This window comes from Halorhabdus sp. BNX81 (genome assembly GCF_029229925.1).
Lineage (GTDB): Archaea > Halobacteriota > Halobacteria > Halobacteriales > Haloarculaceae > Halorhabdus.
Genome location: NZ_CP107254.1, coordinates 2,512,621 through 2,735,832 on the forward strand (window position 1 = coordinate 2,512,621; position 223,212 = coordinate 2,735,832).

At 63.1% G+C, this 223,212-nt stretch carries 210 protein-coding genes, 10 tRNA genes, 3 rRNA genes and 3 pseudogenes (1 of these 226 only partly in view); 119 read left to right on the forward strand and 107 right to left on the reverse strand.

Going from position 1 to position 223,212, the window contains the following annotated elements:
- The 5 genes from HBNXHr_RS12710 to HBNXHr_RS12730 form a co-directional block, all read left to right on the forward strand.
- Positions 1 to 797: the final stretch of a site-2 protease family protein gene (locus tag HBNXHr_RS12710; protein ID WP_275882415.1), read on the forward strand. The gene continues 964 nt to the left of window position 1, outside the view; 797 of the gene's 1,761 nt are visible here — the last part of the coding sequence; the start codon falls outside the window, past its left edge; it ends in the stop codon at positions 795 to 797.
- Between the two features lie 390 nt (positions 798 to 1,187).
- Positions 1,188 to 2,468 carry a DNA repair protein NreA gene (gene nreA / locus HBNXHr_RS12715; protein WP_275882416.1) on the forward strand — a complete coding sequence of 427 codons (1,281 nt, stop codon included), beginning with the start codon at positions 1,188 to 1,190 and terminating at the stop codon, positions 2,466 to 2,468.
- A 78-nt stretch (positions 2,469 to 2,546) separates the two neighbouring features.
- Positions 2,547 to 3,413, forward strand: a complete 867-nt coding sequence (locus HBNXHr_RS12720) for a helix-turn-helix domain-containing protein (protein WP_275882417.1) — start codon at positions 2,547 to 2,549, stop codon at positions 3,411 to 3,413.
- A gap of 69 nt (positions 3,414 to 3,482) precedes the next feature.
- Positions 3,483 to 4,817 carry a glutamate-1-semialdehyde 2,1-aminomutase gene (locus HBNXHr_RS12725; protein ID WP_275882418.1) on the forward strand — a complete coding sequence of 445 codons (1,335 nt, stop codon included), beginning with the start codon at positions 3,483 to 3,485 and terminating at the stop codon, positions 4,815 to 4,817.
- A gap of 209 nt (positions 4,818 to 5,026) precedes the next feature.
- The gene (locus HBNXHr_RS12730; protein WP_275882419.1) at positions 5,027 to 5,251 is read left to right on the forward strand and encodes a hypothetical protein; all 225 of its coding nucleotides are present in this window, start codon (positions 5,027 to 5,029) and stop codon (positions 5,249 to 5,251) included.
- A 717-nt stretch (positions 5,252 to 5,968) separates the two neighbouring features.
- Here HBNXHr_RS12730 and HBNXHr_RS12735 read toward each other — a convergent pair.
- A complete protein-coding gene (locus HBNXHr_RS12735; RefSeq protein ID WP_275882420.1) occupies positions 5,969 to 6,280 on the reverse strand; it encodes a hypothetical protein in 312 nt (103 codons plus the stop codon).
- Between the two features lie 117 nt (positions 6,281 to 6,397).
- Here HBNXHr_RS12735 and HBNXHr_RS12740 point away from each other — a divergent pair, with 117 nt between their 5' ends.
- Positions 6,398 to 7,018, forward strand: coding sequence for a class I SAM-dependent methyltransferase (locus HBNXHr_RS12740; RefSeq protein ID WP_275882421.1), 621 nt, complete (start codon positions 6,398 to 6,400; stop codon positions 7,016 to 7,018).
- A gap of 27 nt (positions 7,019 to 7,045) precedes the next feature.
- Here HBNXHr_RS12740 and HBNXHr_RS12745 read toward each other — a convergent pair whose 3' ends face one another.
- Positions 7,046 to 7,378: a cupin domain-containing protein gene (locus HBNXHr_RS12745; protein ID WP_275882422.1), complete on the reverse strand. Its 333-nt coding sequence runs from the start codon at positions 7,376 to 7,378 to the stop codon at positions 7,046 to 7,048.
- Between the two features lie 98 nt (positions 7,379 to 7,476).
- Between HBNXHr_RS12745 and HBNXHr_RS12750 the strand changes: the two genes are divergently transcribed.
- Positions 7,477 to 7,920 (forward strand): TIGR00725 family protein, encoded by a 444-nt coding sequence (locus tag HBNXHr_RS12750; RefSeq protein WP_275882423.1) that lies wholly within the window; start codon positions 7,477 to 7,479, stop codon positions 7,918 to 7,920.
- Between the two features lies 1 nt (position 7,921).
- Here the strand turns inward: HBNXHr_RS12750 and HBNXHr_RS12755 are convergent, their stop codons facing one another.
- A complete protein-coding gene (locus tag HBNXHr_RS12755) occupies positions 7,922 to 9,439 on the reverse strand; it encodes a hypothetical protein (protein ID WP_275882424.1) in 1,518 nt (505 codons plus the stop codon).
- 505 nt (positions 9,440 to 9,944) lie between these two features.
- Here HBNXHr_RS12755 and HBNXHr_RS12760 point away from each other — a divergent pair.
- Both HBNXHr_RS12760 and HBNXHr_RS12765 read left to right on the forward strand, forming a co-directional pair.
- Positions 9,945 to 10,643, forward strand: coding sequence for a hypothetical protein (locus HBNXHr_RS12760; RefSeq protein WP_275882425.1), 699 nt, complete (start codon positions 9,945 to 9,947; stop codon positions 10,641 to 10,643).
- Positions 10,644 to 10,677: 34 nt separating this feature from the next.
- Positions 10,678 to 10,751: transfer RNA gene (locus tag HBNXHr_RS12765), tRNA-Lys, on the forward strand.
- 487 nt (positions 10,752 to 11,238) lie between these two features.
- Here the strand turns inward: HBNXHr_RS12765 and HBNXHr_RS12770 are convergent.
- From HBNXHr_RS12770 to HBNXHr_RS12785, 4 genes are all read right to left on the reverse strand, one after another.
- Positions 11,239 to 12,477, reverse strand: a complete 1,239-nt coding sequence (locus tag HBNXHr_RS12770) for a glycoside hydrolase family 11 protein (protein ID WP_275882426.1) — start codon at positions 12,475 to 12,477, stop codon at positions 11,239 to 11,241.
- 235 nt (positions 12,478 to 12,712) lie between these two features.
- Positions 12,713 to 14,323 carry a glycoside hydrolase family 11 protein gene (locus HBNXHr_RS12775; protein WP_275882427.1) on the reverse strand — a complete coding sequence of 537 codons (1,611 nt, stop codon included), beginning with the start codon at positions 14,321 to 14,323 and terminating at the stop codon, positions 12,713 to 12,715.
- A 198-nt stretch (positions 14,324 to 14,521) separates the two neighbouring features.
- Positions 14,522 to 15,286 carry a helical backbone metal receptor gene (locus tag HBNXHr_RS12780; protein ID WP_275882428.1) on the reverse strand — a complete coding sequence of 255 codons (765 nt, stop codon included), beginning with the start codon at positions 15,284 to 15,286 and terminating at the stop codon, positions 14,522 to 14,524.
- 104 nt (positions 15,287 to 15,390) lie between these two features.
- On the reverse strand, positions 15,391 to 16,821 hold the full coding sequence (locus HBNXHr_RS12785) for a hypothetical protein (protein ID WP_275882429.1): 1,431 nt from the start codon (positions 16,819 to 16,821) through the stop codon (positions 15,391 to 15,393).
- 98 nt (positions 16,822 to 16,919) lie between these two features.
- Between HBNXHr_RS12785 and HBNXHr_RS12790 the strand changes: the two genes are divergently transcribed.
- From HBNXHr_RS12790 to HBNXHr_RS12830, 9 genes are all read left to right on the forward strand, one after another.
- Positions 16,920 to 17,630 carry an ABC transporter ATP-binding protein gene (locus tag HBNXHr_RS12790; RefSeq protein ID WP_275882430.1) on the forward strand — a complete coding sequence of 237 codons (711 nt, stop codon included), beginning with the start codon at positions 16,920 to 16,922 and terminating at the stop codon, positions 17,628 to 17,630.
- Positions 17,630 to 18,871, forward strand: a complete 1,242-nt coding sequence (locus tag HBNXHr_RS12795; RefSeq protein WP_275882431.1) for an ABC transporter permease — start codon at positions 17,630 to 17,632, stop codon at positions 18,869 to 18,871. Before HBNXHr_RS12790 ends, HBNXHr_RS12795 begins: the two co-directional genes overlap by 1 nt.
- A gap of 84 nt (positions 18,872 to 18,955) precedes the next feature.
- On the forward strand, positions 18,956 to 19,966 hold the full coding sequence (locus HBNXHr_RS12800) for an AAA family ATPase (protein WP_275882432.1): 1,011 nt from the start codon (positions 18,956 to 18,958) through the stop codon (positions 19,964 to 19,966).
- A 79-nt stretch (positions 19,967 to 20,045) separates the two neighbouring features.
- Positions 20,046 to 20,357, forward strand: coding sequence for a 30S ribosomal protein S24e (locus HBNXHr_RS12805; protein WP_275737688.1), 312 nt, complete (start codon positions 20,046 to 20,048; stop codon positions 20,355 to 20,357).
- Position 20,358: 1 nt separating this feature from the next.
- On the forward strand, positions 20,359 to 20,493 hold the full coding sequence (locus tag HBNXHr_RS12810; RefSeq protein WP_275882433.1) for a 30S ribosomal protein S27ae: 135 nt from the start codon (positions 20,359 to 20,361) through the stop codon (positions 20,491 to 20,493).
- Positions 20,494 to 20,666: 173 nt separating this feature from the next.
- Positions 20,667 to 21,416, forward strand: a complete 750-nt coding sequence (locus HBNXHr_RS12815) for a glucose 1-dehydrogenase (protein ID WP_275737684.1) — start codon at positions 20,667 to 20,669, stop codon at positions 21,414 to 21,416.
- A 74-nt stretch (positions 21,417 to 21,490) separates the two neighbouring features.
- On the forward strand, positions 21,491 to 23,146 hold the full coding sequence (locus tag HBNXHr_RS12820) for a bifunctional N(6)-L-threonylcarbamoyladenine synthase/serine/threonine protein kinase (RefSeq protein WP_275882434.1): 1,656 nt from the start codon (positions 21,491 to 21,493) through the stop codon (positions 23,144 to 23,146).
- Positions 23,147 to 23,225: 79 nt separating this feature from the next.
- On the forward strand, positions 23,226 to 25,322 hold the full coding sequence (locus HBNXHr_RS12825; protein ID WP_275882435.1) for a DEAD/DEAH box helicase: 2,097 nt from the start codon (positions 23,226 to 23,228) through the stop codon (positions 25,320 to 25,322).
- Positions 25,323 to 25,701: 379 nt separating this feature from the next.
- A complete protein-coding gene (locus tag HBNXHr_RS12830) occupies positions 25,702 to 26,379 on the forward strand; it encodes a hypothetical protein (protein WP_275882436.1) in 678 nt (225 codons plus the stop codon).
- A 310-nt stretch (positions 26,380 to 26,689) separates the two neighbouring features.
- Here the strand turns inward: HBNXHr_RS12830 and HBNXHr_RS12835 are convergent, their stop codons facing one another.
- Positions 26,690 to 27,139, reverse strand: coding sequence for a DUF86 domain-containing protein (locus HBNXHr_RS12835; protein WP_275882437.1), 450 nt, complete (start codon positions 27,137 to 27,139; stop codon positions 26,690 to 26,692).
- 3 nt (positions 27,140 to 27,142) lie between these two features.
- Positions 27,143 to 27,613 (reverse strand): nucleotidyltransferase domain-containing protein, encoded by a 471-nt coding sequence (locus tag HBNXHr_RS12840; protein WP_275882438.1) that lies wholly within the window; start codon positions 27,611 to 27,613, stop codon positions 27,143 to 27,145.
- 266 nt (positions 27,614 to 27,879) lie between these two features.
- Between HBNXHr_RS12840 and HBNXHr_RS12845 the strand changes: the two genes are divergently transcribed.
- Genes HBNXHr_RS12845 through HBNXHr_RS12865 form a run of 5 tightly spaced genes read left to right on the forward strand, consistent with a single transcriptional unit; the run spans position 27,880 to position 34,253 of the window.
- Positions 27,880 to 29,013, forward strand: coding sequence for a M48 family metalloprotease (locus HBNXHr_RS12845; RefSeq protein ID WP_275882439.1), 1,134 nt, complete (start codon positions 27,880 to 27,882; stop codon positions 29,011 to 29,013).
- Positions 29,010 to 30,695 (forward strand): DUF4129 domain-containing protein, encoded by a 1,686-nt coding sequence (locus HBNXHr_RS12850; RefSeq protein ID WP_275882440.1) that lies wholly within the window; start codon positions 29,010 to 29,012, stop codon positions 30,693 to 30,695. The genes HBNXHr_RS12845 and HBNXHr_RS12850 overlap by 4 nt, the downstream gene beginning before the upstream one ends.
- The gene (locus tag HBNXHr_RS12855) at positions 30,692 to 31,489 is read left to right on the forward strand and encodes a hypothetical protein (RefSeq protein WP_275882441.1); all 798 of its coding nucleotides are present in this window, start codon (positions 30,692 to 30,694) and stop codon (positions 31,487 to 31,489) included. The genes HBNXHr_RS12850 and HBNXHr_RS12855 overlap by 4 nt, the downstream gene beginning before the upstream one ends.
- Positions 31,486 to 32,823: a DUF58 domain-containing protein gene (locus tag HBNXHr_RS12860; RefSeq protein ID WP_275882442.1), complete on the forward strand. Its 1,338-nt coding sequence runs from the start codon at positions 31,486 to 31,488 to the stop codon at positions 32,821 to 32,823. Before HBNXHr_RS12855 ends, HBNXHr_RS12860 begins: the two co-directional genes overlap by 4 nt.
- Complete coding sequence (locus tag HBNXHr_RS12865; protein WP_275882443.1) at positions 32,820 to 34,253, forward strand: hypothetical protein; 1,434 nt, start codon at positions 32,820 to 32,822, stop codon at positions 34,251 to 34,253. Before HBNXHr_RS12860 ends, HBNXHr_RS12865 begins: the two co-directional genes overlap by 4 nt.
- Positions 34,254 to 34,277: 24 nt before the next feature.
- Here HBNXHr_RS12865 and HBNXHr_RS12870 read toward each other — a convergent pair whose 3' ends face one another.
- A complete protein-coding gene (locus HBNXHr_RS12870; RefSeq protein WP_275882444.1) occupies positions 34,278 to 35,246 on the reverse strand; it encodes a MoxR family ATPase in 969 nt (322 codons plus the stop codon).
- A 182-nt stretch (positions 35,247 to 35,428) separates the two neighbouring features.
- Between HBNXHr_RS12870 and HBNXHr_RS12875 the strand changes: the two genes are divergently transcribed.
- On the forward strand, positions 35,429 to 37,300 hold the full coding sequence (locus HBNXHr_RS12875) for an SLC13 family permease (RefSeq protein ID WP_345893727.1): 1,872 nt from the start codon (positions 35,429 to 35,431) through the stop codon (positions 37,298 to 37,300).
- Between the two features lie 134 nt (positions 37,301 to 37,434).
- A complete protein-coding gene (locus HBNXHr_RS12880; protein ID WP_275882446.1) occupies positions 37,435 to 37,875 on the forward strand; it encodes a hypothetical protein in 441 nt (146 codons plus the stop codon).
- A gap of 197 nt (positions 37,876 to 38,072) precedes the next feature.
- Here HBNXHr_RS12880 and HBNXHr_RS12885 read toward each other — a convergent pair whose 3' ends face one another.
- Positions 38,073 to 40,193: a bifunctional UDP-sugar hydrolase/5'-nucleotidase gene (locus tag HBNXHr_RS12885; RefSeq protein WP_275882447.1), complete on the reverse strand. Its 2,121-nt coding sequence runs from the start codon at positions 40,191 to 40,193 to the stop codon at positions 38,073 to 38,075.
- A gap of 223 nt (positions 40,194 to 40,416) precedes the next feature.
- Positions 40,417 to 40,695 (reverse strand): pro-sigmaK processing inhibitor BofA family protein, encoded by a 279-nt coding sequence (locus tag HBNXHr_RS12890; RefSeq protein WP_275737669.1) that lies wholly within the window; start codon positions 40,693 to 40,695, stop codon positions 40,417 to 40,419.
- A 258-nt stretch (positions 40,696 to 40,953) separates the two neighbouring features.
- Between HBNXHr_RS12890 and HBNXHr_RS12895 the strand changes: the two genes are divergently transcribed.
- The 5 genes from HBNXHr_RS12895 to HBNXHr_RS12915 all read left to right on the forward strand — a co-directional run bounded on the left by HBNXHr_RS12895 (position 40,954) and on the right by HBNXHr_RS12915 (position 43,382).
- A tRNA-Pro gene (locus HBNXHr_RS12895) sits at positions 40,954 to 41,026 on the forward strand.
- 559 nt (positions 41,027 to 41,585) lie between these two features.
- Entirely contained in the window at positions 41,586 to 41,789 is a 204-nt protein-coding gene (locus HBNXHr_RS12900; RefSeq protein ID WP_008524316.1) for an antitoxin VapB family protein, read from the forward strand.
- Entirely contained in the window at positions 41,786 to 42,181 is a 396-nt protein-coding gene (locus tag HBNXHr_RS12905; RefSeq protein ID WP_275882448.1) for a PIN domain-containing protein, read from the forward strand. The genes HBNXHr_RS12900 and HBNXHr_RS12905 overlap by 4 nt, the downstream gene beginning before the upstream one ends.
- A gap of 149 nt (positions 42,182 to 42,330) precedes the next feature.
- Positions 42,331 to 43,122, forward strand: coding sequence for a PHP domain-containing protein (locus HBNXHr_RS12910; protein ID WP_275882449.1), 792 nt, complete (start codon positions 42,331 to 42,333; stop codon positions 43,120 to 43,122).
- 95 nt (positions 43,123 to 43,217) lie between these two features.
- Positions 43,218 to 43,382, forward strand: a complete 165-nt coding sequence (locus HBNXHr_RS12915; RefSeq protein WP_275737660.1) for a DUF6757 family protein — start codon at positions 43,218 to 43,220, stop codon at positions 43,380 to 43,382.
- A 71-nt stretch (positions 43,383 to 43,453) separates the two neighbouring features.
- Here HBNXHr_RS12915 and HBNXHr_RS12920 read toward each other — a convergent pair whose 3' ends face one another.
- A complete protein-coding gene (locus HBNXHr_RS12920) occupies positions 43,454 to 44,239 on the reverse strand; it encodes an alpha/beta hydrolase (protein WP_275737658.1) in 786 nt (261 codons plus the stop codon).
- A 100-nt stretch (positions 44,240 to 44,339) separates the two neighbouring features.
- On the opposite strand from HBNXHr_RS12920, the gene HBNXHr_RS12925 reads away from it, so the two are divergent.
- Together HBNXHr_RS12925 and HBNXHr_RS12930 are read left to right on the forward strand one after the other, a co-directional pair.
- A complete protein-coding gene (locus HBNXHr_RS12925) occupies positions 44,340 to 45,086 on the forward strand; it encodes a DICT sensory domain-containing protein (protein ID WP_275737656.1) in 747 nt (248 codons plus the stop codon).
- A 254-nt stretch (positions 45,087 to 45,340) separates the two neighbouring features.
- Positions 45,341 to 46,489 (forward strand): PQQ-binding-like beta-propeller repeat protein, encoded by a 1,149-nt coding sequence (locus tag HBNXHr_RS12930; protein ID WP_275882450.1) that lies wholly within the window; start codon positions 45,341 to 45,343, stop codon positions 46,487 to 46,489.
- Positions 46,490 to 46,801: 312 nt separating this feature from the next.
- On the opposite strand, the gene alaS is transcribed toward HBNXHr_RS12930, so the two are convergent.
- The 4 genes from alaS to HBNXHr_RS12960 all read right to left on the reverse strand — a co-directional run bounded on the left by alaS (position 46,802) and on the right by HBNXHr_RS12960 (position 53,460).
- Positions 46,802 to 49,570 carry an alanine--tRNA ligase gene (gene alaS / locus HBNXHr_RS12935; protein WP_275882451.1) on the reverse strand — a complete coding sequence of 923 codons (2,769 nt, stop codon included), beginning with the start codon at positions 49,568 to 49,570 and terminating at the stop codon, positions 46,802 to 46,804.
- 170 nt (positions 49,571 to 49,740) lie between these two features.
- Positions 49,741 to 50,379 carry a sensor domain-containing protein gene (locus HBNXHr_RS12940; protein WP_275882452.1) on the reverse strand — a complete coding sequence of 213 codons (639 nt, stop codon included), beginning with the start codon at positions 50,377 to 50,379 and terminating at the stop codon, positions 49,741 to 49,743.
- 119 nt (positions 50,380 to 50,498) lie between these two features.
- A complete protein-coding gene (locus HBNXHr_RS14335) occupies positions 50,499 to 52,784 on the reverse strand; it encodes a replication factor C small subunit (RefSeq protein ID WP_345893712.1) in 2,286 nt (761 codons plus the stop codon).
- Between the two features lie 403 nt (positions 52,785 to 53,187).
- Positions 53,188 to 53,460: a hypothetical protein gene (locus tag HBNXHr_RS12960; RefSeq protein WP_275882453.1), complete on the reverse strand. Its 273-nt coding sequence runs from the start codon at positions 53,458 to 53,460 to the stop codon at positions 53,188 to 53,190.
- A 550-nt stretch (positions 53,461 to 54,010) separates the two neighbouring features.
- Between HBNXHr_RS12960 and HBNXHr_RS12965 the strand changes: the two genes are divergently transcribed.
- From HBNXHr_RS12965 to HBNXHr_RS12975, 3 genes are all read left to right on the forward strand, one after another.
- The gene (locus HBNXHr_RS12965) at positions 54,011 to 54,211 is read left to right on the forward strand and encodes a ubiquitin-like small modifier protein 2 (protein ID WP_275882454.1); all 201 of its coding nucleotides are present in this window, start codon (positions 54,011 to 54,013) and stop codon (positions 54,209 to 54,211) included.
- Complete coding sequence (locus HBNXHr_RS12970; protein ID WP_275882455.1) at positions 54,211 to 54,603, forward strand: GNAT family N-acetyltransferase; 393 nt, start codon at positions 54,211 to 54,213, stop codon at positions 54,601 to 54,603. Before HBNXHr_RS12965 ends, HBNXHr_RS12970 begins: the two co-directional genes overlap by 1 nt.
- A gap of 69 nt (positions 54,604 to 54,672) precedes the next feature.
- A tRNA-Ile gene (locus HBNXHr_RS12975) sits at positions 54,673 to 54,747 on the forward strand.
- Positions 54,748 to 55,451: 704 nt separating this feature from the next.
- On the opposite strand, the gene HBNXHr_RS12980 is transcribed toward HBNXHr_RS12975, so the two are convergent.
- Complete coding sequence (locus HBNXHr_RS12980) at positions 55,452 to 55,964, reverse strand: hypothetical protein (RefSeq protein ID WP_275882456.1); 513 nt, start codon at positions 55,962 to 55,964, stop codon at positions 55,452 to 55,454.
- A gap of 319 nt (positions 55,965 to 56,283) precedes the next feature.
- Between HBNXHr_RS12980 and fer (HBNXHr_RS12985) the strand changes: the two genes are divergently transcribed.
- Positions 56,284 to 56,673 carry a ferredoxin Fer gene (gene fer / locus HBNXHr_RS12985; protein ID WP_275737645.1) on the forward strand — a complete coding sequence of 130 codons (390 nt, stop codon included), beginning with the start codon at positions 56,284 to 56,286 and terminating at the stop codon, positions 56,671 to 56,673.
- Between the two features lie 127 nt (positions 56,674 to 56,800).
- Here fer (HBNXHr_RS12985) and HBNXHr_RS12990 read toward each other — a convergent pair whose 3' ends face one another.
- On the reverse strand, positions 56,801 to 57,640 hold the full coding sequence (locus HBNXHr_RS12990) for a helix-turn-helix domain-containing protein (RefSeq protein WP_275737644.1): 840 nt from the start codon (positions 57,638 to 57,640) through the stop codon (positions 56,801 to 56,803).
- A gap of 270 nt (positions 57,641 to 57,910) precedes the next feature.
- Between HBNXHr_RS12990 and HBNXHr_RS12995 the strand changes: the two genes are divergently transcribed.
- The 3 genes from HBNXHr_RS12995 to HBNXHr_RS13005 all read left to right on the forward strand — a co-directional run bounded on the left by HBNXHr_RS12995 (position 57,911) and on the right by HBNXHr_RS13005 (position 61,713).
- On the forward strand, positions 57,911 to 58,915 hold the full coding sequence (locus HBNXHr_RS12995) for a TFIIB-type zinc ribbon-containing protein (protein WP_275737643.1): 1,005 nt from the start codon (positions 57,911 to 57,913) through the stop codon (positions 58,913 to 58,915).
- A gap of 204 nt (positions 58,916 to 59,119) precedes the next feature.
- A complete protein-coding gene (locus HBNXHr_RS13000) occupies positions 59,120 to 60,379 on the forward strand; it encodes an MFS transporter (RefSeq protein WP_275882457.1) in 1,260 nt (419 codons plus the stop codon).
- Positions 60,380 to 60,480: 101 nt separating this feature from the next.
- Positions 60,481 to 61,713 carry an MBL fold metallo-hydrolase gene (locus HBNXHr_RS13005; protein WP_275882458.1) on the forward strand — a complete coding sequence of 411 codons (1,233 nt, stop codon included), beginning with the start codon at positions 60,481 to 60,483 and terminating at the stop codon, positions 61,711 to 61,713.
- Between the two features lie 18 nt (positions 61,714 to 61,731).
- Here HBNXHr_RS13005 and HBNXHr_RS13010 read toward each other — a convergent pair whose 3' ends face one another.
- The 11 genes from HBNXHr_RS13010 to HBNXHr_RS13060 form a co-directional block, all read right to left on the reverse strand.
- The gene (locus tag HBNXHr_RS13010; RefSeq protein WP_275882459.1) at positions 61,732 to 64,017 is read right to left on the reverse strand and encodes a type B DNA-directed DNA polymerase; all 2,286 of its coding nucleotides are present in this window, start codon (positions 64,015 to 64,017) and stop codon (positions 61,732 to 61,734) included.
- Positions 64,018 to 64,028: 11 nt separating this feature from the next.
- Positions 64,029 to 64,400 (reverse strand): hypothetical protein, encoded by a 372-nt coding sequence (locus HBNXHr_RS13015; protein WP_275882460.1) that lies wholly within the window; start codon positions 64,398 to 64,400, stop codon positions 64,029 to 64,031.
- A 5-nt stretch (positions 64,401 to 64,405) separates the two neighbouring features.
- Positions 64,406 to 65,350 (reverse strand): hypothetical protein, encoded by a 945-nt coding sequence (locus HBNXHr_RS13020; RefSeq protein ID WP_275882461.1) that lies wholly within the window; start codon positions 65,348 to 65,350, stop codon positions 64,406 to 64,408.
- A gap of 169 nt (positions 65,351 to 65,519) precedes the next feature.
- On the reverse strand, positions 65,520 to 67,082 hold the full coding sequence (locus tag HBNXHr_RS13025; RefSeq protein ID WP_275882462.1) for a hypothetical protein: 1,563 nt from the start codon (positions 67,080 to 67,082) through the stop codon (positions 65,520 to 65,522).
- 137 nt (positions 67,083 to 67,219) lie between these two features.
- A complete protein-coding gene (locus tag HBNXHr_RS13030) occupies positions 67,220 to 68,230 on the reverse strand; it encodes a Cdc6/Cdc18 family protein (RefSeq protein WP_275882463.1) in 1,011 nt (336 codons plus the stop codon).
- A gap of 187 nt (positions 68,231 to 68,417) precedes the next feature.
- A complete protein-coding gene (locus HBNXHr_RS13035; protein ID WP_275882464.1) occupies positions 68,418 to 69,074 on the reverse strand; it encodes a hypothetical protein in 657 nt (218 codons plus the stop codon).
- Between the two features lie 245 nt (positions 69,075 to 69,319).
- Positions 69,320 to 69,952: a hypothetical protein gene (locus tag HBNXHr_RS13040; RefSeq protein ID WP_275882465.1), complete on the reverse strand. Its 633-nt coding sequence runs from the start codon at positions 69,950 to 69,952 to the stop codon at positions 69,320 to 69,322.
- Between the two features lie 2 nt (positions 69,953 to 69,954).
- On the reverse strand, positions 69,955 to 70,368 hold the full coding sequence (locus HBNXHr_RS13045) for a hypothetical protein (protein ID WP_275882466.1): 414 nt from the start codon (positions 70,366 to 70,368) through the stop codon (positions 69,955 to 69,957).
- Positions 70,369 to 70,556: 188 nt separating this feature from the next.
- Positions 70,557 to 71,159 (reverse strand): hypothetical protein, encoded by a 603-nt coding sequence (locus tag HBNXHr_RS13050; protein ID WP_275882467.1) that lies wholly within the window; start codon positions 71,157 to 71,159, stop codon positions 70,557 to 70,559.
- A 140-nt stretch (positions 71,160 to 71,299) separates the two neighbouring features.
- Positions 71,300 to 71,971, reverse strand: coding sequence for a hypothetical protein (locus HBNXHr_RS13055; RefSeq protein WP_275882468.1), 672 nt, complete (start codon positions 71,969 to 71,971; stop codon positions 71,300 to 71,302).
- 171 nt (positions 71,972 to 72,142) lie between these two features.
- Positions 72,143 to 72,667 (reverse strand): hypothetical protein, encoded by a 525-nt coding sequence (locus HBNXHr_RS13060; protein ID WP_275882469.1) that lies wholly within the window; start codon positions 72,665 to 72,667, stop codon positions 72,143 to 72,145.
- Positions 72,668 to 72,781: 114 nt separating this feature from the next.
- On the opposite strand from HBNXHr_RS13060, the gene HBNXHr_RS13065 reads away from it, so the two are divergent.
- The 12 genes from HBNXHr_RS13065 (at position 72,782) to HBNXHr_RS13120 (ending at position 87,448) form a co-directional block, all read left to right on the forward strand.
- A complete protein-coding gene (locus tag HBNXHr_RS13065; RefSeq protein WP_275882470.1) occupies positions 72,782 to 73,747 on the forward strand; it encodes a MoxR family ATPase in 966 nt (321 codons plus the stop codon).
- A gap of 5 nt (positions 73,748 to 73,752) precedes the next feature.
- Positions 73,753 to 74,685: a DUF4129 domain-containing protein gene (locus HBNXHr_RS13070; RefSeq protein ID WP_275882471.1), complete on the forward strand. Its 933-nt coding sequence runs from the start codon at positions 73,753 to 73,755 to the stop codon at positions 74,683 to 74,685.
- On the forward strand, positions 74,682 to 76,640 hold the full coding sequence (locus HBNXHr_RS13075) for a DUF58 domain-containing protein (protein WP_275882472.1): 1,959 nt from the start codon (positions 74,682 to 74,684) through the stop codon (positions 76,638 to 76,640). The genes HBNXHr_RS13070 and HBNXHr_RS13075 overlap by 4 nt, the downstream gene beginning before the upstream one ends.
- The gene (locus HBNXHr_RS13080; RefSeq protein WP_275882473.1) at positions 76,637 to 77,140 is read left to right on the forward strand and encodes a hypothetical protein; all 504 of its coding nucleotides are present in this window, start codon (positions 76,637 to 76,639) and stop codon (positions 77,138 to 77,140) included. The genes HBNXHr_RS13075 and HBNXHr_RS13080 overlap by 4 nt, the downstream gene beginning before the upstream one ends.
- Positions 77,141 to 77,293: 153 nt before the next feature.
- Positions 77,294 to 77,965, forward strand: a complete 672-nt coding sequence (locus HBNXHr_RS13085; RefSeq protein ID WP_275882474.1) for a DUF502 domain-containing protein — start codon at positions 77,294 to 77,296, stop codon at positions 77,963 to 77,965.
- 101 nt (positions 77,966 to 78,066) lie between these two features.
- Complete coding sequence (locus HBNXHr_RS13090; RefSeq protein ID WP_275882475.1) at positions 78,067 to 79,224, forward strand: alpha-1 4-glucan-protein synthase; 1,158 nt, start codon at positions 78,067 to 78,069, stop codon at positions 79,222 to 79,224.
- 104 nt (positions 79,225 to 79,328) lie between these two features.
- Positions 79,329 to 80,492: an extracellular solute-binding protein gene (locus HBNXHr_RS13095; RefSeq protein WP_275882476.1), complete on the forward strand. Its 1,164-nt coding sequence runs from the start codon at positions 79,329 to 79,331 to the stop codon at positions 80,490 to 80,492.
- Complete coding sequence (locus HBNXHr_RS13100; RefSeq protein ID WP_275882477.1) at positions 80,489 to 82,123, forward strand: iron ABC transporter permease; 1,635 nt, start codon at positions 80,489 to 80,491, stop codon at positions 82,121 to 82,123. Before HBNXHr_RS13095 ends, HBNXHr_RS13100 begins: the two co-directional genes overlap by 4 nt.
- A complete protein-coding gene (locus HBNXHr_RS13105; protein ID WP_275882478.1) occupies positions 82,120 to 83,259 on the forward strand; it encodes an ABC transporter ATP-binding protein in 1,140 nt (379 codons plus the stop codon). Before HBNXHr_RS13100 ends, HBNXHr_RS13105 begins: the two co-directional genes overlap by 4 nt.
- Entirely contained in the window at positions 83,259 to 85,271 is a 2,013-nt protein-coding gene (locus HBNXHr_RS13110) for a glycosyltransferase family 39 protein (RefSeq protein WP_275882479.1), read from the forward strand. Before HBNXHr_RS13105 ends, HBNXHr_RS13110 begins: the two co-directional genes overlap by 1 nt.
- Positions 85,272 to 85,274: 3 nt before the next feature.
- A complete protein-coding gene (locus tag HBNXHr_RS13115; protein ID WP_275882480.1) occupies positions 85,275 to 85,814 on the forward strand; it encodes a gluconate 2-dehydrogenase subunit 3 family protein in 540 nt (179 codons plus the stop codon).
- The gene (locus tag HBNXHr_RS13120) at positions 85,811 to 87,448 is read left to right on the forward strand and encodes a GMC family oxidoreductase (RefSeq protein WP_275882481.1); all 1,638 of its coding nucleotides are present in this window, start codon (positions 85,811 to 85,813) and stop codon (positions 87,446 to 87,448) included. Before HBNXHr_RS13115 ends, HBNXHr_RS13120 begins: the two co-directional genes overlap by 4 nt.
- A gap of 17 nt (positions 87,449 to 87,465) precedes the next feature.
- Here the strand turns inward: HBNXHr_RS13120 and HBNXHr_RS13125 are convergent, their stop codons facing one another.
- Genes HBNXHr_RS13125 through HBNXHr_RS13135 form a run of 3 tightly spaced genes read right to left on the reverse strand, consistent with a single transcriptional unit; the run spans position 87,466 to position 90,100 of the window.
- Positions 87,466 to 88,506, reverse strand: coding sequence for a hybrid sensor histidine kinase/response regulator (locus tag HBNXHr_RS13125; RefSeq protein WP_275882482.1), 1,041 nt, complete (start codon positions 88,504 to 88,506; stop codon positions 87,466 to 87,468).
- 3 nt (positions 88,507 to 88,509) lie between these two features.
- Positions 88,510 to 88,950: a response regulator gene (locus HBNXHr_RS13130; protein ID WP_275882483.1), complete on the reverse strand. Its 441-nt coding sequence runs from the start codon at positions 88,948 to 88,950 to the stop codon at positions 88,510 to 88,512.
- Complete coding sequence (locus HBNXHr_RS13135; RefSeq protein ID WP_275882484.1) at positions 88,943 to 90,100, reverse strand: PAS domain-containing sensor histidine kinase; 1,158 nt, start codon at positions 90,098 to 90,100, stop codon at positions 88,943 to 88,945. Before HBNXHr_RS13135 ends, HBNXHr_RS13130 begins: the two co-directional genes overlap by 8 nt.
- 205 nt (positions 90,101 to 90,305) lie before the next feature.
- Here HBNXHr_RS13135 and heR point away from each other — a divergent pair, with 205 nt between their 5' ends.
- Together heR and HBNXHr_RS13145 are read left to right on the forward strand one after the other, a co-directional pair.
- On the forward strand, positions 90,306 to 91,082 hold the full coding sequence (gene heR, locus HBNXHr_RS13140; protein WP_275882485.1) for a heliorhodopsin HeR: 777 nt from the start codon (positions 90,306 to 90,308) through the stop codon (positions 91,080 to 91,082).
- 73 nt (positions 91,083 to 91,155) lie between these two features.
- A complete protein-coding gene (locus HBNXHr_RS13145; protein WP_275882486.1) occupies positions 91,156 to 91,917 on the forward strand; it encodes a dolichyl-phosphate hexose transferase in 762 nt (253 codons plus the stop codon).
- A 42-nt stretch (positions 91,918 to 91,959) separates the two neighbouring features.
- On the opposite strand, the gene HBNXHr_RS13150 is transcribed toward HBNXHr_RS13145, so the two are convergent.
- The 4 genes from HBNXHr_RS13150 to HBNXHr_RS13165 form a co-directional block, all read right to left on the reverse strand.
- Complete coding sequence (locus tag HBNXHr_RS13150; RefSeq protein WP_275882487.1) at positions 91,960 to 92,364, reverse strand: hypothetical protein; 405 nt, start codon at positions 92,362 to 92,364, stop codon at positions 91,960 to 91,962.
- Entirely contained in the window at positions 92,364 to 93,050 is a 687-nt protein-coding gene (locus tag HBNXHr_RS13155) for an ATPase domain-containing protein (protein WP_275882488.1), read from the reverse strand. The genes HBNXHr_RS13150 and HBNXHr_RS13155 overlap by 1 nt, the downstream gene beginning before the upstream one ends.
- 70 nt (positions 93,051 to 93,120) lie before the next feature.
- Positions 93,121 to 93,393 carry a hypothetical protein gene (locus tag HBNXHr_RS13160; protein WP_275737589.1) on the reverse strand — a complete coding sequence of 91 codons (273 nt, stop codon included), beginning with the start codon at positions 93,391 to 93,393 and terminating at the stop codon, positions 93,121 to 93,123.
- Positions 93,394 to 93,932: 539 nt separating this feature from the next.
- Entirely contained in the window at positions 93,933 to 94,511 is a 579-nt protein-coding gene (locus HBNXHr_RS13165) for a HalX domain-containing protein (protein ID WP_275737587.1), read from the reverse strand.
- A gap of 135 nt (positions 94,512 to 94,646) precedes the next feature.
- Here HBNXHr_RS13165 and HBNXHr_RS13170 point away from each other — a divergent pair, with 135 nt between their 5' ends.
- From HBNXHr_RS13170 to HBNXHr_RS13185, 4 genes are all read left to right on the forward strand, one after another.
- Positions 94,647 to 94,973 (forward strand): hypothetical protein, encoded by a 327-nt coding sequence (locus tag HBNXHr_RS13170; RefSeq protein WP_275882489.1) that lies wholly within the window; start codon positions 94,647 to 94,649, stop codon positions 94,971 to 94,973.
- 16 nt (positions 94,974 to 94,989) lie between these two features.
- Positions 94,990 to 95,379, forward strand: a complete 390-nt coding sequence (locus HBNXHr_RS13175; RefSeq protein ID WP_275737582.1) for a DUF5658 family protein — start codon at positions 94,990 to 94,992, stop codon at positions 95,377 to 95,379.
- 276 nt (positions 95,380 to 95,655) lie between these two features.
- Positions 95,656 to 96,039 (forward strand): DUF5658 family protein, encoded by a 384-nt coding sequence (locus HBNXHr_RS13180; protein ID WP_275882490.1) that lies wholly within the window; start codon positions 95,656 to 95,658, stop codon positions 96,037 to 96,039.
- Positions 96,040 to 96,097: 58 nt separating this feature from the next.
- Entirely contained in the window at positions 96,098 to 97,138 is a 1,041-nt protein-coding gene (locus HBNXHr_RS13185; protein ID WP_275882491.1) for a zinc-dependent alcohol dehydrogenase family protein, read from the forward strand.
- Positions 97,139 to 97,156: 18 nt separating this feature from the next.
- On the opposite strand, the gene HBNXHr_RS13190 is transcribed toward HBNXHr_RS13185, so the two are convergent.
- Positions 97,157 to 97,693 (reverse strand): hypothetical protein, encoded by a 537-nt coding sequence (locus tag HBNXHr_RS13190; protein WP_275737576.1) that lies wholly within the window; start codon positions 97,691 to 97,693, stop codon positions 97,157 to 97,159.
- A 184-nt stretch (positions 97,694 to 97,877) separates the two neighbouring features.
- Here HBNXHr_RS13190 and HBNXHr_RS13195 point away from each other — a divergent pair, with 184 nt between their 5' ends.
- The gene (locus tag HBNXHr_RS13195) at positions 97,878 to 98,423 is read left to right on the forward strand and encodes a peptidylprolyl isomerase (RefSeq protein WP_275882492.1); all 546 of its coding nucleotides are present in this window, start codon (positions 97,878 to 97,880) and stop codon (positions 98,421 to 98,423) included.
- A 14-nt stretch (positions 98,424 to 98,437) separates the two neighbouring features.
- On the opposite strand, the gene HBNXHr_RS13200 is transcribed toward HBNXHr_RS13195, so the two are convergent.
- Positions 98,438 to 98,974 (reverse strand): GNAT family protein, encoded by a 537-nt coding sequence (locus HBNXHr_RS13200; RefSeq protein ID WP_275882493.1) that lies wholly within the window; start codon positions 98,972 to 98,974, stop codon positions 98,438 to 98,440.
- 218 nt (positions 98,975 to 99,192) lie between these two features.
- On the opposite strand from HBNXHr_RS13200, the gene HBNXHr_RS13205 reads away from it, so the two are divergent.
- The 8 genes from HBNXHr_RS13205 to HBNXHr_RS13240 all read left to right on the forward strand — a co-directional run bounded on the left by HBNXHr_RS13205 (position 99,193) and on the right by HBNXHr_RS13240 (position 107,685).
- On the forward strand, positions 99,193 to 101,028 hold the full coding sequence (locus HBNXHr_RS13205) for an ABC transporter substrate-binding protein (protein WP_275882494.1): 1,836 nt from the start codon (positions 99,193 to 99,195) through the stop codon (positions 101,026 to 101,028).
- Between the two features lie 262 nt (positions 101,029 to 101,290).
- Positions 101,291 to 102,379, forward strand: coding sequence for an ABC transporter permease (locus HBNXHr_RS13210; protein ID WP_275882495.1), 1,089 nt, complete (start codon positions 101,291 to 101,293; stop codon positions 102,377 to 102,379).
- Positions 102,380 to 102,385: 6 nt separating this feature from the next.
- Positions 102,386 to 103,996 carry an ABC transporter permease gene (locus HBNXHr_RS13215; RefSeq protein ID WP_275882496.1) on the forward strand — a complete coding sequence of 537 codons (1,611 nt, stop codon included), beginning with the start codon at positions 102,386 to 102,388 and terminating at the stop codon, positions 103,994 to 103,996.
- On the forward strand, positions 103,996 to 105,090 hold the full coding sequence (locus HBNXHr_RS13220; RefSeq protein ID WP_275737565.1) for an ABC transporter ATP-binding protein: 1,095 nt from the start codon (positions 103,996 to 103,998) through the stop codon (positions 105,088 to 105,090). Before HBNXHr_RS13215 ends, HBNXHr_RS13220 begins: the two co-directional genes overlap by 1 nt.
- Positions 105,087 to 106,424 (forward strand): ABC transporter ATP-binding protein, encoded by a 1,338-nt coding sequence (locus tag HBNXHr_RS13225; RefSeq protein WP_275882497.1) that lies wholly within the window; start codon positions 105,087 to 105,089, stop codon positions 106,422 to 106,424. The genes HBNXHr_RS13220 and HBNXHr_RS13225 overlap by 4 nt, the downstream gene beginning before the upstream one ends.
- Entirely contained in the window at positions 106,414 to 106,821 is a 408-nt protein-coding gene (locus tag HBNXHr_RS13230; protein ID WP_275737561.1) for a hypothetical protein, read from the forward strand. The genes HBNXHr_RS13225 and HBNXHr_RS13230 overlap by 11 nt, the downstream gene beginning before the upstream one ends.
- A gap of 60 nt (positions 106,822 to 106,881) precedes the next feature.
- The gene (locus HBNXHr_RS13235; RefSeq protein ID WP_275882498.1) at positions 106,882 to 107,457 is read left to right on the forward strand and encodes a hypothetical protein; all 576 of its coding nucleotides are present in this window, start codon (positions 106,882 to 106,884) and stop codon (positions 107,455 to 107,457) included.
- Between the two features lie 153 nt (positions 107,458 to 107,610).
- Positions 107,611 to 107,685: transfer RNA gene (locus tag HBNXHr_RS13240), tRNA-Val, on the forward strand.
- A gap of 224 nt (positions 107,686 to 107,909) precedes the next feature.
- On the opposite strand, the gene HBNXHr_RS13245 is transcribed toward HBNXHr_RS13240, so the two are convergent.
- The 4 genes from HBNXHr_RS13245 to HBNXHr_RS13260 all read right to left on the reverse strand — a co-directional run bounded on the left by HBNXHr_RS13245 (position 107,910) and on the right by HBNXHr_RS13260 (position 110,935).
- Positions 107,910 to 108,875 (reverse strand): ParB/RepB/Spo0J family partition protein, encoded by a 966-nt coding sequence (locus HBNXHr_RS13245; protein ID WP_275882499.1) that lies wholly within the window; start codon positions 108,873 to 108,875, stop codon positions 107,910 to 107,912.
- Between the two features lie 6 nt (positions 108,876 to 108,881).
- Positions 108,882 to 109,664: a hypothetical protein gene (locus tag HBNXHr_RS13250; protein WP_275882500.1), complete on the reverse strand. Its 783-nt coding sequence runs from the start codon at positions 109,662 to 109,664 to the stop codon at positions 108,882 to 108,884.
- A gap of 188 nt (positions 109,665 to 109,852) precedes the next feature.
- Entirely contained in the window at positions 109,853 to 110,707 is an 855-nt protein-coding gene (locus HBNXHr_RS13255) for a ParB/RepB/Spo0J family partition protein (RefSeq protein ID WP_275882501.1), read from the reverse strand.
- A gap of 3 nt (positions 110,708 to 110,710) precedes the next feature.
- On the reverse strand, positions 110,711 to 110,935 hold the full coding sequence (locus tag HBNXHr_RS13260) for a hypothetical protein (protein ID WP_275882502.1): 225 nt from the start codon (positions 110,933 to 110,935) through the stop codon (positions 110,711 to 110,713).
- Between the two features lie 78 nt (positions 110,936 to 111,013).
- Between HBNXHr_RS13260 and HBNXHr_RS13265 the strand changes: the two genes are divergently transcribed.
- The gene (locus HBNXHr_RS13265) at positions 111,014 to 111,973 is read left to right on the forward strand and encodes a site-specific DNA-methyltransferase (RefSeq protein WP_275882503.1); all 960 of its coding nucleotides are present in this window, start codon (positions 111,014 to 111,016) and stop codon (positions 111,971 to 111,973) included.
- Between the two features lie 35 nt (positions 111,974 to 112,008).
- Here HBNXHr_RS13265 and HBNXHr_RS13270 read toward each other — a convergent pair whose 3' ends face one another.
- Positions 112,009 to 112,539, reverse strand: a complete 531-nt coding sequence (locus HBNXHr_RS13270) for an SWIM zinc finger family protein (RefSeq protein WP_275882504.1) — start codon at positions 112,537 to 112,539, stop codon at positions 112,009 to 112,011.
- 169 nt (positions 112,540 to 112,708) lie between these two features.
- Here HBNXHr_RS13270 and HBNXHr_RS13275 point away from each other — a divergent pair, with 169 nt between their 5' ends.
- Positions 112,709 to 112,927: a hypothetical protein gene (locus HBNXHr_RS13275; RefSeq protein WP_275882505.1), complete on the forward strand. Its 219-nt coding sequence runs from the start codon at positions 112,709 to 112,711 to the stop codon at positions 112,925 to 112,927.
- A 581-nt stretch (positions 112,928 to 113,508) separates the two neighbouring features.
- Here HBNXHr_RS13275 and HBNXHr_RS13280 read toward each other — a convergent pair.
- Positions 113,509 to 115,182 (reverse strand): hypothetical protein, encoded by a 1,674-nt coding sequence (locus tag HBNXHr_RS13280; RefSeq protein WP_275882506.1) that lies wholly within the window; start codon positions 115,180 to 115,182, stop codon positions 113,509 to 113,511.
- Positions 115,183 to 115,500: 318 nt separating this feature from the next.
- On the opposite strand from HBNXHr_RS13280, the gene HBNXHr_RS13285 reads away from it, so the two are divergent.
- On the forward strand, positions 115,501 to 115,821 hold the full coding sequence (locus tag HBNXHr_RS13285; RefSeq protein ID WP_275882507.1) for a hypothetical protein: 321 nt from the start codon (positions 115,501 to 115,503) through the stop codon (positions 115,819 to 115,821).
- A gap of 4 nt (positions 115,822 to 115,825) precedes the next feature.
- Here HBNXHr_RS13285 and HBNXHr_RS13290 read toward each other — a convergent pair whose 3' ends face one another.
- From HBNXHr_RS13290 to HBNXHr_RS13300, 3 genes are all read right to left on the reverse strand, one after another.
- Positions 115,826 to 116,827, reverse strand: coding sequence for a site-specific integrase (locus HBNXHr_RS13290; protein ID WP_275882508.1), 1,002 nt, complete (start codon positions 116,825 to 116,827; stop codon positions 115,826 to 115,828).
- Between the two features lie 548 nt (positions 116,828 to 117,375).
- Positions 117,376 to 117,780 (reverse strand): hypothetical protein, encoded by a 405-nt coding sequence (locus HBNXHr_RS13295; RefSeq protein ID WP_275882509.1) that lies wholly within the window; start codon positions 117,778 to 117,780, stop codon positions 117,376 to 117,378.
- 81 nt (positions 117,781 to 117,861) lie between these two features.
- Positions 117,862 to 118,320: a hypothetical protein gene (locus HBNXHr_RS13300; protein ID WP_275882510.1), complete on the reverse strand. Its 459-nt coding sequence runs from the start codon at positions 118,318 to 118,320 to the stop codon at positions 117,862 to 117,864.
- A 396-nt stretch (positions 118,321 to 118,716) separates the two neighbouring features.
- On the opposite strand from HBNXHr_RS13300, the gene HBNXHr_RS13305 reads away from it, so the two are divergent.
- The 7 genes from HBNXHr_RS13305 (at position 118,717) to HBNXHr_RS13335 (ending at position 124,068) form a co-directional block, all read left to right on the forward strand.
- On the forward strand, positions 118,717 to 119,730 hold the full coding sequence (locus tag HBNXHr_RS13305; RefSeq protein WP_275882511.1) for an ABC transporter ATP-binding protein: 1,014 nt from the start codon (positions 118,717 to 118,719) through the stop codon (positions 119,728 to 119,730).
- Complete coding sequence (locus tag HBNXHr_RS13310) at positions 119,723 to 120,511, forward strand: ABC transporter permease subunit (RefSeq protein WP_275882512.1); 789 nt, start codon at positions 119,723 to 119,725, stop codon at positions 120,509 to 120,511. Before HBNXHr_RS13305 ends, HBNXHr_RS13310 begins: the two co-directional genes overlap by 8 nt.
- Positions 120,508 to 121,344 (forward strand): ABC transporter permease subunit, encoded by an 837-nt coding sequence (locus HBNXHr_RS13315; protein ID WP_275882513.1) that lies wholly within the window; start codon positions 120,508 to 120,510, stop codon positions 121,342 to 121,344. The genes HBNXHr_RS13310 and HBNXHr_RS13315 overlap by 4 nt, the downstream gene beginning before the upstream one ends.
- A gap of 52 nt (positions 121,345 to 121,396) precedes the next feature.
- Positions 121,397 to 121,909 (forward strand): metallophosphoesterase, encoded by a 513-nt coding sequence (locus HBNXHr_RS13320; RefSeq protein WP_275882514.1) that lies wholly within the window; start codon positions 121,397 to 121,399, stop codon positions 121,907 to 121,909.
- Positions 121,910 to 122,145: 236 nt separating this feature from the next.
- On the forward strand, positions 122,146 to 122,274 hold the full coding sequence (locus HBNXHr_RS13325) for a hypothetical protein (RefSeq protein WP_275737548.1): 129 nt from the start codon (positions 122,146 to 122,148) through the stop codon (positions 122,272 to 122,274).
- A gap of 49 nt (positions 122,275 to 122,323) precedes the next feature.
- On the forward strand, positions 122,324 to 123,424 hold the full coding sequence (locus HBNXHr_RS13330) for an aminopeptidase (protein WP_275882515.1): 1,101 nt from the start codon (positions 122,324 to 122,326) through the stop codon (positions 123,422 to 123,424).
- Between the two features lie 161 nt (positions 123,425 to 123,585).
- Entirely contained in the window at positions 123,586 to 124,068 is a 483-nt protein-coding gene (locus tag HBNXHr_RS13335) for a methyl-accepting chemotaxis protein (RefSeq protein WP_275883724.1), read from the forward strand.
- Positions 124,069 to 124,395: 327 nt separating this feature from the next.
- Here HBNXHr_RS13335 and HBNXHr_RS13340 read toward each other — a convergent pair whose 3' ends face one another.
- Complete coding sequence (locus HBNXHr_RS13340; RefSeq protein ID WP_275882516.1) at positions 124,396 to 125,184, reverse strand: hypothetical protein; 789 nt, start codon at positions 125,182 to 125,184, stop codon at positions 124,396 to 124,398.
- Positions 125,185 to 125,378: 194 nt separating this feature from the next.
- On the opposite strand from HBNXHr_RS13340, the pseudogene HBNXHr_RS13345 reads away from it, so the two are divergent.
- A pseudogene (locus HBNXHr_RS13345) lies at positions 125,379 to 126,146 on the forward strand (hypothetical protein); the annotation flags it as partial.
- 294 nt (positions 126,147 to 126,440) lie between these two features.
- Here the strand turns inward: HBNXHr_RS13345 and HBNXHr_RS13350 are convergent.
- Positions 126,441 to 126,516, reverse strand: a tRNA-Arg gene (locus HBNXHr_RS13350).
- Positions 126,517 to 126,688: 172 nt separating this feature from the next.
- On the opposite strand from HBNXHr_RS13350, the gene HBNXHr_RS13355 reads away from it, so the two are divergent.
- Positions 126,689 to 127,348, forward strand: a complete 660-nt coding sequence (locus HBNXHr_RS13355) for a methyltransferase domain-containing protein (RefSeq protein ID WP_275882518.1) — start codon at positions 126,689 to 126,691, stop codon at positions 127,346 to 127,348.
- 33 nt (positions 127,349 to 127,381) lie between these two features.
- On the opposite strand, the gene HBNXHr_RS13360 is transcribed toward HBNXHr_RS13355, so the two are convergent.
- The gene (locus HBNXHr_RS13360) at positions 127,382 to 128,482 is read right to left on the reverse strand and encodes a DUF373 family protein (RefSeq protein WP_275882519.1); all 1,101 of its coding nucleotides are present in this window, start codon (positions 128,480 to 128,482) and stop codon (positions 127,382 to 127,384) included.
- Positions 128,483 to 128,705: 223 nt separating this feature from the next.
- Here HBNXHr_RS13360 and HBNXHr_RS13365 point away from each other — a divergent pair, with 223 nt between their 5' ends.
- Positions 128,706 to 129,668: a cation diffusion facilitator family transporter gene (locus HBNXHr_RS13365; RefSeq protein WP_275882520.1), complete on the forward strand. Its 963-nt coding sequence runs from the start codon at positions 128,706 to 128,708 to the stop codon at positions 129,666 to 129,668.
- A gap of 489 nt (positions 129,669 to 130,157) precedes the next feature.
- On the opposite strand, the gene HBNXHr_RS13370 is transcribed toward HBNXHr_RS13365, so the two are convergent.
- Positions 130,158 to 130,232 (reverse strand) — tRNA-Val (locus HBNXHr_RS13370).
- 83 nt (positions 130,233 to 130,315) lie between these two features.
- Here HBNXHr_RS13370 and HBNXHr_RS13375 point away from each other — a divergent pair.
- Together HBNXHr_RS13375 and HBNXHr_RS13380 are read left to right on the forward strand one after the other, a co-directional pair.
- On the forward strand, positions 130,316 to 130,825 hold the full coding sequence (locus tag HBNXHr_RS13375) for a DUF192 domain-containing protein (RefSeq protein WP_275882521.1): 510 nt from the start codon (positions 130,316 to 130,318) through the stop codon (positions 130,823 to 130,825).
- Positions 130,826 to 130,863: 38 nt separating this feature from the next.
- On the forward strand, positions 130,864 to 131,592 hold the full coding sequence (locus tag HBNXHr_RS13380; protein WP_275882522.1) for a creatininase family protein: 729 nt from the start codon (positions 130,864 to 130,866) through the stop codon (positions 131,590 to 131,592).
- Positions 131,593 to 131,596: 4 nt separating this feature from the next.
- On the opposite strand, the gene HBNXHr_RS13385 is transcribed toward HBNXHr_RS13380, so the two are convergent.
- From HBNXHr_RS13385 to HBNXHr_RS13405, 5 genes are all read right to left on the reverse strand, one after another.
- Positions 131,597 to 132,010, reverse strand: coding sequence for a DUF5790 family protein (locus tag HBNXHr_RS13385; RefSeq protein ID WP_275882523.1), 414 nt, complete (start codon positions 132,008 to 132,010; stop codon positions 131,597 to 131,599).
- Positions 132,011 to 132,069: 59 nt separating this feature from the next.
- Positions 132,070 to 133,110: a hypothetical protein gene (locus tag HBNXHr_RS13390; protein ID WP_275882524.1), complete on the reverse strand. Its 1,041-nt coding sequence runs from the start codon at positions 133,108 to 133,110 to the stop codon at positions 132,070 to 132,072.
- A gap of 329 nt (positions 133,111 to 133,439) precedes the next feature.
- Positions 133,440 to 135,302 (reverse strand): pentapeptide repeat-containing protein, encoded by a 1,863-nt coding sequence (locus HBNXHr_RS13395; protein ID WP_275882525.1) that lies wholly within the window; start codon positions 135,300 to 135,302, stop codon positions 133,440 to 133,442.
- A 152-nt stretch (positions 135,303 to 135,454) separates the two neighbouring features.
- The gene (locus HBNXHr_RS13400; RefSeq protein ID WP_275882526.1) at positions 135,455 to 135,805 is read right to left on the reverse strand and encodes a dihydroneopterin aldolase family protein; all 351 of its coding nucleotides are present in this window, start codon (positions 135,803 to 135,805) and stop codon (positions 135,455 to 135,457) included.
- Between the two features lie 82 nt (positions 135,806 to 135,887).
- Complete coding sequence (locus tag HBNXHr_RS13405) at positions 135,888 to 136,877, reverse strand: aldo/keto reductase (RefSeq protein ID WP_275882527.1); 990 nt, start codon at positions 136,875 to 136,877, stop codon at positions 135,888 to 135,890.
- 717 nt (positions 136,878 to 137,594) lie between these two features.
- On the opposite strand from HBNXHr_RS13405, the gene ileS reads away from it, so the two are divergent.
- The gene (gene ileS / locus HBNXHr_RS13410; protein ID WP_275882528.1) at positions 137,595 to 140,801 is read left to right on the forward strand and encodes an isoleucine--tRNA ligase; all 3,207 of its coding nucleotides are present in this window, start codon (positions 137,595 to 137,597) and stop codon (positions 140,799 to 140,801) included.
- A gap of 32 nt (positions 140,802 to 140,833) precedes the next feature.
- On the opposite strand, the gene HBNXHr_RS13415 is transcribed toward ileS, so the two are convergent.
- The 3 genes from HBNXHr_RS13415 to HBNXHr_RS13425 form a co-directional block, all read right to left on the reverse strand.
- Complete coding sequence (locus HBNXHr_RS13415; protein ID WP_275882529.1) at positions 140,834 to 141,235, reverse strand: PIN domain-containing protein; 402 nt, start codon at positions 141,233 to 141,235, stop codon at positions 140,834 to 140,836.
- Positions 141,222 to 141,509, reverse strand: coding sequence for an antitoxin VapB family protein (locus HBNXHr_RS13420; RefSeq protein ID WP_275882530.1), 288 nt, complete (start codon positions 141,507 to 141,509; stop codon positions 141,222 to 141,224). The genes HBNXHr_RS13415 and HBNXHr_RS13420 overlap by 14 nt, the downstream gene beginning before the upstream one ends.
- 78 nt (positions 141,510 to 141,587) lie before the next feature.
- Positions 141,588 to 143,030 carry a type IV pilin N-terminal domain-containing protein gene (locus HBNXHr_RS13425; RefSeq protein WP_275882531.1) on the reverse strand — a complete coding sequence of 481 codons (1,443 nt, stop codon included), beginning with the start codon at positions 143,028 to 143,030 and terminating at the stop codon, positions 141,588 to 141,590.
- 112 nt (positions 143,031 to 143,142) lie between these two features.
- Here HBNXHr_RS13425 and HBNXHr_RS13430 point away from each other — a divergent pair, with 112 nt between their 5' ends.
- From HBNXHr_RS13430 to HBNXHr_RS13455, 6 genes are read left to right on the forward strand one after another with little or no spacing between them, the layout of a single operon-like run.
- The gene (locus HBNXHr_RS13430) at positions 143,143 to 144,243 is read left to right on the forward strand and encodes an ABC transporter substrate-binding protein (protein ID WP_275882532.1); all 1,101 of its coding nucleotides are present in this window, start codon (positions 143,143 to 143,145) and stop codon (positions 144,241 to 144,243) included.
- 36 nt (positions 144,244 to 144,279) lie between these two features.
- On the forward strand, positions 144,280 to 145,332 hold the full coding sequence (locus HBNXHr_RS13435) for an iron ABC transporter permease (protein WP_275882533.1): 1,053 nt from the start codon (positions 144,280 to 144,282) through the stop codon (positions 145,330 to 145,332).
- Positions 145,329 to 146,153 carry an ABC transporter ATP-binding protein gene (locus tag HBNXHr_RS13440; RefSeq protein ID WP_275882534.1) on the forward strand — a complete coding sequence of 275 codons (825 nt, stop codon included), beginning with the start codon at positions 145,329 to 145,331 and terminating at the stop codon, positions 146,151 to 146,153. The genes HBNXHr_RS13435 and HBNXHr_RS13440 overlap by 4 nt, the downstream gene beginning before the upstream one ends.
- 16 nt (positions 146,154 to 146,169) lie before the next feature.
- The gene (gene tsaA, locus HBNXHr_RS13445) at positions 146,170 to 146,658 is read left to right on the forward strand and encodes a tRNA (N6-threonylcarbamoyladenosine(37)-N6)-methyltransferase TrmO (protein ID WP_275882535.1); all 489 of its coding nucleotides are present in this window, start codon (positions 146,170 to 146,172) and stop codon (positions 146,656 to 146,658) included.
- 59 nt (positions 146,659 to 146,717) lie between these two features.
- On the forward strand, positions 146,718 to 147,170 hold the full coding sequence (locus HBNXHr_RS13450; protein WP_275882536.1) for a NifB/NifX family molybdenum-iron cluster-binding protein: 453 nt from the start codon (positions 146,718 to 146,720) through the stop codon (positions 147,168 to 147,170).
- Positions 147,167 to 147,949: an MBL fold metallo-hydrolase gene (locus HBNXHr_RS13455; RefSeq protein WP_275882537.1), complete on the forward strand. Its 783-nt coding sequence runs from the start codon at positions 147,167 to 147,169 to the stop codon at positions 147,947 to 147,949. Before HBNXHr_RS13450 ends, HBNXHr_RS13455 begins: the two co-directional genes overlap by 4 nt.
- Before the next feature lie 34 nt (positions 147,950 to 147,983).
- Here the strand turns inward: HBNXHr_RS13455 and HBNXHr_RS13460 are convergent, their stop codons facing one another.
- Entirely contained in the window at positions 147,984 to 148,382 is a 399-nt protein-coding gene (locus HBNXHr_RS13460; RefSeq protein ID WP_275882538.1) for a helix-turn-helix domain-containing protein, read from the reverse strand.
- Positions 148,383 to 148,558: 176 nt separating this feature from the next.
- Here HBNXHr_RS13460 and HBNXHr_RS13465 point away from each other — a divergent pair, with 176 nt between their 5' ends.
- From HBNXHr_RS13465 to HBNXHr_RS13475, 3 genes are all read left to right on the forward strand, one after another.
- Complete coding sequence (locus tag HBNXHr_RS13465) at positions 148,559 to 148,891, forward strand: helix-turn-helix domain-containing protein (protein ID WP_275737495.1); 333 nt, start codon at positions 148,559 to 148,561, stop codon at positions 148,889 to 148,891.
- 33 nt (positions 148,892 to 148,924) lie between these two features.
- Positions 148,925 to 149,068, forward strand: a complete 144-nt coding sequence (locus HBNXHr_RS13470) for a hypothetical protein (protein ID WP_275882539.1) — start codon at positions 148,925 to 148,927, stop codon at positions 149,066 to 149,068.
- A 277-nt stretch (positions 149,069 to 149,345) separates the two neighbouring features.
- A complete protein-coding gene (locus HBNXHr_RS13475; RefSeq protein ID WP_275882540.1) occupies positions 149,346 to 150,629 on the forward strand; it encodes an FAD-dependent oxidoreductase in 1,284 nt (427 codons plus the stop codon).
- A 47-nt stretch (positions 150,630 to 150,676) separates the two neighbouring features.
- Here the strand turns inward: HBNXHr_RS13475 and HBNXHr_RS13480 are convergent.
- Positions 150,677 to 150,865 (reverse strand): annotated as a pseudogene (locus HBNXHr_RS13480) (NAD(P)/FAD-dependent oxidoreductase); the annotation flags it as partial.
- A 259-nt stretch (positions 150,866 to 151,124) separates the two neighbouring features.
- Between HBNXHr_RS13480 and HBNXHr_RS13485 the strand changes: the two are divergent.
- Positions 151,125 to 151,799, forward strand: a complete 675-nt coding sequence (locus tag HBNXHr_RS13485) for a peroxiredoxin (protein ID WP_275882541.1) — start codon at positions 151,125 to 151,127, stop codon at positions 151,797 to 151,799.
- Positions 151,800 to 152,177: 378 nt separating this feature from the next.
- Positions 152,178 to 153,182 (forward strand): putative sulfate exporter family transporter, encoded by a 1,005-nt coding sequence (locus tag HBNXHr_RS13490; protein ID WP_275882542.1) that lies wholly within the window; start codon positions 152,178 to 152,180, stop codon positions 153,180 to 153,182.
- 24 nt (positions 153,183 to 153,206) lie between these two features.
- On the opposite strand, the gene HBNXHr_RS13495 is transcribed toward HBNXHr_RS13490, so the two are convergent.
- On the reverse strand, positions 153,207 to 154,328 hold the full coding sequence (locus tag HBNXHr_RS13495) for a C4-dicarboxylate transporter (RefSeq protein ID WP_275882543.1): 1,122 nt from the start codon (positions 154,326 to 154,328) through the stop codon (positions 153,207 to 153,209).
- Positions 154,329 to 155,015: 687 nt separating this feature from the next.
- Here HBNXHr_RS13495 and HBNXHr_RS13500 point away from each other — a divergent pair.
- From HBNXHr_RS13500 to HBNXHr_RS13525, 6 genes and pseudogenes are all read left to right on the forward strand, one after another.
- Positions 155,016 to 155,360, forward strand: coding sequence for a carboxymuconolactone decarboxylase family protein (locus HBNXHr_RS13500; protein ID WP_275882544.1), 345 nt, complete (start codon positions 155,016 to 155,018; stop codon positions 155,358 to 155,360).
- Between the two features lie 22 nt (positions 155,361 to 155,382).
- Positions 155,383 to 155,595 (forward strand): annotated as a pseudogene (locus HBNXHr_RS13505) (biotin/lipoyl-containing protein); the annotation flags it as partial.
- A gap of 264 nt (positions 155,596 to 155,859) precedes the next feature.
- A complete protein-coding gene (gene lpdA, locus HBNXHr_RS13510; protein ID WP_275883725.1) occupies positions 155,860 to 157,233 on the forward strand; it encodes a dihydrolipoyl dehydrogenase in 1,374 nt (457 codons plus the stop codon).
- A gap of 25 nt (positions 157,234 to 157,258) precedes the next feature.
- Positions 157,259 to 157,531: a lipoate protein ligase C-terminal domain-containing protein gene (locus tag HBNXHr_RS13515; RefSeq protein WP_275882545.1), complete on the forward strand. Its 273-nt coding sequence runs from the start codon at positions 157,259 to 157,261 to the stop codon at positions 157,529 to 157,531.
- Positions 157,524 to 158,309: a biotin/lipoate A/B protein ligase family protein gene (locus tag HBNXHr_RS13520; RefSeq protein WP_275882546.1), complete on the forward strand. Its 786-nt coding sequence runs from the start codon at positions 157,524 to 157,526 to the stop codon at positions 158,307 to 158,309. Before HBNXHr_RS13515 ends, HBNXHr_RS13520 begins: the two co-directional genes overlap by 8 nt.
- Before the next feature lie 468 nt (positions 158,310 to 158,777).
- The gene (locus HBNXHr_RS13525; protein ID WP_275882547.1) at positions 158,778 to 160,028 is read left to right on the forward strand and encodes an MFS transporter; all 1,251 of its coding nucleotides are present in this window, start codon (positions 158,778 to 158,780) and stop codon (positions 160,026 to 160,028) included.
- A gap of 162 nt (positions 160,029 to 160,190) precedes the next feature.
- On the opposite strand, the gene HBNXHr_RS13530 is transcribed toward HBNXHr_RS13525, so the two are convergent.
- Positions 160,191 to 162,164 (reverse strand): aconitate hydratase, encoded by a 1,974-nt coding sequence (locus tag HBNXHr_RS13530; RefSeq protein WP_275737945.1) that lies wholly within the window; start codon positions 162,162 to 162,164, stop codon positions 160,191 to 160,193.
- Positions 162,165 to 162,387: 223 nt separating this feature from the next.
- Here HBNXHr_RS13530 and HBNXHr_RS13535 point away from each other — a divergent pair, with 223 nt between their 5' ends.
- The 5 genes from HBNXHr_RS13535 to HBNXHr_RS13555 all read left to right on the forward strand — a co-directional run bounded on the left by HBNXHr_RS13535 (position 162,388) and on the right by HBNXHr_RS13555 (position 164,929).
- Positions 162,388 to 162,852: a deoxyuridine 5'-triphosphate nucleotidohydrolase gene (locus HBNXHr_RS13535; protein WP_275882548.1), complete on the forward strand. Its 465-nt coding sequence runs from the start codon at positions 162,388 to 162,390 to the stop codon at positions 162,850 to 162,852.
- 385 nt (positions 162,853 to 163,237) lie between these two features.
- On the forward strand, positions 163,238 to 163,906 hold the full coding sequence (locus HBNXHr_RS13540) for a helix-turn-helix domain-containing protein (RefSeq protein WP_275882549.1): 669 nt from the start codon (positions 163,238 to 163,240) through the stop codon (positions 163,904 to 163,906).
- 185 nt (positions 163,907 to 164,091) lie between these two features.
- The gene (locus HBNXHr_RS13545; protein WP_275882550.1) at positions 164,092 to 164,364 is read left to right on the forward strand and encodes a HalOD1 output domain-containing protein; all 273 of its coding nucleotides are present in this window, start codon (positions 164,092 to 164,094) and stop codon (positions 164,362 to 164,364) included.
- Positions 164,365 to 164,426: 62 nt separating this feature from the next.
- Positions 164,427 to 164,798 carry a methylglyoxal synthase gene (locus tag HBNXHr_RS13550; RefSeq protein ID WP_275882551.1) on the forward strand — a complete coding sequence of 124 codons (372 nt, stop codon included), beginning with the start codon at positions 164,427 to 164,429 and terminating at the stop codon, positions 164,796 to 164,798.
- A gap of 57 nt (positions 164,799 to 164,855) precedes the next feature.
- Positions 164,856 to 164,929: transfer RNA gene (locus HBNXHr_RS13555), tRNA-Phe, on the forward strand.
- 206 nt (positions 164,930 to 165,135) lie between these two features.
- Here the strand turns inward: HBNXHr_RS13555 and HBNXHr_RS13560 are convergent.
- A complete protein-coding gene (locus tag HBNXHr_RS13560; protein WP_275882552.1) occupies positions 165,136 to 167,259 on the reverse strand; it encodes a hypothetical protein in 2,124 nt (707 codons plus the stop codon).
- Between the two features lie 447 nt (positions 167,260 to 167,706).
- Here HBNXHr_RS13560 and HBNXHr_RS13565 point away from each other — a divergent pair, with 447 nt between their 5' ends.
- Together HBNXHr_RS13565 and hemG are read left to right on the forward strand one after the other, a co-directional pair.
- A complete protein-coding gene (locus HBNXHr_RS13565; protein WP_275882553.1) occupies positions 167,707 to 168,957 on the forward strand; it encodes a hypothetical protein in 1,251 nt (416 codons plus the stop codon).
- Positions 168,958 to 169,078: 121 nt separating this feature from the next.
- Positions 169,079 to 170,338 carry a protoporphyrinogen oxidase gene (gene hemG, locus HBNXHr_RS13570; RefSeq protein ID WP_275882554.1) on the forward strand — a complete coding sequence of 420 codons (1,260 nt, stop codon included), beginning with the start codon at positions 169,079 to 169,081 and terminating at the stop codon, positions 170,336 to 170,338.
- Between the two features lie 24 nt (positions 170,339 to 170,362).
- Here the strand turns inward: hemG and HBNXHr_RS13575 are convergent, their stop codons facing one another.
- The 4 genes from HBNXHr_RS13575 to HBNXHr_RS13590 form a co-directional block, all read right to left on the reverse strand.
- The gene (locus tag HBNXHr_RS13575) at positions 170,363 to 171,022 is read right to left on the reverse strand and encodes a metallophosphoesterase family protein (protein ID WP_275882555.1); all 660 of its coding nucleotides are present in this window, start codon (positions 171,020 to 171,022) and stop codon (positions 170,363 to 170,365) included.
- A gap of 121 nt (positions 171,023 to 171,143) precedes the next feature.
- On the reverse strand, positions 171,144 to 171,674 hold the full coding sequence (locus tag HBNXHr_RS13580) for a hypothetical protein (protein WP_275882556.1): 531 nt from the start codon (positions 171,672 to 171,674) through the stop codon (positions 171,144 to 171,146).
- Between the two features lie 31 nt (positions 171,675 to 171,705).
- Positions 171,706 to 172,476 carry a 23S rRNA (uridine(2552)-2'-O)-methyltransferase gene (locus HBNXHr_RS13585; RefSeq protein ID WP_275882557.1) on the reverse strand — a complete coding sequence of 257 codons (771 nt, stop codon included), beginning with the start codon at positions 172,474 to 172,476 and terminating at the stop codon, positions 171,706 to 171,708.
- Between the two features lie 143 nt (positions 172,477 to 172,619).
- Positions 172,620 to 173,885, reverse strand: a complete 1,266-nt coding sequence (locus tag HBNXHr_RS13590) for a tRNA(Ile)(2)-agmatinylcytidine synthase (RefSeq protein ID WP_275882558.1) — start codon at positions 173,883 to 173,885, stop codon at positions 172,620 to 172,622.
- A gap of 182 nt (positions 173,886 to 174,067) precedes the next feature.
- Here HBNXHr_RS13590 and HBNXHr_RS13595 point away from each other — a divergent pair, with 182 nt between their 5' ends.
- The 3 genes from HBNXHr_RS13595 to HBNXHr_RS13605 all read left to right on the forward strand — a co-directional run bounded on the left by HBNXHr_RS13595 (position 174,068) and on the right by HBNXHr_RS13605 (position 177,534).
- Positions 174,068 to 175,033, forward strand: a complete 966-nt coding sequence (locus tag HBNXHr_RS13595; RefSeq protein WP_275882559.1) for a transcriptional regulator — start codon at positions 174,068 to 174,070, stop codon at positions 175,031 to 175,033.
- Positions 175,034 to 175,102: 69 nt separating this feature from the next.
- Positions 175,103 to 176,479 (forward strand): UDP-N-acetylglucosamine 2-epimerase, encoded by a 1,377-nt coding sequence (locus HBNXHr_RS13600; RefSeq protein ID WP_275882560.1) that lies wholly within the window; start codon positions 175,103 to 175,105, stop codon positions 176,477 to 176,479.
- A 77-nt stretch (positions 176,480 to 176,556) separates the two neighbouring features.
- Positions 176,557 to 177,534 carry an AAA family ATPase gene (locus tag HBNXHr_RS13605; protein ID WP_275882561.1) on the forward strand — a complete coding sequence of 326 codons (978 nt, stop codon included), beginning with the start codon at positions 176,557 to 176,559 and terminating at the stop codon, positions 177,532 to 177,534.
- On the opposite strand, the gene HBNXHr_RS13610 is transcribed toward HBNXHr_RS13605, so the two are convergent.
- The 12 genes from HBNXHr_RS13610 to HBNXHr_RS13665 all read right to left on the reverse strand — a co-directional run bounded on the left by HBNXHr_RS13610 (position 177,531) and on the right by HBNXHr_RS13665 (position 190,653).
- Complete coding sequence (locus HBNXHr_RS13610) at positions 177,531 to 179,051, reverse strand: hypothetical protein (protein ID WP_275882562.1); 1,521 nt, start codon at positions 179,049 to 179,051, stop codon at positions 177,531 to 177,533. The two genes, HBNXHr_RS13605 and HBNXHr_RS13610, sit on opposite strands and share 4 nt — an antisense overlap.
- A complete protein-coding gene (locus tag HBNXHr_RS13615; RefSeq protein WP_275882563.1) occupies positions 179,051 to 180,379 on the reverse strand; it encodes a DUF58 domain-containing protein in 1,329 nt (442 codons plus the stop codon). Before HBNXHr_RS13615 ends, HBNXHr_RS13610 begins: the two co-directional genes overlap by 1 nt.
- Positions 180,376 to 181,059: a hypothetical protein gene (locus HBNXHr_RS13620; protein ID WP_275882564.1), complete on the reverse strand. Its 684-nt coding sequence runs from the start codon at positions 181,057 to 181,059 to the stop codon at positions 180,376 to 180,378. The genes HBNXHr_RS13615 and HBNXHr_RS13620 overlap by 4 nt, the downstream gene beginning before the upstream one ends.
- The gene (locus HBNXHr_RS13625) at positions 181,056 to 183,839 is read right to left on the reverse strand and encodes a transglutaminase domain-containing protein (protein ID WP_275882565.1); all 2,784 of its coding nucleotides are present in this window, start codon (positions 183,837 to 183,839) and stop codon (positions 181,056 to 181,058) included. Before HBNXHr_RS13625 ends, HBNXHr_RS13620 begins: the two co-directional genes overlap by 4 nt.
- Before the next feature lie 195 nt (positions 183,840 to 184,034).
- Positions 184,035 to 184,289, reverse strand: coding sequence for a glutathione S-transferase N-terminal domain-containing protein (locus HBNXHr_RS13630; protein WP_275882566.1), 255 nt, complete (start codon positions 184,287 to 184,289; stop codon positions 184,035 to 184,037).
- Positions 184,290 to 184,390: 101 nt separating this feature from the next.
- Entirely contained in the window at positions 184,391 to 185,791 is a 1,401-nt protein-coding gene (locus HBNXHr_RS13635; RefSeq protein ID WP_275738076.1) for an NCS2 family permease, read from the reverse strand.
- Positions 185,792 to 185,859: 68 nt separating this feature from the next.
- The gene (locus HBNXHr_RS13640) at positions 185,860 to 186,606 is read right to left on the reverse strand and encodes a phosphoribosyltransferase family protein (protein ID WP_275882567.1); all 747 of its coding nucleotides are present in this window, start codon (positions 186,604 to 186,606) and stop codon (positions 185,860 to 185,862) included.
- Positions 186,607 to 186,722: 116 nt separating this feature from the next.
- A complete protein-coding gene (gene pyrE / locus HBNXHr_RS13645; protein ID WP_275738080.1) occupies positions 186,723 to 187,253 on the reverse strand; it encodes an orotate phosphoribosyltransferase in 531 nt (176 codons plus the stop codon).
- Between the two features lie 75 nt (positions 187,254 to 187,328).
- Positions 187,329 to 187,907, reverse strand: coding sequence for a PH domain-containing protein (locus HBNXHr_RS13650; RefSeq protein ID WP_275882568.1), 579 nt, complete (start codon positions 187,905 to 187,907; stop codon positions 187,329 to 187,331).
- A 56-nt stretch (positions 187,908 to 187,963) separates the two neighbouring features.
- Positions 187,964 to 189,133 (reverse strand): hypothetical protein, encoded by a 1,170-nt coding sequence (locus HBNXHr_RS13655; RefSeq protein WP_275882569.1) that lies wholly within the window; start codon positions 189,131 to 189,133, stop codon positions 187,964 to 187,966.
- A complete protein-coding gene (gene hisI, locus HBNXHr_RS13660; protein WP_275738086.1) occupies positions 189,130 to 189,546 on the reverse strand; it encodes a phosphoribosyl-AMP cyclohydrolase in 417 nt (138 codons plus the stop codon). Before hisI ends, HBNXHr_RS13655 begins: the two co-directional genes overlap by 4 nt.
- A gap of 78 nt (positions 189,547 to 189,624) precedes the next feature.
- Positions 189,625 to 190,653, reverse strand: a complete 1,029-nt coding sequence (locus HBNXHr_RS13665; protein WP_275882570.1) for an A24 family peptidase — start codon at positions 190,651 to 190,653, stop codon at positions 189,625 to 189,627.
- A gap of 135 nt (positions 190,654 to 190,788) precedes the next feature.
- On the opposite strand from HBNXHr_RS13665, the gene HBNXHr_RS13670 reads away from it, so the two are divergent.
- On the forward strand, positions 190,789 to 192,555 hold the full coding sequence (locus HBNXHr_RS13670; RefSeq protein ID WP_275882571.1) for a histidine kinase N-terminal 7TM domain-containing protein: 1,767 nt from the start codon (positions 190,789 to 190,791) through the stop codon (positions 192,553 to 192,555).
- Between the two features lie 112 nt (positions 192,556 to 192,667).
- On the opposite strand, the gene fer (HBNXHr_RS13675) is transcribed toward HBNXHr_RS13670, so the two are convergent.
- From fer (HBNXHr_RS13675) to HBNXHr_RS13690, 4 genes are all read right to left on the reverse strand, one after another.
- Positions 192,668 to 193,057: a ferredoxin Fer gene (gene fer, locus HBNXHr_RS13675; RefSeq protein WP_275738092.1), complete on the reverse strand. Its 390-nt coding sequence runs from the start codon at positions 193,055 to 193,057 to the stop codon at positions 192,668 to 192,670.
- A gap of 382 nt (positions 193,058 to 193,439) precedes the next feature.
- A tRNA-Ser gene (locus tag HBNXHr_RS13680) sits at positions 193,440 to 193,521 on the reverse strand.
- Positions 193,522 to 193,585: 64 nt separating this feature from the next.
- Entirely contained in the window at positions 193,586 to 193,792 is a 207-nt protein-coding gene (locus tag HBNXHr_RS13685; protein ID WP_275738096.1) for a hypothetical protein, read from the reverse strand.
- A gap of 1 nt (position 193,793) precedes the next feature.
- On the reverse strand, positions 193,794 to 194,171 hold the full coding sequence (locus HBNXHr_RS13690; RefSeq protein WP_275882572.1) for a Rid family detoxifying hydrolase: 378 nt from the start codon (positions 194,169 to 194,171) through the stop codon (positions 193,794 to 193,796).
- Positions 194,172 to 194,253: 82 nt separating this feature from the next.
- Here HBNXHr_RS13690 and HBNXHr_RS13695 point away from each other — a divergent pair, with 82 nt between their 5' ends.
- Positions 194,254 to 194,544, forward strand: a complete 291-nt coding sequence (locus HBNXHr_RS13695; protein ID WP_275738101.1) for a hypothetical protein — start codon at positions 194,254 to 194,256, stop codon at positions 194,542 to 194,544.
- A gap of 18 nt (positions 194,545 to 194,562) precedes the next feature.
- Here HBNXHr_RS13695 and hisH read toward each other — a convergent pair whose 3' ends face one another.
- Positions 194,563 to 195,213 carry an imidazole glycerol phosphate synthase subunit HisH gene (gene hisH / locus HBNXHr_RS13700; RefSeq protein WP_275882573.1) on the reverse strand — a complete coding sequence of 217 codons (651 nt, stop codon included), beginning with the start codon at positions 195,211 to 195,213 and terminating at the stop codon, positions 194,563 to 194,565.
- 186 nt (positions 195,214 to 195,399) lie between these two features.
- On the opposite strand from hisH, the gene HBNXHr_RS13705 reads away from it, so the two are divergent.
- Complete coding sequence (locus HBNXHr_RS13705; protein WP_275882574.1) at positions 195,400 to 196,959, forward strand: PAS domain-containing protein; 1,560 nt, start codon at positions 195,400 to 195,402, stop codon at positions 196,957 to 196,959.
- Here HBNXHr_RS13705 and HBNXHr_RS13710 read toward each other — a convergent pair.
- From HBNXHr_RS13710 to HBNXHr_RS13720, 3 genes are all read right to left on the reverse strand, one after another.
- A complete protein-coding gene (locus HBNXHr_RS13710; RefSeq protein WP_275738107.1) occupies positions 196,950 to 197,558 on the reverse strand; it encodes a response regulator in 609 nt (202 codons plus the stop codon). The two genes, HBNXHr_RS13705 and HBNXHr_RS13710, sit on opposite strands and share 10 nt — an antisense overlap.
- Before the next feature lie 36 nt (positions 197,559 to 197,594).
- Complete coding sequence (locus HBNXHr_RS13715; protein WP_275882575.1) at positions 197,595 to 198,020, reverse strand: CBS domain-containing protein; 426 nt, start codon at positions 198,018 to 198,020, stop codon at positions 197,595 to 197,597.
- A 178-nt stretch (positions 198,021 to 198,198) separates the two neighbouring features.
- Positions 198,199 to 200,202, reverse strand: a complete 2,004-nt coding sequence (locus HBNXHr_RS13720) for a PAS domain S-box protein (protein WP_275882576.1) — start codon at positions 200,200 to 200,202, stop codon at positions 198,199 to 198,201.
- Positions 200,203 to 200,387: 185 nt separating this feature from the next.
- Between HBNXHr_RS13720 and HBNXHr_RS13725 the strand changes: the two genes are divergently transcribed.
- Positions 200,388 to 200,939 carry a response regulator gene (locus HBNXHr_RS13725; RefSeq protein WP_275882577.1) on the forward strand — a complete coding sequence of 184 codons (552 nt, stop codon included), beginning with the start codon at positions 200,388 to 200,390 and terminating at the stop codon, positions 200,937 to 200,939.
- Positions 200,940 to 201,008: 69 nt separating this feature from the next.
- Here HBNXHr_RS13725 and HBNXHr_RS13730 read toward each other — a convergent pair whose 3' ends face one another.
- The 4 genes from HBNXHr_RS13730 to HBNXHr_RS13745 form a co-directional block, all read right to left on the reverse strand.
- Positions 201,009 to 201,800, reverse strand: coding sequence for a DNA-directed RNA polymerase subunit epsilon (locus tag HBNXHr_RS13730; protein ID WP_275882578.1), 792 nt, complete (start codon positions 201,798 to 201,800; stop codon positions 201,009 to 201,011).
- A gap of 259 nt (positions 201,801 to 202,059) precedes the next feature.
- Complete coding sequence (locus HBNXHr_RS13735) at positions 202,060 to 202,644, reverse strand: uracil-DNA glycosylase (RefSeq protein ID WP_275882579.1); 585 nt, start codon at positions 202,642 to 202,644, stop codon at positions 202,060 to 202,062.
- A gap of 35 nt (positions 202,645 to 202,679) precedes the next feature.
- Positions 202,680 to 203,243, reverse strand: coding sequence for a DUF99 family protein (locus tag HBNXHr_RS13740; protein ID WP_275738121.1), 564 nt, complete (start codon positions 203,241 to 203,243; stop codon positions 202,680 to 202,682).
- A gap of 1 nt (position 203,244) precedes the next feature.
- The gene (locus HBNXHr_RS13745; protein ID WP_275738123.1) at positions 203,245 to 203,424 is read right to left on the reverse strand and encodes a DUF5786 family protein; all 180 of its coding nucleotides are present in this window, start codon (positions 203,422 to 203,424) and stop codon (positions 203,245 to 203,247) included.
- Positions 203,425 to 203,522: 98 nt separating this feature from the next.
- Between HBNXHr_RS13745 and HBNXHr_RS13750 the strand changes: the two genes are divergently transcribed.
- The 3 genes from HBNXHr_RS13750 (at position 203,523) to serS (ending at position 206,324) form a co-directional block, all read left to right on the forward strand.
- Positions 203,523 to 204,128: an MBL fold metallo-hydrolase gene (locus HBNXHr_RS13750; RefSeq protein ID WP_275882580.1), complete on the forward strand. Its 606-nt coding sequence runs from the start codon at positions 203,523 to 203,525 to the stop codon at positions 204,126 to 204,128.
- Between the two features lie 87 nt (positions 204,129 to 204,215).
- Positions 204,216 to 204,755, forward strand: coding sequence for a helix-turn-helix domain-containing protein (locus HBNXHr_RS13755; RefSeq protein WP_275882581.1), 540 nt, complete (start codon positions 204,216 to 204,218; stop codon positions 204,753 to 204,755).
- A gap of 213 nt (positions 204,756 to 204,968) precedes the next feature.
- The gene (gene serS / locus HBNXHr_RS13760) at positions 204,969 to 206,324 is read left to right on the forward strand and encodes a serine--tRNA ligase (protein ID WP_275882582.1); all 1,356 of its coding nucleotides are present in this window, start codon (positions 204,969 to 204,971) and stop codon (positions 206,322 to 206,324) included.
- 47 nt (positions 206,325 to 206,371) lie between these two features.
- Here the strand turns inward: serS and HBNXHr_RS13765 are convergent, their stop codons facing one another.
- From HBNXHr_RS13765 to HBNXHr_RS13795, 7 genes are all read right to left on the reverse strand, one after another.
- Positions 206,372 to 206,755, reverse strand: coding sequence for a ferredoxin (locus tag HBNXHr_RS13765; RefSeq protein ID WP_345893713.1), 384 nt, complete (start codon positions 206,753 to 206,755; stop codon positions 206,372 to 206,374).
- Between the two features lies 1 nt (position 206,756).
- A complete protein-coding gene (locus HBNXHr_RS13770; protein ID WP_275882583.1) occupies positions 206,757 to 207,809 on the reverse strand; it encodes an anthranilate phosphoribosyltransferase in 1,053 nt (350 codons plus the stop codon).
- Positions 207,806 to 208,636, reverse strand: a complete 831-nt coding sequence (gene cobA / locus HBNXHr_RS13775) for a uroporphyrinogen-III C-methyltransferase (RefSeq protein WP_275882584.1) — start codon at positions 208,634 to 208,636, stop codon at positions 207,806 to 207,808. Before cobA ends, HBNXHr_RS13770 begins: the two co-directional genes overlap by 4 nt.
- A complete protein-coding gene (locus HBNXHr_RS13780; protein ID WP_275882585.1) occupies positions 208,633 to 210,198 on the reverse strand; it encodes a CbiX/SirB N-terminal domain-containing protein in 1,566 nt (521 codons plus the stop codon). Before HBNXHr_RS13780 ends, cobA begins: the two co-directional genes overlap by 4 nt.
- A 16-nt stretch (positions 210,199 to 210,214) precedes the next feature.
- Positions 210,215 to 210,499, reverse strand: coding sequence for a DUF6360 family protein (locus HBNXHr_RS13785; protein WP_275882586.1), 285 nt, complete (start codon positions 210,497 to 210,499; stop codon positions 210,215 to 210,217).
- A gap of 1 nt (position 210,500) precedes the next feature.
- Positions 210,501 to 212,276 carry a ferredoxin--nitrite reductase gene (locus HBNXHr_RS13790; protein WP_275882587.1) on the reverse strand — a complete coding sequence of 592 codons (1,776 nt, stop codon included), beginning with the start codon at positions 212,274 to 212,276 and terminating at the stop codon, positions 210,501 to 210,503.
- 99 nt (positions 212,277 to 212,375) lie between these two features.
- A complete protein-coding gene (locus HBNXHr_RS13795; protein WP_275883727.1) occupies positions 212,376 to 212,711 on the reverse strand; it encodes a hypothetical protein in 336 nt (111 codons plus the stop codon).
- Between the two features lie 225 nt (positions 212,712 to 212,936).
- On the opposite strand from HBNXHr_RS13795, the gene HBNXHr_RS13800 reads away from it, so the two are divergent.
- Both HBNXHr_RS13800 and HBNXHr_RS13805 read left to right on the forward strand, forming a co-directional pair.
- Positions 212,937 to 213,086 (forward strand): hypothetical protein, encoded by a 150-nt coding sequence (locus tag HBNXHr_RS13800; RefSeq protein ID WP_015789500.1) that lies wholly within the window; start codon positions 212,937 to 212,939, stop codon positions 213,084 to 213,086.
- A 102-nt stretch (positions 213,087 to 213,188) separates the two neighbouring features.
- Positions 213,189 to 213,839, forward strand: a complete 651-nt coding sequence (locus tag HBNXHr_RS13805; protein ID WP_275882588.1) for a bifunctional precorrin-2 dehydrogenase/sirohydrochlorin ferrochelatase — start codon at positions 213,189 to 213,191, stop codon at positions 213,837 to 213,839.
- Positions 213,840 to 213,863: 24 nt separating this feature from the next.
- On the opposite strand, the gene HBNXHr_RS13810 is transcribed toward HBNXHr_RS13805, so the two are convergent.
- The 3 genes from HBNXHr_RS13810 to HBNXHr_RS13820 all read right to left on the reverse strand — a co-directional run bounded on the left by HBNXHr_RS13810 (position 213,864) and on the right by HBNXHr_RS13820 (position 217,457).
- Complete coding sequence (locus HBNXHr_RS13810; RefSeq protein ID WP_275882589.1) at positions 213,864 to 216,521, reverse strand: heavy metal translocating P-type ATPase; 2,658 nt, start codon at positions 216,519 to 216,521, stop codon at positions 213,864 to 213,866.
- Positions 216,522 to 216,614: 93 nt separating this feature from the next.
- Positions 216,615 to 217,205 (reverse strand): AsnC family transcriptional regulator, encoded by a 591-nt coding sequence (locus tag HBNXHr_RS13815; RefSeq protein ID WP_275882590.1) that lies wholly within the window; start codon positions 217,203 to 217,205, stop codon positions 216,615 to 216,617.
- A 176-nt stretch (positions 217,206 to 217,381) separates the two neighbouring features.
- Positions 217,382 to 217,457, reverse strand: a tRNA-Cys gene (locus HBNXHr_RS13820).
- A gap of 327 nt (positions 217,458 to 217,784) precedes the next feature.
- On the opposite strand from HBNXHr_RS13820, the gene HBNXHr_RS13825 reads away from it, so the two are divergent.
- Positions 217,785 to 218,000: a hypothetical protein gene (locus HBNXHr_RS13825; RefSeq protein ID WP_275882591.1), complete on the forward strand. Its 216-nt coding sequence runs from the start codon at positions 217,785 to 217,787 to the stop codon at positions 217,998 to 218,000.
- Between the two features lie 131 nt (positions 218,001 to 218,131).
- Here the strand turns inward: HBNXHr_RS13825 and rrf are convergent.
- The 4 genes from rrf to HBNXHr_RS13845 form a co-directional block, all read right to left on the reverse strand.
- Positions 218,132 to 218,253, reverse strand: a 5S ribosomal RNA gene (rrf, locus tag HBNXHr_RS13830).
- Between the two features lie 114 nt (positions 218,254 to 218,367).
- Positions 218,368 to 221,285: ribosomal RNA gene (locus HBNXHr_RS13835) — 23S ribosomal RNA — on the reverse strand.
- Positions 221,286 to 221,482: 197 nt separating this feature from the next.
- Positions 221,483 to 221,554, reverse strand: a tRNA-Ala gene (locus HBNXHr_RS13840).
- 99 nt (positions 221,555 to 221,653) lie between these two features.
- Positions 221,654 to 223,125: ribosomal RNA gene (locus HBNXHr_RS13845) — 16S ribosomal RNA — on the reverse strand.
- Together the 16S, 23S and 5S rRNA genes with 1 tRNA gene alongside form the textbook arrangement of a ribosomal RNA operon.
- Between the last annotated feature and the right edge of the window lie 87 nt (positions 223,126 to 223,212).

The following is a 223,212-nucleotide window of genomic DNA, read 5'->3' on the forward strand; positions in this document are numbered from 1 at the left end:
TTGCGACACTCGAAACGGCCGACGGAAACCGGACGACCGGGCCGATCGGCGCGTACGTCAGCCGCGTCGCCGAGGACGGCCCCTTCGCCGAGGACGGCGGCCCGGCGGGCGAATCAGTCGTCATCACTCACTTCGATGGGGAGCGGATCGTCGGGCAGAGTCAACTCACCGATGCGCTCGACGGGACTGCACCCGGCGACGAGGTCGACCTCGTCGCGTACGTTGACGGCGAACGCCGAACGTACACCGTCACGCTCGGGGAGAACCCACGTGACGACACCGGGTTTCTCGGCGTCGTCGGCATTCAGCCCGGGATCAGCGGCCTCGTCGTCAACGACTTCGGCATCCAATCGTACCCCGCCGAGACCTACCTCGGCATCCTCGGCGGCGACGTCGGCCTGGACAGTTCGCTCGCCCAGCAGATCCTCTGGATCGTGACGCTACCCTTCGCGAGCGTGGTCAACCCCAACATCGCGTTCAACTTCGCCGGCTTCCTCGGGCCGATCGCTGACTTCTATACCATCCAGGGGCCGCTCGGCGGCCTCGGCGGCGGGGTGTTCGTCGCGGCGAACCTGCTGTTCTGGACTGCCTGGATCAACCTCAATCTCGCCGTGTTCAACCTGATCCCGCTGTTTCCGCTGGACGGCGGCCACTTGCTCCGGACGGGAACGGAAGCAATCGTGTCTCGAACGCCGATCAACAAGCGCTGGGCTGTCCGCACCGTGACTGTCTCGGTCGGACTCGTGATGTTCGGAAGCCTCATGTTGATGTTGTTCGGCCCGCAGTTGCTTGCCTGAACGGTATTTAACTCTTTTCCCGACCTGCCATCCCGGAAGGTCTGGATCGGGTAATAAGTACTACCGCCCGGTACGTGCTATTGCGAGGTTCCCGGTGAACACCGGCCCACCAAGGATTCGGTGCCTCTGACAGCGCCGGTCCTCCTTGCTTTCCCGTTGACCGCGACGGCCCACTGACCAAAGGTCCCCGACGTGACGGCCCTCCGGCGGATCCGTCGTGGTCGTGAATACTCTGGGACCCGATCCGAGTGTATGGATCTCCGACTCGCGAGAAACGGTGGACCCGAGCGATCGAACCACCGCCGCAGCTGTCGCTGACCAGCGCGGCACGTCGCTCGTGCAGTCCGTCGTTCCGTAGATTCATACTTCTCGTCGTCATAGTTCCGATAGATGCGGCTCGACGACTATATCGAAGGCTTCGAGCGCGACGAGGCCGCCGAGAAGCGCCGCCTCGCCGAGGAGAAGTCCTATGCGATCACCGATCACCTCGAAGACGTCGAGCGACAACTCGAGGAGACCCTCCAGGGCGACGCGCTCTTTGGCTCGACCGCGCCCGAGATCTTCGTCGGGCGCTCGGGCTACCCGAACGTCTCCTCCGGCGTGCTCTCGCCGGTCGCCGACGACGGCGACCCGACGGACTTTGCGACCAGCGGCCAGTGGTACGCCAACGGCCTGGGGATCGAGGACGTCCTCCAGCGCCGGACGGGCCTGCTGAACTCCCAGCGCTCGGCGAAGGTGGACGTGAATGACGTCTGGGATGGGTTCGTCGGCACCCAGCGTGAAGTCGCCATCGCCGACCGGCCCGTCGATGTCGAGATCGGGCTGGACGGGACGCCCGATTTCGACCTGACCACTGACGACATCTCCACGCCCACGGGCCCGCGGGCACGGGCGACCGAAGCCACACTCGCCGAGAATCCCCACGTCCCCCGTCCCGTCGAGAAGACCCTCGAGGACGACGACTGGCGCGCGGAAGGCGCGATGACGTACCTCTACCGGAAGGGCTTCGACGTCTACGATGTCAACACCATCCTCTCGGCGGGCGCGCTCGGACAGGGCCGAAACCGGCGACTCGTCCCGACGCGGTGGTCGATCACCGCCGTCGACGACACGGTCGGGCAGTATCTCCACGGGGGGATCCACAACGCGAACACCATCGACGAGACCCAGGTCTGGTACAACGAGTACATGGGCAACCGCTACTGGATCATCCTCACGCCCGGGGACTGGGAGTTCGAGCTCGTCGAGATGAAAGCCCCCGAGAGCGTCTGGAACCCCCTCGGGGAGACGCACTACCTCGCCAGCGCCCACGAAGGTTACGAGGGCCGGAGCAGCTACGTCGAGGAAACCGCCGGGGCCTACTATGCATCCCGACTCGGGGTGCTCGAACACCTCGTCGACATCGATCGACAGGCCAAGTGTCTCGTCCTTCGGGAGGTGACCGACGACTACTGGGCCCCGGTCGGCGTCTGGCAGGTCCGGGAGGGCGTTCGCAACGCCTTCGAGGATCCGGAGGGGCTGCCCGACGCGCTTTCGGGCCGATACGGCGAGGCCGGGAGTTTCCGGGACGCCGTGACGAGCGTAACCGAGCAGCTCCCGGTGTCGCTGACGGCACTGCGCCGGAAGTCCGAGATGGTCGCCGGCCTCCAGGCGACGCTGTCGGACTTCTGAGACGGACGGGGATCGTCGATAGCGTGAGCCCGGCGAAAGAGCCATCCCTTATTTGCACGCCGACTCCAAAGCCGAACTATGACCGACGACACCGCCGAGGACCTCGGGGAGACCCTGGACCTGCGGGAGTACGAGGCCACGGCGCTGACGCAGTTGCTCACGCTCGGGCGGACGACCGCGCCGAACCTCGCCGAGGCGACGGGGATCCCGCGCGCCCGGATCTACGACGTGCTCGACACGCTGTCGAATGCCGGCTACGTCAAGGAGATCCCGGGCCGGCCAAAGGAGTACGAGGCCAAAGACCCCGAGACGATCCTCGAACGGGCGGTCGAGAACCGCCGGCAGTCTTTCGAGTCGGCCCGGGCGGAGATCGACACCTTTCGCGACCAGTTCGTCTCGGAGTTCGGCCCCGTCTACGAGCGCGCCAGCGAGGACGTCACGCCGACCGAGGACCTGTTTCACGTCGTCGACGTCGGCGAGCCAAGCGAGACCGAAACCCGCCGACTCTACGGGTCGGCCGACGAGGAGATCGCCGTCATCACGAAGAGTTTCGCGTACTTCGAGTCGGTTCGCCCTGCGTTCGAAGCTGCCTACGACAGCAATGTCCCGATCCGAGTCCTGTTGCTCGATCCTGACCACCTCTCGGCGGAGAATCGTACCGCCCAGGCAGACGTGATCGAGACGCTCCAGGCCGACTTTCCGGATGTCGCGTTGCGCTACAGCGAGAAGGCCCTCCCCTGGCGCGGGACGATCGTCGATCCCAGCATGGACTACGAGACCGGCGAAGCGATCATGCTGGTCGAGGAAAAGGACGTCCCGCTGTCGATGCGACAGGCCGCCGTCACCGAGAACGGCTCCTTTGTCGCCGGGTTGGGCCGGTACTTCGAGTTGATCTGGGAGTACGACAGCCGGCCGGTGGATGAGGACGCCGATCGGTCGGACTGACGAGGCGACGGGAGACATCCGTCCGGCGGAACCCACACCTACTTTTCTCCCCGGCGGCAACGACCGGCCATGAACCACGAGCGCTCCCGCGAGCTGTACGATCGCGCGCTGTCGGTCGCCCCGGGCGGCGTCAACTCCTCCGTGCGGGCGATCCAGCCGTACCCCTTCTTCGTCGAAAAGGGCGACGGCGGGCACGTCATCGACGCCGACGGCAACCGCTACCTGGACTTCGTGATGGGCTACGGCCCGCTCCTGCTGGGCCACGACCTCCCGGAACAGGTCCAGTCGGCGATCCAGCAGCGCGCCGCCGAGGGCCCGATGTACGGCGCGCCGACGGAGGTCGAGGTCGAACTCGCGGAGTTCGTCGCCAGACACGTCCCCAGCGTCGAGATGGTCCGCTTCGTCAATTCGGGGACCGAGGCGACCGTCTCGGCCGTCCGGCTGGCCCGCGGCTATACGGGACGGGACAAGATCGTCATCATGCAGGGCTCCTATCACGGCGCTCAAGAGTCGACGCTCGTCGAGGGCGAGGGCTGTCACACGAGCCCGTCGAGTCCCGGTATTCCGGAGAGTTTCGCCGAGCACACGATCACCGTCCCGTTCAACGACGAGGAATACGTCGAGGGCGTCTTCGAGAGCCACGGCGACGAGATCGCGGCCGTCCTGACCGAACCCATCCTCGGCAACCACGGCATCGTCCATCCCGTCGAGGGGTATCACGAGACCCTCCGGGACCTCTGTGACGACTACGGGTCCCTTCTGATCTTCGACGAGGTGATCACGGGCTTCCGGGTCGGCGGTCCGCAGTGCGCCCAGGGCAAGTTCGGCATCGAGCCCGACGTGACCACGTTCGGGAAGATCGTCGGCGGCGGGTTCCCGGTCGGTGCGATCGGCGGGAAAAGCGAGATCATCGAGCAGTTCACGCCCGCCGGCGACGTCTTCCAGTCGGGCACCTTCTCGGGCCACCCGGTCACGATGGCCGCCGGGCTGGAGACGCTGCGGTACGCCGCCGAGAACGACGTCTGGGAGCACGTCAACGATCTGGGAGCGCAAATGCGCAAGGGCCTGACCGACATCGTCGCGGATCGCGCCCCCGAGTACACCGTCGTCGGGTCGGACTCGATGTTCAAGGTGATCTTCACCCGCGACGGGGCGAGCGGCGAAAACCACTGCGGGTCGGGGTGTCGCCAGCGCGAGTCCTGTCCGAGCTACGACGCCTGCCCGAAGAACGGCGCGGACGTGGATCGGGCCGAGACCGAACGCTGGGAGCGCCTGTTCTGGCCGGCGATGAAAGATCAGGGCGTGTTCCTGACGCCCAACCAGTTCGAATCGCAGTTCGTCTCGGCGGCGCATACTGAGGACGACATCGAGGAGGCACTCGAAGCGTACAAGGAAGCGCTGTAGCGCGGTGTCAATCTGACGTGGCGAGACACTTATCGAAGACAGCGAACACGGTATTTGTCTCGAAATTTTGGGATCGAACTGTACAAGATATAGAGGATCTATGCATCACTCGGTCACTGTTGATGTCACGCGGATGTTAGTGAATCGATTGCTCAGTAAGCGTGCGATTTTGCCCCACAGTTTTCACCTATGCGGGGATGTACTACGGTATGGTGACTCGCCCGTCTCTCCGAGGATTTGGCGCAGCCATTGTTGTTGGCGTCGCTGTCATCTGTATGGGAGTGATTGTGCTCGGCTTCATCATGCCCGACCGACTCTTTGAGAGTACTGTGGGATTAGTCGCCTTCTTCGCCGCGGGGCTGTTGATGGTCGTCTGTGCCGTCATTGCGAATCTCTACGATCTGCGAGGGATTCTCCACGATGAGTTCGGCTGATAACTCATTGAACGTTCGAAGATCGGGATCGTATGCGCCGCCCACGACAATCTTCACACCGAGGGCACTGCCTGCTGCCGAAACTGGCCCCGACGAATAATTCAAGGTGACGGTGACATTGCACTGACGACCGCGCCAGTTAGTACTTGTTCGAGAAAGAATGGCAGTGTTTAGTTTAGCAGGAATCGCTTCCAACAGCCAGAAAGCCCCGAGTGGCTCCGATTGAGGGCCTCGTTGCGCTCCTCACTGCGTTGCGGTGCTTACTTCGGCCGTCGTCCCGGAGCCACTCGCCCCTTTCAGTCCCGCCCATGCCGGTTGACCAACCGGCCTAGGGTGGGACTGAAAGGGGCCGCGCTCTCAGCGCACCCCGACGACGCAAGCACCTGCCGGAGCGCAGCGAGTCGCGGTAGCTGAGAGCGCGGGGGCTTTCTGGCTGTTCTCAACCGTGACTCGATTAACTAAACACCGCCGAAAGAATTACCGCTCCAACCACGCGTTACTTCACGTTATATCCACTCACAGCGCACTTCGTTTAAGCGTTCGTCTGTATCGACCGATTCGAGCAGTATTGATTCCGACACCCCACGGTGACCGATTCGCGCCCTCCATCTTGCACGCCAACCAGTAACAATATCAAAACCTGATCGTTGTTTCACTCAGTTAGGAAAGGGCCAGTGATGATTGTGCAGCCCCTCACTCCGCCACTCCAAAACCTGCTCACGTGAGCGCTTCGACGACGTCACCGGCACTGAACAGTTTCAGATCGTCGCGTTCGTCAGCCGCTTCTTCGACTGCCGAGGTGAATCCACTCCGGGAAAAGAGCGCGTACGTCTCGACCCGATCGCCCCCGTCTTCTGGCGTCCATCGAAGTTCCTCGACGTGATCCTGGAGGGTCGCGGACGCGTCGTACCCGAGCGGCGCCTGCGTGAACGTGCACTCGCCGACGATCAGCGTCTCGCTCGTCGTGATTCTCACCACGTCGATCTCGTGACTGATCGTACTTTGAAGTTTGATACTCTGAAGTATCATACTTGGAAGTATCATTATGAGTGTAGCGAATGCCACCGTCCTAGGGGACAGCGATCATCGCGACAGGCCGGTTCGTCGCCCTTTTCTCCCCCACTTGCCTACGCCGACATAACTCGCATGGACCCGGAGGACAACCGCCGGAGCTGGGCCGAACGCGACGGCGCCTATTCGCCGGAATACTACGCCGAAATCGGAGAGAACGAGGTGAGCGAGACGCTCGCGACCGTCATCGAATACTACGCGAGCGAAGACGCGAGCATCCTCGAGATCGGGTGTGGCTCGGGTCGCCACCTGGACCACTTACTCGGCGTCGGCTACAAGGACCTCGCCGGGATCGACATCAACGACGAATCCTTCGAAGTCATGGCCGAGGAGTACCCGCGACTCGCCGACACCGGGACCTTCCTCAGCGGCGCGATCGAGGACCATCTTCCGAAGTTTCCCGACGACGCCTACGATGTCGTCTACTCCGTCGAGACCCTCCAGCATGTCCATCCCGACGACGAATGGGTGTTCGAGGAGTTGGTCCGGGTCACCGGCGACCTGCTGATCACCGCCGAGAACGAGGGCAATCGACCGAATCGGGGCCCGGACGCCGAGGACGTGAGCTACGTCAACGACGACTTTCCGCTCTATCACCGCGACTGGAAGGCCGTCTTCTCCGATCTGGGGCTGGCCCAGATCGTCTGCGAGCGGACGAACCGCGACACGATCCGGGTCTTCCGGGCTCCTGAGTAGTGTGCTCCCGGACGCAAGCAGAGCGATCTACCGAACCATCGTTAACAGCATCTTGAATGGCTCTGCTGCCGCGACCGCGTGGGGCGTGTCGGCGGGAAAGACGATCGACTCGCCGGCCGCCAGTTCGTAGTCGGTCCCGTCGATCGTGACTTCGGCCGTGCCGTCGAGTACCTGCAGGAGTGCCTCGTGAGGCGCGGTGTGCTCGCTGATCGTCTGGCCTTCGTCGCAGGCGAACACCGTTAGCGTCGCGGCCTCCCGATCGACCAGCGTTCGGCTCACGATCGCGCCGTCCTGATAGTCTAGCAAGTCTTCGAGTTCGAGTACCGATCCCGCGAGGTCCGCCAGTTGATCGTCGCTCATACCGGCCGTTCGATCGGCCGAGGTTTGGGCCTGCCGGTGAACATGTTCGACCAGGTGGAACCGACATCGCTACGGGTCGGCCGAGCGAGTTGAAAACCATGCGCGTCAGTGTTATCGGAGGGAGTACGGTCGGCGAGGAGTTGTACGACCAGGCTCGTGAAGTCGGCCGGTTGCTGGCCGAGCGCGGCCACGAAGTCGTCTGTGGCGGCCGCGGTGGCGTCATGGAAGCAGTTGCCCGGGGCGCGACGGAAGCGGGTGGCCATACGATCGGCATTCTCCCTGGAGCGGACCGCGGGGCAGCCAACGAGTACATCGAGACGCCGATCGCTACTGGCCTCGGCAACGCACGTAACGCCCTGGTCGTGGGCAACGGCGACGCCGCGATCGCCATCGACGGCTCGACGGGCACGCTCTCGGAGATCGCGCTTGCGCTCGACGCAGGGAAACCGGTTGCCGGCCTGGATACGCACGACATTGCGGGCGTCAAAGCCGTCGAGACGCCACAAGCCGCCCTCGAATACATCGAGTCAGCACGGCAATAGGCTACGCCAGCCAGTCGATGAACGTCCCCTCCAGTAAGGTCTCGCGCTGCCGATTGATGTACTCGGCCTGCATCCCCCAGATCGCCTCGCCGAGCGGGACGCCGTCACGGACCTGCCGGCGGACGTAGTCGTGTTTGAACCGGGCCGGCGTCATCCGCCGATCCAGGCGCTCCCGAAGCGGTTTGATGTACCGGTGAGCTTGCTCCGTCGAGAACCCCCGCAACTCCAAGCCGTCGCGGGCGTGTTCGAAGAGGTCGCCGTAGAGTTCGTCGATCGCGGTCGTCTCGCCGCTGCCCGTAATCCAGGTCATCTCGGCGTCCAATCCATCGCGAGCGGCAGCGTAGAAGTTCTCGCGGGCGCGTTCCCAATCGAGTTCGCGCACGGGGTGTTCCCGACGTGGAAGACTTTCCAGAAGCCCGGCGAAGACAGCCGTAAAGGCGACCGCGTCACGGATTGTCGGCTGCCCGGGCAGCGGGCGGAACTCGATGCGAGCGTTGGCCGCCGAGCGTGTCGCCCCGTCGAAGACCGGTCGGACCCATCGCCAGTAACTGCCGTGCTTGTGTCGGATATGAGCGAAGCGATCGTCGAAACGGTCCCCGCGATCGATGTCCATCGGGACGATCAGCGGGTCAGCGACGATCCGGTCGATCGCTTCCTCGACGGAATCCAGATCCCGGGGGAACCGAACCTTCGGTTCGACGTCGCTTTCCGCGGACGGATTGAGGACGGACTCGAAGATGCCGATCCGGTGTTCCATGTGGGCGTCGGCGACGATCTCCCGATCGTGGGCGTCGTCGTAACACTCCGGCGGGAAAAATGGGGAATTGACACCCAGGGCGAGTAGTGGGCCGGCTACCCGGAGGGCGTACCGGAAGTGCTCGGGCAGATCAGGGGCATGCGGGACCTGATAGTGGGGCTGGATCGACGTGATGAGACTCTCCGGCATGACGGTATCGGCCTCCAGGGAGACGTGCGGGGCGTCGAGGCGGAAACGCGAGGGGTAGTCCGTGTTCGCCATCGCATGATACCGGACGCTGTCGGACATGTTCGTCCCGATCCGGATCCCGTCCTGCTCGACGGAATCACAGAGGTACTCGACCGCGGTCTCGCCGTTGGGTGGGACCGTCCACAGCCCATCGCTCACCAGTCTGATGTCCTCGGCCCCCGTTCGCTCGATGGCCGGCGCGAGGTTGGCCTGGAGCTGTCGTTGCTGGGCTTCGAGGCCGTGATCGTTCAACGGCAGCGGACTGGTCTGCATTTCGGCGTTGTGCAGGCCGAGTTCCTTCTCGAAACCGATGCGTTCGAGCAACTGACGTGGCACCCGACGGAGGGCGTCCGTCCGGTCGTCGGCCGCGTAGAGTTCGAACTCCAGGCCGATGATCGCCTGGTTGTTGTCGAAGGTTCCAGCTCTGACGGCGGCTTTGAGTTCCTGGGCTTCTTCCTCGGCCCGCGCCTGGAACGCCTCACGATCGACCGACAACGCCTCGCGGACTGCGGCAGCGAGTTCCGAGGCTGACATGTTCGCGGGTTACAAGCGGAATGTCTTCAACGTGGTGTCTCGGCCGTCGAGCAGGAGAAACGGAGTCCCTTCCGGCTTCCTCACTGAAATGGGCCAATATTGCTGACTCTGTGTCAGTGCCAGCCCCTTCTCGAAGAAGCCAGCGACCTGAATCGACGCTGGCGAGTAGGGTGAGAGGGCGAGTGTCGTAGCTTCCGGATATTCTTGCCGCGAGATGGGAGTTCGGGAAGGCATTACCACGGAGAGCGGTCTTTTAGGGCTGTACGCGCTACGAATGATCGATGAGTAGACGGCAGCTAATCGCAGCGCGAACCTGGACAACACTTGCGGAGGGACTGAGCGATGAGTGACACTGACAGCGAGGACGAGCACCTCGAGAACGTCGAGGACGGCTGTGGCTGTGCGGAAGTCTGGGAACACCTCTCGGCGGAGCGCGAGCGGACGGCCACCGACGATTGAATCGCGGCGAGACGTTTTTAGCCATACAATCCGTCCCACCATACGAATGAGTGACGAGACGCAGGGGCCGGGGATGCCCACTGACCGGGAGTCGCCGGTCGGCCAACCGGTGATCCGTGGTGACCCGGACGCGACAGGCGAGCACGCGAACCGGGCCGTCGAGTTCGATCCAACCGACGACGAGAGTCTCGAAGCGGCGGCGACGACCGTCCGCGCCTTCGCCGAGAACACTGTCGGCGACGAGGACAGCGTCTACATGCTCCGGGGTGCGGCTGCCTGTGCGGCACTGGTCCGTGGTGTCGGTTCCTACAAAGCGGCTGCCGAACGGGCCGGCGGCGAGACGACGGTCTCGTTCATCCGGAAGTGGTCTCGGGTCCACGACTTACCCCGGTCGATCCGCCGACACGTCGCGAAGGGCGAGATCGCGCCGACCGCAGCCAAACACATCGCCCGGGTCAGCGGGACGTCACGGTTCTTGCTGGCGTTTGCGATCCTGGACCATGGCTTGACCGTCCGGGAAGTTCGGACACTGGCGAGTGAGATCACCGACGGGGCGGATCCGGCCGTCGTCCTCGGTCAAGCCGGATATCCACTCGGCGAACTCACGATCCGGTTGCCGGTTGAGGCCTATTGTGAACTCCGGCGGCGAGCCTCATTGGAGGACGAATCCCCCGGGTCGCTCATCGCCGCGGCGCTGGCCGATCACTACGACGCGGTCGGGGAGTCCGATCGGCGGCAACCGTAAGGACTTAGCCGGCAACTCCCCCATGAGCGAGTGAGGGCCGGTAGCTCAGTCAGGCAGAGCGTCTGGCTTTTAACCAGACGGTCATGGGTTCAATTCCCATCCGGCCCGTTGTCCTGCGAACGATAGTGAGCAGTGACAACGCCCATGGGAATTGAATCAGGGAGAGGGAGGTGAGCGAGCGAAGCGAGCGAACGGGAACGACCGTGGTTCAATTCCCATCCGGCCCGCTAAACTTTTCTCGTCGGGTTCGTGCGTGGCGCGAACTGGGTGGCGGCTTCGCCGCCACCGGTATCAGTTGCGGGCCGTCGGCCCGCAACTCACTCCTCGAAAGCTTTAGTATCCAAAAGCCGGACGCTCACTTCGTTCGCGTCCGGTGAAACGACTCGCTTCGCTCGTCGTATACTTGACGTGGGGAATTGAACCGGGGAGCCGCAGCCCCGGAAGCACAGCGAACGAAGTGGGCAAGCATCCCGGAACGTCTTCACTCGCTTCAAATCCCACCGGCAACGATTTCACGAAACGGTGTTCGACCAGCAGCTGTCGAAGTGTGGACAACAGCAAAAATGAGTGCTCGATGATCTACCCGACAGCCCTACTAGACCGACTCGAACGTCCAGAGCTGGTTGTTACCGCCGTGCCAGTCGTACTGCTGGACGTTCCCGCCGTCGGAGGTCGAGGAACTCTCGACTTCGACGGCCTTCTCGCTGTGAACCGGCTGGATGTGGTACTGACCGCCGCCCTGATCGTGGAGATAGAACCGCTGGTTGTCACCGCCGCCGTCCGAGTACTGATGGACGTTCGCGCCGTTCTCGGACGACTGGTTGGCGACGTCGAGCACTTTCCCGCTGTTGACGTTCTGGATCCGGAACTGCCCGCCGCCGGTATCCTCAACCGTCCACTGCTGGTTCTCGCCGCCCCAGTAGCTGTACTGCTGGACGTTCGCACCGTCCGACGTCGACTGCCCGGCGACGTCCATGCCTTTGCCACTGTTGACGTTCTGGATGCTGTAGGTGCCGCTGGATGGCGGATTCGAGGAGCCACTCGAACCACCGGTGTCACCGCTGCCTCCGCCACCGCCACCACCGCCACCACCGCCACCGCCGCTACCATCGGCACCGACCCAGACCTCCGAGGAGCCACTGGACTGGTAGCCCTCGGTGGCCACGATCATGTAGTCGTGGTTACCCATGGGGAGCCCGTGGTTCTCCCAGGCGTCGAAGTGGTTGCCGGTCGTGATCGTCCCGCTGGTTCGGGAGTTCTGCCGAACGGACCAGTACTGCGTGAACGTTGCATTGCCCTCGATCGAGGGCTTGTTCACCCGCTCGGACGTGTAGATCTCGTACGTGGACCCATTGGTCGTATGCGTTCCCTGATAGGAGTCGCCGGGCTTGTAGCTGCCGTAGTCCTCGATGATGTAGTACTCCACCAGCGGGTCCGTCGTCCACCCGTAGATGCACAGGTAGGAGTTACCCGACGGGTTGTAGTTGGCCGTGTAATCGACGTCACGACGGCCGCCGGTCTCCCAGCCCTTGCCACAGACGAAATTCCCCGTGTCCGACCAGTCGACGCTATAATTACCACCGTCTCCCAGGGTCATCTCGACCGTCCCTTCGGAATTGGTCCAAAACGAGTAGTAATACCCGCTGTCGTTGCCGGTCTGATTCGACGTGATGGCGGCGGCCGGGGAGGCCAGGGAGCCAATCCCGAGCCCTGTCGCCACGGTCGCGGCTGCCCCTTTCAGGTAACTCCGACGGTCGAACTGTCCGACCCGTTCGTTCGCGTTCGATTCGACTGCCTGCTCGTTGCCTGAGTCATCCGATTTGTGTTGCCCCATTGTGAGATACCAACAAAACAAATGACATTAGTCCAGCTATATAAATCATTCTATTTCTATGGAACGACATATTCGGGGGAGCTACTAGTCAGTAACAGTTGACTGCGAGCCGGCGAACGATCGACTTTCGAGGGCGACCTGTCGAAGCGCACTCCGTGTATTCCGCAATTATACGCCCCGAAAGCAAGCGAGGCGAGTTATACGAGAGAGCGCCAGTGCCGTTCGGAAAGTCACCTCACGTGATCGTGACGGTCACCTCGTCAGTCGTCGACGTCCCTTCGTTGTTGGTCGCGGTGAGTGTGACAGTGTAGCTGCCGGCGGACTGGTAGCGTTCGTCGATGTACCAGCCGGAGCCGGTGACACCGTTGCCGAGATCCCACTCCAGCGAGGAGATGTAGTTCCCGGATCCAGTGGTGTCGTTGATGTTGAACTGCACGAGGTCGCCGGTGCTGGCCGAGGTGGTGTTCGGATCAATCTCCGCAACGAGATCGCCGCTGGTACCGCCACCACCGCCACCAGTACCGCCATTACCGCCCCCTCCGCCACCGCCGCCGCCTCCGCCGCCTCCGCCACCGCCACCGTCAAGCGAGAGGTCGATGGTGTTGAGGTCCCACCAGCTCTCGTCCATGGAGACGCGGATCACCTGCTGTCCGGCGTCGAGTGAGACACCCGAGGTCGAAACCGTCTCCCAGGAGTCCCAGCCCCCGGTGGCGCCGAAGCTGACGTTCCCGGAGACGTTCTGTCCGTTGACTTCGAGGTGGAAGGAACCGCCGCCCGAGTCAGAGGCGACCAGCGCATCGAGGGTGTAGTCACCGGATTGCTGGACGTCGACGGTGTACTCGACCCACTCGCCGGACTCGATGTAACCGATCGAATAGCCCGAGCCAGCGGAGTTCGAGGAGATGTCGACGCCTTCGCCGGTCCGCATGGCACCGCCCTCGTTCTCGGACGTGTTGTCGCTGTAGGCGACGCCTGAGCCACCCTGGTCGTACTCCTCGGCCGGAATGGTGCCGGGGATGCTGTGCGGCGTTCCGTTGTAGGGCTGCTGGCTGCCGGAACCGCCGCCACCGCCTCCACCGCCACCACCGCCACCACCGCCACCGCCGCCACCGCCACCGCCGGAACTGCCGACTGTGACGCTGGAACTGCCGCTGGATTGGTAGCCCTCAGTGGCCAGGATCTGGTAGTCGTGGCTCCCCATGTTCAGGCCCGCGCTTTCCCAGGCGTCGAAGTGATTCGAAGTGGTGATGGTGCCGCTCGTCCGGGAGTTCTGTCGAATGGACCAGTACTGCGTGAACGTCGCCGTCCCTTCGATCGAGGGTTTCTCGACTCGCTCGGACGTGTACATCTCGTACGTGGAGCCGTCAGTGGTGTGGGTCCCCTGGGACTGGTCTCCGGGCTTGTAGCTGCCGTAGTCCTCGATGATGTAGTACTCCACCAGCGGATCCGTCGTCCACCCGTAGAGACACAGGTAGGAGTTGCCCTGCGGGTTGTAGTTCGCAGTATACTCGATGTCCCGGTCCGAGCCGGTCTGCCAGCCCTTGCCGCAGACGAAGTTACCCGTGTCGTTCCAGTCGACACTGTAACTGCCACCGGACTCAAGCGTCATTTCGACCGAGCCCTGGTCGTTCGTCCAGAACGAGTAGAAGTACCCGTCGTGAGTCCCGGTCTGGTTCTCGGTGATCGCAGCGGCCGGACTCGCGATGGATCCGACGCCGAGTCCTGTCGCCACGGTCGCCGCTGCCCCTTTCAAATAGCTCCGACGATCAACCTGTCCGAGCAGTTCGTGTTCGTTCGATTCGCCGCGCCGTTCGTTCGGTGTATCTCCGCCGTCGTGTCGACTCATTGTGCTTTTCTCAGCACACTAGTAAGACACATCCACCCATATAAATCATTTCATTTCGAATTCCATAGCCAACTGAAGGTGCAACAGTGTGATACCGCCAAAAGCAGTGGATCGCATGCACGGGGAAATCCAACTATCATCGGCGAGGTCGTGACTGAATCACAACCCCGGAAATCACCACCAGGTCAGCGAGTGACTTCACTGACCGGCTGCGATCGAAGGTTCTTCTACAGCGGGATCGACAGCGGAGACGATCGATGCTAACCGTTCAATCCCATCGAGGAGCCGTGGACTCGGCTGATTGAGCAACGAATCGTCGATCGCACAGACCTCGGCGTCGAGGTCCCACTCGCGTTCGACCAGCGCCCGCGTCGATGGCTCGCCGGCCCCGCAGTGATGGACGACCGCGAAATCAGGATCGGCTGCTTCGACGGCCGGGCGATCGATCTTTCGGGAGCGATCGCCCGGCTCGACGAACGGGTAGCGACCGCCCGCGACGCGGACGGCCTCGGGCACCCAGTTGCCGGCTGCCATCGGCGGATCGCCCCATTCCTCACAGTAGACCACCGGTCGGTCCTTACCGTCGAGTGTGACGTTTCGAATCCGGTCGATGCGATCGCGGGCCCGTTCTTCGAGGCGCTCGCCGCGCTCCGGGAGCCCGATCGCATCGCCGATCGTCCGGAAGCTCGACAGGACATCATCGAGCGTGGCCGGTTCCGCGTGGGCGACTCTGAACCCGTCATCGCGCAACGCATCCCGCAGGTCAGCCTGAAGCTGATCGTTCGTGAGCACCAGGTCGGGGTCAAGATCGGCGATCCGGTCGAGATCCGGGTTCAGCCAGCCGCCGAGGCGAGGGACGTCCGCGACCTCGCAGTGGGCGGTAACCCCGACCAGCCGATCGTCGGCGTCGAGGGCCTGGACAATCGACGTGGCACTTGGAGCCAGCGAGACGATTCGATCCATGACCGTCCATCGAGACGCGAGCCTAAACAGTGTCGGGGTGTGGGCATCATTGCGGGGGTTCGATCCGAAGTAGCCACAGCATCAGCGGAGTGGTGCCAGAGACCTCATTCGAACTCGACGGTCTTGACGACTTCGAGGAGCGCAGATTCGTCGAGATCGCCGGCGACGACGACAGTCTGGCCGTTCTCGGACCACTGGGCGACAGTCAACTCGTCCGCCCCAAGCCCCGGGATGTCGGCCTGCGCACCCGAGAGTTCGGAGAGAGTTACGGACCGATCGCCGGCCAAGTTCCTTCGACCGTCAGCACCGAACTCCTGGAGGACAGCCGAGTCGGATTGGAGGACGGTGATCGCGGTTCCATCGGCGGTGTACTCGCCGATGGTCACGGAGACGGGGCGTTCGAGGGCGCTTCCCTGTTCGAACTGCCAGTCCTCACTGGGGACAGCGAGGGGATCGCTGGCACTCGCCCGAAGCGCCGCCAGCGAGTCGACGCGTATCTCGCTCCCGAGTTCGGTCGACGCCATCGGTGGCTCGAACGTGCTGTCGGCCGGCGACACGTCGAATCGAGTCTCCATTTCGACAGTGAGGCTTCCCTGGGGCGTCGTCAGTTGCTGCTTGACGACGGCCGCGTCGTCGGTCCGGACCCACAGCGTGAGTTCCCCATCGCGCTCGGGAGTCGAGACTGCCACGACGTGGACTTCTTGGCCGTCTACGGTCGTCGTTTCGATCCGTTCGGCGGTCAGGTTCGTCTCAGCGAGGAGCGTCGAGACCGACCACTCGGCCGGATCGAGCGAGATATTTTCCGCACTCCAGTTGTGGTCCATCGACGCGTGGCTCCAGTTTCCAACCGCGAACTCGCTGTCGTTCCACTTCTCAGGAATCGCACTCTGGTTCCAGTCCGCAGAGAGTTCGCTCTCGTTCCACGCTTCGGAAACCGTACTCTCGTTCCACTCAGCAGGGAGCTCAGTGTCACTCCACGCGTCCTGAACCGCACTCTCGTTCCATGCAGCTGGGAGGTCACTCTCGTTGACCGCGTCGCGGACCCGTTCGACTGACTCGTTGTCGAGGCCCTCGTCCCACGTCAGGTCGGCGTCTGGCTCGGAGAGAAACGCGTCCAGCCCAGCCATCGGGGCAGTGCCGTTTGAACGACTGAACGAGACATTGCCAAGTGCGGAACTGCCCCGGACGACGAGCGGCGAGGCGAGTTCGGAACTCGATAGCCACGACGTGTTGCCGTCGTAACCGGCAAGAAGGTACTCGCCCCCGTCAGAGACGTTGACGCGCATCCGTCCCTCGGCCGTAGCGACTGACTCGACGGAGAACTGCCCGGTAGTGTTTTCACCGTTGACAGTTACTGTCGCGTCGACGACTACCGAGTCGGCCGTCCGGTACTGTTCCTCGACATCCGATAGAACGGCCTCGCCGGTCGGACCGTCGGCGACCACGAACCCGGCAGCGGCCGCGATGCCGAGGACGCCGACGACGAGGGCGGCGAACCCGACGAGGCGGATCGCACCCCGACGTGTAGAATCCATCGAGTGTTTACAGGAGCCTGAGCAACTTAAACGGCGGGACAGGGGCGATAGGGGAACCGGATAGAACGTTCAAACGTGTCCAGAACGTGAATGTAGATATGGACGAAGCGGCGGACCGCCAGTCGGTCGTGTCACTCGCGGACGTCCGCAAGGAGTACTCTCTTGGCGGGACAGTGACCGCACTCGACGGGGTCGATCTGACGCTGCCGGACGGCTCGTACACAGCAGTTATGGGACCCAGCGGCTCCGGGAAGAGTACGCTGTTGAATCTCATCGGCGCACTTGATACGCCCACCTCGGGGACCGTCACCGTCAACGGGACTGCTGTTTCGGAACTCTCCGAAAGCGGGCGAGCACGACTCCGCGGCACGGAAATCGGGTTCATCTTCCAGACGTTCAACCTGATGCCACGACTGACCGCCAGCGAAAACGTCGCACTCCCCCTCGTCTTCGCCGAATGGGACCGACGCGAGCGGGCCGAACGCGCCCGCACCCTCCTCGAACGCGTCGGACTCGGGGACCGACTCGATCACTTGCCACAGGAACTCAGCGGCGGCCAACGCCAGCGAGTTGCCATCGCCCGCGCCCTAGCAGCCGACCCCGCGCTCCTCCTGGCCGACGAGCCGACCGGGAACGTCGATACTGACACCGGCGAGGAGATCATGTCGCTGTTCGCGGACGCCCACGACCGGGGCAACACGATTCTGCTGGTGACCCACGAGCGTCGGATCGCCGAACACGCCGACCGGATCATCCACGTCAGAGACGGCGTCCGCGAGCGGACCGAGCACCTGGGAGGTGACGACTAATGGACTGGCGAGAAGGGGTTCGGATGGCAGTGCGAGCGATCGCCGGCCATCGGCTCCGGTCGGCACTGACGGTTGTCGGGATCGTCATCGGCATCGCGACGGTGATCGCGTTCGCGAGTTTCGGCGCGAGCGTCCAGACCGACGTTGTCGGCGAGTTCCAATCAACATCGGCGAGTGAGGTCTACATCGTCTCCGGTGGCGGGTTCCTCTCGGGCGGTGGGCCGCCCGGGGCCGACGTGGGGCTGACGACCCCGGTCGTCACGACGCACGACCTCGAACAGTTGCGGGCGATCGACGGCACGCGAGCGGTGCTCCCACGAGGATCGGTACCCATCTCGTCGCTGACCTACGCGAACCAGACGGTCACACCCGGGAGTCTGACGGCGACCACCGCCGCCGCCCTCGACGGTGAGATCGTCGCAGGACGGGCCTTCGAGTCCGGGACGAACGAGATCGTGCTCAACGAGATCGCGGCCGCGCAGTTCGACTCGAATGTGACCGTCGGGGACCGGATCGAGGTCGCTCGCGAGGGGACGACGTCGTTCACAGTCGTCGGCATCACGGCCGGGGCACGCGGTGGGTTCTCGGAACTCTCAGCGCCCGGCCCGGAGTTTTACGTCCCCGTCGATCCCCATTACCGGACCACCCAGGCGTCACCGGCGGTCGGCGTCGACCAGCGCGCGTACTCCCAGGTGACGATCGTGGCAGACGCTGGCCGTGTCTCGGAAGTGCGTGACGCGGTCGAGGCCTACATTCAGACCGAGTCCGACGCCCGACAGCTCGCGGGCGAGGACGGCCAGGTGACCGTCCAGTCCACGGAAGACGTCGTCGGTGGTATCCAGGCCGTCCTGCAGGACATCACGCGACTCATCACCGGGATCGGCGTGCTCGCGCTGATCGTCGGTGCCTTTGGCATCGCCAACATCATGCTCGTCAGCGTGACCGAGCGCACGAAGGAGATCGGGATCATGAAGTCGATGGGCGCGACCAACCGGGAGATCCTCGGGCTGTTTCTGGCCGAGTCCGTCCTGCTGGGTTCGCTGGGGGCCGTGATCGGCATCCCGCTGGGCCTCGGCGTCGGCTACGCCGGCTCGGCCTACGCCGAGGTCGGGTTCACGATCCCCGTCGACTGGGTCGTCATCGCCATCGCGATGGGGATCACGATCGGGGTCGTTGCCGGGCTGTACCCGGCCTGGCGGGCCGCACGCGTCGATCCGATCGAGGCCCTCCGCTACGAGTGAGCGTTGCGGACGCCGCGAGGGGCGACCGGTAACCACCCGGATCGATCGCGGAATACTTGACCAGGGGTTGCCTACGGGACGCTAATGGACGGGCCGCTGTGGACCGAGCGACACGCGCCGACGATCGACGAGTTGCCACAGCCCGAAGTACGTGACCAGCTCCGGGGGGCACTCGACGATCCGATGAACCTGCTGGTTCACGGCCCCGCCGGCGCTGGCAAGACCGCCGCAGTCCGGGCGTTCGCCCGTGAGGCCCACGCCGACGTCGAGGCCGATCTGGTCGTGATCAACGTCGCGGACTTCTTCGATCTGACCAAGAAAGAACTCGCCGAGGACCCCCGATTCGAGCGGTTTATCACGCCCAAACGCCGCCGGGAGTCCTCGAAGGCCGACCTCATCAATCACGTGCTCAAGGAGGCCGCGAGTTACACGCCGGTTTCGGGGTCGTACAAGACGATCCTGCTGGACAACGCCGAGCGGATGCGCGAGGACTTCCAGCAGGCGCTGCGCCGTGTCATGGAGCAGTACTACGAGGCGACGCAGTTCGCCATCGCCACCCGCCAATCCTCGACGCTGATCCCGCCGATCCGTTCGCGGTGTTTCCCCGTGACGGTCCGCGCGCCGACCCACGACGAGACCGAGGCCGTCCTCCGGCGGATCGTCGAGACCGAGGACGCCGACTACGACGACGAGGGGCTGGAATACGTCGCAGGGTACGCCGGCGGCGACCTTCGGAAGGCGATCCTGGGGGCCCAGACGACCTACGAGAAATCGGGCGAGATCACGATGAACGCGGCCTACGAGGCGCTGGGGGAGGTCCGGACCGACGAGGCCGTCGAGGCGATGCTTTCCGCCGCCGAGGCGGGCGACGTGACCGACGCACGGTCGACGCTCGACGACTTGCTCGTCGACGAGGGTCACAGCGGCGTCGAGGTACTGGAGGCACTCCTCCGGGTCGGTCGCTCGCGATATTCCGGCGATCGGCTGGCACGGCTGCATCGGGTAGCCGGAGAGATCGATCTCGACCTCGCGGAAGGGACCGACGACCGGTTGCACCTCTCGCATTTGCTCGCCGAACTTGCCGCCGAAGCGTGACCCTCGCCCGGGCGAGGGGCCGTACCGACCTCTTCGAAATCCTTATACACGCTTGTAGGGGACATATGAACAACGAACCATGGACATCGACATCATCGAAGAGGAGGACAATCCGATGTTGCATCGGACCGACGTCCGATTCGAGGTCGCCCACGAGGAGGCGACGCCGTCGCGGCTCTCTATCCGGGATTCACTGGCCGCGATGCTCAACAAGGACGCCGCAGAAGTCGTCGTGCACGAACTCGATACGACCTTCGGCATGCGAAAGACCGTCGGCTACGCGAAGGTGTACGACGACCCGGAGTACGCGCGTGAGGTCGAACAGGACCACATGCTCGAACGCAACAAGATAGTGGCTGAGGACGGCGAGTCCGAGGCAGAGGAGGCCTGAGATGGCGCGTCACGAACTCTACAACGACGACGGAACCACCGACCGTGAACTGTGCCCGCGGTGTGGCGACGCGTTCCTCGCCGACCACGGCGACCGCACGCATTGCGGTCGGTGTAGCTACACCGAGTGGAACTGACGCGCGTCGCCTGAACGACCCGGCCGAACTCACCGTCGAGACACTTCTTTGTATGCAGAAGCTGTTCCCCTCGGGTTTTTGACCGCCAGCGGACGCTGTGCCTGCTATTCTCACACCGTGAGAAACCGATCACTGTTCTTTGCGTGTGTCCCGCCAAGTATTCGTCGGAGAGCATGTCAGAGCTACAGGACGGCGTCGCGATCGTGACGGGCGGAAGTACCGGTATCGGTGCGGCAACGGCCAGGCGGTTCGCCGACGAAGGAGCGAGTGTCGTCGTCGCGGACGTCAACGTCGAGGACGGTGAGGGAACGGTCGCCGAGATCGTCGAGGACGGTGGGGAGGCGACGTTCGTCGAAGTGGACGTCAGCGATCCCGCTGAAGTGGAGGCGATGGTCGAAACGACGGTCGACACCTACGGCGGCTTGGACTTCGCCGTCAACAACGCCGGGATCGAAGGCGAGAACGCCGGCACCGCTGACCAACCCCTCGAGAACTGGGAGCAAGTCATCGACGTCAACTTGAAGGGAGTCTTCCTCGGGATGCAGGCCGAGATCGACGCGATGCTCGAAGACGGCGGCGGGGCAATCGTCAACATGTCCTCGATCGCGGGCCAGGTCGGGTTCCCGAATCTCACGCCGTACGTCGCAAGCAAACACGGCGTGATCGGCCTGACTAAGACCGCCGCGGTCGAGTACAGCGAGGCAGGGGTCCGCGTCAACGCCATCTGTCCGGGGGTTATCGAGACACCGATGGTCGAGGCCACCGACCAGGAGATGATCGAGCAGACGATCGCCGCCACGCCGATCGGCCGGCTGGGCGAACCGCCGGAGATCGGCGACGCGGCCGTCTGGCTGTGTTCGGAGGAAGCCTCCTTCGTCACGGGCGAATCGCTCGTCATCGACGGCGGATACGTCACCCAGTGAGGCCGGGGCCCACAACGAATCCCGACCGGATCGAAGTCGTCTTTTCCGTCGGCCACAGAATCCGGATAGACTGAATGGCACCGACTGGAACTGATGACGTCGCGTCCGCGGACCGAATTCTCGGCATCGAGGGAACCGCCTGGGCCGCGAGCGCGGCCGTCTACGACGTCGAGGCCGACGACGTCACCATCGAGACGGACGCCTACGAACCCGACAGCGGCGGGATTCACCCACAAGAGGCGGCCGAACACATGCGCGAGGCCATCCCGCAGGTCGTCGAACGGGCACTCGACATCGCCCGCGAGCAGGCCGCCGACGCGGGCGAAGACCCCGACGAATCGCCGGTCGACGCGGTCGCCTTCTCCCGGGGGCCGGGCCTCGGTCCCTGTCTGCGGATCGTCGCGACGGCCGCGCGGGCGCTGGCCCAGCGCCTGGACGTACCGCTGGTCGGCGTCAACCACATGGTCGCCCACCTGGAGATCGGTCGCCACCGGTCGGGCTTTTCCGCGCCGGTGTGTCTGAACGCCTCCGGCGCGAACGCCCATATTCTGGGGTATCGCAACGGCCGGTATCGCGTCCTCGGCGAGACGATGGACACCGGCGTCGGCAACGCCATCGACAAGTTCACGCGTCACCTCGGGTGGTCCCATCCCGGCGGGCCGAAGGTCGAAAAGCGGGCAAAAGACGGCGAGTACATCGACCTGCCCTACGTCGTCAAGGGGATGGACTTCTCCTTTTCGGGAATCATGAGCGCCGCCAAGCAAGCGATTGACGATGGGGAGCCAGTAGAGGACGTCTGCTATTCGCTCCAGGAGAACATCTTCGCGATGTTGACGGAAGTCGCGGAGCGGGCCCTCTCGCTTTCGGACGCCGACGAACTCGTCCTCGGCGGGGGTGTCGGGCAGAACGATCGCCTCCGGGAGATGCTCGGAGCGATGTGCGACCAGCGCGGGGCTGATTTTTACGCGCCCGAACCCAGATTTCTCCGGGACAACGCGGGGATGATCGCCGTCCTGGGGGCGAAGATGTACGACGCGGGCGATACGATCGCCGTCGAGGACTCCCGGGTTCGGCCGGACTTCCGGCCCGACGAGGTTGACGTGACCTGGCGATCCGACAAGGCCGTCGGGTCGTGGACTCGCTCGAAGGACGACGATGCCGTCCAGGGGGCCGAAGCGACCGTCACTGTCGAGGACGGCCGCGTCAGGAAGGAGCGCCAGCCACGGACCTACCGCCATCCGACGCTCGACGAACGCCTCCGGACCGAGCGGACGCGCGAAGAAGCCCGACTCACGAGCGAAGCGCGCCGCGTCGGCGTCCCGACGCCGGTCGTCCACGACGTCGATCCGAAGGAGGGTGTCCTGGTCTTCGAGCGCGTGGGCGAGCGGGATCTCCGTGAGGCCCTGACACTCGATCGGGTCCGGGACGTCGGGCGACACCTGGCGACGATCCACGACGCGGGGTTCGTCCACGGCGATCCGACGACGCGAAATGTCAGAATTTCAGAAGATCGCACTCACCTCATCGACTTCGGCCTGGGCTACTACACCGGCCACGCCGAGGATCACGCGATGGACCTCCACGTCTTCGCCCAGTCGCTGGCTGGAACCGCTGACGATGCTGAAACGCTCCAGGAGGCCGCCGAGGAGGCCTACCGCGAGTCGAGCGGGCGGGGTGAGGCCGTTCTGGACCGTCTCCGGGAAATCGAGGGCCGCGGGCGGTACCAGTGAGCAGCGAAGGCTGGACCGTGGTGTGATAACCGAAAGCGTCTCCGAGCGACTCAAGTACCGCCGTTGCCCTACGTAGAGTGTGTTCCAGCAGGTCACGCAGGTCGATACGCTGTTCCTCCACGAGGACGGCGAGGACTTCCAGGTGGTCGTCCAGCGCGACGGCGAGCGCGTCCTCGGCGGTCGCCTGGAGGTCAAAGAGACCGAGGCAGGTCCCCGACCCGCCCGCCTCCGGGTCGAGCGAGGGAGCCAGGAGGACCTCCGCAGCCCCGACCAGTTCGTCGAACTCGCCCGCCGGGCGGGTCGGATCCGGGTTTCCGAGCAGACCTCGCCCCGGGGTCGCCGCGTCGTCCGCGAGTTACTCGACGCTTACCAGCTCGAGGCGAAGGTGGTTCGGACCTGCCGGTACTGTGCGTCGGCCGGCAAATACTCGCCGATCACGAGCGAGACGGCGATCGACGCCGACGGCGAGGACATCTGCCCGTCGTGTGCGATCACGGAACTCGAACGCGAACTCGCCTACCACGGCGACGTAACCGGGACGGCCCGCGATCGACTTGAAGAACTCTTATTGGACGTCCAGGACCTCGAACGCATCGTCAATCTCCTCTCGGGCGAACTCGACCCGGAACTCACGAAGTTCGACGAGATCAGCGCCACGGTCGAGGACATCGACCTAGTGCCGACGGACTCGCTGTCGTTGCACCCCGGCATGCAGCAGAAACTTGAGGGGCAGTTCGACGAACTCCTGCCCGTCCAGAGCCTCGCCGTCGAGAACGGCGTTCTCGAAGGCCAGGACCAACTCGTGGTCTCGGCGACCGCAACGGGGAAGACGCTGATCGGCGAGATGGCCGGCATCGACCGCGTGCTCAACGGCAAGGGGAAGATGCTGTTTCTGGTCCCGCTGGTGGCGCTGGCAAACCAGAAGTACCAGGACTTCCAAGAAGAGTACGGCGACATCGCCGACGTGAGCCTCCGGGTTGGATCGAGCCGAATCCGCGGGGACGGCGGTGGGTTCGATCCCAGCGCCGACATCATCGTCGGTACCTACGAAGGGATCGACCACGCCCTCAGAGTGGGTCACGACCTCGGTGACATCGGGACGGTCGTCATCGACGAGGTCCACACCCTCGGCGAGGGCGAACGCGGCCATCGCCTCGACGGCCTCATCTCGCGGCTGAAATACTACTGTGAGGAAGGCGGGCGGACGGCGGCCCGCTCGAACCGCTCCGGCGGGGGCGGATCGAGTTCGAGCGCCCAGTCGGGCGACACCCAGTGGATCTACCTTTCGGCGACGGTGGGGAATCCAGGGTCGCTCGCGGACTCGCTGTCGGCAAAACTCATCGAGTTCGAGGAGCGCCCCGTTCCGATCGAGCGCCACGTCACCTTCGCCGACGACTACGAGAAGGTCGACATCGAGAACAAACTCGTCAAGCGGGCTTTCGACACGAAATCCTCGAAGGGGTATCGCGGCCAGACGATCATCTTCACCAACTCCCGGCGGCGGTGTCACGAGATCTCCCGCCGCTTGGAGTACTCCTCGGCCCCCTACCACGCCGGCCTGGACAACAAGCGCCGCGGCGAGGTCGAGACCATGTTCGCCGATCAGGAACTGTCCGCGGTCGTGACAACGGCAGCGCTGGCAGCGGGTGTCGACTTCCCGGCCTCGCAAGTCATCTTCGACTCCCTGGCGATGGGGATCGAGTGGCTCACCGTCCAGGAGTTCTCCCAGATGCTCGGCCGGGCGGGTCGCCCCGATTACCACGACAAGGGCACGGTGTATCTGCTGGTTGAGCCCGACGGCGTCTATCACAACAGCCAGGAGATGACCGAGGACGAGGTCGCGTTCAAGCTGCTGAAAGGCGAGATGGAACCCGTGAGGAGCCTGTACGACGAGAGCGCGGCCGTCGAGGAGACGCTGGCGAACGTCGTCGTCGGCGGGAGCGCCGCCAAGCGCCTCAACGACCGGATGCTCGGGGAGGTGCCCACGAAGCACGCCATCGGCAAGCTCCTCGAGTACGAGTTCATCGACGGCCTGGAGCCGACGCCGCTGGGTCGGGCCGTGGCGCGGCACTTCCTCTCGCCCGACCGGGCGTTCCTGTTGCTCGACGGGATTCGCAAGGGGAGGGATCCGTTCGACATCGTGGCGGAGGTAGAATTCGCCGACGAGGAGCTGTGAGAGTGAATTCACAACAGTGCCACTGCCAGTTTTCGAGGGTTTGTGATGCCGAACGTCGATACTCTCCTGCGAAACCTTCGAAACAAAAGCCTCAAATCCGAACCGCTAATCGTGTGCAAAGCGAAGCCGTGAAGGAACAATGGAGGTCACAACCGGCCGAATCGTGTAATTTACACGGTTCATTCTTCATATTAGAAATGAAGAGATTTGACGAAGCAAGCTAGAGTGTGGGTGAAGGCTGATGTCTATTATCTGGATATGGTCGAAAAGTATTGTTGGATTTTAACGTCATATAGTCTTTACCTTCAATTTGAATACTCATACAGTTATATATGATATAAAAGAATTTAATAGACAGGGATGAGTTAACCAATCTGCAATGTCGGATGGCAAGAACAAGGCGACTACGTCTAGACGAGAAGTCATCAAAAAGATCGGTTTGGGCGGAGCAACCTTTTTGGGAGGAGCGACAGCTACAACCGGAGCGGCGGCACTTGAAAGTGACTGGACTTCCGGAACTGTAGTAGTGACATCTGATAGCGGCGAATGGGACTATCAGATTACGATGGCAGACCCGCATAATAATAAACCGCCCATTCAAAAAGGTGACAATACCGAAAGCGACGATAACATTAGTGGTCCAGACTCCTCTGGGGAAGACAAACTAAAGAACTGGGCTACGGGAACAATAAAGGAAGTTGATAGCGACGAATATCACTTCCCCGATACGGTGATGTCGATAATTGTTTCATTGAAGGGGACTAGTCGCGGGGTGATTTTCAAGCAAAACAGTGGAGCCGGAGGTGGTAACGTGAAAGTAACCGGCAGTGACCCTTGCGGTATGGATTACGAATTCACGGTAGCTGGAGATATTATTGAACCCCACTACTTTATTGAAGACAACGACAATGTTTGGGGCAACCAAGTGTATGGCCATATGGAGGACGGTGGCGAGGATAGATATGGTGCGCTGGGTTATATCCATGAAGTAGAGGTCTCTGATCCACAAACAAACATGTCTGGAGGGATTCAGGTTACATTTGATCCTGACAATTGATATTTAAATTAATGTATTTTTAACAAACTATCCTTATCCCCAACGGTTTATCTGTGAGTATCTTTTAAAAACAGATCTGACACAACACATTCTATATCGTGTCACATCGCGCGTCAGCTCAAGATATTTAATTAACTCCTTAGAGATCGCCGAGAAGCTCGACACTATCGAGTGAGGCCAAAATGTGAGATCAACCTTTGTGTAGGCGTTCCTGTTGCTCGACGGGATTCGCAAGGGGAGGGACCCTTTCGACATCGTGGCGGAAGTCGAGTTCGCCGACGAGGAATTGTGACCGGACGAAAAGCCGGTCTCAAAGAGCGTTAACGTCATCGAGATATTCGGAGACCGCCACGAGGAAGTCTCGATACCGACCCAGGTCCTGAAGGGCGTCGTAGACGATGTCCTGATCGAGGACATCACCGTACTCGTGAGCCAACACGTTCCGGAACATGGCAGCTTCCGCCATCGACTCGGCCGTCTCCTTGGACAGGACGCCGACCTCGCCGAGTCGCCGCATCGTGGCGGCGTTCGATCCGGGTGAGTGCCCGTCGATGTCACGGACCAGCATTCGGCCGATATCGATGCAGGCCTGGCTTGCCTTCTCGAAGCGACGTTCGACGACGTCACGGGTCTCCGGTTGCTCGCGGAACGACTCCCGGGAGACCGACTGGTTCGCAGCGAGAACCTCGAGACACGTCTGGACGTATTCGGCCTTTTCGACGATGGTCTCCAACCGTTCCGGGTCGTGTGAATTCGACACGCCTCATCCACCCGTCTCGACGAGCTGGTTGATATTCTCGATCGTCCTGTCGAAGCGTTCGCGCAACGCTTCTTCGGACCGTCGTTCGTCGGCGCGCTCGTCGAAGCGTTCCCGTAATCGTTCGATCCGATCGTCAGTGCCGACGAGAACCGTTCCATGGGCGAATGCCGCCCGACCGACGCGTGGATCGATGTCGGAGACGAGCGCCAGGTCGAGGTCGTTGCGGTCCAGCGCGACCGAAAGGTCCGTCAGAAGCGAAAGGAACGCATCCGTCCGCTCCTTGACAGCCGATTCGAATTCGACGACGATATCGACGTCACTGGTCGGGTCGATCCGACCAGTCACCTGTGAACCGAACAGCACAGCCACCCGGACTGGATGGTCGGCCAGCACCTCGCGGAGCCGATCCGGCTCAACCGGTCCGGGATCTGTCGGACGGCGAGGACCATCGCCCTGGTCGAATCGGTCGCTCATCGTCGTAATATTGGTCAGCCGAGGACAAACATATTGTGGTGGCCGGGAGGTATCGTGGTGGCTACGGTCTGACGCCACTGGGTTAGCGCCCGCACTGAGGGCATCCGCAAGGAAAGAGACCCCTTCGACATCGTCGCTGAGGTCGAACTCGCCGACGAGGATTCTGACCCCGGCCGGCGTCATCCTCGCCCAACCGGAGTGTCGATCCGACGACCATTGATAAAAACTTTTGCTGGAGACAGGGCAAGGTTCGGACAATCCCCTCCATGCGAAACCGAACACGGATCTGTGCCGTCCTCGGGGTCCTCGTCGGGCTGAACGTCCTGTTCGTGGTTGCGATCCTCTGGGCCTACGGCGTGCTGTTGCCTGGGGTCGTCGCCGGGACGATCGTCTTCGCACGTCACGGGACTGTGAGTTTCGACCTCCTCCAGCTTCCCGTCTCCTGGCAGACAGTCGCCGTCCTCGTCGCCGGCTTCCTCGGCGCACAGCTGTACTACGGCTACAAGCGCGTCCTCGCACACACGCAGCGCGGGCGCGAAGACGCGGATCATGCTGTCGCGGGGATCGTCCGCCGGCTGGCGATGACAGCGGACATCCCCGAACCCGGCGTCCGGGTCGTCGACGACGACGAACCGAGCTGTTATACGGTCGGCCGGTTCACCGACGCGACGATCGTCGTGACCACCGGATTGATCGAGCGACTCGACGCCGACGAACTCGCGGCCGTCCTTGCCCACGAGGTGGCACACGTCGGAAACCGGGACGTGACGCTGATGACCGTCACGACGCTGTTTCTGGAGATCGCCGAGCGTGCCTATCGGGCGGCGCGACTCGCACGCCGGGCGATCCAGTCGCCCGGTGACGTCTCCGTCCGTGGGAAGGTCGCCCTCTACTGGTTCCTCCCGCTGGTCGCGCTGACGTACGTCTTCGTCGCGCCGATCCTCTGGCTCTTCCCGACCGTCGCCGACTGGGCGACCCGAACGCTCTCGCACGCCCGAGAGTACGCCGCCGACGCCGCGGCTGCCCACATCACCGGCCGACCGCTGGCGCTGGCGACCGCGCTCTCCTCGCTGACGGAATCGGGTCACCACACGCCCGAGAAGGACCTGCGGACGACCACGATGCAGGCGCTGTCGATCGTGCCGTCGCCGCTGATCGACAGTCGAGCGGTTCGCTCAGTCCCGACCCCTGCCCGACCGCCGGACGACCACGAGCGTCGCGACCGCTTGCGGGCGTGGCTCGACGGCGAAACGCCGGGGGTCGAAACGGCGGGTGAGCAACGCAGCGGCGCAACGGGACACACCCACCCGCCGGTCGGCGAACGGATCCGCCGGTTGCAGCAACTGGCCGCGGCGGCCGAACGAGATGGTGGAACGGCCGAACGGGAGGGAAAGCGATGACGGACGCCCGCCGCGCGCTGTTCGCGCTGGGAGCCGTCGTCTGCCTGATCGTCGTCGCGAGTGCGCTCCCGGCTGCCGATCCGCGGCTCGACCCGCCCGGGACCGACGGCGGGGACGTCGTCGCCGGGCAGTGGGATTCGGGCGATCGGAACGCGACCGATCCCGCCCAGCAGGCAGCCGATACCAGTACTGACGAACAGCCGAGCGACGACGAGGACGAGGATCGATTGATCAGGATCGACGGCTCACCCGTCCCGGGGACCCGGCTGACAGTCGGGACCGATACCGACGACCCCTTCGAGACGAAAACGATCACCGTCGACGGCGACGTAGTCGGCGACACCGATCTCGGAAACCTCGACGTCCGCGTCCCCTATGCCGAGGAGATGACGATCGGGATCCAGGGCGAGGAGACGAGTCGGACGGTCGACATCGAGACGAACGCGACGATTTACGAGCAGTCCGCGGCCGCGCCGAACGGGACGCTGTCGGTCACCGCCAGCGTCGAGACGGAGCCAGTCCCCGGCGCGGTCGTGACGGTCGACGGCGAGAAGGCCGCCTCGACGGACAGCGAGGGAGACGCGACGGTCCCGTTGCCGCCCTCGGCAGGGCCAGTCGAGATCGGCGTCGAACGGGGGCCAGTCACCGCCGAGCGGGTCGTAGACGTCCCCGAGCCGACAGTCTCTTTCGCCACACCCATGCTGTTCCCCGGATTCCCCGCACACGTCGTCGTCTCGGCCGACGGCGCACCTGTCAGTGACGCACGCGTCGAGATCAGCGGTGAGTCAGTCGCCACGACTGGGGGCGACGGCAGAGCGATGGTCTGGTTGCCGGTCGACGATTCGGCGACCGTGAGGGCGACAGTCGGGACGGAATCGGCGACGACGACGGTCGGCAACCTGTACTTCCGACTCGCTGCCGTGGTCGTGATCGTCCCCGGACTCGTCATCGGCGGCGTCCTGACGTACCTCAAACTCGCCGCGCTCCGGCAGCGACGCCGTGCCAAAGGCGTCGTCGCCGTCTTCGTCGGGCTCGCCGGCGTCCTCGAAGGGCTCTCCGGCGCGATCGGTCGCCTGCGCCGTTCGCTCGCCGACTGGCCGAAGTCCGTCGCGTCGATCGGCCGTCCGTCGTTGTCCGGACTCGGTGGATGGCGCTTGCCCGCCATCGGAACCGCGATCTCGATGCCGTCGCTGGGTGGGATCGCGGTGTCACTGCCGTCGTTCGGCTCGCTTCGAGACGCCGTCAGCGGCTCGCCGAACGGCTCCAGCACATCGCGTTTGGGCCCCAATCGGCTCGTCGAGTGGCTCAACGGCGACGAGAGCGAGGAAGCCGACGACGTCGTCGAAGAGCCCACAGACACGGACGAGCCCGCCGTCTCGCTCACCCCGAGAGAGGAGATTCGGGCGGCCTGGCACGGGTTCGTCGACCGGCTCGACCTGAGTCGCCGCGAGACGGTAACGCCCGGGACGGTCGCTCGCCGGGCCATCAGAGACGGGTTCCCCGCAGACAGCGTCCGGCGACTCCTCGCGATCGTGCGTGAGGTCGAGTACGGCGGGCGAGAGCCCTCACCCGATCGCGTCGCCAGCGCTCGGGCGGCGGCTGGCGACCTGATCACCTTCGAGGACGACGAGGAGGACCCACCGGGAGCGGAGGACGGCTCGACAGGGGTGAGCGGAGAATGAGCGCTCTCAAGTCACTGATCGACACAGTAGGTCGCTTCCGTCTCGAGAACCCGGAGCGCGTCGGCGTCGGCGTCGTCCTCGTCGGTGGGACCGCGGCCGTCCTGACGCTACTCGTCGGGAGTTTCGTCGCCGTCTCGGGCACGCTGCTGGGCGTATTACACGGCCTGGCAGTGTTGTTGCCGCTGATCGGGACGGCCATCGTGCTGGTGACGGCCTGGTGGGGGCTGAAAGGAGCAGTGACTGAGGAAACCCGACCCGACCCGCTGGTCGACGGTGAGCCGCCGGAACGTGGCAGCATTCGGTCGGTTCGAGACGTCTCCGCCGGGAATCCGATCGAGCAGGCGGCGACCGACCGGTATCGCTGTCAACGCGACGAGGCCGAAACGGACGTCCGGGGCCGATTGCACGACGGGGCGATCCGGACGCTGGTCGCGAACAACGGCCTCGGACGGGAAGCCGCTCGGGACGCGATCCGGACGGGCGAGTGGACCGACGACCCTGTCGCGGCCGCGTTTCTCTCGCCGACAGTTTCGCCGCCCCTCGCCGAACGACTCCGCGGCGCGATCGACCCGGGCGCAGCTTACACCCGCCGGGTTCGACGCACGCTCGCGGCGATCGAGGCGATCGGCGCGACGACGCCCGGCGAGACGGCGGAGACAGCGTCCGACGCGGATCCCTCCGCCGAGCAGACGGAGACAGCGTCCGGCCCAGAGCGGGCCGCCGAGACGGCGGGGACCACGGCGGAGAGCGGCACAGACCGCACGAATGCAGCCGTTCAGGAGGGGGCGCGATGACCGGGCGCACGGTCGATCGGGTCGGGCGCTCCGAGTCGGCGTTCGCGGCGACGCTACTCGTCGCCGGGATCGGGTTCGTCGCCGGAAGTCCGTTCCTGCTCGTCGCCGCGACGGTGCCGCTCTGGTACGCCGCCGCGAGCGTTGTCGGCACCGAGGAGGACGCGACGGTTCGGGCCACTCGGGAGGTCGCCGTCGACGGTTCCGCCGGAGACAGTGACTCGACGGCGAGCAGCGACGAGCCGCTCGCTGGCGATCCGGGCGACGTCGTCGCCGTCCGGACGACCGTCGAGAACGCCGGTTCGGAACCGATCGTCGACATCCGGGTCGTCGACGGCGTCCCGACGGAACTCCCGGTCATCGAGGGGACCCCCCGGGCCTGCGTGAGTCTCGACGCCGGCGAGGCCGTGACCCTCGAGTACGACCTGGAACTCCAGCGCGGCGAGCACACCTTCGACCCGGTGACCGCACGGACGCGGGACCTCACCGGGACCGTCGTCGAGACCTGGGACGTCGCGGCGACCGGGGCGGACGCACTCAGTTGTGAGCCGCCCATCGAGTCGGTGCCGCTGCGTGATGGGGCCAACGACTTCGCCGGCACGGTGCCGACCGACGACGGGGGCAGCGGCGTCGAGTTCTACGCCGTGCGGGACTACGAGCCGGGCGACGCCGTGGGCTCGATCGACTGGCGTCGCTACGCCCGGCGGCGAGAGTTGACGACCGTCGAGTATCGCGCCGAGCGGGCGACCCGGATCGTCTGTCTCGTCGACGCACGGCGCAACCAGTTCCGCGGGGCGTCCAGGGACCGACTTGCCGCCGCCGAACTGTCGACCGACGCCGCAGAGCGAACCGTCGAGACGCTCGTCGAGGCTGGCCACCCGACCGGGGTCGTCGCGGTCGGCGACGACGACCACGCCGCCGTCCCGCCGGGAACCGACTCGGGGACCCGGGAAGCCGCCGCGACGTTGCTCGAGTCGGCACGAGCGAGCGAGCGTCTCACCAACAGTCGCTTCTGGCACTTCGGCGTCTCCACGGACCCGTTCGGGGAGATCGAACCCTCGCTGCCCGGTGAAGCACAGCTCTACCTGTTCTCGTCGTTCGTCGACGACAGGCCGGTCGAACTGGTCGAGCGCCTCCGAACCCGGGGATACACCGTTCGCGTCGTCTCGCCGGACCCGGTCGACGACGACAGTCTCGAGCGCCGGTTCGAGGCGGTCGTCCGCCGAACCCGACTCGCCCGTGCCCGGTCTGCGGGGGCCCGCGTCGTCGACTGGGACCGGACGCGACCGCTCGGAGTCGTCCTGCAGAACGCGATCAGTGGGGTGAGAACACGATGACGGCACGACACGATCGGGACGGTGAGCACACGACAGCCACCCTGGATCCCCGGATACCGGAGCCGATCACCGCGGCGGTCGTTATCGCCGCGATCGCCGGCGTGCTATCGCTTGGGATCCACGCCCCCCTCGCGATTCCAGGGGCAGTGCTCGGCATCGGGCTGGTCGTCGGAATGGCCGGACTCACGCGCTCGTACTGGCGGATCGGGCTTACGACAGGCCTGTACGTCGCGATCGCCGGGGGTAGTGTCGGACTGGTCGGCATCGGCGTGACGGGGGCGGACCCGATGGCCGGTGTCCTGGCCCTGGTCGCGATCGTGATCGGCGCTGGGGTCGGGCTGCTCACCGTCGACGGACTCACGCCACAATCAGTCGGACGCGGGGGAGTGGCAGCGATGTACGGCGCGGTCGCCGCGACGGTCTGGGCGGCGGTGGTACTCGCCGTCGAGACGGCCGGCGGCGTCGGGGCGGCGGTGTCGGAGCTGGTGTGGCTCGGCGGGACGGGCAGCCTCGGTCTCAGAGTTTCGATCGTCCTCGCCGCACTCGCAGTCGCGGCGAGTGCGTTCGCGATCCCGCCCGCCGCGCTCACTCGCCCGGAGACACTCGGGCGGTATCGGACGATCAGGAGAGGGGCCGTCGTCGCACTCGCAATCGCCACGGTAGTCCTCGCCGGCGGGGCGTCCGTGAGTCGGTACGTCCCGGGGATGGCTGACGTCGTTGGGACCCTCGCCGGGAGCGCCGTCGTTCGCGTGCCCCTCGCCGTCACGATCGCGACCGGGACCGCGCTCGCGGCCGTCGGAGCGGTCGTCAGGGAGATGTGGTCGCGGGCGAGCACGCAGCCGAACCTCGCCGTGCCGATGCTCGCGGGCGCGCTCCTCGGCGTCGGCGGCTTCGTCGCCCTCGCAGTCTCGTTCGGCGTCGCGACGGGGGAGATGCTCTCCGTTCTGGTGGGTACTGCCCTGGTCCTGGGTGTCGGCGGCAGCTTCGCGTGGGCCTACGGTGTCGAACGCACCGACGACGCGAGGGGCGCGGCGCTCTCAGCCGCGGCGACGATCGCCGTCGCGATCGCGCTGGGGATCGGCGGGCTCGTGACCGGTGCGGGCGTCGAACTCGAACGCGGGTTCAGCGTGGCGGCCGCACTCGAAGCGACCGCGGCGCTGACCCTGTTCGCCACGGCCGCGTTCGTCACGGACGTCGGCAAGTACGGTCGAATCCTCGGCTGGGAAGTCGGTCGCGACGGGGCCAGGCCCCTCCCGCAGTTCGTCCGCGTTGGCTGGAGTGGAGCGATCGCCGTCGCGGGGTTCGTAGTCGCGGCCCTCGGGTTCGTCGCCGCGGCGCTGTTCGCACCCGTTCTCTCGGCCCCGGCGATGCTGGCCGTCGTCCTCGGGCTGGGCGCAGTACTGGTCGGCAGCTGGCTCCTGTTCGGCTGAGGAACGGCGCTACTCGAACGCCGGCTACTGTTCGGCTGCGGGCTCGTCCATCGCCGGCACCGAGACCGTCCCGAGGACCGACTCGACGATGGACCGTCGGGACACGCCTTCGACACTGGCCTCCGGGGTCAAGACGAGCCGATGGGCGAGCACGGGGCGGGCGATCCGGCTGACGTCGTCGGGGACGACGAACTCGCGGCCGTCGAGGACGGCCCGGGCGCGAGCGGCCTCGAACAGCCGCTGGACGCCGCGCGGGGAGACGCCGACCTCGACGCGGCCGTCCTCGCGGGTCGCCCGACAGAGGTCGGCGATGTAGTCCCGAACCGGATCCTCGACGGTGATCGTCTCGGCTTCCTCCTGGAAGTCGAGGACAGCCGTCCGATCCACGACACGATCGACCGTCGGGTCCGGGTGGTCGCGATCCGCGCGGCGGTCGATCAACTCGCGGGTTCCATCGGCGTCGGGGTAGCCCAGCGAGGTCTTGATCATGAAGCGATCGCGCTGGGCCTCGGGGAGTTCGAAGGTCCCCTCCTGTTCGACGGGGTTCTGGGTCGCGATGACGACGAAGGGCTCCGGGAGGGCGTGGGTCTCGCCGTCGACCGTGACCTGGCCTTCCGCCATCGCCTCCAGCAGCGCCGACTGGGTCTTCGGCGGCGCGCGGTTGATCTCGTCGGCGAGGACGACGTTCGCGAACACCGGGCCGGGGGTGAAGTGGAACTCCTCGGCCCCCTCTTCGAAGATGTACGACCCGGTGATGTCGGCGGGCATCAGGTCCGGCGTGAACTGGATCCGGGAAAACTCCAGGCCCAGCGCCGTCGCGAAGGAGCGTGCGGTCAGTGTCTTTCCCGTCCCGGGGACGTCTTCGAGGAGGACGTGGCCGCGGGCGAGAATGGCGGCGGTGACCTCTTCGAGGACCGTCGGGTCGGCGATGACCGCCGAGCGGATCTCGTCGATGACCGCCCGGACCGTCTCTGCGGTGTCGGGGACTGCCATGCGTGTGTCGCCTCGCCACATCGACATAAAGTTCCTGATTGCGAACACGATTCCCGGCGGCGTGCTGGCGATGGAGACGACCGGATGGCGAGCAGTGTCTGGTCGAAGGCAGGTGGGACAGAGGTGGCTTTTTGTCCACAGGCGACTGTGTGACGGACGTGCTAGGTGGGCTGGACCCCGGGATGGTGATCGTCTTCGCGATCATCCTCGCGGCACTGGTACTGTTCGCCACGGAGGCCGTCCCGGTCGACGTCACCGCCATCGGGATCATGATCGCACTGCTGGTCGTCGAGCCGGTCTCGACGATGCTGGTCGAGTGGGGCGTCCTCGAGTCGGCCGTCTACGTCCTGCGCGCGCCGGGCAGCGAGGTGACGGCCGTCGAGCGCGGGCTCTCAGGATTCGCCAGCGTCGCGACGATCACCGTCCTGGCGATGTTCATCCTGAGCGCCGGCGTCCGGCGGACCGGCGTGATCCAGATCCTCGGCCGGAAAGTCGGAGCGTTCACCGGCGAGGACGAGACCCGCCAGTTGGGCGCGACCGTTGGGATCGTCAGCCCGATCTCGGGGTTCATCAACAACACCGCCGCGGTCGCCATCCTCCTGCCGATGGTGACTGATCTCGCCGAGAAGGGCAAGACTTCCCCCTCGAAACTGCTCCTGCCGCTGTCGTATGCCTCGATGTTCGGCGGGACGCTCACGCTGATCGGCACCTCGACGAACATCCTCGCCAGCGACCTCTCGGCCCGGCTGGGCCGCGATCTCGGCATTCCGGAGCTTCACGCCTTCTCGATGTTCGAGTTTACCCACCTCGGCGTGATCATGATGGCCGTCGGGCTGGTGTATCTCATGACGATCGGGCGACAACTCGTCCCAGCCCGGATCAAACCCGCCGAGGACCTCACCAGCGAGTACGACATGGCCGAATACCTGACCGAGGTCGTCGTCCGCGATGATTCGCCGGTCGTCGGCCAGCGCGTCGGTGAGGCCCTCGAGGGCACGGACTTCGATGTCGACGTCGTCCAGTTGATCCGGGAGGACGCGGTCTTTCTGGAGCCACTGGGCCAGAAGGTGATCCAGGCCGGCGACGTCTTCGCGCTCCGGACCGATCGGGACACCCTCGTGGAGCTCATGGACGTCGACGGGTTCGACCTGCTGGGCGACGTGGCCGTCACTGACACCGAATTGGAGGCCCCCGAGGAAGGCCACAACCTGGTCGAGGTCGTCGTTGCCCCCGGATCGTTCCTGGTCGGCGAGACGCTCGCGAGCGCGAACTTCCGGCAACGCTACGACACGACCGTGCTCGCCCTGCGCCGCGGCGGGGCCGTCATCCGCGACCGGATGGATCGAACGCGACTCCGGGTCGGCGACACCCTGCTCGTCCAGGGGGCGACCGACAGCATCGACCGTCTCAACAACAACCGCAACTTCATCGTCGCTCAGGAGGTCGACCGACCCGACTACCGCGAGTCGCGGATCCCCGTCGCCATCGGGATCGTCGCCGCCGTCGTCGGCCTGGCGGCACTGACCCCGATCAACATCGCCGTGGCGGCGCTGGCTGGCGCGCTCGGGATGGTCCTCACCGGCTGTCTGAAACCCGCCGAGATGTACGACGCCGTCGAGTGGGACGTCATTTTCCTGCTCGCCGGCGTCATTCCCCTCGGGATCGCCCTGGAGGTCACCGGCGGCGCGGCACTGCTCGCTGACGGGATCGTCGCCGTTGCCCCCTCGCTCCCACCGATCGTCGTCCTCGGGCTGATCTACGTCGTGACGGCGCTGCTGACGAACGTCATCTCGAACAACGCGAGCGTGGTGTTGATGATCCCCGTCGCCGTCGAGGCGGCCGTCGCGCTCGGAGCCAATCCCTTCTCGTTCGTGCTGTCTGTGACCTTCGCCGCCTCGACGGCGTTCATGACACCCATCGGCTACCAAACCAATCTCTTCGTCTACGGGCCCGGCGGCTACGAGTTCATGGACTACGTCAAGGCCGGTGCACCGCTCCAGGCGATCTTCGCCGTCGTCACGACGCTCGGCATCGCCCTCTTCTGGGGGCTGTAACGTCGATTGGGGATGTCAAACAACGTAACGGCGGGTGGGTTCACGGGATCAGTAACCGACGACGCTGGGACGTATACATACCTATATAGCATTCATAGTAACTATTACCTAAATCCCTTCTCTGCATCAGTCTGATGCCCTCCATTACTCGACGAGCCTTCCTGGGTAGTTCGAGTGCGGCGCTTGCCATCGTCGGTGGCTGTATAACGCAGGGATCCTCTTCGACTCCTGCTCACTGGGTGACCGTCTATCTGGGTGAACGCGAGGAGAGCCACGACGTCAGCGTGACGGTCAAAAACGGGAGTGGGGACGTACTCTTCGCGAAAGACTACCGTCTCTCGGATGCCAACGAAGCCGACGAGGACGCCCCGTTCGAGGCATCGACCGACCCCGAGACAGTCACCGTGTCCGTCGACGGAACCCGGTTCGAACGTGACTGGCCCGGCTTTGAACAACCCGAGTTGCCCTGCGATGACCCGAATCGCGCGGGCATCGAGCTATGGGTCGAGAACGGGACCGACGGCTCGCCTGGAATCCGAATGGAAGCGGATTGTCAACACGTGACGATGGATTGACGGGATCCACAGACAACTCAGTCCGCTACCTGTATCGAGCGCTCGAGATGAGCAGGTCAAAATGTAGCCAGTCGATGAAGCATCGTGAATAGCAAAGAGACCGAAGAACGCCACGTCGAGGTACCGGATGCCGGATCAACGGGGCGACTCAAACTGCCTGCAGCACCGGATGTGGTAGTGGGTCCTGTCTTCGAGCCTCAGTAGATCGACCGGAACAGCGCGAGGACGTCGCCGGCGTCGACCGCCCCGTCGTCGTCGAAGTCGAAGGCGTCGACGTTGTTCTGGACGGCCGGGCTGTTACGGTTGTTCAACAGCGTCCGGACGTCGGTGACGTCGACCGTCCCGTCGCCGTCGACGTCCTCGGCCAGGCCGTCGCCGTCGTGGTCTTCGGAGACGTCAGGGCCGAGTGCGGGACCGGCCTCAACCGCGAGCGTCGCGTCGGCGCTGAGCACCGAATCGTCGTGGCCGTTGCGGATCGCGTCGACCTCGGTGTCGGCGTAGTGGCCGTAGACTGTAACGGCGTCACTCGACGCCGAGAGGCTCTCCAGGGCAGCCGTCTCGACCGTGACGATGAGCCGGTCGTCGGAAAGCGTCGCGTCCGCGACGGCGACCGTCTCGGAGTCCTCGTTCATGACCGTGAACGTCGACGCGTTGATCGAGTCGACCGCGTCAGGGACGTCGTAGGTGAGGGTCGTCATCTCGCCCTCGGCCGCGATCGAGGGGGCCTCGAGGGATCGGGTGACCCGCCGGATCCGGTCCTCCTCGGGCGGCGAGACCGTGCCCTGCTCCTCGATGTAGTTGACGACCGCGGTGCCATAGAGGGTGTAATCCTCGTCGACCGTCGGGAGTTGCGCGAGGTCGTCCCAGCCGGCCATGTAGGAGTTGACCGTGACGTCGTAGGTGTCGTCCATGTCGACCGGGTCGCCGTCGACGTAGACATCGCCGATCGCCGAGGACGCGCCAGGCCGGTCAAGGAACTCGTAGGTCACGCCGCCGACCTGTAGCTGGGGCTGGCTGCCGTAGTCATCACTCGGGGGCGTGACCTGACTGTCCAGAAGGTCGAGGAGCTGTCGGCCCGTCATCTCCTTGGTCACGAGCGTGTTGCCGAACGGCAGGGAGGTGTAGACATCGTCGTAAGTGATGTTCCCGTCCTCGATCACGAAGTTCCCGCGAATGCCGCCCGCGTTGGTCACCGCGACGTCGCCGCCGGTCCGTTCGAGGAACGCGTCGCCGATGATCCGCCCCCAGCCCGTATCGTCGGCGTAGTTCGCGCTCGTCGAATCCAGCGATTGGGTAGTCTCGCCGGCGACCCGCGAGAGTTGCTCGGCGAAGCCCGCTTCGACGACACTCCGGGCCGACTCGTTGACCGTCCAGTTGCCCTCACCGAGGTCGTGGAGACGGCCGTCAGTGAAGCCGACGCCGTTCTCGCTGACCGTGACGTTGACCTCGCCGAGGTGGCCGGCCTCACCGCCCGCCTCCACGATGACCGATCCTGACGTGACTTCCGGCCCGTAGGTGACCTCGTCGTCACCGGAGACGATCACGTCGATGTTGTCCGTCTCGTTGGCGAGTTCGCGTGACTCGGGAATGCCGGTGTGGGTGAGCGCCACGACGACGTCGACGTTCTCCTCTTTCTCCAAGGTCTCGGCGACCTGGCTGCCGGCGTTCGAGAAGTCAGTGACTTCGTAGCCTTCTTCCTCGAAGTCGACGGCCGTCTTCGGCTTGACGGCGTCGTCGACGAGGCCGAGGATGCCGATCTTCACGCCGTCGCGTGTGACGGTCGTGTAGTTCTGCGTGCCGGGAACGTTCCCGCCGTCCGCGGCGCGGATGTTGGCGACGAGCCACGGGAACTGGGAGGTGTCGCTGACGTTCGAGACCGGTTCGAACCCGTAGTCGAGGTCGTGGTTGCCGACGACCTCCGCGGCCGGGTTCAGCACGTTCAACACGTCGACCGGGACGCGCCACTCCGAGACGGCCGAGAGTGAACTCGGGCTGATCTCGTCGCCGCCGCCGACCACGAGCGTCGGATTGTCGAGTGCGGCCTTGCGGTCGTTGATCGCGCCGACGAGCGTCCCCATCGCCTCGCTATCGGCCATCGCCGTCTGGACGTCGTTGTACTGGATGATCGTCAGGTTGGTCCCGTCGCCGGGATCGACCGACTCGTTGAGGTCGGCCGGCTCGGTGGTCGGGGCGGCTGCCGCTGTGACACCGCCCGGACCCACGGCCGCGCCAACGGCCATCAGTGCCATCGCCATCACAACCAACGCGGCGACTTGGCGTCCTCCCGCCGTTCCCGACGATTCAGGTCGTCGTGACATATCCATCTGTTTTCCGCTCCGTCAGGGACAAAAGCCTTTCCGTGAAACGGATTTAGAACCCTCCATAGACTATTTAATACGATATAACGTTGTTTCTCTATAGATGGCTTCGTCTCTCATCGGATCGCTCCCGATGGCTATGGACGCCTATTGAGCACTGCTCGCGGAGAGGGAGATCGTCGCGAAGAGTCGCCTGTGGTCGATCACTCCAGTACTGACAGGGTCAGAATGCCGCGATGATCACGGCGGGGACGAACGCGACCTCCAGCACCGACAGCAGGATCACAACGATTGCGCCGGGCAAGCCCCCGATGGCGACGATCAACAGCACCAGCGGCGATATCGCCACTTCCAGTCCGAGTGCCATCTCGGCGACGAGGAAAACGACGAGGCCGATCACCGCGTTCCAGACGAACGGCTTGATTGCCTTGACGATCCAGTACGCGCCAAAGACGACGCCGAGGACGACCACCAGCGCCGCGACTTCGATACCTGTTACCATATCTGTACTTCTACGTGACGTCGTATGTGCTTTCTGGCCAGTGAGATCGAAAGAGGGATTGAACGGGGAGACTGTCGGTAGAAACCGCGTGAAAGCCCCGGACCGTTCGAGTCGGGAGGCTCGCCCATTTCAGTCCCTCCCGTGTCTCCTGGTCGGGCAGCTGGTGTGGGTGAGGCTTTTACGCTGTCTCCGGTGGTCTCGACTCTAGCAATATTACGAACGAAACGCTTTACCTCGCGTCGTCGTAATTGTGGGTACGGGACCGTGGGGTAGCTTGGTATCCTTGCGGCCTTGGGTGCCGTTGACCTCGGTTCAAATCCGAGCGGTCCCATGCTTCTGCGAGGAACGGACGTGACGAGCGAAGCATGCAATAGCGAGGATTTGAACCCTGGAAGTCACGCGCAACGAGCGAAGCGAGTGAGCATGTCTTCCTCTGGTTCAACATCCGAGCGGTCCCATACCACCTTTTTACGGCGTCGGGTGCGCCTGCGGCGCACCACTCCTTGTAAAAACGTGGGCGAAAAACGTCCTGCTCGCGAGCCGACGGCTCGCTCGCAGTGAAACGCGCTCGCTTCGCTCACGGTTCCACCGTTCGCGTTTCCGAGACGCTCCCCCCGGTCGCGTCTCGCTTCGCTCGCGCGTACGCTCAACTGATCCAGTCGTCAGCTCCTCTTCAAAAATAATGCTCTCCACCGTCTAGGCGTAGGGACCGAAGCGTTTCCCTCCGAGGAGTCGATCGCGTCTTTCTACGCTTCGGAGAGCCCGACTTGTCCGGCCGATGTCGGCGACGGCTTCGAGAGTTAGTTCGACCAGGGCACCTGAGCCATCGTCTTTCTGCCGGTTGAGTGATCGGCGAAACACCTACAACCCTGTATAATTGAATTATACATATGGGAAGCACAATCCGCGTGTCCGACAACACAAAAGAACTCCTCAACCGGCTCAAGCAGGAAGACGAAACGTACGATGAGTTGCTCTCGCGACTCGCCCGCGAAAGCGATACGATGAATCCTGGCGTCTGGGACGAAGACCAGGTAGACGCCGCTCGAGAAGTTCTCAAACAGTCCCGGAAGAGTTTCGAGCCTCACCGATGAGTTTTCTCGATACGTCCGTCATCATCGACTACTTGGGCGATGTCGACGACGTAGTCGCGTTCGTTGACGATCAAGATACGCTTCTCACCTCGAGTATCTGCGTCTTCGAAGTCCTCGTCGGCGAGGTCCACGCGCCCGGCCCGACCGATATCTACCAGCGACGCCAGGACTTCGGCCGCGTGCAGGCCATAGAGTTCTCCGAGACTGTCGCGATAGAGGCGGTGCGATTGCAACAAGAGCTGATGGCAGACGGGGTACAACTGTCCCCCCGGGATATGATGATCGCTGCGACGGCACGCTCGACGGGAGCCGAGCTGGTCGTCGCCGATTCGGACTTCGATGTCGATCCCCTCAGGGAGTACATGAACGTCCGCGATTTGCGCTCGGAGTAGTGGCCGGTTCTCGGCACATTGCCGGACGGAATGAATCTCGACCACTACCCGCGCAAACCCAAACGATAGGTGCGACGGGGACCAACGTTTCAATATGCCAGACGGCAGGACGTGTTCCGAGCGAGCGACAAGGGGGCCACCCACCAGCGATGATCGTCGCTGACCTCCACGTCCACACGACGCGGTCCGACGGAACCCTCCCGCCAGAGGCCGTCAGCGACGCCGCCCGAGAAGCCGACCTCAGGGCAGTCGCCGTGACGGACCACGATCGGCTCCCGCCCGTCGACGCGCCGGTCGTCGAACGCGACGGCGTAACGCTGATCGCCGGGATGGAACTCCGGGTGACGACCGGCGATCAGCGACTCGATCTCCTCGGATACGGCATCGATCCGACGCCGGCGCTTCGTGCGGAAACCGAGCGCCTGCAGCGCGACCGTATCGAGCGTGCCCGGAAGATCATCGACTGCGTCGAGGATCGCCTCGGCGTCGACCTGGATCTCGACTGTCACGGCGGAATCGGCCGGCCACACATCGCACGGGCGATCGCCGATACCCATGCTCACTACACCGTCCAGGACGCCTTCGATCAGCTCATCGGCACGGACCAACCCTGTTACGTCGCCCGCGACCTCCCCACCGTCGAGCGCGGGCGGGCGCTGCTCGAGGAAGCAGCGGCGCTAGTCGGCCTTGCCCACCCGCTCCGGTACGACGATCCGGACGCCGCGCTGGCGCACGCTGGGAGTCTCGATTCGATCGAACGGGAGTATCCTTACGAGAGGGCGGTCGATCGAACGCCGGTCGACGACGCGATCGCCACTCACGACCTCCTCGCGACGGGCGGAAGCGACGCCCACGGGGAAACACTCGGGGCGGCGGGGCTTGGACGGGCGGGCTACGAACGCGTCTGCACGGCCCTGGACGCAGTGGTGTCCGGGACATGATCGGGGTCCGCTGCTCACCGGGACAGCGCCGACCGTCAGCCGTTCGTCAGACGATAACGGTGGCTTGAATGTCTCTGGATTCATAGGTTCGGGATATGCAGTGTCACTACTGCGAACGGGAAGCGGACGTGGCGGTCGAAAAGGGGGACATCACAGTGGGGGTCTGTGAGGAACACTTTCGCGAGCAGATGGCGGAGTTGGCCGACGGTGAGTGGCTCGAAACCGTCCAGGACGATCTCGATGTCGAAGGGATCGAGTGACGGGGGCGGCCCCATCGCCAGCAGGGTTCGAAGTCTCACCTGATTGCCTGCCAACCCACCGGTAGCACTCGCTATCGTTCCCGCTCCGCGTGTTCGTCGAGCCACGCGAGTAGTTCGTCGGAGACGGTCGCACTCTCGCTGACGAAAAAGAGGTGGCCACCTTCGACGCGACGATGCTCGCCGCGCGGGAGACGATCGGCGAGCGCCGCCGTCGCGTCGGGATCGACCACAGCGTCCGCAGTGCCGCTCATCACGAGCGTCGGCGTCGTGATCTCGTAGAGATCATCGAGAGACGCCCCGAGCCACGCCGCCTGCTGGTCGCGCCACCGGGCCGGTTCGGCGTCGTCTGCCGCTCGCCACTCGGCGATCCGGGCGATGACGTCCGGATGGGCCTCCGGGACGCCGGGAGCGAACGCCGTTTCGAGCGACTTCTCCAGCGCGTCAGGATCGTCCGTCGGGGCGGCCATGGCCGACAGCGCGTCCTCGTCAACAGCGTCCCCTGGAGCCGTCCCGAGGATCGTGAGGCTCGCCACCCGGTCGTGGTGGCGGGCGTATTCGAGAGCGATGACGCCTCCCAATCCGGCACCGACGAGGTGGACGCGCCGCGAATCGACGGCGGTGACGACTGCCGCGAGATCGGCGACGAGCGACGGGAGCGTGTACGGGCCCTCGGGCGCGTCGGCGTCGCCGGTCCCCCGAAGATCCCAGACGGTTGCCTCGTAGGGGCCGGCGACGGCGGTGTGCTGGTAGCTCCAGAGCCACGCGCCAAAGCCGACGTCGTTGACGAAGACGACGGCCGGGCCGGAGCCAGTAGTGTCGTATCGGAGGCTCACGCCATCGGTATCGACTGTCGGCATGTTCCAGCAGTGCTTGCGGTCGGAGAAATGGCTACCGATCGCAGCCGAATCGTTGCGGCGACCACCGAAGCTATATCCCCGGCTACCCAACCGGGTGCCAATGGGGATCTCTTCGTTTATCGACGCCGTCGAGGACCGGGAGAAGACGGTGACAGTCCTCAATCGCGAGTCAGTCGATCCGCTCTATCGAATGCTCGAAGGGATGTTCGAGGACGATAGCGTCTCGATTACCGAAAGCCAGGACCCCGAGGCACCGGGCGACGTCGTCCTCCTGCGGGACCAACAATCCGGCTCGCTGGCGATCTCACAGCTGGGCGAGATCAGCGAGACGCTGTTGCTGGTCAACTCGGATCTCTACGTGACCGGAACCGTCCCCCTCGAAGACGTCGAGACGCCGGAGGTCGTCGCGCACCTCTCGGACGTGACCTTCACCGTCGCGGACAAACAGAAATTTCTGCTGATCCATATCTCCAGGCACATCGAATCGCTGGCGCTCGAAACGGACGGCGGCGTCCTCCACTCGTCGTTCCAGCGGCTCTCACGGTTGCGCGACGAACGTGGGACTGCGGCGGCATACGAAACGCTCGCTACGTCGGCCGTTGAGACCCATGTCTACGGCGTCGACGACTGGGACCCACCGGCATTCGCCGACGAGTTGACCGTCCACGCCGGCGACACCCCGGAGCTCCGGGACTCGTGGTTCGTCGTCCACGATGGCGACGGCGACGAGGATCGCATGGCTGCCCTCGTCGCCGAAGAGGTCGGGCCGAACGAATACCGCGGGTACTGGACCTTCGAGCCGGGACTGGTAAAAGAGATTCTCGGATACCTCGAATCCACGTACTAAACTGCAGTCAGATAGATTCCGTGGCGGAAGTGACGGGCGAACGGCGACCTCAAATATACGAAGCTATTCGTTATCAAAAAACATATCGTCTTGAGATTTCTACGGTCAGTATGCGCGATTTTTCGTCGTCTCGTCGAGCGTTTCTGACTGCCGCCACGGGGGCTGTAGTCGGGCTCGCCGGCTGTAGTACGTTGGCTACCGAGCCAGATCCGTGTCATCCGGTCTCGTTCGATCCAGCGCCGACTGACTGGCCGATGGCGAACCACGACATCGGCAACACCAACCGAGCGATCGACGCTGCCGCCCCGGATCGACCACTCACGGAACGGTGGCGGCAACCGCTCCCGGAGCGAGACGCCAGTCACGCCGGTCCTGGCCCAGTCGTCGCCGGGAACCGGATTCTGGTCGTCTGGACGAGGGAAGATGGCAGTGACTCCTCGACTCGGATGCTCGTCACGTACGATCTTTTCACGGGGGAACCGGGATGGCAGGTAGCATTGTCCCCTGACCAGGGACCCTTCGATTCGGCATATCTCACAGGGGGCCGACTGCTTCTTGACGACGGAAACGGGAGTCTTTCAGGATTCGACCCGACCGATGGGACCAAACAGTGGAACACGACGCTATCGGGACTAGATAAGTCCAAAAGCGAAGCGGGCAGACCCATTCCGTCCGATGATCGTCTCTACGGGATTCGCTATGGCGATGGGACCGACGGATCCTCGAAAGATGCAATCCTGACGGCACTCGGTAAGGAGGGGCATGTCTGTTCGAAAACGACAGCGACCTTCGACGACTTCGTCAGCGTGACCGCCGCCGGACACGACCGGCTCTACTTCGGCGGGAGTGAACTCCACTCGTACGACCTGCAAGCGGACGAGTTCATTTGGCAACGATCGGGTCCGACGAGAGCAGAATCCCTCGTGGTCGGTTCGGACCGCATCTTCGTCGGCTGGACACGATCCGGTGATCAAAGCGGTGCCATTGGCGCGTACGATCCAACTGATGGGAGTGTCCTGTGGGAGCGAACCGGCGACGAAACGACCCGACCCTACTGGCCACAAACGATGAGTGTCGGCGACGAGACCCTCCTGGTGGGCGAGCAACTGGGTCCTGACGGGTTCCAGATTGTCGCGCGGGTGGCAGCAACCGGTGAGCAGCTGTGGTCAGTCGAAACGTCCCGGACGGCAACGCCCGTGATCGCGGACGACGTCGTCTACGTGGCGCAGGACGATTCGGAGATCGGTCCGAGCCTCGGGCTATACGACCTCGAATCCGGGCAGGAGATCGCCCGACATTCGCTTCCGGCGATCGCGTCGGATCCGGTCATCGCGAGTGGTCACGTCCTCCTCATTGCCCGTGACAGCGAATACGGTGACTTTCAGTTGGTCGGGTTCAGATAAGTACATCTAGTTTCACGATCGCGATACGCACGTAGTGGCGGCGCTTTTGACTGAATCAAAAAGGGGTGAAAATCGGGGGGTGAAAGCACCGTCTGTGAACTGCAACTCCGGGGGATGGAGTCATGGTGCCTCTGACATTGTGGGGGGATTGGGCCGGCGTGCCGACCCACTCGATCATTGTTGGCCGGTACTTGTAAAGGGGGGAGACAATTTACTCAGCGTGAATAAACCCCCGCGCTACACCGGCCACACGGAGTCAGCAATCGGAACGCGAGGTGATGGACGCCACGCGGAAGCCGTCTGTCGATGGGGTTAGTTTATAACCTGTCGTAGCACGGCCGGGGCCGCCTCGAGTGCGTCGTCGAGCGCCTCGGCGTCGGGGCCGCCACCCTGTGCGAAGTCCGGCGGACCGCCGCCGCCCCCACCGACGCGGTCGGCGAGTTCGCTCACGACCGCGCCGGCGTTGACGCCGGTACCCTCGGGGGCAGCCACGACGAACTGTGCGCCGTCCACACCCGAACCAACGACCGCGACCGACCCCGATTCGGCGATCGCATTGGCCGTTGCCCGCAGTTCGTCCATCCCGCCATCGACCCGCTGGATCACCGCCGTCGTTCCGCCAACGTCGACTTCCTCGCCCCCGCTATCACCCGACGCGCGTACTTCGGCGAGTTCCGCCTGTAACTGCTCGATCTCCTTACCGCGCGCTTTCCACTCGGTAAAGAAGCGTTCGGCCGTCTCCGGGACGTCCCACGGATCGACATCGAACGCCTCGGCCGCCGCGTAGAGGGCGTCCTCGGTCTCCTGGGTTGCCTCGATGGCAGCCTCGCCGGCGGCGTACGTCAGCCTGACGACGCCGTCCTGGATGCGCTCGGTCGAGTGGATCTTGATCGCCCCGACTTCGCCGGTCCGGGAAACGTGAGTTCCGCCACAGGCCTGGACATCGTCTTCGACGTGGATGAGCCGGATCTGTTCGCCGGCCGGGATCCCGCCCTGGTAGAGGTCAAAGCCGTACTCGGCTTCGGCCTCGTGGCGGTCAGGCCACTCCTGGGTGACTGCGGCGTTGTCGGTGACGATATCGTTGGCGACCCGCTCGATCTCCTTGACCTCCTCGCGGGAGACCGGTTCGTAGTGACGGACGTCGATGCGTGCCGAGTCGGTCCCTTTCTGTGCACCGGCCTGGCGGATATGGTCGCCGAGAACCTGCCGGGCAGCGTGGACGACGATGTGGGTCGCTGTGTGGTGGGCCATGAGTCGGCGTCGCCGCCGGCCGTCGATCTGTCCGCGGACGAACTCGCCCGTGCCCGGATCGGCGTCAGTTCGGTGGAGGACAACGCCATCACGGATCTGGACATCGGTCACGTCGACCGTCCCGTCGTCCGTCGAGAGCGTGCCGTGATCCGGCGGTTGGCCCCCACCTTCCGGGTAGAACATCGTCTGATCGAGCACCACATCGTAGCCCTCGGCGCGCTCGATGACGTCGAGGACGACGGCTTCGAACTCGGTCCGGGTCTGGTCGTCGTAGTAGAGCTTCTCGGTGTCCGGGAGCTCGAGCAGTCGATCGTCCCGGTCGGTCTCCTCGGTCGACCCGGGGCCCTCGGCGTCCTCGTGGCGCTCGGCGACCAGCGAGTAGAAGTCCTCCGGGGCGTCGACATCGACACCACGATCGGCGGCGATCTCCTCGACCGTCTCGGCCTGGATGCCGTGACTGTCGTAGAGTTCGACGAGTTCCGCGGCCGGGATCGGCTCGCCGGAGTCGGCGTACTCCTCGGCCAGCTGTTCGACGCGTCGGTGGCCACGGTCGAGCGTCTCGCGGTACTTCTCGACTTCCGTGCGGACGATGTCACGGATCGTATCGCGGTTGTCGTAGTCCAGCCGCTCGGCCTGCATGTCGACGAGTTCGTCCATCGGCGCGTCGACGCCGACCTCGTCGACCAGGCGTTTGGTGCGCCGGAGGACCATCCGCGCGAGATACCCCGTGCCGACGTTGCTCGGGACGATCCCGTCGCCGAGCATGTACGCGAGCGTCCGGCTGTGGTCGGCGATCGCGTAGATGGATTCGAGGGGTTCGACGAGTTCACGCAACCGCTCCGTTTCGACGCCGATCTCGCTTGCGATGTCGTCCCGTGCTGCCTCGACATCCTCGGCCTCGTCGATGTCCATCCGGCCCGAGAGCTTCGCAGCCTTGTGAACGATTTCCTCCTCGTCGGCAGTATGATCGATCCCCGCGTTGTCCGTGAGGAAGTCGATCATGTCGGGGTAGACGGCCTCGTAGACCGTCGGCGTGCCCTGTGACATCCAGGTCCAGCGTTCGAGCCCGTAGCCGGTGTCGATGATCCGGCGGTCCATCCGGCTGTAGGTGTTGCCGTCCTTCATCTCGAAGTCGCCGTCCGGGTCGCGCTCGAACTGCATGAACACCAGCGTCGCGAGTTCCGCGCCCTCGTAGATCACCTCGAAGGCGGGTCCGGCGTTGCCGCCACCGACCCATGGATCCTCGATGAGGGTGACATCTTCCCGGTCGGCACCGACCTCGGCGAGTAAGTCCATGCAGTACTCGACGCACTCGTCCTTCCAGTAGACCTCGCCCTCGTAGGCGTAGTCGGTCCCCTCCTCGGCGTTGAACGCGTGATGGCCCATCATCTCGAAGGCCATGGTGTGTCGGCCGGTGACGCCGACGTTGTCGATGTCCTGCATCCGGATGCAGGGCTGGCTCACGGCGAGGGGGTTCGCCGGCGGCGGCGACGCGCCGCTGGTGACGTGAGGCTGGAAGTCGTAGATCGACGCCTGGGTCAGGAGGACGTCCTCCCGCCAGCGGTTGGCCGCGACGGGATAGGGCTCGATGCGCTCGTGATCGTGTTCCTCGAAGAAGGAAAGGAACTGTTCGCGCATCTCGCCGAGTTCGAATGCCTCGTCGAACCCGGGGTTATCGATGAAGCTGTACTCGTCACAGGGTGGTTCACCGCAGGTTGTCCGCCCCTCGTCGAGCGTCCAGAAGTGATCCCCACACTCCACACACTCCTTGCGATGGAATCCGTGCTCCTCGAAGTATTCGAGCCGGTATTCCTCCTCGAGATCACTCATTCGTTGACTGTATTGTGGCCCGTCCGGCCCTAAATCAGTTCCGAAGGGGCTGTTCGGGCAGCTAAAGGTGTCCGTGGGCCGAAAACGGGCGCTCCGGCCGCGTCATTGTGTCGTTCATAGCGGCACGATATGATCGAAAGCGTGTGAGACACACCCAAACGACGACCTGCCTACTCGACGGGCGTCAACAATGTACGCGCGAACCGTTCCATGCCGGTGGCGAGCAGTTCGAAAACGTGCAGCGAGAAGGCCCAGAGCAACACGCCGACGGGAACCGCGAGCAACGCTTCCAGGAGCGACCCCAGGTGCCACCACGGCCCGAACTGAAAGATCTGAACGCCATCGTAGTGCAACGGTGCGGTCACCAGCGCCAGCGAAAGCGCAGTGAGCGTCACGGCGACGGTGAACTGGATTGCGCCGACTGGCAGCCGAACCAGCGCGAAGGCACACGCGCGCCAGGTCTGCTCATCGGTGCACGCATTCCGAACGTGGGAAATGGGCTCCGAAGGGGAGGTATCCAGCTTCCACGGGGACTGGATCGTCTCGTCGAGGAATGTCGCGGCCAGGCGTGCCTCGACGATCGTGAGGCAACGCAGGAAGCCGACCGTCCCGGCGAGGATCGCGATGCCGACGAACAGAACCGAGAGGGCGAGCCCAAGCGAAACCCCGATCACGACGCCGAGAAACGAGAGGATGCCGAGCGGAAAGCCCAGCACGTGATACACGAGCCGTTTGTACGGCCCGGGATGGAGGACGATACCGAGACCGTCGTCGGAGATGGCGAGGGACCTGCTATCGAGGACGGACATCGACAGAGATGTCAGAACCGTGGACGAAAAAACTATCGGAATATTCGCATCTATCCGAGTGTCTCCGGCTGAGCCCGGTTACCGGCAAAATCACCCGAATACGCGAGATCAGATGGCTGTCATTCCCGACCGTCGAGTGCGAGCGAAGCGAGCAGGGCCTCGAGCTGGATCCGTTCGCTCGCCCCCTCGGTGATCCGGTAGTCGGCTTCGCCGACGCGATCGAGGACGCGGACCGCCGCCGCATCCGAGAGGTCGAACTCCCAGACGGTGCGGTGAAGCTGGTCGATGATGTCGCCGCCGGCGATCCCTTCCTCGGTCAACAGGGTGTCGAGACGCGATCGAGCGGCAGTGAAGTCGCCGTCCAGTGCGAGGTCGACCATCTCGCGGATGTCTTCGGGCCGGGCTGTCGACGTAATCTCGAAGACCGCTTCCTCGGTGACTGTATCCCCGGACATCGACGCGGCCTGGAGCCCGTTGATCGCCTTTCGCATGTCACCGCCGGCGACGTAGACCAGCGCCTCGATCCCGTCCTCGGTAACGTCGATGACTTCCTCTTGGGCGATCTGGCGGATCTGGGCCTCGACGGCCTCGTCGGCGAGCGGCGAGAACCGGAAGACGGCACACCGCGACTGGATCGGGTCGATGATCTGACTGGAGTAGTTACACGAGAGGATAAAGCGGACGTTGTTCGAGAACTGCTCCATCGTCCGGCGAAGCGCTGACTGGGCGTCGCTAGTATTGTGGGTCAAAATCCCATTGGCGAGCATGAAGTTCGGCGTCCCCTCCATGCTGATGTTGTACGCCTTCCCACGATGGCTGTATTCGATATTTCGAACCGTGACCGTTTCGACGGCCTCCAGTCCACCGTCGGTCACGAGAGCAGGTTCGAACTCGTCTCTCTCGTAGTGTTCGTGATGCGGAAGTTCGCCGTCCCCGACGACGACAAACGTGTACTCCTCACCGTACGTTTCCAGGAATTCCTTCACCTTCTCGGTCTGGCCCCACAACTTGGCGGAGCCTTTGACCTCCACGACGGTATCGCCGATAAGGAAATCGGGATGGAACACTGATTCGGAGAGTTCAAACTCCGGTTCGTACTCGTATTCGACGCCTGCATCCTGCAACGCCTTCGCGACCTCGTACTCCCAGTCGGATCGGACGAGATGGCCGAGTTCGTCGCTGTGTCTGATGTTCCCGCCGGTTGGTTCGTGCCCCTGCAACGCTTCCGAAACCTTCTGTGCGACCTCGGGGTCACGCATCGGGTTGTTATCGCCGGTGATGTCACAGACCGGGTACTCACACGCCTCGGTCGCTTTTTGGACGATTTCGTCTTTCCTGTCCTCGTCCAGATTCGCCCACCACTGCGCGCTCGACCGACCGATCCTTTCTTTCACCGCTTCGGGGTCGGCGTCAACGACCCACTCGTCCCACGAAGTCCCGGATCGTTTCTCGCTAAGATTGTCACAGAAGCGTTCGATGCTTTCTTCGTCCATTTCCCAGACGGAGACACCGTGGAAATCGCCCCCGTAGTTCGGGTTGTCTTCACCTTCAAGTCTCCCGTCGGAGAGCTTCTCAACGATTTTCTCGCGTCGTTCCGCGGACCACTCCGTCCCATACATGGGATTGCCCTCACCTTGCATCTCACGACTGTGTCCCTGGTCCTTGCAGGAAACCGAACAGAACCGTCCCGCGGTCCAGTCGCTACAGGATTCACACCGCGAAACGCCGATGTCGTCTTTGAAGTCCGCGATCTCGTCACCCGGCTCCAGTTCCTGTAGCTCTTTCTCGACGAGTTTCCCACCTTCATCGACCACGAAAAACGGATGCGAGAGGCTCGCCTGGATGGTCCGTCCATCCGCAAGTTCGAGTTCAAAGAAATCCGCGACGCCGGAATCGACACGGTGTCCCTTGTCGGATTGGATCTCGTTGGTCTCGAAATCGACGGATGGAATCGGCTCTCCGTCTTCCGCCACGTCTTCGATATTTTTTACCTCCGGTTTTGACGGATATCCCGTAACAACCTCAGTTCCAGGCGGCACGCATAGTGCGTCGGCCTCGTCGAGGAATATAATTCGGTAGTCGTAGCCGCCAAAAGAAGTGCGCGCGAAACTCTTGACGCGGTCGCGAACGACGTCGATCCCGCGCTCGTCAGAGGCGTTGAGTTCGAGGAAGTTCTCCTCCCAGTCCTCGCCGTAGAGTTCGCGGGCGATGGCGGTCGCAGCGGTCGTCTTGCCGACGCCGGCCGGCCCGGCGAACAGCATGTGGCTGAGGTCGTTGCGTGAGACGTAGCTGCCCAGTCGCTCGACGATGGCCTCGTGGCCCGCGATGTCTTCGAGGGTTTGTGGGCGGTACTTCTCGATCCAGACTTCCTGTCGACCCGCCCGGGTTGACTCGGCCTCGCTCATGGAGGAAGGGAGGGAGTGTGTTGGCATAAAGGCGGGGATAACGAGGCCGAACGAAGTGAGGCCTCGGAATTGCGAGCGGGGAACGGAGTGACCCGCGAGCAGCAAGAGCGAGGCCGAGTGAGCGAGGCGAACGAACCCTCGAAAAACGCGAACGGGGAGCGAAGCGACCCGTGAGAACGACGTGACTCGAGAGTGTAGCAAGCCGTGAGAGCTGCAGGCCGTGAGCCGCGGCCGACCGACGGGAGGCAGCGAATAGCATGACAGTCGATGCCGGCAGCATGGATCGTCTCGAAGGCAACCGGTTCAGGCAGGTTCGCAGTGACAGTCTCGTCTTCAGTCACCTCAACCCGGTAGTGAAAATCACACTCTTTCTGGACAACAGGCTCGTGACTTCCCATCCATTTCAGAAGGCTCGCTGCCAGAGGAACACAAAACTGGCAACCACGAGGTAGCCAGCAATTCCATACAGGAATGAGGAAAGAATAGTGTGAGTCACATGGACGAAAGTCCCGCTAACGCCACCATAGATCAGTGCGTGCGCACCGATATAGCCCCATGAGTCCTCTTCGAAGAAAGAAAGCGGTTGCAGACGATCGATAGCGAAAATCGCGACTGCCCACCCCATTCCGATAATGAATGCAATGGCTGTGTTCGGCAATTGGGAGAGGTGAAACATACCAAGGGGTTGAATTCCAAGATTTATATGTCCGACTATTATCCAGATATATGGACTTGTTTAGATGCTTGATCTCACTGCGCTCACGGTCGCTATTGAGAAGCGGGTGAAAGCCCACACCAGCTCGCGTGTCGTCACTTCGTTCCTCCCGCTCGCTAGACGCCGGACTCCGTTGCCTCCCTTCGGTCGGCAACGCGGCTCGCGGCCGCTGAGTGACATACGCTCGCTTCGCTCGAATAGGGGCCGGGTGGCGGCAGGGAGACGGCGTACGCCGTCTCCATTCGAGGCCGGTGCACCGGCCTCGCGGCCGCCACGGTATGAAGCAGTCGGTAAAACCGACCGCCCACGTAGCGACGCGCGAGGGGGATTCGCCCTTTCGATCCACCAGGACGCACTCGGCGAAGACCGGCTATGCAACCGAATGCCTGGTGGACCGAGAGAGGTTCTACTGAATCCGAAGAGCGATTCTACCGCCAGGAATTCGCGGGTAAACAAGACCGATTGAACAGAACCCCGAAGCGCTCATGGTCACGCACGCGAACGAACGGATATGGAGGTCACGGTGGAGCTGGTCGACGAGGCCACGCGCGAGTTCGACGTCGAGCCGGGGACGACCTACGGCGAGTTGCTCGCGGACTTCGACGTGAGTCCACACGAGGTGTCGGTGCTCGTCGACGGACGGCCGGTCCCCGAGGACGAAGCGGTAGACGCCGAACACGTGCGCGTCGTCCGGCTGATCAAGGGTGGCTGATGGCGATTCGCACCGCCCAGGATGGCGATCTCGTCGGTGTCTTGAACGTCCTCGACGGGGCCGACCTGGCGACTGACCACGACCAGGTACAGACAGCCATCGAGCGTGGGGATGTCTTCGTCGCTGTACCGGACGAGGATCGGGACGGTTCGCCAGTCGTCGGTGCGGTGGTACTCGACGGCGAGGAAATCGTGAACGTGGCCGTGCGCCGGCGACGTCGGGATCAGGGGATCGGAAGTGTACTCGTCGAGCGAGCGATGCAGGAGCGGGAACGACTCGTCGCCGAGTTCGATACCGATGTGCGGCCGTTTTACGAGTCGCTGGGGTTCGACATCGCGGCGGCGGGTGACGGGCGGTGTCGAGGCGTGTGGCGGTTGGGCGACGGCGGATAGATGGAAGGGACGCGTCGCGGTATTCGGAGACGGTACAGTTTAGTTCGCGGACGGAAAAAGCGGGGATGAGGGCCCGTATCTCAGTCTGGTTAGAGAGAGCGGCTCATAACCGCTTCGTCCTTGGTTCAAATCCGAGCGGGCCCATACAGCGTGCCGCGAACGACAGTGAGCGGCCGCTGTATCACCACCGAGGATTTGAGCCCTGGAAGTCACAGCCCGCGCAGGACCGGAGGTCCGAGCAGGAATGTCTTCCTCCGGTTCAAATCCGAGCGGACCCATGTGCGTGGCGTGAGCAAACTCGCGAGCGCCCGCTACTGGAAAAGCAAGGATTTGAATGAGACCTGACGCGCACAGCGAAGCGAGCACGTCAGGGCGTGGTTCACAATCCGAGCGGGCCCAGTCAACTATTAGGCGTTCTGTGGCCGCCCAAATCCAGAGTAAGGGGCACTCAATCTGCCAATATCGGCAAGAACGCATTTTTGGGAACGGGGGTGCGAAATCGGCGGTCAACAAAAATCACCGTCGGACCCATCACGTCGGTCGACTGCCGTAACCGGAGGGATGCCCGGTGAGTCGTTCTGCACAGACTTCGATCAACGCAGATGCCGAGAGAGCAGTCCGGAACCAATCACAGGACGCCCATGTACCGATCGCTGCGCCGGGGAGACCAGGGCGATCACCGTCGCGAGAACAACACTCCGGGAGATCGGTTCTTGAGGAGTCATTAAGGCTACTTCCCTAAAACACACCGCCTGCAGTTGCGAAAATCGAGCCAGAGCGGACCCCTTGCAGGTCGTACAAATTTAGAGATACATCTAATCTTGAAATGGACTACGGCACTACCAGTATCATTGAATAATAGCGAGGAGTGTGGATATATTTAAATAAATGAGTTCAAGAATCGGGATAGATAGTGAGGCGATGGAAAGACCGAGATAATACAACAGAAGTAGTCTTTCTTTTGTCCAGTTTTGCTCCCAAGAATCCTCGCGGTAGTCTGCTGGAGCCGAGAAAAACTGATCCGGAGAATCAACCGTTTCGAAATCAAAATTCACGTTTTCAAACTCATTTATTATATCTTCTAGATGATTGGATATTTCCTTTCGGCTATTTAAGTATGTCCTTGTCCAAAGAAACATGGCCAAAAAGACCCCTGAGGCAAAGATTGAAAGGATACCCCTAGTCAAAAATGTAGAGCTTTGTGGGAGTACTCCAACCAAGGCCCCGAAAACGACAATACTAATATAGAAGGTTGTGTGTATTATCTCGTTTGTTGTCATTTGTTCCTCGACAAGCTGACTGTATCTATCCATTAGAAAATCGAGTTTCATTTCGTCTTCCTGACCACTTGAACTGGGCATTGTTGCATTCACCTCCTCACATTTCAGTATACAGTCTAAAGAAAAAGTATTGCCGATTTATGATAAGTTACCGCACGTGTATTCGAATCGGCTATCTCGTGGGGCCGATACGCCACAAACACGTACACTCCGCCCTCACGCCGAAGCCGGTCGTAGTACTTCCGAAACCCCCGAAAGCGTCTCTCCCTGCCGTTGGCTCGCTCGATTCGGCTTCTATCAGCCGCTTCCGAAGAAGAGTAGGATATTGGTGATTACCGCCCGAAGAGGGGATAAATCGATTGATAAAGTACTATACTCCATGATATTGAATTGCTAGAAGATGCCTAAAGTAGAATACCTCAATTTCGACGTGGTCGACGAGAACGGCTGGGACATCGAGGACGAGAACATTTTCGAGAAGGCTGCCGCTGCCGACCTCGACGACGAGGATTACGGCGTCCTGGAGGTCGAGGAGGGCGAGTTCATTCTCGATGCGGCCGAAGACGAGGGATACCACTGGCCGTTTTACTGCCGGGAGGGGAAATGTGCGGTCTGTGGGGCACGGGTACTCGATGGGGAAATCGAAATGCCCGATCAAGAAATCATCACAGAGCAGGAGAAAAAAGAGGGCAACGTTCGACTGACCTGTGGAGGCACGCCGGTCGAAGACGACACGAAGATCATCTACAACGCCAAACATCTGAATCTGGATTGGTATAGCTACGTTTAGGACAGATACAGTCGGTATCTATCCCGTGCGCCTGGCAAAGCTCGAGACAGGACCGATGGTGTCAATTTTGAGTTGCGAGCCCGCTACACAGTACTGACGGCCCGACCGGAGGCGGTGTCCGAAGCCGTCACGACGTCGCTTCCGCTCGTTCTCCGCCGCGCTGGATCGCGTCGGCGAGCAGTGGGCGCATCATGCCAACGAGCGGGGCGGTATCGCCGTCGGTCCAGACCGCGCGGTGTTTGCGGACGCCGGGCAGCGACGTCTGGATGTCGGCACTGACGAGCAACTGAGCGCCGTCGACCATGAGGATCGCGCTGACGGCACCGGGTTGGATCGGGTGGGAGTCCCACCACGTCCAGGTTTCCAGCACGCGGGCGTCGGGCAGGGCCGTGCGAAGCCGCTCGCGAACGGGCTCGGCGGGTGAGCCGATCACGATGTCGACACCGCGATCGCTGGCCGCCCGCAGCGCCGTGAGCAACTCGTCGGTCAGCAACTCCTCGACCGCGATGGCGAGCAAGACCTCGTCGGTCGCGTCGTCGAGCAGGCCTTCCATGCGCTCGCTGACCTCCGCGTCGCCCTCCATGACCCAGACGTCGCCGTCCTCCTCGTCGGCCGCCGGCGACTGGAGTCGGGGGAGCAGCGTGCCGATCCGATCGAGTACCGTCGACAGACGGCGGTCGAGCATCGATACCGCCTCGTCGGGATCGACGGCCCGGAACTCCCGGGGGGTCCCCTGCTGAACATCGACCAGCCCCCGCTCTTTGAGCCCGTCCATACAGTCATAGACACGAGCGCGCGGGACGTCGGCGACCTCGCTGACTTCCTTTGCCGTCCCCTGGCAGAGACGCTCCAGCCCGACGAAACAGCGTGCCTCATACTCGGTAAAATCAAGCGTTTCGAGCAACTCGACGACCTCCTCGACGACGGATCGATCCTCCGCAGTCGAATCAGATAGTTCCCCTGTCATTGTGGTGTGAACGCCCCGTCGGTTGGAAACGATTGGTCCTCCGTCTGAATAATCCTTTGGACGTTTCTACGGTAATCGTAACATACGTGACGACCCGGACGACCGGCTGAAACGCGATATACCCGCCAACCTGGCCGAGAAGCCGGGATAACGTATCGAATAGTACGATCGGAGTACCCACGTTGTTTCTACTGGAGTAAAAAATAGACGTAACATCTAAATGCACCCGTCGACTACGTACGGACACACGAGGCAGGCGGCAGTACCATCATGTCAGGAACCAATTCGGTACGAACGGTATCCGAGCACCGCGCAACCGAGCGGAACGCCGAAAGCAAGCAGTCCGGCCGGGTCGAGACCTGTCCGGAGTGTGGCGGGACAGTCACAACCGACGACGGGCGTGGCGAGCGTGTCTGCGAGCAGTGTGGTGTCGTCGTCGAGAGTGACGCGATCGATCATGGGCCGGAGTGGCGGGCGTTTACCCCCGCCGAGAAGGACGAACGGAGCCGGGTCGGGTCGCCGACGACGAAGCTCCTCCACGACGAGGGGCTCTCGACGAGCATCGGCTGGGCGGACAAGGACGCAAGCGGCCGCACGCTCTCGTCGTCCCAGCGCGAGAAGATGAGTCGGCTTCGGGTCTGGGACGAGCGCTTTCGTGCGACGGACTCCCGGGATCGCAATCTCAAGCAAGCGCTTGGCGAAATCGACCGGATGGCCAGTGCGCTTGGCCTCCCGGAGAACGTTCGGGAAACCGCGAGCGTGATCTATCGCCGGGCCTTGGACGAGAATCTCCTGCCCGGTCGGTCGATCGAGGGGATGGCGACGGCGTCGCTGTATGCCGCCGCCCGCCAGGCCGGGACGCCCCGGAGTCTCGACGAGTTCGAGCCCATCAGTCGCGTCCGCCGCCAGAAGTATTCCCGCGCCTATCGGTATCTTGCCCGCCAACTCGAACTCGGGATCGCCCCGGCCGATCCGGCGGAGTACCTGCCGCGGTTCACGTCCGACCTCGAACTGGGCGATGAACTCGAACGACAGGCACGGGAACTACTCTCGGAACTCAAAAAGACGGGCGAACACAGCGGGAAAAACCCGACCGGCCTTGCTGCCGGTGCGATCTACGCCGCCGGACTGCTGACCGGTGACCGCATCACCCAGCAGGAAGTCGCCGAGACGGCCGACGTCAGCGAAGTCACGATCCGGGACCGGTACTCCGAGTTGCTCGAAGCCCTCGAAGGCGATCAGATCGACGCTCGCAGCGAACGCGGCGGGAACTGATACAGCGACATCGGAGAGGGCCACTCGAGCGCCCGTTTTTCGCAGTGTATTGTTGTCGTGACGGGCTGACAGAGTAGACGAGGGCGATCGCTGCCTCGACCAGGCGCCCCGTCGCCGACTGGCGTGACGACAGGTATAATCGGATCGGGGCGCATGCCTCCGAACGTCCGAAGCCATGGCGGGAATCGATCGAGGGGGACGGCAATGAGCGAGGGGGTCGATCACGCCGCCCGCGCCCGGGAAGCGCTCGGGTTCTCGCGGTGGTGGCTGGTACTCGCGGCCGCGGCCATGATGGCCGTCGTCGGGCCCTACCAGTACGTCTGGAGCAGTCTCAGAGAGCCCGTCGCGACCAACCTGGGGATCGACAGCGCCGCCCTCTCGACGGTCTTTACGCTGTACGTCGTGATCCAGGCCGGCAGCCAGTTCCCCGTCGGCTGGTGGCGCGACCGCCACGGCCCGCGAGCGCTCGGCATCCTCGCGGCCGTCCTCGCCGGCGGCGGCTACCTCGCGCTGTCGGTCGCGGAGACGGTCTGGGGGATCTATCTCGCCTACTCGCTAGGTGCCTTCGGGGTCGGCATCGTCTACACCGTCGCCGTCAACACCGCGCTGAAGTGGTTCCCGGACCGTCGGGGCCTCACGGCCGGCGTCGGCACGATGGCCTTCGCCGGCGGGAGCGCCGCGCTTGTCCCGTACGTCCGGGCGAACGCGGGGCCCGGGAGCCCAGTCACGGCCTACGTCGACGTGCTCCAGCACGTCGGCGTGCTGATCTTCGCCGTCGTGTTCGTCGGCGCGCTGGTGCTTCAGGACCCGCCCGAAGAGTGGCGCTCCGATGGCAACGGCGACAGCGTGACCCACACCGGCCGGCAGTTCACCTGGCGGGAGATGTTGCATACGCGGCAGTTCTGGCTCATGTACGCGATGTTCGTCGCCGTCGCCAGCGCCGAACTCATGCTGATCGAGAAGGTCGTCTCCTACGCGGGGACGCTCGGCCTCGCCGCGACCATCGCCACCGCGGCCGCGACGTTGCTCCCGGTCGCCAGCGCGGTAGGCCGACTGACAGTCGGCGGGCTCAGCGACCGCGTGGGTCGGACCGCGACGATGACGGGCACGTTCGCCCTGGCCGGGATCGGCCTGTTCGCCGTCGTCGGCTTCGGCCGGGGCGGCGTCGGCGCGGCGTTCGTCGGCGCGGTCGTCTTCAGCGTCTTCTTCTCGAGTCCGCAGTACACGCTGTTTCCGAGCGCAGTCGCGGACTTTTACGGCGAGAAACACTCGAGTGCCAACTACGCGCTGCTGTACTCCGCGAAGATCTGGGGCGGCGTCTTCGGCGGGACCGTCACCGGCGCGGCCGTCGTCACCCTGGGGTGGAACCAGACGTTCCTGCTCGGCGGCGGCCTCGCCCTGTTCGCCGCCGCCGGCGCGCTCGTCCTCGACCCGCCAACGGTCTCTCGAGCCGACGACGCCTAGCCGGACGGCGAGCGTAGCGAAGCCACCGGGCCGCGGCGCGGGCCGGCGGATGCAACCTGAAGCGACGGACCCAAACCCGGCGACGCACAACGACGACGCGAATGAAGCTCCGGTTTCTGGGCGGCGCTGGCGAGGTGGGCCGGAGTGCGATCCTCGTCAACGAGTCGCTGCTGCTGGATTACGGGATGAAGACCGAGACCCCGCCGCAGTTTCCGGTCGGCACCGTCGAGCCCGAGGCCGCCGTCGCCTCCCACGGCCACCTCGATCACGTCGGCTCGATCCCGTCGCTGCTCTCGGGCGATCGACGCCCGCCGATCCACTGGACGCCGCCGACCCGGGAACTCGCGCTGACGCTCGCCCGGGACACGCTGAAACTCCACGGCGGCACCTACGACTGCCCGTTCACGGAAGTCGACGTCAGGCGCGTCACGCAGGTCAGCGAGACCCACGGCTATCGCGAGTCCTTCGAGGCGGCCGGCCACGAGGTCACCTTCTTCAACGCCGGCCACATCCCCGGCAGCGCCCACGTCCTCGTCGACGACGGCGAGACGCGCCTGCTGTACACCGGCGATTTCCATACTGACAACCAACGCTTAGTCGCAGGCACGACCGCCCGCCCCGACGCGGACGTGGTGCTCACCGAGAGCACCTATTCGGACGTCTCCCACGAGGACCGGGCGACCCTCGAGGAGCGCTTCGCCGAGAGCGTCAAGACGGCGCTGTGGGAGGGCGGCACCGTCGTGATCCCCGCCTTCGCCATCGGTCGCACCCAGGAGATGCTCATGATCTGTGAAGCCCACGACATCCCTTGCTACGTCGACGGGATGGGAAAGCAGGTGACGAAGATGCTCCGCCGGCATCCGGAGTTCGTCCGGGATTCCGACGCTCTCCAGCGCGCCAAATCACACGCCCGGTTCGTCGACGGTCGCGACGGCCAGCGGAAACGCATCGCGGCACAGAACACGGCGATCGTCACCACCAGCGGGATGCTCAGCGGTGGCCCCGCGATGACCTACATCCCCGAAATTCGGGATCGGCCGGTCAACAAGATCGCGCTCACAGGGTATCAGGTCGAGGGGACGCCGGGCCGGGACCTGCTGGAGACGGGCAGCGCCGAGATCGACGGTCAGCGGATGCCAGTCGCCGCGCAGGTCGAGTCCTACGACTTCTCCGCGCACGCCGACCGGGACGGCCTGCACGCGTTTCTCGAATCCTACCGTGACACCCCGCTCCTTGTCAACCATGGGGACAAATGCGAGCAGTACGCGACCGAACTCGCCGGCGACGGTTTCGACGCGACGGCACCCTCGATCGGTGAGACGATCGACATCTGAGGATGAGCCGTCGACACCCTAAGAGCGAGACGAATCGGCACCGCGACCGCAATCGACCCCGTCGAACGCCGACAGCGTCGCGTCCCGTTCGCCGGCGAGTGCGTCCCGGACGTCCGCGTCCGTCCAGTCCAGCGGGCCGAGGACGCCGACCGCGGCCCTGATCGCCGCCTCGCGGTAGTAGCCCGCGTCGTAGTCGCTCTCGTCGTCGATCTCCGACGCCAGCCGCACTCGGTCCATCCCCTCTCTGTCGTCGTCGCGAACGACGTAGACCACGTCTTGACCCGGCGCGTAGTCTAGCCCCATTGCCCCACCGCGCTCCAGCGCGGCGACGGTGCGGGTCCGGTGGGTGTAGGCGTCGACATCCTTCGAAGCGCGATTCCGGACGAGCAGGTCCGTCGTCGGGACATCGCCGGCCGCAAGAGTTGCGAGGTGGGCCGCGAGCGTGTCGATCACCGCGCTCGGATCGCGCGTCCCGTCGAACGTCTCGATGAGCGACCGCTGAAGCCCCGCGACCCACGCCGGGGTCGAGCGCTGCCGGCAGGCGAGCCCGCGAACCTTGAAGGGGTCGTCCCCGTCCGGATCGCGCCGACTGCCGAAGTACTTCGTCAGCGCCCCGCCCTCGCCGTCGCGTCGGGGGCAGAACGCCACCCAGTCGAAGGCCCCCTCGTGCTCCAGGGCGATCCCGACATCGTCGGTGATTTCCGCAGCGATAGGGTCGAGTGGCTCCTGGGTCGCCCCCTCGCGGGGCGTCACCCAGATCGAGTCGACGATGCCGTGCAGGACCGACCAGCCGCCGGCTTCCAGGCGTTCTTTGGCCGAGAGGAGGACGTCGCGTGCGTGGGCGTTGATCGCCTCGTGGACCTCGATCCGGCCGAACTTGGCGTTGCTGAACCCCTGATACCCGAAACACGAGACGAGGATCCACTTCAGGGCGTCCACTTGCCCGGAGAGTGCGCGTCGCTCGGCGGCCGAGAGGTCGTCCTCGGCCAGCCGGCGTTTCATCTCCGCACGGTCGTCGATGATCGGCTCGAGGACGTCGGGGAGATAGCCCTCGCGATCACAGACGGAATAGCCCAACTCGAGCACGTCCTCGCCATCGTGACACCCACACCGGACCGTCTCGGGCGAGAGATTGTGTTCGCAGATGATGTTGGGGTACATCGACGCGAAGTCGAGTTCGTGGACGGTGTCGTGAACGCCGACGATCGGTGAGAGCGTGGTTCCGCCCCGATCGGCGTCGTGGAGCGTCCGGGCGGTCTTGAACCGCTCCGGTCGCCAGGCCCGCCACTGGACGAGGACATCCCGCTTTCGGACGGCCCGGATCTGGATCGCCGTGAGCACATTGCCTATCGACGCCCAGGACAGTTCCTGCAGCGGCTTGCCCGACCGGGCAACGAGGTCGAGTGCCCCCGCGAGGTTCGTCTCGCCGAGGAAGAACGTGTTCGAACGGTCGATCACGACCCGGCCGGGGACGTTGTACCGCGCCGGGGAGTGCATCCGTCGCCCGTAGGACTCGAAGGTCGACGCCCCCGCGAGTTGCTGGACGGCCGGGATTTCGTCCCGCGATTCACGGCTCGGGACGCGCTGGAGGCCGAGGTCGACGCCGTGCTCGGTGGCCGCCTCGTCGAGCAACGGGAGGATGTCACTCCGTTCGACCCAGAGAACGTCCGGGTCCTCGACCGCCAGCCGCCGCCGGAGCGTCGAAAGCGTCTCCTCGACGGTGTCGCCGGCCGGCTGCGTCGCCGCCGACGTGGGCTCGGCAGTGACCGTCGGGGCCGTCGTTCGCGCGCCGATCGCCAGTGCGGTGAGATCGCCCGCAGCCGCGGCAGTCCGGGGCAGATCCAGCCGAAGGACGCGCGGGGGCCGCTCCGGCGTCGGATCGGTGCCGGTTTCCAGACAGTACCGGAACTCCGACGAGAAGTCCACGTCGAACGCCCGGAAGGGAACGCGACCGGGCGGCCCGCGATCCTCGACGAAGCGGGCGACTTCCCGGACCGCATCGACCCGGTCGACGTCGATCCGGAGGACGGGCTGATCGGCAAAGCGAAACCCCGGCGACTTCCACTCGAAACGAAGGTCTGCAACCGCCGGATGCATGTCGAGATCCGCCCGGAGATCGTTCAAATCGGCGATGCAGGCCTCGCGGTCGGGGTCGCGGTCGGTCATCCCACGCGCCGCGACCGCGTACACCGTCGGGCGATACGCGGCCGCGCGCGACGCCGACCAGGACGGCTGCTCAACGGTGCCGTCGAGCGACCACACGAGCGGGTCGCCGTCGCCGAGGAAGTCGATCGTGAAGACCATCGCCCGAAATTTCACCCTGTTCTTTCGTGTGGAGATGTCCCATTCCCCGCCGAGATTTCGTCGGATTGGTGCCCGAGATCGTCGATCTGTGCTTCGAGGGCGTCGACGCGATCCGCCTGCTCGCCGATCTCCCCTTCGAGTTCGTCGAGTCGCGCTTCGAGCTCGTCGATCCGCCGTTCCTGGGCGAGCGCGATCGCGAGCAGGACCGGCACGATCGGGGAATGGTGGTTCAGGTTACCCGCCGCGTCGGCGTGCGTTCGGGCGTCCCCGAGGAGCTGATCGAAGCGCTGCTGGTCCTCGTAGCGCAACGCCCGCCGGAAGGGGGCCCAGCGGTCCTCGACCGACCGGAGCACGTCCCGGAACGTGGGGTTGGTCCGTCCCATCGTGGTCACCTGATTGCCGCCGGCCCGATAGTGAGTGACTGTGCGGTCGATCCGGATCCACTTGCCCCGACGGAGCCGCCGGACGCGAGAGAGGGATGCCGAGCCCGGAGGATCTCCGCCCAGTAGGTGATCGTCGTCTGGTGGACGCCCTCCTCAACGCGGTAGACCAGCGTCTCGAAGTCGAGGTCGTCGCACTCGAATCGGGGGCCGAACTGGGTTTCTTCGAGGGCGATCGTCGTGGCAGCCGCCTCGATCGGAGCCGCGTCGCCGGGGTCCCTGGACCGCGTCAGCACGACCGGGATGTCGTGCTCGCGGGCGATCGCAGCGAGGGTCGCCAGCGAATGGGAGAGAAGGCGTCCGGCGTCGCCATCCCGGAGTTCCCCCTTGCGATAGAGCGCGTCGAGTGCCGGGGCGACGACAATTGCGGGGCGGTCCGTCGCCGGCGCGCCGAAGGGCGAATCGCCATCGCTGTCGTCGGCCAGCCACCGGCCGAGTTGCTCGACCAAGGTGTAGTGCTGGTGGGTCGTGAACGCGCGGGCGACGTGGACGCGATCGAGCGCACGCTCGGCGGGGGCGACGCGGGCGAAGGCGTGCGTCGTGGCGTGGCCCCCCGCGTCGACCCAGACAACGTCGCCGCCCGCCGAGAGCGCGGTATCGAGTGCGAGCGCGTGAAGCGGGCCGACGACGGCATCGCGTCGCGATCTCGCGGTTCCCACGTCGGGTTCCAGCAGATAGAGGTCGTCTTCGAGCGTCGGGAGTTCCGGGAGGGCGAGGCCGTCGGCAACGTCCACGGCGGTCGCCGCGTCGTCGATTCCGCCACTGGATCGTTGTCGGGCACGCTGGCCCGGGAGGTCCTCGCGACTCGAACCCGGCCATCGTGGATCGCTGAACGACGATCCGCCTCGCCGGCTGTCCGCTCCCATCCGTCCGGTGATCGCGTCGTGTTCCATACGACAACGATCCGCCGGGACCGTCAAACCGACTGGTGTGTCGTTTCATGGTTTCCGGATCGGCCGAAAACAGGGTGAAACCGGGTGACTGCACCGCTATCGGCGTCGTTTCCGGGTCGGTTCCGGATGCCGGGCCGCCATGCGGGTTTCCGGAAGCGTCACATGCGACTCACTCCCAGAGGTCCTCGATCCCGACCCGGATCGTGACCGGCCCGTCGGGCGATTCGAGGATCACGGGCGAGCGATCCGCGATGTCTCCCGCTATACTGACCTCGTACGTCGGGGTTTCGAGGCGCACGGTCCCGACGCCGGGCTCGAGCAGGCCGATGGCGTTCCGGAGCCCCGTCGCGTAATCGACAGTCATGATCTGTTCCGGGAGGACTCGCTCGTCGGTCTCGGCCTCTGGGGCGCGCTCGACGGTGAGCCGGTGGTTCCGCCGGCTGGTGTCGACCTCGGGATGGACCGCCTCGATGGTGTCACCGCCGCGTTCGATGGACAGATCCGTGGCCGGCGTCACCGCGACCGGGTCGCCGTCGAGTTCGAGTAGCGCCGCGTAGCAGCGGTACGTGTCCTCGAACATGAGGTCACGCGCGTAGGCGTACAGCCCCGGCCCGAGGTACGGAACCGTCCGCCGGTAGCTGTCGTCCGTGTCGTCGAATCCGGGCGGACCGCCGAGCCGCCGCCCGTTGAACAGTGTATGTGTTTTCCGAGCGATGCTCCCGGGCTGGAGCGATCCCCCTGGCAGCGGAATGTTCTGGGGTGCAATATGATACCACATGTCGTCGTGCAATTTGTACAGTCCCCAGTTGTACGGGTTGAGCCCGAACGCCTGCTCGACGGTGTGATTGACGAGCGTGAAGTCAACCCGTAGCGGGAGGGTTCCCGCCTCCGTCTCCGGGTGGAGGAAAACCGGCGTCTCGGGACCGGCCTCGTGGTACCAGACCCTCTTAGTCACGTCTTCGCGGGCGGGGGGCGGCGGCGGGACGTCCCGGCCCGCGTGGATGGATTCCTCGCTCGGCCCGGGCGCTGTCCGGTCCCAGATGCCGATCGACAGGTGGACTTCGGAGGTGTCGGCGGTGCTGTATCGCCCGGGGACGGGCACTCGGCCGTCAAACTCGACGGTGTCGGCGACGAGCGCCCACTGCCCGTAGATGGTCTGGCCCGGGGCAAGGCGCAGGTAGTCCGGAATATCATGATCGGCGTGCTCCCGGACCCGCCAGACGCCCTCGCCGTCGCGGTGGAACGACGACTCCCTGTCGGCGAAGTCGTGTGCCGCCGTCGGCTCCAGCAGATGCACAAAGTCACGTTCCCTGCCCGGGATCGACACGTCCAGATAGCCGTCCGGCCGGAACCAGCCGGTCCCGTCGAACAGCGAGAGCTCCTCGAAGGCGATCACGCGCTCGAAGTCGCCCTCGTTGGTGAGCGTCCCCTCGACGAGCGCGGGGCCGTCGGCGTCCGGTTCCGAGACGAACTGGAAGCTGTCCCACAACCACTCCTCGTCACCGCCCCCACCGCCCGCGCCCAGCGCGTAGACCCGGTCGGTGGCCGCGGCCGTCACGAGCTGCGAGCCCTCCGCCTGGAACGGTTCGCGCTCCGGGTCAGGCTCGGGCGGGGTCACCACCGTCGGCCCCGCGACGGTCGTCGTTGCCCCAGGCGTCTCGTCGCTCGCGGGGGCCGTACACCCGGCCAGCCCGGCGGCGAGGACCGTCCCGAGGAAGGTACGCCGGCGCATGAACCGGGAGTTCGTCCGGTACCGGCATAAGTTTTCATCGGAATATCAGTTCCGGCACGTGGGCTCGATCTGGCGAGTGGGCCGTTACCGCTCAGCGATGCGGTGCGATCGCTCCCAGAAGGTGGACGAACGCACAGCTACTCCTCGGCGATGACGCGATACGTCCGGGTCGGGCCACTCCCGTCGGCCTCGACCAGGTTGTACTGTTCGAGTTTCTGGAGCCACGACCGGACCGTCCGCTTCGTCCGGGGATCCGTGACCGCCGCGACGTAGCGATCGTAGACCTCCCGCGGCGGGAGCCCGTCGCTCTTCTGGAGGATTTCGAATACTTTCCGTTGCTCCTTGTGCAGTGCGTCGAGGGCCCGCGACCGGACCTCCTGGCGGGCTTCGGGAATCGCGGCCTCGATGTGGGACGCGGCGATGGCATCGGCACCGTCGCGGTCGGCCCGCCGTGCGGCACTCCGGAGGATGCTCAACCCGACCCGGGCGTCGCCGGCGGCGGCGTCGGCGATCCAGCGAAGCTGGTCGAAGTCGACGGCATCAGCGGAAAGCCCGTGGTCGACGCGGTCGGCCATGATGTCGGTCAGCTCGTCGACGTCGTAGCGGTCGAAGTGGATCGTCTGGGCAGTGTGAAGCCGGGAGCGGACGCGCTCGTCGAGGCCGGCCAGCAGTTCCTCCTCGTCGTTGGTGATCAGGACGACGGCGAAGGCGGGGAGGCGATAGAGGTCATAGATCAGGTGGCCGTCTTCGAGCTGGTCGACCTCGTCGAGCGTGACGATCACCGGCGGGCCGTCGTAGGCTTCGAGCCGATCGAGGAGTTCGTCGTGGGGCGTCGACTGGCGGTGGACGTCGATCGTCCGGCCGAGACCCTCGAGAATCCGGTAAAGGGCTTTGAATCTGGTATACGATTGCCAGCAGTTGACGTGGATCGACTCGACGTCGAGGGCGGTCTCCCGGAGGCGGCCGACGACGAACTTCGCGATGGTGGTCTTGCCGGCTCCCGAGGGGCCCGTGAGCAGCGCGGACTCGGGCGGCTGGCCCTCGACGACCGGTTCGAGGACGGCCGAGAGCGCGTCGACCTCGCCGTCGCGGTGGACGACGTCGTTCGGGACGAACTCCTCGCGGAGCACGCGGGCGTCCTCGATCATCAGGCGACGATTTCGCGGCGAGCGTCATAAGCGGCCGGGGGTCGTTTCCGGGTTTCCGAGTTTCTAGTTTCCGGCTTCAGGATCGGCGATATCCGGAACGCTCGCGAACGGCCACCCGAAACGGAGAGCTAAACACGAATCTGATACATTTTATGTAATAACTGAAATTATATAAGACGCAATATACTCACGGATCAGAACCGGGAGTCGCCAACACGCGCTCACTCCACTCGAGTGCCTCGCTCTTGTCAAGTTCTGTGAGGATCGTGTCGAACTCCGATTGCCGGTAAGTAATCCGGCGAGTTAGCGAGAGACTCCGGAGATCACGGATTGTGTCAGGATCGATGGGTTGATTGGCTGCATCCGCGAGATGAGCGATAAATTTCGAACTTTGATAGAATTCCTCCTCATTAGCCCACGCCATGACTGGATGTGGCGCACCCGCTGCCTCTACCGACTCGAAATACTGCATGGCGGTTTGATACGCATCTGGATCGTCTAGCCCTGCGATCCGTCGCAGATCGCCAATATGTTCGTGTGCGAGCCCGGACCAGGCTTGTCGCTCCACCTCGTCGCCTTCAATACGACCCGCAAGAACGTCCTCACAAATCAATACCCCTTGTCGAGCGACGTTTTCACACCGCTCGTCGTTTCCTTCGATTCTATAGCAGACGGCAGCGTGTTTCATATTATTCAGGTGTAGAAGCACCTTCTGGGGTGTGAGCGCGGCATTACCGATCCGAACGTAGCTGAGCTGGAGATACCGATCGCCGCTGATGGATAGCTTTCCGGCCTTCCTGGCGTCCTCTGCTTCCTGATGGATCGCCACCCAGTCTTTAATCATTGTGAGGAGTCGAACAGTGTCTATTCTCGATTTTCAACCTGAAGGTCATATGCAACGATTCTCAGGTCGGACCCATAATCGTTTCTTGCCGGTGTCTCCGTCTTCTCTGGATTGCACTCTTGAAATCGCTGGGGTCCATACCAATCCCCAGGTCTGGACGTTCCATTGAATATCCGGCCTCAATCAATGGCTAACTTCTCTCGTCGAGATGGCATTCGAAGGTGTGCCGAGTGACCGCTTCAATCCTATTCGAGTGGCCATTCACCTTGTGCTTCCAGTTGATCAAGATACGCAGGAAGCCGTTCGCGCTTGTATTCGAGCCAGTCGGTCATGGTAGGGCCCATTGGTTGGAGTTCGAGTGCGTCATTCGATATATCGTGGCCGAGCCCCCGACGGACGCTTTCGAAGAAACTCGTAAGTCGCATATGTTCCTGTTCACCGGTCGAGATTTCGTAGTCGCCGGCCGACGCATAGATCTCGTGGGCCCGGTCGTAGGCTTTATCGGCGTTCTCTCGCTGTGCGATCGTCCGGAGATCCCCGATGAATTCGGGCCATGCACCGCGTCGAAAAGCGCCAAACGACTGAGGACCGAATTCCTGGCGCTCAATATACTCCAGGTAGTCTTCAGCGAGCAAGATACCCATATCACAGCGGTTCTGCGTGCGGAAATCGTCGCCTGCGATTCGATAGCAGAGCGCAGCCGAACCTAACACACTGACTGCTCCCCGTGTTCGATCTGTTTCCGGAAAGATGTGTTCTGTGACTGTACCGGCGTGTTCGTGTGCTGCCGCAGTATACAGATTCCCCGATTGTATCAGATCTCCCGAATCGCGGGCTTTTCGCGCATCCTGGCTTAATTTTCTTGCTTGTTCTTTCATTGTCAACAGTCTATATTTCGGTTTGGTTCTCTTCCATTTTCTTCATCTTTGATGTCGTCAACTGCATCGTCCATCGAATCGTACAGGCTACCATCATCATCTGTAAGCTGTGTGATCAACTCATAGAGGTTGTCAAATTTACCGTGTTTCCCAGTCACAATCACCCCGTATCCATCATCGAATTGTTTGATCAAATATCTATTATTGGAATAATCGAGGATCCTATCTGGGTTCCTGATTATCTCGTCAATCTTGTCGATGTCGTTTATCGGCTTTTCGTCGCGAATCGTGTGTTCTGGATTTCCTTCTCCTCCTCGATTATTGTCGGTTTCGACGACAAAGTCATTCGTGTTGCACGTTGCTTCATTAGATTCGTGTTCGACAGCACGATCAAACTCTTCGGCGGCGACCGCCACGCCACCGATGATCGTCAGAATTGCTTTGTCCTTCTCGGATAGTGGATCGCCGATGACGTGCTTTCGGTAGTATGGTCAACATCATTTTCAGTTTTCCGACAAACGATGGGTCTCTAGATTGCTCAATCTGATTCCCGGACGGGTACCTGTACAAATACTATTCCAGCCCAGAAATGCCTGATATCCTTCTAAAATGATTTTTCAAAGTCCCATTCGCCGTCATAAATCAGTTCACTGACCATATCCCCAAAGGTATTCTCTTTAAAGTCCGCTCGATCAATAGGATTTCTATGAATCACATCCCAATCACTGGGCTGGTGTGAACTACTATCACCAACCCGCCGAAAAAACGCATACACCCAATCGAAGGCCATTTCCGATTGCCACATATCTAAGTGGTTTGCCTTCGAGTATTCTTCAATGGCGTTTTGATATAATCCGCCTTCCTCTTCGCCAGAGATCGTTTTGAGGTCTGCTTCGAATTCTTTTATTAGACCCCGGAGTGCGGCTTCATCACAGTTATAACCTAACAAGTCTGACGCGATTAACGAACCTTGTCGATATCGGTTTTTGGACCGCTGTGCTTGCCCCCCAATTCTATAACATAATGTTGAACTTAGATGACAGTAGAGGAACTGGCCAAAATTTCCGCTCTCCAGATCATCCCCGTATGTTGTTTCACTTATAAATCCAAAGGCAGCCCTTGTGAATCCATCTCCTGCGGAAATATACTGCCCCTCTGCCCGTTTCTGGTCTGCGGCTTCCCGAATATCAACAAATCTATCTTTCATATCAGTAACACCCTGTGTCTGGTGACTCGTCAACTCTGTCTGGGTCATCTGGCTGCCGCTTTCGACGATAATTCATGGCATTGTTTGATTGATCGGTGCAATTTTTTCAATCGATCTAGAAAACACCATTCAAAACAGAGTCACAGGTGGGATGATTCTTCGTCATCTGGAATTGCAAGCGGGTTACCGGTCCACTCGAGCAAATCATTTTGATCAAGTTGTGTCAGGATGTCGCCGAAGGAAGACTGTCGAAACGTAATCCGACGAGTCAGCGAGAGACTCCGGAGGTCCCGAATTGTCTCAGGATCGATAGATTGGCCAGCCGCATCCGCAAGATGAGCGATATATTTCGAGCTCTGATAGAATTCGTTCTCGTTGGCCCACGCCATGACCAGATCTAGCGTGCTGGCTGCCTCTACCGATTCGTAGTACTGTTTGGCTGTTTGATACGCGTCTGGATCGTCTATCCCTGCGATCCGTCGCAGATCGCCGATGTGTTCGTGGGCAAGGCCAGACCAGGCTTGCCGTTCCACGTCGTCGCCGTCGATACGATCCGCGAGAACGTCTTCACAGATCAATATCCCCTGTCGAGCAATGTTTTCACACCGCTCGTCGTTTCCCGCGACTCTATAGCAGACGACAGCGTATTTCATGTTAGTCAAACTCGATAGCATACCAACATGGTGGAGGCCAGAGTTGACAATTCCATAGTGGGTGAGTTGCAGAAGTTTCTCCCCCGCTTCGATTAAGTCTCCACTCTCACGAGCGCTTTCTGCCTCACGATAAAGTTCAGATCGATTGTTATATTTCATGTTCAGCAGTCATACTCTCGGTATCCGTCGTCCTCCAGGTGATCATGCACGTATTCTGCATCATCCCAATCAAAATCTTCCCCAAGATCAGTTAAGCTAGTACTGACAATAAGATTGACGAATGGGTTGTCCGGGCTCACCCTCTCGATGTGCCATACGCCGTTTGATGCTTCATATATATGCATAGAGGTACCCGTTTGTCCAGATATTTCCATCGGCGGTATTTTTTAGTGCATCGATGATGTCGTCCTTGGTGATTCCATCCTTGTACGGATGAGGATTTGCCGACTCATCTGGAATGTGGACCTTCCTTCCACAGGTATCAGTCACTGACTCATAGCTTTCGGCGGCGACCGCCACACCACCGATGATCGTCAGAATTGCTTTGTCCTTCTCGGACAGGGTATCGCCGATGACGTGCTTGTTGTGGCCGTATTCGACAACTGTCCCGGTTTCGATGACGTGCTGGACATCCGCCTGCGAAAGACTCGTCGTTTGGGCGATGTACTCCCAGCCGAAACCACGTGTGTACTCGCGTCCGTCCGAGATTTCAGACGCGTAGAGTGCTCCTGCTGGGAGCGTGACTTCTAGCCCATTTGGAGTCTGCCAGACACCTTCCGTAGGCGTCGCCGGCACTTCGATAGACACTCTCTCAGACGTGTGAGCACCGCTGACGGATTCGGCAGACAGCGCCATCGCACCGCCCACCACCGTTGCGCCGACCGTCACTCCCAATCCAGACCCATCACCCCTTTCTCCGGCAGAAAATCCTATACAATTATAAACGTGGACGGGCCGTCACCACATGACATGGATATCGACGCGGCGGCAACGCAGTGTCGGGAGGTAATCGACCTGTTGAACGAGGCGGTCGTCGCCGACCGGACGTTCTTCGAGGACCTCCTCGTCGGGTTGCTGGCCGGGGGACACGTGCTGATCGAGGACGTACCGGGGACGGGCAAGACGCTGACAGCGCGCTCGACGGCGACGGTGCTGGGGCTGTCGTTCTCGCGCGTCCAGCTCACGCCGGACCTCCTGCCGGCGGACGTCATGGGCAGTCAGGTGTTCAACCAGCGCGACCGGGAGTTCGAGTTCCGCCAGGGGCCACTCTTTGCGAACGTCGTGCTGGCGGACGAACTCAACCGCGCCCCGCCGAAGACCCAGTCGGCGCTGCTGGAAGCCATGGAGGAGGGCCAGGTCACCATCGAGGGCGACACCCACCCGCTGCCCGCCCCCTTCTTCGTGATCGCGACCCAGAACCCGATCGAGGAGAGCGGGACGTTCGAACTGCCCGAGGCCCAGAAGGACCGCTTCCTGATCAAGACCCAGCTCGGCTATCCCGATCGCGGCGGCGAGCGCACGATCCTGGATCGCCGACTTGCCCGCGACGCGGCGACGCCGTCGGTCGAGAAATTACTCGAATCCGGGACAGTCCAATCCCTCCGAGACGTCCCCGAGACGGTCAGCGTCGAGGGAGACCTCCGGGAGTTCATGCTCGACGTCACGCGGGAGACGCGCTCGCACCACCACATTCGAACCGGGGTCTCCCCACGGGGGACCCAGCGCCTGCTGGAGGCCAGCCGGGCCTACGCCGTGATCGAGGGGCGGGACTACGTCGTTCCGGACGACGTCACCCGGATGGCAGAGCCGGTCCTGGCACACCGGCTGGTGCTCACGCCCGAGGCCACCGTCCAGGAGATCGAAAAGCGCGAGCTCGTCCGGGAGATCGTCGAGGACACGCCGGTCCCGACAGTCCAGGCGGACGCGAGTGCGTAAGGAGGATGGCTGAGAACCGCACCCAGGGAGCGATCGCCCTGCTGGCTATCCTCGCCGTGATCCTCGCCGCCGTGGCGGTCGGACCGCTGTTCACCGCCGAGCAGGGCGGCGACCGGGTGGGGCTCGAACAGCCCCCGCTGGACGGCGGGGATACCCAACCCGAGGCGGTCGAAACGCTGTTGCGCCCGATCCTGACCGCGATGGTCCTGATCGGACTGCTGGCGACGCTCGTGCAGTTCGCCAGCGAGCCCTGGGAAAGCTTCAAGCTGCTCGTCGGCATTGCGGCCGGGACAGCGGCGTTCGCCGCCGGATTCTGGCTGCTTGTCATGTTGCTCAACAATCTATCGACCGGCGGGCCGCCGACGCCGGACAGGTCGCTAACGCCGCAAACACCCTCGACCCCCCAGGGAACGACGGGGTTCGGGGAGGGGTCCGGGACGCCGCTGGCCCTTCCGGCCGGGGGGGCAACGACGATCATCATCGTCGGGGGTGTCGTGGCCGTCCTCGCCTTCCTCGCCTGGCGGTCCGACGCGCTCAGGTCGGTCCTGTCCGCCGAGGCGGGTAGCGAGACGGGCGCTGTCGACGCCGAACTGTCCAGCCTCGCGACGGTCGCCGGCGACACCGCTGATCGCATCGAGGCCGCCGAAACGCCGCGGGCGGCCGACAACGCGATCTATCGGGCCTGGGGGACGATGGTCACGCTGCTGGGTGTCGGCGATCCCCAGGAGTCGACCCCGAGACAGTTCGAAACGGCGGCGATCGAGGCGGGGATGGATCCCGACGACGTCGGCGTCCTCACCGAGACGTTCGAGGAGGTTCGGTACGGTGACGCGCCGTTGACCGACGAGCGCCGAGAGCGTGCCGTCGCCGCGCTCGAACGTATCGAGGCCACGCACGGTCCCGAGCAGGCGGCGGCTGAAGGAGGTGAGGGTTCGTGAACGATGGACTGCGCAGGTTCGCGGTCGTGATCGGGCTCACGTCGCTGGCCGGCGGGGGCGTGGCGATCATGACCACTACCGCGGGTGGTGTCTCGGGTCTGACAGGAGTGTTGTATGCGGGCGGCGGGGTACTCGCCGGTGTGATGGCGCTGCTGGTCTACCGCGACTGGCGGACGGCAAGCGACGTCGAACCCCCGGCGGTCGAGCGAACGCCCACACCGCCGACACCGGGGAACGCATTCGACCGGAGGCTCGCGCAGTTCGACGGCAGTGGAACCGGCTATCTCCCGGATCGCGCCAACATCCACGATCGGCTTCGGGAACTCGCGGCCAGAATCCTCGCCCGCCAACGGGGGACGACCCCGGAGGCTGCGATGGCCGCGATCGACGCCGGCGACTGGCCACGGGACGGGCCGACCTCGGCGTTCTTGCGAAACGCTGACGCGGAGATCGCCGAGGGGCTTTCCGGGCGCGTTCGTGGCGTCCTGCGCGAGGACCCTTCGGACTTCCAGCGCCTCGTGAGGCGGACAGTCGCCACGCTCGAAGGCGAATCCGAGCTCATCGAAGGGAAAGGCAAGGGACGTCTCGCCCTCGAAGAGGACCGAGACACCGAGGAGCGACACTCGACTGCCGATCTCGCGGTGGGGACGGTTGGCGGCCGTCAGCTGTACGACGTCGTCACCGCCGCGCGGTTTCGACCGCTGGTCCCGCTTGGCGTCGCGTTGGTCGGCCTCGGCCTGTTCGTCCAGGATTCCGGGGTCGTACTCGCCGGGGCAGTCCCGATCGGCGTCCTGGCGTTCGCCCGGTTCGTGACGCCACCGGACGCCACGCTGACCGTCGAGCGGACGCTCGACCCCCGCCATCCCGATCCCGGGGACGAGGTCACGGTGACGACGACGGTTCGCAACGACGGCGACCGGACGCTACCCGACCTCCGGGTCGTCGACGGCGTCCCGGAGGGCCTCTCAGTGACCGAGGGATCGCCCCGACGCGGGACGGCGCTTCGCCCCGGCGAGGCGACGACCGTCGAGTACACCGTCACTGCCCGCCGGGGAACCCACGAGTTCGATCCCGTCTACGCGATCGTCCGGGATTACGCGGGTCGGTCGGCGCGCACGCACCTCGTTGAGGCCGTCGAAGACGCCGACACGTCGCTTTCCTGTATTCCGGCGTTGCAGGCCACGCCCGTGAACGTCCCGCTGTTCGAACACGCAAGCGAGTCACTGGGGCGGATCCCCGCCGAGGGCGGTGAAGGTGTGGCGTTCTACGCGACCCGGGAGTATCGATCGGGCGACCCGACGAATCGCATCGACTGGAAACGCCTGGCGCGGTCGCCAAGCGAGGAACTCACGACGATCGAGTTCAGGGAAGAACAAGCCGCGTCGGTCGCAATCGCCATCGAGACCGCCGGATCGTCGTATACAGCCCCGAAACCGAACGAGCCGACCGCACTCGAACGGTCGATCGCCGCTGCCAGACGGGTGTGTGGGTCGTTGTTGGGGACCGGCGACCGGGTCGGCATCGCTGCACTCGGACCGACGCCGGTGTGGATCCCACCGGGGACGGGGTACGATCACCGCGAGCACGTCGAGCGTGCCCTGGCGACAGCGGACGCGTTCCCGGCGACGACGCCCGACAGCGATACCTTTAGCCCACGCTGGGTCCGGGAGTTCCACCGCCGGTTCCCCGAGGAGACCCAGGTCGTGCTGGTGTCGGCGCTCACCGACCCCACCTACCGCTTCGTGATCCACCGGCTGCGCGCGTACGGCCATCCGGTCACGGTGCTGAGTCCGGACGTGACGACGGGTGACACCGTCGGCGAGCGACTCGTCCGCCTCGAACGGCGCCACCGGATCGAGGCGTTACGGGAGGCCGGCGTCCGGGTCATCGACTGGGCGGACGGGGAGGAACTGGGCGTTGCACTCACGCGGGCCGGATCGAGGTGGTCGGCATGAGCGCCCCGTCGCGGTTTACCCACCAGCCAGGGGCCGTCCTCAGGGCGGGCGCGCTGGTGGCCGCACTCGGCGTCACACTGGTCGTGGCCCCGATCACGACGGTCTCGCTGGTCGGATGTGTGATCGGCGTCGCCGGCCTCGCGGTCGGGCTGACGCGACATATGCGAACGGTGACGGGACTCGGGGCAGTTGCAGTGGTCGGGGCCGTGATCGCCACCGCGTTCGTCGGGATTGCCGTCGAGCGGTTGCTCCCGGCGGTCGTGGGCAGCGTCCTCGCCTGGGAGTTCGCGCTGGGGGCGTTCACGATCGACGCCGAACTCGACGGTGGGAGCGTCGAACGCGCCGAGTTCCTCCACGTCGCGATCGTGACCGTCGTCGCATCACTGGTCGCGATGGTCGCCTACGTCGCCTACGAGACGCTTTCGGTCGGGGTCTCACTCCCCGGCGTGGCACTGCTGGTCGTCGCCGCGACGACCCTGGCGCTTGGCCTGCGGGACTGACGTGACAATAGCTGACGTCTCAAGGACGTTGCGCCGACCTCGATCGTCGGCGGCCGTCATCGCGGCGACGCCCGGACCACCGGTAAACGTTAGGGGCATGACCGCGAACTCGGCCGTACTGTGTCACGAGCGCATACACTCAGACGGAGTTTCGTGGCGGGGCTGTTTCTCGTCGCCCCGCTCGTGGTCACGATCGTCGCCCTCAGACTGCTGATCGGCTGGCTGTCGGGGTTCGTCGATCCGATCGTCTCGACGACTGCGCTGGCCCAGTACACGGGCAACATCACGCTCGTCGCCCAGGTCATCACGTTCCTGACACTGATATTCGTGATCACTTCCCTGGGGTATCTCACCCAGCGGTCGATCGGCGATTGGGCGTTCTCGTGGTTCGACCGGGCGTTCGGGATCGTCCCCGTCGTGCGGGTCATCTACACGAGCGTCCGCCAGATGACCCAGGCGCTGCGCAACCGGGAGAACCGCTACGAGAACGTCGTCCTGATCGAATATCCCCGTGAAGGGCTGTTCGCCATCGGGTTCGTCACCGGCGAGAGCCCGGCCTCGACCCAGTCAGCCACCGGGAAGGCCTACAACGTCTTCGTCCCGCACAGCCCGAACATCACCGGCGGCCGACTCGTGCTCGCGCCGGAAGACACCATCCACGAGATCGACATCAGCGTCCGCCGGGCCATCCGACTGCTGATGACGACCGGCATCGCCGAGGAACAGTCAGACGTCGACGCACTCGCCTCGGAGACGAACGTCGATATCCCCGACGTCACGGACTTCGAGAGCTCGACGACAACCGCTGCTGGCGACGATACATGATCGCGAGCTCCCCACGGACGAATCAACGCGTCCACCGCTGAAAGCACGCATGTGTCCCGATCGCCACGTTTTTAGGCTACCCTAAACAATCGGGAGTACCGATGACTACCCAAGATATCTGCGTCGTCGTCCCGACGATCAGAAACCACGAGTTCCTCCGGGCGTACGCCGAGAACGCCCGCGAGCACGGGTTCGATCTGGATCGACTCTTCGTCGTCCTCGTCACCGAGGACTTCTGTGATACCGCGGCGATGGAAGCGATGCTCGACGAGGAGGGCCTCGACGGGGCAGTCTTCGACGGAAGTGGCCGCCAAGACTGGTTCGAGGCACAGGGGATCAGCGAGTACGGGCACCTGATTCCCGACGCCAGTCACGCACAGACGTCCTTCGGCCTACTGTATCTTTGGGCGCACGAACGCTTCGAGTACGGCGTCTTCCTCGACGACGACACCGCCCCACACGACGATATCGACTTCTTCGGAACCCACCTCGACAACCTCGCCTACGAGGGCGACCTCACGGCCGTCGAATCCGACGAGCAGTGGGTGAACGTCCTCCAGGGGGCCAAGGACCTCTATCCGCGCGGGTATCCCTACAGCGCGATGGACGAAGAGCGGACGGTCACGACCGAGCGCGTCGAGCGCGTCGTCGCCTCTCAAGGCCTGTGGACCAACGTCCCGGACCTCGATGCGGTCCGGATCCTCATGGACGGCGACCTCCAGGGACAGGCCCAGACCCGCACGACACGGGACGATTTCGGGGACGACTTCGTCGCGGGACGTGGGAATTATCTCACCGTCTGCTCGATGAACCTGGCCTTTCGCCGGGAGGTCGTCCCGGCGTTCTACCAGTTCCCGATGGACGACAACCCCTGGGACGTCGGGCGCTTCGACGACATCTGGTCGGGCCTCCTCCTGAAGCGTGCTGCCGACGTCCTCGGCGGACGGATCTACAACGGCGCGCCGCTGTGTGACCACAACAAGGCACCGCGGTCGACCTTCGGCGACCTGGCCAACGAGGTGGCCGGCCTCGAACTCAACGAACACGTCTGGAAACTCGTCGACCGCGCCGGCGCGGACGCCGATTCCTACGCCGAGGTGGCCCGCGCCGTCGCCACGGAACTCAAGACCGGCGCGGACGACGAGTGGGAGAACGCCGAGTTCCTCGCGTACTGTGGTGAGTACCTCGACGACTGGGTGGACTGCCTGGCGGAACTCGATGCCGACGGGCGGCGGGAAACGGCGGTGGTCGCGGAATGACCGATCGTGACGACCGGTCCGGCCGCGACGAAGACGGAAAGACGCCGGCGAACCCCGGACGAAATCACGGAGTTTATACGTATTTAGGCAAACCTAAACCCAACATGACACGGAGATCGACGAGTCGGCGGCGGTTCCTGGGGGCGGCCGGCGCAGCTGCGCTGGGCGGGCTGGCGGGCTGTGCAAACCCCTTCGGGGGCGAGACGACGGAGGGGAGCGGCGAGGAACTGGGCGTGCCGTCGCTGTCGGAGTTCCGCGGATCGGGCGCGATCGTCGACGGGCGACCGGCCCCCGGCGGCACGTCGATCGACGAACTGCCGGATCTCTCGGGATCGTTGAATCTCTACATCGGCGGCGGCGAGGGCGGCATCTACAAGGGCTTTATCGGGATGTTAGAGGATATCTATCCGGAGTTCTCCGTCCTCGACAGCAATTCGCCCTCGGCATCGCTGGCCCAGACGATCGTCGAGGAGGTCGAAGCCGGGGCCACGCAGGCCGATCTCTTCTGGTCGATCGACGCCGCCTCGCTCGGCTTCGTGGCTGAAAACGACGCCTACGAGCCACTCGCTGACGAGGCACTCGAACCCGTTCCGGCGGACTTTCGGGGTGCTGACAACGCGTGGGTCGGCGTCGCCGGCCGCGCCCGGAGCGTCCCCTACAACACCGACGTGATCAGCGAGAGCGAGATCCCGGAGAAAGTCGCACAGTTCCCCGAGACCGAGGCCCTTCGGGGAACGATGGGGTGGGCACCGACCTACGGCGCGTTCAAGGCCTTCGTGACCGCGATGCGGCTCCAGAAGGGGCCCGAGACGACCCGCCAGTGGCTGGAAGCGATGCGGGAGGCCGGCACCGATCGCCATCGCAACGAGTACCTCGTCACCCAGGCGGTGGCCGACGGTGACCTGACCGCCGGGTTCGCCAACCATTACTACGCGATGCGGGTGAAAAACCAGCGCCCCGACGCCCCGCTGGATCTCGCGTTCACGAACGGCGACGCCGGGGGCCTGGTCAACGTCGCCGGGGTTCTCCAGGTCAAAGGAACGGAGAAAGACGACCTGATCACGAACTTCGTGCGACACCTGCTCTCGGCGGAGGCCCAGGAGTTCTTCGCCACCGTGAGTTACGCCTATCCGATGATTCCCGGCGTCGAACCGGTCGGCGGCCTACCGACCGTCGACGAGTTGAATCCCCCGGACATCAATCTGGCTGACCTGGCGGATCTCGAACCGACGCTGGAACTGATGTCCGAGGCCGGCGTCTCGGGATGAGCACGAAGGGTCGACTATCGCGCCTTCGCAAGCGCCTCCCGGGAGAGTCCCGCTTCCGACGCCCCTCGGGGCTGACGTTGCTCGCGGCCGCCATCGCCGTCGCGCTGGTCGTACCCTTAGCCTGGCTGTTCGAGGAGGCCCTGAACCTCGGCCCGCGCGCACTGGCGCTCACAGTCGATCCCCGAACGATCGAGATCCTCCTCCGCAGCGTCGCACTCGTCACCATCGTCACGGCGGCGAGCGTCCTCGTTGGGGTCCCCATTGCCCTGCTGACGGCCCGGACTGACCTCCCGTTCGCTCGGTTGTTCACCGTCCTCGCAGCCCTTCCCCTGGCGATCCCCAGCTATCTCGGGGCGCTTGCGGTCCTCTCGGCCTTTGGCTCGGGCGGCATCCTCACGGGCGTGCTCGCCCCACTCGGGATCGAACAGCTCCCCTTGATCGACGGGTTTGCCGGCGCGGCGATCGTCCTGACGCTTTACACCTACCCGTACGTCCTGTTGACGACGCGAGCGTCACTGCTGTCGCTTGATACCTCCCTCATCGAGGCCGCCAGGACGCTCGACGCCGGGCGACTCGAAGCGTTCCGGCGGGTGACGCTGCCACAGATCGCCCCCGGGATCGCCGCCGGCGCGCTGTTGGTCGCGCTGTACACCCTCGCGGACTTCGGGACACCCAGTTTCATGGGCGTCGAAGTGTTCACCCAGGCGATCTACGCGCGCTACAATACGATGCGCCCGTGGGCCGCCCTGCTGTCCATCCAGTTGCTCGGCGTGACGGCTGTGATCCTCTACCTCGAATCGAAGGTCGGAGCCGACGACGAGGGAGCCTATCAGAGCCGTGGAACCAGTGGCGGTGCCGTGATCGAACTCGGCGCGTGGCGATACGTCGCCGCGTTGTTCCCCCTCATCGTGGCTGCCCTCGCTATCGCGGTCCCGGTGGCCGTCTTCGGATTGTTGCTGTTCAGCGACGCGGGTGCCTATACGGCCGGCGGGCTGGCCTTTTCCTGGACGTACGGCTGGAACTCGCTGTATCTGGCCGGCTTCGCTGCCGGCGGGTCGCTGCTGGTCGCGCTGCCGGTGGCGGTCGCGGCCGCACGGGGTCGCTCCCGGCTGGCGACGCTGGCTGATCGTCTCTCGTACGTCGGCTACGCCACGCCGGGGATCGTGCTCGCATTCGCGCTGGTCCTGTTCACGCTGCATGGCCTGCCTCCGTCGGTGACGGAAGCCGCCGACGATCTGCTCCTGATTCTCGTCTTCGCGTACGTCGTCCGATTCGTTCCGCAGGCGATCGGTGCGATCCGGACCTCGACGATGCAGGTCGATCGCCGCCTCATCGAGGCCGCCCGGACGCTCGGACGTACCCGGACGGAGGCCTTCCGGGCAGTGACGCTCCCGCTGATCGCCCCCGGCATCGCGACCGGGGCGGCTCTGGTCTTCCTAACGACCATGAAGGAACTGCCGGCGACGCTACTCTTACGGCCGTTCTGGTTCGATCATACCCTAGTGACGTATATCTGGGAAGTGCGGGAAGCCGGCCTCTACGGTCGCGCGGCCGTGCCCGCGCTCGTCTTGATCGTCATCTCCGCGCTCTCGATGGCCGTCATCCTCAGCCAGGAGGGTTCGAACACGTGACTGCATCACAACCATCAACACCAGTCGACGCACAGCCCCAGACGACCGGCACAGCCGAAACAGCCGGCGAAAACCGCACGGCAGTCCTCGAACTCGACGGCGTCACCCGGACGTTCGGCACGGAAACTGCCGTCGACGAGCTGAGCCTGACGGTTCAAGACGGCGAACTGCTCACGCTGTTGGGGCCGTCGGGCTGTGGGAAAACGACGACCCTCCGGTTGCTCGCGGGACTCGACGAACCCGACGCCGGCGCGATCCGGGTCGCCGGGGATCGCGTCGCGGGCGAAGGCACGTTCGTCAAGCCCGAAAACCGCGACGTGGGCCTGGTCTTCCAGGAGTTCGCGCTGTTTCCCCACCTCACCGTGGGCGAGAACGTCGCCTTCGGCATTCAACAGCGACCGCAGGACGAGATCGACGAGCGGGTGGCCGACCTGCTCGAACTCGTCGGCCTCGGGGACTACGAGAACGCCAGCCCGGAGGACCTCTCGGGCGGCCAGCGCCAGCGGGTCGCACTCGCGCGCTCGCTCGCCCCCGAACCCGACGTGCTCCTGCTCGACGAACCCTTCTCGAACCTCGACGTCGGCCTGCGCGAGGAGATGCGCCGGGAGGTCCGCCGGATCATCAAGGAGACCGGCGTCACCGCCGTCTCCGTCACCCACGACCAGGAGGAGGCGCTCTCGATCAGCGACCGCGTGGCCGTCATCGACGGCGGGCAAATCGAGCAGATCGGCCGCCCGGAGGTCGTCTTCCAGCAACCAGAATCGCGCTTCGTCGCCGAGTTCCTCGGCCAGGCCGGGTTCGTCTCCGGGACCCTTGCCGAGGGCTGTGTCGACACGCCGCTGGGCTGTCTCGACGCCGACCGGATCGAGGGCCTCGACACCGAATACGAGGGAGCCGATGTTGACGTGCTCGTTCGACCCGACGACATCCGGGCCGTGCCGGCCGATCCGGCGGGCACCAACGGTCGGATCGTCGATCGGCAGTACACCGGCCCCTCGTTCGTCTACACCGTCGAACTCGACTCCGGGGCCATCCTGCACTGTGAGCACAACCACGCCGAGGAACTCGGGATGGACAAGCGCGTCCGGGTCCGCCTGGCGACCGACCACCCCCTGGCCTGGTTTCCCGCCGAGTGATGGACCGACGCCGCTTTCGCCTCGCGACGCTCACGATCGCAATCGCCGGCGCACTCGCCGTCTGGCTCGTCTCGACGAACCTCTTTCCATACCATTCACTGAATCACGACGAGGGCGTCTACCTCCAGCAGGCCGCGATGCTGCTGGAGGGCAAACTCACCCTCACCCCGCCCGTCGAGGGCGTCTTCCGGCCGTGGTTCTTCGTCGAGAGCGAGGGGTTCTACCCGAAGTACAACCCAGTCCCCGCCGGGCTGTTCGCCCTCGGGGAACTGCTCGGGGGCTATCGGCTGGCACTGCCCACCATCGCGGCCGGGATCCTCGCGGGCGTCGCGGGTGTTGTAAGCGAAGTGTTCGACCGCCGAACTGGACTCCTTGCAGCTGTTTTCGTGCTCGCCTCGCCGCTCTTCCTCCTCGATACCGCAACCTTCCTGCCGTACGCGCCGACGACGCTGCTGAATCTGGCCTTCGCCTACGGGTACCTTCGGGCAGACCGGACCGGCGACTGGCGGTGGGCAGCGGCGGCAGGTGCGGCGATCGGCCTCGCCTTTTTCGCCCGACCGTACACCGCGGTCCTCTTCGCCGCGCCGTTCGTGGCTCACGCGCTGTGGACGCTCGCCCGGGACTGGTGGACGGCGATCCCCCGGCAGGCGGCGACCGCCGCGCTGGGGCTGGTCGGCGTCGGACTAACCCTCGCGTACAACGCCGCCGTCACCGGCTCACCCCTGACGTTCCCCTACGAGGCGTTCGCGCCGCTGGACGGCCTCGGGTTCGGACACCGCGAACTCCTCAACCACGGCGTCGAATACACGCCCGGGCTTGCACTGCAGGCCAACTGGAACGTCCTCGCGACGTTCGTCGACCGCTGGATCGCCGGCGGGATCGTCGGCGCGGCGCTCGCGGTCGCCGGACTCGGCGTGGCGGCCCGGCGAGGGCTGGACGCCAGGCAAGCCACCCTGGCAGCCGTCGGCGTCTCCGTCCCGCTCGGAAACCTCTACTTCTGGGGGAACTACAACCTGCTCGGCGACCTCGACGCGGCCGGCGACGGCCTGATCGCCTCGCTGGGTCCGTACTACCACTTCGACCTGCTGGTCCCGACGGCCGCCTTCGGGGCCGTCGCCGCCCTGGCCACCGTCGACACCCTCCGGGACGCCCTCGGGGCACGCTTCGAGCGCCGAACGGCGTTGGCAGCCCTCGCCGCGATCACCCTCGTGAGTACGCTCGTCCTCGGCGGGATCACGGCCGGTGGGGCCGCCGCACCCGTCGAGCGCAACGCCGACGTGACCGACACCTACGAACTGACCTACGCGCCGTTCGAGCCCGAACCACCGGCCAACGCCGTCGTGCTGACGCCGACGCCGTACGGCCCCTGGCTCAACCACCCCTTCCAGGCGCTGCGGAACGATCCGGGCTACGACGGCCGGACCGTCTACGCGATGGACGGTCGTCCGTTCGCGATCAGCGAGGCGTTCCCCGACCGCGATCTCTACCGGTTCGGCTTTCGGGGCGTCTGGGATCCACTCGGCGATTCGCCGGAAGCCGCCCGACTCCAGCGCGTCCAGGAGCGCTCGGGCGAATCCGTCACGCTAAACGCCAGCGTCGGCCTCCCCGAGCGCGTCACGAGCGCGACAGTCACCGTCGAGACCGACGACGGCACGGCCCACTACGTCCCGAGAGAGACTGGCGACGAGCTGCAGTTCCGGCTCGTTATCGGCGACACCGTCCGAGCGGTCGGCCTCCTCGAAGCCGGCAGCGAGGAACAGCCTGCGATCGACGGACGTGAGGCGGTCGACGTGACGGTCTTCGCTGACGACGGGGTGGGCGGGTTCGAATACCGGCTGTCGGTTCCAGTCGAAGCCGGGGGCGGGCAGGTGCGCGCGCTGACCCCCCGCGTCGAATACTGCTTCGACGCCCAGGCGTGTGGCGGCGCGGCGACGTACGTGCCCGAAGAATCGCCGGACGGCGTCTTCGTCCGGACAGAACTGCGAGCGACGAACGAGACACAGGAGCCCTGATCCATGAGCCACGAACTCACCAGACGGGACGCGATCGCGGCGCTGTCGGCCGTCGGGGCGTCGCTGGCCGGCTGCGTCGCCCCCGCGACAGACGGCGAGGGCACCGAGACGGACCGACCGCTCACCGACCACGACCGCGAGACGCTTTCGGCCGCCGCCGAGGTGCTCTACCCCGACGATGTGAGCGAGATCGAGCCGTTCGTCGCACGCTACGCCGGCGGCCGGACGGCCGACCGCCCCGAACACGCCGAGGGGATCGCCGACGCCGTGGCCTACCTCGACGAGTACTGTCAGGCGTGGTTCGAGAGCGACTTCGCGGCGCTGTCGCCCGACGAGCGCGACGAGGCACTCCGGCGGATGGGGGCCGAGAAGGCCGATTCCGATCCGAATGGGGAGGACACCGAACGCCTGCGCTATTTCGTGATCAACGACCTGTTGCTCGCGCTGTACGCCTCACCGACCGGCGGCGAGTTGGTCGGGATCGAGAATCCCCCGGGTCACCCGGGCGGACTCGCGAGTTATCAGCGGGGGCCGGAGTCGTGAGCGCCGATCGCACGCCGAGCGACGGGGTTGCCGTCTGCGTGATCGGGGCAGGACCGGCCGGCGCGCTGATCGCCCATCGACTGGCCGCCGGTGGCCACGAAGTGACCGTTTTGGAGGCTGGCCCGCGATTCGACCCCGAGCAGCGAATCGAACAGATGGAGGACGCCCTGCGCCCGGCCCACGGCCGGCCCGATATCTGGGGGATGGGCGGGGAGCGCGACGCCTTCACGTCGAGCGGCGATCGGCACTATCCGCTGAACCACACCCGGGTGAAGGGCGTCGGCGGGTCGACGCTGCACTGGCAAGGCATGGTGATGCGGCTCCACGAACGCGACTTCGCGGTCGCGTCGCGGGACGGCGTCGCCGCCGACTGGCCGATCGAGTACGACGACCTCCGGCCGTACTACGCGGCGGCGGAGCGAGCACTCGGCGTCGCCGGCGCGAGCGACAACCCCTTCGAACCGCCACGCGAGGATCCCCATCCGATGCCGGCGTTCGACCCCTCACACAGCGACTCGATCTTCGCCGAGGCCTGTGAGGCCCTGGGAATTACCACTCACTCGGTTCCCAACGCCCGCAACTCCGAACGGTATGACGATCGATCGGCCTGCGTGGGATATGGCACCTGCCAGCCTGTCTGTCCCTCCGGCGCGAAGTACGACGCCACGAGCCACGTCGAGAAGGCTGAGGACGCGGGCGCGCGAGTGATCGACCGTGTCCCGGTCCAGCGCCTCGAACACGACGACGCGGGCGAGCGGGTCACGGCCGCGGTCTACGCCACGCCCGATGGCGAGACGCACCGCCAGGAGGCGCGGGAGTTCGTCCTCGCCGCCGGCGGCGTCGAGACGCCCCGACTCCTCCTGCTGTCGGAGTCACCGCAGTACCCCGACGGCCTGGCGAATTCGAGCGGGGTCGTGGGTCGGTACTTCCACGAGCACCTGTTTGCGGGCACGAGCGGCGTGATCGACCGGGAGACCCGCCAGCACCACGTCGGGTTCAACACCACCGAGTCCCACCAGTTCTACGACGAGCCGGCGGCCGGAACGGACCGGGGAATCCCTGCGGCTGACGCCGGCGCGGACGATCTCGGGCCGATCAAGCTCGAATTCCGCAACTACGGCGGCCCCTCACCCGTTGGAGTTGCACTGTCCGACGGCGGGTGGGGCGACGAACTTCGTGATCGGATCAGTGACACGTACGGCAGCCACCTCACGGTGGGAGCCCTGGTCGAGCAAACGCCGCGCCGGGAGAACCGCGTAACGCTCGACCCCTCGCGGACCGACGACCACGGCAATCCCGTCCCGGAGATTCACTGGGGGCTGGACGATCGCACCCGGCGGACGCTCCGGCGAGCCAACGCGATCCAGGAAGCCATTCTTGATGAACTCGACGCGGAGATCACCTGGCAGATCGGCCCCGAGAATACCGGGCCGGCGTTCCATCACATGGGCACGACGCGGATGGGAACCGATCCGGACGGGAGCGTCGTCGACGCCCGAGGGCAAACTCACGACCTCGCGAACTGCTGGATCGCAGGGTCCAGCGTCTTCCCGACCGGCGGCGCGATGAACCCGACGCTAACCATCGCCGCGCTGTCGTTGCGGGCAGCCGATCACGTCGAAAAGCGGCTGTGACGTGATGGGTGACGGAGTCAGTGCACGTCGACGCCGGTGATCTCGAAGCGTGCCCCGCCGGCCTCGCTGTCGGTCACGCGGACGTCCCAGCCGTGGGCCTCGGCGATCCCCTCGACGATCATGAGACCGAATCCCGTCCCACCCTCGGAGGTCGAGTACCCCATCTCGAACACCTGCTCGCGGTCGTCGGCGGAGATGCCGGGGCCGTCGTCCGCCACGTAGAACCCGTCGGCGAGGTCGCCGAGCGTGATCGTCACGGCTGCCCCGCCGTGCTCGATCGAGTTTCTGAGGAGGTTGCTGAGGAGTTCCTGCAGGCGACTCCCGTCGGCACGGACGGTCGCGTCAGTGTCGACGATCACGGCCGCGTCGGCCGTGTCGACGTTCTCCCTGCAGCCCTCGGCGACGACGTCGAGGCGGACGGTCGACAGGTCATCGATGGTCCGGCCCTGCTGGGCCAGCGTCAGGAGGTCCTCGATCAGGGCCTCCATCCGATCGAGCGCCCGCGAGGCGGTCTCGAGGTGGTCGTTGTCGGCCTCGTCCCGCAGGATGTTCACCCGGGCGTGGGCAACGTTGAGCGGGTTCCGCAGATCGTGGGAGACGACGCTGGTGAACTCCTCTAAGCGCTCGTTCTGGAGGCGAAGCTGGGCTTCCTGCCGGTGTCGCTCGACCGCGTAGCGCAGCGACCGGGCGAGATCGTCCGCGTCGAGATCGTCCTTCAGCAGGTAGTCCTGGGCCCCGCGTTGGATCGCCGTGACGGCGGTCTCCCGATCGTCCAGGCCGGTGAGCACGACGATCGGAACGCGTGGGTCCTCGTCCTGGACGGTCCCAAGCGTCGCCAGCCCGGTGCTCTCGGGCAACCCTAGATCGAGAAACAGGATGTCGTGTCGGCCCGTTTCGATCGCCCGGAGCCCCTCGGCGAGCGTCTCCTCGTGTTCGAGGGTGACGTCGCCGACGATGTCGGCCACGTGGGATTCGTTGAGATGGTGCTCGACGAGGCGGGCGTCGCCGGGATTGTCCTCGATCAACAGGACGTCGATCGATGTGCCTGCGTCGGGCATGGGTCACTTCGGTGGCATCTTGACGACTGATAGCCAGAACTCCTCTAAGCTCCTGACGACGTCCATGAACCCCGAGTAATCGACGGGCTTGCTCAGGTAGGCGTTGGCCTGCAGGTCGTATGATTTCACGATGTCCGACTCGGCTTCGGAACTCGTGAGCACGATCACGGGGATCCGGCGCAGTTCCGGGTCGTCGTTGATCTCTTCGAGGACGTCCCAACCATCTTTTTTCGGCATGTTGAGGTCGAGCAACACCAGATCAGGTCGCGTCTTCTCGGCGTACTCGCCGCGCTGGTTGAGGAAGTCCATCGCCTCGGCACCGTCTTCGACGACGTGGAGATTGTTGAGGATGTTCCCCTCCTCGAAGGCCTTCTGGGTGAGTTTGGCGTCCCCCGGGTTGTCCTCCGCGAGGAGGATCTCGACCGGCTGGCCGGTCTCACTCATGGTCGACACCCTCCGATTCGGCGACGTTCAGTCCCTTGGGGATGGTGAATTTGAACGCCGCGCCTTCTCCCTGCTCGGATTCGATCCAGATCTCGCCGCCGTGGCGTTGCACGATCCGGCGGGTGATCGCCAGCCCGATCCCGGTGTTGCCGGCCTCGGCGTTCGCCCCTTGCCTGAAGATCTCGAAGACGTCGTCCTGTTCGTCGGCCGGGATCCCCGGCCCGTTGTCCGAGACGGCGAACTCGTAGGCGTCCGGGCGGTCGGTGGCCGTCACGTCGATCCGTGGGGTTCCGTCCTTCTCGGCGTGCTCCACGGCATTTTTGACGAGGTTCTGGAAGACCTGGCCGAGCTGGTCGCGGTCGGCGCTGACGGTCGGCAGGTCCCCGACCGTGATCTCGGCGCTGTGGTCGGCGATCAGCAGTTCCAGGTCCTGGCGGGCGCTTTCGAACACCTCGGCGGCGTCGACCTCGTCGAACTCCTCGGCCTGGGTGTGGACGCGGGAGTACTCCAGCAGCGAGTTGATCATCCGCTTCATCCGCTTTGCGCCGTTGACGGCGAATTCCATGTACTCCTCGGCCTCGTCGTCGAACTGGTCGCCGTATTCCCGTTCGAGCAGGTCGACGTAGCTCGACACCATTCGCAGTGGTTCCTGAAGGTCGTGAGAAGCGATGTAGGCAAACTCCCGGAGGCTCTCGTTAGATTTCTCCAGGGCCTCCCGGTGGTGTTCGAGTTCCCGCTGGTATTCCTTCCGGCGGGTGATGTCGCGGGTGTACCCGGCGAGAGCGGTCACTTCGCCCGCTTCGTCGACCACCGGTTTGCCCTGGACCCAGACCCAGGTCCCGTAGTCCTCGGCCGGATCGACGCGAAACTCCAGATCGGTCGACTCGCCGGCGGACAATTGTTCCATCCCGTCGGCGACCCGTTCTCGGTCGTCGGGATGGACCGCGTCGAGAAAGCTCGTCGGGTCCGCCTCGAGGGACGCCACCGGCTCACCGAAAATATCCTCGTACGTCGAATTGGCGAAGATGACGTTCTCCCAGTCCGGGGTGAACATCCACAGAGAGTCGTCCGTGTACTCCGTCAGCTGTAAGAGAAGGTCCAGATCATCCGGGACCACACGGTTCTCGTCGTCAGTTCGAGCACTGTTCATTATATGTGATGGGGAGAAACGTGGACTTGAGTGTCCCCCTCGACGAATCAGAATTGATAACCTCCCCAGGGAAGCTATCGGCGACGACTCGTCAGATCTCACCAGCCGAATCAGGCCTCCCCTGGCACGTGCCGGGATTTCCTGGCCGGCACAGAGACCGGACAGTCGGGCAAAGAATGATTATAATCCGCTGAGAAGCACGATCATGGCTACATCAGACGCCAGCGACTGGAATCTTCGACGGTTCAACGCGGCGATGGCCGTCCTGCACTTCGTCCAGGGCGCGCTGATGGTCTACCTGAGCTCCTCCCGGGAGTGGACGATCACAGCCGTCTACCAGGAGTTCGATACGACCACCGAGACACTCTCGCCCGTTATGGAGTCGATCGGGACCATCGAACTCGCGTATCTGGCCGCCGGGTTCCTGTTCATCTCCGCGATCGCACACGCATTGATTTCGACGGTGCTGTACGATCGGTACGTCGCCTATCTGGAGCAGGGGATGAACCCCTACAGATGGTACGAGTACGCCGTCAGCGCGTCGCTGATGATCGTCCTGATCGCGATGCTCGCCGGGGTCTGGGATCTGGGCACGCTGATCGCGCTGTTCGGCCTGGTCGCCGTGATGAACCTCTGTGGGCTGGTGATGGAACGCCACAACCGACTGACCGGGGAAACGGACTGGAGCGCCTTCGTCGTCGGTTCGCTGGCCGGGATCGTCCCCTGGATCGCGATTGCCGTCACCATCATCGGCACCTTCACTTTCGGCGAGGGGAGCCCGCCGGACTTCGTGATCGTGATCTACGTCTCACTCTTTGTCCTGTTCAACCTCTTTGCGATCAACATGCTGTTGCAGTACCGGGGCGTCTGGAAGTGGAAAGACTACCTCTTCGGCGAAGTCGGCTACATCGTCTTGAGTCTCGTCGCGAAGTCACTGCTGGCCTGGCAGGTGTACTTCGGCGCGCTGAACTCGCCGGTGTAGCGGACGGTTCGCTAACGAACTCCTTCTTTAGGCAAACCTAAAGCTCAAGTGTTCCCGGACGAACAGTGGCGTAATGAGCGATGAGAAAGCCAGCGGGGACGGCTATACGTTTTCGGACGTCAGCGTCGTGATGGGGACGTACAACGAACGCGAGGCGATCGGCACAGTACTGGCGGACATCGAGCGCGTGACCGACGGGCAGGCCGAAGTCGTCTGTGTCGACAGTTCGACCGACGGGACGGCGGAGGTGGCTCGCGAGCACGGCGCGCGCGTGATCGAGCAGGAGCCACAGGGCTACGGCGTGGCAGTACAGACGGCGATCACGACACCCGACCGGCCGGTAGTCGTCACGACCGACTGCGACGACACCTACCCGATGGAACGCCTCCCGGACTTTCTGGACGCGATCAACGACGGCTACGACATGGTTAGCGGCGACCGCCTCACCGGCGGGGCCGGGACGATGCCCCGTTTCAATCGCCTGGGGAACCACGCCTTCGCGTGGCTGGCGAGTGCGCTGATCGGCGAGCGCGTCCACGACACCACCACGGGAATGCGGGCCTATCGCCGCGAGGTCATCGACTCGATCGAGTGGACCGAGAACACCGGGCTCTCAGCCGAGTTGCTCCTTCGGCCGGTCGTGCGCGGGTATCGCGTCACGGAGATCCCGATCGACTACCGCGAGCGCGTGGGGGAGACGACGCTCGACCCACTCGCCGGCGGGGCTGCGATCGCGAAGTCGATCGGCAAAGTCGCCCTCGAAGAACAGTGGCGGAAGTGGGCCGGAACGGAACCGCCGGAAATCGAACGGACAGTCGACAGTCAGTCGCGATAGCCCGCGAGGAGACAGAGACAACGCCGCCGGACGGGAGAACGGTCACTTCCGGAGGAAATCGGGCAGCTCCTCGCGTTCGAGGCCGTCCTCTAAGCGCTGTTCGAGCATCTCGATGGAGTCGAGCGCCGGCGGGAGCGAGTCACGACGGTCAGGAACGTCCGTCTCGTCGACCGTCGTCTTCTCCCCGTCAGGTTCGACGAGTTCCGCCCAGACCCCGGCCGACTCCTCGAACTCGCCGCGTCGCCCCGACGCCTTGCGTTTGCCTTCCTGATAGGCGAGTTCGATGAGACTCCGATCGTAGGAGGTGCCGGTCGTCCCCAGAACCCGCTCGTATTCCTCGGGATCAGGCTCGCCGAGCACCGCCGCCACGCCGAGTGCGAACGCCCGCTCGGTCGCCTCGTCCTTCCCGAGTGTCTCCCAGTCTGTGCCGTAGGTGCGTTCGTACATTATGTCTGAACCTTGCTATCGGGGAACACCCGCAAGCCCTGCTCGGAGAAGCCGATCTCGCGGATGTCACAGTCGATGGCGGTCCCGCGCATCTTGATGACCTGCACGCCGCGGGTCATGCTTCCCGAGTCCAGGAAATTATGGAAGAAGATAACGCCGTGTGCGAGGTAATGTTCGTCGGAGTAGGCGCTGGGATCGGTCATCTCGGAGATCAGGACGATCGTCGCGTCGGTCTGTTTGAGTGCCGACAGAAAGCCCGTGATCTCCTCGGACACGTCGGTGAAAAAGTGCTGGAGCAGCATCGTCGAGTCGATGACCGCGCGGTCGATGTCGTTGGCTTCGATATACGCGACCAGCCGATTTGTCAAACCGCCATCGCTCCCGAACTGCGAGATGGTTCGCTTGCCACTCTCGGTCACGAGGTTCAGAAACTGGACCGTATTCGACTGCATGGCCCGGTCGAACCCGAATTCGAACCCGGCCATATCCTGGCTCAATTCGGACTTCGTCTCGTGCATCGTCACGTACAGACAGGTCTCCCCCTCTTTGGCACCCTGGGTGATGAACATCGACGAGAATGTGGTCTTCCCGCTGCCCGGTGGCCCACTTACCACGTAGAGCCGATTCGGCAGCAATCCACCCTCGACGAGTTCGTCGAACCCCGGCACGCCACTGGCCAGACGCATACGTGAAGAAGACACTGTCGCCACTAAGGTGTTTCTTCATCGTTCTCAGGACTGATATCGTCGAGTTCGGCTACCGGTATTCCCTGGCACAGGCCCGACAATAGGTGTAACTCGGATCGAATTCGTTTACAGCCCCGCAGTGTCGACACCGTATCGTCTCGCCCGGTTCGAGGCTGTCGAGATCCCGCGGCTCGATCGTCCGCGATCCGCGCTCCCGGTCGGTGGAATCCGGGGTCGTCCGCTCGATCGACGTGCCGGCCTCCCCGAGATACCAGTAGATGAGCAACTGAAAGAGCAGAAATCCCAGGACGTATGCGACGATCCAGCCCCAGACGGGCGTCATATGGTACCGTTTGTCGTCCTCGCACTTGGATCTTCGGTGTCACCGGATGGCGGTGTTTAGTTAAGCGATTCTTGGGTGAGATAGCCAGAAAGCCCCGAGTGGCTCCGGTTGAGGGTAGCGAGGGACCGCCGGTCCCTCGGACAGTCGGACGGCGTCGCCGTCCGACGACCTCGCTGCGCTCCTCACTCCGTTGCGGTGTCCGCTCACGGGCCGTGGGCCCGTTCGCGCGTGCCGAGGCGCGTAGCGCCTCGCGCCTTACTTCGGCCGTCTTCCCGGAGCCACTCGCCCCTTTCAGTCCCGCCCATGCCGGCTAACCAACCGGCCTCGGGTGGGACTGAAAGGGGCCGCGCTCTCAGCAAGCCCCGACGACGCAAGCACCCACTGGAGCGCAGCGAGTCGCGGCAGCTGAGAGCGCGGGGGCTTTCTGGCTGTTGCAAGCGATTCCTGCTAAACTAAACACCACCCACCGGATCGCCGTCCCACAGCGTCCGCTCTCAGCACCTTCGGAAACCGATCGCAAGGATGGATCGAGCCAGCAGTTACTCCCCCTGGTCCTTGAACTGCTTGAACGCGGTCGTAAAGTCGTCGTCATCGAAGGAAAGCATCGTCTCGTCGAGACGATCACGCAGATCGTCACGCCGGTCGAGGAGTCGCTGATAGGCGTCGTTGTGCTGGAGTTCGGTCTCGCTTTTGTTGGCCCGAAGCGTGGCAACCTTCGACATCACCCGGTATAGCTCCTGAAACTGCTTCTCGTAGGACTGGAAGGTCAACAGACGATCGATCGTCTCGAAGAGATCGTCACGGGAGACCGGCTTGGTGATGTAGGCATCGAAGGGCATCTCGATGATGTCGAAATCCGGATCCACGGCGGTCACCATGGCGACCCGGCAGTCAAGGCCACGCTCACGAATGCGTTCGAGAACGTCGTCGCCAGAGAGCCCCGGCATCCTGCGGTCGAGCAGGACGATGTCGACGGTATCGTCGAGTGTTTCCAATGCTTCCTGGCCGCTATAGGCTGTCAGGACCGTAAACTGCCCCTCCAGCTGGGCTGCGTAGGCGTCGGCGACGTCTGATTCGTCGTCAACCACCAGCACGATGGGAGCAACACTGGCTGACATCTGCGTGTCCGAAGTTGGTATGGCACGTCCCATAAGGTTTCGGGCGTGAAAAGGGATCGAGAAACTGCCCACCCGGTCGATGCAGCGGCGGTGTGGCGACCGGGGAGCTTTATCGATCAAAGCCCAACGACACGTATGGTCGAAGTCACGTATCACTGTCCGTACTGTGGGGCCGTCACGAGCGTCGACCGGGACCCGGCATTGCAGGACGCATCTGTGACGCGCCACCCGCTCGCCGACCACGAATACGCCGCCACGACAGACGACGTCGAAGCCGCAGACGGCATCGAGTTCGTCTGTCTCGGCAACGTCGCGGATGACGCGTCCGCCGGACGGGACCGAAACCCCTCCCCCACAACAGACCACAGTGACGGGCCACAGCCCGGCCAGGACGGCTGTGGGCGGACGTTCTACCTCAACTACCGCCAACCGCCACCGCCGGCAGTGGGCCCCAGGCGATGAGGCCAATCCGGTGAACATGGTCGAATTACGGACACTCCCCGAGCGGGTCGTTCCGGGATGGTTTCAAGCGGGGCTCGCCGCGTTCGAGGCGTTTCTGGAACCGCGCCCGCTGCCGGAAGCCGATGCCGTCCTCTGGATCGTCGTCCTCGTGGGCTCCGCCTTCGACATCGTGACCACGATGGTCGGAACGGCGTCCGGGCTGTCCGAGGGAAACGCGGTCGCACGGGCGTTCATGGCCACCTATGGCACGCCGGGGATCGGCGCGCTCAAACTGGTCGCCCTCGTCTGTCTGGTGCTCGCCTGGCACTCCCTGGCCGAGACATCCGCCAGACTCGTCCTCTGGGGGTTTTCGATGGTGTCACTGGTGGTCGTTGGACTCAACACGATCACGCTCGCAGGGATGTGACAGGTGTTCACAGTCGAAACCGAAACAATAAAAGCATTGGTGGGTGACAGGAGAGATGACCGGACGGGGGTGGAGGGTCCAGCAGCCGGGGGGTGGAAGCCAGCAACCGGGGGTTGGGATCCACTGTCTGGGGGACGTGGAATCCAGCATCGGGGGGTGGAGTCCACCATCCGGGGGTGTGGAATCCAGCGTGCGGGGGAGTGGAATCCATCATCCGGGGGGAGGAGGACCCGTCAGCCAGGCGACTGGACGCCGTCGTCCGGGGATGGTGGAACGATGGGAAAACGTCAGACGACACCCGAGGGGGCGGGTTCGACACGGTATCGCTTCGAATCGATCGGTTGCGTTGGCGAGTGGCTCTCGCTCTCGACACTGTCCGTGTCCCTCTGGGCGACAGTGATCACGGCGTCGATACTGGACGTGCTGACGACGACGGTCGGCCTCCGGCGAGGACTGTCGGAAGGCAACGTGCTCGCAGGAGCGCTCGTCGAAACACTGGGGGTTGGGGGATTCGTCGGGCTGAAACTCGCTGCAGTGGCTGTCCTGGTGACGACCTGGTATCTCGTCGACGAACAGCAGAGATACGCCGCCCTTGCAGGGTTCGGCGGGGTCACGGTGGTCGTGGTCGTGTGTAACGTCGCCACGATCGCAACGAGTTGATCGGACTGGAGAGGCCACCAGTGCCGGATTTAAGACGTTCTGGCCCGACACGGCGTACATGCGCGCAGCCGTCTTTCGTGGCCCCGGCAAGATCGGTATCGAAGACGTCCCGAAACCGGAACTCGACGCCCCGACGGACGCAATCGTCCGCGTCACGCACACCGCGATCTGCGGGTCGGATCTCTGGCCGTATCGCGGGACAGAGGACCGCGAGGTCCCTTCCCGTATCGGTCACGAACCGATGGGGATCGTCGAGGACGTGGGCGAAGAAGTCCGCGCCGTCGAACCCGGCGATCGCGTGTTTGCCCCCTTCGTGACGAGCTGTGGCGAGTGTGAGTTCTGCCGGAAGGGACTCCACACTTCCTGTGTGAACGGCGGGTTCTGGGGCGGCGACGACGGCGGCGCACAGGGCGAGTACGTCCGGGCGCGCCAGGCCGACGGCACGCTCGTCCGCGTGCCCGACCGCCATGCCGACGACGAGGAGACGCTCCAGGCGATCCTGCCGTTGACGGACGTCATGGGGACGGGCCATCACGCCGCGGTCAGTGCGGGCGTCGACGCCGGCTCGACGTGCATCGTCGTCGGCGACGGCGCAGTCGGACTGTGTGGCGTCCTCGCCGCCCGCCGGCTGGGTGCCGAACGGATCATCGCCATGGGCCACCACGAGGACCGCCTCGCACTCGCCGAATCGTTCGGCGCGACAGACACGATCGCCGCGCGCGGCGAGGAGGCCGTCGAGCGCGCCTTGGAAGTTACACACGGCGGTGCAAACCACGTCATGGAGTGTGTCGGATCGACGGGTGCGATGAACACCGCGATCGAGGTCTGTCGGCCTGGCGGGGCCGTAGGGTACGTGGGCGTCCCACACGGGATCGAGGACGACGGACTCGACATCTTCGGACTGTTCATGGACAACATTTCGTTGAACGGGGGGATCGCGCCGGTCCGGGCCTACGCCGAGGAGTTGCTCGCGGACGTTCTCGGCGGGACGCTCGACCCGTCGCCGATCTTTACGAAGACGGTCGACCTCGACGGCGTGCCCGAGGGCTACCGGGCGATGGACGAGCGCGAGGCGATCAAGGTGTTGGTCAAGCCCTAAACCGGGTCCGGAACTAGATCACTGCGGCTGGCGAGGCCCGCGTCCGAGGATCCGATCCGCGAGACTCCCCAGTGCCTTCAGTGCGACGTTGACGTACAGCCCAACGAGAAAGGCGACGCCCGCAACGAACCGCGGGCCTGCGACACCCTCGACGCCATCGAACGCCCCGAGAAGCAGGTAGACACCCGCAGCGAGGATCCACGCGGCCGGGATCCGCATCGCCAGTCCGACCAGGTCCTCCCACCGGTTCCACTCAGTGTACCGGTCGAGTCTGCCCATCAACTTCGTGAAAATGTATCCAAGCGCCCCGAACCCAGCGTAGAGGTAGACGTATATCGGGACCGCGACCGGGTTTGGATCGGTTCGATCCGGGGGGATCGCGACCGCCCACTCGACGATGCCCGTCGAAAGGACGATCCCGACGGCCGAGAGCGCGCCGAAGACACCGATGACGATCCAGTTCAGCAGGGACCACTCGGCGGTCTCGAACGGCTCTCGACCCAGTTTGGTCCCCGGTACGTCCCCCCTCCCAGCGTCCGATCGACGATCCGCCATGGACGACATTTCTAAATTACATAAGTAAAAGCCACCGCTTGTCGATCCCGACGAATGGCCAGTCCCATCGACCGGACCGGACGGACACCGTCGGGGGAGAGACCACTCCCGCCATCGACGGCCCGGCTGGAGACGGCTACCCGCGACCACCACGGTTATCTTTATCCCACCCATCGCCACGAGCATGAGTGAGCTAACCGCGACCTTGGAGACGACCCACGGCGACATCGAGATCGAACTGTACGACGAGCGCGTCCCGACCACCGTACAGAACTTCCGCAACCTCGCGGAACACGACCCCGCAGCCGACGCCGAGCCGGCCCCCGAAACCCCGACCTGGGAGGACCCCGAGACGGGCGAGATCCGCGGCGATGCCTTCTATCAGGACACCCCGATCCACCGGATCATCGACGGGTTCATGGTCCAGATGGGCGACCCGACAGGGACCGGCCGCGGCGGCCCGGGCTACACCTTCGACGACGAGTTCGACAGCGATCTGGGCCACGACGGCCCCGGCGTCGTCTCGATGGCCAACTCCGGGCCCAACACCAACGGCTCGCAGTTCTTCATCACGCTTGCCGCCCAGCCACACCTCGACGGCGATCACGCTGTCTTCGGCGAGGTCATCGACGGGATGGACGTCCTCGAAGACCTCGGGAGCGTCGAGACCGGCCCGCGTGACGAGCCCAAAGCGGACGTCCGGCTCGAAGCCGTCCGAATCAACGACTGAAGCTGCAACGCTGGCTATTCCTTCCCGCTCCACTCCTCGACGAGCAGGCCGTACCAGTGGACGTCCCGGAATCCGCCGTCGGAGAAGACAGCTTCGCGGTGGACACCCTCGTGGGTGAACCCCAGATGTTCCAGCACCCGGCGGGACGGTTCGTTCCCGTCGAAGACTTTCGCTTCGATCCGGTGGAAACCGAGGTCCCGAAAGCCGTATTCGACGAGCGTCCCGACGGCGTCGGTGGCATAGCCCTTGCCCTGCTCGTCGGTCGCCACCCAGTACCCGAGTTCGCCGCGCCACGAATCCGCCGAGATCTCGTGAAAACTCACCATCCCGACCGGCTCCTCCGCGACCGTGATCATGAGATGGATGGCCTCCTCGTCGGAAATCGTCTCTTCGAAGAACTCCGTAAGCTGTTTTCGATTGGACGGGAACGGCCAGCCGAGCGTTCGCCAGACGGCTGCGTCGGAACGTTCCCGCTGGATGAATTCGAGGTCCTTGTCCTCGATCGTACGGAGGGCCACCGTCTCGCCGTCGAGAAACGTCGGTCCAGGCATCTCGGGGGTGTTCGAGCAGTTTCCGCTTAAGCGTGACGGGGCCCCGATCGGGGATGCAAGCACGTGTTTTTCCGAAAGGAAATGATAAACATTGTAGTTTGGGAACAAGTTTAACAGATTTATATAATTAGAAGATGGCACCAATTGATGCACATATTCTTGGAAGTATAGCCAATACCAGTACGTTTAAGCACGTGTCTTTGTTAGAGGGTCACATCATGTCAGACGGAAAAAAGCTGAACCGACGAAAATTCCTCGCGGCGACCGGTGCCGCGACGGCGAGCATTGGGCTGGCCGGGTGTGGTGACGGTGAAGAGACCGAAGAGACGGACGAACCGGAGGAAACGTCGAGCGACACCGAATACGAGCCGCCGAGTTCGTTCCCGTACGGGATCAACGAAACCAACGTCGACGAGGCCCAGCGGGTGATGGAGGAGGCGGGCTACGGACCTGACAACCGCTTCGATCTCGACTGGTTGCAGTACCAGAGCGGTGCGTGGGAGGAGATGGCGGACTCGATCAGTGTGCGCCTGGAGTCGGCGTACATCGACATGAGCATCAGCGACTCGGACTTCGGGGCGCTGCTGGAGACCACTCAGAGCGGGAACCACGAGGCCTACACGCTCGGGTGGGTCGCCGACTATCCTGCGGCCCAGAACTTCCTTCAGCTGGTCGATCCGGAGAACACGATCTACGACGCCGAGAGCTATACGCCAAACGGCGAGACGCTTTTCTGGTCCGAGGACGCCGAAGGCGACGAGGAGATCCGCCAGTACGTGATCGAGCAGTTCGATCGGATCCAGAACAACCCGGAGCTAACCGACGAAGCCCAGAGCATCCGGGAGGAAGCGACGCTCAACATCGAGCGGGCGCTGTGGGACGCGGCCGCCCTGCTCCCGGTCTATCACACCGTCGATCAGCTGTTCTGGTACGACCACGTCGACCTCGACGCGCCCGGCGGGATGGGACCCTCGCGGGCGAAGGCGAGCAACTTCGTCAACGCGATCGAAGACGACGACGTCCTCAACGGCCATTCCGGCACCTTCAGTTCCCTGGACCCGATCGCCTCCGGGAACACGGCCAGCGGGGGCAAGATCATGGACATGTTCGACGCGCCGATGAACTACGTCAACGGGACCACGGAGATCGAACCCCTCATCGTCGAGGACTACTCGGTCAGCGAGGACCTCACGGAGTACGAGTTCACGCTCAAGGAGGGTATCCAGTTCCACGGTGACTACGGCGAGGTCACCGCCGCCGACGTCGTCTACTCGTTCCGCCGGCTCATCGAGTCCAGCAACTCCACGAACACGTACTTCCCGCTGTCGGTACTCGGGATCGAACACGAGACCGACGACGACGGCAACGTCGTGCCGGACTCGACGGCCGTCGAGGCGACGGGCGACTACACGTTCACGGTCTCACTCTCCAGCCCGTTCGGGTACGCGCTCGAAGTGTTCGCCTATTCGGCGTTCTCCGTCGTCCCGGAGGGCATCGTCGGCGACATCGAGGGTCACGACGGCGAGATGGAGTGGTCGGAGTTCTCGACGAACCCGGTCGGCTGTGGCCCGTTCGTCTTCGAGTCCTGGCAGGAGGGCAACGGTGGCTCCTTCCAGGCGACGGCCTTCGAGGACTACCACGGCGAGGCCGCGGACTTCGACCTCCACGACACGATCATCACCGAAGACTCCGCACAGTACAACTACATCCTGAACCAGAGCGCCGACTTCGGCGTCATCCCGACGCCACAGTACGATCCGGAACTGGTCACCGAGGAGTCGACCGAGGACAGCCAGGTCCTGGGAACCTACGGCCCGTTGGACAACGGGGAGACACTGAACATGTCGTCGACGCCGGGCATCAACACCTACTACATCGGCTTCCACATGGAAAAGGTGCCAAAGGCCGTCCGCAAGGCGATGGCCTACGTGCTCACCCGCGAGGACTTCGTCGAAAGCGTCTTCAAGGGTCGCGGCGAGGCGGCCTACCACCTGCTCCCGAAGCAGGTCTTCCCCGGCGGGGCCGAGGGCTACGAGTCGAACTACCAGGGATAAACCCGGACTCTACGGATTTGGACCCCGACAAGCCGAATGCAATCGTTATTGTTAAACCCGCAAAGCCGAAATCACGACCGGATAACTCACTTATGCCCTCGAGGATGGCGTCATCGTCGTGGCTGGCGATGTTGTTCCGCGAAGCAGTTCGTACCGCAGCGTCGTCCGGACCGTCACCGGACCGTCAGGGGAACGCGAACGGCCTGTACGCTCCTCCGAGGGATCGGACACTGACCCCGCCGTCTGCCGGAGGAGTAGCCACATGAACCGTCTGTTGTATCTCTTCAAGCGCCTGTTGCTCGCCGTCCCCGTGTTCCTGTTCGGGATCACAATGAGTTTCATGATCCTGTACCTGGGACCGATCGACCCCGTTTTAAACATCCTCGGACAGGACGCGACGCCGGAAGACATCCACCAGCTCAAGGTCGCGCTCGGGATCATCTATCAGGACGGTTCGCAGGTCCCGCTGTGGTCACAGTACCTGAAAGTGCTCACCGACCTGGTGACGTTCGACTTCGGGCAGTCCTGGATCATCCAGCGCGGGACGCCGGTCGGCGAGCTCATCCTGAACCGGATGCCGGTGACGCTGTGGCTCGGGTTCTGGTCGGTCGTCGTGGCGCTCGCGGTGGGCATCCCCGGCGGACTGTACGCCGGCCTCCGAGCCAACACCTGGCGGGACTATCTCACCTCGGGTGGCGGGATCATCTGGCGGGCGATGCCGAACTTCTGGCTCGCCGTGATGATCTCCGGGCTGCTCTCGGCTGGCGGGGCCCTGTATTTCTACCAGGACTTCCTCATTTCGACCGATGTGATCGGGACGTCGCCGGCAGTCGGGAACATGCTCGGCCCCATCGATCTCTTCACCCGCATCGAGGGGTTAGAAGCGACGATCACGGGTCCGAAGCTGACGAACATCGCCATCGCGATCAAGTGGATCCTGCCGGCGGCGCTGGTGCTTGGCTCGTCGTCGATGGGTAACGAGATCCGGATCGGGCGGACCGCGGTCCTAGAGAGCATCAACTCGAAGTACGTCGAGACGGCAAAGGCCAAAGGCGTCTCCGGGCGGCGAATCGTCACCAAACACGTCGGCCGCAACGCCATGATCCCGCTCCTCCCGATCATCATGGGCGAGTTCTACCTGTTGATCGGCGGGTCGGTGCTCGTCGAGCAGGTCTTCTCGATCCGGGGGCTCGGGAACATGTTCTTCCGCGGGATCCTCGGTCCGGACATCCCGCTTGTGATGGCACTCGTGTTCCTGTTCATCATCGTTCAGATCACGGTCAACATCACGCAGGACATCCTGTATACGTTCATCGACCCACGGATCTCGCTTGAGGATACGGAGAGGTGATATTCGATGTCTGATACTCCACCGACCACGACGCGTGAGGAGTTGACTGGGTACGAGACCGAAGCGCTCCGGACGCGGATCGCCGAGTCCCCGCGGCCGTTTCTCCGGTGGGCCGCGGTGCTCATCGCGTTGATCGCCGTCGAGTTAGGGACGTACGCGGCGCTCGCGGTCGCCCTGCTCGAGCGGGTCTTCGTCGGGATCACGGCAGCCGTCGAGTTGCTCGTCGGCGTCGTCTCGCCGGGGGCTGCCGAGAGCGTTCTGGACGTCCAGGCCGGCGGGTCCGAATTCCTCGTGGGACTCGCCGACGGTGCGGGCTCGATCCCGACCCTGTTCGGCCGGGGAACCATCCCCAATCAGGGGTATCAACTCGGACCGGGGGCTGGCTGGGACGGGACAGTGCTGGGGATCGAGCCCCCGGCAATCATCGCGGACCTCCCGGTTGTGTTCGATTGGAAAGGAACCTTTCTCGGCCTCGAACCCGCCCTCGCGTGGGCGTTGCGATTCACGCTTATCGTCGCCTACGCGCTGTTTCTGGCGTACTGGCTGTTCCGCGGCTGGAAGGTCTACCGTGAGCACTACCGCCAGGCCGACTGGACGCCGACCGACGACATGGTCAGCCGACTCAAGGGCCACCGCTGGGGGCAGTTCGGGATCCTCGTCCTCCTGCTGTATCTGACGATGGCGATCTTCGGGCCGGCGCTCGGCCCGACGACTGTCGAGCAGAACATCAAGAGTTCCTACAGCTTCGAGGTCAACTACTTCGACACCGAGACCGGCGAAGTCGAGTCCATCCCCGTCGGCGACGCCAACTTCAATTCGAAATCCAAGGGCAGCGGGGAGAACGTCGGGCCGATGACATACGACGACTATGGGCGGTTCCACCCGTTCGGGACGCTCGACAACGGACGTGACCTGTTCACGTTCCTCATGGCCGGGGCACGTATCACCATGATCGTCTCCGGCATGGCGATCGGGCTCGCGGCGCTCATCGCCGCCGTGCTGTCGATGGTCTCGGCGTACTACGCCGGCTCGATCGACCTCACGATCCTCACGACCGCGGATGGGATCGTCTCGGTCCCGCGGTTGATCCTGTTAATCATGGTGAGTGCCGTCTTCGCGAACCACTGGCTCGGTGGGATTCTCAACGGCGGGTTCATCCTCGCGCTGGTGTTCGCCTTCACCACGTGGCCGCTGCTGTGGCGGGCCGTGCGTGGCCCGGCGCTGCAGGTCGCCCAGGAGGAATGGGTCGACGCGGCCCGGAGCTTCGGCCAACGGCCCCGCACGATCATGCGAAAGCACATGCTGCCGTACATCGTCGGCTACCTGCTGGTGTACGCCTCGATGACGACCGGCGGGATCATCATCAGCCTCTCGGCGCTGTCGTTCCTGGGCAACGGCCTCGGGATCAGCGCGCCGACGCCCGCGTGGGGACGCGCTATCTCGGCCGGCCAGGACTACGTCGCCACCTCTTCGTGGCACATCTCGCTGTTCTCGGGGCTGATCATCGTGGTGCTGGTCACCGGCCTCAACGCCTTCGGCGACGGGATCCGTGACGCGATCGACCCCGAGACCGAAAGCGCCGAGGCCGAGGAAGCGGCCGCAGGAGGTGGTGCGTGATGTCCCGTGAACGCACCGCCGAGAGCGCACGCGGCGAGGGCGACCCGCTACTCTCGGTCCGGAACCTCCAGACGGTCTTCCATACCGACCGGGAGACGATCCGAGCGATCGACGATGTGAGTTTCGACGTCTACCCCGGCGAGACGGTCGGTATCGTCGGCGAATCGGGCTCGGGCAAGAGCGTCACTGCTCGCTCGATCATGGGACTAATCGACTCCCCTGGCGAGGTACTCCCGGAGTCGTCGATCAACTTCAACGGCCAGGAGCTGACCGCCCTCTCCGACGCCGCCTATCGCGAGGTCCGCGGGAGTGGTATCGGCATGGTGTTTCAGGACCCCCAACAGTCGCTGAACCCCGTCTACACGATCGGCAATCAGATCAGGGAAGCCCTAGAGATCAACCGGGGTATCACGGGCGCGGAAGCGACCGCGGAGGCGACCGACCTGCTCGAATCGGTCGGCATCCCCGACGCGAAGCGTCGCCTCGACGAGTACCCCCACGAGTTCTCCGGCGGGATGCGCCAGCGCGCCGTCATCGCGATGATGCTAGCCTGTGAACCCGACCTGCTGATCGCCGACGAGCCGACGACCGCCCTGGACGTGACCATCCAGGCGCAGATTCTGGACTTGCTGAAAGAGATCCAGGCGGAACGCAATCTCGCGATCCTCTTTATCACCCACGATATGGGCGTCATCGCCGACATCTCCGACCGCGTGAACGTGATGTACGCGGGCGAGATCGTCGAGAAGGCGTCGGTCGAGAACCTCTTCGAGCGCCCGAAACACCCCTATACGCGGGCGCTGATCGAATCGATCCCGGGCGAGCACTCCCGCGAAGAGGGGCTCAACACGATCGAGGGAGAGGTGCCAACGCCCAACGCGCCGGCGGACCACTGCCGGTTCGCCCCGCGATGTCCGCAGGCGTTCGGGGCCTGCGACGAGATGGCCCCCCAGCACATCGACGTCGGCGAGACAATCGAACACACGGCGTCGTGTCTGCTGTACCCGGAAGGGAAGACGGAGGCGGAACGGCTCGAACACCACAGCGCACTTGCGAGCGGTGAAGACATCGAAACGGAAGGTGAGCACCGATGAGTGGCGACCTACAACGGACTGGCCAGGTGGCCGAGACCGGCGAGACGCTGATCGAGGTCGAGAACTTAAAGAAGCACTACGGCGGTGGCGGCGTCTTCGCCAATCCGTCGGTAAAGGCCGTCGACGGCGTGAGCTTCTCGATCAAACGTGGGGAGACGCTCGGCCTCGTCGGCGAGTCCGGGTGTGGGAAGAGTACGCTCGGCCGGACGCTCGTCCGCCTGGAGGAGGCCACCGAGGGGACGATCTCCTTCGACGGGACCGACATCACGACGCTGTCGGGCGAGGACCTGAAAGACTGGCGTCGCAACGCCCAGATGGTCTTCCAGGACCCCGAGTCCAGCCTCAACGACCGGATGACCGTCGGGGAGATCATCCGCGAGCCGCTGGACGCCCACGACTGGCGGACCAAACAGGAGCGCCAGAAGCGCGTGCTGGACCTGTTGACGTCGGTGGGGCTCCGGGAGGAGCACTACTATCGCTATCCCCACCAGTTCTCGGGCGGCCAGCGCCAGCGGGTCGGCATCGCGCGGGCGCTCGCTCTCGAGCCGGAGTTTCTCGTCCTCGACGAGCCGGTCAGCGCGCTGGATGTCTCCGTCCAGGCGAAGATCATCACGCTGCTCGAGGACCTCCAAGAGGAGTTCGACCTCACGTACCTCTTTATCGCCCACGACCTCTCGGTCGTGCGGCACATCTGTGATCGCGTTGCGGTCATGTACCTCGGGAAGATCATGGAGCTCAGCGACACCGAGGCGGTCTACGAGAACGCCCACAACCCCTACACGCGGTCGCTCCTCTCCGCCATTCCCCGGCCCGACCCCTCGAGGTCCTCTCACCGGATCACGCTGCCGGGAACGCCACCCAGCCCGCGGGATCCGCCGACAGGCTGTCAGTTCTCGACCCGGTGTCCGGCCAAGATCCGGCCGGAGGGCTACGAGGACGTCGACGAGGCGGTCTGGGACGCGATCGAGCGCTTCCGGGAGGTCGTCCGCGAACGATCTCGGATGAATCTCGGGGCAGTCGACCGGCTCAGACGACAGCTCGGTAACTTCTCGGCGTACGACGACATCGACGAGACAGTCACGGACCTCTTTGGCGACCTCGACGTCCCTGCGGACGTTCGCGAACAGATCGAGACCGCCGCCGAGTTGGTCAAGGACGGGCGGCCCGCGGAGGCACGGAGTCACCTCGGAGAAGTATTCAACGGCGTCTGTGACCTCCAGCGGCCGGCGTTTCACCCGGTCGGGGAGAACAACCATATGAGCTACTGCCACCGTCACGACGCCGAATACGAGGACGTCGACCCAGTCCTCGACCACCGAACCCGTGACGCCTAGACGGTACCGCTACGTCGAGTTCGCCCTCTGGGTGGGGAGCGTCGCGACGGCGGTGGTGATCGTCCTCGCGATTCCATCCCTCGCATTTGGCGACGGGCTGATAACCCTCAAGTATGCCCTCTTCGTCGTCGGCTTTCTGCTGTTTGGCGTCGGCTCGTTCGCCATCCAGCCGACGCCCCACGGCCGAGGACCGATCTCGCGACTGTTCTCGATGAGTCTCGACGGGGGCCATGCGTTCGGGTTCGAGCAACGGATCCAGAAACTTCCGCCGCTGGACGGTCGCCAGGTTCCACTCGAAGATCGCGTGAGCCGAGGCATGAAGGTGTTCGTCACCAGTCTGGTCGTCATCGGCGTCTCGATCTTCCTCGAAGTCGGCCTCGGCGTGGCCGTGAATTGAACCCGGGACCCGGAGAGAGCGGCGAGCCACCTTTATTGGCGTGGGAGTGTATCGGAAGACATGGTCAAACTCGGCCCTGACGACGTCGAACTCGACGATGGTGAGCGATTACTTCGGACCAGCGACGCGGCCCGGAGCGGCTGGGAACAGACCCTCGAAGACGTCGAAGCGATGGCGCGCGATCGGGCCGAATCAGGGTTCGAGACGCTCGTGCTCACGTCCGACGACACCACGCCGAAAGCGCCCGATAGCGACGACACCACGCCGAAAGCGCCCGATAGCGACGACGCCGACGAGTGGGGACTGGTGTACATCGTCCCGAGCAATCAAGCCGAAGAGTACGAAGATTTCGCCGAAGACGTCGCGTTCACCGAGACCGTCGTCTATCAGGCGACCAGCTCCGGGCACGCGTTCGTCGTCACCGAGTGCATCGACCCCGATCGCCAACGGGTCCTGTTCGTGGCCGGGACCTACCAGTTGCAGTACGCCGCGCCGCTGGTCGAGGCCGCCCTCGAGCGCGGCGAAATGTACACCCACGTCAAGAAACTCGACGGGACCGATGTCGCGACCGTCGCCCACGACGACGCCGAGCAGTTCTTCCCCGATCGGGACACGTACACGGCCTACAGCGGGTAATGGCACGCTGTGGTGTCCGAACATCCCCCAACGCCGGAAAGAGGGGCCCTGTAGCGGTAACGAAGTTGTCAGCCACCCCGGCCGCTCGCCGCGTGGCGTTTCGAAACCTTCAATTGTACCAGCCATCTACCTGAAAGTGCAACGAGCGAGCCAGGGTTGGTGGTCTAGGTTGGTTATGACACCTCCTTGACATGGAGGAGGTCGGCGGTTCAAATCCGCCCCAACCCACTTGCGCTACGCGCATTCCTCAAGGAAACGATCCCCAAGCAGTACTGGGGTTTTGTTCCTTTCACCGTTCTCAATTAAACTGCGGAGCAGCTTCTCTTGAGTCACCACAGGGCCGTAAAGCGATTCACTTTCAAGGAGACGCGTCAGCATCAATAAACTACCGGTAGCCGCGAATTAAACTGGACAGAGAGGTTGCCGAGGAGATGAGTGATCCAGAAAGTAACTTAAGTTAGCCGTTCTTCAACAATCTTCCGGCATAGAACATTTACTGAGACATCGCTCCCAGAGGTTAACTCTTTGGCCTTTTCGGAAGGCTCCCTCGGTAAATAGAATTCAATGAGTTCGCCATCTCTGGAGCTTGATATTTTTTTCAACCGTTCTCTGACCAACATTCTGATAGCCTCTCTTTCATGCACACCTCTGTCTTTCATGACATCATCAAGCTTCTCAGCCTCATCACCCGAAAAAGTAACCTTCTCATTGATTATTTGAACATCCGAATTTAGTTGGTCGATGATTTTCGATATTTCTTTTTCAAATTCAAAAGGAGTGTCTGCAACAGAATGTGCTTCTCTCACTAACTCCACCTTCACATTGTTTTTAATAATCTTCTTAGCAATTTTCTCGGCCTGTTCACTACCTTCAGTTGCTTCCCTAATCAACTGCATTGAAGTTAAAGAAAGCTCGTCAAGTAGAGACTCCTCCTCCTGATCTGGGTCCGGCTCGAACTCTGTATCTTCCCAATAGTCGCGAGCAGGTTCGAGCCATCTTTCGACTGTTGGTTCAGAGCAACCCATTTGACGTGCTATTTGAGGGATATCGACCCCATCATCTATAAGTTTTTTAATAGTTTTAGCCCGATCACCAGGAGGTACATCCTTTTGATATTCGTCTGCATTTTCGGTAATTGATAAAAGTCTAGCTTCTTTATCATCCAGATCACGAATATTTGCTCTTATTTCATCAAGGCCGACCTGTTGTGCCGCTAACGTTCGTCTCTGCCCGGCTACTACCCGATATTCTCCATCAACTTCACGAACTACAACAGGATTAAGTACTCCATTCTCCTCAATGCTTTTCAGGAAGGCTTCATCTTTCTCTGAATGAAAGCCAGTATTTGATATACGCTCATTTACTGGATCAATAACCAGTTCATCTGGATCGAATTTTTTGCTACCTAAATCGTCCATATGAAATTAATTCTGGAGCATCCACTCCTCTTCGTCGTCCCATTCAAATGTTTTAAACGAGGTATAATCGTGGTTCTGGCTGTTAGCCATAACGTCTCTCCACCGGTTCATGAGGGCGCTATCCCGTATCATGCCAGTATACTGTTCTTCCGGTTCAAAGAAGTTCATGAGACGCTGTTCAAGCCTGTATGGAGTCCAGTTCCCCCCACTTTGTCGGTCAGACCAAGCTTCTAATTGTGGATCTGATCGTTCCGTCCAACCTCGGTGTGACCAAATACTATCAAGATCGAGAATTCTTGGCGTCCATGCCAGACCTGGATTCCCATTAGATGTTGTATTAGATTTGGGCATGAAATACCGATTTTCATGATCATCCTTTACTTTTTGACGGGCGTCATTGTCAGGGATGCCAGTTTCTAAAACAGCATAAAAGGGAGACTCAACCCAACTGGTTGGGAAGTTGGGATCATCTATAGCATCATCGAGCTTGTCGATCCACATTTGCTTGAAGTCTTCATCTTCAAATCTAACTACAATTTTCTGGATGGGAAGATCATAAACAGTCTCAGGCTGATCGAGTAATGGTCGAATATCGGACCAAGGTAACGGATCACCTTGTTGCTCTGCACGGTCATATTTGACAGAGACACGAACACCCTCAAGCTCGACGGCCTCCATAACATCTGAAGCAGGAGATTGAGCCACAGAAGGAACATCTGTTTCATCGTTCATTTCTCGGCGTTCTGCATTGAGTTCTTGGATACTATCTGGCCTATCGACCCAGCCCATAGCAACTCTCAAACCATAAGTTGAAGAATATGCTACAAATTTTCGACTTGCCTGTGGGCCCTGCTCATCGATGAAATTTGGGCGGACTATGTTCTCAATGTCAAATGAAGTTGAGCTCACAATTTATTATTCACTCCAGAAAGGAGTATAACACGAAGACAATTTAAATTTCGGGTGAGTAAGTGAAACTACACGTATCCATTCGATTTGAGGTATTCTTGGATGGCGTTTCGAACTACCTCCTCTTCAGAAGTTCCTAGATCCTTCGCAGCGTCTTTCAGTCCGTCGGCTTGATTTCCAGTGAACGTAACTCTAGTGCGGACCCGAATTTCACCTTCATTATCCGATTTCTCATCATCCATCTCTTTGATGATTTCTTTCAAATCCGCCTCTCCATCACGACGTGCCTGCTTTGTTGCCTCAAGGACATCACGCTGGCTAAGGTCAGATCTCGACAGAGTTTTAACAATCTCTTCTCTTTCTTCTTTTGACTCAGTATTAGCGCGAATACTCGCCAACTGTTTGTCATCAACCTCATCGACTGATTCCCGAATTTCGTCCGGAGCTTTATCTGCTCCATCAACGTGGACGACAGTATCTTCCCACTCAGGATTTGTACGTTCTAGCCATTCCCGTACCGTGCTAGGATTAACCCCTAGTTCCTCAGCAACGTCATCTGCATTCCAACCGTTCACTTCCATCAATCGTTGAACTGCCGCAGCACGGTCTGTCCTTGATACAGATTTTCGGAAAGCGTCAACGTTCTCTGTTACACTTGCCGCGAGAGCGTCCGAATCATCCCAGTCCATAATGATTACTGGGATGGATTCTACACCAACATTCTGTGCTGCAAGAGTTCGTCGTTGACCAACTACGATTTTATAATTTTCACCTTCCAGACGAGCGACTGGGGGTTGGATTACGCCCTGCTCTCGAATGCTTTCTTCCAGTGAATTATCATCCTTATCGGGGCCAATATTTTCTTTCCTTTCATTAATAGGATCGATCTCTAATTCGTTCGGGTCAATCTGTTTTACTTCCATAGATTATTCCCCCATCAATTGGAGAGCGATTGTCTGCCACGACATCTCAGCTATTGTCCAATCATCATCTTCTACAGCAATTTTGACAATATTCACGTCGCTAGATTCTGCTTCCAATCCATCAGCCTGCTGTTGGAGTTGTGAGATCGCCTCTTCTTTGGTTTGGTGGAGAGTCTTTCCTTCGGGGAGCTGGACCATAAAGAACGTGTCATCGTTAACATCCATCATGCGTGTTAATTACCCTTCAATAGATTCCATCACGTAGAGAAGGGAAAAGCATTTTGCTCGAGCCAATAGGTCTCTAATATGGTCGAAAAAGATGAGTTGGTGGATTTTATCCCAGACTCTTGTAGTTATCTTTTAGACAAAAATAACCAAGAATTGAGGACAGCGATTCCTGAATTGGCTAGAGATTGGGAGAAAATGATAGAAATAGAAAATACTGTCCAGAAGCTGCCGACAGATCATTCATTCATCAATTCAGATTCAAGAGAATTGAGTGATATCGAAGATGAATCCGTAGAGCTGGTTGTCACAAGCCCCCCTTATTTTAATATTAAAGACTATAATAATAAGAAGAATGGGCAGCTAGGATTAATCGATGAATATGAAACATTCACCGATGAGCTTGAGAGTGTCTGGAAGGAGTGTTATGACAAATTAATTCCTGGGGGTAGAATGTGTGTAGTCGTAGGGGATGTACTACAGTCAAGACGGGAAGCAGGCCGTCACAGAGCGCTACCGTTGCATTCATCAATTCAAGAGCAGTGCAGAAGTATTGGATTTGACAGTCTTGCGCCGATAATTTGGGCAAAAATTGGGAATGCAGCATTAGAGGCAGGAGGTAATGCCAGATTCCTGGGAAAGCCCTACGAACCGGGAGCAGTGATAAAAAATGACATAGAGTATATTCTGTTATTCCGTAAACCGGAAAAATACCGTTCACCATCATCCGCTGAACGAGTTCTCTCCACAATTCAAGTCGATGATCACAGTCAATTCTTTCGACAGATATGGACGGATATTCAAGGGGAAAACTCAGGGGACCATCCTGCTCCATATCCAGAAGAATTAGCAGAACGTCTAATTAGAATGTATTCTTTTGTTGGTGACACTGTACTGGATCCCTTTGCAGGTATTGGGACAACCACAATTGCAGCGTCAAGAAATGGGCGAGATTCAATAAGTATTGAAGTTGATGAGGAGTACTTGGAGATAGCCAAGGGTCGACTTGAAGATTTGAAACTACAGCAGAAAATAACCTGAACCATACACACAGCCCAAACTATATTTGAAAAATGTTATTTGGAGATTTCTTTCCGTCCGTCAATATAGCAGTCAGCGCAGGGAAAGTCACCGTGTAGATCGTCGCAATCACACTCGGAGCGTTCCGGTGCATTGAGGGGGTTTGGTTCGTCGTCAGGTTGGTCAGTGAGAACACCCCCATCCGTCCGGAGTTTACTTTTTAACGTTTGCGGGGTGGTTCCTTCGGTGTCTACCGTGGGGGTTTCGTAGTCAACAGCGGCTTGCAAAACGACAGGGCCACCGATAGTAGCGAGGCTGACTTTGTGCTTACAGTCATACTCTTCGTTATACTGATCCGCTGGACACTCGCACTCAGTGGGAACGAGCAGCCCGTCACGCTCTTCGATGCCAACGAGGTAACTGTGATCGTCTTTCTCGAATCCGTATGACGCGTTCGTCACACGGACGAGATGCGGGCCTTCGATTTCGAATTCCCACGTCTCCCAGCCCACACGCTTCGAGGTTTTCGCGCCGAACTGTAGTTCATTGACGATGCGTTTATCTGCCGCAGAGTTGTTGTCTGTCATGCTTCTGTGTTCCAGAAGCGCGGTCGTGTGTTCCAGCACACGGCCATTTCTGCGATGGCGACACCGCGCTTCGTACTCAACAGTACGCACCCCATGCACATAAAGGTTAGTATATTTGCTAACGTTAGTAAATATACAGACTTATCCCATGTGCGGGCGAAGACACAATATGGCGAAAACCCGCGCACTCCTCACCGAAACCGAACGGGAACAGATCGCCGGCGAACATGGGGATGACCGAAAGTATCAGGCAGCGTCACGGGTTCGAAAACGCATCGAGGATGAGCTGACGACCGACGTTGAGATACTCCGGGCCAACCATCCCAAACTATACGAGGAACTCACAGACGCCGTGTGTGACGACACAGCGGAAAGGGATCCGGAGTAGGAACGCATCGAGGGAGGGAAAGCGCCGCACTCAATGCATGAGAGCAAGCAGTTAGAACATTGATCGGAGTGGCGAGAGAGCTGTTAGGTGACTTCGCCTGCGAATTTTCTGGCTCAGGGTTGCAAATGACGGGAATCCGAATACTGGCGGAAATCCCATTCATGATTGGGCGGAATTTCGGATATTGTTACATTACCTGTGATCATACACGCTGGGTATAATATAACCGAGTGCTTGGATGCTTCGCCCGTATTTATATCATTTTAACATAATATATTTTAGACTAATGCCATTTATAAGCAGTGTCTTGGAAGTAGACAATCATCCCGACGGAGTACTGCGATTCTTGCACAATGACTTAGTTGGTGGGGGTGTGTTATGATTACTATAGTACTTGTACTTACTATAGATATAGTTATTATAGATTATAGATACTGTAACTTAACTAATTATATACTATATAAGAAAAGGTTAGACAAGTAATGACTATGGGAAATGGTGTGTTCCTTACCTTAACCTACCCACCAACGTAGAACACCATCAATGCACTCAAGCATACAATACAATTGGGAGGAGAAAGATCACGACGGTTTTGCAGGCACCTCTACGTGATCGTACTCTCCGAAGTCCGGGTCTTCGACTATCCCACTCAGAAACTCCCAGGTGACGTGAGGCTTGAATTGGGTCCCGAATTGGTCTTCGAACCATTCCCATGTCGGTTCCCATCCGTATCGGAGATGACGGCAAGCAACTCGGACCCTCTCATTGTGTGATAGGTTTTCGATTCCTTCTCGTTCAGATACTTTTTGGAGTGCTTCAGCTTTGGTCCCCGGGCTTTCTCGTGCAGGCCAGATCTCATGAGGTTTCCCAGCGAGGTCTTTCGACGTGGATGCACTGGCTTCCGCGGAACCGGACGTGCCAATGCCGTAGCCTTGCTCAGAGAGATACGTGAGTGCGTCTTGACGACCCCCATCCTCTCGAATGAGACGATACCCCACTTGGAGTGCTTCGGTCTTCGCCACTGAGTGGATGATGGAACTCCTGCTCTGCCCCCCAATGATCACCACGTAGTCGCCGGCTTCGAAATCGTTCTCAGCCCATTTCTCGTAGTCTTTCCCAGGTCCTTCAGAGAGTTGGAGAGGCCCGTGTTCCGTTTCTTTAGTGAACTGTCCGTTGCATCCAACCGCGCCAAAGAACCTGACTGGAACCATAGGAGCGCCGTTTCGCTTGTCTTCTCGGGCAAACGCACCTCCCTTGACTTCGAGTGCTGCGACACTCCGAGGATTCCCCGCTGCAAGTGCATACGGAGAATATTGGTGCCCATTGTACTGTATCCACTCTGGCACGTCGTAGGTCTTCGCGGGGAACTCCATCTGCTCGATGAGTGGAGTTTCGATTGCGTTCTCCTGCTCTGCCTTTTCTTCCTGACCTTCGGAAATCAACTCCAACACGGTCTCGTCGGGGTTAAGCATCGCGAATAGATCCCGTGGCTGATCCGCTGAATGAGGGAGTTTTCCGTTAGTCAACGATTCTTGAACGAATACATCCCACAGAACATCAGCATATGATACTGAGACGCTTGGGTTCGTTTCGTGGGATTTGCGGAAGATACGGGTATGATCCCACGTTGAGGCGATCTCGACTTTGGGGAGGCCGGACTTCTCGTGTTCGACACCGGGGAGCCTGAATAGTCGTTTCCGCGAGTACAGGGCCGTATCGAGGTCAGCACCTGTTTCCTCGCAGAAGGACTCAGCCAACTCCTTGAGCTGTTCCCTGTTGGCTTCCCCTGATACGAACCGGGGAACATGAACGTGGATAGAGCGATTCCCTGAAAAATAGAGCCTACACGTGTTGAACGACACTTCGAGGTAATCCTCAACAAACTCTCGAAACCACGAGATGAGTGTTTCCGGCCCTACATCTTGATACGCGTCGGACTCAATGTGAATCGGGTAGAGTACCCGGTCGTCGGCCTCACACTCGTCTTGAATCTCTTTCGCTATCGAAGACTCTCCCTTTACCTCGTGCCCTGTCTCGAACTCGTCTTGCCGCTCGTACTGTTCTTGCGGGACCTTGTAGATGGGGCTTGCAGTGATTGCGTCATCAGGGATCGGCTCGAAAATCGTCCGGAGCTTCGGTGTGCGACGTGGCCCCTTCTCGACAGGGAAACCGTACTGGACGCACGGGTAGTAGTTAGTGTTAGATGTTGACGCTGTACTGGTCGGAGATGCCGCTGTAGTTGTGTTCGTACTCATGGGTCAGAAGATAGCGAAGACTCTCAGCGGTTCGTTCTACTCTCCCCCTCCATGCGTTGACTCCGCTAAGTGATACTCGGTAGTTACGACTGGACGGGAGAACTAACCGTGAGAATCTGCCTGTACTGTAAGAACAACGCCCAGACGGAAATAGATGCCGGAATCCGTGCGAATGCGATACGATCTATTCAATTCTTGCAAAGGGATTGGACGCTTGAACCCAGGGGAATGTGTTGATTACCTTATAAATACGCTGCTTGGCTTGTCAAAGAGGAGATAGCCCAAAGCTGATGTGTTATGGCCGTGAAATAAGTGATGATGGGTAACAAGCGACGGGAAGACGATGACTTTCTGGTCGGTGAATCTACACCAGGGACTACAGGAGATAGCAAAGGGACCATGCATGATCGGAATGAATCCAATAAAATAGACAAGTCAGAGGATGATGTGGTAGAGTTTGTGAGTGAGAAAGAAAGGAAGAAAAAACAACAGAACCAGAGTAATCAGGAAACAACACCTGAAGACACTCAACTGGTGGAAGAATCAAGCAAGGACATTGCATCAAAGTACGCTGATAAGTACTCGAAATATTGGTCTGAAGACCAAAAAGAACAACATAAAGAACCGCTTCAGGAGTAGATCTCTACTCCATTCCGAACTCTTCGCGCCGTAGTTCCCGCTTCTCACTTTCAGTCCGGGCGTCGTAGTGCTTCTCCAGTGTCTTCACGGAGACGTTCATCCTGTCGGAGAGGAGTTCCTTCGTGTGGCCGTCGTTGAGCCACGCTGTAATCGCAGATCTCCGGATCGCGTGAGGTGGGATTGAGTCAGGGCATCGTTGGGCGGTATCACGTCGTTGGGCTGCTTCGCAACTGTCTGGACTTCTGTCGTGAGGGCACTGATCCGCGTACACGCACGGACGGGTTACTGAGTTGATATGACCGCGGATATTCGAGTGAACCGGACGCCCTTGCTTCGTTGTTATCAACGGTTCTCGTCCATGGTCGTCAGTCACATCATGTCTATGCATCCTAATGTAGTCGTCAAGCACGTCGCACACCCACTCGTGAAGGTTAACCTCGCGTTCTGCTCCGTATTTGTTCTTGAGCGGGGTTTCTGATTCTGGACGATGGCGCACCTCAATGTACTGTTCCTCTGAGTTGTAGTCGCCGAGGTCTACTGCTCGAAGCGATCCAATGCGGAATCCGGTGTCCCACAAGAGGGAGAAAACGACGTGCTTCAACGTTCCATATTCGTACTTCTGGAGGAACTGGAGGATCTGTGCCGCCGTTTCCGAATCAATCATCGTGTTCCGAGAGTCATCTTCGGGAACGGGCATCAAGATGTTCTCAGCAAGCCCTTCGACCAGATCTCGGGATTCACACCATCGAAGGAATACCCGAAGGACGGTCATCTGGTTATACAACGTGACACTGTTGATATTGTCCTCGTCTCGTCGGTAGAGTTTGAAGTCGGAAATGTGGAAGCCATCGAGTTCGTTGACAGTGTCCAGACCTTCGCTCTCACACCACTCGATGAATTGTGATAGCAGGGACGAGTGGTTGTAGTAGGTAGACTCGGATATGTCTGCTCGCCGTTCATTCAGATACCGTTCGACTGCGCGTTCGGTTGTGATTTGTCGAGTCATCGGAGTTTCCGAATCGCTCGACCCTGGATGGTGATTCCGAGGTGGTTATCATCCGATCTTGATCGCGGAAGCGCCGAATCTGCCGCAGGCAGACCCGAGAGGCGCTGAGGAGGGAGGCGTTCAAATCCGCCCCAACCCACTTCTGACGCCGACTGCGACGAACAAAGTGAGGAGCCAGCGGCGTCTGTGTGGGCAAGCGGATTTGAGCCCAGAGGACGAGCGAAGCGAAGTCCTCGCGGTTCAAATCCGCCGAGAGAGCGAGCTCTCTCGAGGCGTGCTTCACGTTGTTCAGCACGACGCCGGAAGAGCAAGCGCTTCCGAGCCCTCGTTCGCGTTCTCGAGACGCTCCCACCGGTCGCGTCTCGCTACTCACGAGGACGCCCCAACCCATATTTTCCGGCGAGCAAGTTCGCGAGCCGGTACTATGGTCACAAGGATTTGAAGCAGACGAGTTGCGCGCACCGAAATGAGCGCGTCCTGACGTGGTTCAAGCCCGCTCCAACGCACTAATGGCGTCAGCTATAATTCAGAAAGCATATACGCGGATACTATTCTATAGACCCTTCTGAGGAAAGATCCTTTGAAAGTATTTGCTTCTCGAGATCGTAATGCATTGGCTTTCGCCAGGCATCTTCGCCTTCGAACATCGGCCAGTTTTCGTGCTCGTTATCGAAGGTAAGATTGACATTTTGCCAGGCAAACTTTTCCTGATATTCTTCGGGCAGGTATTTTTTCAGGCAGAACAATGTCGGCCGACGGTCGCCGAACGAAGACCGTTGGATCAAAACGTCATCCGGGACGTTCACTCCCTGCTCCTGTAAGACCGTTTCATCAAGAAAGACATCTTCGACGAACTGCGGTCGCTCCGTTTCCGGGAGGCTTTGCATCTCTTGGTATAGCTCCTGGAATGCATCCGAATAAAACACATCGAGTAAGTCCGAATAGTAGTCCATCATTACCTCCTGTAGATCCTCTCGAGTCAACTCGGATGTCTCAACCTGACCCTGTGACTCTTGATTGGACGCCATCTTGAATCACCAACCAGCACCTGCACATACGCCGAAGCCACCTGCGCATGCGCATGCTGCAAGTGGGTTTTCCGACCCGAATCCGACATGCTGTTCGTCGATGATATCCTCAAATAGGTCGGGATCCACGTCACGGAGTCGGGAAAGATACTCCGGATCCAGTTCTGAAAGATCGCTAATCACATTGGGTTGATCCGCATCCGGATTCCCGAATTCGGTTTCTTTGCCGATCTGATCGTCGAAGAGCCGACTACTTATCCGCATGTCTTCCGGAACCTCGACACCCGCTTCACGAAGCGCACTTGGTGTGAGGTATCTTGCCCCCGCTTCCATCCGTTCCTCGGGCGGGGCCTGACGAACCTTCTCCAACTGGTCGAGATACGCTTCGGATGTGACAACGCTGACTACTTCTTGCAATTTTTCCTCTGCCGCTTCGCGATCCATTTGGTCGTCTTCTGTTGACATACTAGCACACCAGGTCAGCAATAGGACCTTGCTAACTTATACTTTATGAACTATCATTATATAGTACACTATAGAGTTACAGCTATGCCAGTCAAACCTGCAACGGAAGGCCGGCTGATTTGACGTGGCTACTGTGGAAACAGACGCCACAACCGAAAAAGCGGATGAGAGCAAGGCAGACCGTACGGACCGTGAACAAGCAATGGTCAAATTGACGGGACGGGGAGAGTCGAACAGCATGGTGGAACCCACCAAGCACGCCCATTCACTCACGGGAGTCGGTACAGGGGCATGCCTTGATCGTACTCCTCCGGCCCAGCCGAGTGGCGGTGGGCCGGAAGTGCACAGCCAGGTGATAAATTTATAGTCCAGCCATCAGTGGTCCAAACAATACAGATGCCGCCCATCCAGACCGACGCGTTGACGAAGTATTACGGCGACGTGCGGGGCGTTGAGGACCTCTCCTTCGCCGTCGAGGAGGGTGAAGTCTTCGGGTTTCTCGGCCCGAACGGCGCGGGGAAGACGACGACGATCCGGACACTCATGGGATTTCAATCGCCGACGGAGGGGACGGCGACCGTTCTGGGAGCCGACATTAGAGACGGGGCGGCGCTCCGGGAGGTTCGCGCGGACGTGGGTTACCTGCCGAGCGAGCCGAGTTTCAACGAGAACGTGACCGGTCGCCGCTTGCTCGACTATCACGGGGCGCTCCGTGGAGACGTTCGCAGCGACGAGATGCTCGAACTGTTCGATCCGCCGCTGGACCGCAAAGTACGGGAGTACTCCCGCGGGAACAAGCAGATGCTCGCCATCGTCATGGCATTCATGCACGACCCGGATGTGCTCATCATGGACGAACCGACATCCGGGCTCGATCCGCTGAAACAGGAGCAACTGCTGGAATTCATCCGCACCGAGCAAGGCCGCGGGAAGACCTTCTTTTTCTCCTCGCACATCCTGAGCGAGGTCCGGAAGGTCTGTGATCGGGTCGCGATCATCCGCGACGGCCATCTCGTCGAACTCGAAGACGTCGAATCCCTGCTAGATCGGAGTGGGAAGATTGTCCGGGCGCGCCTCGATGGTGATTTCGAGGCAGACGAGCTGGCGCTTTCGGGGATCCACGACCTCGAGATCAGCGACGCCGGCGACGAAGACGACAAACCGGCCGCGGCGAAAAACGAGGCAACGAGCATTACGTTCACCTACACCGGAGCCTACGAGCCGCTGCTCGGACAACTTCTCGAATACGATATTTTCGATCTGAGCATCGAAGAGGCACCGCTTGAAGACGTGTTCATGCGATTCTACGGGGAGAACCCGGCCAAGCGCGTCGAAGCAGTCGAGAACGGCGATATTGAGGCGAATGAAAACGACGAGGTGACCGACGGTCCGGAGCAGGCCGATGTTTGAAACCACCCGCTTCGAGTCCGAACGGCTGTTCCCCGCCTCGGCAGTCATCGGGCTAGGATTGGCAGCCTTCGGCGGGATGATGACACTCATCGCGCCGGGCATCCTCGGAGAGGTCGACATGGCGGCGCTGTTAGAGCAGTTCCCGTCCGCGATGGTCGAAGAGATGGGACTGGGGAAGATGGGGACCATCGAGGGGTTCATCGCACTCGAACTCTACGAGTACGTCTGGCTGCTCGGTCTCGGTGTGTACGTCGCCTACACCGCGGCCGGCTCGATCGCCGGCGACGTCGAGACCGGGCGGATGGACACGCTGCTCGCCGCGCCGATTTCCCGGTGGCAACTCCTCGTCGAGAAGTATCTCGCGCTGTTGACGCCGATCGTCGTCGTCAACGTCGTGGTCTTTGCGGGCGTGGCCGGAGCCATCCAGCTCATCGACGAGACGATTCCAATCGCCGACCTCGCGGCCGTCCACGTACTGTCGGTCCCCTATCTGTTGGCCTGTGGCGCGTTCGGCATGCTCGCGTCCGTTGCCGCACCGCGGCGACGTCTCGCCGAGGGCGTGGCCGCCGGAACCCTCGTCGGAACCTTCCTCTTTGAGATGCTGGTAACCAACACTGATATCGAGTGGCTGGGCGGGATCACGCCGATGCGATACTACGATCCGCTGGCGATCCTCACCGAAGGGACCTACGACCCCGCAGGCGGGGCAGTTCTGTCCGGTGTCGCGGTCGTCCTCGTCGTCGGGAGTGCCTGGCTGTTCGCGGAGGTCGATGTCGAATGAGCACCGACACTCACGGCAGGGTGACGGGCCGCGATCCCGACGACGATCCGCTCCTCGTGGTCGCCCGCTTCGAGGGGCGTAACCGACTCCGGATGACGGCGGTTCTCGCAGTGCTGTTCTCGCTGTTCGGGCTCCTGTACGTCTGGGTCGGCCCGCAGATGATCGACGCCGGGTTCTCGGAATTGTTGGATGCGATGCCGCCGGTCGTGACCGAACTGTTCGGCTTCGAAAGCCTCGAATCGATCGAGGGGCTGCTCGCCAGCGAGTTCTACACGCTCGGCTGGATCGTCGGTCTCGGGGGCTATCTCGCCTATACCGCCGCCGGGACGGTCGCCGGCGACCTCCGGGACGAGCGGATGGACACGGTGCTGTCCGGTCCTGTCCCCCGGCGGAGCGTCCTGTTGGGGAAGTTCCTCGCCGTTCTCGTCCCGATCGCCGCCCTCAACGTGGTCGTCCCGGTCGTGCTGTACGTGGCATCGCTCACGATCGGAGAATCACTCTCGGTCGTGGATCTCGCGATCGTGCATGCCTTCTCCATCCCGTATCTCCTCTTTTGGAGCGCCGGTGGCATCCTGCTGGGCGTGGTGGTACGCCGGGGCCGAGCCGCCGGGCGGGTCGCACTCGGGCTGCTCTTTTTCAGCTGGCTCTTCGAATCGGTCATCTCGACAACTGAGTACGACTGGCTCGGCGCACTCTCCCCGGTGCGGTACTTCGATCCGCCCGGCATCCTCGTCGATGGCACCTACGACATCGCTGGGGCTGGCCTCCTGTTGGCCGGTGCGGTCGTGGCCCTCGGCCTCGGCCAGTACTGGTTCCGGCGACGTGACCTCTGAGCCGTCGCCACGGTTCGAGAATGTTTTCGGTCGTCTGATCCAATCGAGGACCGTGCTCGCTGTGTTCGCGGACACTCATGGGACGGACGAACCACGGCTCGCCGGACGGACAGCCGACGCACTCACGAGTGCCGACCAGGTGCTCCACGCGGGAGACTTTACGACGAGGGCGGTCTATGAGGCCTTCGAGCGCCGAGCCAACCAGTTGGCCGCGGTCCACGGCAACAGTGACACGACTGCAGTTCAGAAACAGTTGCCCGCCGTCCGGACTATCGAATGGAACGACTGGCGAGTGCTTCTCGTCCACGGACACGAACACACCCCGACATCGCTGCCGTTGCTTGCCCGGGAACGAGACGCTGACCTTGTCGTCATCGGACACACCCACCGGCCGGCGATCGAGCGACTCGGGGACTTGCCAGTCCTCAATCCGGGAAGCCACGCCGATCCGCGTGCCGGCCCGCCGACCCACGCCGAAGTTCACCCGGCAAACGGAGCCATACGGCTCGAACTTCGGGAGCGGGACGGAACAGTGATCGATCGGGTGCGCGTCGCTGGGAAATGAGTGCGACGAGCGCGGTGATGGAGGGCCAAAGCGGGGGTAGCGCATGTGGATTCATGGTCGGGCGCATAAAGTGAATACCGGAAGTTCAAACGACCGTTTGACTCACCCTCCGAAATCGCCGACCACCCGTTTTGTCCACGTCGGCGAAAGCAGACAACTGGGGCGGCCCGGTGGTGAGAGGGAAGATGACAACAAACGACGAAACATATATTATCGCCGAGATGAAACCGCGAGTCATGGTTGACCCGGTTCTCGTCGGCATCGTCGTCGTCGTCCTCGCGTTCGTCTTCTTCGTCTACCTGTTCGTCCGCCGGATCGCGACCGGCTTCAGCCAGGGCATGCGTGAAGGCAAGCGCGGCGGGTGACCCACGGGACGAAACTGGTTTGGCTGACGGTCGAGAAGTCCCTGCCATCATGGACCCACGCATCCGCGAACACGCACAGCTCATCGCCGACGCCGTCGATCTGAGTGCCGGGGACAACTTTCTCATCAAGAGCGAGCCCGCCGCCGAGGATCTCGTCGTTGCCCTGTACGAGATCGCCGGCGACCGCGGCGCACACCCCGTTTCGATCCGGACCAACCGCAGCGGTCGCGCCATCCGGAGCTACCTGCAGGCGGCCGACGCCGCCGACGTCGACTTCGAGACGCCGGCCCACGAGCAAGCGCTGGTCGAGGCCGCCGACTGTCACGCCGTGATCCGCAGTCATGCGAACGTCACCGAGTTGGAAGACGTCCCGCCCGAGGTCAACTCCGACTACGAGAAGGCCCACCAGCCGATCCTCAACGAACGGCTGACCGACCGCTGGACGCTCACCCAGCATCCCACGCCCGCAGACGCCCAACTCGCCGAGATGAGCACCGAAGCCTACGAGAACTTCGTCTACGACGCGATCCTCAAAGACTGGGACGAACAACGCGAGTTCCAGGCACAGTTGGTCGAGATCCTCGAGGACGCCAGCGAGGTCAGGATCGTGAGCGGCGACACCACCGACGTCACCATGTCCGTCGACGGCAACCACGTCATCAACGACACGGACACGCACAACCTCCCCGGCGGCGAGGTCTTTACTGCCCCGGTCCCCGACAGCGTCGAGGGCAACGTCCTCTTCGACAAGCCTGTCTACCGCCGGGGTCGGGAGATTACCGACGCACGACTCGTCTTCGAAGACGGCGAAGTCGTCGAGCACAGCGCCTCGAAGAACGAGGAGCTGCTGACGAGCATTCTCGACACCGACGACGGGGCGCGTCGCCTGGGCGAACTCGGCATCGGGATGAACCGCGACATCGACCGGTTCACCTACAACATGCTCTTCGACGAGAAGATGGGCGACACCGTCCATATGGCCGTCGGCCGCGCCTACGAGGACAACGTCGGCGAGGGCAACGAGCAAAACGAGTCGGCCCAGCACGTCGACATGATCGTCGACATGAGCGAAGACAGTTTCATCGAGGTCGACGGTGAAGTGGTTCAGGAAGATGGGACGTTCGTCTTCGAAGACGGGTTCGAGGAGTGATCACCGAACGGCGTGAACGGACCGTTTTTGATCGCACATCTCTCGAGGATTGAGTTGCGGGCCCTCGGCCCGCAACCGGATGGCGTCTCGAGGGAGACGGTCTCGCCGTCTCGGCTCGAGGCGGGGAAGCCGCCACGCTGCTCCCACAGGATGGCGCTGCTATCCGAGGAAACCCGACGAGGCGAGGCCGCCCGGATGGGCGAAGCCGACGGGGGTTCTCCGTCGTCGCGAGCGAGATCAAGAGGTTCGCCGAGGAAGCCCAATCCAACGCCGGCGAGATCGAGGCGATGGTCAACGGGATCAAGGACGACACCCGCAACGCCGTCGAGTCGCTGGACCGGAATAACGACCGGATCGAAGACGGGATCGAAACGGTCGACGAGGCGGTCGACATCCTGAACGAGATCCACGACTCCGTCACGGAGGTCAGCGACGGGATCGCTGAGGTGGCCAATGCGACGGATCAGCAGGCGGCCTCGACGGAGGAAGTCGCCTCGATGGTCGATCAATCGACGGCTGCAGCCGACCAAATCGCTTCTGAAACAGCCGCGATCGCGGACGAAATCGACGCCCAAACCGATCAGATCGCGGATATCGACGACGCCGTCGATCGTCTGGTTGACGATCTGTCCCGGAACTCATAGACGGCGCGTGATGTGAGGGGATCGAGTTATGAGCCGGGGATTCTGGACGACTACGGGGGCGGCAGTTTTTCGAGGTGCCTTCCCACAGGCCGCCAGCGGCAGCCGAGGAAAGGCGGCGACGTAAAATCGAGGAACATACACGCGGGGATTCTCACTCGATGCCAGACCTTGCTGCGCTCGCGGCTTCGCGGCTCGCATTGTGGCTCTTACTGTGTTCGATCCACGCTTCGCTCGGCATATATTAGTTCGAGTCCCCCGAAAAGCGCGAACATCCGGCGAGCGAAGCGAGAGCGGTACGCAATCTCGTGCGACTTAAACCCATAAAATTCAAGACGGCTTACCGTCCTCTCCACATCGAGACACTCTATCATAATAATACTCTTTTATCAGTAAGTCAGTATAGTAATATCCAGAATCCCCAAGATACAAGTGTAAAATCAATACCAAAAATGATAAAATAAATATTATTATTGTAGATACAATTGTAATGTATGACTGTTCGATGACTAATGCAACAACATATAGAATCAAAGCAGCAGAGGCAGATATCCGCATATTTATATCAAATTGGCGTATTAATTTGTATTTGAGAGTTCGTTCCGACAATTTCCCATCCATATGAATAAGTAACAGGTCATAAATTGCACGTATATCATCTTCTCCAATATTTAACTCAAGATCCTCTTTTATTGCTTGTTTAAACTCCCAATCGTATCTATCGATAAGATAGCCATATTCGAACCGATCAACCGAAGGTAAAACTCGCTGGATAGGACGGGGGAATCTACTAACCGTTGATAAATAGGTATTTGAAGCAGAATTCCGTATTTTCCTAGAGAGGGGGACGTATGAATCAATATCAAAGTGGTCTGCTAAATGAATACGAAGATCGGACGGAACCCGAAATGTGGTCGACTGAAGATGTTCAATAATAATTCCAAAAATGTATGATAGGCCCAATATTACGAATCCAAGTATAGTAGAGTTCTCAGTAAGCTGTTTTTGATATTCAACCGTTAAAGAAAGTAAGAAGGGTAATATAATAATAAATCCAGGTATTATTTTAGTTAGAAGGTCCTGGATCGAAAACTTGCCGTAGTTACTACTAACCTCCATAGCAAGATAATTCACCTGTATGAATATAAATTATATGAATTAAATAACGTTAGTAAAGATTGTATCTATGTCATGAGTGAAAATATGCATAGAAATACTCTCTCGCACCCACATCACAAGCCAGAATGGCGTTCCTACAACACATCTAGAAAGAATTAGGGCAGCGACGTTCGATATCGCCAGCAGGCTTTCAGATGTACCGGTATACGCCCTCCGAAATCGACTATGAACGTGCCAGCCACCAGGCGAAACTCCAGGTCGACATCACCGGCCAGGGGAACGCCGACGTCAAGCGGATCGGCAACCTCGGCGAACTCGCCTTCGAGCAGTTCTGTCGGGAGTTCATCCCCGTCGAGATGTGGGACTGGAAGAACGCTTCGTCGCTACGGAAGTGCAACCCTGAATCGTTCTCTGGGTATGATTTCGAGCTATTCGGCTACGAAATAGACGTAAAGACCTCACGGGACGTGTCCGCGTTCTTGCCCGAGCAAGTCCTGAAGACGGACGACGATGACGACATCGTCGTGATGGCCTGGCACCGGGACAACGAGGACGCGCTGATCCTCCTGGGGTGGGAACGGATCGAGACGCTGCAATCGAAAGCGGCGACGAAGCACGACTTCTCGGGAGAAGAGCCGGAAAAGCTGGACCACCTGGCATCGAGGCCGATGAACCAGCTGCTCGAGCTGGGGCCGAGCGCCGCCAAGATGGACCAGCGACCGAGTAACCCGTTCACGCCAGGGGACCGCGTTCGAAACGATAGTGGAGATGAAGCGATCGTCATCGAGCGGGTTCCGCCGGAGAAGTTCGATTACGAGGCAGTCGATGTCTCGTTTGTCGACCTACTCGATGAAGGACCGGGTGACTGGAGACAGATCCATCCGGCGAAGCTGGCGTCCTACTGCGATGATCAGGACATCAATACGTACGCCTACAAACACACCAATCTCGAATTCGCCGAATAGAGAAATCGCACCAGACGCCACCGCGGCTTGGTGACGTACCGGGCGATGACGCTCCGAAATATTACTCCGTTACCGGGCTTTTGCCCAAGATTCTCCATCACTTACTGGAATTCGGGGCCTGGGCCAGTTTCGACTCGGGCTTGCCGTGGGAGGGAAACAGCATCCGGCGAGCGGAGCGAGCCGGTTCGCCGAGCGGGAGCGAAGCGACCGCTCGGGTCGTTTTTGGCCCAGCTTTTTGCGAGGAGTGGTTCGCGAGCGGAGCGAGCGAACCCGACGAAGTAAAAAGATGGACGGGCACGGTGGGATTCGAACCCACGAACCGTCGGATTAGAAGTCCGACGCTCTGTCCGGACTGAGCTACGTGCCCCCAACCGTAGGGTTGGTCAGGACTTACAAAAAGCGCTCGGCTTGTCATCATCCACTGGTCCAAACCGGCGGGTTTCCTTGCAGGCACAAGGCATCCAGAGACGGCAATGTCTCGTACCGGACTGCGTCGCCGATCGGATAGCATTATCACAGCGGCGGGTGAGTTCGGTCACATGGAGAATCGTGACCGGGCCCGCGAACTCGCCGAGCAATACACGACCGAAGGGAAACCACTGGCGTGGTTCGACGTTCTCTATTCGGAAAGATCCAACGGGGAAGCTGCCGTGCCCTGGGCGGATCTGGAGCCGAATCCGAACCTTCTCGAGTGGCTCGAGAAGACGCCACTCGATCCAACGGGGAAACGAGCACTCGTAGTCGGGTGCGGACTTGGCGACGACGTCGAAGCACTGTCGGGTCGTGGATTCGACGTGATGGGATTCGACATCTCACCGGCAGCGATCGAACAGTGTCGCGAGCGGTTCCCGGATTCGACGGCGGCGTATCACGAAGCAGACCTCTTTGATCCACCAGCGGACTGGGTCGGGGCATTCGATTTCGTCCTGGAATCGTACACGTTGCAGGTGCTTCCTCCAGCAACGCGACGTACCGCCATCGAGCAGATCGCGGAGTTCGTCAAGCCGTCTGGCAGGCTGCTTGTCATCAGTCGAGGACGCGACAACGACGAGCCGACGGGCGAGCTGCCGTGGCCACTGACCGAGCAGCGAGTCAAGGAGTTCACGGCAGCAGGACTCGAACTCCGCAGCTTCGAAGAGTATTACGACGACGAAACGCCACCCGTTCGTCGGTTCCGTGCCGAGTTCGAACGCCCCTAACCAGTCGATAGAGTCCGGATGGCGTACGTTGTCTCAGGCACTCGATGGCGCCTCGCCACGCTCTAGTCTGGACTCGGCAATGGCGAACGCGAGCGTGCTGAACAGTCCCAACAGCGTCCCGGCGGTGAGCATCGCCGCGAGATACGAAAGGGAGACCCGGCCGAGGACGTACAGACTGACGGCGTGGATGACCCCGGCAATGGCGAGAATGTAGAACGGCGCGTTGAGATATCGCCACCGGAATCGCCCGGCGAGATATTCGTCAGTCACCTGGCCGAGGCTGCTAGTGATCCCGGCGGCGGCGAGCCAGTGGATCGCCCCCGCGAGCACCGCGGCCACGGCCTGAGTCGCACCCAGCGTCGCAGATTCCAGCCCCCCGCGGACGGTATCGAGCATCTCCAACCCGCTCGCGCCACCGATCGCCAGCAACACCCCGGCAACCACATAGGTGACGATTGTAACCCGGCCAGCGTACAGCCCGGATCGGGCGCGGTCGACTGCCCCGTCGACGGCGTCCCCGAGTCCGAGTCCCCGCGAGAGGATGTAGATGCCAAGCAACCCCGACGCGAGACCGAACACGTCGCCGGGCATGCCGAGAATGTCCGCGATGACGGCGAGCGGATAGATGAGCAACAGGATCCCGAGCGGGACCAGGATCGTCCCCCGAGTCTCGGGGTCGTTGAGCACCTGTTTGATGGTGTAGTACATCGATTCCAGATCCTGTGCCTGGCGGACGACGACCCGCCGGACGCCGTCGATGTCGACCCGCGAGCGGATGACCGGAACGACGCTCTCGTCCTGTGCGCCGTCGGTCACCACGATCGCCCGGACATCCTCCCCGGTCGTCAATCCCGCGAGGACAGTGTCGATCTCCACACCGACGGCCCGATTGGCAGCGACGTCGCTCCCCTCGATCCCGGTCACGGCGGCGACTTCGACGGACTCGCCGGCGCGATCGAGTTCGTCATAGAGGTGAATCCCCTCGAACAACACGTTGAGGTCACTGTCCTCTGGATCGGCCGTCGCGAACTCGACTGCGGCGCTCTCGACGGCGTCGCGACCCACGACCGGCGTTTCGATGCCGGTCTTCCGGCCGACGTCGTCATCGAGATCCACGCACAGGACCAGCAGCATCTACCGACCGTACGCGACGGCCGTATAACACTTTTCTGGGTGCGGGACAGCCGAGGTTTGGCTACCGAATCGAAGACCAGTTGCGCCACGGGGACTCCAGCACCCGGCGAACATTGTCACCAAATAGCAACGATAACACAGAGATGGGGACTGAAACGGGACGTCATTCAGATATCCGAAATGTCTGAAAAGGTATTTCAGAGAGAGCAACAATGTTCGTTCAGTGGCAAATAGTAGATCCGTCGTCCTCGCTGCCCTCTTTGCGAACGGGGCTATTGCCGTCCTGAAGTTCATCGGGTTTCTGCTCACCCAAAGCCCCGCGATGCTTTCCGAGACGTATCACAGTATTTCCGACACCGGCAACCAGGTGTTCCTGCTCGTTGGCATCCGATACGGGAAGAAGTCGGCGTCCCGTGCGCATCCATTCGGCTACGGGAAAGCCCAGTTCTTCTATAGTTTCCTCGTGTCGGTGCTCCTGTTCGGCATCGCGGGCTGGGAGAGCGCCAAACACGGGTTCAACGCGATCCTACACCACGAGGCGGCTGCGCTGTCCGGCACCGTGACACAGTTCGGGATGACGGTCCCCGCAATCTGGGTGAACTACATCGTCCTCGTCGGTGGAATCCTCTTCGAGGGATGGGCCTTTAGCAAGGCATATGCAGGTATGCAATCCGATATCGACGAATACGGATGGAGCGGGTTCCTCGAGGCGTTCCGGAAAACGTCGAACGTGACGACGCTGACGGCGTTCACCGAGGACACCATCGCGCTGATCGGGTTGGTGTTAGCCCTCGGTGGTGTGTTCCTCACGGATTTCACAGGCAATCCGCTGTTCGACGCGACCGCTGCCCTGCTCATCGGCCTCATGCTCATGGGCTTTGCCATCGCCCTGGCCTGGGAGAACAAACGCCTGTTGTTGGGCGAGAGCCTCCCACAAGCCGAAGAGCAGCGACTCCGGAAAATCATCCGCGAGTGGGACGGCGTCGCCGAAATCGTCGATTTCCGGACCGTCTACTTCGGCCCCGAAAACGTGGTTGTCTCCAGTGACGTGGCCTTCGATGCCGGTCTCGACACCAGCGAGATCGACACCCACATCACCGACATGGAGAACGCCATTATCGACGCCTATCCCGATATCCAGAAAGTCTACGTCGAACCCGAGACGAAGGCGGTAGCGGACGACTGACTGCTGGGAAGCAGTCCTTGGCGTGCATACCGGGCAGGCACAGACCGACAGCGCCCCAGTAAAAATCCACGGCCACTCGCAGAAATTGTTCGCACCAGTGCTGGAAAGTCGCGATCGATGGACAGAGGAAAACGCCCGAGAGCGGCGCGAGAAGTGGGTCCGGGCGTCCTCGTGAACGGAGTGAACGAGGGCTCGAGAGAGCTCCGCTCTCTCGGCGCCGTGCCGAACAACGTGAAGCACGGCTTGAGAGAGCTGTGCTCTCTCAGCGGATTTGAACCGAACGAAGACGTTCCTGCTCACTCCGTTGCGCGGGCTGCGACTTCTAGGGTTCAAATCCGCCGTCCGCCTCGCACACGCGGCGCTCGTGAGTGAGCGCCGCGAAAACTCAGTGGGTCCGGGCGGATTTGAACCAAAGAAAGACTCACTTTGTTCGTCTTTCAGGGTTCAAACCGCCATGCCATTCGCTCCTCACGTCCGTTCGTCGCAGAATGGGTCCGGGCGGATTTGAACCACCGACCTCGGCCTTGTAAAGGCCACGTCATAACCAACCTAGACCACGGACCCGTATCCCGAAAAACTGCATCCGGCGAAATAACCCTTGCTTTCTGATCCGAACGCTTTCAGTTCCCCCTCCCATCCTGCCAGACATGGATCGCAGTCGACTCGTCAACCTGGTCGTCGTCGCACTGCTCGTCCTGGCAGCAGTGCTGGCACTGACGGGTCCGACCAGCCCACTGGCACCCCTGCTCTCGCCGCTGTCCTACGAGAACGCCACCCTTTCGATCCATGACGAAAACGGATCCGACCTCACGACCGTCGACGTCCGCGTGGCCGACACCGAACGTGAACGCTACGTTGGTCTGAGTGAAACCGATTCGCTCCCGGATGGCGAGGGTATGCTCTTTGTCCACCCTGAATCCGGCACCTATCCCTACGTAATGCGAAACATGTCTTTCCCGCTGGACATTCTGTTCCTGGACACCCACGGTACAATCACGACGATTCATCACGCCAGGCTGCCCGAAAACCCGAGTGACCCACAACAGCAGTACCGCGGCCAGGGCCAGTACGTGCTCGAAGTCCCCCACGGCTGGACGAACTCGACCGGTATCGACCCCGGGGACCGAGTTTCGATTCCCGATTTCGTCGCGAACTGAGAGGAATCGTTTTCACGACGCGGCCGCCCCGTGGAGACATGCACCTCACCGAGTCGACCTGGCCCGACGCCAAAGCGGTCGAGACCGACCTCGCCGTCCTCCCCGTCGGAAGCACCGAACAACACGGCCCGCACGCACCCCTCGGAACCGATGCCATCATCGCCGAGGCCGTCGCCGACGCGGCGGTCGAGGCCTATCCGGGCGAAGTCGTCGTCGCGCCGCCGATCACGGTCGGCGTCAGCGAGGAACACCGTGCCTTTGCGGGGTCGCTATGGGTCAGCGAGGACACCTTCCGTGCGACCGTCCGCGAGACCGTCGCCAGCCTCGCACACCACGGCTGGGACCGGGTCGTGATCGTGAACGGCCACGGCGGCAACGTCGGCCCACTCAAGGAAATCTGTGCTCGAATCACCCGCCACGACGACGCCGACGCGGTCCCGTTCACCTGGTTCGAAGCGGTCGATCCTGATGACATCTCGATGGGACACGCCGGGCCGATGGAAACCAGCGTGCTCGAAGACGTCGCGCCGGAACTCGTCGACGAAGACAAGAAAGGCGCTGCCCGCGAGGGTGCCGCCGAGCGCTGGGGCGAGTGGACGAGCAGCGTGAATCTCGCCTACGACGTCGAGGAGTTCGCGCCCAACGGCGTCGTCGGCGATCCAACTGTGGCGGACGCCGAACGCGGCGAGAAACTCCTCCGTTCGGCCCGGGACGAGCTGGTAACACTGCTCGAAGACGTGGCCGAGCGCGACCGCCCGACGGCGTAAGTCCCTATTCGTCGCTGTCGCTTTCCTCGTCACCCGCTGATTCGAGTTCGCTCCGGATCTCGGGGACAGTACCCGCCAGGTCGCTCACCTGCTCGCGAGCATCGGTCAGGTCGGTAATGAGTCCCTCGACAGCCTCGATATCGTCCTCCAGATCGCCGGCATCGTCGAAGGCATCGGCCCGCTCGCCCATCGTGTACCACTTTTTGGCGTCCCGAAGGTGGGCCTCAGCTTCACCCGGTTCCAATTCGGATCGGAGGGCGTTGAGGACACCCAGCGTGTTGTCGGCCTCGACGTCCCAGATCGCGTCCGGATCGGGGAGTTCGTCGCGGGCCGCCGCGAGGTGTTCCTCGACGTCGCTGCGCATTTCATTGGCTGCCTCCCCGAAGAGATCGTCGTCGTCGAGTGTCGATTGACTCATAGACACCACTTCACACGCTCTCGGTTAAAAGATTGCCCGAAATTCGGGGTGATATTCCCTCAATCAGCGCCCGAGGGGCGACGGTCGGCGAGCACGTCGAACTCGGCGTTGGTGTCCCCGAGCACCAGCAGCGCGAACTGGCGGTGAAACACCCGGATCGGGACGTAGATCACGGCCGCTGCCACGAAGACCACGAGCAGATACGCGAGTAGCAACGCGGCAAGCACCGCGACCGCTGTGGCGGTGATCACCCCGCCCTGCAACGCACCTAGACCGACCAGCACGGCGACGATGCCGAACGGAACCAATAACGCGACAGCGACGATCCCAAGGACGATACTCCCGGCGATTCCGGTGACAATGTGGAGGCCGAAGGCGACCAACACGTACGCGCCATACTCGGTCCACTGCTCGGTGAGCGTCGGCCAGAAGCGCCGCCAGGCCGACAGCACGCCTCGATCTTCACGGAGCATGATCGGGACGACGAACTCGGTGGTGAAGCCGTTGAGCAGGGCCACTGGGATGCCCACGACAAGGCCAAGCAGGAACAAGAGAAGGACGCCAGCGACGATCCGGGCGATCGACGGCGAGACGGCTTCGCCCGCGAACAGCGCCGCGATCACGTCACCGAACAATAGCAAGAACGCCCCGCCGAAGATCGCAAACGCCACAGCCCCGAGAACGAGCCGGAAGGCGAACAGTCGGAGTCCGCGGCCGAGGTAGCGCCCGAAGTACGCCCGGACGGCGACGTCATCGGCTGACAGCGACTCGACGAAGACGAACTCCATGATCGCGCCGATCGCCGCCACGACCAGCCCGAAGAGGACGAGCACGGCGAGAAGACCGAGAACGACGGCGATCGCTGTCGCCGTCAATTCGGGCAGCTCGACGCTGAATGCCGGGAGCGAGTCGCCGGGGACCGACCCAGCACTGGCGGGAACGTTACCTGTCGTCGAGAAGACGCTCCCACCGCCGCTGCCGCCGAGCAAGAAGAAGGTGACGACGGCGAGACGGAGCCACCGCCCACCGTCGAACGGGAGGAGAAACGAGCGGGTCATGTCGACGGCGTCGTCGATGCGGTCGATCGCTGCGAGAGCCATACCGGTGGTGTCCGTCCCCATGTGACTTAGGTCTAGGCCGTCGAAGTTATCGACTTATCTTATTTAAACAGTTTAAAAGTACCCAGAGCACTCAGGCGACACTTTCACCCGGGTCTACGAACCCTTAAGTGTTAAGCCACCGGACCATTGCTATGTAGTCCTCGTCGGGACCACCGGCTAACCCACTTATTAGTAATAGTCCCTATTGTCTTAAATATGCAGGAAATTTTGAAATCTGGCCCGATCAGCTAGAATGGAAATTACGAAATTTGCTGTTTTTGATTTTCAAGTTTCATCAATGGTTTCTTTGAACAAGACACTTAAGCAACCTACCGCGCCACTCGCCGCCCGAGCACAAAAACCAACAAGGCAACAAGAATCGCCCCCACCAGCGACTCCCCTGCGACAAGTACCCGTGACCACGGACTCGCAGGCGAGAGGTCCCCGTAACCGATCGTCGAGAACGTGATCACGCTAAAGTAGACGTTCAACAGCACGTCATTGACGCCAGCCCACGTCTCTAGCTCCCCTAGCGACGCTATCGCGTACGTTGTGCCGTCGGGTTCCTTCACCCCACCGACGAACGGGAACGCCAGCCCCGCGAGGACGATCACGCCGAACCACCACGTCAATAAACGTTTGACACTCTCGCCGTGTTTCGACAGCGCCCACATGAGTGTCTTCACGTACCGGCGTGGGTCGCCGCGCTCTTTCAGCAGCTTTCGCTCGGCTTCCTCCTTGCTGATATGGAACTTGCGTGCCTCCTCCGAGAGCGCATTCTTCTCGTGGAGGGTTTCGAGACGCCTATAAACCCATCTAGCGGCCTCTAAGCGGTCAGTACCTGGTAGCAGCGACTTTGAATCTAATGATTCTCCGGAGTCTTCTATAGATGGGTCTGCCTCGTAAACACAGACTGGCCGAAAGGAAGACGATGGCCTGGATTCGGGTACGACCGACAAAAATGAAGTAAATCGGCCAAGAAACGACAATATTTCACTCTTTTTGTTGGAGGAGAGTTCTCTGTTGTAAAATATTGTTCCCGAGTTAATGCGCATATCCTCGAAGACCGTTTCATATAGGAGTGCGCTAGAAAAGATTGCATATCGGCAGTCCGCAGCTGAAAATACTGCATCTTGAAGGTTTGCATTTTCAAAAGTGGCAAACTTCGCATCGATTTCAGAAAATTCTGCCCCCCAGAGATTGGTCCCAAGGAATTCGGATTTCCAAAGCTTGGCATCTATAAAGACAGCTACCTGAAGGTCGGCATCCGAGAAATCAGCCCCATGGAGATTAGTTTCGGAGAAGTGTCCTTCCTGAAGGCCTGCATCAGAGAGGTCCGCTTCCTTGAGGTCGGCGTTCTGAAATTCGGCCCCTTGTAGATTGACATTTGAGAAGTCAGCTTTGTGTAATTTAATGTTCGAGAATTTTACCTTCTCAAGGTCATTACCTGTGAAATCGACCCCTTTGAGGTCCATATTCGAAAATTTTGCTCTGTTTAGATTGACATTTAACAAATCAATCTTCCTGAAATCGGCATTCGAGAAGTCAGTTCCTTGGAGATCGGAATTTTGAATTTCGACTTTCCAAAACTTGGTCCCTGAGAAATCAGTTCCTAGAAGATTTGAATTTAAAAATTCAACTTCTTTTACCTCGGTATCCGTAAATTTAGCCCACCTTAAATCGACAATGGAAAATATAACCTCCTCAAGATCGGTATCCGAGAAGTCAGTCCATTGGAAGTCCACATCAATAAACTGAACATCTCTAAAATCAGCATTCGAAAAATCAACCAAATTCAGGTTGACTTCCGTAAATTGGGCCCATCTGAGATCAGACCTTGTGAAATCAGATCGCCTGTACTCTCCACCCTCAAACTCAACTCCCAGTAATCCACACTCTCCAAAAGAAACTTTGTCACCAGCCTGAATACCGCGAAGAATGGCTCCGTCTAGCCGTTCAGGACAATCAGAACGGTAATGCTGAAGGTCTTCAACGGTCTTGTCATCCACGTCCGCGTGCCAAAAACACCGGCCAGTTTCCTCATACTCATCCCACACAGGTCGCCAGCAACTGACGGCTTCTGCATGTTTATGCCAAAGAGACTGGTGATAATACTCATCTATATTAACGTCCTCTGGTTGCAAAGTAAACCCACACCGACCATCAGGAACGTCCTCCTCGTCCGTAGCCATACGCCCCTCATACCACCTCCCTGGTAAAGAAAGCCCCTGCCAGCTCTAAAAACACAGTACAGCCGTTAAGTAAGCGCCATATCTATCGTTCAATCTTACCAGAGATGGGGTGAGCAGTGTTCGATAACAGCCTCCAAGACCGTCAAAGAAGTTCAGATCGAATTGTCAACGTCGACCAGCCGCATCCGGGGATAACCGTCGTCCATCTCCATGACACCCCTCGCCTCCAGTCCCTCGTAGTCCACGAGAATCTCCACGTCGGCGAACTCGCCGGTGAACTCCGTGTAGCCCACGGCCGGGTCGACCGCCGTCTCGATGGCTTCGGTCTTCATCTCGACGGTCACGGCCTCGCAATGTGGCTGGTTCTCGATCGCGCTCTCGATGGCACTCGCGAGCTCGGCGGCGCTCGCGGGGCTGATCGGCGTGCCGGCAAACTGGTGATAGAGCGCGCCGAACTTGATCCCGAGTTCGAACGTCGCCCGGTGGGCGTCGGTCGGTTCCATATCCTTGCTGGGGTCGGCGGCGGCTAAAACGTTGGCCGACGACGCTGGTCAGCTGGTTTCCCTGCACGACGGAACGACGGCCTCACCACCGATGGTGAACGTGGTCGTAGAGGTGTGCCTCGTAGATGTCCCGGACCGCGCCGTGAGTCTCGTGGGAGAGTTCGGGGAGGTCGGCCGCGGCGGCGTTGGCCTCGACGTGCGCGGGCGATGTCGAGCCGGGGATGACCGTCGAGACGGCGTCGTGATCCAGGATCCACCGGAGGGTGAACTGCGCCATCGACATTTCCTCGGGGACGTGCGGCCGTAGGTCATCGACAGCATCGAGGCCGGACTCGAAGGGCACGCCGGCGAACGTCTCGCCGCCGGCGCGACCGATCCCGGCATCGACGCCGCCCTCGGCGGCGCTCTTGCGGTGGTCGCCTTCGTCGAAGTCCTCGATGCCGTCGAAGACGTCGGCGAGCAGCCCGGAGGCCAGCGGGACGCGGACGATGATGCCGACGTTCTCGGCGGCTGCCCGTTCGAAGAACCGCTCCGCGGGTCGGTGACGGAACGGGTTGAAGATGATCTGGACCGTCTCGACGACGTCGTACTCGATGGCCTTCGTCGCCTCCTCGACCTTCTCGACGCTGACGCCCGCGTGGTTGATCTCGCCCTCCTCGCGCAGCTCTTCCAGCGTCTCGAAGGTATCTGGGTTGTAGAAGGCCTGTGTCTCCGGGCAGTGCAACTGGACGAGGTCGAGCGTCTCGACGCCGAGGCGCTCTTTCGAGCCCGCGATGGACTCCCGGAGGCCCGCTTCGGAGTGACCGCCGTCCTCGTCGGGGGCGGCCTTCGTCGGGACGAAAATGCCGTCCCGGTCGCGCTCGTCGAGCACTTCGCCGATGAGGGATTCGGCGCGGCCGCCGCCGTAGACCTCGGCGGTGTCGAGCAGGTTGACGTCCGCGTCCAGCGCGGTTCGGATCGCGTCTTTGGCCTGTTCGTCGCTGACGTCGCTCCAGACGGGACCGACGTTCCACGTGCCGAGACCGACCGCCGAAACGTCAACGTCGGTCGATCCGAGAGTTCGGTACTCCATAGCATCACAGACAAGCGCCGGCGCGAAAAATCCGGGGGTTGAGCGGTGACCAGATTCGCCCATGACGGCTGAATAGTGCTATTCTGTCGTCTACAGCTCGAAAGCCCCTGCGCGTTCCAGTCGAGGGGCTCTCACGGGTCGCTTCGCTCACGGGTCACTTCGTTCTCACGGGTCGTTTCACTCCCCGTTCGAAGTACCGAGGTCTCGCTTCGCTCGACCTCGCATTCCCCGTTCGCAAACGAGGCGCTCGCGTTCGCTCACGCCTCGCTCTCCCCGTTCGAGTGGACGTGGCCTCGCTGCTCGCGGGTCACTCCGTTCCCCGCTCGCAATCCCCGCGGTCTCACTGCGTTCGACCGCGCACCGCTCGGCCACGCGCTCGCTGCGGTCCTCACTCACTACGTTCGTTCCGGTCCTAGCGTCGCCCGTCTTCCCGGAACGCCCAGCCCCTTTCAGTCCCACCCACTATAGCCAGGGAAGAAGCCGACACGGGTGGGACTGAAAGGGGCCGCTCGCTCGACCTGGCCCGGACGAAGCCAAGGACCGCAGGCGATAAGCCGAGGACCGCAGCGAGTCCCGGACAGTCGAGCGAGCGGGGGCTTTCATGCTGTTTACAACCGCGCTTCCAACGCAGCCTACATCCCAAGAAGCAATCCCAACGTGAACGTTCCCCATGACGGGATCGATTTGCCTTTAATCCCGGCGATGGAGTGAAGAAGTATGACAGACGTTGAGGATCGCGATCCGCCGACGTACGAGCGCTTCGGCGAGGTGGCAGACCAGTACGACCCCGACAGCGTCCGCGATCGGGTGTTCGCCCACTGGGACGCCGTCGACGCCTACGAACAGACGAAAGCGCACCGCGCCGACGGCGAGGACTTCTTCTTCGTCGACGGGCCCCCCTACACCTCCGGGGCAGCCCACATGGGGACGACCTGGAACAAGACGCTGAAGGACGCCTACATCCGGTACCTCCGCATGCAGGGCTACGACGTCACCGACCGGCCGGGCTATGACATGCACGGCCTGCCCATCGAGACCAAGGTCGAAGAGAAACTCGACTTCGAGAACAAGAAGGATATCCAGGAATTCGGCGAGGAGAACTTCATCGACGAGTGTAAGGACTTCGCCGAGCAGCAACTGGAGGGGCTCCAGGAAGACTTCAAGTCCTTCGGCGTCTGGATGGACTGGGACGATCCCTACAAGACGGTCACCCCGGAGTACATGGAGGCCGCCTGGTGGGGTTTCGAGCAGGCCCACGAGAAGGGACTGGTCGAGCAGGGCAAGCGCTCGATCTCCCAATGTCCCCGGTGTGAGACCGCCATCGCCAACAACGAGGTCGAGTACGAGGACGTCTCCGACCCGTCGATCTACGTGAAGTTCTCGTTGCAGGATCGGGAAGGCAGCCTCGTCATCTGGACGACGACCCCCTGGACGATCCCCGCCAACACCTTCGTCGCGGTCGACGAAGATCTGACCTACCAGGCCGTCGAAGCGACCAAAGACGGCGAGACAGAAGTACTCTGGATCGCCGAGTCCTGCGTCGAGGACGTCCTCTCGAAGGGTCGGTACGACGACTACGAGATCGTCGACGAGGCGACTGGCGAGGAGATGGTCGGCTGGGAATACGAGCACCCGCTTCGTGAGGAAGTCCCCGACGCGCCCGAAGGCAAGGACGCCCTGCAGGTCTACACCGCCGACTACGTCGAGGCAGACCGGACGGGGCTGGTCCACTCCGCGCCCGGCCACGGTGAGGAGGACTTCGAGCGCGGCCAGGAGTTGGGGCTGGACGTGTTCTGTCCCGTCGGCGGCGACGGCGTCTACGATGACACCGCTGGCAAATACGCCGGTGAGTTCGTCAAGGACGCCGACGCGGCGATCATGGACGACCTCGACGCGAACGGCAACCTCCTCTCGCGGGATACCACTCACCACAGTTACGGGCACTGCTGGCGGTGTGACACGGGGATCATCCAGATCGTCACCGACCAGTGGTTCATCACGGTGACGGACATCAAGGACGAGCTGCTGGACAACATCGCGGACAGCGAGTGGCACCCCGACTGGGCGCGGGACAATCGCTTCCAGGACTTCGTCGAGGAGGCACCCGACTGGAACGTCTCCCGGCAGCGCTACTGGGGGATCCCGATCCCGATCTGGACGGCTGAAGACTGGGATGGCTCCATGGACGACGCCATCGTGATCGGCGACCGCGAAGAACTCGCCGAGCGCGTCGATCAGGAGATCGAACCCGAAGCTGTCGACCTCCACAAGGGGACCGTCGACGAGTTGACGATCACCGAGGACGGCCGGACCTACGAGCGCGTGCCGGACGTCTTCGACGTCTGGCTCGACTCCTCGGTTGCCTCCTGGGGGACGCTGGACTATCCCGAACAGACTGAGGACTTCGAGGAGCTATGGCCGGCAGACCTCATCATGGAGGCCCACGACCAGACTCGCGGGTGGTTCTGGTCCCAACTCGGCATGGGGACTGCGGCAGTCGGCGAGATCCCATACGACGAGGTGCTGATGCACGGCTACGCGATGATGCCTGACGGTCGCGGGATGTCCAAATCCAAGGGCATCACCGTCGAGCCACAGGAGGCCATCGCGGAAGGCGGCGCGGACCCGATGCGGGCGTTCCTGCTCTCCCAGAACCCCCAGGGCGAGGACATGCGCTTCTCCTGGGACGGGATGGACTCGATGCAGCGCAACCTCAACATCCTCTGGAACGTCTTCCGGTTCCCGCTGCCGTACATGCGGATGGACGGCTTCGATCCAATGGAAACGACCGTCGAAGACGTCGAACTCGAACAGATCGACGAGTGGGTGCTCTCCCGGCTCCAGACCGTCGAAAGCGAGATGGGCGAACACTTCGAGGACCGCCGCCAGGATCGCGCGATCCAGGCGCTGATGGACTTCGTCGTCGAGGACGTCTCCCGCTTTTACGTCCAGGCGGTCCGCGATCGCGTCTGGGCGGAGGGCGAAGACGGCTCGAAGACGGCCGTCTACGCCACGCTCTATCGCGTGCTCGAGGAGACCGTCGCGCTGCTGGCTCCGTTCACCCCCTTCATCGCCGATGAAATCTACCAGTACCTCACAGGCGATGCCGGCTACGACACGGTCCACATGTGCGACTGGCCGGAACCCGACGACACGTTGCGGGATGTCAGCCTCGAAAACGAGATCAGCGTCGTCCGGGCGGTCGAGGAGGCAGGGTCGAACGCCCGCCAGCAGGCCGAGCGGAAACTCCGGTGGCCGGTCAAGCGCGTCGTCGTCGACGTCGACGACCAGGAGGTCGGCGGCTCGATCGAACTCCAGTCCGACCTGCTGGCCGACCGCTTGAACGCCCGCGAAATCGAAGTCGTCGCCCCCGACGAGGCGTGGGGTGAACTCACCTACAGCGCCGAGGCCGACATGAGCAAGCTCGGCCCCGCCTTCGGCGACGAGGCGGGAGCCATCATGAACGCGCTCAACGACGCCAGCGTCGCCGAGCCCTCGATCGAGGCCCTCGAATCGGCCGTCGCGAGCGATCTGGGACGGGGCGTCGATCTCACGGCGGAAATGGTCGAGTTCGTCCGCAACACGCCCGACGGCGTCGCGAGTACGGAGTTCGAGGCCCTGGATGGGGGCGGGGTCGTTTACGTCGATACCACGCTGACCGAGGACATCGAGAGCGAGGGCTACGCCCGCGAGGTCGTCCGGCGCGTCCAGGAGATGCGGAAAGATCTCGACCTGGCGATGGACGCTCGGATTACCGTCGAGTACGACATCGCGGACGAGCGCGTCGAAGGGCTGGTCGAAGAACGCGAGGACCTGATCGCCGAGGAAGTCCGGGCTGACGCGTTCGGTGACGCCGAAGACGGCTATCGCAAGGAGTGGGAGGTTGAGGGCGTGAAAGCGGAGATTGCGGTCGAAGAAGTCTGATCGACCAAGTCCCTAGCTCGCGTCTCCGGAATTCAATATCCCTCAATTGAGACGCCGTCGAACAGTTCGAAGTCAGCGACGTTTTCCGTGACGACAGTGGCACCAGTTTCTTTCGCGACCGCGGCGATCAGCAGATCGCCAGCCAGCGCGTTGATCTTGTCCTGATTGATCGCGTCGTCCCGCTGGAGGGCGGCCTCCAGTTCGCCGGCGACGACGGCGTGATCAGTCTGAAAGGGGACGGTTTCCACCCACTCGAACGTCGAAAGAAGCTGGTGGCGATCGAGGTTCCCCTGGAGAGACAACCCCACAGCGATTTCCTTGAGATTGAGCGTCGTCGTGATGAACTCGGCGTCCTCGTGCGCCTCGAGATACGTTTTCGTTGCCTCCCTGCCACCCCAGTAGTGGATCAGAAAGGTCGTATCAAGCAGTTTCATCCGGGTCCTCCGGCTCACTGGCGTCGGCTAACTCTTCGATCGCCGTCCGCTGGCGCGCCGCGAGTCCCGCACTCGTCCGATCGCGGGATTCCTGGACTGTCTCCTCGAGTGCATCCGCTGCGTCCTCGTCGAGCGTCCCGAACCCCGCCCGCCAATCGGCCGTCGTCTCCTCAAGCAGTCGCTCGACGAGGTCCGTGAAGCTCTCGTCGTCCCGTTTGCGGCCTTTCAGCCGCTCGTAGGTGTCGTCCTTGACACCGATCGTTTTCGTTCCCATGTTTTGTGTTTGTGTACACATACACAAAAAATTGTCGGCCGGATCGGAGTGCCACACAACCGGAACAAAATTTGGTGGCTAAGGATCTTCGTAAATCGTGACGTTCCGGAAGCGGGAGACGCCGCTGGCGTCGCTATCGTCGTCGTTGACGAACACGAGATGGGAGACATCCGTGCCGGCAGACACGAGTGAGGAAGCGTCGATCTCGTAGGTGACCCAGCCGTCGCCAGCCGAGTAATAGGAGTCAGCCGCTTGCGCCCACGACTGATTTCCGTAGAAACGCACGAACCGCGATTCAGCCTCTGAATCTCCGGTTTCGAGGCCGATGCCGTGGATTTCTCCTTTGCTCGTGGCGTTGAACTCCACAGTGAGGACGGTGTCCGCGGTGACATTCTTGTCGATCGGGACGGAGGCCCACGTGTTGTTCGAAAGCGTCAGCGTGGCGTTGTCGTCGCTCACTTCGACACCATAGTCCTTGTCCTGAGACCCGTAACTTTGTACGGGTTCGGTCGTGGTGGTGCCCTCAACCGTGAATTCGAACTGGATCGACGAACCGAGGTCGGGGGCGTCGTAGGCCCGGATGTTCCGGAACTGCGAGTCGGTCGCGATGTCCGTGTCGTCGATGTCGTTGACGAGCGCGAGAAAGTCGGCTTGCCCATACTGGGACGGCCCGTAGAGTTGGCCGACGGGGATCTCGTAGTGAACCCACCCGTCCGTCGTCGCGTAGTCCACTTCGTCGTACTCGATGCCCCAGGACTGGTTTCCGAACAGCTTGAAGATCCGGTCGTCGGAGATGCTTGCGTCGTTCTCAAGGCCGATCCCGTGGATCTCGCCCTCGGTGCTCGACCGGAAGTCGAACTCCAGCACGGTCTGGTCGGTAACGTCGTGATCGAACTCGACCAGCTTCCAGGTATTGTTTGTCAGGACTGCTTCTCGCGCGCCCGTCGAATAGGTGAACTCGTCGTCGTAGTCCTGTCCGCTGCCGTAGGACTGGACGGTCGCTGTGTCGAAGCGGAGATACGACGGGACGGTGCCCTCTCGGGGCGGCGTTGCGGTATAGACGATCGAGGAGGAGTCATCGTGCTCCCAGACAAGACGAGCCTCCGCGGCGTCAGCAGGATACAGCGGGCCGATTTCGGTGCCCGCGTTCAGGCGCTGGCTCGATACGTAATCCGTCACCGGGTACGACCGGTCGCCCAACTGAACCGACAGTCCGTCGACAGTGAGGACATCACCACCCCTGTGCTGGAGGACCAGTCCGTTGTCCGCGGTGTAATCGGTCTCGAAAGCGGCCGTCGGCGGGGATTGCCCGACCTGCTCGACGATCCCGAGTGCGAACACGGACACGGTCACTCCCAGAATGATCGCGATCGCGACCAGCAGAACGTTGGATACGACGGGCGTTACCGCACGGTCTTCCCGAAGGTCGTCTGGCCGACGCGAGCAAGAATCAGCGCCTCGGCGGCGCGGCCCGCGGGAAGTATCGGACGACGACGGCGTTTCCGAGACACCGGACCCCATGGGGGAACCTACCCCAGCAGTGTAAAAAGTAATTGGGTAGCGCCAGCCACCCCGAGTATTACTAAAATCCGAAAGAGTATTATTCCGGCATCGATTACCGCTTCGACAGGCAATGGTGACACGACGAGGCGTGCTTCAGACGATCGGTGCCGGTTCGTTGGTGGGGCTGGCAGGCTGTACGGGCGGATTGGGAGCATCGGGCACTGACACGCAGGCTGACGCAAACGAAATTACCGATGGGTACGGCCGGACGGTGGCCGTCCCCGGGACGGTCGAGGATATCGTCGGCGTCGGCCCGGGCGCACTCAGGCAACTCGCCTATCTCGATGCGACCGATCGTGTCGTTGGCGTCGAGGACGAGACCGAGTCGATGCTGTCGGCCCCGTACAACCTGGCGAATCCGGGCCTCCAGGAGCGGCCAGTTATCGGCTCGGCTGGGCCGAACGCCGGCGGTAACCCGGAAGCGATCCTTGCGGTTGACCCGGACGTGATCTGCTACTACGGCGATCCATCGAGAGCCGAGACGCTACAGAGGCAGACCGAGACGCCAGTAGTTGGCCTCGAAATCGTCGATATCGTCGACAACGCGGCCCGCGAGACGATGTTCGACACCTGGCGGCTCCTCGGCGAGATCCTCGACAAAGCCGATCGCGCCGAGGCAGTGATCACGTTCGTCGAAGAGACGGTCGCCGATCTGACCGACCGGACGGCCGATCTGGCCGACAGCGAGGCCGAGCAGGCCTACGTCGGCGCGATCAGTTACAAGGGGAGCCACGGGATCGAGACGACTCGCAAGCGATTCCCGCCATTTCGGTTCGCTGGGGTCGAAAACGTCGCCGGCGAGATCGACACCGACGCCGCCTCGGTCCAGGTGAGCGAGGAGCAACTGCTGGCATGGGATCCCGCGCGGATGTTCGTCGCCGCCGACAATCTCGGGCTCGCCGTCGAGGATCTCGAAGCCAACCCGGCGTATCAGGACCTCTCGGCGGCGGTGAATGGCGAGATCTATACGATCCTCCCCCACGCGAGTTACCATCACAACTACGGGTCGATCCTGGCGAACGCCTACTTCGTCGGGCAAACGCTGTACCCGGATCGCTTCGGCGACGTGGATTTCGAATCGACCGTCGAGACGATCTTCGAGACGATGCTCGGCGCTCCACTGTACGAATCGCTGCTCGAAGCGTACCCGGCCTACGAGACGGTGATCTGACGTGATGCAACGGGATCGATGGAACGGTGATCTGACGTGACTGAACCAGCCCTGGCGGCCCACCGCGAATCGACCGCCCGGCGACTCGGGTTTCTCGGTGTCTCAGTGGGGTTGCTGGTGATCGCGTCACTTGCCGGACTCGCGATCGGCTCAGTCTCGCTCCCACTCGTGGACGTCTGCAGTGCCCTGGTTGGCGGTGAGAGCGATCTCGCGCGTTCGATCGTCTGGAACGTCCGAGTGCCCCGCGTGCTCACGGCGATCGTCGCCGGCGGCGGGCTGGCGATCGCGGGCGCGGCGATGCAAACCGTCCTCCGGAACCCGCTGGGTGCGCCGTACACGCTGGGAATCTCCCAGGCTGCGGCCTTCGGCGCGGCCGCCTCGATCGTCCTGATCGGGATCGGCGCGGATGGCCTCTCCGAACTCGGCTCTTTGGGGCCCTATCTGACGACGATCGCGGCCTTTCTCGCGGCGATAGTCTCGACCGCCGTCATCCTCCTGTTGGTGACCTACCGCCGGGCGACCCCCGAGACGATGATCCTGACCGGCGTCGCGCTCGGGTCGCTGTTCACCGCCGGGATGACGACGATCCAGTACTTCGCCAGCGACACCGAAGTGGCGACGATCGTCTACTGGACCTTCGGCGACGTGGGCCGGGCGAGCTGGCCCCAGGTCGGGCTGATGGCCGCCGTCGTCGTGCCCGGGTTCGCCTATTTCCTCCGCAACGCCTGGAACTACGACGTTCTCGACGCCGGGACCGAAACCGCGACCAGCCTTGGCGTCGACGTCGAATCGGTGCGGATCCGCGGGATGGCGCTGGCCTCGGTCGTGACCGCAACCATCATTTCCTTCGTCGGTATCATCGGGTTCGTCGGGTTGGTCGCCCCGCACCTCGTCCGAATGGTGATCGGCGGCAACGAGCGATATCTGCTCGGGGCCTCGGCGCTGGTCGGCGCGACGCTGCTGGTCGTCGCCGACACCGTTGCCCGAACGATCGTCGCGCCGGTCGTCCTGCCAGTGTCGATCTTGACCTCGTTTCTGGGCGCGCCCCTGTTCATTTACCTCGTGATCGAGGGGAGGGACTACTGGTGACACTCACGATCGCAGACCTACGGTTCAGCTACGACGCCGAGCCGGTCCTCTCGGCCGTTGATCTCTCGGTCGAGTCGGGTGAACTGCTCGGACTGCTTGGCCCCAACGGTTCGGGCAAGAGCACGCTGTTGCAGTGTCTCAACGGCATTCTGGAGCCGGACGCGGGAACGGTACGGATCGACGGCGATCCAGTGGCGAAACTGACCAGCGACGAGCGCGCCCGGCGGTGCAGTTACGTCCCGCAGGCCGAGTCCGGCGCGTTCCCGGCGACCGTCTTCGAGACCGTGATGCAGGGCCGACGACCCCACGGTGGGTGGTCGCCGAGCGCACGCGACCGAGAGGCAACGGCGGGCGTCCTCGATCGGCTCGACATCGGTGATCTCGCCGATCGCCAGGTCAGCGAACTCAGCGGTGGCCAGCGCCAGAAAGTCCGTCTCGGGCGGGCACTGGTCGGCGATCCGTCGGTCACGCTGCTGGACGAGCCGACGAGTGCGCTGGACCTCCGCCACCAGTTAGAGGTGATGGACCTCGTCGTCGAGCACATTCGAGCCAGCGAAGTGGCCGGCATCGTCGCGATTCACGACCTCAACCTCGCCGCCCGGTACTGCGACCGGATCGCGCTGCTCGCAGACGGCGAGATCCATGCCGTCGGGCCACCCGAAGTCCTGACACCCGAGACGATCCGGACGGTCTACGGCGTCGAGGCGTCCGTCCGCGGGCACCGCGACCGGCAATTGATCGTGCCCGAAGCGCCGGCCGAGAAAACCCACACTGCGGAACAGTCTGCCCGACAGCGCCAGCCAGCATCGACCGACGACTGAAACCGATCACGTGACCATGACATACGAAGTGACACAGATCGGCACGGTACGCAACGATTTCGAGACACCTGTCGGTCCCGAGGAGATGGCCGCTCACGAGAGTACGATCGTCATCGACGAAGACTACGCCGAGGGGCTGTACCGCATCGCGGACAACGACTACGTCACCGTGCTGTGGTACCTCCACGAATCCGGGGAGCCGAGCCTTCGGGGGCCGCGACGCTACGGAACCGAACGCGGGATCTTCGCCTGCCGGAGTCCGAATCGCCCGAGCCCGATCGGGACGACGACGGTCGAGTTGCTGGAACGCGAGGGTCGGGAATTGCGGGTTCACGGACTCGACGCCATCGACGGGACGCCGGTGCTCGATATCAAGCCATACGCGCCCAACTTCGATCGGCCCGACCGTACGGACGACCGCCGCGAGAATCACGGTGGCCGAATCGAGGGTCCCAGCGCCGACCGTGATGGACGGGCGCGGGAGGTCGGCGGAGACGAACAGTGAATCAAACGACGAACCATCGCGACACCAGCAATTCGAACCAACAACACATGACAATCTGCATGCCGATCACCGACGGTGACGGTCTCGACGCATCAGTATCCCAGCACTTCGGTCGCGCACCCGCCTTCGCGGTGTACGACCCCGACGCGGAGACAGTCGACGTCGTCGACAACGACAGCCACCACCACGGCGGCAACCGTTCCCCGCCGAGCGTCGTCGCCGAGACGGGCGCGGAGACGCTAATCTGTGGCAATCTCGGCGGGAAGGCCGCCGAGCGCTTCGACGCGTTGGGGATCGACGTCTACTGTGACGCCGACGGAACGGTCCGGGACGCCATCGAGGCACTCCGGGACGGCGAGTTGACACCGGTCGGGCCGGACGACGACGACGGATGTGACCACGAAGGCGGTGGCCATCACGACGAGGACGGTGGGCACGGACACGGCGGTGGCGGTCACAGCCACAGCGACGGCGATCACGGCCACGACGGAGACGACCACCACGACGTATGACCACCGTCACGATACTGGCGGACAACAGAGTCAGCGGCTCGCGGCCGAAGGGGATCCGCGCCGAGTGGGGGTTCTCGGCGGCGGTCGGCGACCGTCTGTTCGATGCCGGACAGTCGGGAATCGCCGCCGCAAACGCCCGCAAGCTCGGTGTCGGCCCCTTCGAGACGGCGGTACTGAGCCACGGCCACTACGATCACACGAAGGGACTGCCGGCGTTCGTCGAAGAACTCAAGGATATCTACGTCCACCCCGACGCCTTCGAGGCGAAATACCATGGCGAGGAGTCGATCGGGCTCCCCTACACCCGCGAATGGCTCGAAACCCACGCCGAGATCACCACCCACACAGACCCAATTGAAGTGGCGGACGGAATCGTCGCACTCGGGGAGATCCCGCGGGAGTACCCCGATAGTAGAACGGGAGAACGAGTCGACGAGGGCGGCCAGCGCGTCGAGGACCCGGTCCGGGACGACCAGGCGCTGGCGGTCGAGAGTGAAGACGGCATCAGTCTCGTCCTCGGCTGCTGTCACGCTGGCCTCCGGAACACGATCGCCCATGCCGAGGCTGTGCTTGAGGACCCTGTCCGGACGGTCGTCGGTGGGACTCATCTCCGGTCGCCCGACCCCGAGACGATCGAAGCTATCGTGGAGTGGCTCGACGGTCGGATCGAGCGGATCGCGCCGACGCACTGTACTGGTCACGTGGCCGAGCGAGCACTCGAAGACGCCTTCGGCGAGGACTACCGTCGCATCGGCGTCGGCTCACAAATCGAACTGTAAGCTGTCGGCCTGATTTCGTCGGAGAACGGAAGCCTCAGACGGTGGGGAAGTCCAGGGGCGGACAGTCTTCAGCATCCAGGACAACAGAGTCGATTTCCGCCGAGAACCGTTGATAGGCGCGCTCGAGACAGTCCTCCATGCGCTCTGCCACTCGATCAGGACCGACGGCCTCGTAGACAGCCGGTTGCTGGGTGCCTGCCCAGGTTGTGACCTCAGTGATGAGTTTGTGTTCCTCCAGCGTCTCGAGATACCGGTAGGCAGTCGCGAGCGCACAGTCCAGTTCCGCAGCGAGTGCTTCGGCACTCAGTGGCTCCGCCGCTGCGAGCAACGCCCGATAGACGGCCTGTTCGGATGTGTTCAGCCCGAAGATGCGTTCGAGCGCCCGATCCGCAGTCGCCTCGGTGACCACGATCTCCTGGAATGTCTGTGCCATCACCGACACTATTTCCTTCTCACACTTAGTATTTGGTTTTCCGAATATTCGGATATAAAGAGTGTGGACGGGGCCTAGCACAAACCGCCGTCACAGAGAGATGGGCAAGTACCGCTCGGCGATCGATTCAGCGGGGAGAAACACGTATCAGTCTCACGGGCGTAGGCGGGTCACCGATGATCGAGCACACGGAAGATTCGCTGTACGAGCAGCAAGCGGATCTCTGTACGGTATTCTCTAACGCGAAGCGACTCAAACTGCTCGATCTGCTCAAGGACGACAGCGAACGAACAGTCACCGAACTCCAAGAGGCGACCGGGATCCCACAATCAACCGTCTCACGGCATCTAAAGTTGATGCGCGATCAGGGAGTGGTGACAAAGCGCAACGACGGCGTCCACAGCTACTACACGCTGAGCGACGAGCGAGTCGCGACGAGCATGGAACTGATGCGCGACGTACTGATCGACCGACTCGAACACGACGACCAGCTCGCAGTCCCCGAGTAAGCGTCACGTGCGGCGAGACGCTCGATCACGTTCGTGGCCGAACTCCATGACTTCGAGATCGACGCACCGATCTACGTCCTGTTTATGGTGAAATGTGACGTCGTCGCAGCGGACGTCGGCGTCCCCGAGGGCAGCATCGTCGCGAGCGCGCCGGCAGTCGCCGCCGACGGGGATTGAAAAGCCACTTGTTCGCTCGATCCACACAATACTGCGGCCCGCGACGAATAGCGTGGCGACCGAGCAGCGAACAATCCAGGCTCGCCGACTGAAATCCGAACTATTGTACACTAGAGACCATATCGATCGGATATTCTATCACCAATATACATTATTACTCAACCTTCATGTTATTTATTACGCCTAGATTTATGTGTATTCAACCCTTAGTCATGTATATAGCAGACAACACTGCCGGTTCGCCGGCACGCATCACACCGCCTTCCACACACCCACCATGACATCACATTCCATTCGAGAGGATCGCGACGACAGCTACGTCGTCATCGGCGACGGCGTCGCCGGGAGTTCCGCGGCCGACGTCCTGGCCGAGCGGGCCGACGACGCCGCGATCACCGTCCTGACTGCCGAGAGCGAGCCGCTGTACAACCGCATCCTCATCAAGGAGTACGCCAAGGGGACCGTCCCCGAGGAGACAGTCCAGATCCACGACCAGGCGTGGTACGACGAGCGCGACATCGACCTCGAACTCGATACGCGCGTGAGCACGATCGAAACCGACGACAACGCGGTCGTGACTGCGGGGGGCGAGCGCTACCACTACGACAAACTCCTCGTGGCGACGGGCGGGACGCCGCGGTCGCTGCCCGTGCCCAACGCCGACGCCGAGGGCGTGACGTCGTTCTGGACGATCGAGGACGCACGCCGGATTCGGGAGAAGGCGGCGGCCGCCGAGACCGGGACGATCGTCGGCGGCGGCCTGCTTGGCATCGACTACGCCGCGATCGCGGCCGCCCAGGATGTCGACGCGAGCTACCTGATCCGCGAGGACCGGTGGTTCTCGCGAGCGATGTCCGAGACCGGCGCTGCAATCGTCCACGACGCCCTTGAAGAACGCGGGGTCACGCCCGTCCTCGAGACCACCGTCGATCACTTCGAGACCGACGACGACGGCCACGTCGTCGCGACGGTCGACTCCGAGGGTGACGTCTACGACAGCGACTGCGTCGGCGTCGCCATCGGGACCGAGTCCAACACCGCGTTCCTCGAAGGGACGCCGATAACAGTCGAGGACGGCGTCGTCGTCGACGGTCGTCTCCAGACGGACGACCCCGACGTCTACGCGGCGGGTGACGTCGCACAGTACCACGACCGACGGCTCGGTCGGCCGGTCAAGAACGGCTCGTGGGGCAGCGCCGCCGCACAGGGTGAACACGCGGCCGAGAACATGCTCGCCCCCGCCGGGGCCGGCGAGCACTTCGAGTTCGTCCCCTCCTATACGGTGACGCACTTCTCGTTCCCGATGGCCTCGTTTGGTCACCCGGGCCTCGGGGAGACCTACCGCGAACGCAAGTACGGCGAGACGGAGTGGCGACGGCTGGCCTTCCGGGACGGCATGCTCGTCGGCGGAGTCCTGATCGGGGACCTCTCCGTGCTCCAGCCGCTGAAGGAACTCACGGCGAGCGGTCGACGTATCCAGGGCCGAGCGGGCGAACTCCTCGCGCCGACGTTCGACGGGTTCGCGGACGTCACCGCCCCGTCGCCGATCGCTTCCGACTGAAACAGGTCTTTTTCGAAAAAAGTGCGGGCCGTTACTGCTTCGACGCGACCGACCCGGACGAACGGGAGCCGTCCCAGCCCGGAGAACATGACGTGATGGTGGACGGGCTGGTAGATCTCGAGCGCGTCCCCGTCGCGATGGGCCAGGACGTTCTCGGCGGCAGTCGCGGCCTGGTGTTTCGAGACGTGGAGGATCGGCTCGCGACCGTTGGCGTCGCCGACGACCGCGAACGCCCGCGTCTGTCGGGCGGGATCGACCTGGAGATACACGTCACGACCGACGGCCGGGTTGGTCAAACACCCAGTTCTCCACCGGACTTCACGCCACCGAGACACCCGTCGTTGTCCACGATGGTCGCCGCCTCCATCGTCCGGGGAGCCACAATCGAGATGGCGAATTCGACAGGTAGTAAGCAATGATTTGTACTTCAGCAAAATATCCTTCTGAAAGCGAAGCGAAGTTTTTAATATTGTGAAGCCAGTACAAGATAATGCAATGGAATCCGAGACAGACGACGCGAGCGGTATCCCGTTGATTGGCGATGAGTTCCCCCACCTCGCAGTCGAGACGACGCACGGGGAGATCGACCTCCCTGACGATTACGCGGGCGAGTGGGTCGTGCTCTTCAGCCATCCGGGCGACTTCACGCCGGTCTGTACGTCCGAATTTGTCGCGTTCGAGGACCGACGCGAGGAGTTCGAGCAACGCGATGCCAATCTGATCGGCCTCTCGGTCGATCGCGTCCACTCCCACCTCAAGTGGGTCGACTGGATCGAAGAAGAGATCGGCGTCGAGATTGGCTTCCCGATCATTGCCGACGAGAGCGGCCGGGTCGGCGAACAACTCGGCATGATCCAGTCCGGCGCCGGAACGAGTACTGTCCGCGCCGTCTTCGTCGTCGATACCGAGGGCGTCGTCCGGCAGGTGCTGTACTACCCCGAGGAGATCGGCCGCAACATCGACGAGATCCTGCGCTCGCTGGACGCCCTGCAGAAGAGCGACGACGAGGGCGTGGCTACGCCGGCAAACTGGCCCGAGAACGAGCGCTTCGGCGATCGCGTCCTCCTGCCGCCGCCAGGGAGTCGGGAGGCAGTCGAACAGCGCGAGAGCGAGGCCGACGACGAGGGCTACGAGCAGTACGACTGGTGGTTTACCCTCTCCGAGCAGTAGCCTCGCAGGCAACTCCAGCGCGACGCACTCTACTCAGCCCCGTCGAACCAGTTCTCGACGTTCCCGAAGACGCGTCCGGCCGCCGCCGTTTCGGCGTGTCGTTCCGGCGTGACGAAGCCGATTTACCAGTATTTTTAGCAGGGTTTGCCGAACCAATTATATAAATATTTCCGGTATCTATGACGCTTCTATAGGCTGTTGTCAGCATGAGTGAATCCGATTTTGTCCGGCGTCCACAGTTCGGCCAACTCAGCAGAGGGTGGAAATCGCTTGAACGGGGCTGGAAAGCCGTTTTATTGGGTATGGTTGTCGTCACTTTTGTCATCGTTTTCTAGCCGACTTGTAACATAATAGAGTGTACACAATGTGTAGTAGACGATGAGACGATCAGTCGCTCGGGTGATTCCCGGCATAGTGTTGCTCGCACTCGGCGGTGGGATCGCACAGTTGCTTGCGGGGACAGTCGTGCCGATCAATGAATTGATCGTGGCGGTTGGGCTCGGTGCACTCCTCGCCAATACGGTCGGCACGCCGGCCTGGGCGAAAAGCGGCATCGCAACGCACAAGCTCTGGCTGGAAACCGGTATCGTCCTCATGGGCGCACGGATCGCGATCGGACAGCTGTTCAGCGTCGGGCCGGCACTGCTGGTGTTCGTCGTCGGGTTTCTGACGATCAGCCTTGTGATCGGTGAGGCGATCGCACGCAATGTCTTCCGGATCAACGAGCGGTTGGGGTCGCTGTTGGCGGCCGGGTACGCCGTGTGTGGGGTTTCAGCCATCGTCGCCGTCTCCGGTAGCGTCCGCGCGAAAAGCGAGCAGATCGCCTACGCCGTCGCGACGATTCTGCTGTTCGATGCCGCCACGCTGGCGGTCTATCCGATCATCGGTCGCCGCCTCGAGTTACCGGACATCGTCTTTGGCACCTGGGCCGGAGTCAGTATGGTTTCGACGGGGCCCGTCGTCGCAGCCGGTTTCGCCTATTCGCCACAGGCCGGAGAGTGGGCCACCGTGACGAAACTCGGCCGGAACGTCTTCATCGGGGTCGTCGCCGTCCTCTATGCGGTGTATTATGCCCGACAACGCGATACCGGACAGGCCGGCGGTGCCAGTTGGCGATACCTCTGGGAGGAGTTTCCCAAGTTCGTCATCGGCTTTCTCGCGATGGCAGGAATCGCGAGTCTCGGGTTGCTTTCTTCGGACGACGTTGCACTCCTCACGTCGGGCTACCAGGGGTTGTTCCTCGTGGCGTTCGTCGGTCTCGGGATGGAGATCGACCTCCGGAAGATGCGGTCGGTCGGGATCAAACCAGTGTTGGTCGTCTTCTCGTCGCTGCTCGTCGTGAGCTTGCTCTCCTTGCTCGCGTCGATGCTGCTGTTCGGTTGATCGTTGTGGCGGGCACGAAGGATGTCACTCCGGTGTGAAGGCGTGCCCACGGAGGATCATCCGGGTGGTGAAAAGGGCCGTGACGGTCCAGACGATCACGAGCAGCCCGGTGACACCGGCCAGAATCGCTTCAAAGGCCGCAACCTCAAGGAGGTGGCCCATCACACCCGCCGAGATCGCAAAGGCACCAGTCGGGAACGTGTAGGCCCACCAAGTGAAGAAAAACGGATGATCGCGACGGCTGAGGTAATAAGCCAGGATAGCGACCGTCAACAGGAACCACCAGGCTGAAAAGCCCCAGAGAACGATCGCGAGCAGTTTCATGCTCGCGACGATGGGCTCGACGGCGAGGTCGAATCCGACGCCCGCCTGGAGGGCACGGATGAACCGTCCGATGGCAATGACCAGGACGGCCGTCGGCGCGAGCCCGATCACGAACGTCGGCGCGAGTTTCTCCTCCGGCAACGACTCGTAGGCGTAGCGATGGAGGATGATCGAGCCGAAGAAAATGAACATGAAGCTCCCGACGCCGAGCGCCATCAATGAGACGACGAAGATGAACTGGCCGAGTGCACTCCCGGCGTAGTAGTTTTCGACCAGCCAGAACCCCAGCAGCGGGATCACGAGATGCGAAACTGGGGGGATATACCACGCGAACACACCGTGGTGGGAGCCGATATTATCATTGGCAAACATGATCGTGACCAACAGGAGTCCGAACCCGAAGATACCGATACTGCCAGTCACGAACAGCCCGACCAGCACTGATTCGAGAACAGGGGCCGGAAGAACACCCTGCATCGTCCGAGCAATGCCAACACCGAGAACGATCAGCGTAATCGGCATCGTCGGGAAGAACTGACTCCGGATCGGATGTGACAGATCCGTCCGGACCTGATCCGGGTGGGTCACGATTCGGAGTACCCAGGGGATGGTGAAGACGACCGTCAGAATGGCCGTCAACACGACGAAAAACTGTGCAAGCGTGGCGACCGGCCCGAGCGAGTACTCGGCAGCGACCAGCGCCAGGGCCACACCCAAGGCACCGGTCCCCATCGTCGAACCGAACCACTGCGGTCCAAAGTACTCCGGGATACCGGCCAGCCGCGACTCCGTCCGTCCGGTCCGTGTCGTCGATGCGCTCATAGTCTTGTGTATTCATCCAAATACTACCCAATAATACGGATAAGGATTCCGATCAGTAAATCAGCTACAAACAATCAGGAACGAAAGACACCGGCACGAGCAACGACGGTGCGGGTCTCGTCGAACGGTTGAATCGTCCCCCCCGAAGGCGACAGATCGGTTATGAGTGCTTGTGGCCCACCGCACCGGGCGCGAGCGTCGGAATGCCACCAGTTTCCGAGCCTGGCTGTTGTACGTATGTCACAAGGATACGCAGGACCCTGTCACCAAGAGTAGCTATTTTGAGGGTGTCCTAACGGTGTTACGCCTATATTTATACGTATCCAACCCATAGTAATGGTCGAATAAGACAAGACCGGCGAAGGCAACCCTACCGGCATGCGCCGTCGCGTCCACGACTGAGACGTGGGATAGCAAGCGCGACCTCGCCCACCAGAGAAGAGAGCGGGCAATCGATACCGCGGCCAATGTGATCGTCACGCCGGACGACGGGTCCAAGTCCGACGGCGAATTGCTGGTCGCCAGTAGTAGGATGTCGTCGGCGTGGGAGTGCCCCCGCGGATCGAACGCGATATCGTCGATCGGGGCGGGGCCAACAGTTACCAGTATGTGCCGATTTCATGCGTTTTAGGCGCTCTAACGCCATATTTCGAGCGATTTATGCCGCTACAGTCGAATATATATGTGATGTCGAAATCCGACGAACTCGCCGAGATGAAGCAAAGTCTCCACCAACTCGTTGGCGAAGCCGAGAACCTCGAAGGGTTCGCCGGCTACGTCGAAGCCACAGAGAGCCCGGGGGCGCTCGATACGAAGACCAAGGAACTCATGTCCCTGGCTGTCGGGTGTGTGGCGCGGTGTGAACACTGCGTCCTCTGGCACATGGACGGCGCGCTCGAGGCCGGTGCGACCCGCGAGGAGGTCATCGAGACGCTCGAAGTCGCCGTCCTGATGGGCGGCGGTCCGGCGATGACCTACGCGATCGAGGCCTACGAGATCCTCGAGGAACTGGAAGCCGAGAAAGGCGCCTGAGGACTCCCCTCCATTATTTCAGATGTCAACAGCCTTTGCAGTCCCTGATCTCGGTGACGGGGCCACGGAGGGCCGACTCGTCGCCCTCGAGGTCGCGGCCGGCGAGACGGTCGCCGAGGGCACGCTCCTCGCCGAGGTCGAGACCGACAAGTCGATCGTCGAGGTGACCGCCCCTGAGACGATGGCGATCGAAGCGTGCGCCGCCGCGGAGGGCGAGGACGTCGAAGTCGGCGAGACGCTGTTCACTTACGAGGCCGCCGATCCCGACGACGTCCCCGAGAGTGGAGACGCCGAGGGTGGCGAACCCACCGAACCGCCGGAACCCACCGAGGACAGACCGTCGGAACCCGACGACGACTCCGCCGACGCTGTCGGTGTGGCCACCCAGCCGACAGGCGGGGCGTCCGAACGGACGGTCCGACCCGTCGGCGAGGGCACCCCGGCGGACGTCCCGAGTCCGGGCAGCGTCGAGGGCGTCCCCGAACAGACCGACGTCCTCATCATCGGGGCCGGCCCCGGGGGCTACGTCGCGGCAATTCGGGCCGGCCAGCTCGGCCTGGACGTGACGCTGGTCGAAGACGACGCCGTCGGCGGGACCTGCCTCAACTACGGATGTATCCCGTCGAAGGCGCTCATCCACGGTGCAGACATCGCCTACGAGGCCGCTAACGCCGAACACCTCGGGATCAGCGCCGACCCGACCGTGGACGTCGAGCAGCTGACGGGCTGGAAGGACGACGTCGTCGACCAGCTCACCGGTGGCGTCGAGCAACTCTGTCACGCACAGGGCGTCACCGTCGTCGATGGCGTCGCCGAGTTCGTCAACAACCGGCGGGCGAAGATCACGACCGACGACGGCGAGACGGCAATCGACTTCGGGAACGCGATCGTCGCGACGGGGAGCCGGCCGATCGAGATCCCCGACTTCCCTTTCGACAGCGAGTACGTCCTCGATTCGCGTGACGCCCTCGCCCTGGACGAGCGGCCCGATTCGCTGGTCGTCATCGGCGCTGGCTACATCGGGATGGAACTCTCGACGGTCTTCGAAAAACTCGGGACCGACGTCACGGTCGTCGAGATGTTCGACGACGTCCTCAGTGGCTACGACGACGACATCTCCCGGCTCGTCCGGGAGCGCGCCGCCGAGTTCGGCATCGACTTCCGGTTCGGCGAGATGGCCGCGAGCTGGGAAGAGACTGACGACGGTATCGTCGTCCATACGGAGGACGAGGACGGGGATCGCAACGCGCTCGAAGCCGAGAAGGTCTTCGTCGTCGGCGGCCGCGAACCCGTCACCGACACCGCGAACCTCGAAGCGGCCGGGATCGAACTCGACGACGAGGGCTTCGTCAAGACCGACGCCCAGGGCCGGACGACCTGCGAGCGCATCTTCGCGATCGGCGACGTCGTCGGCGAGCCCATGTTGGCCCACAAAGCCAGCCGGGAGGGCGAAGTCGCCGCCGAGGCCATCGCCGGCGAACCCTCCGTCCTGGACTATCAGGCGATGCCCGCGGTCGTCTTTACCGACCCCGAGGTCGCGACCGTCGGGATGACCGAAAACGAGGCCCGCGACGACGGGTACTACCCGGTCGTGGGCCGGATGCCCCTCGCGAGCAACGGCCGGGCGCTGACGCTTGGCGACACCGAAGGCTTCGTCCGCATCGTCGCCGACCGACGCACGGAATTGATCCTGGGCGCACAGATCGTCGGCCCGAACGCCTCCGAGTTGATCGCCGAGGTCTCCCTCGCCATCGAGATGGACGCCCGCCTGTCCGACATCGCCGAGACCGTCCACACCCACCCGACGCTCTCGGAAGCCGTCATGGAGGCCGCCGCGAACGCCCGTGGTGAGGCGATCCATACCGCGAACTGACTCTGCCCACGTCACTCTCCCCACTATGCCACCACGAGCTTCGAAGAAAGTACCCGACGGCAAACTCGTCCGCGTCGACGTCGCGGCCGACGACCGGATCGAGGACGTCCGAGTCACCGGCGACTTCTTCGTCGAACCGCCCGCGGCGCGCGCCGACATCGAAACCGCGATCGAGGGACAGTCCGTCGAGGTCGACCGCGAGACGATCCTGACGGCCGTCGAGGACATCGACGCGACGCTGATCGGCTTCTCGGCCGCTGACGTCGCCGATCTGACGATGGAGGCTCTCGATGACTGAGAAATCTGCGGCTGAGACACGCCAGACCGACGAGCCCTGGACGATTATCGACTCGGGGACCTACAGTGAGGCCACCCAGCAGGCGCTCGAACGCGTCCTGCTCGATCGCGTCGCACGCGGCGAGATCGGGCCGACGCTGCGGATCTGGTACCGCGACTCGCCGGCGGTCGCGCTCGGGCGCTTCCAGGCCTACGCCGACGAGGTCGCCCCCACGTACGTCGAACGCGAGGGAATCGACGTCGTCCGGCGAATCACTGGCGGCGGCGCGATGTTCGTCCAGCCGGGGGCGGTCGTCACCTTCTCGCTGTACCTGCCCGCCGGGATGGTGAGCGACGACATCCGGCAGAGCTACGCCGACCTCGATCAGTGGGCCATCGAGGCGCTTCGGGATCTGGGCGTCGATGTCGCCCACGAGCCACTGAACGACATCGCTCACGCCGAGGGCAAGATCGGTGGGTCAGCACAGCGTCGCACCGATGGCGCGGTCCTCCATCACACGACGATGAGTTACGACCTGGACATCGCGGAGATGTTGCGGGTTCTGCGCGTCGGCGAGGAGAAAGTCTCGGACAAGGCGATCGCCTCCGCCGAAAAGCGAGTCGCCCGGATCGCCGATCACGTCGAAGCCTCCCGATCAGCCGTCATCGATGCGCTGAAACGCGGGGTTCGCGAGCGGGCGGGCGCGACCGAGCGCTCGCTCACTGACGACGAACGTGCGAGCGCTCAGGTACTCGTGAAGGATCGATTCGGGACCGCAGCGTGGAACCGACAGCTCTGAGACCATGTTCTATCCGCGGTAACCGAAGGGTCGAAAGCCCCTCGGACGACCAGGCAAGGACGACAGAACCAGTCCAATCAATACGGCAACACGGCCGCGAAAATGGTCGCATCCACGGGACCATTCTGACCGCCGACGCTACGGGTTCGTGTCCGAACGTGTCGTATCAACAGTTCGATAGATAGAGGCGCTTGGCTGTTCGACCCGGGGCACCACCGTTTTGGCGATAAACAATCGTGGACATTGCGGCAATCGTTGCCGTTTTCCGGGCCCAGCGACGACTCAGCAGTAATGACCGCCCACAGCGAGTGTCGACCGACGACAAGCCCCCGAAAGGGGGGCCACCGGCCGTGCGGACACCCCATTTTGAGTCGACCCGAGCGAATGTGGGACGCGGTCGATCGAACAGGAGTGTGACCGGGACATGAAAGCGACTCGGCCCGTCGAATCCGTCGGAAGTGAACGGCAATGACCGAGCGCGGTGGATCGGGCCGTGGGCTGGTTCTCCTGAGCGTCGCCGCTGGGTGGCTGTTCGCCCAGGGGTTGCGCTTTGTCCTACCGGGGATTCTGCCGACGATCACGGCGTCGTTCCCGTCCACGAGTGATACCCAGGCCGGGATCGCCATCACGGTGCTGTGGGCGACGTACGGCATCATGCAGTTTCCGGCCGGCATCGCGGCCGACCGGCTCGGCGAGGCGCGGGTGCTGACGGCGAGTTTGCTCCTGGGAGCGGCCAGTCTGATCGCGTTCACGTTCACCCCAGTGTTCGGGCTGTTCGTGGTCGCGACCGGGCTCTTCGGGGGGGCGACCGGACTCTACGGTCCGCCACGGGGAACCTTGCTCGCCCGCGTCTTCGCCGATCGAGCCGACCGGGCGATCGGGCTGACGCTCGCGGCCGGCAGCCTGGGGGCGGCCGTCCTGCCTGCGCTCGCCTCGCTCGTGGTCGACGGATTCGGCTGGCGGGCGACGCTCGGCCTCGCGGCCCCCGGTTTCGCTCTGGCTGGCATCGCGGTCCATCTCACGGCCGGGCGTGCCGAGAGCGAACGCGAAAGTGAGACGGAGGATGTCGACGACACCAGTGACACTACCGACGATTCGGCTGCCACACAGTCGATCGGAGCGTCGCTGTCGGTCGCCGCGAAGTCGATCTGGAATCGCCAGGCGGGGCTGGCGACGCTCGCGGCGATCGTGATGTACTTCGGGTATCAGGGGATCACCGCCCTCGTCACCACGTATCTCGTCGATCACAAGGGCTTCGTCCAGTCCGAGGCCGGCGTGCTGTTCGGTGGCCTGTTTCTCGTGGGCGCACTCTCCCAGTGGCTGGCCGGCCGGATCGCCACGAACCGCCGGTCCGCGCGGGTGTTGGCCGGGATCGCCGCCGTCAGCGTCCTGCCGCTGGTCGGACTCGTGGTCTTCGATCACCGCCTGCTCGTCGCGGGGAGTGTGCTCCTGATCGGCGTTCGGATGGGCTTTGCACCCGTCTCGAACGCGTTCATCATCCGGTGTCTCCCGCCCGACGTCGAGGGGACCGCCTGGGGCGTCGTCCGAACGGCGCTGTTCGTCGTGAGTTCGCTCGCCTCGACCATGGTAGGCGTGTTCGCCGACGCCGGCCAGTTCGACGGCGCGATCCTGGGGCTCGCGGGACTCACCGGCGTGGCCGCGATGCTCTATCTCGGGTTGCCGTCGTGTCAGGCTCGCCGCCTGCTCGATCGCGTCTAGTGGAACGCCACCGCGACGCTCATGTGGTAGCAACCGACGGACGAATCACCGGTGGGTGACTGACTTGAGTCCACTCTATCGAGGGCGACGATCGACTCGGCGTCGTCCATGACGCCGGAGCGGTAAATCGAGGTGGCCGAAAAAAACAGTGCGGCGACGCGTTCAGTCGTCGGCCGGCGTCGCGTCGCTCGCGTCGTCGGCGTACTTCATTTTCGTGTGTGGCAGCTTGCCACCGTCGGCCAGAATCTCACGTTCGCGGTCGGAGGCGTCGAGCGTCGCCGTGGCCTCCCACTCGTCGTTGACGCGAACCGTGAACTCCTCGGCACCCGACCGGACGGCAGCGGCGACGTCCTCGACGATCTCGATATCGTCGCCCTGATCGATCTTCTCGTAGGTCTCCTCGTCGATCTCTAAGGGCAGCAGGCCGAAGTTGAACAGGTTCGCCTTGTGGATTCGCGCGAAGCTCTGGGCGAGGACGCCCTCGACGCCGAGATACATCGGGCAGAGAGCGGCGTGCTCACGTGAGGAGCCCTGACCGTAGTTCTCGCCGGCGACGAGGAACCCGCCGTCGGCCTCCAGGGCGCGGTCGGCGAAGGTCTCGTCGACCCGCGAGAGGGTGAACTCCGAGAGCTTCGGGACGTTCGAGCGATACATCAGGATGTCCTGGGTCGCCGGGATGATGTGGTCGGTCGTGATGTTGTCGTCCATCTTGAGCAGCGCCGACCCTTCGAGCCGTTCGTCCATCGGATCCTTCAGCGGCACCTCGCCGATGTTCGGGCCCTTGATGAGTTCGTCGTCGACCGCGTTCTCGGGCTCGATGATGTCCGTGTCCGCACCGTAGTACTCATCGGGGAGTTCGAAGCCGGGGTAGTCCATGTCGAGTTCGTCAGCCAGGTCGCGCGGATCGATGATCTCGCCGGCGATGGCCGCCGCGGTGGCGACCTCCGGCGAACAGAGGTAGACCTTGTCGTCCTCTAAGCCCGACCGTCCCTCGAAGTTGCGGTTGAACGTCCGCAGGCTGACCGAATCGCTTGCGGGGACGTGGCCGATCCCGATACAGGCCCCGCAGGTCGATTCGGAGAAGTTGACGCCGGCGGCCATCATCTCGGAGGCCCACCCTTCGCGGGCGAGCATCTCGGAAGCCTGTTTGGAGCCGGGTGCGACGATCATCTCCGTGGTCGGGTCGATCTCGCGACCCTCCAGCATCTTCGCCGACGGAAGGATGTCCTCGTAGGCCCCGTTGGTACACGAGCCGATGATGACCTGTTCGACGTCCTCGCCCGCGACCTCACGCACCGGGACGATGTTGTCGGGCATCGACGGCGTCGCGATCAGCGGTTCGAGTTCGGAAAGGTCGACGACGATCTGGTCCGCGTACTCGGCGTCCTCGTCCGGGCCGATCTCGACGTAGTCCTCGCCGCGACCGAGGCGTTCGAGGTAATCCTTGGTCTCCTCGTCGGTCGGGAAAATCGACGTCGTCGCGCCGAGTTCCGTCCCCATGTTGGTGATCGTCGTCCGCTCGGGCACCGTCAGCGACTCGACGCCCGGTCCGGAGAACTCCAGGACCTTGCCGACGCCGCCCTTGACCGTCAGTCGGCGAAGGAGTTCGAGGATGACGTCCTTGGCGGTCGCCCACGCGGGCAACTCGCCCTCCAGGCGGACGTTGACGATTTCGGGCATCTCGATGTAATAGGCCCCGCCTCCCATCGCGACCGCCAGATCGAGCCCGCCGGCACCGATCGCCAGTTCGCCCAGCCCGCCCGGCGTCGGGGTGTGGCTGTCCGAGCCCAGCATCGTCTTGCCGGGCTTGGCAAAGTGTTCCTTGTGAACCTGGTGGCAGATGCCGTTACCCGGCCGCGAGAAGTACGCGCCGTACTTGCCGGCCGCAGACCGCAGGAATCGGTGGTCGTCGGTGTTCTTAAAGTCGAACTGATAGGTCTGGTGGTCACAGTACTGGGCGGCGAGTTCAGTCTGGGCCTCCTCTAGGTCCAGCGCCTCGAACTGCAGCCACACGAGCGTGCCCGTCGTGTCCTGTGTGAGTGCCTGATCGATCTCGATCCCGATCTCCTCGCCGGGGGTGAGGTCCCCGTCGACGAGGTGATCGTCGAGAATCTTCTCTGTGAGCGTCTGTCCCATATCGTCCGGAGACAGGCCACGCATGGACATAAATCCCCGGTGTTGGCGCGAATGCTGCGGGTTCGCCGTCCGGCGGTTTTCCGAACCCCGGTGATCGACCGTGAAAATCGAGTGCGGGCGCACGATCACGGGACTGGAACCGCCGCGGCATGGTAGCACAGGGGTCGTCGTTGTGTCCGTGGGCCCGGAACGTTCTTTGTCGTCGTCCCCGATTCCGAAGACGATGTTCAAGAGCGGCCACTTCGTCGCTGCACAGCTCGGCGAGCTCCGGGACGACCAGTGCCAGCCCAACGGCGTCGACCTCACCCTGGACGCCGTCTTCGAGCAAACATCGCCGGGTCGGATCGGCCGGGACGGCAAGTCGATCGGCGAACGCGAGCCGGTCGAATCCGCGGACGGCTGGTATCACCTCCCGCCGGGTGGGTACGTGGTCCGGTACGCCGAGACCGTCCGGATCCCCGAGAACCACGTCGGCTTTTTGCTCCCCCGCTCGTCGCTGCTGCGCAATTCCTGCATGCTCGACACCGCCGTCTGGGACGCCGGCTACGAGGGCCGTGGCGAGGGACTGCTCGAAGTCCACCACGAGATCGACCTGGAAGAAGGCGCTCGCATCGCCCAGCTCGTCCTCGCCGACGCTGCCCACTCAGGCACCTACGAGGGCGACTATCAGGGCGAACACCTCTCGTGAACGACCGCTGGCGTACCCCGGGAACGCTCTTCGGGGCGAATCGGCGCCACCGCCGTCAGTCCTGATCGTGACAGGCGGCTGTGAGCCCACCACCACCTTATATAGTGCATGAATACACAAGTATCATCATTATATTCCAGGGCGCTGGAGTAAGCGTACGGTGTCGGCACAGTTCGGGACCGACCGGAGCTCGTGCCTCTGACATATTCACCTGCTCCGGCAGTCGACACCGTTTGGGAAAGGGGGGAACCCTGAACGCGGTCCTACCCTTCAGGGATGACAACTGGCCAGCGATGCGGTCGTCCGCCGGACGTATGTTCGTTCGAACCGCGCGTTTTATGCCTCATCGATACGACCAGCCGACACGAATGAGGGCCCACCTCGAATGATCGCGTGTTGTACGTTCGACGCTGAGTTGCTGGGGCCGACGTTCGAACAGCATCCGGAGCTCTCGGTAGACGTCGAAGGGATCGACGCGGGTCAGTCGGTCCCCCTGCGGCTCTTCTTCTGGGCCCGTGGCGTCGCCGGGGACGAACTCCGGGCGGCGCTCCGATCGGACCGGACTGTCTCGGCAGTAGAACAGCTGTCATCGACACCGTCCGGGACGCTGTACCGATCGATCCACGACGCGAGCCTGCCGACAGTCGCGGTATACAATGCCGCGATCGAACACGACGCCCTCTTGCTCGCCGCCACGAGCGAGGGTGACGGCTGGAACGTCCGGTTTCGGATTCCCGATCGGAACAAGCTGTCGGCGTTCTGTTCGCACTGTGAGCAGATCGGCGTCGACGTCACTGTCGCCTCGATCCGGGACCACGACGCGGCCGCACTCGATGACGAGTTCGGATTGACGCCATCACAACGGGAACTCCTCATGCTCGCCTGGGACCGTGGCTACTTTTCGATTCCGCGGGACACGTCGCTGTCCGAACTCGCTGCCGAGTTCGACATCTCACAGCAAGCCGCGTCCGAACGACTCCGTCGTGGCCTCTGGACGCTCGTCTCGAAAACAGTCTGTGAGGACAATGCGAGCGCGGACTGTGAGTCCTGCTGAAACGACACGAGACCGGAGAACAGTGGATGGGAAGAGAAGTCACGGAGAGCAAGCCCACAAGCCAAACGAAGTGAATTCACGGTCCCGGGCCCGCCACGATCCCACGGCCGTGGTACGGGGACGTTCTTTCAGGGCGCGAAACTGGTGGGTGTTCCTTTATACGCGAGGCCCATCCGGACCAATATATGAGTATGGGAGACCGCTATATCATTCCCGAAAGTGCGGGCGACGAATGGGTGCGCCCACAGCCCGTCGACGAACTCGTCGTCGACGCCGTCCTCGAAAACACTGACTACGACGAAGACGACCTGGACTCGCTCTCGTCGTACGTCGACATCGAAGCGCTAGTCGAGCTGTTCGACGACGACACCGACGCGACTGACCTCTCCTTTAGCGTCGAGGACCACGAAGTGACTGTCCATCACACCGGCGACGTCGACGTCCACGCCCAATCCTGAATCGGTGCCCGCGCGCCGTCGATTTCCTCAACGTCTTTACCCCAGGACATCGAGGATAGGGTATGACCCGAATCGCACTCATCGCCCACGACGACGAAAAGCCCGAGATGATCGACTTCGTTCAAGAGCACGAACCTCAACTCTCGGAATACGAACTCGTCTGTACGGGGACGACCGGCAAGCGAATCATGGAAGAGACCGATCTCTCCGTCGAACGCAAACAATCCGGTCCACTCGGCGGCGACACCCAGATCGGTGCCGAGGTCGCCGCTGACCGACTCGACGGGATTATCTTCCTTCGTGACCCGCTGACCGCCCAACCCCACGAACCCGACATTACGGCACTGCTACGTATCTGTGACGTCCACGACACGCCCATGGCCACGACGCGAACCTCCGCCGAGTTCCTGGTTGAAGGGCTGGCGAACGCGTAACGGACCGCCGCCGGCTTTCGAAATCCTTTTTTCGCCCCTCGTCGTCTCTGGATATGCGCCGCCTTAGCTCAGACTGGGAGAGCACTCGACTGAAGATCGAGCTGTCCCCGGTTCAAATCCGGGAGGCGGCACTTCTCTGAACTCGACTGGTGAGCGAAGCGAACCCAACGAGTTCTGCAAATGGTATCCGAGCGTGATTTGAACTAGACCAGAAAGGCGCAGCGAAGCGAGCATTTCTGGGCGTAGTTCATAATCCGGAGGGGGCACTTCTGTTGGAAGCAAAACCACAAGCCGCAGAAATCAGACCGGCAGACTCCGGGGTCGTTGAGTTATCCAATCAGAGCTTCTCTGCGGTTTTCGCCTGCGAAGTCCGTCGCCGAACCTGCTCGAGTCGATTCTCTGCAGCATTAGCCAACTCCGCCGGAAGCGAGCCCCGGGCTTCATCGAGACGCGTTTCGACGCGGTCGAGTCGGGTCGCCACCGCCTCGAGCTGGCGATCCGCATTGGCGCGGTCGCCAGCTGCCGCATTCTTGGCCGCCCGCCGAGCCGCTTGGACGATCGCATCGAGCACCGATACCAGCCCCCGAATAGGGCCACCCTGACCGTCGGATGCGTCCCCATCGGTTCCGGATCCCCCAGCGTCGTCGGTATCGCCACCGTCGACGGTATCACCATCGACTTCCTCGGCGACGGCCGCCACCTCCGCCCGCGTCTCCTCGGCAAGATCGACCAGATACGTCGCGAGCGACTCCTTGCCCGTCTTGGGCGTGTCAAGACGCGTGCGCGCCTCCTCGCCGGGGTTGACGCGGAACGCACCGACCTCGTCGTCGGTGTCCCGAACCTCGGTCGTGAAGGCCCCGCCGCGGTGGAGATAGACGGCGTCGGGGCCCGAAAGCGGCGCGTCGTAGAGCCGGCCGGCGAAGTCGTCCTCGACGGCGAGGCGATCGAGGTCGCTGTCGGCCCCGTCGGGGTCGATCTCCAGTTTCGTCGCGTTTTCGCGCGCTACCACCGGAATCTCACCCGCCGATCCTGCGACGGTCGTGCCGCTGCCGTCCGCCACAGTGACAGGCTCGCTGTGGGGAGCGACACCAGCGCCGTTGATGGAAAGGCGGTGCTCGCCCGCGGGGACATCCTGGATGACGGCGATGCCCTGGAAGGTCGGCACGGCTTCGGGCTCGCTCTCGAAGAGGGCAAACAGCTCAAGCGGGGAGGGGACGGTCGTGAGTCCCTCGTCTTCGGGGGCGTCCTCGGCCGCGACGGCGTTGGTCACCCCTGCAACCACCTGGTTCACCGGCGACGGGTCGCCGATGGCCTCGTAGCGGTCGGCCAGCGCTTGCCGGTGGTCCGTCTCGCTGATGTCGCTGGCAGGCTGGTCGTAGCGGTCGTCCGCCCAGGGGACCCCGGTCGTCGTGATGTGGCTGGCGATCTGATCCTCGGCGAACTCGGGGATGGCGAACTCGAAACTCAACTGTGGGCCGGTGAAGTCATCGATGTGTTCGAGTTCGGCACTCGAAACCAGATCGTAGGTCCGGTCGGCGTCGACGCCGTCGCGACCCGCATACTCGAAGTGAATACCCGTCTCCCGCGCTGGCAGCTCCGTCGGCGGCGACGTCAGGTCGTCGAACGACCGGATCGTGAGTCCATCCGGCAGGAGGTTCGAGGCGTCGACCGAGGGGAGGCGGTCGTGCTCGACCAGCGGGTCGCCATCGAGTTCCGGGACGACGAACGGGAGTCGCAGTCCCTCGTCGCGGGGAAGTCCATACGCCAGCGGGATCGACGCGATGTTCTCTATTCCCTCGAGAAGACTGTTGGTGATGTCCGCGCCGCTGTCGTCGAAGGCCAGTCGCTGGAAGGAATCGGCGTCGTCGTTGACCGAGAGCCCGCTCGAATGGGATCCCAGCTCCGAGAGGACGCGCGGCCGTCGGTCCGGGTCGGGGTCGAGGTACTCGTTGTTCGGCACGGATCGCGAATGGGAACTGGCGACGTACAGCTGTGGCTCGTCGGTCTCCGTATCGAGGAAGACCTGCAGCACTTCCCAGTCGTGCCAGTGGAAGTTGGTCGTGAACTGATCGAACGCGGAATAGAGCCAGAACTGGACGACCGCAAGCGGCGACGCTGCGTACTCGACGACGTGATAGAACGCCGTCGGTGCCGGCGGATCGTCGCTGCCGCCCGCCCGAACGTACCCCTCGAGCGCGTCGAAGCCGTCGACGACGGTCCGACCGTCCTGCTGGCTCTCGTAGGCCCGCGGATCGGTCGGGAACCACCGCTCGTTGCGGTCGAAGTAAAGCGCCGGCGCGAACTGTTCGGCGAGCGAGCGCGCCCGCTCGTCCGCGACCGACTCGACTGTCGCGTCCGCACCCGATTCGAGAACCGAGCAGCCGGCGAGTGAAGCTGCTGCTCCCGTCGCGACGGCACCGAGCAACGCCCGCCGGTCCAGCGAGGGCGCGTCGTCCGCCATTCAAATCGCCTCACCGGCGAGGAATGGGGCCAGTCGAGACCGACAGTTGGCGCGTGGCCACTGTGGTTGGATCCGCATTGTACAGTCAAACAGGGAGCAACGCGGAATAGGCTTCCGGCAGGCTTGACCTCCGCCTGAGGACGGAGATTTGACACTCGATCTGTATCAGCCCCTGATTGTGCGTGCCCCCTAGTCCGTGCCGCAATCCCTCCTCGAATGCGAACGAGAATCCAACGTTCCAAAGGGTTCGAGTCGAGGTCTCGAAAGGGGCCGCCTCAAAGATAGACGGCCCGGCGGCAAGCATCGGCGCGATCGGTGGCTTCCTCGGCGGTTACCTGGCCAGAGAGGACTGACAGAATGACGTCTCCCTGAACCCCTGTCCCCAGAGCGACAGTCGGACCGCTTTCCGGGCCGAAGGTTCTTGCCGCCGTTGTCCGTGCGAGCAGTATGGCCACGAAAGCGGCGCTGTCCGAGCCGCAGGTGCTCGCTCACGCGAAACAGCGACTGTTCCCCGAACCGACGGCCGAAGATACCTACGCGGTCGTGGACACGCAGTTCGCGAGCGAGGAGTGGCTCGCCGGCGAGCCGATCGAGCCGGCCGTTCGGGAGCAACTAGCTCCGTTCAACCACGTCCAGATCGGCTCCGGGTATCCCGACCTGGTCGGCGTCCGACAGCTCGAAACGGAACTGATCGCCATCGAGCGCCTCGGCGACGACCCGCCGCTGGTCGCGATCGAGGCGAAAGGCGACACCGAAGGCCGGACAGTCGATGTCGAGCGCGGGATCGTCCAGGCGTACGATCGACTCGGCGAGGCAAACGCGGCCTACGTCGCCGCCCCGAAGCCGGCGATCTCCAACTCCGCACAGACGCTTGCACGCGAACTCAACGTCGGCGTCCTGGGCGTCGATAGTGGCGGGGCCGTCGATCCACTCGAAGTGCCCCGCGTCGTCGGCAATCGAACGGTCGACGAGGCGGCGGCGATCCGGTTCCAGGCGACGGCCCAGGGCGTCGCCGAGAAATCCTTCAGCCTCAACCATCCCAAAAACTACCTGGCCTATCCCCTCGCACTCTATCATCCGGACCCGACCGATCAGGTGCTTGGGGAATACGTGGTCAGCGCCACCGACGGGGCCAGACAGGGCGCGGCGTTCCTGGGGCTGATCGACGAGGCTCCCGACGGTACCACGCTCACCCCGCTCGGCAGGGAAGTCGTGCGATTCGCCCGGCATCGCTACGGGACCGTGGAAGACGCGCTCGTGGCGTTCGACGCCTGGCAGGGCTCCCGAAAGCGATTTGTCGAAATCGCGCCCGAATGGGGCCAGCTCACCAGGCGAGTGCTGTGGTCGTATCCGGCCACGAAGCTCATCGTCGAGGAGCTTCAGACGATGCACGACGACCGCATCCCCGAGCCCTCGCTCGTCGAGCTGGTCACCTGGCTGCACGTCCACCATCCGACGTTCACCGTCGAGTTGTTCATCCGTGGGAGCGATTCGGCCCGCTCCCGTGTGCTCACAGAAGACGGTGAACTCAGAGAATCCGCACTGAGGGACGGCAGTGTCTATCACGCGCCAACGGTCTTCCAACTCAAAGCCATGTGCTACCACGCGGGCATCCTGACGGAACGCGGCGCGGAACCCCACCGGCTGGATCCCGAGACGGACGTCTGGCAGTTGGTCGAGCCACTCGAACACGGTTGATGAGGCGGCCTGGTCAAAAGCCTTCCATGGGGATTAATACCACCAGCCCGTAGCTGCAAGGTATGACCGACGATTCCATGCGCACGCTGTCGTCGCCGGAGACGCCCGGCAGGGATACCCCATGACGGTCGCCGTCATCGGGGCCGGGATGTCCGGACTCTCGACGACGCACTTTCTCGCGGAGCAAGGGGCCGAGGTCAGGACCTTCGAGGCCTCGGACGAGCCGGGCGGTATCGTCCGGTCGACGACCGTCGAGGGCCACGTCCTCGAACGGGGACCGCAGCGACTCCGACTCTCGAAACCCGTCGAATCGCTGGTCGAGACGCTCGATCTTCGTGACGAATTGCGCTTCGGCGACGACGACCAGCCCCTCTTTGCCTACGACGACGGACAGCTCCGCCGGATGCCACTGTCAGTCCGGGACGCGATCACGACTGACCTGCTCTCCTGGCGCGGCAAGGCCCGCGTCCTGCTCGAACCGCTGACTGGCGGGGCAAAGCCGAACGAGACCGTCGAGGCGTACCTCACCCGGAAGTTCGGGCACGAAGTCGCGACCCGGTTCGCGGGCCCGCTGTACAGCGGTCTCTACGGCACGGACGCCGACGACATGTACGTCGAGTACTCCCTTGGCAAGGCGCTCGATCGCTTCGGCGTCGAGGGGAGCCTGCTTGTGTTCATGCTGAAGAAGTTGCTCCAGGGCACCGAGACCCCGCCGATCGTCTCCTTCGAGGACGGCCTCCAGACACTCCCGGAGGCGATGTACGACGCCCACGCCGAATCGATCGACCTCGAAACTCCCGTGACCGGTGTCGAGCGGGACGGCGAAGACTATCTCGTCCACACCGAGGACGGGACCGAGCGGGCCGAGACCGTCGTGTTCACCACGCCGGCCCCGACGACCGCTGCGCTGCTCGAAGACGTCGACAGCGAGGCCGCCGGGACGGTCAGTCAGTTCGCCTACAACCCGATCGGCGTCGTCCACCTCCATTCGGACTTCGACGGCACGGGCCATGGCTTTCACATCATCGACGACGGATTCAAAACGGACGGCAGTACCTGGAATCACAGCATGCTCGGCCGCGATGGCGTGTTCACGTCCTACGTCGGGAGCGGCGATTCGGAGTTCTTAGACGCCGACCCCGCGGTCATCGGACGACGAGCGGCCGAGGAGTTCGAGACCGTCACCGGCGCGGCGGCCACGGTGCTTGACGCGGCCGTCCTCCGGCCAGGGATGCCGGCATACGATCGATCGTGGGCTGCGCTGGACGAACTCTCGCTTCCGGACGGGATCGAGATCTGTGCGAGTTTCATGAGTCGAGCCGGGATCGTGGGTCGGATCGCCGGCGGCAAGCGGACGGCAGCGACTATCGCCGAGGAATAACGTCACAACCGCCGGTGACAGCTGTCACTGCCCGCGTGAGAGGCGCGTCCCGACCCGCCGCGGGAGCCCGGCCTCCTCAACGGCGTCCATCACCGCGCCGACGTCGTAGCGCACACGACGCTGCTCGACGGTCATCGCGTCGAGATCGACCAGTGCGTAGGCCGCGCCCGGATCGCCGTCGCGTGGCTGGCCGACGCTGCCAGGATTCAGGACGATGCCGTCGCCGTATTTCTCGTGGCTCTGGACGTGCGTGTGACCGAGCACCAGGACGTCCTCCTCGCCGAGCAGCCCCGGACTGAACTCGGAAGGATGGGTGTAATGATCGGGGTTGTCCGGATGGCCGTGGACCATCTTCACCCGGCCGTCGAACAGCATCCGTTCGGTCGGCAATGCCCCGAGCCATTCCCGTTGTCCATCCGAGAGTTGCTCGCGTGCGTGTTCGACGCCGGCCGCCGCCATGTCGTTGAAGCCTGGGTACTCACCTGTGGCGACCGCCCGGTCGTGATTCCCCCTGACCGTCGGCACGTCGCGCTCGCGGATCCAGTCGACGCAGAACCCGGGCCAGGGATTGTACCCGACCACGTCCCCCGCACAGACGACGGCGTCGACCTCGGGCATGTCCCCCGCGACGGCCTCCAGTGCCACTTTGTTCCCATGCATGTCGGCGATGACGGCGATACGCATACCTCCATAGAGGGACCGGGGGGTCTTCAAATCGGTCGGTTTGATCGCACATTCACTCGACGGGAGCTGTCCCCGTGGACGTGTCACGTCGACAACTCCGCTCAGGAGTTCGTTTCTGTCGTCAACTGGCCCCCTGCGTGGATTGTCCGTCTTCTGTCCCACAGTCCGTTTCGTAGCTCCGAACGACCAATTCGCCGCTCGGCGTGATCCGCACCCGTACGTTAACGCATGGCATGTTCTCGTCAGGGTGGTCGAGTTTGTTCCACTCGATCCCGTTCGCGGACGACGTTCGTCCCGTCCGCTCGCTATCGACGCGGGCGCTGACCGTGAACGTGATCGGTTCGTCGGGAAGGGCCACGTCCAGAGTCGTGTAGTTCTCGCCAGCGTCTTCCTGAGAAACGTCCTCCCCGGCGGGCCTCCCTGCAAGCTGATGGGTGTCCCAGTACCGGATCCCACCGTTGATCGAAACCACGACCTCGATCGTGTGTGGCGTCCCTTCCTCGAGGTTCTCTATGATGAGTTCGTTCAGGCGTAGCTTCTCCGTCTTCGCGTCGGTCTCGTCGCCCGAGGTCGAACAGCCACTGAGAGCCAAGGGGACCGAGACGCCGAACCCCTGGAGGAGTTGTCTCCGCGAAAGAGCGGATCTCTCCATGAAAATTTAAAAAATACCTGCTCAGTTAAAGTTACTGAACGGGTTGGGCGAACCCGTACTGGGGCTTGACGTCGTCGACGCGAACCGTGACCGTCTCGCCCTCCTCGACACCGGCGACGAACAGCGTGAATCCCTCGACCTTCGCGATCCCGTCGCCCTCCTCGCCGGTATCGACGATCTCGACCTCGACCGTATCGCCCTCCCGGACGGGGGCTGTCAGGTGATGTTTGGCCACGAGATAAAGTTCCGAGGAGGAATCCCGCGAGGCATCGGGCCGGACCTCCCGGACGTACTCGAACTCTCCCTCGATGTCGCTTTTCAAGTCATCCAGATCACGACCGTCGAAGACCTTCACGACGAGGTCGCCGCCGGCCCCGAGAACGTCCAGAGACACCTCGAACGCCTGGCGGGCGAGGTGGACCGACCGGGCGTGATCGAGGTCGTACTCGCCGGTGACGTTCGGGGCCATGTCCGAGAGCACGAGGTTGGCCTCGCCAACGGCGTCGGTGATGGCTTCGACCGTCGATTCGTCGGTGATGTCGCCGCGGATCGTCTCGACGGGAACGTCAGGATCCTCCAGCGGGTCGATGCGCTGGCGGTCGACGCCGACGACGCGGCCGCCGTCACCGAGGCGCTCGGCGGCGACCTGGAGCCAGCCACCGGGGGCCGCGCCCAGGTCGACCACGGTCCGCTCCGCACCCAGTAAGTCGGCCGTCTCGTCGAGTTGCCGGAGTTTGAACGCCGAACGGGCGCGATAGCCCTGCTGTTTGGCCCGGTTGTAGTACTTGTCCTTCCCGCTCATGGGAAACTCACCGGGTTCCGTGTCGTCGTTCGGCGGCGAATCGACGGCGAATCTGCGTTCATACACGGAGAGACGCCGTCGACGCGGAAAACCACATCGGATGGGGTCGAGACGAGAGCGGATGGATTGGCGTCCGCTATCGGTCACCGCTCGGGATGGACGGGCGCGTCGTACCCGCCCCTGACGAGCGGTTTGGCGATGTGTCGGCGGGCACACGGCGGGACCTCGTACCATCCCACCTCCAGCTCGCGGTCGATTTCACGCTCGGCTTTCCCGGCGGCCGTCGTGCCACAGTCCCGGCAGCGATAGCCCTGTCCCCGACCGGCGCTCTCCATCGTCCGACCGCAGTCGGGGCATGTTGGCGTGACGCGCTCAGTCTCGACGAGATCACGGACGGCGAACTTCTCGAGTTTGAGCGTGCCGTCGCCGACCTCGCCACAGACGGTGACGCGGTCGCCGACCCGAAGCGCGCGAACGCGGTCGCGAAAGCGTTTGGTCGGCTCGAAGGCGGCGCAAGGCAGGTCCTCGCCACCTTCTCCAGCGATCGTGAGGAAGACGTGGCCGCCCTCGCGGGTCTCGGGCGGTTCGGTTACGGTTCCGGTCACCCGGTAAGCCCGGCCGTCCCGAACGGTCTCGACTGCCCCCTTGCGCAGGTGGGCGTCGGTCCCCTGGTTGGTGACGAACAGGGCGGTTCGCTCGATGGATTCACTCTCGATGTCGGCGGCGACCTCGCGGACGACGTCGGCGTCGTCACCGCGGATGCCGTGGAGGATCGGCCCCGGCGCGTGGGGAACGCAGACGAGTTCGCCCTCGTCGCGGTCGACGGTGTCCCAGGCGTCGGGATAGCCCGCTTCGGCGGCCGCGAAGACGGATTCGGCGTCGACCTCGCGGGGTGTCCCCCGGCGGTCCACCTCGCGATAAGAAATATGCTCGTACGTCCATTCGTCGAACGCCCGCCAGGCCCCGAGCGCCGCGAGCGCACCGATCAGCCCGCGGCCGTTGCCCGCCTCCAGGGTGTCGTACTCAAGCCGGTCGATCAGGGCGCGGGCGTCGGCGACGTCGTGAAAGTCCCGGACGGCGTCGCGAGCGAAGTCGCCAACGGCTTCCGGGACCTCAGCCGCCGACTCACTCGTGAGGACGACGCCGGGGTTCGTGCGTGGGTCGTCAGTCTCGGCCAGCGGGAGTTCGTCGCGGACGACTTCCCGGGCGGCATCGACGGGTGCATCGGTGTGGATCGCGAGTGCGGCGTTCCCTCGTGTCTTGTGCTCGACAGCGGGATTCAGCCGGACGAGTACCCGCCGCCGGAGCGCCCAGTCAGCCGCCAGTCGATCGGCGGTCCGGGCGGCGAGGTAGGTCGTACACATCCCCGCCGTCCGGGAGTCCGTGTCGTCGATACCGATGACTGTCACGGCCGATCGTACCTCACGGGCGAACTAACGGGTTTCGACTCCAGGGGGGGGACGGGCGGGCCGCCCACCACGGCAAGCCCGTCGAGCAACTCTAGTTCAAAGAGGAAAAACGGGCAAAGACGGCGTTACGAGCCGGCGGAACGCATTTATAGCAGGATCACATTACATACAGTAGCAAACTTATGTCACGGTCGGCACTGGTCGGTAACGTCATCGCCATGCTGGAGGACGCGGGATTCCTCGTCAGCGACCGGTGTGCGATTCGACCGAAGAGTTTCGACATCGCGGCTCGCCGGGGGGAGGACACCATCCTGGTGAAGATCCTCGGCAACATCGACGCCTTCGACGGCCACACCGGCGCTGAGATGCGACGCCTCGGGGAGTATCTGGAGGCGACCCCGCTGGTGATCGGCCTCCGGACACGTGACGAGGAGCTCAAGCCGGGCGTCGTGTACTTCCGCCATGGTGTGCCCGTCTTCAGCCCGAACACGGCCATGGACTACTTCGTAGAAGAGGTCCCGCCGCTCATCTATGCGGCCCCAGGCGGGCTGTACGTCAACATCGACAGCGACATCCTCGCCGACGCCCGCGAGGAGCGCGACTGGAGCCTGGGCAAGCTCGCCAACGAACTCGGCGTCTCCCGACGGACCGTCTCGAAGTACGAGAACGGGATGGACGCCAGCGTCGAGGTTGCGGCCGCACTCGATGACCTCTTCGATAAGCCACTCACCTCACCGGTCAACGTCCTTGAGGAGGGCGAGGACGTCCGGGAGGACGACTCGATGCCAGACGAACCGGAGGTCGATCCCGACGACGAACAGCTCGTGACAGTGCTGACTCGCGTCGGGTTCGACGTCCATCCGACGAACCGGGCACCGTTCAAGACCGTCAGCGAAGACGAAGACGACGGCGAGGCCGATCGCATGCTCACGGGTCACTCGGAACTCAACGAGGCCGCCAGAAAGCGCGCCCGGATCATGGCGTCGGTCGGCCGGGTCACGGGTGCCCGATCGGTCTACGTCGTCGAGCGCGCCACCCGTGAGTCCCTGGAAGGGACGGCCCTCGTCGAGGAGGAGGAGATGGACGACATCGAGGTGGCCGAGGAACTGCGGGAGTTGATCCGCGAACGCAGCGAGAAGCCTGCCTGAACCGGCGATTTCTCTTCGTCCCTACCGAGAACCGGAACGCACTACCCCCTGGTCCTCCCAGAGGGTCGTATGCCCGGCGACCTGACGATCTACGACGATCGCCTCGCCCGCCAGATGGACGCGGGGGAGTTCGTCCTCGCGGTCGTGACGGCGACCAAACCAGACTTCTACAAACAGGCCCCCGTCGTGACGGCCGCCCGCGAGGCCGGCGTGCCCACGTTCGTCCTCCACACCGGCCAGCACTACGACGACGTCCTCGGCCACGGCCTCGCCGAGTACGGCATCGAGGATCGCGTCGCCGTCGACCTCTCGATCCGTGGCAGTCTCTCAGAGAAGACGGCCCAGGTCCACCGTCGGATCGACGAACTGACCGACCACCTCGCCGAGAAGTGGCCCGACACGACAGTCTTGCCGATCGTCCACGGCGACACCCACGCCGCCGGCATCGTCCCGCAGGCGTGGTTGTTCGCCACGAACCAGGCCGTCGCCCACAACGAGGCGGGCCTCCGGGGGATGTCGCCGGACTTCGAGAGCCACGCCGATCCCGAAGCCTTCGTTGAGGCCCAATGGAACGGCGAGTGGTCGATCAACCGCGCCGAACCCTTCCCCGAGCAGTACGACACCTTCGTCGGCTCGGCGGGCTCGATCTACCAGTTCGCCCCCGTCGAACTCAATCGCGAGCACCTCCAAAACGAGGGCTACCCCGCAGAAGTCGACGGACAGGAGCGCATCCCCGTCGTCGGCAACAGCGTCGTCGACGCCATCGAGATGAAGCGCGATGCCGATCTCGAAGAGAGCATCTTCGACATCTATCCCGTCCTGGAGGAACGCGACGACTGGATCCGGGTGGACATCCACCGCCGGGCGAACCTCCTGCCCGACCGCTTCGAAGCCATCGTCGAGGGCGTCATCGGCCTGGTCGAGGCCGGCTACAACGTCAACTTCGTCGAGCTGACCGCGACCGAACAGGCCCTCAAAGAGTACGGCTACCGCGAGAAGCTGCTGGAGCTCGCCGAGAACCGGGAGAACTTCCTCTTTACCGGCCTCTGGAAGAAACACGCCCACGTCTACGAGTTTCTCACCTCCGGGCAGTGTTTCGCGGAGTTCACCGACTCGGGCAGCATGCAGGAGGAACTCAACTACATCGACGAGGCGATCTGCCTGACGGCGCGGTTCAACACCGACCGCCCGGAGACAGTCTTCGAGGCGAAGACGAACCTCCTGGTGCCGCCGATCGACGGCGAGTTCGTCACCGACATGATCGAGTACGTCGCCGAGACCGACACCGTCCGCGAGGAGATCCAGACCGGGCCGAACCTCTACGGTGGGGATGTCGGCGAGACGATCGTCGAGTTCCTCCAGGAAAAGCGAGCCGAGTCGACGTTCGACTGGGCGCACGACCGCGTGGGCTTCTCGACGAGCGAGCAGGACTTCGAGTATCTCTGAATCGAGCGCATCGCCGTTCCCGAACGCGGACAAACGGTCGGTACACATAAGGGCCGATCGGCTATAGCGATAGGCGAATGGGTACTTCCTTGCGTGCCGAAGAGGCGACCGAGGCGATCGACGCCGTCATCGACCGGATCGGGAGTGCTGTCATCGTCGAACGGGAGTTCCTGGAGACGGTCGTGACTGGACTGCTCGCCCGTGGGCACGTCCTGCTCGAAGACGTGCCGGGGACCGGCAAGACACTGACAGCCGTTGCGCTCGGCGACGCGCTCGACCTGACGTACAACCGGATCCAGTTCACGCCCGACCTCCTGCCGAGCGACATCACCGGCACTCACGTCTATGACGAACACGAGGGCGAGTTTCGCTTCCAGCGCGGCCCGGTGTTCGCGAACATCGTCCTGGCCGACGAGATCAACCGCGCCCCGCCGAAAACCCAGTCGGCGCTACTGGAAGCCATGGACGAGGGACAGGTGACCGTCGGCGGGGAGACCTACGACCTCCCGGAGCCGTTTTTTGTGATCGCGACCCAGAACCCGATCGAACAGGAGGGCACCTTCCAGTTACCCGAAGCCCAGCGGGACCGTTTCGTCGTCAAAACGTCGATGGGCTATCCCGACCGGGCGGGCGAACTCGAACTCATCGACCGACGGGCGGGCCGGACCGCGATGATGCCGACCGTCGAGTCAGTCGTCACTGCGGAGGAAGTCACACAGCTCCGATCGCTCCCGGAACACGTCGACATGAAGACAAACGTGCGTGAGTACCTCGTCGATCTGGCACGGAGAAGTCGGGAGGACCCACGTGTCGACGTCGGGGTCTCCCCGCGTGGCATCCAGCGGTTCTTCGAGGCCGCCCGGGCACGGGCGCTGGTCGCGGGACGGACGTACGTCGCCCCCGATGACGTCAAGGCCATCGCCCCCGCGGTCATGACGCATCGACTGGTGTTGACCGCCGAAGCCGGCATCCGCGATGTCGAGGCGAGCAACGTCGTGGCTGACATCCTCGATAACGTCGACGTCCCCGGCGCGACGGCCCAGGCCGAGGATTAGCCACGAAGTGCGACGAGCAACACGAGCGAGGCGGCAAGCGTCGCGAGGACGCCGACGAGCGTCCCCCCGGGCACAGCGAGATCCGAAAGCGTATTCGAATACAACAGCCACGCGACGGCCATCCCGGGGAGGGCAACCGAAAGCGCGGCGACGGTGTGAACCACGTCGAGGTGAAGCGCGCCCCGGGCCCCGAGTTCGGCACGCGTCGTCACACCGCGTTCGCTCGCGTTCCAGGCGACGATCGACAGTGCCACGCCGGCGAAGACGACGACCGGCCCGCCACCGGCGACGCCGACCAGGATCGTCCCCACGGCGAGGCCGGCACTGGCGATCGCCCCCCCACCGTTGCGGGCCGGAACGTAACTGACGCCGCCGGCACCGACCAACATTGCAAGCAGGACAGCCAGGAGGAACACGGCGACGGCGACGGCAGCGAGCAACGCCCCGGCCGGTGTCAGGGCGTCGAGTAGGGAGGCAGCCGACGGGCGATACGTCGCCGGCACGTCGGCGAGCAGGCCCGCCACGAACGGCGAGGCGAACCAGGCGGCCACGATCACGACGACCCCGCCGAGGATCGACGGGATGAGCCGCCGCAACAGGCCGGTCACGCTACCAGTCACCCGCTGGAGCCCACCGACGACGAGGACGATCGCCCCGAGCGCGAGCGTGACGGCAACGAGCGCCCGACGAAGCGGCTGATTCTCCAGCACTGAAAGCACCGGCTGAATCGACTCCATCGCAAAGACACCCGCATCCGGGTCGGTTGCAAAGCCGAGAGCACTGAGGAACGTCACCGCGACCACGGCTACCGTCGCCGATCGAAGCACCGAGTCGGCACGGTCGAGACCCGTTTCGAGTTGCGGCCGGCTCGACCGACCGGCGAGTTCGACCAGCGGCAGGGCCGACAGCGTTCGACGGCCCATCACGAGGCCGCCGGCAACGATGAGCCAGAAGGTAACCAGCGCGACCCGCGGATCGGCCGGCCGCAGGAACGGATCGGCGGCCGCCGACAGGTCGCCGGTCGGCAGGTCGAGCGCGTCGAACCGGAGGGCAACCAGCAGTCCCAGCGCCGCGACGAGGACGATCTCGGTGGTGATGGCAGTCTTCCAGAACCGTGCGACGGCACCGTCCCCGATGCCGTCGGTGATCGTTCCGAGGACTCCAAAGGTACCAGCACTGGCAGCGACGGCCACACCGACGTGAGCAAGCAGCGCACGACCGACGACAGGGACACGAAACCCGTCCCCAAGAGTGCCCAGTACTCCATCGAATATCGCCAGGCCGAACCCGCCGACCAGCAGGACGGCCGTCACGGGGACGAACAGGGTCGAAACAGCCCGTCGAAGTGGCGTCTCACCAGCGCTGAGAAGGACCGCAATACCGAGTGTGCCACCGGCGAGCGCGGACACCGCCGTTGCCCGCATCGAGCCACCGGCTCCCACCAGTAACCACACACCGGCACTGACCGAAAGCCCCATCACCAGCGTCGCAATGCGGGTCGTTCCGGACCCCGCCATCACCGCACCCCCGTTTCGAGCGTTCGTGCCAGCGCGATCGGGAGTTTCTCTTCGCGTGACCAATCGACGACGGCCGCCCCGAGCATGCGGAGTTGATCGATCCGGCCAGCCCGCTCGACGGCGGCGACCCGACCGCCGACCGTCCCGGGAGCCGTCTGGGGCGAGAGCACCGTGACCGCATGGTCCTCGGCCCGGAGCTGTTCGACGAGGTCGACAACGGCGTCGTCGGTGACCGGCGAACACAACAGCACCTGCGCGCCGGCCGGGAGCTGTGCCCGGAGGCGTTGAAACTGCCGGCCCCCGTCGGCAGCCGCCGTCGGCTGGTCGGTCCCGGCCGCCCCGGCATCGGCCGCGGTCGCCCGTTGGTCGGTCGTCTTCGTCCCCGTCGCGGCGGCGTTGAACACTGCCCCGGCGTGGGCGGCAAACGACGCGCGTTCCTCGACGCCGACCCACGCGGGCGGCCCCGTCCCCGTTTCCGGATCGGCGATCCCGAGCGCACCCGCCGAGACGTGATGCCCCTCGCCGGCGAGCACCTCGACGGCGAGCGTCGCGGCATACGCCGACAGCGTCGCGCCGGTCGGCTGTGTCTGTGTGGCCGCAACGTGGGCGGGCGGCCGGCTGTCAGTGATCACCGCGATGTGTGCAACACGTTGCTCGCGATACTCCACCGTCGAGAGCGAGCCGGTCCTGGCGTACTGGTTCCAGTCGATCCGTTTGACCGGGTCGCCGGGCTGGTACTCGCGTGTCGCGTAGAACTCGATCCCCGGGCCGCCGGTGTCGGTCGCCAGTTGGCCGGCATACGCGGTGGTGTCCTGACGGATCGGCACGTCCTCGATCGCGACACGACACTCGAAGCGATCCTCGCCGGACGGCTCGACGGTTTCAGTCGAGCGGCGAGTCCCGCTGAGGTTGCGTGCCCGGAGGGTAACCGGGTCAAACTGGTAGACACCCCTGTCGGCGACGAGTGTATAGGTTTGTGAGAGACTCGCCCCGGACCGAAGCGACCCGCCACCGATGGGTGATCCCGCCGTGACGCCGAGTTCGTCCGGGACGCCGTCGACGAACCGGAGATCGGGGATCGCCCCGTCGCCGACGTTCTCCACCGTGAGGGTTACCTCGACCGGTTGGCCGGGCAGCGGCGTCTCCGGGTCGAGGTCACGCCGGACGCGAACCTGCTCCACCGAGGGACTGCGGGCAACGGCACCCTGGAGGACGAACACGAGCGGGAGCGTCGCGGCGATCACCAGCATGGGCGTCGCCGTCACGATCCCGGCAGCGATCAGTATGATCGCATACGCTCGCATACTCCGGAAGCGTTCGACCCTCATTCGTCCTCACCCCTGCCGGAAACCACCGACTGAAGCCGTTCGAGCCGGCTCGAAGACCGGTCCGGCGGATCGTAGTCCGAATACCGCTGGGCACAGGCAGCCTCGACAGCCCGCAACGTTCGACGGGCCCGGCGCTCGTAGGCCCGGCCCGGGTATAGCCACGCGTACAGCCGATGGACCAGCGGATAATCGACCTCGTCCGTCTCCGTGAGCATCGCGGCCGCGAGCGGGTCCCCGGTCCACTCGCCGCGATCGACATACTCGATTGCCGTCTCACGGTCGCCGAACTCGGCGGCGTAGACGTCAAGGAGGACGTCCCGAAGTGGCCCGTCGAGTGAGCCCCCGGAGAGCGACGCCGCACCGTCACGCCACGCCTCGAACTGCTGAGTGAGCGCGGCACCCGCCAGCCGGACATCACGGTCGGGCGTCTCGACGTCAGCGTCGACGAGCCGGGCCGATCGCGTCGTCGTCCGCCAGGACCACGACGAAAACAGCCCGAGGATGCCGACCATCACCCCGACAGCCACGAGGAAAAACGACGGGTCGAGGTCCCCGATGGCGGTCTGGACGGCCTGCTGGACGGCAGGAGGTAACGCCTCCGGGGCGTAGCCGATCAGGACGGCAAACCCAAGCGCCAGGAGGGCACCGAACCCGACGGCGATCCGCGTACCGGATGTCATTCGTCCTCACCCGCCCGAATCGAGTCGAGTGCGTCCCGAGCGCGTTCGATACGGGACTGATCCGGCTGCTCGCCACCGTACTCCGCCCGTCGATACAACGCCGTCAGATATCGCACCGGCCGCTCGGGCAATCCCCGCGCGACCGCACGCCGGCCGATCTCCCCGGGAGTCCGTGTCGACGGTCGCGACGGCCGGACCAGCGAGACGAACTGCCGCCAGAGGGCCCGCAATCCCGGCGGTGCACGCACCTCGTCGTCGGTCCCGTCTTCGGTCGTCGCCGCACCGGCGGCCCGAGCCGACTCCTCGCCGGTCTCTGCCTGTGACCCGACGCGCCGGAAGAGCCCCCGAAGCCACGCGAGCAGTCGTCGCGGGTCGAGGAGCCACAACAGCCGCCGCCAGGTCTCCGGGTGAAGCACTGACAGCGACCGAAAGGCCGTGAGGGCCTGTCTGAGAGTTGTCCCGAGGGACTGGGCGGCGCTGACGATAGCAGCCGAGAGCCGAAGGAGCGCATCCACACCGAACCGCGAAAGGGAGACGATACGGGTCCAGATCGACTGCAACGAGTGGCCACGGAGATGCAGGCCGACGAGCACCGCCACGACGGTCGAAACGAGCGCGGTACCGCCGCCGACGGCATTCGCATAGAGCCCGCGAACCGTCGTTTCGGCGGTCGATCCCCCCGGGCCAACGCCGGCGACGGTGACCGAATCGGCGATCGGGAACGTCACCCCGAGCGTGCCGTTGTCATCCGTGCGGCCCACTGGCGTCGAGTCGGCGGCCCTATCGGCAGACGATGGGCTGACTGAAACCGGAACGTCGGCGATCGGCTCGCCCTGTCGGGTGGCCGTGACCGTCGCCGGACCGAATGGAAGCGGGATCCCCAGGGACGGGGACACCGAGAGGGAGATCGCCTGGCTGTCCGTCGGCTCGGGTGTCGTCGGCTCGGGGGTTCGGGACGGTTCGGCGACAATGATCGTGGTGTTCGCGCCAACGGCTCCGCGAGTCGCAGTGACACGGTAGTCGCCCGGCGAAAGCGACGCGACGGGGAGTTCAAAGTGGCCAGTCGCGTTGGTCGCTCCGACACCCGTTCCGTCAACTGATACCGTCGCATTCCTGACCGGGACGTCCTCGACCGTGACCGAGAGCAGAGCCGCGTCGCTGACCGGCTGGTCGTCGAGGACGGCGATCGTCCCGTTGGTTTCGGCAAAGTATGTCTCCGCGGACTCGTTGCGGCCGTCCTCAGTCTGGCGTCTCGATCCCTGGAGACCGGACATCAGTCCGAACTGGGCCACGGACCCCGGGCGGGGATCGAGGGAGGATCGGGTGGACATCGCGGCCACCGGTGACGATCCCACCGGGGATGGCCCGGGCGCACGCCGGGAGCCGACCGCGACACGCTGCTCGTCGTCCCGATCGTCGTACTTGGTTCCCGACCCCGGCGGTCGTGCCACGATCGTCACGTTCCGGACGTACGGCAATCGGGTCGTGATCCGCCCGTCCGAATCCGTCCAGCCGACGTGGTCGCCTGCCACGAATACCGGCGCGCCGACGACGCTACTGTCGTTTTTCTCGACGGTGACGGAAACCGGTGCCCCGGCCACGGCCGACCGGTTCAGCGAAATGTTGTAGGGTGGCTGGGGGATGTCGACGGGGAGGTCACCCGACGCCGTGGGTTCGAACGTCACCCAGCCGACGTCGGGGAAGTAGACTTCGACCCACGCGTGGCCCCTGTCGCTGGTGACGAGATACTGGTTCTCGTTGACCTGCTCCCCGCCGGCGAACCCGACGGCGTATCGCGCCGGAATCCCCTGGCTCCGGAGCATGACCACCATCGTCGTCGCGAAATGCTGACAGTAGCCCTTCTCGACCTCGAAGAGGAACTGGTCGGCGATGGGTTCGTCAGTATCGATCGAGGTGTTCAGCGAATAGGCTTTGTTCGTCCGAAGCCAGTCACGGACAGTCCTCGCGGCGTCATAGGGTGTCCGCGAATCGGCCGTCAACCGCCGGGTGAACGATTCGACCCGATCGGGCGTCTCGGCCGGCAGTTGGGTGTACGTCTCAATGATGGAGCCCGGGTACGACCGCCCGGCAGCCCGCAGTGTCGACGGATCATCGGGCGGCGTGGCACTCCGGGCCTCGTAGGTGGTCCCCGACGGCAAGGGCTGTGTGCTGGTGATGCCACCGACAGTCGACGCTTCGAGACGGCCAGCCGTCGACGCGTTCGAGAGAGTCACCGTGTCTGGCTGCCAGGCCGTCGGCAACGACCCCGCCCGGGTCAGCAGTTCGATCCGATAGTCGAACGTGCGGCCATCGACCGTTCGATTGTCGTACGGAATGCCGGCCTCGACCGGCCGGGTCTCGACCGATCGGGTCCAGCCGGTGCCCGTATAGCCCATGTACGCCGTCTGGCGCCAGTAGGTGTCCCGGGACGAATTGACGACGAACAGCGGGGTCTTTTCGAGCCCATCGTCCGGATCCCGACCGCCGGCGACCGGGAGCTCCGACGGCGATTGGGAGAGACTGAGGCCGGAGCCGACGGGCGAACCGGCCCCGGATTCCGCAAGCGGAGTATCCTCACCGCTGTCGGCGGGCGTCGTGGCACCGCCCGAACCGCCCCCTTGACCGCCACCAATGCTCTCCGAGAGATCGGCCCCGCCGAGCATGTCGAAAACATCGAAGACAGGCAGGAACGCGGCCGAGAGGACAACGGCGACGACCGTGAGAACGACGAACACTGCCTCACCAACCGCCGGACCGTCGGCCGAGTTGTCCTCACTCATTCAGATATCATGTGGTTCCATGCCGCCGGTTGTAAAGGTTACCGCCGGAGTCGGTCGATCTCTCTAATGAGAACGAAGACACATCGCAAAAATGTCATCCAATAGAAATGTATGAGTCTGGCTTGTGGCTACTCGTCACCCCGGTCGAAAACCGTCATGAAAACCCGATCGACAGGCGCAACAGGCCGAGGCGGTTCACGCGCCGCTGCCGTACGTTTCTTCGAGATAGTCGACGATGTCGTCGCTCTCGGGCATCCCTTCGACCCCGTTGTCGTTGTCGACCAGAACGGGGACGCCGCGCTGACCGCTGACTGCCTCGACTTCGTCGCGGGCGCTCTTTGCGGCGGGAACCATGTGGGACTCGTATTCGAGGTCGAGGTCGTCGAGTTTCTTCGTGACTTTCGCACAGAACGGACAGCCGTCCAGTTCGTAGAGTTCGAGGTTCGACATGTCCCATCCAACAAGCGGGAAATAAAAGAGACCGTCGGTGTCGGTTGTTCTCTCCCGTGTCTCCAATGTCGAGTCTCGATTCGAGCCCGTTCCCGTCCCGGTCAGACGAGGACGCGGAAGCGAACGGCGAAGTACCCGATACAGACCAGTGCCATGATCCACTGAGCGGGATGGACCTCTTCACGCCGATCAGCAGCGAAGGCGACGATCGGGTACGTGAGAAGCCCGGCAGCGATACCGTAGGCGATGCTCTGGGTCAGCGGCATGATGATGATGGTCAGGCCGGCAGGGACGGCGTGGACCGTGTCGCCCCAGTTGATATCTGTGATGTTTTGGAGCATCATCACCGCGACGACGACCAGCGCGATGTACGGTGCGAACGACGGGATCACATCGAGCAGCGGCACGACCGGCAGCGTAATGAGGAACAGCCCGGCAACCACCAATGCCGTCATACCCGTTCGACCCCCCTCGCCGATCCCGGTCGAGGATTCGATGTAGGTCGTAACGGTGGAGGTACCCAATATGCCGCCGACCGTTGTCCCGACGGCGTCAGCCATCAGCGGCTTGTTCATCTCGGGGAGGTTCCCCGACTCGTCAGTCAAGTCGGCAGCATGGCCAAGACCAGTCAGTGTCCCGGCAGTGTCGAAAAAGTCAACGAAGAAGAACGTGAATATCACGAGTGCAAACGCCAGCCCCTCAACGTTCTGTAGCCCGTCGACGAACGCGAAGGCGAGCGGTGAGATATCGAAGGCCGCGAAGTCAAAGGCAATGTTGTCGAGACCCGGCGCAAGCGTCGCCGTTTCAACGAGGAGGACGTCCTCACCGCCGTTGCCTGCCGGCATGACGCCAAGCGCAGAGACGACGTATGCCGCGACGCTGGTGGACAGAATCCCAAGAACGATCGATCCCTGGATATCGCGGGCCCACAGCGCGAAAGTGACAATGATGCCGGCGACGGCGAGGATAGCGATCGGATCAGTGCCGATCAGCGGATTGATCGTCTCCGTCTGGGTGATGACCCGCATCTGTTCGAGCCCCAGCAGTGCAAGAAACAACCCGATACCCGCCCCGATGGCGAGTTTGATCGGTTCCGGAAACAGTTTGATAACATACTCTCGAGCCCCGACTGCCGTCAGCCCAATAAACAGGAGGCCTTCAATAAGGACAGCAGCGAGTGCCGTCTCCCAGGGGATTTCCAGTTGTGTGACAACCACCACGAAAAACGCGTTCAAGCCCATTCCTGGCGCCAGGCCGAACGGTAAATTGGCGTAAAAGGCCATGACGAGCATGGCTGCGACGGACGCGATGATCGTCACGACAGCCAGCATCTGGAACGTGTTCTCCCCTACGCTGATTGCTTCTGAGAGTACCGCAGGATTCACGACGATGATATACGACATCGCCAGAAACGTCGTAATCCCCGCGATGATCTCCGTCCGGAGGTCGGTGCCGTGCTCCTCGAACTCGAAGTAATCGGCGAGTGTGTCTGTTACCGCCATGTATCTAACACATTCGACTACCTTGCACAGCGACGACTTAATGCTTTATATAGTTACGGAACAAGTATTCACGTTCGTGGATACATATCGGGTTCGCTGGCTTCGGGTAGCCTCGTGAACGCGACGACAGGGGCCCCAGTCGACTCGCGGACGGTATCGAGGCCGTCCTCGCCGACGGCGATCAGCGTGAACACGCTGGAAACCACTGCGCCGGCACGGTCCGCGAGATCGAGCAGGAGCTGTTGGGTGGACCCCGAGCGGACGAAGTCATCGACGAGCAAGACGTCGTCACCGGCATCGAGGGCGCTTGCTGGCAACGAGTAGGTGATCTCGATGCCGGGTGTGAGTCGCTGGCGGGCATCGATAAACTCCGAAACGCCGGTCTCGCGGGACTTCTTCGCGTAGACGACCGGGACGTCGAAATGACGGGCCATCGCCCCCGCGATCGTGATGCCGTCAGTCGCGGCCGTGAGCACCGCGTCGGGGCGCTCGAAGTCGAACGTCTCGGCGGCCACGCCGGCGACGAGGTCGAGCAGCGGCTGGTCGAAAACCACGTCAGTATTATCCACGTATCCGTCTTCGTTCCGTTCGATACGGGATTCGATCTCGGCGGCGAGGGTCGTGCGGCCGAGGTCCTCGACGATCTCCCCGGCACGCTCGACGCCCGGCAGGACGTGGCCGTTGACGTACCGGTTGAGATCGCTTGCCGACAGCCCGGTCTCGGCGGCGAGTTCGTCGTAGGTCCGACTCGCCTTCAGCCGCCGGAGCACCGAGACGGCCCGCAACTGGAGGGTGGTCTTTTCGAGACGCTTCATACATGTCCACTGTCACGTCCCGACCGTGAATATTTCGATAGTAACAAGGCGCGATCTATACAGGATCGTCGGAACACTCACGGGTGAATCGGGGGGTGACGGGCCGTCAGGGGGCGTCAGGCCTCGCCGTCGACATCCGCGAGCAGTTCCTCGGCAGTCACCAGCGATTCGAGTTCGATGTCGTGCTCGGCCAGATTTTCACGAGCCCCCTCCTGGCGGTCCACGACGACCAGCACGCGGTCGACAACTGCGCCAGCCTCCCGAAGCGCCTCGACGGCGTCGATCGCACTCTGGCCGGTGGTGGCGATGTCCTCTAAGACGACGACCTCCTCGCCGTCGTCGAGTTCGCCCTCGATGAGGTTGCCCGTCCCGTACTCCTTCTGTTGCTTGCGGACGATCACGTAGGGCGTATCGGTCTCGGCGCTGGTGACGGCCACCAGCGGGACCGCGCCCAGCGCGACGCCGGCGAGTTTCCGCCCGTCGAGTGCCTCGGCGAACGCCTCGGCGATCAATCCGAGACAGGTGGGATCGGTCTCGAAGACGTACTTGTCGACGTAGTACTCGCTCGTCCCGCCGTGTGAGAGTTCGAACTCGCCGTAACGGACGGCGTCGGCATCGCGTAACGCGTCGATGAGCGCCTGAGTCATATCCGTGCGTGCGTGACGGCGGGGGTAATAGCCATCGGAATCCGACGGAGGTGCCAGTTGACCGCCCGGGAACCGTCACTCGAGTCGCTCGCGAATGGCCCGCACCTCATCGAGGAGCGCATCCAGGGTCGCTTCGTCGGCCGTCCCGGTATGTGTGGTGCCGCCAGTCCCCTCCGGTTCGGGTCCCCCCTCCCGGACGGATTCGAGAATCTGTTCACGGAGTTCCTCGTAGTCGGCGACCCCCTGTATTGTCAGTTCGGCCGTACTCTGTGCGCCTTGCCCGGCGGTCTGAATGGCGACGCTGCCGACGCCAAAGCGGCGGGTGATCGGTCCCTGTTTGGTCTCGGCGTTCGTGATCCGCGAATAGGGGACGGTCGACTGGCTGTGCCACCAGACGCCGCCGCGGGACTCGATCTCGTCGTCAGTCAGCCGGAAGCCGACCGACCGGGCGTACGCGGCCGACCACCACCAGATGAACGCAAGCAGACCGATCGTCAGGCCAGCCAGCCCGGCAGGAACGTACCAGGGGATGTCTTCGGCGAGGGCTGTCACGGCGATCGGAATACCCATCGTCACCACCAGCGAGCCGACGAGATACGTCCGATACAGCGTGGCCAACGCGTCGGGGCCGAACCACTCGTGTCGTTGTCGCATGACCGCCGGTACAACCGGAGGGATCATAAGACTACACTGTCGCCGTCGAGCGGCCCTCAGCGCTCGGGATGCGCCTCAAGAGCCGCAGTAAGCTGGTCACGTTCGTCTCCCAACGCAGCCAGTTCGGCCTCGACGTCCCCCCGTGCGAGACGATCGCGCTCCGCGTCGGTGAGTTGCTCGCGGGCGCGGATACTCTCGCGCAGCCGCTCGTAGTCGCTCGTCCGCGCCAGCCCCCGGACCGTCCGGAGTTTGGTGACTACCGCCTCGGGTGCGATCCGACCCACGAGGGCGATCAGTTCCCGACAGCGCCATCGGAGTTCCTCGGCGGCGGGTGGCGGCCAGGAGACCTCGAGCGGGCCGGAATCGAGCCGCCGAAGGTACGTCTGGTGGGTGGCGACGTTGCGCTTGAGCCGTCTGGCGTCGGGGACGTAGTGTTCGAGTTTCGAGACGGAGTAATCAGCGTATTCGAGCAGCGTCGGGATCGGTTCCGTGCCGGCCTCGCTGTCCGTGACGTACGCGACCAGATCCTCGGGTGGCAGTCGATAGTTGACCAGCGGATAGGCCGCCGTCGTCTCGGCGAACGCCAGCAGTTCCCGGGCCGAATCCTCGTGTTTGCGGCGGTCGAACGCCTCGGCGATAGCCTGATTGTACGCCTCGATCGGCTCGCGAAGGGTCTCGACGGGCGCGTCGAGATCAGCGTCGCCGAGTGCGACCAGGTCCTCGAGTTCCGCAATGCGAGCCGCCAGTTCGCGTTCGCGAACGGCCACGTCGTGGCGGGCCTCGCGGTATCGTTCGAGCGTCCGCTCGCGCTCCTCGAGGCGTTCGACGAGGTCCCCGATGGGCTCCAGAGCCGCACGCGCCGTCTCGAAGTCCGCGCTCTTGAGCCACTTCTGGTGCATCGTCTCGTCGACGGTCTCGAAGGCCTCGCGATGATCGATGTCCTCCGGGAGGGTCTCGACGAACCTGGCGATCTCCTCCTGGAACTCGATGAACGCCTCCATGTCGACGTCCGTCTCGCCGTCACTGGTGACCTGCGCCTCGTAGCGGTCCAGGAGACCGGCCATCTCCTCGTAGTGCTCCCGGAGTTGCTGCAGTCGGTTCTCACCGGCCGCCTCGACGCGATCACGTGCCTCCTCGTGGGCCGTCGCCGCCCGCTGAAGCGCCGTCACAAGCGTCTCGACGGACGGTTCGTCCCCCTCGCCCGGGTCAGTCGATTGCGTGCTCATTCGTAGACATCATCGGGATCGAAGACCCGTTCGCCGACGACCTCGCCGTCGATCGTCCGGTGGAAGCACGATCGGAAACCGGTGTGACAGGCCCCGCCGTCCTGTTCGATCAGATACAGCAGTGCGTCGCCGTCGCAGTCGACCCGGATCTCCTCGACGTGCTGGACGTTCCCGCTCGTTTCGCCCTTCTGCCAGAGTTCCTCACGACTCCGGGAGTAATAGTGTGCCAGGCCGGTCTCGCGGGTCCGGTCGAGTGCCTCCCGCGTGACGTAGGCAAGCATCAGGACATCGCCCGACTCGGCGTCCTGGGCGACCGCCGGCAGGTACTCGTTGTCCGCGAAGGCGAGATCGACGTCGGGGACATCGTGGGCGTCACTCGCAACCATACCCGGAAAGACGGCGTCTCCGCGCATAGGCCTTTTGTCACGGGAACCGGGCACGTCCGAGAGCGCCCGGAGGGCCCACTCGCCCAGCGATCGTGTCGCGCCGGATCACCCAAGCGCCCCGATCCCGACGGCTTCGAGCACCCAGAGCAACATGTCGCCGGCGACCAGACTCACCACGAGCCCGCCGAACATCGGCACCAGGAACGGGATGCCCGGCGTAATCCAGACGGTGTCGCCCTTGGCGAGTACTTCCAGTCCCTCCCGCAACTCCGTCGGCGTCGTGCCGTAGGCGGAGTGTTCGATGTCCGCGAAGAACGCCTCGGCTCCCCATGGGTCCTCGAACTCCCCGCCGTCGGTCTGGGTCGTTCCGTCGTGCTCAGACTGCTGGATCGGCCCCTCACCGTCCGGTGGGATCGACCCGTCGCCGGGATCGTTGGGGTCGTCGGGAAGCGACGCCGGATCGCGGTAGGCGTCCGGATCGGCACGGAGTTCGGACAGCGAGCGGCCGCGCCAGGTGAGATACATCCGGAGTGCGTCCAGGTCGAGGCCACGACGGGTGAACCCGTCGGGCGTCTCCAGCAGGCGGCCGTACTCCTCGGTCGCCGCCTCGGCGGCGATCGGCCGGCCGATGACCATCGCTTTGTCGATATGGCCACCGAGAGCGTTCCGGACGGCGAGTGCGAGGGGATACGCAAGCCCGACGAGGACGGCGTTCGAGAGGATCGTCAGCGCGAAGACCCCAAGCGACGGCCGGATCGCCGGCAGCGCCATGTCCGCGACGAGATACGTCGGGTAGGTCGGAAAGAGGATCGCGAGGACGATCAGCGCCTTCGCGTCGGCACCGCCGAACCCGCCCATCCACCAGAACGCGTACGCGAGCGGGACGAGCAACCCGAGGCTGAAGGCGACCTGGAAGACGAACAGGGCCGGCGTCGGCGCGAGCACGCGCGGATCGACGACGAGACCGTCCGTCCAGACCAGCCACGCGTCCCAGACCAGCAGGACGACGCCGAGACCGGCCAGTGGGAGCCAGGTGCGGTTCGGGACGCGACGCGTACGCACGTCACGCCAGGCCGCCCACCCGAGGACGGGGACGACGAGCAACCGCAGCAGATCCGGAAGCGTCGCGTTCACACTCGTCACTCTCGGGGGCGGGAGTTAGCCCTTGTGGAACTGCCCCCACCTGGTCGCCCCCACAAATCGCGGCCCTCAGTTCACTCCCCGGGTACGTCCCAAGAATATTATAGCAGTGCGACAAAAACGGGGTCGATGGAAGCGTCGCTCTACGTGGTCGCGGTTCTCGTCTCCAGCGGCCTCGCCGTTTCCGTGGCCACGTGGCTGTGGTCGCACGATCTGGACCGCGCCGCGCGGGTGTTCGCGCTGATGCTGTCGCTGTATCCGCTCGTGGGGCTGTTCGTCGTCGGCGAGATCGTCGCGACCGATCGGACGCTCGCGATCGCGTTTTTCGTCCTTCACGCCGCGGTCGTCGCCGTGATCGTCCCGCTGTGGTTTCTCTTCGCGATCCGCTATACGGACCGCGGGCACTGGCTCACGCGTCCCCGACTCCTGGCGTTCGGGGGCTTGCTGGCGGTCCTCGCCGCCATCCAGCTGACGGACCCGATCCATGGCCTGGTCTACGAGTACGCGATCACCACCGACCCGTTCCACCACGTGGCCGCGACGCCGACGCCGCTGTTTCCGATCTTCGCGCTCTTCCAGACGGTCCCCTATCTCGGCGCGATGGGGCTGCTGGGCTATCACGCGGCGGTCGAAGCGCCGGCCAAGCGCAAGCGGACGCTGGCGCTGATCGTCGGGTTCCTGCCCCCGCTTTTCACCGTCGCCGGCTGGAACGCCGGTGTCATCCCGGGGCCCCTCGACGGCGCCAGCAACATCGCCTCGGCGTGGTCGCTCGCGTTCGTCGCCTGGGCGGTGTTTCGCTACCAGCTGTTCGACATCCTTTCGCTCGCCCGCAAACGCGTCTTCGAGGACCTGCGAGATCCGATCGTCGTCGTCGACCCCGACCGCCGGATCCTCGATGTCAACCGGGCGGCCGTCGGGACGTTCCCCGCCCTCGCTGATGCCGACAGCGCGAAACTGGAGGAACGCCTCCCGCCGATCGTCGAAGACGACACGATCGTCCAGTCGTTCACGGACTACGGGGAGGAGTCCCGCGAGTTCGAGGTCAGCATCTCCCCGCTCGTGACGGCGGGAGACACGCAGGGGTACGGACTCGTGATCCGGGACGTCACGGCGATCAACCGACAGATCCGGGACCTCAAACAGCAGTCCGCACAGCTCGAACGGTTCGCGAGCACGCTGTCGCACGACCTCCGGAACCCGCTGAACGTCGCCAACGGGCGCTCGGAGCTGGCACTCGAAACGGGCGACCTCTCGCACCTCGAAGCCACACTCGACGCCCAACAGCGCATGGGCCAGATCATCGACGACGTCCTCGCGCTCTCCCGGGAGGGCCGCACGATCGACGAACCGGAACGAGTCCGGCTGAAACCCGTCTTCGAGGACGCCTGGGCGTCGACGGCGACTCCGTCCGCCACCGAGGAGATCGAACCGGACGCGGACGTGGTCGTCTACGCCGACCCCGGGCGCCTCCAGAACGTCTTCGAAAACCTCATCCGCAATGCGGTGGAGCACGCCTCACCGACGGCCGACGACGGGGCGACCGACGACGAGCCGTCGGACGACCAGCCGGCCGGTAGGGACGCGACCGGCGTGACGATCACGCTCGGCCGCCACGCCGAGGGGTTCTACGTCGAGGACGACGGCCCGGGCGTGCCGGCGGACGAACGCGAGCGGGTGTTCGAGTACGCCTACACGACAGAGGAGACCGGTACGGGTCTCGGGCTCGCCATCGTCGACGCGATCGCGAGCGCGCACGGCTGGTCGGTGAGCATGACCGAGGGGTCCCGGGGCGGTGCCCGGGTCGTGTTCTCCGGGGTGGATATCGTCGAGGCGGGGCCGGAGGCTGTCGAGGAAGTGCCCGGCGTAGTCACGGACGGTCGAGAATCGACAGGGTGAGTGCCCGGGTCACGCCCGAGGCACTCGCCTGTTTGGCCTGTCGACTCCCGGCAGACGGTCGCAGTCGCTGATCGCGTTAGGATCGCAGAAAGCGGTTTTGGAAGCGAACCGATCAGATGACGCGGTTCTGGAGGTAATCCAGATGCTTGGCGTTGTAGACGATCTTGACGTCGTCCTCGGTAGGCGTCCCGACACACGTCAGGCGAACACCCTTGTCCTCGACTTCCTCGTCGGAGAGAATCTGCTGCATGTCCATGTCGATTTCGCCCTCCTTGACGATGGCAGCACAGTTGGCACACGCACCGGCGCGACACGAGAACGGCCAGTCGTAGCCTTGGGCCTCTGCGGCCTCCAGAATGTATTCGCCTTCGGCGACGTCGATTTCGCCGTAGTCGTTCTCACCGAGATCGGACGACTCGGCCTTCTCGAAAAGGTCGGCGTCGTCCATGTCCCATCCGTGATCGTCCAGCACTTCGTAGTTGAGGTATTCTACAGTGGGCATCAGGAGCACGGTACACACGCCTGACTGTTAACTTTGCTGTTCGAAACAGACTTCCCGGACAAATTCCCCGGTTGTTCGCCCGGAGATCCCCGCTCTACGGAAAATTCGCCACGAAAGCGGGACGAATATTAATGATAACTGTTCACGAAACACATGGACGGCGAAGGAAGTCCCACGGGATTGGGACACCCCGGCCCTGAGACTCGCTCACAGAAACCGAGAACACGCTACGCGGTTCTCGGTAATGTGTTCGCGGCACTCACGGGTCGCTTTGCTCACGGGTCGTTTCACTCCCCGCTCGCGATTCCCGCGGTCTCACTCCGTTCGACCGCGCTCTCCCCGTTCACTACTTCGGCGACCCGCACAAGGGTCGGGTCGCCCACGCCAGGACAGGGATTTGAACCCTGAATCCCGAAAGGGAACACGCTTTCCAGGCGTGCGCCTTACCGTTCGGCCATCCTGGCTCGCATCTCCAGATGAGTGGCGGTGTGGTTAAGCGTTTTCGCTCTCGGTCGAGCACCGACCCCCTCAAAGCGTCTGTCGCAACCGGGGCTCGACGAACTTCGCCAGCACCGCCCCGATCCCGGTGACAACCAGCGCGACGCCGGCTTTGACCAGCGGATCGACGCGTTCGGGCGTCAACAGTTCGTAGCCCTGGAGCAACACAAGAAACGATAGCCCGCCGACCAGGCCCCACACCAGGGCTTGACGCCATCCCATGTCGTAGCCGGCCATCTCAGACGGCCGCCACGGCCTCGATCTCGACACCGACGCCTTTCGGCAGCGCGGCGACCTCAACGGCGCTTCTGGCCGGCGGATCTTCATCGAAGAACGTCTCGTAGGCGGCGTCCATCGCCTCGAAGTTCTCGATGTCGTCGACGTAGACGGTTACCTTCAGCACGTCGTCCATGCCCGCGCCCGCTTCGTCGAGAACTGCCTCGACGTTGTCCAGCGCCTGCTGGGTCTGGACGTCGATGTCGGCGTCGTCGAGCAAATCGCCGTCGGGCGTCAGCGGGATCTGTCCGGCGGTAAAGACAAGCTCATCGGTTGCGGTCGCCTGGCTGTACGCCCCGACTGCGGCGGGGGCCGCCTCGGTTTCGATCGTTCGCTTCATACGTCCGTTCCCGACCGGAGCCAGTATAAAACCGCTGGGGAGTATGTCCGGAACTTATGGGAGGTGACGACGACGATATCCCATGGAGACGCGCTTGCGGTACGGCTACGGCGTCGTCATGCTCGGCCTCGGCAACATCGCCGTCGGGGCGACACAGGTGGCCTTCGGCGGTCAATCCACGATCATGATTGGGATACACGCGGTCATCGGCGTCCTGCTGATCGGCTTCGGGTACGGCGTCGTCAACGATCCCGACCGGATCGATCCCGAGCAGCTCTCCCCACGAATCCTCGCGGCGGTCGGCTACGTCGGCATCGCGATGGGCGCAGCCATGCTGGTCTGGTCGGCACTCGTAGTCGTGAACGCGCTGTAAAGTGGACGAACCGCGACGCTACTGGTCGGCGCAGTACTCGACGAAGTTCCGGAGAATGGCAAGCCCCGTCTCGCCGGATTTCTCGGGGTGAAACTGGGTTCCCATCACGTTGCCCGCCTCGTTGGCGACGACACTCGCGAAGCGCTCGCCGTAGTCAGTCCTCGCCGCGGTGGCGGCCCCGTCGTCCGGCCGGGCGTAGTAGGAATGGACGAAGTACGCGTGCTCGCCGTCGACACCCGCCAACAGGGGATGCTCGCGCTCGACGGCGAGTTCGTTCCAGCCCATGTGCGGAACCTTCCGATCGCCGTCAAATCTGAGATTCGTCCCGGGGATCAGGTCCAGCCCCTCGGCGTCACCTTCGCCGGCGTGTTCGGCCTCTTCGCTCGTGGTGAGGAGCATCTGCATCCCGAGACAGATACCCAGGAGGGGGCGACCGTCCTCGGCCGCCTCGACGAGGGCGTCCCGGAACGGACCGGCGTTGTCCATCCCCTCGCTAAACGCGCCGACGCCGGGGAGGACGATCCCGTCGGCGGCATCGAGTGCCACCGGGTCGTCCGATATCGTCACGGCTGCGCCCGCGCGTTCGAGCCCACGCGTGACGCTCCGGAGATTCCCCAGTCCGTAATCGACGACGACGACGTCAGCCGCCGCCTGCTCGCGGTCGCTCATGTCAGCCCGTAGTTCGGCTCGGGTCTTGGGACTTTCCTTCGACCCAGATATCTCCCAGCCGGGCCGGTCGAGCACAGCCAGTCCATCCGGCTGGTTCCGATCGGGCCCCTAGTTTGATTGGGATAGACGGAGACGTAGTCCTGTATCGCGCCTGTCGCCGATGACACGCGACAGAAAACTCAGACTATGCACGACCTGTCACTTCAGGATGCCCACGTCGGCATCGTCCCGGGCGTCGTCGATGGCGTCGACACCTATCGCTCCGTCTGCGAGCGGGTCGTCGGACGCGTTTCAGTGTACGATCCGTCCGCAGTGGAGTCCGTCGCGTCCGGGTCGAACCCGCCGGACTACCTCATCATCGAAGGGGGCCCGAAGGGACTAGCTGCAGTGAAGACCGCGGCCGACCAGACCCCGCCGCATGCCGTCCTTTACGTCGACGATCGACCCCGGAAAGTCTCGGAAGCGATGCTATCCGGTGCCGATGTGTTCCTCCACCCTGCGGACAGACAGCACTTCGAAGCGCGACTCAAGAGCTTGCATCTGGGTGCGACAGTCCCGGTCGAACCAGCCGAGGGCCGGCTCGGTATGGAACCGTCGATCGAACCACGGGCGTATGAGACGCTCATGGAGCAGTTCGAGGACCTCATCTACGTCCTCGATCGCCACGCGCGTTTCGTCCGGGTGAACGAGGCAAAAGCCGCCCTCCACGATCTCGACCCCGAAGTGATGATCGGCCAGAGCGAGTTCAACACCTTCCTGCCGGAGACCGCGATGGAAATCTACCGTGACAATCTGGCAGTGATCGAAGGTCACAGCGCGGTGGAGCGCAAGCCGGAGTGGATCGAAAACGCCCACGGCGAGCGGATCCACGTCACTGCGAGCAAGCACCCAATTACTGATCCGGAGGGGCGCGTGATCGGGCTGATCGGTATCTCGCGGGACATCACCGCGCTCACCAGACAACAGGCCCTCATCGAGAACGTGCGGGATACCATCGAACATCTCTATGGCATGTACGACCACAACTTTCGAAACCGCACGCAGATCCAGGTCGCCATCGAATCCCACATGAAACAGGCGTTCACAGCCGAGTCGACCGGGCGCGAGCGGCTGTCGGAACTCGGGGGGCTGTTCGGCCTGGACGTCCGTCCGGGGGCCGAAATCGAAGGCACGAATACCGACGGACGGGCCGATCGCGAGGAAGTGCGGACGTCACTCGAAGGGCTCGCGAACACGTGGGCGGAGATGCACCGGTCGTTCACCGAGGCGCGGGACGTCGAGACTGAGATGGTCGAACGTCTCACGGATCTGGTCGAGGACTTCAGCGAACTGTTCGCGGTCGTCAAGGCCGGCGGCGAACTCACCGAAGTCGACCTGAAACGCCTCGCAAAGCAGTACGCTGACTGTCAGGTCACGGGCGAGTCGGTTACGATCACCACCGATCAACTCCGGACGACGCTGCTGGTTGAACAGCTCAGTGCGGCGCTCGGGCCGGCAGGGCGGATCCGGCTTGAGTCCACCGAAGCGGGGGTGAGGCTACATCTCTCCAAGCACCTGACCGTGCCGGCCCTGACTGACCAGTATCGCGATCAGGATCTCCTCGAGCGATCGAAACACCTGCTGAAGGTCCGACTCGTCCTGGAGACGCTGGGCTGGGACATCGAGACGGTGCATCCCGACGACGACACGACGGTCCTTTCGGTCGACGTCACGGCCTGGAAGCGCCAGGCGGGCGCTTACACCTGATACGTCGGTTCGTCCTGGCTGTCCCCGAGGTTCCTGACAATCGTCTGGAGCACGAGTTCGAACTCCTCGTCAGTCATCGCAGCGGAGATGTCTCCCAGTTCGGCCCCCTGTTCGGTGAGCCGGTCGCGCAGTGCCTGGTAGTTCTCACTTGTGGTCAATTCGGCGGCTGGTTTGTTTGCTTCGAGACTGGCCTGTTTGATCGAATCGGCGACGTACGCCCTGACCTCGGGTTCGAGTTCACCCAGCGCGACCAGACGCTCGACAGTGTCTTCCAGCTCAGCGACGTCGACGGGTTTGGTGAGGTAGTCATCAAAACCCATCTCGATGACGTCGAGATCCGGGGTCTTGGCCGTCACCATCGCGACCGGGCACTCGTACCCCTCCGCACGAACGGCATCGAGCGTCTCTTTCCCCGAGCGCCCCGGCATCATCCGGTCGAGCAGGACCACGTCGACATCGTCGTCGATGGCTTCCAGGGCTTGCTCCCCGGAGTAGGCAGTCTCGACGGTGTAGTGCTCGCGCAGGATCGACGCGTAGCCGTCCGCGATTTGCTGTTCGTCCTCGACGATCAGTACCGTCACGTCAGTGTCGTCTGTCATAGTTGGTGATCGCGATGTGAGCCGACATCGACCGCGTCATTCGGGTCCCCAGTCCTTGCGTTGTTCGACCGTGTTGAACGCCTCGTTGCGGAGGTTCGTGTACTCGTTGAGCATGTCCTCGCGGGTGACGACGCCGACCAGTTCAAGGCCCTCGACGACCGGCAGGACGTCCGTATCGGCGTTGATCAACTGACCGATGGCGAACAACACTGTCGCGTCCGGCTTCACGGACGTCGGAAACCCCGAGGCGAACCCCGAAACGGGGATTTCGCTGAGCGGATCATCGGTCTTGTAGCAGGCGATCAGCGCCGACCGCTGGGTGATCAGTCCGTCCGGATCGTCGCCGTCGGTGATGATGATCGACTCCCGGCCGTCCTTGAGCAGTATTTCGACGGCGGCCCTGAGGCTCCGGTCACGCGACACCGTCAGGTAATCAGTGCTCATCACGTCGCGGATCAACACGGCGCCATCCCCTCCGTCGGCGCTCGCCCGTTGAAGCGAAACCACGTGCTGGACTCCCGCTCCGCCGGGCCGGGCGGGGGAGTCCCACCGGGACGGGCCATGGTAGATAGTCACTCGCCCTGCCGTATAAAACCTCGACAGGCGGCCACCTGCGCGATCGGGGTGGCCACACGCGTTGTTACCCCGCAACGAACTCGACGCCGGCGAACTCGAACCGAGCGCCGCCGTCGGCGCTCTCCGTGGCTGTGACCGTCCAGCCGTGGGCCTGTGCCGTCCGTCGAACGATCGCCAGCCCGAGTCCAGTCCCCTCCGTGGCGGTGGTAAACCCGTTGTCGAAGACCGCCTCGCGTTCGTCCGGCGGGATGCCCGGCCCGTCGTCGGCGACGTAGAAGCCGTCATCCGTTCGACCAACCCTGACGGAAACGTCCCCACCGCTGTGGTCGATCGCATTCCGGAAGAGGTTTTCGAGGGCCCGTCGGAGCCGACGGCGGTCCGCCCGGATGACGGCCGCCTCCTCGAGAGTCACGGTCAGGGTTGCGTCCCGGGTGTGGACAGTCTCCCAGGCAGTCCTGAGGACGGCGTGACAATCGACCGATTCCGGATCGATGGACTCGTCCTCCCGGACGTACGTCAGGATGTCGTCGATCATGGCGTCGATCCGGTCGAGGGCCCCCTGGACCGTCTCGAGGGCGTCCGCCTCGCCGCGTTCGGCGAGCGTCGTGTGGATCTTTGCGACCTCCAGGGGATTCCGGAGGTCGTGGCTGAGAATCGAGGCGAACTCCTCTAAGCGCTCGTTCATCCGTTCGAGTTCCCGTTCTCGCTGCCGGCGCTCCGTGACGTCGCGTGAGGTGACGGCGATCGCTTCCACGTGTGGATGGTCGAGCAGGTTTCGGACCAGCGATTCGAAGACGCATTCCTCGCCGTCGGCGTCGATGACTCGATACTCGACACGGGGCTGGGAGGACGGATCCTCACGGACCGCCTCGAACTCCTCGCGGACGCGCTCGCGGTCCCGCGGGGCGACAATCGAGAACCCATCGCGTCCCTCCAGTTCGGCGGGCTCCCAGCCGAGGATTCGGTGGACTGACGGGCTGGCGTAGGTGATCGTCCCCGTCTCGTCCAACAACACGTTGACCTCGGCGGATTCCTCGATGATGGCCTGATAGCGTGCCTGGAGGGCTTGCTGTTCGGTCCGATCGGAGATAAATCCGATCTCGGCGTGGTGATCCCCGGCAAGCGGCGCGACGCGCAAACGGAGATGCCGTGGGTCGCTCCCCCCGATCGTGACGTCGACAGTCACCCGCTCGCCATCCAGCGTCGGCCACTCCGGCAGCACCGTCTCGACGGCCGCCCCCAGGGCCGAGTCGTCGATCCCCAGCATCGACTTGGCTGCGGGATTGAGGTCGGTTATCTGCCCCCGCGTCCCCACGACCACGAGCCCTTCGTCCATGCGATCCAAAATGACCGACCGTGGGAGCGGGACCTCCCCGATGAACTCCTGGGTGAACACGAGATACGTCAGCGTCCCCGCGGTGATTACGAGCGCGACCGGCGTGAGGTCAAACCCCGGGCCAATGCCGAGGCGGTAGACCAAGCCGGTCGCGACCGGGAGGGTAATGCCCCCCAGGATACCCGCGACCGCAAGGGAGGCCACCCGCTCGTGGCGTTTGGCGAAAGTCGCCAGGCAGGCCCCGCCTGCCCCCGTCGCCACCAGCAACACGAACTGGCCTATGACGTAGCCCGGCTTCGGATCGATATCCAGCAGGCGGAGGTCGCCGTCCGCGACGACGGTTGCATCCCACAGCCACCCGTGCAGCGGGTTCGTCACGAACACGCCGGCCAGGACGCCACCGACCGCGAGGATGGGGACGAGTCGGGACGGGGCAAGCCACGTCTGGCGTTCGCTGGCAGCCAGCGCGAACACCACCCACGCGACGACGAGCACGACGAAGGCACCGGACCCGATCGCAAACCAGATCCGCTTTGGGCCGCCGGTATTGGCGACCTGATAGGCCGCCGAGAGTGCCCAGGTCGCTCCCGCAAGACAGAAAACCAACAACGACCCGATCGTGGCCGTCATGCGGTTGAGCGTCACCAACAGTAACATCGACAGCCCCAACACCAACAGCAGGAACGCGGCAACGAGCAGCGGCACGATCATCCAGGTCGTTTGCCAGGCCATCGAAAAGTGCCTCTCGTGAATCCGTATTGGGCCACGTGGCTTAAGCCTATGCGTGGGATTATTTTGCATGATACTGTTCGGACCCCGGCATGCTCCTGTGTGTTCGGGGGCCGGCCGATCGTCGATAGCCACCATACGTCGTAACCAGCACAAGTGTTTTGGTACCAAAACACAATGTCAATAACGTGTCACCGACTCCCGAGTCCGACACGACCGTCCTCGTCGTCGAAGACGAACGGGCGACCGCCGAGGGATACGCACGACTGCTGGAGGCAGACTACGACGTTCGGGTGGCCTACGACGGCGAGCAGGCCCTGGATGCGCTTGAGGAAACCGTCGACGTCGTCTTGTTGGATCGCCGGATTCCTGGGCTCTCGGGCGTGGACGTGCTGGACGTTATCGAAGACCGGGGGCTGGATTGCCGAGTCGCCCTGGTGACCGCCGTGGCACCGGATTACGACATTCTGGAGTTGGGTATCGACGATTACCTCACGAAACCAGTCGGCGCGAAAAACCTCGAAGCCACCGTCGAAAAGCTCTGTGCGCTCGACGAGCACGAGCGGCTCCAGCGCGAACTCAGCAGCGCCCGCGTCAAGCGCAACGTCCTCGAAGTCGAAAAAGACGAGAACGAACTCGCAAACAGCGACGAGTTCGCCCGACTCGTCGAGCGGATCGAAACGCTCGAATCCCGGCTCACCGAGATCGAAGACGCGTATCCGGCGCACTTCGAGACGTGACGCGGTCAGTCAGACGCCGGGCTCGAGATCACGGGTCAGGCAAGCTTCACAGGGCAGGCAGACCCAGCCTCACGTGTCCGGTTGTCCCGGGCCGGTATCCCCGGTGCTAGGACCATCGGATCCCGCAGTCGACGGGCCCGGTTCGCGTTCACGGGGCAGGTTCGGATCGTGGTACGGCGAGCGGCCGTACACCGCGTCGCGGAGATCGTGTTCATCGAGTTGGTCTTTGAGTACCCTGTCGAGTCGGTTGACGCTCGTCTGATCGAGGCCGTGGGCCGAAAGCAGCCGCTGGTAGCGGTCGTCATCGGTGATCGAGTCGAGTCGATCGTACAGCGACGCCATCTCGTCGGGGCTCAGCGCGGCGATCCGGTCCGGATCGGTCAACCCTAGCTGGCGCTGGCGTTCCAGATCGACGACATACTGGATGACGACCAGCGCCACCTTCGAAATGGCACGCTGGCTCCCGAAGGCCGTCAGGTCGATCTCGGTCATGATCCCCAGCGTGCGGTCGCGCTCCCAGGGCGTCACGTCCAGCGCACTGCACAGCGCGTGAGTGATCCGGGCTTTGTCCAGACGGTGCATCCGCTCGGCGTGGCCGGTCATCGCCGGGTGTTGCTCGTCGTGGAGTCGCCGGAGACGCTCACTCAGATCCGAGTTCGGGTCCTCCGGCCGACCGATCGTCGTGGCGCTCGGCGAAACGATATCGAACTGTCTGATCGTCGCGTCCCGCTTGGCTTGCGCCCGCGAGAGCGTCCCGTCCCCCGGCTTCGTCGAGACTTCCCGCTGCTCGCGCCATTCCCGGCGCTCGCGATCGGCTGGCTCTCTGGCCCGGCCGACGTGGTTCTCTCCCCTGCTGTCCATCACATCTCAGTCGTCGCTACGCACAGTTGAATCCACTGGCTCCGGATGGCCCCGAGGGAGAACCGTCGAAATACAGCTACCAGAAACTCCGTCTATATCTTCACCTTGTAACCAGAGGCACTTAAACCAAAAACGGGCGACGCACGCAGTCCGGGGCAACGCCATCGCTCGTGTCGATGAGAAACAGCCACGGAAACCCCGTCTATATCTCTACCTTGTAACCAGAGGTACTTAAAGAGACGAGGCAGTGGGTCGCCGGTCAAAAGTCACCCAGTTCGGCCTGGCCACCGTCGCCAGCCAGGTCAGCGGCCTGCTGGATCGTGGTTTCGAAGGTTTCGCGCTGACTGCGGTCGTACAGCGTCGCAGCCGGATGGACGCAGACGAGGACGCGCCGGCGCGTGCCCCCGATCTCGATCTCCTCGATCGAACCCGCCTCGCTGGTGACGGCCAGATCCCGGCCCAGGAGGTGCTCGCCAGGGACTTTGCCGAGCGTGACGATCACCGCGGGATCGACCAGGCCGATCTCCTGATCGAGGTACGGGCGACAGTTCGAGCGCTCCTCGGCAGTCGGATCGCGATTCTCGGGTGGTCGACATCGCACACAGTTGGTGATCCGGACGTCCGCCCGCGAGAGGCCGGCGTCCCGCAGGGCGTCGTCGAGGACTGTCCCGCTACGGCCGACGAAGGGCTCGCCCTGTTCGTCCTCGCGCTCGCCCGGGGCTTCGCCGACGAAGAGGAGATCAGCGTCGTCTGGACCGACACCGTCAACGATCCGGGACCGGGAAGCGAGGAGTTCCGAACACCGCTCACAGCCCTCGACCGAGAGGCCGTCCATGTGCTCCATGCCCGAGCCTGCGGGCCGGGCCCGCAAAAACGTCGCTATCGATCGGCGGAATCGAACGCTCCATCGGCCGCCCGCGCTGCCAGCCGCGCGACCCGCAGCGGCTCGGGTCGCCCACCCTCAGGGGTGAACGCCCGGACCACCTCGCGGGCCTCACTCTGGCCACAGCCCACACTCCGGACGAAAACCGTTTCGTCGGTGACCGAAACGCGCTCACGGACCGGTTGGGAACGGTACGTATCGAGTCGCCAGGCGAGCGCCTCCCCGGAAAACTCCTCGCGGAGCGTCGGTTCCAGCCCCTCGCTCTCCTCGAAGGTAACCGAGAGCACCGGCAGTCCGGTCTCCTCGTGGAGACGGTGCAGGTCGAGCACGTTGAACCACGCCGGGGCGATCCCGGCGACGAGCAGGTAGCGAACGTCCGCGCGGTCGAGGCGTTCGACCATCCGGGCGATGGCATCGGTCGCGTCGCGTCCGCCGACCGTGCAGGAGCCGAAGACGAAGCCGTCGGTGACGCGACTGGCGCGGACAACTGCGCCGGCAAGCGTACTCGACTCCCCGGTGAACGACTCGGCGATTCCGAGGGCGCGAACCCCCGATTTCACGTTAGGTGTTCTCCTTGATATCCGATAACTGATCGATCAGTTCGTCGTTCGAGGCCGTGAATTCGAACTCAACGTCGCCGTCGTGTGTGTTTTCCGCAGCGTTGACCCCGTCGTCATCATCAAAATCAGCGTCCAGGTCCTGATTCTCCTGTTCGGTTTCGTCGTAGCTCCCAAACCCCATGTCGTGTAAAGGTACGGGATTCGTGGTGAAAAATCACACGCTACTGCCTGGCATGATTACCGCCAGACTCAACCCGCTGCTGGGCCCTATCTACGACCATGGACGTTCACAACGTGACAGCCGACGCAGAGACGTTCACCGCCAACGTCTATCTGGCAACCGGCGACCGACCGACGCTCGTCGACGCCGGCGCGATGGACGGCATCGTCGACGTGATCCGGGAGTATACCGACGACCTGGACGCAGTCGTCCTGACCCACCAGCACGGCGACCACGTCGCGCAACTCGATGCGGTCCTCGACGCCTTCGACGCCAAGCTCTACGCCAACGCCGATCACCCCCGGCGGACGAACGGACTCGACGACGGCGACACGATCCAAATGGGCGACGAAACTTTCGAGGTCGTCTACACGCCGGGCCACGCCGACGACCACGTCTCGCTGGTGAGCACGAGTACGCTCTTCTCCGGTGATACCGTAGTTCACGACGACGGGGCCTTCGAGGGCGGGAGTTTCGGCCGGACCGACAATCCTGGCCAGTCCCGGGAGCGCCTCATCGAGAGCATCGAGGACCTCCTCGATCGGATGCCCGAGACTGTCGAACACATGTACAGCGGCCACGGCGGCGTCTTCCACGGCGACGTCCGGAAGATCGTCGAGACAGCACTGGAACGGGCCGAGAAGCGGGAACCGAAGTACGACTGATCGGGTAGGAGACGAGAGCGGCAGAAAAGAGTTTGCAACCGAACGCTTTTACTGATTCAGTGTAATCTGTAAACAGGTAGCTCACGCATGTCACGGACGTCAAACCGGGCCGACGGAGCCGTCGTTCGGGATTTCCTCTCGGTCGCGGACCTGCTGGAGGACCCACAGCTGGCCCGGCTGTACGCCGCCCTGGCCCGTTCGGGCGAGGCGACAGTTCAGGAACTGATGACCGACCTCGATCTGGCACAGGGGACGGCGTACGCCTACGTGAACCGCCTCGTCGACGCCGGCGTCATCGAGACGGTTCGTGACGAACAGCCACGGACGTACGCAGCCTGTGACATCGATCTGACGCTCACCAGCAGTGAGGACGCCCAGGAATACACCATCACGTCCGCGCTCGTCGACGCCGTCGGTCGCCGCGAGACCGACGACGACATCGATACGTACATCGACCGTCACGGGATCGACGGACTCGCGACGGCACTCACCTACGCGGTGGACAGAGAACGCGGAGAAGTGACCCACCGCACGATGGCCGATGATCTGGACATGTCACCGCTTGCGGCCGAGATCATCCTCCAAGCGCTCCGCCCAGTCGTTGTCGAATACTTCGACGGAATATAGCGGACTCATCAACGGGTTTCGGTTCGTCGAGGACCTGCTCGAATGAGAGGATCGAAGAAAGCGGTCAGATCACTGACCGCGCTTTAAGTACCTCTGGTTACAAGGTAGGAATATAGACGGAGTTTCTCGGAGCCGCTGACCGACGAGCGACCGCTGTCGCCGGCAGCCGGCCAGAGCGATACGGTTTTGAGACGCCACCGAGAAAGGGCGTCCATGTTATCACGCCAGTACGTCCGCGAGCACCCCGGGGAGGTTCGAGAGACCCTCGCCGCTCGCGGCGTCGACGATGTCGATCTCGACGCGATTCTGGAGATCGACGAGGAGTGGCGCGAACTGAAAGCCCGCGGCGACGACCTGCGACACGACCGCAACGAGGTCTCCTCGAAGATCGGCGAGCTCAAGCAGGAAGGTGACGAGGAAGCCGCCCAGGAAGCCATCGAGCGCTCCCAGCAGCTCAAAGACGAGCTCCAGGAGGTCGAGGAACGCGCCGACGAACTCGAGAGGGAGTTAGAAGAGCGGCTGCTGGAGATTCCCAATATCCCCCAGGAGGGCGTTCCCGAGGGCGAGGACGAAAGCGACAACGTGGAAACGCGACGGTGGGGGTTCGAGGATCTGCGGGACCTGCCCGAGGACGTCACGCCCCACTACGATCTCGGCGAAGAACTCGACATCTTGGACTTCGAACGCGGCGCGAAAGTTTCCGGCGGCGGCTTCTACTTCCTGAAGGGCGACGCCGCACGCCTCGAACACGCGCTCATCCAGTTCATGCGGGACATCCACCGCGAGCAGGGCTACGAAGAGGTATTCCCGCCGATCCCGGTCTCCAGTGAGTCGATGACCGGGACGGGCCAACTCCCGAAGTTCGCCGACGATGCCTACAAGCTCGAAGAGGAGGATCTCTGGCTGTGCCCGACCGCGGAGGTCCCGGTGACGAACATGTACCGCGACGAAATCCTGCTCGACGACGACCTCCCGCTGAAGCATCAGGCGTACACGCCCAACTTTCGGCAGGAAGCCGGCGAGCACGGCACAGAGACCCGCGGGATCGTCCGCGTCCACCAGTTCAACAAGGTCGAGTTGGTCAACTTCGTCGAGCCCGAGGAGAGCGACGACCGACTCGACGGCCTCCTCGACGAGGCCGAGGAGGTCCTCCGGCGGCTCGGTCTCCCGTATCGCGTGCTCGACCTCTGTACCGGCGATCTAACCTTCGCCTCGGCGAAGACCTACGACGTCGAGGTCTGGGCCCCTGGCGACGACATGGACGATGGACCGGCGGAAGGCGGCCGGTGGCTCGAAGTCTCCTCGGCCTCCAATTTCGAGGACTTCCAGGCCCGGCGGGCGGGCATTCGATATCGGCCTGAGCGCCACGAATCCGCGGAGTACCTCCACACGCTCAACGCCTCTGGAGTCGCACTCCCGCGGGTGCTCGTGGCGATCCTGGAGTACTACCAGAACGACGACGGGACGGTAACGGTACCGGAAGCACTCCGCCCGTATCTCGACGGCCAGGAACTGATCGAAGGGCAGGACCCGGTCGGCGAGAGTGCGCTGGGTGCCGGCGACCGATAATTGCCAGACGATGTTCTCACCGATCACCAGTCAGCGCTGAGCAGTGATTACCAGTCGACGCTGAGTCGGCCGTCGCCGTGTGGATCGGGCGCGATCTCCTCGTCCGTCCGTCGATCGATCACGTGGATGACGCCGCGGCCCTTCTTCGCCGGGCAACTCTCGGCGGCCCGGACGTGATGATCGAGGTCGTCTTCCCCGAAATAGTAGGTACTGGGCTTGGCCAGGCCGGTTTCGAGATCTAGCTCCCAGTCCGGCGATTCAGCGGCACACTTCCCGGCACCGAAACACCGGTTGGCCTCGAAGATTATCTTGTACGGCTTGGCGTCGACCGGCGGTGCGTCGCTGCCACCGACGTCGCTTGGCCGGGTTACATCGTCATCGTCATCGTTCTTGCCCATCTCAGAACCGCCCGAATCGTCTCGTTCACTCATCTCAGAACCCCCGCAGGTCCGCAAGAACGCCAGCGGCCGAGCCGTCGTCGATGGCTGTGCGGGCAGCATCGAGCCCCGCATCGAGCGTGTCGACGTCGCCGCCGGCGTAGATCCGGACCGCGGCGTTGAGCGCGACGGCGTCGTGCCAGCGATCCGTCCGGTCGCCGGCGAGGACCTCGCGGGTGAGGCGTGCGCTGTCTCCAGCCACGTCATCGACGGCGAGGTCGTCGGTCTCGAAGTCCATGCCGTAGGCAGCCGTTTCGATCTCGTCACCTTCGAAACCATCCGCTTCGGTCCACTCGGCGAACTTCGTGTAGCCCGGTCGGATGTCGTCGTAACCCTCCATCCCCTGGAACATGATGACGCGGTCGAGATCGTGAGATACACTCCGCTCGAAGGTCTCGACGACCTTCTTCGCGAAGGAGAGGTGATAGAACGAGCCCAGGTGAACGCTCGCACCGGCCGGGTTGGCGAGCGTCTCGACGGTGTTGATGAACGTCCGGACGCCCATCTGATCCCGGCGGTCGAAGAGATCGTCGATGGCGGGATTGAACGCCGGCTGGTAGTAAAACCCGAAACCAGTCTCCTCGACCATCGCGGCGGACTCGTCGGGCTGAAGTTCGGTCCGGACGCCGAGTTCGTCGAGAACGTGCTTGTAGGCGTCGCACTTCTGGGTCGGAACGCGATCGCCGGAGTGGACGACGACGGGCGTCCCAGCGGCGGCAGCGACGACGCCCGCAGCGACACCTAAAATCGCCGTCCGCTCCTTCCCGTCGTAGTTCGCGCCGCAGTCGACCGGATCGACGTCGGGGACCCCCGTCTCGACGCAGTCGGCCATCACGTCGACGTAGGCAGCGAGTTCCTCGCTCGTATTGTGCTTCCAGCGGTTGGCGAGCCAGAACGCACCCAGCGTCGTCGGATCGGGTTCGTCGTCGAGAATCCGTTCCATCGCCTCGGTCGCCTGCTCGCGAGTCATGTCCTCGGCGGACTTCGTCCCGGAGCCGACCACTTCGGTCATCAGCCGCTTCAGGGGCCACTCGGCGTAGTCGCTCATTGGCGGTTCACCTCCGCGAGTCCGTCGGTCGTGCCGGCCAAAGGGGCCTCGGCCACCGCATCGGCTTCCCCCAGGCAATGTGCGACCGTCTCGCGGACGTCGACGACGTCGCCGACGACGGTCACGGCGGGCGGTTCGATCCCCGCGGCCGCTGCACGCGTCTCGATCGTCTCGACCGTGCCCGTGACGACCCGCTCGTCTTCCAGGGTCGCCCGCTCGACCATCGCGACGGGCGTCTCGGCGTCGACAGCGCCCGCCCGGAGCGCGGCCACGTTGTCGGGCAGCCGACCCACGCCCATCAGGATCACGAGGGTGCCGCCGGCGGCGACGATCCGCGAGAGGGCATCCCAGTCGAGCGAGGAGTCGGGCTTGGTCGGGTCCTCGTGGCCGGTGACGACGACCAGCGCCGAGGCGTGATCGCGGTGGGTCGCCGGGATGCCGACTACGCTCGGGCCGGCGATAGCGCTCGTGACACCGGGGACGACCTCGAAGGCGATGCCGTGGGCCGCGAGGTGTTCGGCCTCCTCGCCGCCGCGGGCGAACAGCGTCGGATCGCCACCCTTCAGGCGGACGACATCCCGGCCGGCCGAGGCCTCACAGACGAGGCGTTCGTTGATCGCCGCCTGCGGTGTCCGCTCGCCGTCGGCGCGCTTGCCGACGTTCTCGACCCGGACCCCATCGGGGATCGAGTCGACGACGCCATCGCCCACGAGCGAATCGTGGAGGACGACGTCGGCCTCGTCGAGTAGCCGGCGGGCTTTGACCGTCAGTAACTCGGGGTCGCCCGGGCCCGCGCCGACGAGGTAGACGGTTCCGTTCGTTGTCATGGGGACTCCTGTGAGGAGGGTGTGACTCCCCGTACTTCCCGGTACCGGATCCGGTAGCGATTGCTCGGCTGGCTCAGATCGCCCGGTGGAACGTCGGTTTCGGGCTGATCGAGTGGCTGTTCGTCAAATTCGTCTCCCGAACGCACTTCTCTGGCCGCGGCGATCAAGAACGAACACGGTTCCCGGCAGGGAAGTTCGCTCTCGCCACCGTCGGCTGGCGGCTCGCTCCCTTCCACAGCGTCGGCAGACAGGCGCTCCGCGCCGCCCTCGCCGTCCTCGTCCCACTTACGCTGTTTGGCGCAGTTGCCACAGACCGCCGTCGTCAGGTCGTCGAGTTCAGTACTCGAAAGCTCCGAGACGCCGGCGTACATCCCGGTCTGGCGGGCGGCGACGTCCCGGAAGGCCACGGGGTCGGGATCGTCGGCCCACGTCTCGATAGCGGCCGGGTACACCGCCGCGACGGCCCGGAGCAGTCCAGTTGCGTCCAGGTCCGGGAGCACCCACCCCGTCGGGAGCGAGCGCTCGCCGGCGAACGGCCGGAATCGGCCCTCCCCGTCGGTGCGGGCGTACCACCGGAAGGTCTCGGGCTCTTGCTCGGTGAGTGTCGCCCGGGACGCGTCGCGATCGTCGCGGTGACGGAGTTCGTACGCGCCATCCGCGACACTCACGAGGAGGTCACCCCACTCCCGCCGGCGGCGGTCGCCGTCGGCAGGGGCGGCGTCGAGCCACGACAGGAACGCCTCGGCCGCGTCTGGCCGCACGGGCTGGTCCTGCTCGACGTCTCGGTCCAGGTCGGCCCCGGCGTCGCCGGCTCGTTCCAGAATGACGTCGGGCACGAGGCGGTCGGTCCCGACGGCCGAGGTATACCAGATCCGGCGACCGTCAACCGTTCCCGGGACCGGATACCCGGACCGCGGATCGTCGGTGATCCCCAGCAACTCGGGGATCTCGTCGCGCGTGTGAAAGCCGTCGGCGATGAACAGCGGGACGACGGCGATGTCGTCGGCTGTGAATTCATCGAGGATGTCTTCGACCGCCGGGGCCTCGTCCATGAACAACGCGCCGACCTCGGCGAAGTCCGTCTGCTCGCGGAGCGCCTCCACGTGGTCGTAGACGGCCTTGGCGCTTTTCGGATTCCGCTCGGTGCCGTGGCCGACCACCGCGAGCGCGGCGTCCCCCTCGGGGACGTCGTCGAGGTACCGGCGGGCGCGGGCCGCGACGACGTCGGTCATGGCCGAGTGTGTTCCGACAGGGTCGGTGTAGACCATCTCGGGGGCGGTTGGCTCGCCGGCCAGGTCGTCAATCCCGAGGTCGAACTCCCGTGGGAGGACCTGATCGACGAAGTAGCCCTGGCTGACGAACAGCGGGACGACGTAGGCCCGCTCGGCGTCGATGGTTCGCAGGACGTCACGGAAGCTCGGCGATTCCTTCCAGAAGGCCGTCCGGACCTGGTCGAAACACCCGCGGTCGCGGATGGTCTCGGCGTGGGACAGCGTCGGGAGTGCGGAGTCGGGGTTCCGATGGGATCCGTGTGCCGCAACGACGAGGGCCTGTTCGGTCATGCGTCGTCCTCCTCGGTCATGATTCGTCCTCGCTCTCGATACGTTTCGCCGCCGCCTCCAGCTCGGCCGCGAGTTCTCTGGCCTCCGCGGCCGAGAGCGTCACGCGGTCGGCGTGAGCCGGCACCGAGTCGAGTTCGACGTTGTCGAGTTCGAGTTCGAGCGTGACGTCTTCGGGGTTCTCCCGGGCGGTCCGGACGTTCAGCGTGGCGAAGGCCTCCTCCGCGAAGCCGTGTCCCTCCACGCTCCCCGCAAGGAGGTCGAACGTCGTGAAGGCGTTGACCTTCAGCACGCGATCGGCCATGTCAATCGTCCGTAGGGATGGGTTCGCCGCTGGCGTTCGTCGGTGCGGGCGAGGCGCTCATCTCCTCGTCCTCGGCGTAGGGATACCACGTCATCTTCGTGTTGCCGAGGTACGGGTCCTCGTAACTCGTCTCTTCGGGCTCGGCGAGGCCGGTGAGTTCGTCCTCCTCGCGGTCGGCGACGAACTCCCGGAAGGACTCCTGGCCGTCGCGTTCTGCCTCGTAGATTTCCAGCAGGTTGGCGATGTAGCCCGGAATCTCGTCGGCCGGGACGCGCATCTCCACCCAGTCGGCGAACTGCGGATTCTCGCCGAGGCCGCCGCCCAGCCCGACGTCGAAGGCCTCGACCGCCTCGCCGTCCTTGCGGGTCTTCATCCCGCGGAGGCTGATGTCGGCGATCTGGGGCTGGGCACACGAGGCCGTACACCCAGAGAGGTGGATGTGGAAGTCCGAAACGCCCTCAGGAACTGGAACGTTCTCTTTGAGCCACCGAGCGTACCGGACCATCCGATTCTTGGTCTCGACGATCGACAGCGAGCAGTATTCGGTCCCCGTACACGCGATCGAGCCACGCATGAAGGGATGGGGGTCGGGCGAGTAGTTCTCGAGGACCGACTCCGCGAGGAAGTCATCGAGATCGTCGTCAGCGATGTCACCCACGATGACGTTCTGGCGCTGGGTCAGGCCGATCATCTCCGAATCGTATTCCTCGGCCAGATCCGCGAGTTCGATGACGTCCGCGGCGGCCATCCGGCCGACGAGCACCGAGAGCCCGACGAAATTCCTCCCGTCGGCCTGGTCGTGGACGCCGACGTAGTCGCCCGGTGCGTCCGACCGCCCGGCGTTGTAGTCGTACTCCTCCCGGAGCCCCTGGCCTGCGGTCGGCAACTCGTAGTCGATGTACTCCTCCTGGAGCACCGACCGGATCTTCTCCGTTCCCCACTCGTCGACGAGGAACTTCATCCGGGCGTTGAAACGGTCCTCGCGGTCGCCGTAGTCCCGGAAGAGTCCGGAGAGGCCGGCGGCGACCTCGGCAGCATTCTCGGGCCGGCAGAAGACATCGATGCTGCGGGCCAGCCGGGGCTCTTTCCGGGCCAGGCCGCCGCCGACGTTGACGTTGAAGCCGGCGACATCCTCGCCGTCGATCTCCTTGACCGCCGGTTCGAAGGCGAGGTCGTTGATATCGCCCTGGCCGGCACCGCGACGGTCGCCGGTGACGGCGACCTTCCACTTGCGGGGGAGGTTCGTGTAGAGATCGTTTCCTTTGAAACGATCGTGGAGCTCTTCGACGATGGGCCAGACATCGACGAGTTCGTCGGCGTCTCGGCCGGCGACCGGCGAGCCGACGATGTTGCGCCAGGAGTCACCACACGCCTGGATCGTCGAGAGACCCGCAGATTCGAGTTCGTCAAAGATGTCAGGGATATCTTCGATCTTGATCCAGTGGAGCTGGATCGATTGGCGCGTCGTGAAGTCGGCGTAGGCGTCGCCGAACTCGGGATTGTCGACGGGGCCGGTGGCGTACTCGCGGGCCACCTCGCCGACGGTCCGGAGCTGTGCGGGCGTCATCCGGCCCATCGGCGTCCCGATCCGCATCATGAAGTAACTCTCCTGGCCCTTCCGCTGGTGGTACAGTCCCCACCATTTGAACCGCTCGAACCACGCGTCGCGTTCGTCCTCCGGGATGGCGTCGAACCCCTCTTCGGCAAATCGTTCGAGGTGGTCGCGTATCTCCATCCCGTAGGTTTCGTCCTTCCATCGCTCGACCTTCGTGGGCATGTCCATCCAGATGCGACCCGGACGTATACCCACAGCCACCTCGTCAACCTTCCCCGCCTCTCCGGGAGTGCGACAATATTTGCAGGTATATCCGAGCCCTCACGCCGTCGGCGCGCGTCGCCGTCGTCGGGACGGCCGGTGAACGCTCTCGGGGACGACAGCCCGGAACTCGCCGGTTTCGGGGTCGACCCGGCCGAGCGTGAGCCAGCCGGTCACGCCGCTCGCCCCACACTGGATGCACTGGCCGGCGATGCGCGCCTCGACGTTCCCGCCGTCGACGCCGACCTCGACGAACCCCTCAGCGAGAAAATCCGTGAGTTGACACGAACAGAAATCCCCGCCAGTGAGTCGCCAGAGGTCGCTGACGTTCACCTCGCGAGTGTCGTTGACACTGACCCAGGCCCCGTCGTCGAGCTGGTGGACGTCCGTCGCCATGGTCGGCGTTGTCCCCGGCGGGCGGTAAGCCCGTCGGCACCCGCGGCGATTGCCGCTCGTCACAGTCGTTCCCCGACGGCGAAGCAGCGTGATCGCCATACTCCGGTGCCTCCCGTCGGTAGCTGTCGTTCGACATAACCAGCAATTGTTGCCCCAAAGAAGAAGAACGGGTAGGGATTACGCCGGAACACGGCCTTATGCAGTCGGGCAGACTAGAGGGATTCGATGACCGAGACTTCCGAGACGGCGACAGCAACGACCCCAAGAGACGAACGATCGGAGCAGGACCACCTCGAAGACGTCGAGGTCGGAGCCGGTTGTACGGAGATCTGGGAGCACTTGAGTGAGAACCGTGGCGGCGCTGCCGGCGACTGATCTCGACCACTTCGGGCCGCGACTCGCAGCGTTCGACCGTTGAAACCCTCCATGTACCGGGCTTCGCCGAAACTAAACGCTCACCACACGAACCGGTCACCAATGATTCCCCTGCTCCACGATTTCAGCGATTCCCGCGTGCTCGTCTTCGGCGGTGGGCCCGTCGGCGCACGGAAGGCCCGCCGGTTCGACCACGAGGCCGAGGTCGTCGTCGTGGCCCCCGAGTTCGCGGACGCCGACTTTGGCGAGGCGACACTTGAGCGTGCCAGTCCCGATCCGACGGAGGTGTCGGAGTGGCTCGACCGGATCGAGCCGGCGCTCGTCGTCGCAGCCACCGACGATGGGGCCGTCAACGCAGCCGTCGAGCGTGCTGCCGAAGATCGAGGAGTACTGGTCAACCGCGCGGATCACTCCGGGGAACGAGCACCGGGAGCGGTGGTGTTGCCGGCGATCGCCCGCGACGACCCGGTCGTCGTCGGCATCTCGACCCAAGGGGGAGCCCCGGCAGTGAGTGGCGTCCTGCGTGAGGAGATCGAACGGGAGATCGACGGCGCTGGCGCGCTTGCGAGATTCGTCGGCGATCTGCGCGAGCGATTCGCCGACCAGGGCGTCGACGGCCCGCACCGACGCAACGCGCTCAGAGCTATCGCGCGGTCGGATCGCATCCGTGCGCTCGTCGCCGACGGACAGACCGACCAGGCGCGCGAGGTCGCCGAGACGGTTCTCACGGAAGTCCGAAACAGCGGTGAATGACGAGAGATCCTCGCCCGCGGCCCGTCACCGGAGCCGACCGAAGATCCGGTAGTCCTCCTCGGGCGTGTACCGCCTGAACAGCAGACTGTTGGTCAGCACGGAGACGCTGGAGAAGGCCATCGCCGCGGCGGCCAGCACGGGCTGGAGCAGCCCGAGCGAGGCCAGCGGGATCATCGCCGTGTTGTATCCCAGCGCCCACAGCAGGTTCTGTTTGATCTTCTGCAGCGTCGCGTCGGAGATCCGGATCGCCTTCACCACGTCCTGTGGATCAGAGCGCATCAGCGTCACGTCCGCTGCTTCGATCGCGACGTCCGTCCCCGATCCGATGGCCGTCCCGACGTGCGCCACGGCGAGGGCCGGCGCGTCGTTGACCCCGTCGCCGACCATCATCGCTTTGCGCCCGTCACTCTGAATTTGCTCGACGGCATCGGACTTCTCATCGGGAAGCACCTCCGCGCGAACGTTCTCGGGGTCGATCCCGACCTGCTCGGCGACGGCGCGAGCCGTCCGCTCGTTGTCACCGGTGATCATCATGACCTCGACACCGCGCTCGCGAAGTGCAGCCACGGCCTCCGTTGCGCCTTGCTTCACCGTATCGGCGTCGGCGACCACGCCCGCAAGTTCGCCGTCGGCTCGCGGCTCGTCGCCGCTCGCATCGCGGTTCTCGCTCCGCTTCGAACCGCGCAACGCTACCAGCATCGCCGTCTTGCCCTCGCGTTCGAGACGCGCCATCGTCTCCTCGGCGGGCGCGGGGTCGATCCCCTCATCTTCGAGGAGTTTGCGGTTCCCAACCAGAACTTCGCTGTCACCGACGGTGGCCCGGATTCCGTGCCCGGGGACGTTCTCGAAGTCATCGGGTTCGGGCACCTCGATCCCGCGCTCCTTGGCACCGTCGACGATGGCCCTGGCGAGGGGGTGTTCGCTACCGCTCTCGGCCGCCGCCGCGAGTCTGAGGACGTCTTCCTCGGAGTGACGCTCGCGTTCGGTCAATGACCCGCCGTCTGCGGCGGCCTCGCTGTCACCGTTCCCGACCGGGCTCCCCTCCCCGTCGAGGGCAACCACGTCGGTCAGTTCCATCTCGCCCTCGGTGAGCGTCCCTGTCTTGTCGAAGACGACGGTGTCGACGTCTCGCGCGCGTTCGAGGATGTCGCCACCCTTGAACAGGACGCCGTTCTGTGCGCCGATGGTCGTCCCGACCATCGTCGCCGCGGGCGTCGCCAGCCCGAGCGCGCAGGGGCAGGCGATCAACACCGCCGAAGCGAAGACGATCACGGCGAACTCGAAGACCGAGACGGCCCCACCGGCAATCTCGGGGCCGCCGGCGACCAGCCCCCACAGCGGCAGCGCGTCGACGAACCCAGCCAGCACTTCGGGAAAGGCGAACCAGACGACGCCCCAGAAGACGGCGTTCGCGATGACCGCCGGGACGAAGTACGCCGAGATCCGGTCGGCGAGGTTCTGGATCTCGGGCTGGCGGGACTGGGCCTCCTTGACCGTCTGGACGATCTGCTGGAGGGCGGTGTCCGCGCCCACCTTCGTCGCCTTCACCGTCAGCAATCCATTCTCGTTGATCGTCGACCCGACCACCTCGTCGCCCTCGCTCTTCTCGACTGGGACGGACTCCCCGGTCACCATCGACTCGTCGACGGCCGACTGGCCATCGACCACGACGCCGTCGGTCGGGATCTGCTCGCCCGGCCGAATCTTCATCAGATCGCCGGTCTGGACGTCCTCCAACGGGACTTCCCGTTCGGTCCCGTCCGGACCGATCAGCGTCGCCGTCTCGGCTTCCATCTCCAGGAGCTTGCGGAGTGCCTCGCCGGCCTGGCCCTTCGAACGGGCTTCGAGGTAGTTGCCAAGCGTGATGAACACCAAGATCAGCGCGGCGGTGTCGAAGTAAACCTCGCCCGCGACCAGGTTGGCCAGCACAGCGATCGAGTAGAAATACGCTGTCGAGGAGCCAAGCGCGATGAGCACGTCCATGTTGGCCCGGCGATTGTTCACCAGCGCGTTGTACGAGTTCTTGTAGAACGGCCACCCAAGCAGCGCCTGGACGGGCGTCGCGAGTGCGAACTCCACCCAGCCCAGTCTGATGCCGACGAGGGACTCGACGCCGGCGACGATCCCGCCGCCGAGGACGAGTTTGTCGGCCATGAAGACCAACATCGGGGCCGACAGTAGCGCGCCGAACAGCGTCAGTCGAAGCTGCTTGCGGATCTCCTCGTCCCGTGCTGCGTCGCGCGCGTCCGCCCCGGCGTCGTCCTCACGGACCGGCGAGTAGCCAGCGGCCTCGATGGCATCGTAGAGATCCGCTCGCGAAGCCTCGGCAGGGTTGTAGGTGACCTGGGCCTCGTCGGTCGCGTAGTTCACCTCCGCCCCGATCACGCCCGGCGTGTCTTCGAGGGCGGTCGCGTTGGCCTCCGCGCAGTTCGCACACGACATATCGGAAATCGCAACGGTGACAGTCTCGGATACTGCGCCGTAGCCAGCATTCTCGACCGCCTCGTAGATCTCACCGAGCGTTACCACCTCCGGATCGTACTCGATCGAACCCTCGTCGGTGGCGAAGTTGGCGCTTGCCTCTATCACACCGTCGAGGGATTCGAGGGTGTCCTGGATCGTCCCCGAGCAGTTCGCACAGGACATCCCCGTGATATCGAGATGGGTCGTTCGTGTAGCCATGATATGTATACGTACGGGTTCACGCTTTAGGCAACTTTCCGCTTCGAGAAGTCGGCTATACCTCACGGAATACTTTCGATTCCAAAGCCCGTCTCACGCTCCTTCTTCGAGTCGCCGGTACCGGGTCTCGAAGCGATCCAGACAGGACGGACAACAGAAGTGATAGACATCGCCGTCGATCCGTGCCGTCTCTCCCTCGCTGTCGACCGTGTTCCCACACTCCGCACAGGTGAGTGCGAATTCCAACCCCTCGATCGACGGTGTCCACTCGACATCGTCGACCAGGGTGACGGAATACCCCGCAACGTCGACGTCAGCGAGCAATCCAGCGACCCACGAACGGACGTTTTGGGCCTCGGCGCGCGCGTAAAACCAGACGTCAGCCTCCGCAGTGACGAAAACGTGTTCGATCCCATCCGCGTCACGGACACGTTCCCGAACCGTCTCAACAGAGTTCCCGGAGAGTTCGACCTGCACCAATACGGGGACGCCAGCACGAAGTTGCGTCCGATCGACATCGATCGTGAACCGCTGAATAACGCCCGCTTCCCGTAAGCGCGTGACCCGATCGGAGACTGCCGGTCCGGACAACTCGACTGCTTCACCGATATCGCTGAAGGGCCGACGAGCATCTTCGGCAAGCATCGAGAGGATCTCCAGATCGGATTCATCAAGATCGTGCATACGCGCGCTTGTCCGCCCGCATACAAGACGGTTGCCCCAACAACTTCGAAATCCTCGGTCCGAAATCGATCTGAAGCAGGAATCCGAAACAGTATTCCACAAGCAGTATCGAATCCGAGGGAGCAACTGGATGTATTCTCTCCCCCTGAAAGTCGATTGATTCGGACAGTAAGGAGAGCCAAGGGCCGGATTTGAACCGGCGATGGGCGGCTCTGCAGGCCGCTGCGTTAGGCCGGACTCTGCCACCTTGGCACAGTATTGTATCGGTGATCGGCCAAGTTATGGATTGTGATCCGGCCGTTTCGCCCAAACGGGCGATGGGCGGCTGTCGCACGTGATGAAAGAACGTGCGACGCTGACAGACGAACGAAGTGAGTCTGTCTGAACTGCAGGCCGCTGCGTTAGGCCGGACTCTGCCACCTTGGCGCAACTTCGTCTAGTTCCAGCGATCCAATAAACATAGCGGTCTGGTCGCCACACAGTATGACGCCTCACGAATCCATTACGAATTATAATAAACCACAAGAATTGTTCAGAATATAAAAACATTCTTGCCCGTTTGTATCGTTGCTGCTCGTAATGACACGGCACGATCGACCGTTCGAACTGCTCGACGCGGGGGACTGGCGACTGATCACTCTCGGCACAGGACTCGTCGTCGCGAGTCTACTAGCGGCCGGCTGGTTCCTGACCAGTGGCGACCTCCCCGGCGGGCTCGCCACACTGTTGTTGACTGTCTCGGGCGCGCTGTTTGTCGCGATCGGCACGTCGGAATCCTCCCGACCGAGCGCCTGACCGTCGGCTGGATTCTCTCTGTATTGTACTGGAGCCCCGTGTAGCATTGCCACTCTCGGCAGCAGCTCCTTATAAAAATACAAAAAGCCCACCCGAGAGTGTTGTCACTCTCGGATGGGCTGAAGTATGAATGGAGGCGGCGAACCGATTTTCCCAGAGACTCTCGTACTCCAGTACTCGCCGGAACGCAGGCGGGCTTAACTTCCGTGTTCGGAATGGGTACGGGTGTTGCCCCGCCGCTATGGCCGCCTTAACGCCGATCCGTGGAATCGAACCACGCGAGGCCAGCGATCGGTCGATGCAAAACCAGTGTACGTGCGATCCAGTTTGCGCCTGGACGCGACTACGTCGCGTTTACATGCGGTATGAATGGTGGCTTCGGTCAGTTAGTTCTCGCGGGCTAAACACCTCGTTACCTCGGTGCGTACACCCCGAGTCTATCGAACTCGTCTTCTACGAGCGACCTCAGCGGTACCTCTTTTCCAGGTGGGTTTCCGGCTTAGATGCGTTCAGCCGTTACCCCGTGTGGCGTGGCTGCCCGGCAATGCTCTCTCGAACAACCGGTACACCAGTGGCCACCAACCGTAGTTCCTCTCGTACTATACGGTCGTTCCCGTCAGGTACCAAACACCCCCAATAGATAGCAGCCGACCTGTCTCACGACGGTCTAAACCCAGCTCACGACCTCCTTTAATAGGCGAACAACCTCACCCTTGCCCGCTTCTGCACGGGCAGGATGGAGGGAACCGACATCGAGGTAGCAAGCCACTCGGTCGATATGTGCTCTTGCGAGTGACGACTCTGTTATCCCTAGGGTAGCTTTTCTGTCATTCATTGCCCGCATCAAGCGGGCAAATGAGTTCGCTAGACCACGCTTTCACGTCAGCGTTCCTCGTTGGGAAGAACACTGTCAAGCCATCTTTTGCTCTTGCGCTCTTCTCCGGATCTCTGACCCGGATGAGATGGCCTTAGGGCGCGCTCGATATTCTTTCGAGCGCGTACCGCCCCAGTCAAACTGCCTGGCTATCGGTGTCCTCCTCCCGGAGTGAGGGTCACAGTCACTAACGGGTAGTATTTCAATGCTGACTCGGTGGCGTGCTGGCGCACGTACCTGTGTAACGTCTCCTACCTATTCTGCACATTAGCGACCATGTCCCAGCGACAGCCTGCAGTAAAGCTCCATAGGGTCTTCGCTTCCCCTTGGGGGTCTCCAGACTCCGCACTGGAAAGTACGGTTCACCGGGCTCAACGTTGGGACAGCGAGGCTCTGGTTAATCCATTCATGCAAGCCGCTACTGAAGCGGCAAGGTACTACGCTACCTTAAGAGGGTCATAGTTACCCCCGCCGTTGACGGGTCCTTCGTCCTATTGTACTAGGTGTTCAGATACCCGCACTGGGCAGGATTCAGTGACCGTACGAGTCCTTGCGGATTTGCGGTCACCTGTGTTGTTACTAGACAGTCCGAGCCTCCAAGTCACTGCGACCTGCTCGTTTCCCGAGCAGGTACCCCTTATCGCGAACTTACGGGACTAAATTGCCGAATTCCCTAACGTCGATTGATCCCGACAGGCCTTGGCTTTCTCCGCCAGAGCACCTGTGTCGGTGCTGGGTACGAGCACCGTACTGTCTTTTCATGGGCCCCAGGTTGAACCAAATTGCTCTATCTCGCCGTTCGCCCGCTTCGTGCCATTACGGCTTCCACGAGTTTTGACGATTCGACCGGGCGAGTGCCCGGCTCGGTCTACCCCAAGGCGTCGACATTGAGTGTACGGTGGTACTGGAATATTAACCAGTTTCCCTTTTGATCCGCTCGAGTTGCGACGGATCTTAGGATCGACTAACCCTCGGCTGACGAACAGTGCCGAGGAACCCTTGCTCTTCAGGCCGTCAGGATTCTAACCCGACTTTCGCTGCTACTACGGCCAGGATTTTCGTTTCTACGCGGTCCACACGAGTTCTCACCCGTGCTTCCACCCGCGCAGAACGCCAACCTACACAACCACCTTTTGACAGGTGTGGCCAGGTCTCGGTGGTGGATTTGAGCCCCGATCATTTTGGGCGCCTCAAACCTCGGCCGGTAAGCTGTTACGCTTTTCTTGGAGGGTAGCTGCTTCTAAGCTCACCTCCCGGCTGTCTAGGGCTTGAGACCACCTTCGATCGCACTTAATCCACACTTGGGGACCTTAACCCAGCTCTGGGTTGTCTCCCTCATGGTACACAGGCTTACCCCGCATACCGGACTCCCCGCGTCGACGGCGTCCGTAGGTTCGGAGTTTGACAGCCGCGCCGACTCCTCTCGGAGGCGGACACGGCAATCGGTCGCTCTACCCCACGGACTACCTCAGCGGAGGTCATGCTTCGACATGTTTCGGTTGGAACCAGCTGTTGCCGGACTCGATGGGCCTTTCACCCCTACACGTAGATCACGGGAGGGTATTGTAAAACACCAACCCTAACAGACTTCCACGTAGCTTTCGCCACGCTTCATCTTGCCCACGCGTAGATCGTCCGGATTCGGGTCGTGCCCGTGTGACTCCCCGCCCTTGAAGACGGCGGCCCTCGTGCAAAGCACTGCGGCCATGTCGGTTTCCCTATGCCTTCCCCGATGATCGGGTTAGACTCGCCACACAAGCACACTCCCTGGCTCGTTTTTCAAAACGTACGACTGAACACCGGCTTCCCTCGAGTCCTACAGTATCCTCGCGGATAGGTCGTTTATCGAGGGACCTTCTATGCCCAGTCGCTCTATCACCAACTGATTTGAGGCCCTATTTCGCCTCCCTTCTGAGGGTACTTTTCAGCGTTCGCTCACGCTACTTGTTCACTATCGGTCTCGGGACGTATTTAGTCTTAGCAGTAGATGCCTGCCAAATTCACGAGGGATTTCCAACCCCCGATACTCGGGAACTGGCGCACGTCGTACTTGACTTCGTTACGGGGCTGTCACCCTGTATCGCGCTCCGTTCCAGGAGACTTCAAGAAGACGTTCTGACGATGAGTGCCAGTCCGAACACCACATTGGCCGTAAGGCCTTCGGTTTGGACTGTATCGCGTTCACTCGCGGTTACTAACGACATCACATTCGTTTTCTCTTCCTGCCGGTACTGAGATGTTTCAGTTCCCGGCGTTCCCCATTGCGCAAGGCAATTGCGGTGAGGAGTTCCCATTCGGGAATCTCAGGTTCTACGCCTCCGTGCGGCTCCCCTGAGCTTATCGCAGCTTGGCACGCCCTTCGTCGGCGCCCGAGCCGAGCCATCCACCAGCTGGTACAGCAGCCACGTCGAGTGTAAACTCGACGTAAACGCGTCCAGTGGACGCCTGGATCGCACGTACACACGGTCTCATACACACGCCCGTCGGTGGCGGTGCGTGCATCAACCCTTCCCATCCACGTTCGCACGGGATGGTGCATCGGTCGTCCGTACCCAATCGAAGCGCCGTCCCACACTTAAGGGGATCGGATTCGATCGGATACGAGCTATGGACCCACTGGGATTCGAACCCAGGGCATCCTCCTTGCAAAGGAGGCACTCTACCGCTGAGCTATGGGCCCTTCCGCCGTACAATGTTAGCCCTGGTAGTTCATAGGTGCCCAACTGGGGTGGTGGCGAACGTGCAGGTGGGTCGGGGCAACGCCCCGATCCCGATCGTTAGGAGGTGATCCAGCCGCAGATTCCCCTACGGCTACCTTGTTACGACTTAAGCCCCCTTGCGGAGCCCAGATTCGACCGTCGCATGACGGCCTCATCCGGACCCCACTCGGGTGCTTTGACGGGCGGTGTGTGCAAGGAGCAGGGACGGATTCACCGCGCGCTTCTGACACGCGATTACTACCGAATCCAGCTTCATGAGGGCGGGTTTCAGCCCTCAATCCGAACTACGACCGGGTTTCGGGGATTAGCGCGTCCTCTCGGACTGGCGTCCCACTGTCCCGGCCATTGTAGCCCGCGTGTAGCCCAGCACATTCGGGGCATACTGACCTACCGTTGCCCGTTCCTTCCTCCGCTTTGGCAGCGGCAGTCCTCCTAGTGTACCCAGCCATCGCAAGATGCTGCTGGCAACTAAGAGTGCGGGTCTCGCTCGTTGCCTGACTTAACAGGACGCCTCACGGTACGAGCTGACGGCGGCCATGCACCTCCTCTCAATGGCTCCAGTAAGGTCATCAACCTGACTTTCACTGCACATTGTCGGTGCTGGTGAGATGTCCGGCGTTGAGTCCAATTAAACCGCAGGCTCCTCCGGTTGTAGTGCTCCCCCGCCAATTCCTTTAAGTTTCATCCTTGCAGACGTACTTCCCAGGCGGCTCGCTTCACGGCTTCCCTACGGCACAGCGCAGGCTCGTAGCCTGCGGCACACCTAGCGAGCATCGTTTACAGCTAGGACTACCCGGGTATCTAATCCGGTTCGAGACCCTAGCTTTCGTCCCTCACCGTCGGGTCCGTCTTTCTGAGGCGCTTTCGCCACCGGCGGTCCGTCCAGGATTACGGGATTTCACTCCTACCCCGGACGTACCCCTCAGATCTTCCGGCCCCAAGCCAGACAGTTTCCGCCGGACGTCCACGCGTTAAGCGCGTGGATTTCCCAACGGACTTGTCTGGCCGGCTACGGACGCTTTAGGCCCAATAATAGCGGCCATCACTCGGGCTGCCGGTATTACCGCGGCGGCTGGCACCGGTCTTGCCCAGCCCTTATTCCTGTACCACCTTACGGTACAGAAAAGCGAGGACTATATGCCCTCGCACTCGGAGTCCCCCTATCGCACTGTCGTGCAGTGTAAAGGTTTCGCGCCTGCTGCGCCCCGTAGGGCCCGGCATCTTGTCTCAGATACCGTCTCCAGGCTCTCACTCTCATGACCTGTACCGATTATGGGCACGGTGGGCCGTTACCCCACCGTCTACCTAATCGGCCGCAGCCACATCCTGTGGCGCCGCAACGTTTCCGACTCGCCGCACTCCAGCTGGCGAGTCGTATCGGATATTGGCCTCAGTTTCCCGAGGTTATCTCCGTCCACAGGGTAGTTTGGCCACGTGTTACTGAGCTATTTGCCACGGGTCTAAACCCGTGCGACTAGCATGGCTAAATCGGACTCCGATAGCAATGGCCTCCGGCAGGATCAACCGGAATGTCTCCCCGGAATGGGGAGGGTTAGGCGGGATGACACCCCAAAGGGGTGTCGTCGCTATCGTAAGCACGTTCGCTGACACCCCAGTC

What these genes read in the sequence shown, in the direction of transcription:
- nreA (WP_275882416.1), top strand. Translation starts at nt 1,188, where the DNA reads ATGCGGCTCGACGACTATATCGAAGGCTTCGAGCGCGACGAGGCCGCC.
- HBNXHr_RS12720 (WP_275882417.1), top strand. Translation starts at nt 2,547, where the DNA reads ATGACCGACGACACCGCCGAGGACCTCGGGGAGACCCTGGACCTGCGG.
- HBNXHr_RS12725 (WP_275882418.1), top strand. Translation starts at nt 3,483, where the DNA reads ATGAACCACGAGCGCTCCCGCGAGCTGTACGATCGCGCGCTGTCGGTC.
- HBNXHr_RS12730 (WP_275882419.1), top strand. Translation starts at nt 5,027, where the DNA reads ATGGTGACTCGCCCGTCTCTCCGAGGATTTGGCGCAGCCATTGTTGTT.
- HBNXHr_RS12735 (WP_275882420.1), bottom strand. Translation starts at nt 6,280, where the DNA reads ATGATACTTCAGAGTATCAAACTTCAAAGTACGATCAGTCACGAGATC.
- HBNXHr_RS12740 (WP_275882421.1), top strand. Translation starts at nt 6,398, where the DNA reads ATGGACCCGGAGGACAACCGCCGGAGCTGGGCCGAACGCGACGGCGCC.
- HBNXHr_RS12745 (WP_275882422.1), bottom strand. Translation starts at nt 7,378, where the DNA reads ATGAGCGACGATCAACTGGCGGACCTCGCGGGATCGGTACTCGAACTC.
- HBNXHr_RS12750 (WP_275882423.1), top strand. Translation starts at nt 7,477, where the DNA reads ATGCGCGTCAGTGTTATCGGAGGGAGTACGGTCGGCGAGGAGTTGTAC.
- HBNXHr_RS12755 (WP_275882424.1), bottom strand. Translation starts at nt 9,439, where the DNA reads ATGTCAGCCTCGGAACTCGCTGCCGCAGTCCGCGAGGCGTTGTCGGTC.
- HBNXHr_RS12760 (WP_275882425.1), top strand. Translation starts at nt 9,945, where the DNA reads ATGAGTGACGAGACGCAGGGGCCGGGGATGCCCACTGACCGGGAGTCG.
- HBNXHr_RS12770 (WP_275882426.1), bottom strand. Translation starts at nt 12,477, where the DNA reads ATGGGGCAACACAAATCGGATGACTCAGGCAACGAGCAGGCAGTCGAA.
- HBNXHr_RS12775 (WP_275882427.1), bottom strand. Translation starts at nt 14,323, where the DNA reads ATGAGTCGACACGACGGCGGAGATACACCGAACGAACGGCGCGGCGAA.
- HBNXHr_RS12780 (WP_275882428.1), bottom strand. Translation starts at nt 15,286, where the DNA reads ATGGATCGAATCGTCTCGCTGGCTCCAAGTGCCACGTCGATTGTCCAG.
- HBNXHr_RS12785 (WP_275882429.1), bottom strand. Translation starts at nt 16,821, where the DNA reads ATGGATTCTACACGTCGGGGTGCGATCCGCCTCGTCGGGTTCGCCGCC.
- HBNXHr_RS12790 (WP_275882430.1), top strand. Translation starts at nt 16,920, where the DNA reads ATGGACGAAGCGGCGGACCGCCAGTCGGTCGTGTCACTCGCGGACGTC.
- HBNXHr_RS12795 (WP_275882431.1), top strand. Translation starts at nt 17,630, where the DNA reads ATGGACTGGCGAGAAGGGGTTCGGATGGCAGTGCGAGCGATCGCCGGC.
- HBNXHr_RS12800 (WP_275882432.1), top strand. Translation starts at nt 18,956, where the DNA reads ATGGACGGGCCGCTGTGGACCGAGCGACACGCGCCGACGATCGACGAG.
- HBNXHr_RS12805 (WP_275737688.1), top strand. Translation starts at nt 20,046, where the DNA reads ATGGACATCGACATCATCGAAGAGGAGGACAATCCGATGTTGCATCGG.
- HBNXHr_RS12810 (WP_275882433.1), top strand. Translation starts at nt 20,359, where the DNA reads ATGGCGCGTCACGAACTCTACAACGACGACGGAACCACCGACCGTGAA.
- HBNXHr_RS12815 (WP_275737684.1), top strand. Translation starts at nt 20,667, where the DNA reads ATGTCAGAGCTACAGGACGGCGTCGCGATCGTGACGGGCGGAAGTACC.
- HBNXHr_RS12820 (WP_275882434.1), top strand. Translation starts at nt 21,491, where the DNA reads ATGGCACCGACTGGAACTGATGACGTCGCGTCCGCGGACCGAATTCTC.
- HBNXHr_RS12830 (WP_275882436.1), top strand. Translation starts at nt 25,702, where the DNA reads ATGTCGGATGGCAAGAACAAGGCGACTACGTCTAGACGAGAAGTCATC.
- HBNXHr_RS12840 (WP_275882438.1), bottom strand. Translation starts at nt 27,613, where the DNA reads ATGAGCGACCGATTCGACCAGGGCGATGGTCCTCGCCGTCCGACAGAT.
- HBNXHr_RS12845 (WP_275882439.1), top strand. Translation starts at nt 27,880, where the DNA reads ATGCGAAACCGAACACGGATCTGTGCCGTCCTCGGGGTCCTCGTCGGG.
- HBNXHr_RS12850 (WP_275882440.1), top strand. Translation starts at nt 29,010, where the DNA reads ATGACGGACGCCCGCCGCGCGCTGTTCGCGCTGGGAGCCGTCGTCTGC.
- HBNXHr_RS12855 (WP_275882441.1), top strand. Translation starts at nt 30,692, where the DNA reads ATGAGCGCTCTCAAGTCACTGATCGACACAGTAGGTCGCTTCCGTCTC.
- HBNXHr_RS12860 (WP_275882442.1), top strand. Translation starts at nt 31,486, where the DNA reads ATGACCGGGCGCACGGTCGATCGGGTCGGGCGCTCCGAGTCGGCGTTC.
- HBNXHr_RS12865 (WP_275882443.1), top strand. Translation starts at nt 32,820, where the DNA reads ATGACGGCACGACACGATCGGGACGGTGAGCACACGACAGCCACCCTG.
- HBNXHr_RS12870 (WP_275882444.1), bottom strand. Translation starts at nt 35,246, where the DNA reads ATGGCAGTCCCCGACACCGCAGAGACGGTCCGGGCGGTCATCGACGAG.
- HBNXHr_RS12875 (WP_345893727.1), top strand. Translation starts at nt 35,429, where the DNA reads ATGGTGATCGTCTTCGCGATCATCCTCGCGGCACTGGTACTGTTCGCC.
- HBNXHr_RS12880 (WP_275882446.1), top strand. Translation starts at nt 37,435, where the DNA reads ATGCCCTCCATTACTCGACGAGCCTTCCTGGGTAGTTCGAGTGCGGCG.
- HBNXHr_RS12885 (WP_275882447.1), bottom strand. Translation starts at nt 40,193, where the DNA reads ATGTCACGACGACCTGAATCGTCGGGAACGGCGGGAGGACGCCAAGTC.
- HBNXHr_RS12890 (WP_275737669.1), bottom strand. Translation starts at nt 40,695, where the DNA reads ATGGTAACAGGTATCGAAGTCGCGGCGCTGGTGGTCGTCCTCGGCGTC.
- HBNXHr_RS12900 (WP_008524316.1), top strand. Translation starts at nt 41,586, where the DNA reads ATGGGAAGCACAATCCGCGTGTCCGACAACACAAAAGAACTCCTCAAC.
- HBNXHr_RS12905 (WP_275882448.1), top strand. Translation starts at nt 41,786, where the DNA reads ATGAGTTTTCTCGATACGTCCGTCATCATCGACTACTTGGGCGATGTC.
- HBNXHr_RS12910 (WP_275882449.1), top strand. Translation starts at nt 42,331, where the DNA reads ATGATCGTCGCTGACCTCCACGTCCACACGACGCGGTCCGACGGAACC.
- HBNXHr_RS12915 (WP_275737660.1), top strand. Translation starts at nt 43,218, where the DNA reads ATGCAGTGTCACTACTGCGAACGGGAAGCGGACGTGGCGGTCGAAAAG.
- HBNXHr_RS12920 (WP_275737658.1), bottom strand. Translation starts at nt 44,239, where the DNA reads ATGCCGACAGTCGATACCGATGGCGTGAGCCTCCGATACGACACTACT.
- HBNXHr_RS12925 (WP_275737656.1), top strand. Translation starts at nt 44,340, where the DNA reads ATGGGGATCTCTTCGTTTATCGACGCCGTCGAGGACCGGGAGAAGACG.
- HBNXHr_RS12930 (WP_275882450.1), top strand. Translation starts at nt 45,341, where the DNA reads ATGGCGAACCACGACATCGGCAACACCAACCGAGCGATCGACGCTGCC.
- alaS (WP_275882451.1), bottom strand. Translation starts at nt 49,570, where the DNA reads ATGAGTGATCTCGAGGAGGAATACCGGCTCGAATACTTCGAGGAGCAC.
- HBNXHr_RS12940 (WP_275882452.1), bottom strand. Translation starts at nt 50,379, where the DNA reads ATGTCCGTCCTCGATAGCAGGTCCCTCGCCATCTCCGACGACGGTCTC.
- HBNXHr_RS14335 (WP_345893712.1), bottom strand. Translation starts at nt 52,784, where the DNA reads ATGAGCGAGGCCGAGTCAACCCGGGCGGGTCGACAGGAAGTCTGGATC.
- HBNXHr_RS12960 (WP_275882453.1), bottom strand. Translation starts at nt 53,460, where the DNA reads ATGTTTCACCTCTCCCAATTGCCGAACACAGCCATTGCATTCATTATC.
- HBNXHr_RS12965 (WP_275882454.1), top strand. Translation starts at nt 54,011, where the DNA reads ATGGAGGTCACGGTGGAGCTGGTCGACGAGGCCACGCGCGAGTTCGAC.
- HBNXHr_RS12970 (WP_275882455.1), top strand. Translation starts at nt 54,211, where the DNA reads ATGGCGATTCGCACCGCCCAGGATGGCGATCTCGTCGGTGTCTTGAAC.
- HBNXHr_RS12980 (WP_275882456.1), bottom strand. Translation starts at nt 55,964, where the DNA reads ATGCCCAGTTCAAGTGGTCAGGAAGACGAAATGAAACTCGATTTTCTA.
- fer (WP_275737645.1), top strand. Translation starts at nt 56,284, where the DNA reads ATGCCTAAAGTAGAATACCTCAATTTCGACGTGGTCGACGAGAACGGC.
- HBNXHr_RS12990 (WP_275737644.1), bottom strand. Translation starts at nt 57,640, where the DNA reads ATGACAGGGGAACTATCTGATTCGACTGCGGAGGATCGATCCGTCGTC.
- HBNXHr_RS12995 (WP_275737643.1), top strand. Translation starts at nt 57,911, where the DNA reads ATGTCAGGAACCAATTCGGTACGAACGGTATCCGAGCACCGCGCAACC.
- HBNXHr_RS13000 (WP_275882457.1), top strand. Translation starts at nt 59,120, where the DNA reads ATGAGCGAGGGGGTCGATCACGCCGCCCGCGCCCGGGAAGCGCTCGGG.
- HBNXHr_RS13005 (WP_275882458.1), top strand. Translation starts at nt 60,481, where the DNA reads ATGAAGCTCCGGTTTCTGGGCGGCGCTGGCGAGGTGGGCCGGAGTGCG.
- HBNXHr_RS13010 (WP_275882459.1), bottom strand. Translation starts at nt 64,017, where the DNA reads ATGGTCTTCACGATCGACTTCCTCGGCGACGGCGACCCGCTCGTGTGG.
- HBNXHr_RS13015 (WP_275882460.1), bottom strand. Translation starts at nt 64,400, where the DNA reads ATGGGACGGACCAACCCCACGTTCCGGGACGTGCTCCGGTCGGTCGAG.
- HBNXHr_RS13020 (WP_275882461.1), bottom strand. Translation starts at nt 65,350, where the DNA reads ATGGAACACGACGCGATCACCGGACGGATGGGAGCGGACAGCCGGCGA.
- HBNXHr_RS13025 (WP_275882462.1), bottom strand. Translation starts at nt 67,082, where the DNA reads ATGCGCCGGCGTACCTTCCTCGGGACGGTCCTCGCCGCCGGGCTGGCC.
- HBNXHr_RS13030 (WP_275882463.1), bottom strand. Translation starts at nt 68,230, where the DNA reads ATGATCGAGGACGCCCGCGTGCTCCGCGAGGAGTTCGTCCCGAACGAC.
- HBNXHr_RS13035 (WP_275882464.1), bottom strand. Translation starts at nt 69,074, where the DNA reads ATGATTAAAGACTGGGTGGCGATCCATCAGGAAGCAGAGGACGCCAGG.
- HBNXHr_RS13040 (WP_275882465.1), bottom strand. Translation starts at nt 69,952, where the DNA reads ATGAAAGAACAAGCAAGAAAATTAAGCCAGGATGCGCGAAAAGCCCGC.
- HBNXHr_RS13050 (WP_275882467.1), bottom strand. Translation starts at nt 71,159, where the DNA reads ATGAAAGATAGATTTGTTGATATTCGGGAAGCCGCAGACCAGAAACGG.
- HBNXHr_RS13055 (WP_275882468.1), bottom strand. Translation starts at nt 71,971, where the DNA reads ATGAAATATAACAATCGATCTGAACTTTATCGTGAGGCAGAAAGCGCT.
- HBNXHr_RS13060 (WP_275882469.1), bottom strand. Translation starts at nt 72,667, where the DNA reads ATGGCGCTGTCTGCCGAATCCGTCAGCGGTGCTCACACGTCTGAGAGA.
- HBNXHr_RS13065 (WP_275882470.1), top strand. Translation starts at nt 72,782, where the DNA reads ATGGATATCGACGCGGCGGCAACGCAGTGTCGGGAGGTAATCGACCTG.
- HBNXHr_RS13070 (WP_275882471.1), top strand. Translation starts at nt 73,753, where the DNA reads ATGGCTGAGAACCGCACCCAGGGAGCGATCGCCCTGCTGGCTATCCTC.
- HBNXHr_RS13080 (WP_275882473.1), top strand. Translation starts at nt 76,637, where the DNA reads ATGAGCGCCCCGTCGCGGTTTACCCACCAGCCAGGGGCCGTCCTCAGG.
- HBNXHr_RS13090 (WP_275882475.1), top strand. Translation starts at nt 78,067, where the DNA reads ATGACTACCCAAGATATCTGCGTCGTCGTCCCGACGATCAGAAACCAC.
- HBNXHr_RS13095 (WP_275882476.1), top strand. Translation starts at nt 79,329, where the DNA reads ATGACACGGAGATCGACGAGTCGGCGGCGGTTCCTGGGGGCGGCCGGC.
- HBNXHr_RS13100 (WP_275882477.1), top strand. Translation starts at nt 80,489, where the DNA reads ATGAGCACGAAGGGTCGACTATCGCGCCTTCGCAAGCGCCTCCCGGGA.
- HBNXHr_RS13110 (WP_275882479.1), top strand. Translation starts at nt 83,259, where the DNA reads ATGGACCGACGCCGCTTTCGCCTCGCGACGCTCACGATCGCAATCGCC.
- HBNXHr_RS13115 (WP_275882480.1), top strand. Translation starts at nt 85,275, where the DNA reads ATGAGCCACGAACTCACCAGACGGGACGCGATCGCGGCGCTGTCGGCC.
- HBNXHr_RS13125 (WP_275882482.1), bottom strand. Translation starts at nt 88,506, where the DNA reads ATGCCCGACGCAGGCACATCGATCGACGTCCTGTTGATCGAGGACAAT.
- HBNXHr_RS13130 (WP_275882483.1), bottom strand. Translation starts at nt 88,950, where the DNA reads ATGAGTGAGACCGGCCAGCCGGTCGAGATCCTCCTCGCGGAGGACAAC.
- HBNXHr_RS13135 (WP_275882484.1), bottom strand. Translation starts at nt 90,100, where the DNA reads ATGAACAGTGCTCGAACTGACGACGAGAACCGTGTGGTCCCGGATGAT.
- heR (WP_275882485.1), top strand. Translation starts at nt 90,306, where the DNA reads ATGGCTACATCAGACGCCAGCGACTGGAATCTTCGACGGTTCAACGCG.
- HBNXHr_RS13145 (WP_275882486.1), top strand. Translation starts at nt 91,156, where the DNA reads ATGAGCGATGAGAAAGCCAGCGGGGACGGCTATACGTTTTCGGACGTC.
- HBNXHr_RS13150 (WP_275882487.1), bottom strand. Translation starts at nt 92,364, where the DNA reads ATGTACGAACGCACCTACGGCACAGACTGGGAGACACTCGGGAAGGAC.
- HBNXHr_RS13155 (WP_275882488.1), bottom strand. Translation starts at nt 93,050, where the DNA reads ATGCGTCTGGCCAGTGGCGTGCCGGGGTTCGACGAACTCGTCGAGGGT.
- HBNXHr_RS13160 (WP_275737589.1), bottom strand. Translation starts at nt 93,393, where the DNA reads ATGACGCCCGTCTGGGGCTGGATCGTCGCATACGTCCTGGGATTTCTG.
- HBNXHr_RS13165 (WP_275737587.1), bottom strand. Translation starts at nt 94,511, where the DNA reads ATGTCAGCCAGTGTTGCTCCCATCGTGCTGGTGGTTGACGACGAATCA.
- HBNXHr_RS13170 (WP_275882489.1), top strand. Translation starts at nt 94,647, where the DNA reads ATGGTCGAAGTCACGTATCACTGTCCGTACTGTGGGGCCGTCACGAGC.
- HBNXHr_RS13175 (WP_275737582.1), top strand. Translation starts at nt 94,990, where the DNA reads ATGGTCGAATTACGGACACTCCCCGAGCGGGTCGTTCCGGGATGGTTT.
- HBNXHr_RS13180 (WP_275882490.1), top strand. Translation starts at nt 95,656, where the DNA reads ATGGGAAAACGTCAGACGACACCCGAGGGGGCGGGTTCGACACGGTAT.
- HBNXHr_RS13185 (WP_275882491.1), top strand. Translation starts at nt 96,098, where the DNA reads ATGCGCGCAGCCGTCTTTCGTGGCCCCGGCAAGATCGGTATCGAAGAC.
- HBNXHr_RS13190 (WP_275737576.1), bottom strand. Translation starts at nt 97,693, where the DNA reads ATGGCGGATCGTCGATCGGACGCTGGGAGGGGGGACGTACCGGGGACC.
- HBNXHr_RS13195 (WP_275882492.1), top strand. Translation starts at nt 97,878, where the DNA reads ATGAGTGAGCTAACCGCGACCTTGGAGACGACCCACGGCGACATCGAG.
- HBNXHr_RS13200 (WP_275882493.1), bottom strand. Translation starts at nt 98,974, where the DNA reads ATGCCTGGACCGACGTTTCTCGACGGCGAGACGGTGGCCCTCCGTACG.
- HBNXHr_RS13205 (WP_275882494.1), top strand. Translation starts at nt 99,193, where the DNA reads ATGTCAGACGGAAAAAAGCTGAACCGACGAAAATTCCTCGCGGCGACC.
- HBNXHr_RS13210 (WP_275882495.1), top strand. Translation starts at nt 101,291, where the DNA reads ATGAACCGTCTGTTGTATCTCTTCAAGCGCCTGTTGCTCGCCGTCCCC.
- HBNXHr_RS13215 (WP_275882496.1), top strand. Translation starts at nt 102,386, where the DNA reads ATGTCTGATACTCCACCGACCACGACGCGTGAGGAGTTGACTGGGTAC.
- HBNXHr_RS13220 (WP_275737565.1), top strand. Translation starts at nt 103,996, where the DNA reads ATGTCCCGTGAACGCACCGCCGAGAGCGCACGCGGCGAGGGCGACCCG.
- HBNXHr_RS13225 (WP_275882497.1), top strand. Translation starts at nt 105,087, where the DNA reads ATGAGTGGCGACCTACAACGGACTGGCCAGGTGGCCGAGACCGGCGAG.
- HBNXHr_RS13235 (WP_275882498.1), top strand. Translation starts at nt 106,882, where the DNA reads ATGGTCAAACTCGGCCCTGACGACGTCGAACTCGACGATGGTGAGCGA.
- HBNXHr_RS13245 (WP_275882499.1), bottom strand. Translation starts at nt 108,875, where the DNA reads ATGGACGATTTAGGTAGCAAAAAATTCGATCCAGATGAACTGGTTATT.
- HBNXHr_RS13250 (WP_275882500.1), bottom strand. Translation starts at nt 109,664, where the DNA reads ATGGGCTGGGTCGATAGGCCAGATAGTATCCAAGAACTCAATGCAGAA.
- HBNXHr_RS13255 (WP_275882501.1), bottom strand. Translation starts at nt 110,707, where the DNA reads ATGGAAGTAAAACAGATTGACCCGAACGAATTAGAGATCGATCCTATT.
- HBNXHr_RS13260 (WP_275882502.1), bottom strand. Translation starts at nt 110,935, where the DNA reads ATGATGGATGTTAACGATGACACGTTCTTTATGGTCCAGCTCCCCGAA.
- HBNXHr_RS13265 (WP_275882503.1), top strand. Translation starts at nt 111,014, where the DNA reads ATGGTCGAAAAAGATGAGTTGGTGGATTTTATCCCAGACTCTTGTAGT.
- HBNXHr_RS13270 (WP_275882504.1), bottom strand. Translation starts at nt 112,539, where the DNA reads ATGACAGACAACAACTCTGCGGCAGATAAACGCATCGTCAATGAACTA.
- HBNXHr_RS13275 (WP_275882505.1), top strand. Translation starts at nt 112,709, where the DNA reads ATGGCGAAAACCCGCGCACTCCTCACCGAAACCGAACGGGAACAGATC.
- HBNXHr_RS13280 (WP_275882506.1), bottom strand. Translation starts at nt 115,182, where the DNA reads ATGAGTACGAACACAACTACAGCGGCATCTCCGACCAGTACAGCGTCA.
- HBNXHr_RS13285 (WP_275882507.1), top strand. Translation starts at nt 115,501, where the DNA reads ATGGGTAACAAGCGACGGGAAGACGATGACTTTCTGGTCGGTGAATCT.
- HBNXHr_RS13290 (WP_275882508.1), bottom strand. Translation starts at nt 116,827, where the DNA reads ATGACTCGACAAATCACAACCGAACGCGCAGTCGAACGGTATCTGAAT.
- HBNXHr_RS13295 (WP_275882509.1), bottom strand. Translation starts at nt 117,780, where the DNA reads ATGGACTACTATTCGGACTTACTCGATGTGTTTTATTCGGATGCATTC.
- HBNXHr_RS13300 (WP_275882510.1), bottom strand. Translation starts at nt 118,320, where the DNA reads ATGTCAACAGAAGACGACCAAATGGATCGCGAAGCGGCAGAGGAAAAA.
- HBNXHr_RS13305 (WP_275882511.1), top strand. Translation starts at nt 118,717, where the DNA reads ATGCCGCCCATCCAGACCGACGCGTTGACGAAGTATTACGGCGACGTG.
- HBNXHr_RS13310 (WP_275882512.1), top strand. Translation starts at nt 119,723, where the DNA reads ATGTTTGAAACCACCCGCTTCGAGTCCGAACGGCTGTTCCCCGCCTCG.
- HBNXHr_RS13315 (WP_275882513.1), top strand. Translation starts at nt 120,508, where the DNA reads ATGAGCACCGACACTCACGGCAGGGTGACGGGCCGCGATCCCGACGAC.
- HBNXHr_RS13325 (WP_275737548.1), top strand. Translation starts at nt 122,146, where the DNA reads ATGGTTGACCCGGTTCTCGTCGGCATCGTCGTCGTCGTCCTCGCGTTC.
- HBNXHr_RS13330 (WP_275882515.1), top strand. Translation starts at nt 122,324, where the DNA reads ATGGACCCACGCATCCGCGAACACGCACAGCTCATCGCCGACGCCGTC.
- HBNXHr_RS13340 (WP_275882516.1), bottom strand. Translation starts at nt 125,184, where the DNA reads ATGGAGGTTAGTAGTAACTACGGCAAGTTTTCGATCCAGGACCTTCTA.
- HBNXHr_RS13355 (WP_275882518.1), top strand. Translation starts at nt 126,689, where the DNA reads ATGGAGAATCGTGACCGGGCCCGCGAACTCGCCGAGCAATACACGACC.
- HBNXHr_RS13360 (WP_275882519.1), bottom strand. Translation starts at nt 128,482, where the DNA reads ATGCTGCTGGTCCTGTGCGTGGATCTCGATGACGACGTCGGCCGGAAG.
- HBNXHr_RS13375 (WP_275882521.1), top strand. Translation starts at nt 130,316, where the DNA reads ATGGATCGCAGTCGACTCGTCAACCTGGTCGTCGTCGCACTGCTCGTC.
- HBNXHr_RS13380 (WP_275882522.1), top strand. Translation starts at nt 130,864, where the DNA reads ATGCACCTCACCGAGTCGACCTGGCCCGACGCCAAAGCGGTCGAGACC.
- HBNXHr_RS13385 (WP_275882523.1), bottom strand. Translation starts at nt 132,010, where the DNA reads ATGAGTCAATCGACACTCGACGACGACGATCTCTTCGGGGAGGCAGCC.
- HBNXHr_RS13390 (WP_275882524.1), bottom strand. Translation starts at nt 133,110, where the DNA reads ATGGCTCTCGCAGCGATCGACCGCATCGACGACGCCGTCGACATGACC.
- HBNXHr_RS13395 (WP_275882525.1), bottom strand. Translation starts at nt 135,302, where the DNA reads ATGGCTACGGACGAGGAGGACGTTCCTGATGGTCGGTGTGGGTTTACT.
- HBNXHr_RS13400 (WP_275882526.1), bottom strand. Translation starts at nt 135,805, where the DNA reads ATGGAACCGACCGACGCCCACCGGGCGACGTTCGAACTCGGGATCAAG.
- HBNXHr_RS13405 (WP_275882527.1), bottom strand. Translation starts at nt 136,877, where the DNA reads ATGGAGTACCGAACTCTCGGATCGACCGACGTTGACGTTTCGGCGGTC.
- ileS (WP_275882528.1), top strand. Translation starts at nt 137,595, where the DNA reads ATGACAGACGTTGAGGATCGCGATCCGCCGACGTACGAGCGCTTCGGC.
- HBNXHr_RS13415 (WP_275882529.1), bottom strand. Translation starts at nt 141,235, where the DNA reads ATGAAACTGCTTGATACGACCTTTCTGATCCACTACTGGGGTGGCAGG.
- HBNXHr_RS13420 (WP_275882530.1), bottom strand. Translation starts at nt 141,509, where the DNA reads ATGGGAACGAAAACGATCGGTGTCAAGGACGACACCTACGAGCGGCTG.
- HBNXHr_RS13425 (WP_275882531.1), bottom strand. Translation starts at nt 143,030, where the DNA reads ATGGGGTCCGGTGTCTCGGAAACGCCGTCGTCGTCCGATACTTCCCGC.
- HBNXHr_RS13430 (WP_275882532.1), top strand. Translation starts at nt 143,143, where the DNA reads ATGGTGACACGACGAGGCGTGCTTCAGACGATCGGTGCCGGTTCGTTG.
- tsaA (WP_275882535.1), top strand. Translation starts at nt 146,170, where the DNA reads ATGACATACGAAGTGACACAGATCGGCACGGTACGCAACGATTTCGAG.
- HBNXHr_RS13450 (WP_275882536.1), top strand. Translation starts at nt 146,718, where the DNA reads ATGCCGATCACCGACGGTGACGGTCTCGACGCATCAGTATCCCAGCAC.
- HBNXHr_RS13455 (WP_275882537.1), top strand. Translation starts at nt 147,167, where the DNA reads ATGACCACCGTCACGATACTGGCGGACAACAGAGTCAGCGGCTCGCGG.
- HBNXHr_RS13460 (WP_275882538.1), bottom strand. Translation starts at nt 148,382, where the DNA reads ATGGCACAGACATTCCAGGAGATCGTGGTCACCGAGGCGACTGCGGAT.
- HBNXHr_RS13465 (WP_275737495.1), top strand. Translation starts at nt 148,559, where the DNA reads ATGATCGAGCACACGGAAGATTCGCTGTACGAGCAGCAAGCGGATCTC.
- HBNXHr_RS13475 (WP_275882540.1), top strand. Translation starts at nt 149,346, where the DNA reads ATGACATCACATTCCATTCGAGAGGATCGCGACGACAGCTACGTCGTC.
- HBNXHr_RS13485 (WP_275882541.1), top strand. Translation starts at nt 151,125, where the DNA reads ATGGAATCCGAGACAGACGACGCGAGCGGTATCCCGTTGATTGGCGAT.
- HBNXHr_RS13490 (WP_275882542.1), top strand. Translation starts at nt 152,178, where the DNA reads ATGAGACGATCAGTCGCTCGGGTGATTCCCGGCATAGTGTTGCTCGCA.
- HBNXHr_RS13495 (WP_275882543.1), bottom strand. Translation starts at nt 154,328, where the DNA reads ATGAGCGCATCGACGACACGGACCGGACGGACGGAGTCGCGGCTGGCC.
- HBNXHr_RS13500 (WP_275882544.1), top strand. Translation starts at nt 155,016, where the DNA reads ATGTCGAAATCCGACGAACTCGCCGAGATGAAGCAAAGTCTCCACCAA.
- HBNXHr_RS13515 (WP_275882545.1), top strand. Translation starts at nt 157,259, where the DNA reads ATGCCACCACGAGCTTCGAAGAAAGTACCCGACGGCAAACTCGTCCGC.
- HBNXHr_RS13520 (WP_275882546.1), top strand. Translation starts at nt 157,524, where the DNA reads ATGACTGAGAAATCTGCGGCTGAGACACGCCAGACCGACGAGCCCTGG.
- HBNXHr_RS13525 (WP_275882547.1), top strand. Translation starts at nt 158,778, where the DNA reads ATGACCGAGCGCGGTGGATCGGGCCGTGGGCTGGTTCTCCTGAGCGTC.
- HBNXHr_RS13530 (WP_275737945.1), bottom strand. Translation starts at nt 162,164, where the DNA reads ATGGGACAGACGCTCACAGAGAAGATTCTCGACGATCACCTCGTCGAC.
- HBNXHr_RS13535 (WP_275882548.1), top strand. Translation starts at nt 162,388, where the DNA reads ATGTTCAAGAGCGGCCACTTCGTCGCTGCACAGCTCGGCGAGCTCCGG.
- HBNXHr_RS13540 (WP_275882549.1), top strand. Translation starts at nt 163,238, where the DNA reads ATGATCGCGTGTTGTACGTTCGACGCTGAGTTGCTGGGGCCGACGTTC.
- HBNXHr_RS13545 (WP_275882550.1), top strand. Translation starts at nt 164,092, where the DNA reads ATGAGTATGGGAGACCGCTATATCATTCCCGAAAGTGCGGGCGACGAA.
- HBNXHr_RS13550 (WP_275882551.1), top strand. Translation starts at nt 164,427, where the DNA reads ATGACCCGAATCGCACTCATCGCCCACGACGACGAAAAGCCCGAGATG.
- HBNXHr_RS13560 (WP_275882552.1), bottom strand. Translation starts at nt 167,259, where the DNA reads ATGGCGGACGACGCGCCCTCGCTGGACCGGCGGGCGTTGCTCGGTGCC.
- HBNXHr_RS13565 (WP_275882553.1), top strand. Translation starts at nt 167,707, where the DNA reads ATGGCCACGAAAGCGGCGCTGTCCGAGCCGCAGGTGCTCGCTCACGCG.
- hemG (WP_275882554.1), top strand. Translation starts at nt 169,079, where the DNA reads ATGACGGTCGCCGTCATCGGGGCCGGGATGTCCGGACTCTCGACGACG.
- HBNXHr_RS13575 (WP_275882555.1), bottom strand. Translation starts at nt 171,022, where the DNA reads ATGCGTATCGCCGTCATCGCCGACATGCATGGGAACAAAGTGGCACTG.
- HBNXHr_RS13580 (WP_275882556.1), bottom strand. Translation starts at nt 171,674, where the DNA reads ATGGAGAGATCCGCTCTTTCGCGGAGACAACTCCTCCAGGGGTTCGGC.
- HBNXHr_RS13585 (WP_275882557.1), bottom strand. Translation starts at nt 172,476, where the DNA reads ATGAGCGGGAAGGACAAGTACTACAACCGGGCCAAACAGCAGGGCTAT.
- HBNXHr_RS13595 (WP_275882559.1), top strand. Translation starts at nt 174,068, where the DNA reads ATGTCACGGTCGGCACTGGTCGGTAACGTCATCGCCATGCTGGAGGAC.
- HBNXHr_RS13600 (WP_275882560.1), top strand. Translation starts at nt 175,103, where the DNA reads ATGCCCGGCGACCTGACGATCTACGACGATCGCCTCGCCCGCCAGATG.
- HBNXHr_RS13605 (WP_275882561.1), top strand. Translation starts at nt 176,557, where the DNA reads ATGGGTACTTCCTTGCGTGCCGAAGAGGCGACCGAGGCGATCGACGCC.
- HBNXHr_RS13610 (WP_275882562.1), bottom strand. Translation starts at nt 179,051, where the DNA reads ATGGCGGGGTCCGGAACGACCCGCATTGCGACGCTGGTGATGGGGCTT.
- HBNXHr_RS13615 (WP_275882563.1), bottom strand. Translation starts at nt 180,379, where the DNA reads ATGAGGGTCGAACGCTTCCGGAGTATGCGAGCGTATGCGATCATACTG.
- HBNXHr_RS13620 (WP_275882564.1), bottom strand. Translation starts at nt 181,059, where the DNA reads ATGACATCCGGTACGCGGATCGCCGTCGGGTTCGGTGCCCTCCTGGCG.
- HBNXHr_RS13625 (WP_275882565.1), bottom strand. Translation starts at nt 183,839, where the DNA reads ATGAGTGAGGACAACTCGGCCGACGGTCCGGCGGTTGGTGAGGCAGTG.
- HBNXHr_RS13630 (WP_275882566.1), bottom strand. Translation starts at nt 184,289, where the DNA reads ATGTCGAACCTCGAACTCTACGAACTGGACGGCTGTCCGTTCTGTGCG.
- HBNXHr_RS13635 (WP_275738076.1), bottom strand. Translation starts at nt 185,791, where the DNA reads ATGGCGGTAACAGACACACTCGCCGATTACTTCGAGTTCGAGGAGCAC.
- HBNXHr_RS13640 (WP_275882567.1), bottom strand. Translation starts at nt 186,606, where the DNA reads ATGAAGCGTCTCGAAAAGACCACCCTCCAGTTGCGGGCCGTCTCGGTG.
- pyrE (WP_275738080.1), bottom strand. Translation starts at nt 187,253, where the DNA reads ATGACTCAGGCGCTCATCGACGCGTTACGCGATGCCGACGCCGTCCGT.
- HBNXHr_RS13650 (WP_275882568.1), bottom strand. Translation starts at nt 187,907, where the DNA reads ATGCGACAACGACACGAGTGGTTCGGCCCCGACGCGTTGGCCACGCTG.
- HBNXHr_RS13655 (WP_275882569.1), bottom strand. Translation starts at nt 189,133, where the DNA reads ATGAGCACGCAATCGACTGACCCGGGCGAGGGGGACGAACCGTCCGTC.
- hisI (WP_275738086.1), bottom strand. Translation starts at nt 189,546, where the DNA reads ATGCGCGGAGACGCCGTCTTTCCGGGTATGGTTGCGAGTGACGCCCAC.
- HBNXHr_RS13670 (WP_275882571.1), top strand. Translation starts at nt 190,789, where the DNA reads ATGGAAGCGTCGCTCTACGTGGTCGCGGTTCTCGTCTCCAGCGGCCTC.
- fer (WP_275738092.1), bottom strand. Translation starts at nt 193,057, where the DNA reads ATGCCCACTGTAGAATACCTCAACTACGAAGTGCTGGACGATCACGGA.
- HBNXHr_RS13685 (WP_275738096.1), bottom strand. Translation starts at nt 193,792, where the DNA reads ATGGCCGGCTACGACATGGGATGGCGTCAAGCCCTGGTGTGGGGCCTG.
- HBNXHr_RS13690 (WP_275882572.1), bottom strand. Translation starts at nt 194,171, where the DNA reads ATGAAGCGAACGATCGAAACCGAGGCGGCCCCCGCCGCAGTCGGGGCG.
- HBNXHr_RS13695 (WP_275738101.1), top strand. Translation starts at nt 194,254, where the DNA reads ATGGAGACGCGCTTGCGGTACGGCTACGGCGTCGTCATGCTCGGCCTC.
- hisH (WP_275882573.1), bottom strand. Translation starts at nt 195,213, where the DNA reads ATGAGCGACCGCGAGCAGGCGGCGGCTGACGTCGTCGTCGTCGATTAC.
- HBNXHr_RS13705 (WP_275882574.1), top strand. Translation starts at nt 195,400, where the DNA reads ATGCACGACCTGTCACTTCAGGATGCCCACGTCGGCATCGTCCCGGGC.
- HBNXHr_RS13710 (WP_275738107.1), bottom strand. Translation starts at nt 197,558, where the DNA reads ATGACAGACGACACTGACGTGACGGTACTGATCGTCGAGGACGAACAG.
- HBNXHr_RS13720 (WP_275882576.1), bottom strand. Translation starts at nt 200,202, where the DNA reads ATGGCCTGGCAAACGACCTGGATGATCGTGCCGCTGCTCGTTGCCGCG.
- HBNXHr_RS13730 (WP_275882578.1), bottom strand. Translation starts at nt 201,800, where the DNA reads ATGGACAGCAGGGGAGAGAACCACGTCGGCCGGGCCAGAGAGCCAGCC.
- HBNXHr_RS13735 (WP_275882579.1), bottom strand. Translation starts at nt 202,644, where the DNA reads ATGGAGCACATGGACGGCCTCTCGGTCGAGGGCTGTGAGCGGTGTTCG.
- HBNXHr_RS13745 (WP_275738123.1), bottom strand. Translation starts at nt 203,424, where the DNA reads ATGGGGTTTGGGAGCTACGACGAAACCGAACAGGAGAATCAGGACCTG.
- HBNXHr_RS13750 (WP_275882580.1), top strand. Translation starts at nt 203,523, where the DNA reads ATGGACGTTCACAACGTGACAGCCGACGCAGAGACGTTCACCGCCAAC.
- HBNXHr_RS13755 (WP_275882581.1), top strand. Translation starts at nt 204,216, where the DNA reads ATGTCACGGACGTCAAACCGGGCCGACGGAGCCGTCGTTCGGGATTTC.
- serS (WP_275882582.1), top strand. Translation starts at nt 204,969, where the DNA reads ATGTTATCACGCCAGTACGTCCGCGAGCACCCCGGGGAGGTTCGAGAG.
- HBNXHr_RS13765 (WP_345893713.1), bottom strand. Translation starts at nt 206,755, where the DNA reads ATGAGTGAACGAGACGATTCGGGCGGTTCTGAGATGGGCAAGAACGAT.
- HBNXHr_RS13770 (WP_275882583.1), bottom strand. Translation starts at nt 207,809, where the DNA reads ATGAGCGACTACGCCGAGTGGCCCCTGAAGCGGCTGATGACCGAAGTG.
- cobA (WP_275882584.1), bottom strand. Translation starts at nt 208,636, where the DNA reads ATGACAACGAACGGAACCGTCTACCTCGTCGGCGCGGGCCCGGGCGAC.
- HBNXHr_RS13780 (WP_275882585.1), bottom strand. Translation starts at nt 210,198, where the DNA reads ATGACCGAACAGGCCCTCGTCGTTGCGGCACACGGATCCCATCGGAAC.
- HBNXHr_RS13785 (WP_275882586.1), bottom strand. Translation starts at nt 210,499, where the DNA reads ATGGCCGATCGCGTGCTGAAGGTCAACGCCTTCACGACGTTCGACCTC.
- HBNXHr_RS13790 (WP_275882587.1), bottom strand. Translation starts at nt 212,276, where the DNA reads ATGCCCACGAAGGTCGAGCGATGGAAGGACGAAACCTACGGGATGGAG.
- HBNXHr_RS13795 (WP_275883727.1), bottom strand. Translation starts at nt 212,711, where the DNA reads ATGGCGACGGACGTCCACCAGCTCGACGACGGGGCCTGGGTCAGTGTC.
- HBNXHr_RS13800 (WP_015789500.1), top strand. Translation starts at nt 212,937, where the DNA reads ATGACCGAGACTTCCGAGACGGCGACAGCAACGACCCCAAGAGACGAA.
- HBNXHr_RS13805 (WP_275882588.1), top strand. Translation starts at nt 213,189, where the DNA reads ATGATTCCCCTGCTCCACGATTTCAGCGATTCCCGCGTGCTCGTCTTC.
- HBNXHr_RS13810 (WP_275882589.1), bottom strand. Translation starts at nt 216,521, where the DNA reads ATGGCTACACGAACGACCCATCTCGATATCACGGGGATGTCCTGTGCG.
- HBNXHr_RS13815 (WP_275882590.1), bottom strand. Translation starts at nt 217,205, where the DNA reads ATGCACGATCTTGATGAATCCGATCTGGAGATCCTCTCGATGCTTGCC.
- HBNXHr_RS13825 (WP_275882591.1), top strand. Translation starts at nt 217,785, where the DNA reads ATGACACGGCACGATCGACCGTTCGAACTGCTCGACGCGGGGGACTGG.